The organism is Arboricoccus pini, from assembly GCF_900187945.1.
In the GTDB taxonomy this organism is placed as follows: domain Bacteria; phylum Pseudomonadota; class Alphaproteobacteria; order Geminicoccales; family Geminicoccaceae; genus Arboricoccus; species Arboricoccus pini.
Genome location: NZ_FYEH01000001.1, coordinates 225,628 through 451,730, shown reverse-complemented (window position 1 = coordinate 451,730; position 226,103 = coordinate 225,628). Strand labels below are relative to the sequence as shown.

Genomic DNA, 226,103 nt, shown 5'->3' with positions numbered 1-226,103 from the left:
GTCCCCTACCTTCCGAAAATAGGAAGGCCTTATCAATATGTTCGATTACACGGCAGTCCGCCGCCGCCTGTTGCTCAAGCGTAGCGCTTTAGGATCTGGGCAAAGCCGTCCTTGAGGTCGGACCGACCGAGCGCGATGCCGACGATCGCTTCAAGATAGCCCAGTTTGTCGCCGCAATCATAGCGGTGCCCCTCGAAGGCCAGCCCATGGAAGGGCCGCACGCCAATCAGCTTGGCCATTGCGTCAGTCAACTGGATCTCGCCGCCGGCACCCACCTCATGCGCCGAGAGATGGGCGAACACGTCGGCTGTCAGGACATAACGCCCGATCACGGCCAGCCTCGACGGCGCAACCTCTGGCTTCGGCTTTTCGACCAGCCCCTTGACCTCGGTCAGCCGTCCCGTTGTCGCGCCCGGTGTGATGACCCCATAGCGCTCGGTATGCTCACTCGCCACCTCCATGACGGCGATAACGTTGCCGCCGGTCTCAGCATGCGCTTCCGCCATCTGGGCAAGGCAAGCCTTTTCGCCCGTGATAAGGTCATCGGGAAGCATAACCGCAAAGGCCTCTTCCTCGATCAGATGCCTGGCGCACCAGACCGCATGCCCAAGGCCGCGGGGCTCCTGCTGCCGTACCGAAACGATCTCGCCCGGCGTGTAGAGTTCGCGCTGCAGTCGCTCCAACTCCGCTTTCTTGCCCCGCTTAGCCAACGTCTCGAAGAGTTCGACGGCGCGATCGAAATGATCTTCGATCATCACTTTGCCGCGTCCGGTGACAAAGACAAACTTCTCGATGCCGGCGGCCGCCGCTTCCTCGACCGCATATTGAATAATCGGCTTGTCGATGACTGGCAGCATTTCCTTTGCCAACACCTTGGTGGCTGGCAGCATACGGGTACCGAGGCCTGCCACTGGAAATACGGCAGTCTTAAGCTTCGCCATGAAACGGTCCTTTAGAAAAACAACGCGCACAATAAGGGCTGGGCTTCAATATGGTTGCCCAACCCGAGATCGTTTATCTATCAATTGGCCGACGATCAATCGCCACGCGAGATTACGAGCCTCAGGCAGCGGCCGCTTGACGCTCCCGACCGATCATTTCGAGATCATAGGGAGTAGTCTGATACATTTCGTTGACCCAGTTGCCAAAAAGCAAGTGGGCGTAAGCGCGCCAGCAGTTGCGCGGCGCCTTCTCATAGTCATCATCAGGGTAATAATTCGACGGAAGCGCCACATCGCCTAGACTTTTGAGCCGATCACGCTGAAATTCTTCATGCAGCGTGTAGGTATCGTACTCCAGATGATTGAACATATAGACTGTCCGGAATCGCGGTTCATGCAGCAGGCAAAGACCGGCAGCATTGGATTGCGCCAGAACCTCCAGCCCTGCGTCGGCCGGCAGATCCGCCTCGCGCACTTCAGTATGCCTGGATACCGGAATCTGGAAATAATCGTCCAGCCCCCGCATCAAATTCGGTCGCCGCGTATCCTGCCGCTCACGTACGACATGCGTGAACACGCCGAAGCGCTTGACTGGCAGCACATGCTTCGGAACGCCATGAAAATGATAGAGCGCAGCTTGCGCACCCCAACATATATGAAAAGAAGAATGTACATTGGTACGCGACCAGTCGAAGATCTGGCAGAGTTCGTTCCAGTACTTGACCTCCTCAAACGGCAGAAGCTCGACCGGCGCGCCCGTGACGATCAGGCCATCAAAACGGCGCTCCCGCACGTCCTGCCAAGTCTGATAGAACGACTGGAGATGCGAAAGCGGCACAGTGTTGGGCCGGTAGCTCGAAGTGGTAAGCAGCGTTAACTCGATCTGCAACGGCGTAGCACCGAGGAGACGTGCCAGCTGCATTTCCGTCTTGGGCTTGTCAGGCATCAGGTTGAGAAGCGCAACCTGCATTGGCCGAATGTCCTGGCGCAGCGCGTCATCGGCACCGATGAGGGGCACGCCCTCGACACGCAGCTTCTCAAAGGCTGGCAAGTCGTTCGGGATCTTGATCGGCACAACTGCTCTCCGTCCACGCGGCCGGCCTTCGCCTCGCCGAACCGCACGTCTAAAACCCGCTTGGCGGCGGGCCGACCGGCCAGATCAAGACGCAAGAGAAGTTGCTCTCAACCTTTTAGCTGCTTGTTTTAGGTGGCCGCAAGCCGGTCAGCCAAATCACCACCAGCGGATTGAGGTGGGCCTTGCTGACCGCCAAGTCAAGACAAGGCCGGCATGCGCTCGCGGCGTGCGACAGGTCCGGCCGCAGATGTGAAGAATCCTTGCGTGAGCAGGGCCATGAGGGCTATGCGCCTCGTTCACCTTGCGACCTCGCGTCTGGCAAGCTTGCCGCGGGGATCGAAAGGCGGCGGGACGAGCCCGCCCTCATTGCAACGATCGACGGTCCATGTCCTCATTTCCACAGCCGCGCCCCGGCATTCTCGAGATCACTCCTTATGTGGGTGGCAAAGGCGGTTCAGGCGATCGCGCCAACATCGCCAAGCTATCCGCGAATGAAAATCCGCTTGGGCCCAGTCCTCACGCGATCGAGGCCTATCAGGCCACGGCCGCCAGCCTTCACCGGTATCCGGAAGGCGGATCGGAAACCCTGACCCAGGCGATCGCTCGTCGATTCGACCTCGATCCGAGCCGGATCATCTGCGGTGCCGGCTCCGACGAACTCATCGCTGTCCTGATCCGTGCCTATGCCGGTCCTGGCGACGAGGTGCTGACCAGCAGGCATGGCTTCCTCATGTACAAGCTGGCGGCGTTGGCAGCCGGGGCGCACGTGATCGAGGCACCCGAGACGGAGTTGCGCAGCGACGTCGACGCGCTCCTGCAAAGAGTGACAAGCCGGACCCGCATTCTCTTCATCGCCAATCCCAACAATCCGACCGGCAGCTTCATCGACGGGGCCGAGTTGACAAGACTGCACGCCGCCTTGCCGCCGCACGTCATCCTCGCGGTCGATGCCGCCTACGCCGAATACGCCGAGGGAACGCCCGGTTACGATAGTGGGCTGAGCCTAGCCAACCAATATGAGAATGTCGTCAGCTTGCGGACGTTCAGCAAGCTGTTCGGCCTGGCGGCCCTGCGGCTCGGTTGGCTGTTTGGTCCGAAACGCATCGTCGATACCTTGCACCGCGTACGCGGCCCCTTCAATGTGAGCCTGCCGGCCCAGGCGGCGGGCATTGCGGCCTTGAGCGATCTCGCCCATCAAGCCGCAGCGCGAGCCCATAACGATCGTTGGCTGCCTTGGGTCAAGCAGGAACTCGAGGGCCTGGGCCTCAAGGTCTGGCCCAGCCTTGGCAATTTCCTCCTGATCGAATTTCCGCGCCGGCTGGGCCAGGATGCGGTGGCCGCCGAAGCCTTCCTCGAGGCGGCGGGCGTGATACCCCGTGGCATGGGCAGCTATGGGCTGGGTCATTGTCTGCGGATCAGCATCGGGACCGAGGCCGAAAACCGCAGGCTGGTTCAGGTACTGGGCGCGTTCCAGGCCAGACATACACTCCCAGGCGGGTCCGACCGATGACCAAATCCCTGGGCCTGATCGGCTGCGGTGCGTTCGGCACATTCATGCTCCGGCATCTGGCGCCTTTTTTCCGGGTGCGGGTCTTCGACCGGTTCCGCGACCTCGACGGTATCCGTCAGACCTATAATGTGGAGATCGCGGCCACGCTGGAGACTGCCTGCACAGCAGATATCGTCGTCCTGGCGGTGCCGGTGCAGCAATTAGATGAGCTTACGGTGGCAATCGCCCCGCATCTGCGGCCCGGCGCGATCATCCTCGATGTCGCTTCGGTCAAGCTTAAGCCCGCAGCCATCCTGGCGCGTAATCTGCCGGCCAATGTCGATATCGTCTGCACGCATCCACTCTTCGGACCGCAAAGCGGAAAGAACGGCATTGCGGGACTTAACATCGCTGTCTGCCCGCTGCGCGGCCAGAGCTACGCGTGCGTCGTTGCGTTCCTGCGCGAACGGCTGGGACTCAAGGTGATCGAGACCACTGCGGAACGCCATGATCGCGAACTGGCCTACGTGCAGGGGCTCACGCATCTGATCGCCAAAATTCTGGTGCAGATCGATGTGTCCGACATCAAGCAGACCACGCGCACCTGGGAGCTCCTCATGCAGAGCGTGGAGATCGTACGGTATGATTCCGAGGAGTTGTTCCAGGCGATCGAAAGCGAGAACCCCTATGTGGGCGAGGCCAAGACCCGCTTCTTCGATGCGGCAAGAGCTCTTGAAGCGCGGCTCTCCAACCACGCCGCCGACAACGGCGAGGCCGGATGACGACTGACGCCACAGACGGCTTCGCCTGGTTCTTTGGCTACGGCTCTTTGATGTGGAACCCTGGATTTCCCGCGGATGCCTTCGAGGTCGCCGAGTTGGTTGGTTGGCAGCGCCGGTTTTGCATCGCCTCCAGGCATTACCGGGGCACGCCTGAATTGCCCGGCCTTGTCCTTGGACTCGCTCCCGGAGGGCAATGCACCGGCCGGGCACTAGGCGTATCAGCGGAGCGCGAGGCCGAGGTGCTCGATTATCTAGATGCGCGCGAACAGGTGGGCGGCATCTACGTTTATGACCGCCTCAAGCTGCCGCTACGACTCCCCTCTACCGATCGGCATGTGGAGGCATGGTGTTATGTCAGCCGTCCCGATCATGAGGATTTTGCCGGCAACCTCGACCTTGGCACAATCGCGACGATCATAGAGGCTGCCAGCGGCGTTGCCGGTTCGAATGTCGAGTATATGGAGAACACTGTTCGGCATCTGCGCGAACTGGGCATCGTTGAGCCCGAACTTGAAACGCTCCTTAAGCTAGTCGAGCGCCGGTCCTCCGGGACGCGCTAGGCCGCCGTCCTGGAACCATTACCGACCTGAGACGTCTCCACCACAAGCAACGAAATCAATTTGCTGACGCGATAACGACTCGGGAGACCCAAACAATGGGCGGCAGCCGTATCCTCTACGTGATCGTGGCGATCATCATCGTCGTCGGTCTTGGCTGGTATTTTGGCCTGTTCGGCGGCCAGCAGATTGCGACTGCACCGGCGCCTCCATCTGTCACCACTGCCCCTCCGGCCACCTCGACACCGCCGGACGCAACATCCGCGCCATCGGCGACGACAACGCCGCCTGCCTCGGGAAGTTCCGGCAACTGAGGTTACCGAGCGACGCCCTAGCGCCTATATGAAGAATGCGTTCGTCGGCGACTAAGGCTCCTTGCCCAGAAACCGGGGCCGCGAAGAACGGGATGGCGAACGCGCCGTCCCGTTTCCTTATGAGCCACCAGCGCGGTCTCCAAGCAGAGGGTTTCAAGACATCATGGTCGAGATCAAGAAGGTTGCGGATGGCTTCTATGTGGCGCCGCAGCTTGCCGTCGAGGATTTCGCCGAGTTGAAGGCGGAAGGCATCAACACGATCATCAATAACCGGCCAGATGGCGAGGCACCGGATCAGCTATCCGACGCCGAGGCGCGCGAGGCTGCCGAGGCTGCCGGCCTCAACTACGTGCATGTACCGGTGGTCTCCGGCCAGATGACGCAAGGTGACATCGCCAGCTTTTGGGCCGCCGTCGACGATCACGAGGGTCCCTTCCTCGCCTACTGCCGGACAGGTACGCGCTCCTGCATCATGTGGGCCTTCAATGCGGTTCGGACCCAGCAGATTCCTGCCATTGTCGCCGCCGCCGCCGAGGCCGGTTACGATGCTCGCCCGGCCATCCGCGCGCTGGAGACCATAAAAGCCAGCCTCTAGGTCGGCCTGGACGGCTGGCGCCTCAGCCTAGACGCTTGGCTGACGTCAGCCTTGACCTTTCAAGGTCTTCGAGCACACCTGGGAGATAGCCTGGCCAATGGAGCCACGCCATAACGTGCAGGCGTTCCATGAGGTCCGCATCCTCAAGGAGCGCGCGCCGCTCCGTTTTATCGAGCGACATCGGGCCGACAAATATGGCTTTGCGCTCAAGGAGCCATCGATCCTGACCATTGCGGGCAGTATGACTCCCATAGGCCCGCTGCAACTGCACATGCAGGGCATTGGCAGCTGGCTCCAGGACGACACGCGTCATGCGCTCGATGGGTGAACCAGGGTCGGGATGCTCGCCCGATTCGGCCTCATCCAGGGCTCGCATGACGAGAGGTTCCTCGGTTTCCTCGCTTACCAGCAGGAGGCCACGCCGCCGCAGGGCTTGGCCGATGCCCTCGCTTGCTCCCATCAACGCCAGGGGAACCACCAGCACCATCCCGAGTGTGACCGGCAGCAGCCAGTAGAAGAGAATAGGCGTGGCGAACCAGACGCCGATCGCCGTCAGGATACCGACCGCCATGACCCAGAAGAAGGTGCGGATCGTCGCGCCCAACTGGCTCTGCCCGGCGGCCCGGCGTTGAGGTGTCCAATCGATCGCGGCTCCTGAGAGAATCGAGACGACGAAACGCGTGTGCAGCAGCATCATGACGGGCGCCAGCGCCGCTGAATAAAGCGTCTCGATCAATGAACTCGCGACGATCCGCAAACCACCTCCCAAAGCGCGCCGGCGCGGCGGATCGAGTAGCGCCAGCACGATCCCCATCACCTTGGGCAGGAAGAGCAGCCCCAGCGTTACCGTGATGAGCAGGCTGGCTTCTGCCTGCACGCTCACCGGCAAAAGCGGAAAGGGCCAGTCCTCGGCGAAATAGAGCGGCGTCGTATGGGTAATCTCCCAGGCCTGCATCGCCGAGAGAATGAGGAATATCAGCCAGAGCGGCGATGTCAGATATGACATTATGCCGATGGCAAAATGAAATCGGCTGACCCAGTGCAACCGGCGTGCGAAGAGAATCTGCACATGCTGCATGTTGCCCTGGCACCAACGGCGATCGCGAACGGCGAAGTCTTCAATCGTCGGCGGCGGCTCCTCGTAAGAACCAGGCAGGTCATCGGCGATCCAGACTTGCCAGCCGCCCCGCCGGATCAGCGCTGCCTCGACAAAATCGTGGCTGAGGATCTGTCCGCCAAACGGCGCCTTGCCCGGCAATTGGGGCAGGCCGCAGAGTTCGCTAAAGGGCCGCGTCCTGATGATCGCGTTGTGGCCCCAATAATTGCCCTCGCCCGCCGCCCAGTAGGCGGTCCCGCCAGCCGCGAGGGGGCCATAGAGTTCGCCCGCCGACTGCAGCACGCGGGCAAAGAGCGTCTTGCCGCGCACCAGCTTGGGCGGCGCCTGGATGAGTCCGACCGTGGGATTGTCATCCATGCGCTGCACGAGATCGAAGATGCTCTTGCCCGTCATGATGCTGTCGGCGTCGAGAACGACCATATATTCGTAGGTCCCGCCAAAGCGCGTGACGAAATCCTCGATATTGCCGGCTTTACGGCCGACATTGCGGTCGCGCCGCCGGTAGAAGATGCGGTCCATGTCGCCGACCTCGAGGCGCAGGCGACGCCAAGCCTCCACTTCGGCTAGCCAGACATCGGGATCGGTGGTGTCGGACAGGATAAAAAGGTCGAAGCGGCGATCGTCCGGCGCCTCGCGCCGCATGTCCGTCCACATCGCCTTCAGGCCATCGAATACCCGCTCCGTCCCCTCGTTATAAATAGGCATGACGAGTGCCGCACGCCCCCGGACGTCGGGCGATGGCACAAACGATCCGGGAGGTGCGACGCGCGGTGCGCGCAGCAAACGCCAGAGTCGTACGCCAAAGCCGGCTGAGAGCGTCCAGAAAGATTGCGAGAGCCAGAGAACGAGGATCGTGAAGATCACACTGTGGACGATGTCGAGAATCGTCAGCCCGTTGATCGCCAGGATCTGGACGAATAGCGAGACGCACCAAGCGGCCGTCAGCAGGCCCAGGATCGCGAAGATGGCACGCCGGCGCCGGGCCCGGGCCGGCAGCTTCGCACGAGGCTGGACCCTGGTCCGCTCCTGCTCAAGGCGCTCGCGCATCTCCGCCTTGAAGGCCACGGGCCTTGGGAGCCAACGTCCCTGGCGCCATTGCAATGCGGGCGAGAGGGACTGGCGGCGAACCGCGAGCGGCAAGGCATGTGGCAACAAAGAGCCCAGCGAGCAATCCGAGGAGACCGGCACCTCGGCAAGAACGCGACGGATCTCGGCCAATGCCAGCAGTATCGCCTCTTCCGCCGTCTCCGGCTTATGGCTAAGTGCTAGCCGCTCGATCACGGCACTCGCCGCATCGCCGGCCGTCGCCGCGTCCAGGCCGGCAGCCAGCAGATAGGCCATCACACGCTCCTCGGCCGCCATCCAGCGAAGGGCCTGGCGGTCGTCCAGGAGTACCTCCTCAGGTGCGCCCATGCTCAGCTCTTGTCCAGGCGATAGAGCCAGGTTTCCGAGAGCGCACGTTCATTCTCCTGCAGGGCGACACGCATTTCCACGGCGTCCGAGTTGCCCGGCCGGACTGCCATGATCAGCCGCCAACCGCCATTGATCGGATTGAGCTCAAGCTTCGTGGATTCGATCTCGCCATTGCCGATCCAGATATCGGGCTGAACCTTGTCAAGCGGTGGCATCTGGTCGGCGGCCGGCACGTCGTAGTCGATGACAATCGTCCGCACGCCATCACGCAGCGTTCCGTCCAGCCGACGCGCGTCACCGATCCGTGTCGTTGCTACTGTGGCCAGGCCGGGCGCGATCGCGGGTGGCAGCGACCAGACGAGCGCATAGGACATGCGCACCTCCTGGCCTGCCTTCACAGGATCGGCCGGCGTCCAGAAAGCCACGATATTCTGGTTGTTCTCATCCTGGGTGGGGATCTCGATCAGCCGGACCGAACCCTTGCCCCAGGTACCCCGCGGCTCGACCCAGACATCGGGCTTGAGATGAAAGCCACTTTCGACGTCCTCATAAGCCTTGGGATCGCGAGGTCGCTGGGCCATGCCGAAGCCACGCGGATTTTCATCCGCAAACACGCTCATCCGCAGGTCGCTGGGGTTGACGAAGGGACGCCAAAGCACCTCACCCGAGCCCGCCCAATGCAAAAGCCCACTCGCAGAATAGGCAGCCTCGCGATAATCGTCGACGCCGGCTCGATCGTTCGGACCGAAGAAAAACATACCCGTGAGCGGAGCCACACCGATCTGCTCGACATCGCCCCGGAAGAAAAGATTGGCGTCGACGGAGATCCGCGTATTTTCACGTACGACGATATCGAAGCGAAAGGCACCGGCCACGCTCTTGCTGTCCAAGAGGGCAAAGATCGTCAACGGATCGCTCGCCTGGCTGGGTTCCTGGAGCCAGAACTCGCGGAAAACCGGAAATTCCTCCGGCCGTCCCAAGCCTGTGTTCAAGGCCAAACCACGCGCGGAGGTGCCAAAATTCGTGCCCCGCCCCAGTGCCCGGAAATAGCTGAAGCCCAGAAAGGTAAGGAGCTCGCTGAAGGCGTCTGGCCGTTCGAAGGGATAGACTACCCTAAAGCCGGCAAAGCCAAGCTCCGGTGGCAGATCGACCGGGCTGTCGAGGCTGCTCAAGTCGAACATGACAGGGTCGAGCCGGATCGGCCGCGCCATGCCGTCACTGACAAGATTGATTCGCACCGCCGACTTGTAGGGGCCCCCAGGCATGAAGAGCCTGAGCCGGTAGGCCGGCGAATTAGCCCAGATTTCGGCCTCGGGCCTGAAGCGAAGCTTACTATAAGCCTCGTGGTCGAGGGCGGTCAGCGCAGCCGGCAGATCCGACGGCGCCACATAGTCGGCCTTGGCAAGGTCACGCGTCTGATCGATAAGGCGTTCGAACGAGAAGGGTTTCGGGGCGAACGGATCCGGGGATGCCTGTTCGTTGGCCGAGGGCGCCTGTTGGTCCTGCGCGCTCGCATCTCGGCCTCTCGCAACAAGCGGTACCCCACCCAGCAGGCCCAGTCCGGCGCGGGCCATCGCGCGGCGTGTCAGGCGGTTCTCCGGCATCGCGTTATTCAACTCCCGGTTCAATCTACATCCTTTCGGCATCGACGAACCGGACCATAATCATCCACGATCGAGCGGCAAGAGCCGTGCCCCACCCAAGTCGCTCTTCAGGCTCGGGCCGGGCCTTGCTACATTCGTCATTCGTCATTTGCCGCTTCAAGCCTGGAAAGCCCATGCCCGTCACGCTTGAGAACGCTGGAACCGTGCAGGGGTTGCAGGTGCAGCGTGCCCTTCTTACCAATGATCGCGGCCTTGAACTGGGCGTTCTGTCGTTTGGCGGCACACTGCAATATCTCAGCGTGCCGCAAGGCAGCGAGCGCGTGCAGTTGGCGCTGGGCTTCGATGCGCCATCGGACTACGCGATCAGAGAGGGCAGCCTCGGAGCGACGGTCGGTCGCTTCGCCAACCGTATCGCGCATGGACGCTGCCGCCTGGACGACCGGGAACTCGATCTGCCGCGCAACGAGGGAGGCCGGCACCATCTCCATGGCGGTGGCGTGTTGGGCTTCAGCCACAAGCATTGGACCATCGAGATCGACTCGGCGGCGAACGCGGCGCATCTCCGTCTGCTCTCGCCGGACGGCGACGCCGGCTATCCGGGCACCTGTCGGATCGGCTGCACCTACAGCCTGGACGATGCGGACGTGGTGCGAATCGACATCGAGGCGACGTGTGACGCGCCCACTCCCATCAACATCGCCAATCACGCCTATTGGAATCTGGCAGGGGAAGGTGCGATCAATCATCATGAACTGAAACTATGGTCCGATCGCTATGTCGAGGTGGACGCCGAGGGTATTCCCTCTGGACGCATTCTACCCGTGAGCGGCACGGCCTTCGACTTCCAGACCATTCGTCCACTCGACCATGCGGGGCCGCCCAATCTGGACCATTGCTTCGTCGTCAGCGGTGAAGGCCTTCGCCCCGTGGCGCTGCTGCGCGACCCGGCCAGCAAGCGGTCGCTCGAAGTGTGGGCTGATCAGCCCGGGGTTCAGGTCTATGCCGGATTGATGTTGGACGTTCCTGGACGCGGTGGCAGCCATTATGGCGCACGCAGCGGGTTTTGCCTTGAGACCGAACGCTTTCCCGATGCGCCCAACCATCCAGAGTTTCCAGACGCCATCCTTCGGCCAGGCGAAATTTATCGCCACCGCATGGAGTGGCGCTTTAGCTACAGTGGCTGAAATTCGTCGGGATGCCTTGCTCAGGCTGGCCAGCCATAGGCGACTTCCCGGAGCGTGGTGCCGCCGATCATGCACTGGGTTTCCCCGACCAGTTCGCCGCCCAGATGCTCGTAGAAGCCTCGCGCCGGATTGTCGGCCAGGACCGTGATCATCATGTCGGCATAGCCACGCCTCGCCAACTCGAAGTGCGTCGCGTCGAAAAGGGCACGGCCTATTCCCCGCCCCTGGACGCTACGGAGCAGATATAGAACGTAGAGTTCACCGCTGAAGATCTTGCTGGCCCGGCAGCGGCCACCGCTCGCAAGCCCCACGATCTGCCCTTGCCAGACGGCGATGAAGGCCCAGCCCCGAGCACCGAGCGAACGGCGCCATTGCCGTTCGTGCGCCGTCACCGACAGGCCATCCAGGAAGTTTTGCGGCATCAAACCATTATAGGTCTCGCGCCAGCTCTGCACCTGGACCTGTGCCAAGGCAGCGGCGTCGAGCGCCCGCGCTCGCCTAATCACTAGATCGCTCGTGGGTGCGGTAGCCCGCCACATCACCGATCCCCTCCTTGGCCATGCAAGTATCTCACTCCAACGGGGCCGCAGGGTCAACCTTGGGTGACATGTGCTTGCAGCGCTCGCTTCATGGAGGCACCATCATAAAATCGTCATGCTGCCGTCGAGAAGCGGCCGTTGAGAGTCCTTAAGCAGCGCTCGCGAGCGAGGACTTCTCGTCTAGCGGGGATAAAGAGGACCTCGATAAGCGGGATGATGACCGCGCCCTACCATGAGCGTCGACAGGAAGCGCCATGACGACTTCGACCACGAATCTCGAAGTGCGGCTGGCCGAGAGTGCGAGCGAACTCCGGCAGGCACAGGCTTTACGTTACCGGGTATTCTTCGAGGAGATGGGTGCGGTCGCTAATGCGACGACGGCAGCTCGCCGCCTGGACGTCGATCGATTCGACGAGTTGGCCGACCATCTGGTTGTCCTCGACCATTCGAGCGGCCGCTCAACCGTCATCGGCTGCTATCGCATGCTACGCCGGACCGTCGTCGGCGACGTCAACGAATTCTACAGCGCCGCGGAATATGACCTCTCGGTGCTGGCCTCGCGGCGCCGCGAGATCCTGGAACTCGGACGCTCATGCGTCGACGCGGCCTACAGGACCGGGACGGTCATGCAGCTTCTCTGGCGCGGCATCGCTGAATATCTTGAAACACACGAGATCGGCCTCATGATTGGCTGTGCCAGCCTGCCTGGGACCGACATTGCGCGAGTGGCCCCGCAAATCCGCTATCTACACGAGCATCATCTGGCGCCGCTGCCCCTTCGGCCGCACGCGCATAGTCAATGCCGCGTCGCCCATGAGCCCTTTGCCGCCGACAATTACCTGCCGGACAGGGCACAGCGCATGTTGCCGCCGCTCTTGCGGGGCTATCTGCGCGTCGGCGCCATGATCGGCGAAGGTGCTGTTCTTGATCAACAATTCAACACGATCGATGTCTGCGTGATTCTGCCTACCCAGCAGATCGACGAACGCTATCTTCGACATTATCAGCCGTCGCTGACAGCGACGGCTGCCGCCTGACCGCCATGCGCGAGAGCCTCCCCCGCGCAATAGGTCGGGCCATCGGCTTCGTCACGATCACTCTTGCGCTGCTGGCGATCTACAGCTTGGCCCGCCCCCTGGGACCGACCGCGCGCCGCAAGATCAGGCGGGGCTGGAGCGCCAGCACGCTTTGGATCCTGGGCATCAGGCTCCGGCGGTCGGGACGCCCATACACTGGGCTGCCAACCCTCTATGTCGCGAACCACCTCTCTTATATCGATATTCCATGCATCGCCACCTGTCTCGATGCGCCGTTTATCGCCAAGTCCGAGGTCGCGGGCTGGCCGCTATTTGGCATGCTCGCCAAGCTGACCGACACCCTCTTCGTCCGCCGGCACTGGCGCGAAGCACGCCGGCAGCGGGACCAGATCGCCGATAGGCTGGAGGCTGGCCACGATCTCGTCCTGTTCGGCGAGGGCACGAGCTCGGACGGATTGTCGGTCCTGCCCATCAAGACCTCGCTTCTGTCCGTAGCGGAGGTTGGCGTCGTCGGCCGAACGATCGCGATTCAGCCGATCACGCTCTGCTTTCGCCGTTTCAGGGATGGCCGGCCGATCGTCGGCCGAGACGCCGATTACTATGCCTGGTGGGGAGATGCGACTCTGGTCGCACATCTTTGGCGGCTACTGAAATTGCCCGGGATGGAGGCAGAGATCGTCTTCTCGCCGGCGACCCTCTCGGACATGCCGATCGCGCGCAAGCAATTGGGTCCGCATCTCCGGCAAACGATGCAGGCGATCATTGCCGGCAACGGTCTATCCCCACCCCCTACGCTGCCAGTGCGCGACAGCTTGCCCGACCAGGACAGGATCGATGGACACTGGCCGTCGCACGCATAAAAAAATAAGGAGGCTGCCCTTAAGGTAGCCTCCCTCTCAGATCGGACCTGCGTGTGTGGGCTTATGCCTCGTTGGCTGGGACTTATAGACGCAGGCCGCGGGTCCCGCAAGCAATTTTGAACTATTGTTCAGGTTTTACGCTCAGCGATCATCTGCTTGATGCTGCCGATCGCCTGGGCCGGATTTAGTCCCTTCGGGCAGGAATTCGTGCAGTTCATGATGGTATGGCAGCGATAGAGCTTGAATGGATCTTCGAGCTCATCCAGCCGGTCGCCAGTGGCCTCGTCGCGACTGTCAGCGATCCAGCGATAGGCCTGCAGCAGAGCAGCCGGTCCCAGATATTTGTCGCTGTTCCACCAGTAGGACGGACAACTCGTCGAGCAGCAGGCGCAAAGGATGCACTCATAAAGCCCATCCAGCTTCTGCCGGTCGTCAGGGCTCTGGCGGCGCTCCTTCTCCGGCGACGTCGTGTAGGTTTGCAGCCAGGGCTGGATCGATTCGTATTGCGCCCAGAACTGGGTGAAGTCGACAACCAGATCCTTGATTACCTGCATATGCGGCAGGGGATAGATCTTGAGCGGCCCCTTCACCTCCCCGATAGCCTTGGTGCAGGCCAGCGTGTTGTGGCCGTCGATGTTCATCGCGCAAGAGCCGCAGATCCCCTCGCGACATGATCGGCGGAAGGTCAAGGAGCTGTCGATCTCGGTCTTGATCTTGATCAGGGCATCCAGGACCATCGGTCCGCACTTGTCGAGATCGATCTCGAACGTGTCGACATGCGGATTCTTCCCGTCCTCGGGTTCGTAGCGATAGACCTGAACCTGCTTGAGGTTCGTCCCGCCATGGCCCGCCTTATGCTCCTTGCCGCGCTCGACTCGCGAGTTCTTGGGCAACGCGAACTCAACCATGATCTCTTGCTCCTGCCACGAAGGACGGCCCTTGAACGCGCATCGGCCTCAATAGACCCGCTTGGCCGGCGGGATCGGCTCGACCTCATTGGATAGCGTGTACATATGCACCGGCCGGTCGCTGATGCGGGTCTCGAAGGACGTGTCGACCCAGGCCAGCGTGTGCCGCATCCAGTCCTTGTCGTCACGGTCGGGATAATCCTCGCGCGCATGGGCGCCGCGGCTCTCGGTGCGATAAGCGGCGGAATTCATCGTGCCCACGGCCTGGATCATCAAATTCTGCAATTCCAACGATTCGACGAGATCGCTGTTCCAAATCCGGCTCTGATCGCTCGTCCGCAAATCAGCCAGGCTCTTGGCCACCTCGCCGATCGAGCTCACGCCCTCAGCAAGTTGCGGCCCGTCTCGAAATACGCTGGCATAACGCTGCATCGTACGCTGCATGCTCAAGCGAATCTCGCCGTTCGAAAGACTGCCTTTGTTGTGCAGCACGCGATCGACACGGGCGACCGAGGCTTCCCCCGCATCCTTGGGCAAAGGCTTGTGCGAGGCGCCGGGTGTCACCAGCTCCGCCGCCCGGTGGGCGGCGGCCCGCCCGAAGACGACGAGATCGATGAGGGAATTGCCGCCCAAGCGGTTAGCGCCATGTACGGAAGTACAGGCGGCCTCGCCCACGGCCATCAGGCCCGGCACCACCTTGTCCGGATTGTCGCCGTCGCGCGTGACCACCTCGGTCCGGTAGTTGGTTGGGATGCCACCCATGTTATAGTGGCAGGTCGGCACGATCGGGATCGGCTCCTTCGTGACGTCGACGCCAGCGAAGATCCGGGCCGTCTCCGAAATGCCCGGCAGCCGCTCGTGCAGGAGCTTGGGATCCAGATGCTCGAGGTGGAGATGGATGTGATCCTTCAAGGGGCCGACACCCCTGCCCTCGTTGATCTCGATGGTCTCGGCCCGACTGACGACGTCGCGCGAGGCCAAGTCCTTGGCGGAGGGGGCATAGCGCTCCATGAAGCGCTCGCCCTCGGAATTGGTGAGGTAGCCGCCTTCCCCACGGGCCCCCTCGGTGATCAGACAGCCCGCGCCATAGATGCCAGAGGGGTGGAACTGGACGAACTCCATGTCCTGCAGCGGCAGGCCGGCGCGAAGCACCATGGCGTTGCCGTCGCCCGTGCAGGTATGGGCACTGGTGCAGGAGAAATAGACGCGACCATAGCCGCCGGTCGCCAGCACCGTCTCGTGCGAGCGGAAGCGATGGATCGAGCCATCCTCGATGCACATGGCGATGACGCCAAGGCAGCTGCCGTCCTCGTCCATCAGGAGATCGAGCGCGAAATACTCGTTGAAGAACTGCACCTTGTGGTGAAGCGCCTGCTGGAAGAGCGTGTGCAGGATCACATGGCCGGTACGATCGGCGGCAGCGCAGGTGCGATAGGCCTGGCCCTTGCCGAAATTGACCGACTGACCGCCGAAGGCGCGCTGGTAGATCTTGCCTTCCTCGGTCCGGGAGAACGGCACGCCATAATGCTCGAGCTCGTAGACGGCGGCCGGGGCGGCCTTCGTCATGTACTCGATCGCATCCTGGTCGCCTAGCCAGTCCGACCCCTTAACGGTGTCGTACATGTGAAAGCGCCAGCTATCCTCGTTCATGTTGCCAAGCGCGGCATTGATGCCGCCCTGGGCCGCCACAGTATGCGAGCGGGTGGGATAGACCTTGCTGATGCAGGCGACGTTCAGACCCGCCTCCACCATGCCGACGGCGGCCCTGAGGCCGGATCCGCCGGCACCGACGACGATGCAGTCGAAGAAATGATCAGTGATCGGATAGGTGGCGCTAGTCACGGACGTTCAGCTCCCGAGCGAAACCTTGAGGATGGCAACCAGCGACGCCACGGCCAAACCGACGGCCAATAGCTTGATCGCGGCCAGGGCCGCCATCTTGGCCCCCTCGTGATGGACATAATCCTCGATGACGACCTGCAGCCCGAGGGGGGCATGGATATAGGTCGAAATAACCAGCAGGATCATAAGGATCGTGTTGGAAGGTGCGGCGAGCCAAGCCCGCGTCTCGGCATAATTGGCGTTCGAGAGGGCCAGCACCGAAATGACGAACCAGACGATGAGGATAAGGTTCGCAATCGAGGTCAGGCGTTGCAGCTTCCAGTGACCGACGCCTTCGCGCGAGGAACCACGCGCCATTTGCATGGCCAGCGGGTTGCGTCCTGTTGCCATGAGCCAGTTCCTTCAGGCGACGATGAACGAGATCAGCCACACGAGGATCGTGAGGCCCGTGGCGGCGGCAATGACGGCAATGCCGCTCTTGTGGGCCACAGTTTTGTCGAAGCCGTAGCCAACATCCCAAAAGAGATGACGCAGCCCATTCGCCGCATGGAAGAACAAGACAAAGGTCCAGAGGAAGAGGACGATCTGGCCCAGGATGCTGTGCATGACCGTTTGAACCAGATCGTAGCTGCCGGCACCACCGGCCAGGGCCAGGAGCCACCAGGCGATGATGACGAGACCGGCCGAGAGCGCCACGCCGGTCGCACGATGGGCGATCGAGAGCGCCATCGTCAGATACCACCGATAAACCGACAAATGCGGTGAGAGCGGGCGGCTCTTGGATATTGCCATCTGGTTCAGCTCCCGCGACTAATGGCCGCTCCTGCGTTGGCCTGCTGCACCGCGAGATAGAGCAATTCCAAAGCCGCGACCAGGGGTAGCACCCCCCTTGTGCGCAACGCAGTCCCCAACCTGACACATGCCGGGCAGGCTGGGTCAGGGGCGGCGCGCGATGATCGCCTCGAACGTATGGGCTCGCTCAAGGCACCCATCTTGGACAAAAGGGGCGACGGCCGCCCGGATGGCCGCCTCAAAAGCGGGCCGCCGCTCCGCCAGCCTGTCGGGTGAGGTCGAGGACATCGTCAGGGCCTGGCCGACAATGTCCTCGACATCCACCCGGTCCGCATCTTCGATTGCGAATTTCGCGATCACGCTGAATGGCGAGCGGGCCAGCACCGCCTCATGATCATGCTGCCCTCGCTTTCTTGGATGATCCGGATCATTGGCGAAGGCCTCGCGCACGGCTGCCACGGCCTCTGTCCAGTCGCCGCCACGGGCAGTGCTCTGGCAAAGGACAACGGCACCCGACGGCGCGACCATCGTTTCCAGCCGGGCCAGCGTCGCCTCGCGATCCATCCAGTGGAAGGAGCGTCCCATCAGGACGGCCGAGAGCAGCACCGGCCCGGGCTCGAGCGTGGCCGAACCGCCCTCGACCAATTCGAGGGTGACGCCGGCGGCTTCAGCCTCGGACCTCGCTGCCTCGATCATCATGGGCTCGGGGTCGACGGCGATGACATGCCCGACAAACGGCTTGATCGCCACAGCGAGAAAGCCCGGCCCACAGCCCAGATCCATGACCGTGTCAGCGGCGGAGAGTGCCAGTTCCTCGACGAGACCGCCGATAAAAGCCTGTGGATAGCGCGGGCGATACCGGCGATAGAGATCCACCGTCGAGGCGAAACGACGCTCTTTGGCATAGTCGATCATGGTGCCTGCCCTAATCCTTAAGCTTCAAGATTCATCCGCCGCAAGAAAAGGCCGCAGCAGAGCGGCCACCTCGGCTGGGAGCTCTTCGTGCAACCCCAGCCTCCCCGACCGCAGCCACCGCGTGGGGATGCCCGCCGCAGCCAGAGCCTCCATCTCGGCCTGCGAGCGCGGTGGACCATGCCCTCCGGCAATGGCAAGCAGCGGGATATTGACCGCCGCTGCCGCCCTCAGCCAGTCCCGCCGCGTGCGAAACGGATCGAGCGCGCCGGTAACGAAGGCCGCGGTCGCGAAGCGGGCGTTGCGGCGAACGATGACGGGACGACGGCCGGCCAGGTAAGCGGGTGTGACGGCCGCCGGATCGCCCATCACATGCGCCTGGAGCATACGCCGCACGATTGGAGGTGAAAGGTTGAGACGGTAGGCAAGTTGGCCCAGGACGGGCAGCTCGATCGCGCGCCGGATCCGCGACTGCAACGGATGCCGGCCGCCCATCATGGTGGGCAGTGGGCCGCGCCAAGTAGGGGCCAGCATCGCCAGCCGCCTCAGGCGTCCCTTCTGGGCGGCATGTAAGGCATAGCCTGAGCCATGCCCAGCGGCGATGACCAGCGGCGGCGCATCCAGGCTTTCCAGGAGCGCCGCCATGTAGCGATGGAGAAGATCGGGGCTGAGGGGCGCTGCCGGTGCGGGCGTGACGCCAAAGCCCGGCCAGTCGGCAAGGTGGAGCCGTCCCCGCCAGCCCAATCGTTCGGCCAGGCCCAGCATCTCATCGAGGGTCGAGATGCTGCTCAGCGCCGGCAGCAGCAGGCAGACAGGGCCGCTGCCACGGCTCAACTGACGGACGTCGTAGCGATGTTTCCCATGCGTGAACGTCAGGGCGCCGGCCGTAAACGTGCCGCGCGCCATGCGCCCGCTATCGGCCGAGGCCGAGCAGCGCCGCGAAGCCGTCCTCGGCGCCGATCGCCAGAACGCGGCCGTCATGCGACCAGCTAAGGCAGCTCACGGCGGCGCCACCCGGCTGGCGGACGGGCAGGAAATCGCCCTCGTCGATACGACCCAGGAGGACGGACCCGTCGCGATAACCCATCGCCAGCAGATTTTGGGTGGGATGGGCAGCTACGATCGAAACCAGGTCGTCGCCCATGCCAAGCGTCGTCGGCTCCTTGCCCATGGGGCCGTCTTCGGCCTTGAAGGGCCAAAGGACCGCCGTATCAGCGCCTGAGGTTGCGAGGAAGCGGCCCTTCAACGTCCACGACATCGAGCGGACCTTGGCGGGATAACCCCGCATGTTCATGTCCTTCTTGTCGGCCAGCCGCCAGCCATGCAGCGTGTTTTCCTGCATCGAGGTGACGATGAACTTGCCGGAGGGACTCCAGGTGACGCCGATATGGGAGCCCTTCCAGGCAAGGGGCGTCGGCTTCCAGCCATCCTTGTAGGAAATCCACAACGTGATGCCGCCATAATGAGAGACGGCAAGGCGCTGGCCTGAAGGATCGAAGGCCACGCCCGTCACCGTCGAGTTGTGCGGCAGGCTCTGCAGGAGCTGTCCGTCTTGATGGAGCAGTTCGACCGACTTGCCGACGGCCACGGCCAGCCGGCGGTTCTTCTCGCCGACCGCGACATGCTCGATCCACTTGCCAGACCAGGCGCCCAGTTCCTGCGCCCGCGGCGCGCCTCCCTCGTCAGGCAGGATGCGCAGGAGCCTGCCGTCGTCGCCGCTCGAGAGCAGTCCGGCTGGGACGAGATCGGGCGTCAGGGCAAGGCAGCTATCGCCAGCGTGCGCCTCGAACACCTGGAGTTGCTCGGGCCGCTCCGAATCGAACAGTCGCAAGGTCCCATCCGCCAAAGCAAATGCGCCCTTGCGGCCATCACGCGTGAATGCGCTGGCGACGACGAATTCGCCCAGCGCGAACCTTACCCCGCGATCGTCCAGAAGCGCGCGGCGTTCGCCAAGCTGGCGCATCGCTCAGCCTGCCACAGCGGCGTTGAAGCCGGCTGTCAACCGATCCTTGTCGAGATGACGGCCGATGAAGACAAGGCGCGACTGGCGGGTCTCGCCCTCCCGCCAAGGACCGATGAAGTCACCTTCCATCAGCATGTGTACGCCGTGGACGACATAGCGCCTGCTCTCGCCCTTGAAGTCCAAGATGCCCTTGGAGCGCAGGATCGCCGGCCCGTCGCTCGCCAACACCTCGCGAAACCAGGTCATGAACCGTTCGGGATCGAGCGGCGTGTCGGCCTTCAGCGAGAGGCTGTCCATTTCCTCGTCGTGATAATGGCGCAGCCCTTTGCTCGGCTCATCGTGGTGATGATGCTCGTGCTCGTGCTCGTGCTCGTGCTCGTGCTCGTGCTCGTGATGATGGTGGTCATGGTCATGATGGTCATGATCATGCTCGTCGTCTTCCAGGAAATGCGGCTCCTGCTCGAGGACGCGCTCAAGCGAGAAGGCATCCTTGCCCAAAATCTCGTCCAGAGGGACCTGGCACCGCTCGGTCGGAATGATCCTGGCATAAGGATTCATCGCCCGGATGCGCTTCTTGAGCTCCTCCAGCGACGGGCCATCGACGAGGTCGACCTTGTTGAGAAGCACGATGTCGGCAAGGGCAATCTGCTCCTTGGCCTCCGGGCTGTCCTGCAGGCGTTCGCCCAGGAACTTCGCGTCCGCCACGGTGACAATCGCATCGAGCTTCGATTTCTCGGCGATTTCCGCATCCATGAAGAAAGTTTGCGCCACCGGCGCCGGAGCAGCCAGGCCCGTGGTCTCGATCAAGATCGCATCGAACTTGCCGCGCTTGCGCATCAGGCCGGAGATGATGCGGATGAGATCGCCGCGCACGGTACAGCAGATGCAGCCATTGTTCATCTCGAAGACCTCTTCGTCGGCGTCCACGACGAGGTCGTTGTCGATACCCTCTTCTCCGAATTCGTTGACGATCACGGCATAACGCTTGCCATGCTCCTCGGTGAGGATACGGTTCAAGAGCGTCGTCTTGCCCGCGCCCAGATAGCCGGTAAGGACGGTGACAGGGATTTGCGCGATGGCATTGGGCTCGGTCGACATGGGTGCTCGAGGTCTCCGCAGGGGTCCGGTTGCTGACCGCCCGGAAAGTGTTACATTATAACGTGAATGTCGGTCTTACAGGTAAGATGCCGACAGCGTTGGCTCAAGAGATAGGTACCATGAACGACAGCCGCATCCCCATCTCGGTCATCACGGGTTTTTTGGGCGCGGGCAAGACGACGCTTCTCAACCATCTCCTGCACCATCCAGGCATGCAGCGCACCGCCGTGATCATCAACGAGTTCGGCGAGATCGGGCTCGATCATGAACTGGTCGAGAAATCGTCGGAGGACGTCGTTGAGATGCAGGGCGGCTGCCTCTGCTGCACGATCCGCGGCGATCTCTCGCGTGCGGTGCGAGCGCTCAATATCCGTCGCATCAAGGGCGAAGTGCCGGATTTCACCCGTCTTCTGATCGAGACGACGGGCTTGGCCGATCCCGCTCCCATCTTGCATACGCTGATGAACGACCCGGTGGTCGAGCATGACTTCCGCCTTGAAGGCGTGATCACCCTGGTCGATGGCGTGAATGGCATGTCGACCCTCGATGCGCAGATCGAAGCGGTCAAACAGGCCGCCGTGGCCGATCGCCTGCTCGTGACCAAGGCGGACTTGGCGGATGCCGCGACGATCGAGGCCCTGAAGGCTAGGCTCAAGGCCCTTAATCCGAACGCGCCCTTGTCCATGGTTGCCCAGGGCGTGGTCGAGCCCGACAACCTTTTTAATGTCGGTCCCTGGAATCCTCGGACCAAGAGCCCCGACGTTGAACGCTGGCTGGGCGAAGTCGCGCATGACGATGATGCGGCCGGACATGCGCACCACCCGCATCATCATGGCAATCATTTGCACCATCACCAAGATGACCATGAGGGCCATCACGGCCATCATGAAGAGATGCATCAGCATGCGCACGACCCTAACCGCCACGATGCCCGCATCCGCGCCTTCACCATCCGCCGGCAAAAGCCCCTTGCCGGCGGCGCAGTCAGCCTGTTCCTCGATCTCCTGACGGCGCAGCGCGGTCCGGACCTCCTTAGGATGAAGGGCATTTTGCACATCGCCGAAACGCCAGAACGGCCGCTCGTGGTGCACGCGGTCCAGCATGTCGTCCATTCGCCGATCGAACTGGATGCCTGGCCTTCCGACGATCACGACACGAGGCTCGTCTTCATTACGCGAGACATCGAGCCCGCCGTCATCGAGCAGCTGTTGGATGCCCTCTTGACCGTCGATGCCTCGGGCATGTTCGAGCCGGTCGCCTGAGGCGCGGCCCAGTCCGTGAAGAGCGCCAATTTGTTGCCGGAACAAGCTCTAGCCCCGAGCCGATAGGGCGCCAATTTTCGAGGCTCACGAGTTGCTGCAAGGAGGCCGGCGGCGCATGGACACGATGGATGGGCACCCGGGCATTGATTCGTCGACCGGACAGAGCATGGCACTGGGGCCAGTCGGCCTCGTTGTGGCAGATCTAGCGCGCGTGGCTGACTTCTACGAGACGCTCGGGCTCCGCCGGCTGCCAGACCAGGACGGATCGCGCGTCCTTGGCGCGGGCGGGCGACCACTCGTCGTACTGCGCGAGGTGAAGGGTGCGACCCGCGACCAGCGGGAGGCCGGCCTCTTCCACCTTGCGCTCCGCGTGCCGGATCGACGAACGCTGGCGGCCGTACTGCGGTACCTCATCGAGACAAAGATCGGCCTGGACGGCCTGAGCGATCATCATGTCAGCGAAGCGCTCTATCTCCAGGATCCGGAGGGCAACGGCATCGAGATCTATGCCGATCGCCCCCGTGCCGATTGGCATGACGAACAAGGGCGTTTCAGCATGACGACGAAGCGCCTCGATGTGGAGGGGCTGATGAGCGCCACCGGGCACCCGGGAGCGGCACCGCTGCCCGCCGGCACCGACATGGGTCATGTCCACCTGGAGAGCGTCGATCCGGAGACGATTCGCGACTTCTATGGTGATCGCCTGGGCATGAGCCTGATGGCGCGCTATCCGCATGCCGTCTTCCTGGCGCGCGATGGCTATCATCATCATCTGGCCGGCAATGCCTGGAACCGCCGCAGCCGACCGCGCGCTGTGGCGCCGATGACGCAAGGTTTGGATTTCGTCACGATCCGCCTGGCCCCGGGCCTGCTGGCGGCTAACGGCGCGGAGCTTTGCGATCCCTCGGGCGTCAGGGTCCGCCTCGAGGCGCTCTAGTCCGCGGCCCGGCCGCGGGTGGCGGCGATCGGCTGAGCGTATTGCGGCTCACTGTCCCAGGGGAAGAGGATCCAGGTATCCTGGCTCACCTCGGTCACGAAGGTGTCGACGACCGCCCGGCCGGAGGGCTTGGCATAGACTGTGGCGAAATGCGCCTGCGGCAGTTTCTCGCGGATGACACGACCGGTCTTGCCGGTATCGACCAGGTCGTCGATCACGAGCCAGCCGGCACCGTCGCCCTCCTTGTCCTTTAGGACAACCATTTCCCGCTGCTGGGTGTCGTCGTAGGAGCTGATGCCGATCGTGTCGATCAGCCGGATATCTAGCTCGCGGGCGATGATATGGGCAGGGACCAGCCCTCCTCGCGTCACGGCGACGATGCCCGTAAACGGCCCCTTTTCCGCCAGGCGCCAAGCCAGAGCCTTGGCGTCGCGGTGAAGCTGGTCCCAGGAGACCGGAAAATAGCGCAGCGGCCGATCGCTCATCATTACCTGCCAGATCGCACACCTAGCGGTTCAAGACAGGTGGGCGCAGGATATGTCAAGCTTGTCGCACCGCCTTCATGAAGCGTTCGTTAGCTTGACAGGGCAGCACCCCCTACATAGGTTTCGCGCGCTTTGACTTTGGGCTTCGTGGTGACGAGCATGAACACGGATGACCGAGGTCAGGGTGATGACGGGCAACGATAAACCGCCTTCGTTCGACGATTTTGATGCGCGGCTGGCCAAGATGAACAAAGGGCCAGACGCAAGAAAAGGCTCCGGCAGCGGGGCCAAGAACTCCGGATGGGGCCAAGGGCTCCAGGCGGGCATCGAAATCCTGACGGGCGTAGGCGTCGGCGCTCTCATCGGCTATGGCCTTGATTCATGGTTCGGCACGCGGCCTTGGCTGTCGATCGTGTTGTTCGTGCTGGGTGGTGCGGCTGGGCTGTTGAACGCCTATCGGCACCTGCAGCAGACGGCGAACACGAAGGACGAGCCCTGACCACGTAGATTGTAGAACGCATCGCAGGGCGCCTTGGGCGGCCCGGCCTGCACCGGGAGGGAAGCTTGGATCCGCTGCATCAGTTCAACATCGTCCCGTTGCTCGGGATTCAGATCGGCGGCCTGAACCTCTCGTTCACGAACTCTGCTTTCTGGATGCTGATCACGGTCCTTCTGGCCTACGGGCTGGTCATGGCGGGCAGCCGGCAGCGTGCCCTGGTGCCCGGCAGGCTGCAGTCGATCGTGGAGCTCGGCTACGAGTTCGTGGCTGGCATGGTCCGCGACAACGCTGGCAAGGAGGGGATGCGCTACTTCCCGGTCATCTTCTCCCTCTTCATGTTCGTCCTGATCGGCAATCTCGTGGGCATGCTGCCGATCCCCGGGCATTTCACCTTCACCAGTCACATCATCGTCACCTTTTTCATGGCCGTATGCGTGATCATCGGCGTGACGGTGGTAGGTTTTATGGTGCACGGCACGCATTTCCTGCACTTCTTCGTGCCGCCGGGCGCGCCCAAGCTCATGATACCGATCATGGTGCCGATCGAGATCCTTTCCTACCTGGTGCGGCCGATCAGCCTCTCCGTACGTCTCTTCGCCAATATGATGGCCGGCCACACCATGATGGCGGTGTTCGTCGGCTTCATCGGCCTCATGGGTATCTTCGGCATTGCTCCCTTGCTCATGGTCGCCGTCCTGACGGCCTTCGAGATCGGGATTGCGATCATCCAGGCCTACATCTTCACTGTCCTGACCTGCCTCTATCTGCACGACGCGTTACACATGCACTGAGGCCAGCTTGCGCCGCGAGGCGCTCCGGACGGCAGCCCTTTCACCCACCCCCTTCGACTTATTAATGCGAGGAGATACCTCATGGACGCTGAAGCAACCCGCCTGCTTGGTGCCGGCCTTTCGACCTTCGCCCTGTTCGGCGTCGGCCTCGGCATCGGCAACATCTTCTCAACGCTGATCTCGACCGTCGGCCGCAACCCCTCGGTCCAGCAGCGCGTCTTCCCCTATGCCATCATCGGCTTCGCCTTGGTGGAAGCGGTCGGCCTCTTCGCCCTCCTGATCGCCTTCCTGATCCTTTTCGCCTGATCTGGTTGGGTGACGTGTCCGGCGGCCCAGCCGCGGGCACGTCGATCCATCCTGCCAGCATCGAGGCTAAAGGCATGATCAATTTGGTACGCGGTCTAAGGACCAGCCGAATCTTCGCCACGTGCCTGGGCTCGGCGCTGAGTGCCGCCGCATTCGTGCCGGCGGCGCTGGCCGAGGACGTGGCCGAAGGGGAACACGCGAGCCGTGGCTTGCCGCAGCTCAATCCCGCGACGTTCGCCAGTCAGATCTTCTGGCTCATCGTGGCGTTCGTCCTTCTCTATTGGCTCTTGAGTCGCAAGGCACTCCCGCGCGTCGCCGAGACGCTGGAGACGCGCCACGCGCGCATCACGGCGGACCTCGACCGCGCCGGCCAACTTCGTGCGGAGGCGGCCCAGGCGCTGCAGAGCTACGAGGACCTTCTGGCCGACACGCGCAGCAAGGCCTCAGCAGAAATTGAGCGGACGCGGGAAGAGGTCCTGAGCGGGCTCGCCAAGCGCCAGGCGGAGCTTGATGCTGAGTTGGGCGCCCGCATCCGCTCGGCCGAGGAGCGCATCGAGGAGGCACGCTTGGCCGCGCTGCAGGAGATACGCAGCGTTGCGGCGGACGCGACGCGCGCGGCGGTCAAGCGCCTGGCCGGCATCGATGTCAGCGAGGCCGATGCACTGGCCACCGTCGACAGGTTGAGAGGAGCCTAGGCGCCATGGAATATTTGTGGCTCTTCATTGCCTTCGTCATCATGGTCGTCGTGCTTTGGCGGCCGGTAAAGAAGGGCGTTATCGGGGCGCTCGATGCCCGTGCCGAACGCATCCGACACGATCTCGATGAGGCGCAGCGTCTCCATGAGGAGGCCAAGGCTCTGCTCGCGCGCTATCAGCAGCAATTGAGCGATGGCGAGGGCTTGGCGCGTGAGATACGCGCCAACGCCGAGGCGGAACGCCAGCGTCTCGAAGTCAAGCTGCGGCTGGAATTCGAGGGGATGAGCGAAAGGCGCACGCAGCAGGCACTGGACAGGATCGCCCAGGAAGAAGCGAAGGCACTGGCAGACCTGCGGGGTCAGGCCGCCAATTTGGCGATCGTGGCGACCCGCGAGCTGATCGGCCAGAATCTGGACAAGGCCAAGGCGAACCGTTTGATGGCCGACGCCATCGCCGAGGTGCAGCGCAAGCTTGCTTGAGAGCGAAGTCCGCCCTCCAAAGCCCCGCCTCGCCAGAGCGAGACGGGGCTTTTTCTTTACCCGGGGCAGGCGCAAATTGTGCCGCATGCGCGATGAGGCAGGCCAATGACGAACCGCGGCGACCTTCTACCGCCAAGCACCGACGATCTAGCGGCAATGGCGACAGCGATCATCGATTCGTTCCCACCCTCCTTTCAAGCGCTGATCCGCACGATCCCCGTCCGCGTCCAGGAGTGGCCCGAGGAGGCGCAGCTGGCCGAGCTCGGCCTGGATGACCCGCTCGATCTCACCGGCCTTTATGCGGGCGTGCCACTTGGCCATGGCGACGGCTCGCGGCTGCCCCGTTCCGAGCCCGACATGATCTATCTCTTTCGCCAGCCGATTCTGTTCGAGTGGTGTCAGCGCGGCAGCGCGATTAGCGACGTCGTCTTCGATGTGCTGACGCATGAGATCGGTCATCACTTCGGCATGGACGAAGCGGCGGCGCGGCGCCTTGAGGAGGGCGATCCAGAAGGCTGAAGGTATATGGGAATATTTTCTTGTGAAACGTTGGCTCACGGTGTACCAGGTATTTACACCTAGACCACCGAGTGTCTTCCATGAGCCGCCTTCTGGGCTTTTTCGAATTCCTGGGTCTGCGCGGCTGGCTGTTCCTGCTTGTCGCCTGCTCGACGCTGCCGCTCACTGGAGCACTCCTCTGGTCGGCCGTGGAAACCAGGGATGTCATGACGAGGGATGCGGTTCAGGCCATGAACGAGCGACTCGTTCGCGCGAGCGCTCTCTTCGAGAGCGAGGTGTCCAAGCTCCTGGGCCTACTGGACGCGGTTTCGCGTGACCGGCAATTGCTGTCGGTCTCACCGGAAGATTGCGATGCGCGGATAGCGCGGATAGCGCGGATACGCGGCGATTTTACCCCCCTTTCGGGTCTGTTCATATTCGATGTCGACGGCACCATGCTCTGCGGCTACCCACCGCTGTCCGAGGCGGTCAATGTCGGTGATAGGGATTATTTTCTAACCGCGCGAGAGAGCCAGGGCCCTGTGCTGGGCAAGCCAACGTTAGGTCGCGTCACAGGCCGACCGATTCTGCCTTTTGCCACCTGGCTGCCCGCCGACGAGCATGACCGCAATCCGCGCTATGGTATCGCTGGGAGGGTAGATCTCGATGAACTGCTCGACCGGCTGAGTCTTGGCCTGGGCCTGCCGTTATTGCAACTGACCCTTTGGAACGCGAATGGTATCCTGGTCGGCAATGCTTCGACACCCGGTCTGGACGACGACCGACGCCGCCCGCCCCCCGACCTCGTCATGAGCCTCATGGCCGATCCGCGCCGCCAGGGCGTAATCTCGACACGACATGCCGACAGGTCGCACCTCGCCTACGCATTCATCAAGATCGAGCTCGCGTCAGGGCCCTTATGGCTCGTGGCGGACGCGCCGATCGGCGAGATCTTCAATGCGGTGCACCTGATATTCTACCGGACGCTCATCGCATCGACGCTTATTACCGTCATCGCCATGACCCTGGGTCTTGTCATGGCCCAGCTTGCGCTACGCGCGCCTATCTTACGCATCGCGGCGACGACGCATGCCCTGGAGCGCCGTTATCTCGCTTCGCGCGTGGGACGGATCCACGGCGTGCGGGAGCTCGTCGACCTGGCCCGGCATGTCGATCATCTGGCCGAAGCCATCGAGCGCCAGCAGCGCTCCCGGCTTGGCCCGAACGACCTGAGCTGACACGCATCTGCGGAGGCTGCGCGCCTACCGTCCGTAAGGCGCAATCTTGCGACGATCGCTCCCCAACTCGCATCACCCGGGCTCTGCCGGGGCCATCGCCAAGCCTGACATGCTCGTCCCCGCCATGCCGGCCGCTCTCGACGACTTGCCCTCCTCTTTGGCAAATAGCCGTATCCCGTATGGAGAGGCCAATGACCATCGCCGTACTCTGCGCCATCCCACACGAACTCGAGCACCTGGCTAGCCGATTGGACCAGATCAGCAGGCTTGAGATCGGCACGCTGCACTTTTTAACCGGACGCCTCGATGCCACGCCTGTCGTGCTCGTGGGTGCAGGGATCGGCAAGGTCAACACGGCCATGGCGACGACACTGCTGGTCGACCGATTTCAGGCCAAGCTCGTCATCTTCAGCGGCGTCGCCGGCGGGCTCGATCCTGCCCTCGCGATCGGCGACATCGTCATTGCCGATCGCACCATCCAGCATGACGCCGGCTGGATCGAGAATGACCGACTACGTACCTATCAGGCAGGCCACGTCCCGTTCTTCAATCCGACCGAGCGATTGGGCTATCCAGCCGATCCGCACCTCCTGGAGCTGGTCCGCCGGGAACTTAAGGGCTTCACGCTGCCGGCCCTGCCGCCGGCGGCAGGGGGGCTGGGCCGGCCGGCGCGGATCGTAACGGCGCCCATTCTTTCAGGCGACCAATATATCCATTGCGAGACGACGCGGCGCCGACTCCATGTCGAATTGAGCGGAGCAGCGGTGGAGATGGAGGGCGGTGCGCTGGCCCAAGTCTGCGAGGCGATGGGCGTCGATTGGCTGGACATCCGTGCATTGTCCGATCTTGCCGGGACCTCGTCGCGCCATGATTTCAACGCGTTTGTCGACGCTGTGGCCGCAAGTTCCGCCCTTATTCTTAGGCGGCTGCTGCCGGCACTCGAGCGTCTCCTGAACTGAGCACCACAGCTCAGGGCCAGGCACTGACTGAAGATTCGATCGTCGGCCGCTCCTGCGCCGGCGGACGCTTGTCGGCGCTGCCAATATAGAGAAACCCGACGATATGGTCGCCGTCGCCGACGCCGAGCCGCTCGCGGATCAAAGGATCCTCGGCGTTGCGGCCGGTTGACCATTTGCCGGCAAATCCCAGGGCATGGGCGGCAACAAGCATGTTCTGTGCTGCAGCCGCCGCCGCGGCGAACTGCTCGATCGCCGGAATCTTGGTGTTTTCCCGCCGAATATCGGTGAGGACGATGATGATGAGGGGTGCTCTACTGGGTGCCTGACGTTGCTTCTCGATATCGGCCGCAGCCACGTTCGGCATGCGGGCAGCGGCCTCTGCCAGCAGATCGCCCAGCGCCGCTCGACCTTCCCCGCTTACGGTAAGGAAGCGCCAGGGCCTTAGCCGGCCGTGATCGGGCGCAGCCAGGCCGGCCTCCAAGATCTGGCGGAGCTGGTCCGCGGACGGGCCGGGTGCGTGCATCATGGCCTGCGGTACCGTCATGCGGGTCGTCAGGGCGAGGATGGCATCCATCATGGTCTCCTGGTCGATGCAAAAGCAGCAATCTTGCCGCTCTCTTTAAGTGGCGGCTTGGCAGATCGGGGGTGTACCCGGCAAGAGGGCGGCTTGCCGGCGAGCGCGCCATGGGCTCGGATCCAGGGACAGGCCCCACCCGGCCGAGGGGCTGCGCGTTCGAGAGCTTTACAAGCGGGCAGGCGCCATGAAAGAAGGGCGCCCATGCAGATCCACAGGCGTTTTGCAGCATTGCCCGGAAATGCCCGTGGCGCCAGTCTGGCCCTCGGCAATTTCGACGGCGTCCATATCGGTCACCGCGCGGTCATCGCCGCGGCCGGTGAAGCCGCGCGCCGGCTGGGCGTCCCCTTGGGCGTCTTGACCTTCGAGCCACATCCTCGCGAGGTGCTGGCGCCTGAGCGAGCGCCGGCCAGGCTCACGACCTTTGCCCGCAAGGTAAGACTGATGGAGGAACTGGGCGTCGAGCAGCTGATCGCCCTGCCCTTCGACCACCGGCTGATGAGCCAGGCGCCCGAGGCGTTTGCCAAGGAGATCCTGGTCGACCTCCTGAGCATCAGGGCCGCGGCTGCTGGCCACGATTTCTGTTTCGGCCATCGCCGCTCGGGCGACATGGCGCAGCTCAGCACGCTTGGCCGCCAGATGGGCTTTGCCGTCCAGAGCGTGCATGGGGTGGAGCTGGACGGCCAGCTGGCGTCCTCGACCCTGATCCGCAAGCTTCTACTCGCCGGGAACCTTGCCGACGCCAACGCGCTCCTGGGAGCCAATTTCTGCACGGGCGGCATCGTCGTGCACGGCGATGCCAGGGGCCGCGAGCTGGGTTATCCGACAGCCAACATTCAGGCGGTCGGACGCAAGACCCTGCTGCCCGCCAACGGCATCTATGCCGTACGAGCGGGCGTGCAGTGGCCAGACGGGCTTCTCTGGTATGATGGCGTCTGCAGCCTGGGCACACGCCCCACCTTCGATGGCAATGACCGTCGACTTGAGGTAAATATCCTGGATGGTCGCTACGACCTTTACGGGCTGAGGATGAAAGTGGAATTCGTCGCGCGGCTGAGGGGCGAGGAATATTTTGCCGACATCGACGCCTTGATCCAACAAATGGCACGCGATTGTGCGAACGCGCGAGCGGCACTTTGTGCGGCCCCTCCTTCGCTCGGCACCGGGAAGGGGCGAATTATCGCCGGCTGAACGAGCCGTCCCGTCTTACGCCCCCCCATCCCTTCCTCGCTATAGATCTTTCCCCATGAGCACTGATTTCCGCACCACCGTCTTCCTGCCGCAGACCGACTTTCCGATGCGCGCCGACCTGCCTAACCGCGAGCCCAGACTGCAGGCTCGCTGGCAGGAGATCGGCCTTTACGAGCGCCTGCGCGAGACGGCCAAAGGGCGGGAGAAATTCGTCCTGCATGACGGGCCGCCTTATGCTAACGGCCATATCCATATGGGCACCGCGCTCAACAAGATCTTGAAGGACGTGGTGGTCAAGAACCAGCAGATGCTGGGCAAGGATGCACCCTACGTGCCGGGATGGGATTGCCATGGCCTGCCGATCGAATGGCAGATCGAGCAGGAATACCGCAAGAAGGGCATGGACAAGGACGCCGTGTCGATCGCGGATTTCCGCCGCGAATGCCGCGAGCACGCGCTACGCTTCATCGACATTCAAAGGGGCGAGTTCATCCGCTTGGGCGTGAGCGGCGACTGGGCCAATCCCTATACGACCATGGCGTTCGATGCCGAGGCCGGTATTTTTCGCGAACTTTCGAAGTTCCTTCTCTCCGGCAGCCTCTATCGCGGCAAGAAATCGGTCATGTGGTCGGTCGTCGAGAAGACCGCGCTGGCCGAGGCCGAGGTAGAGTATCACGACCACACCTCGGTCACGATCTGGGTGAAATTCGACATCGTCCGGCCCTCGCATGCCGAACTTGAAGGGGCCAAGGCGGTCATCTGGACGACGACGCCCTGGACCATGCCGGCCAATCGCGCCATCGCCTACGGCCCGCTCATGGACTATGCCGTGATCACCGTTCAGGCCGTCGGCGCCGACTCGCTGGCCAAGCCCGGGGAACGGCTTCTTTTGGGCCTGGATCTCATCGAGGAGGTCGCCAAGGCGGCCGGGATCACCGAATGGTCGACAGGGCCCGTCCTTAAGGGAACGGCCCTTGAAGGGACGATCGCGCGCCACCCGTTCGCCGGGCTCGAGGGCGGCTATGGCTTCGAGGTCCCCCTCCTCTCGGCCGACTATGTGACGACCGACCAAGGGACCGGCCTCGTCCATACCGCGCCGACCCATGGCGAAGACGATTTCAACACCGGCCTGAAATACGGGCTCGAGATCCCCGACACCGTCGCTGGCGACGGGACCTATACCGAGGAAGCACCGGGCTTTGTCGGCCTGCACGTGTTCAAGGCGGCCGAGCCCGTGATCGAGGCGCTGGTGGCCCGCGAAGCGCTCTTGGCGCGCGGCACGCTCGTCCATTCCTATCCCCATAGCTGGCGCTCCAAGGCACCGTTGATCTTTCGCGCCACAGCCCAGTGGTTCATCCCCATGGATGGCGAGGACCACCTGCGGCAGAAGGCATTGGCGGCGATCGACACGACGCGCTTCGTGCCGGCGCGCGGCAAGAACCGCATTCGCTCGATGGTGGAAAGCCGTCCCGACTGGAACATCTCGCGCCAGCGAAGCTGGGGTGTGCCGATCGCCGTCTTCGTTGAAAAGGCGTCGGGTGCCGTGCTGCGCGATCCCGAGGTCGTCGAGCGCATTGCGCAGGCCTTCGAGACGGAGGGCGCAGATGCTTGGTGGACGCGCGACCCGCAATTCTTCCTGGGCGATCGCTATCGACTGGAAGATTTCGAGAAGATCGACGACATCCTGGACGTCTGGTTCGATTCGGGCTCGACGCACGCGACGGTCTTGGAGCAGCGGCCGGAGTTGAAATGGCCGGCCGACCTTTATCTCGAGGGCTCGGATCAGCATCGCGGCTGGTTTCATTCGAGCCTGCTCGAGAGTTGCGGCACGCGCGGGCGCGCACCCTATGACGCCGTTTTGACCCATGGCTTCGTCGTCGACGCCGAGGGCCGGAAAATGTCGAAATCCCTGGGCAACACGCTTTCGCCCATGGATCTGATGAAGACGCATGGCGCCGACATCCTGCGGCTCTGGACCGTGAGCTCGGACTATGCCGAGGATATCCGGATCGGAAAGCAGGTGCTGGACGGCACGGCCGACGCCTATCGCCGGCTTCGTAATACGCTGCGCTACATCCTGGGCAATCTTGCAGGCTTCAACGAGACGGAACGTCTCGAGGTCGAGAAGATGCCCGAACTGGAGCGTTGGGTGCTGCACCGGCTGACCGATCTCGACCGGGCGGTGCGCGAGCTTAACGCAAGCTTCGACTTCGCCGCGCTTTACAAGGCGATTCATGATTTTTGCGCCGTCGACCTCTCGGCTTTCTATTTCGACGTCCGCAAGGATGCGTTCTATTGCGACAGCAAGGATAGCCTGCGTCGGCGGGCCGCACGGACGGTCCTCGACTACCTCTTTGACTGCCTGACGGCCTGGCTGGCGCCGGTCCTTGTCCACACGGCCGAGGAAGCCTGGCTGAGCCGTCATCCCGATGCAGACAGCGTGCATCTCAGGCGCTATCCCGAATTGCCGGCGGCCTGGCGGGACGAAGCGCTGGCCCTGAAGTGGCAGCGGGTGCGCGAGATCCGCCGCGTCATCACCGGCGCTCTTGAGCTAGAACGCAAGGAAAAGCGCATCGGTGCCAGCCTGCAGGCGGCCCCGGTCGTCCATGTGCTGGCGAAGGATGAGAGCCTCCTTAAGGGCATCGACATGGCGGAACTGGCAATCACGAGCGGTCTCGAGCTCTCGACCGCGCCCGCGCCGGCCAATGCGTTCAAGGCGGAGGACGTGGATGGCGTCGCGGTCGAGCCGCGCCTTGCGGCGGGCCTGAAATGCGCCCGCTGCTGGCAGGTGCTGGTCGAGGTCGAGCAATCGTCGAACGGCATCTGCCAGCGCTGTGAGGCGGCCGTCGCCAAGGTGGCCGCCTGATGCGTCGCTTCAGCCCCGGGCTCTTTCTCCTTCTCGTGATCCTGGTCGCCGACCAAGTGAGCAAATGGCTGATCCTCAACCGACTTGCGGCCACGCCCGTGATCGAGCTGACCAGCTTTTTCAACCTCGTCCTGGTTGGCAATCGGGGTATCAGCTTTGGTCTTTTCAACAGCGATGCCGCCCATAATCCCTGGATCCTCAGTCTCCTGGCCCTTGTGATCGGGGTCGGCCTCGTCATCTGGCTGGCGAGGGAGCCACGAAGCCTGCCGAGGTTGGCCATCTTCGCCGTCCTGGGCGGTGCGATCGGCAATGTCATCGATCGGCTTCGCTTCGGATTCGTGGTCGACTTCCTTGATTTTCACCTCAAAGACTATCACTGGCCTGCGTTCAACGTAGCAGACAGCGCCATCGTCATTGGCGCGATCGTCTTGCTGCTCGATGGCCTGCTTCGACAAAATCCGGCAAGATCGGTCTCGCTGGGCCATAAAGCTAAGGAAAAAGGTTGATGCGTTTGCCCGTTCTGGCGCGTCTTGGCGCTTTCTCGCTGCTGACGATCGGCCTCGCAGGCTGCAGTTCGACGGTGCAAGATGCGTTTGGCCTCTCCAAGCGCTCGCCCGACGAGTTTCAGGTCGTGCGCCGCGCGCCGTTGGTCGTACCGCCTGATTATCGTCTGCGTCCTCCGGGTGCCGGGACAGGCACGACGGCGCCCGCTGCCAACTCCACCTCGCAGGACGCCTACACCGCGCTGACCGGCCAGCCGGCCCAGCCCGACACGGCGATGAGCCCGGCCGAACAGACGCTGGTCAGCCAGATGCCGCAGCGCTCCATCCCCGACATCCGCCAGACCGTCAACAACGAAGGCGATCAGGTGGCAACGCTGGACAGGGGCTCCTATCTCTTCCTTTTTACTTGGCAGCGCGCGGACGATCAGGCGCAGGGAACGGTGTTGGATCCGCTGGCCGAAAGCCAGCGGCTGCGCCAGAACGGCATCGTCACGACGCGACGCCTTCAGAGCACACCGCTGCAGCCCTGATCGACGGGGCGCCGACGGCTTGAACTTCGGTCCTCCTGCTGACATCTGTCGAACTGGTCAGGCGTTCGTCGCCACTTTGTCAGGGAGCCGTCTTTCATGACCTTAGCGCTCAACGAGACCGGCACCGACAAGAGTGCCGTGCATCTGTTCGAGCCGGAAAGTTGCACGCTTGCCAATGGCATGGAGGTGGTCGTCATCACGAACCGGCGGGCCCCCGTGGTCAGCCATTGGTGCTGGTACAAGGTGGGCACGGCCGACAGCCCGGCAGGCAAATCGGGCCTGCCGCATTTCGTCGAGCATCTGATGTTCAAGGGGACCAGGAAGGTTCCCCCGGGTGAATTCTCGAAAATCGTCGCCCGTCATGGCGGCGAGGACAATGCCTTCACCTCCCTGGATTTCACCGCGTATTTCCAGACCATCGCGCGCGATCGCTTGCCGATGGTGATGGAGATGGAGGCGGACCGGATGGTCAATCTCGCCCTCCTGGACGAGCACGTCTATCCGGAGCGTGACGTGATCGTCGAGGAGCGCCGCTCGCGCGTCGACAATGATCCAGGCTCGCTCTTGAGCGAGCATCTCTCGGCTGCCCAGTTCCTGCACCATCCCTACCGGCTGCCTGTGATCGGCTGGATGCACGAAATCCAAAGCTATACCCGTGCGGACGTCGAGGATTTCTATGCGCATTGGTATGCGCCCAACAATGCCATCCTGATCGTCTCAGGCGACATCGACATGGCCGAGCTTCTGCCCCTGGCGGAGGCCACGTACGGTAAGCTCTCGCCGCGCGACGTGCCGGCGCGCAAGCGTCTCGTCGAGCCGCCACAACTGGCGGCAAGGCGGCTGGAACTGAAGGATTCCCGCGTGCGCCAGCCGAGCCTGATCCGCTCCTATCTGGCCCCTTCCCTGAATACGCCCGATCCCGTGACTGGCATCGGCGGCGGCGCCAGCAAGGCGCGCAGCTATGCCTTGGAAATCCTGGCTGAGGCCTTGGGCGGCGGTGCCACCAGCCGGCTCTACCAGTCCCTCGTGGTCGAGCGCGGCCTGGCCACGGGAGCCGGGACCTATTACCGCGGGACGGCGCTCGACGAGACCACTTTTAGGGTCGTCGCGGCGCCACGCCCCGAGATCCCGATCGACACGCTTGAGGATGCGCTCGACGAGGTGCTGGCCCAGACGCTTGAGATGGGTGTGACGGCAGGCGAGGTCGCCCGCATTCAAAAGCGCCTGGTGGCCGAGGCGACATTCGCGCGCGACTCGCTGGGCACGGCGGCCCGGGTCTTCGGCGTGGCGCTTACGACCGGCGGCTGCATTGAAGATGTTGAGACGTGGCCCGATGAGATCGCCAAGGTAACGCCCGAAGAGGTGAACCTGATGGCAAGGGAAATGCTGCGGATCGAGCGCTCGGTCACCGGTCGCCTCCTTCCCGATGTCGCCATCAGCGAAAGGGCGGCGGCATGACGACGATGATCAGCGAGCGGACCGCCAACAAGGTTCAGGAGATTCGAACGCGTTCGGGCATTCGCGCCTATCTCATCAACGAGCCCACCCTTCCCTTCATCTCGATGTCGTTCCGCACACCAGCCGGCGCCGCCTTCGATCCGGTCGGCGCCGAGGGCCTGAGCTATATGGCAACCGCCCTCCTCGACGAGGGCGCTGGCAGCTATGATAGTCAGGCATTTCAGGCCGAACTTGAGGACAATGCCATTCGCCTCAGCTTCGATGCCGATCGCGACGCGATCTCGGGCTCGCTGTTGACGCTGAACGCGACACGCGAGCACGCTTTCGAGCTTTTGCGCCTCGCCTTGCACGAGCCGCGCTTCGATAGCGAACCCGTAGCCCGCGTGCGGAGCCAGATCCTGGCCGAGTTGGATCGGCTGGAGACCAGCCCTAATTTCCAGGCCTCACGCGTCTGGTTCGAACAGGCTTTCGCCAGCCATTCCTATGGTCGGCCGACGCGAGGCACGATCGCCAGCATCAAGGGCATGAGCAAGGATAGCTTGAACGGCTTTGTGCGCTCGCGCCTGGCGCGACGTGATCTGGCGATCGGCGTCTCCGGCGACATCACGGCCGCGGAACTGTCAACGCTGCTCGATCGTACGTTCGGTGACCTGCCGGAAACGGTCGCGCTGCCCGCCGTCGGGCCGGCAACGCCGATACTGGGCCAGACCTACATCCTTCCTTTGCCGCTGCCGCAAAGCGTGGTCACGTTCGGCACGACGGGGATCGAGCGGCACGATCCCGACTACTACGCCGCCTATATGCTGAACTACATCCTGGGCGGCGGCGGGTTCAGCTCGCGGCTGATGGAGGAGGTGCGCGAGAAACGCGGGCTTGCCTACTCGGTCTATTCCCAGCTCTACGATACGCGTTTTGCTCCGCTCTGGCTGGGCAGCGTCGCCACCAGCAATGCCCAGGTGGCCCAATCGATTGCTCTCGTCCGCCAGGAAATCGAGAAGCTTGCGGCTGGCGAGATCAGCGAGATCGACCGTGCCAATGCCTGCACCTATCTGACCGGCTCCTTTCCCTTGCGGCTGACGAGCAACGACCAGGTGGCGCGTATGCTTGTCGGCATGATGGCGCACGATCTGGGCGCGGACTATCTGGCGACACGCAACGGCTTCATCGAGGCGGTCACGCTGGAGGATCTGAAAAGGGTGGCGGCGCGCTGCCTCACGCAGCCTCTTTCCGTCTCGATCGTCGGCGCGCCCGAAGGAATCGAGGCCGCGGTCACGCTGCGACGCAAGGACGGGATTAGGCAGGCGGACGAGCCGGTGCTCGCCGATTGAGGCCATCGGGAGCCCTGGGCGCATGAGCCGTATCCGTCGGCTGGATGAGGGAACCATCAACCGGATCGCGGCCGGTGAGGTGATTGAGCGGCCGGCCTCGGTCGTCAAGGAACTCGTGGAAAACGCGATCGACGCCGGGGCCGGTCGCATCGACGTCTTTATCGACGATGCCGGCCGGCGGCTGATCGCCGTAGAGGATGACGGGATCGGCATGTCACCCGAGGAGTTGCCGATAGCCGTGCTGCGGCATGCGACCTCGAAGCTGGTCGACGACGATCTGGTAAGGATCACGACGCTGGGCTTTCGTGGCGAGGCGCTGCCCTCGATCGGATCGATCGCCAGGCTCAGCCTGCGCAGCCGGCCGCAGGGTGCCGCCGAAGGCTTTGAATTGCTCGTCGACGGCGACGAGGTCGGTGCCCTTCGGCCCACGGCCATGCGCCCAGGCAGCCGGGTGGAGGTCCGTGATCTTTTCTACCGCACGCCCGCCCGGCTGAAATTCCTCCGCTCCGACCGGGCGGAGACCCAGGCGATCGTCGAGGTGCTCAAGCGTCTTGCGCTTGCCCATCCAGACATCGCCTTTCGCCTCGTCGCCGATGACCGCCAGCTGCTCGATTACGAGGCAAGGCTGGCGGTGGATGGAGGAGCCCAGGAAGACCGCGTGCGCGCCATCCTGGGCCAGGCGGCTTTCACGAATATGCTCCGGGTGGAAGCCGCGCGCGCGGAGGTTCGCCTCCTAGCCTTCGCTGGCCTGCCTACAGCGGCAAGGGGGGACGGCCGGGCACAGTTTTTCATGGTCAATCGCCGCCCAGTGCAGGATCGGCTGCTGAAGTCGACGCTGCGGGCCGCTTATAGCGACTTGCTCTTCCATGATCGCCAGCCCGTGGCCGCCCTTTTCCTCGACGTCGAGGCCAGTGCTCTCGATGTCAATGTTCACCCAACCAAGGCGGAAATCCGTTTTCGCGCCCCGGACGACGTGCGCGGTCTGATCATTGGCAGCCTGAAGCGGGCCTTGGCCGAGCACGGGCATCGCGCCGATACCGCGCTCGGGCAGGACGCGGCACGGCTGTTTCGCCCAGGGGGTCTGGGACGAGGCTGGCGCGGGCCGGGGCCGGCCGGCCCTGGTCTGATGGAGGCGGCCCTGGCCTACCAGGCCCCTTTGCCGGGCACGGCCGACAGCCACGTCAATGGCGACCTCGCCGAGGCCGGGTTCGCCCCGGGCAGCGCGCCCCGACAGGAGACAAACCCTGAGGGTGAAGACGGCGCGCGCCCGGGGACGGCATCGTCGGCCGATCCCTGGCCGCTCGGCGCCGCGCGTGCCCAACTGCACGAAAATTTCATCGTCGCGCAAACGCGGGAGGGGCTGATCATTGTCGATCAGCATGCGGCGCATGAACGGATCGTCTATGAGCGGCTAAAGGCTGGGCTGCATGCGGGCGGTGTTGCTCGCCAGGCTCTGCTTCTGCCGGAAATCGTCGAGCTTGAGGGGGGCGAGCAGTCGGTGCTGATCGGTCGGGCCGACGAACTCGCGGAATTGGGTCTGGTGCTGGAGGGCTTTGGCGAGGGTGCCGTGATCGTGCGCGAAGTGCCGGCCATTTTGGGCCAGAGCAGCGTCGCCGCGCTCGTCCGCGACCTCGCCCACGACCTCGAGGAGATGGGCCAAGCGGTGCGCCTCAAGGAAGCGATCGACAAGGTGGCCGGCACGATGGCTTGCCATGGCAGCGTGCGGGCAGGACGGCGGCTGACGATCGAGGAGATGAATGCGCTCCTTCGCCGCATGGAGACTACCCCCTTCACTGGCCAATGCATTCATGGGAGGCCAACCTACATATCCCTGGGGTTGGCCGAGATCGAGCGACTGTTCGGCCGCCGCGCCTGAGCGGCCATCCCCCGGCGATACTGCCTTGCGGTGGGCTTGCCTGCCGGACTAGAGAACCGTTCGCTATGGCGGGTCGACGCGCGCGACCCTTCTTGGAGATAGACGATGCCCTATGTGGTGACCGAGGCCTGCATTCGGTGCAAATACATGGATTGCGTCGAGGTATGCCCGGTCGATTGCTTCTATGAGGGCGAGAACATGCTCGTCATCAATCCAGATGAATGCATCGATTGCGGCGTCTGCGAGCCCGAATGTCCGGCCGAGGCCATCCTGCCCGACACCGAAGAGACCGCCGAGAAATGGCTGGAGCTCAATCGTACCTACGCAGAAAACTGGCCGAATATCACGCGCAAGAAGGATCCCCCGCCTGACGCCGACGCGTTCAAGGGCGTCCCAGGCAAATTCGAAGCCTATTTCAAGCCCGATCCCGGCGAGGGCAATTGAGGCTTCCGCCAGTCGTTCATGGCTTTCGATATGACGCCCGCGGCAAGGCGGGCGTCGCGCCAATGCCACGTCCCTTGCTTTGGTGTGGCAAATAACGCTCACTTATGCTAAGGTCCAGCTCGCAATAAGCGTTCCGACCATCGGGCATGTGCCGGCTGAACGTCGCTAGACGTTTCGCTGGATCTTTTGGCGCGCGGATCCAAGATCCGGGCGTTCGTGGTCGTGTCGTTTCTCTGGTACGTCGTGGAAGCCGCTCCCGCCAAGGGCGGCATTTCGTTTGGGAGCAGGTGCCTTATGGCCGTCAAAAAGCAGCTTGCCTTTGCAGAAGGTGACTACATTGTCTATCCCTCGCATGGCGTAGGCCGCATTACCGAGATCGAGAGCCAGTCGATCGCCGGGATCGACCTCGAAATGTACGTGGTTTCCTTCGAGAACGAGCGTCTCATCCTCAGGGTGCCTGTCGATAAAGCGCCTAAATCGGGGATGCGCAAGCTTTCTTCGCGGGAAAAGATTCAGTCCGCGCTCGATGCCCTGAAGATAAAGACGCGGCCACGGCGCAACGTCATGTGGAGCCGGCGCGCTCAGGAATACGAGGCCAAGATCAATTCGGGTGACCCCGTTGCTATCGCTGAGGTCGTGCGCGAGCTGCATCGCGCCGAAGACGCGGAGCAATCCTACAGCGAGCGGCAGATGTATCGTGCCGCCCTCGAGCGGTTGGCACGCGAGGTCGCCGCCATCGATCACATCGACGAGACGGAAGCCAGCCGTCGCCTTGAAAAAGTGCTCTTGCAGGCCGCCTAGCTGCCGCCAGACGACCACGGAGGGGCGCTCAGGCGCCCCGTCTGGCCTCGATCGCATCCCACATCTGCGCCGAGAGATTAACTCCGTCAAAGCGGTCGATTTCCTGGATGCCTGTGGGCGAGGTCACGTTGATCTCGGTCAGGTATGAGCCGATTACGTCGATGCCGACGAAGATCAGGCCGCGCTCCTTCAAATGCGGGCCGATGCGGGCGCAGATCTCGCGATCGCGCTCCGTCAGGACCGCCTTCTCAGCCCGACCGCCCACATGCATGTTGGCGCGCGTCTCGCCGCTGGCCGGCACGCGGTTGACGGCACCCACGGGCTCGCCCTCGATCAGGATGATGCGCTTATCGCCCTGGCGGATCTCGGGGATGTAGCGCTGAACCATCAAGGGCTCCTTGAGAAAGCCCGCAAAGAGCTCAAGGAGACTGCCGAGATTGGTGTCCTCGGGCTTGATATGGAAGACCCCGGCACCGCCATTGCCATAAAGCGGCTTGACGATGATCGAGGGATGCTCGCGGCGAAAGGCGCGAACCTCCTCGGGATCGTAGGTGATCAGCGTCGGCGGCATCAGGTCGTCGAAGAGCGTAACGAAGATCTTCTCGGGCGCGTCGCGCACCGACGCCGGATCATTCACCACCAGCGTCTTGGGATGAATGCGCTCAAGCAGGTGGGTGGCCGATATATAGGCTAGGTTAAAGGGCGGATCCTGGCGCATCAGGACGACGTCGATCTGCTCGAGGTCGATGGTCTCGACGCCGCCGACGGTAAAGTGATTGCCCGTCTCGCGCCGGAAAGTGACCGGGCGCGCCTTGGCCAGGATGCGACCCGAGCGATAGGTGAGGTCCGTCGCCAGATAATGGTAGAGACGATGGCCGCGCGCCTGCGCCTCGAGCGCCATGGCAAACGTGCTGTCACCGGCGATGTTAACCGATTCCAGCGGATCCATCTGGATCGCGACGTCAAGCGGCATGGGCGTCTCCGAAGCTTAGGTCGAGAGGGTGTTTGCCATTGGCCGCCTTCGGCTGGCAAGAGAGGCCGGTATCAGCCAGCTTGAGGAAATCATGATGGGCCAAGCCTACGATCCCAGCAATGTCTTCGCCCGCATCCTTCGGGGCGAGATCCCCGCCCAAAAGGTCTATGAGAGCGCCTACGCCCTAGCCTTTCACGACATCACGCCAGCCGCCGCCACGCACGTGCTCGTGATTCCCAAAGAGGCCCATGTCTCCCTCGTCGACTTCGTCGCCAATGCCAGCCCGGCGACGATCCAGGGCTTCTTCCAGGCGGTCACCGAGACTGCCCGCCTCATGGGCGTGGAAGAGAGCGGCTATCGCATCCTGGCCAATCATGGCCCCAATTCCGGCCAGGAAGTGCCGCATTTCCACGTCCACATCGTGGGCGGCCAACCCCTTGGCCCACTGCTGGCACCTGCCTCGGCCTAGCTTCGCGCCGGTGCTGGGCGGCGGTCGGCCTGATGACAGAGCCAGAGCCAGAACAGACCGCAGCCGGCACCGAAGAGCACGCCCAGGCTGTTGGCCAGCAAATCGCGCGGGTCGGCCGTGCGCCCCGGCACCCAGTTCTGCGTGACCTCGAAGGCCGCCGACACCCCCCAGGTCAGGAACACCACGGCCAGGAAGCGACCTAGGCGATCGGCCATCGTCGCCCCCATGGCCGTGATGGTCGTATAAAGCAGCGCGTGCGCGACCTTGTCGTTCATGTGCCCAGGCGGCGTCAGGCCCGGATCCAGCATCAAGAAGGCCGTCATCCCCCAGCCCGCCAGCCAGAGCAGGGTCAAGACTAGGCGATAGACCTGGCGTTGCTGCCGCAGCATTGCCAGCGCATCGAGAAGCCACGTCATCCCCGTCAACTCCCGCACAACGCCGATCCTGCCACAGCCCACTCCCTGCGATCCCGGCCGGCCCATGTAACCCAAGGTGCGTCTTAGGGCTTTCCAGCTGCGCGAGGCGCACTATCATGACACAGGCCGCCAGCGGGAGGAGCCCTTGCTGCGATATCTCTTTTATCGGCTCCTTTGGATGGTGCCGACCCTGATCATCATCAGCATCGTCACCTTCATCATCATCCAGCTTCCGCCAGGCGACTTCCTGACGACGATGATGAACGAGATGCGGAGCCAGGGCGAAGGGATGCAAGGGCAGCATCTCGACTATCTCCGCCAGCTCTACGGGCTCGACCAGCCTGTCTATATCCAATATTTCCATTGGGCCTGGGGCCTGCTTCAAGGCGATCTCGGCTGGTCCTTCGACTATGACCGCCCGGTCACCCAGGTCATCGGCGATCGATTCCTGATGACCGGCATCCTGGCCTTCGCCACCGTCATCGTCACCTGGGTGATCGCCTTCCCGATCGGCATCTACAGCGCCACCCACCAATATAGCTGGACCGATCACTCCCTCACCCTCCTGGGCTTTCTCGGCCTGGCAACCCCCAATTTCCTCCTTGCCCTCGTCCTCCAATATTATGCCAATCTCTGGTTCGGCTCCTCGGTCGGCGGCCTCGTCGATCCAAGCCTCGTCGATGCGCCCATGAGCTGGGCCAAGTTCGTCTCGGTCCTGGAGCATCTCTGGATCCCCGTCCTCATCATCGGCACCTCGGGCACGGCTGCCATGATACGCCGCCTGCGCGCCAACCTCCTGGACGAACTCCGCAAGCCCTATGTCGTCACCGCCCGCGCCAAAGGCCTCTCCAACTGGACGGTGTTGGTCCGCTATCCCTTGCGCATGTCGCTCAACCCCTTCATCGCCGATATCGGCAATCTGCTGCCGGAGATCATCAGCGGCGGCGCGCTCGTGGCTGTCGTCCTCAGCCTGCCAACCAACGGCCCCATCCTGGTCCGCGCCCTGCAGGCCCAGGACATGTACCTGGCCGGCTCCATGCTCATGCTGGAAGCCATCCTCGTCGTCATCGGCGTCCTGGTCTCGGACATCCTCCTTGCCATCCTGGATCCGCGTATCCGCTTTGGAGGCAACAGCCGTTGAGCTCCGATCAGCCCAGCGCCGATACCGGCCATGACGGCACCCACTGGGTCGACCGCGAGCCTTTCGATACGGATGCTCGCGAGGTCAAGCTCACACCCAAGCAGGAGCGCTTCTACACGGCCTCGCAATGGCAGCTCATCTGGTGGCGCTTTCGCCGCCACAAGATCGCCGTCGTCTCCTTGTGGTTTCTCGGTCTGTTCTATGCCTCGCTTCTCTGCGTCGAGTTCCTGGCCCCCTATTACAAGGACAGCCGCGACCCGACGCACATCTACGCCCCTCCGCAGATGGTCCATCTTTTCCACGAGGGCCGCTTCATCGGCCCCTTCGTCTATGGCATCAGCTACAAGCTGGACATGGACAAACTACAGCGCGTCTATGAGGCCGATCTCGACCGCGTCGAGCCTTTGCGTTTCTTTTGCCGGGGCGACGGCTATCGCTTCTGGAACCGGTTGCCGCTCGATATCCATCTCGTCTGCCCGGCCTCCGGCGGCACGTTCTATTTTCTCGGCACCGACCGCCTCGGCCGCGATCTCCTCTCCCGCATCCTCTATGGCGCGCGCATCTCGCTCACCGTGGGCCTGGTCGGGGTCGCCATAAGCTTCGTGCTCGGCATCACGCTGGGTGGCATCTCCGGCTATTATGGCGGCTGGACCGACAACATCATCCAGCGCACCATCGAGATCATCCGCAGCTTTCCCACCATCCCGCTCTGGCTCTCCCTCTCGGCCGCCCTGCCGATCACCTGGGATCCCATCTGGGTCTATTTCGGCATCACGCTCATCCTGGGCCTCATCGACTGGACCGGACTCGCCCGCGCCGTCCGTTCGAAGACATTGGCGCTACGCGAGGAGGATTTCGCCCAGGCGGCCTATCTCCTCGGCGCCACGCCCGCCCGCATCATCGGCCGCCACCTCGTCCCCTCCTTCATGAGCCACCTCATTGCCTCGGCGACCCTCTCGGTGCCCAGCATGATCCTGGGCGAGACGGCTCTCTCCTTTCTGGGGCTGGGCGTTCGCGCGCCGATGGTCAGCTGGGGCGTGCTGCTGAACGATGCCCAGAACGTCAATGTCGTGGCCCTCTATCCCTGGCTCATGCTCCCCGTCGTCCCGGTCATCCTCGTTGTGCTGGCCTTCAATTTCCTGGGCGACGGCCTGCGCGACGCCGCCGATCCCTATCGCTAGCAGGGATCGCGACGAGTCCTCCCCTGCTGTTCCCGCGAACGAGGTTCAGTCGCGACAAGCCAGATCGGCCGGCATCCGCCGTGCCTGCGGCAAATGCCCGTCACCCACAGCGGTCCGCCTCCGTCCGGGCGCTCAAGGCGGCGGCCGAGCGGACCTGGCAATGGAAGGGGCCGCGGCCGATTGTGCCAGCCGACGGTCACGATCCAGACGGATGGCCGATTGCATCGATTGTGTCGGCCTGTCGTGATAGTGGCGGGCAACGCCGCGCGACAGCTGCTCCAATTCCATCGCCGCTGCCTGTTCACCGCTCGTCGCCCAGCGCTCGGCCTCGGCTGTCAGCCGGCCAGAAAGTGCCTTCAGGGTTCGACGATGAGCCGCGCGCAGACCGCGCAGCCGCGCCAGGGCCAGCGCCTCGGCATCGTCCGCCGTCTCCTTCGTCGCCGCGCAGTGGCTCCATTCGTCGGCCGGGCGGTTAGCGGGTGGTGGCGGTGACTTATGTCGCAAGGGCGAGGGCGGCGAGGGTTCGCTGGCGGCCATCGCCACGACATGTGCCGCAAGGCTCCGCGCCGCATTGCGGCCGCGACCCTGCTCATACAGGACGAACATGGCGACCCGCATGTCGCCGCAATCGATGGCCCGCTCCAGGAGCTCCAGCGCCAAGCCCGCCAGCCTGTCGAGCCTCACCTCCTCGGGTAGGGCCGCCAACTCGCGATAATGCGCGACCAGGACCTGAAACTCCCTGTCGCGCAACAGCTGCTCGATCTCGCGCAGCGACACGCGCTGTGCGGCAGCCACCGCCGCCGGCGCGCGACCGGCACCCAGCGCTTGGGCCGCGTGCCGTCTGTCTCGGCGCGCCCAGAAGGGGTAACGTCGGCGCCGAGCCCTCGGTGTGAGTTCGTCCATCCAGTTCATTCAATGGTGATATTAGGAATTTGATCCTATATCAAGTCCAAAGATGCGCTCTGGGCGCAGGAACACGCCGATCACACCCGACGCGGGTTTCTCATCACCGTGGTGGCCGCAGCGTCCGTGACCGCAGAGGCACCACCGCTGGAAGCCCAAAGTCTCTGGCCACCCGAATTGCCACAGGCCTAGAGGCCACCGACGGCCGGGGACCAGCTGCGCCTCCGCCAACCCGCCACCGGCACGATGCCGGGTAACATTCTGGTCGTCCGCAGAACGGCTGGTCCGTCGACCAGCTCGTTGCCCCGACCACGCCGACCGGCTTCCTCGCCCAGGCGGCGGACAATCCCCTGCTCGCGATCGAGCATTGCCGCCTGAGGGCGGCGGCGAAGGAGCAGGCCACGGCTTTGGCATCGACCATGGGGAACGCGGATCGCCCCCCTTGCCAAGGCCACTGCGGCGCTGGCTGACCGTTCAGCTACCCTCCCTCAGCCCAGCCGACGCTTTTGCTCCATGAGTTTGAGGATCATGGGCGTGAGTATCAGTTGCATCGCAAGATCGAGCTTGCCGCCGGGTATGACGATGGAATTGGCGCGCGACATGAAGCTGTCGTGCAGCATGGCCAGGAGATAGCTGAAATCGATGCCGTGCGGATCGCGGAAGCGGATGACGACCATTGATTCGTCGGCTGAGGGAATCCAGCGGGCGATGAATGGGTTGGATGTATCCACCATCGGCACGCGCTGGAAATTGATGTCCGTCTCTGTGAATTGCGGGCAGATATAATTGATATAGTCGGGCATGCGCCTGAGGATCGCGTCCTGCACCGCCTCGGTCGAATGGCCCCGCGTCGAGCGGTCGCGATGCATTTTCTGCGTCCACTCGAGATTGATGACTGGCACGACGCCGATCTTGAGGTCGGCGTGGCGGGCGACATCGGCGGTGGGCGTGACCACCGCGCCATGCAACCCCTCATAGAAAAGGAGATCGGTCGGCGCTGGCAGCGCTTCCCAGTCGGTGAAAGTGCCGGGCGGCGAGCCGTAGAGCTCGGCTTCCTTGGCATCATGGATGTAATGCCGGGTGCGTCCAGTGCCGGTCGCGCCATACTCCGCAAAGATGGCGGCCAGTTCTTCAAGGAGGTTGGCCTCGGGGCCGAAATGGCTGAAATGGTTGTTGCCGATCTCCGCCGCCTTGGCCATCGCCGTTTTCATGGACTGGCGATCATAGCGATGAAAGGCATCTCCCTCGATCGAGGCGGCGGTCACGCCCTCGCGACGGAAGATCTGATCGAAGGTATGCTTGACGGTCGTGGTACCCGCTCCGGAGGAACCGGTGACGGAAATGATCGGATGGCGTGCGCTCATCGCTCGTCGATCCTCTGTGATGTTGCTTTGTCGTCGAGGGGCTGGCGGACACGGGCCCGCTTCGCCGGAAGGCAGCGCTAACGGTGGTACAGACCGCGCTGGGCGAAGAGCGGCGAAGGGCGGCCGTGATTGGCGGCCCGGCGATAGTCGCCTAGCCTGTCCACATGGTCGCGTGACCCGATGATCAGGGGCGTCCGCTGATGCGGACTGTCGGGTTCTTTCTCAAGAATGCGACGATCGCCGTCCGTGGCGGCGCCGCCGGCTTCCTCGAAGATCAGGGCCAGGGGTGCTGCTTCGTAGAGCAGGCGCAGGCGGCCCTGGGCATAGCCCTGCCGGGCGTCGCCCGGATAGAGAAAGATGCCGCCTCTTGCCAGAATGCGGAAGGCTTCGGCGACGAGCGAGGCGATCCAGCGCGTGTTGTAGTCGGTCTGAAGCGCGCCTTCGATGCCCGCCTGACAATCGTCGACATAGCGTTGCAGCCAGCGGTCCCAATGGCGATAATTGGAGGCGTTGATGGCGTATTCTGCCCGCTCCGGGCGGACGGCGACCTTCTCGCGGATACGCACGAAATGGCGGGCGTCTGGGTCGAGCACATAGATCTCGACACCGTCCCTTAGCGTCAGCACGAGCATAGTCTGCGGCCCGTAGACGACAAAGCCCGACGCCAGCTGGGCATCGCCCGGCTGCAGGCGACCCGCCTTTGGCCAGATGCCGAAGATCGTACCGATCGCGACATTGGTCTCGATGTTGGACGAGCCATCCAGGGGATCGATGGCGACCGAAAGCGGCGCGCTGGCATTGAGGTGGACGATGTCGTCCGCTTCCTCGGAGACCAGTTCCGCGACCGGCGCGTCGCGCAAGGCCGCCCTGAAGAGCGCGTCGGCGCGGACGTCCAGCTCCTTTTGCGCGTCCCCGCCGGCATTGCCGCCGACGATCACCGCAAGGTCGCCCAAGAGGGGGGCCTTGGCGATGAGGCCGGCCAAGTCCGAGGAGGCCCTGGCCAGGGACGAGATGGTCGCTGCCACAGCCCGGCGCAGGTCGTTCGCACCTGCCCATTCCTTGAGACGATCGTCGAGAAGCAGCGTCATTTTCTTGGCCTCCCATAAGGTCGAGCCGCCGATAGCGATCGCCCTTGTGTTCGCAGCTTGTTTCCTGCGTCATCGTTGGGGGTACAGGCCAGCCCTTCCGCCGCCAATGGCGCGGATCGCCTCACTACACGAACGGGTAGTGTGGGCGGGCGTCGACCAGCGGATCGGGTGTTGGCGAGCTAGTCCGGCCGGCCGGCATCTGGCGCCGGCCAGCCGGCTCCATTAGATGTTGCACGCATGAGTGAACCTGCCGCCAAGCCCCGCCTCGTCCTCATCGACGGGTCCGGCTATATATTCCGTGCCTTCTTCGCCCTGCCGCCGATGACACGGCCCGACGGGACGCCGGTCAACGCCGTCTTCGGCTTTGCCAACATGCTCTTCCGCTTCCTCCTGGACAGGCCGGACGACGATATCATCGTCGTCTTCGATGCCAGCCGGAAAAGCTTCAGGAGCGATCTCTACGAGGCCTACAAGGCGAACCGGGCGGAACCGCCGCCGGAGCTGGTGCCGCAATTCGCTCTGGTACGCGAAGCGGCCCGCGCCTTCGACCTGCCGGCCGTCGAGGTCGAGGGTTTCGAGGCGGACGATCTCATCGCCAGCTACAGCAAGGCCGGCCGTGCCGCCGGGCACGATGTCCTGGTCGTCTCATCCGACAAGGATCTGATGCAGCTTGTCGGCGACGGCATCGCGATGTGGGATCCGATGAAGTCCAAGGAGATCGGGCGCGAGGAGGTGATCGAGAAATTCGGCGTCGGCCCCGAACTCGTCCGCGACGTCCTGGCCCTGGCCGGCGATACATCCGACAATGTCCCAGGCGTGCCGGGGATCGGTGTCAAGACCGCAGCCCAACTCGTGCTCGAGTACGGCTCGCTCGAGGGTCTCCTTGCCAATCTCGACAAGATCAAGCAGCCCAAGCGCCGCCAGACCCTTCAAGACAATGTCGAGAAGGCCCGCCTGTCTTACGAGCTGGTGGGTCTAGCCTTTGAAGCACCTTTGCCAATCTCCTTCGAGGAGACCGGCCGCAAGGAGCTGGATGGGGCAAAGCTGCGCGCCTTTTGCGAGGCGAACGGCCTACGCTCTCTCCAGGCCCGCATCGAGCAGGTAGTGGCGCCGGTGCCGGCCAATCCCGGTATCGAGACGGACCCTGCCGCCTTGGAGCGGCCGACCTTCGAGACCGTCCGCGAGATGGCGGTCCTGGAGGCCATCGTAGCCAAAGCCTATGAGGTGGGCTATCTGGCGATCGATACCGAGACCAACTCCTTGAATGTCGGCCGCGCCGACCTGGTCGGCGTCTGCCTGGCCGTCGAGGCCGGCCACGGCTATTACGTGCCCCTGGCCCATGTCGACGATTTCGGCCAGCCGGTGCAGGGCCAGCTGCCGCTGGAGGCGGTGATCGCCGCCCTCAAGCCCGTCCTTGAGGACGCCTCGGTCCAAAAAATCGGCCACAACGTCAAGTACGAGCTGGGCATCCTCAGCCGCTACGGCATCATGATGGGCCCGACCGACTGCACGATGCTGCTCTCCTATGTCCTGGACGGTGCCAGCCACGGCCACGGCATGGACGAGTTGGCGGCCCTCCATCTCGGCTACCAGACGATCCCCTTCTCGGCCGTCTGTGGCAAGGGCGTGGCCCAGATCACCTTCGACCGCGCTCCGATCGAGAAGGCCAGCGACTATGCGGCCGAGGATGCGGAGGTGACGCTCAGGCTCTGGCAGGCGCTCAAGCCGCGCCTCATCGAGCAGCGCATGACGACCGTCTACGAGACGCTGGAGCGCCCCTTGGCGGCCCTTCTGGCCCGCCTCGAGGTGACCGGCATCAAGGTCGACAAAGCCCGCCTGCACGCGCTCTCGAGCGATTTCACCGCGCGCATGGCCGAGCTCGAGATCAAGGCGCACAAGCTGGCCGGCCGCGTCTTCTCGCTGGGCTCGCCCAAGCAACTGGGCGAGGTCCTCTTCGACGAGATGGGCCTCCAGAGCGCGGCCGGCGGCGCCAACCGCAAGACCAAGACCGGCGCCTACGCGACGGGGGCCGACATCCTGGAAGAGCTGGCGGCCTCGGGCCACGAATTGCCGCAAGTGCTACTCGACTGGCGCCAGCTGCAAAAGCTGACCCGCACCTACACGGACGCCCTGATCGAGGAGGTGGGCCCCAAGACCGGCCGTGTGCATACCTCGTTCTCGATGGCAGCAACGGCCACGGGCCGCCTCTCCTCGAACGATCCCAACCTGCAAAACATCCCCGTGCGCACCGAGGAAGGGCGCAAGATCCGGGGCGCCTTCATCGCTGAGGCCGGCTTTGAGCTCCTCTCCGCCGACTATTCGCAGATCGAATTGCGCGTCCTTGCCCACATGGCCGACATCCAGGCCCTCAAGGAGGCGTTCAGCCAGGACATCGACATCCACGCGGTCACGGCCGCACAAATGTTCAAGCGCGAGGTCCAGGACGTCGGCGCCGACCTCAGACGCAGTGCGAAGATGATCAATTACGGCATCATCTACGGCATCGGCGCCTTTGGCCTGGCCCAGCGCCTGGGAATCGCGCAGGCCGAGGCGCGCGCCTATATCGAGGCCTATTTCGCGCAATATCCAGGCATCCGCGACTATATGGAACGGGCCAAGGCGGAGGCCCGCGAGCAGGGCTATGTGGCGACACTCTATGGACGACGCTGCTACACGCCCGACATTTTGAGCAAGCTGCCGGCAAGGCGCTCCTATGCCGAGCGCGCCGCCATCAACGCCCCGATCCAGGGCACGGCCGCCGACATCATGAAGCGGGCGATGCTCAAGGTGGCCCGCGCGCTCGAGACCGAGGGCTCAAAGACACGCATGCTCCTCCAGGTTCACGACGAACTCGTTTTCGAGGTGCCGACAGACGAACTCCATGCCGCCTCCGCCCTCATCCGCCGCGAGATGGAAAGCGCGGCCGATCTCTCCGTCCGGCTCACCGTCGATATCGGCCACGGCCTCACCTGGAACGACGCGCACTAGGCTCCGCACTCAACCCAGGCGATCAAATTACATCAATTCCCTCGCCTCATCCGATCGGCTGATGTCGGCATCGGCAAGATCGTCTTTGCTCCGCTCGAACGGCAAATGCTGGTGCGATCGAGCAGATGATACCGACCACGATCCTGGCCTCCCTGGCCATGCCCTACGCGCTTGTCCTGATCACGCCCGGCCCCAACCTCATGGTGGTGCTGCGCATCGCGATGCGCCCTTCCTGGCATCGCTCAGCCAGCATCGCCTCCGGTGTCGCCACGGGCGCTGCCCTGGTGAACCTCTTTGCCGCCATGAGTGCTACCGTCCTTCACTCGATGCAGCAGCTCCAGCTTTGGGGCAGCACCATCCTGGCCCTCGTCTTGCTCCGTTCTGCCATCCAGCTCGTCCGCAGCGCCAGACGTCAGCGAGCGGACATTCCGGCCGAGCCATCCCAGCACCACGTCCAGGTCTTTGCCCTGGGCCTGGCGACCGCACTGGCCAACCCCTTCTCCTTTACCTTCTTCGTCAGCACCTATGTCGCTACGCCCGGCCTGACGACCGTGCAGAGTGTCCTGCTCGCATCCAGCCTCATATTCCTCATGGCGCTTTGCTGGTTCTTCGCCGTCAGCCGGCTCTTCTCGGTATCCGTGGCACGCTGCACGACCTGGCTCTGGCGTGCCGGCCTCTGCTATGCCCTAGCCGCCCTCATGGCCGCCTACGCCCTCTGGCTGGTCCTGGCCCATACTACTTAAAGGCCGCCGCTAGCGGCGAGCGATCAGCACGACCCCCGCCAGAAGCAGGAGGGCGCCCACGACCCGCGTCAGGCTGATCTCCCGCATGGGCACGCCCAGAAGGCCGAACCGGTCGATCAGGAGAGCCGTGACGAGTTGCCCCGTCACGGCGGTGCCGATCACCGCCGCCGTGCCGATGCGCGGGATCAGGAAGATGCTGACGATCATATAGGCGATGCCCATGAGGCCGCCGGTGAACCAGAGATAGACCGGGACGCTGCGCAGTCCGCCATCAGTCTGCGGCCTGAGGCCGAATAGAAGAATGATCGCATAGAGCATGATCATCCCAGCGGTGAAGGACACCGCCGCTGCCAGGACCGGATGACCGAGGCGCCCTCCCAGATTGGCGTTGACCGGCGCCTGCACCGAGAGAAAGACGCCGCCTAGAATGCCGAGGAAGGGAAGAAGGAGGCTTTGCATGGAATCGGCCATAGCCGCGCCAAGCCAGGAGGTCCAGCTTTTAGGAGGCAGACCGCAACTTCGAGGGCTCCCGTCTCGGCCGCTCCAGCCTTCTCTATCAGCAACCAGGCCCCGATTTGCCGCGTCCTGATAGCGGCACGCAAGCTCGAGCCGGGCCTGGGCCTTACCGCGCGGAACCGTGCGATCAGATCGGCCCCGCACACGAAAGTTTGCCTATCCACCCCTCGGCGCCGGCTCAGGCGTCCGGATCGGCGCCCGGCCCCAGCTGAGCGACGCGGTCATCGCCCTGTTCAGTCTCGTTGGCGGCTCCCACATCGACATCCACAGGAACATACACGTTCTTCCGGTCGGGGTCGTGACAATTTACCCCAACCGCACATCCCTGTTCCGGCCGCTTTCACGCCGAACCGGCTTAGACGCGCCAAGGCCCCGCCTCTAGAATGCCCGTCGGTCGGCTGAAGGAGAAAACGCGTGATCGTCCGGCGACGGCACCACTGGCTGCGCATGCTCTTCGTCTGGAACGGCTCGGTCCTACGGCAGATCCTGCCGCGGCTCGTCGTCGTCATCCTGATCTCGTTCCTGGCGGTAGCCGGCCATTTATGGCTGCATTCCCAGAGGTTCACCCTTAACCCAACCCCGTTCAGCCTCCTTGGCATCACGCTGGCCATCTTCCTGGGCTTTCGCAACAGCACCAGCTACGAGCGCTACGCAGAGGGCCGACAGCTCTGGGGCCAGCTCATCATCGCCGCACGCTCGCTGCTTCGGCAGGCCGCCACGCTGACGATCCCCCCCTTGACTTCGACAGAGCAGGCCCGGCTGGCGACGCGCTTGGTCGAGCTTGCGACCGAACTGAAGGATCAGTTGCGTCGCAGTGACCGGGCACGGGACGCGACCCTGCCGAAGGTCGCCCCAAGCGCACGACCGTCGAGCTCGCGCCATGTCCTGGCCGTCGCGGAGGACCTGGCAGCTCTTCGCCGAGAAGGTCGCCTGGAGCCGCTTCTCGTACCGGCCATGGAGGCCAATCTCGATCGGATAGCCGCGGTGATCGGCGGCTGCGAGCGCATCGCCGGCACGCCCATTCCCTATACCTACAGCGTCATGCTGCATCGGACGGTCTACATCTACTGCATGCTGCTGCCCTTCGGCCTGGTTGGCGGCCTGGAGCTGCTCACTCCCCTCATAACCGCCTTCATCGCCTATACGTTCATGGCCCTGGAGGCGACCGCCAGCGAGCTTGAGGACCCATTCGGCCTTGACGCTAACGACCTGCCACTGGATGCGCTGACCCGCACCCTGGAACGCTCGCTCCTCGACATGGCGGGCGTGGAAGAGTTACCGCCCGAGCTGGAACCGGATGCGAACTACATTCTAACCTAGTCGCATGATCATTGACTTGCCGCCCGGTTGTCATGCGTGACGCCTTTCGGCGCCGCCTCGGCCGCCGGCAGGCCCCCCCGATCCTTGACCATGAGATCGTCGGCGCGAAAGGCGTCGCTGCCATCCATCGTCGCCCAACCGACCGGCCGGCCGGTCGGCGGCAAAGGCTGGACGGTCCGCCCGCGCGTACGAAAGACATGTGCCTTGGCGATCATGTAGGCCGAGATCGGCGTCGTCATGAAGATGAAGACGATGATCAACAGCTCGTGCAAGGAGGCCCCCTCCTGGAAGAAGAGGGCATCGAGAATGGCCGCCACCACGAAGCCCCCCACCCCTAGGGTCGATGTCTTAGCGGGTCCATGCAGCCGCATCATGAGATCGGGCAGCTTCACGAGCGCGATCGAGCCAATCAGGGTGAAGGAGGCGCCGACCAGCATCGCCAGGGAGACCAGGACCTCGCCGACCGTCAAGAGCCAGGCCGGATCGCTCATTCGATGAGGTCTCCACGCATGAGGTATTTGCAGAACGCCACCGTCGAGATGAAGCCCACAAGCGCGATCAAAAGGGCGATCTCGAAATTGAGCGCCGTGTTAAACAAGACCCCGCCGATGAGGACGATCCCCACGACGTTCGTCGTCATCGTGTCCAGCGCCAGGATGCGGTCGATGGGATCCGGGCCGCGCAGGAGTCGGTAGAGATTGAGGAGGAGTGCCAGGCCCACCATGGTCATGGCGATCAGGCTTGCATAGACGATCAAGAACCCTGCCTCCCGTTCACTCGAAGATCTCGATCAGCCGGCGCTCGTAGCGCTCCTTGAACAATCTGACCATGGCGGCTCCGTCCGGCACATCCAGTCCGTGGACGAGAATCGCCCGACCGTCGGCCGAGACATCGGCGCCGATCGTCCCGGGCGTCAGCGAGATGGTGGCGACCAGGATAAGGATGGCCTCGGGTGTGTGGATGTCCAAGGGCAGCGTGACAAAGCCAGGCCTGAGCCGGCGCGCCGAGCGGAACAGGACGAGGCGGGCAACATCGATATTCGCCGCCACGATGTCGCGCAGGACGATTCCCACATAGCCCAGCAGCTTCAAGGGTTTCCTGATCTGGAGCCGTTCCGGCCAGAAACGCTGCGTGTACCAGGGCAACAACAGGCCGAGTGCTGCGCCCAGGATGATTTCGATCGGCGTGATCGTATTGACCAGGAGGAGCCACACAAAGGGGATCAGGAACGAGAGATAGGGATGCGGGAAGAGACGCCGCCACATGGCTCAGGGCTCCTCGGCCGGCGGGGCTTGGACATGCTGGCCCAGAACCGCGCTCACATAGGCCTCGGGCGCCAGAAGCAGGTTGGCCGTGCGCTCGAAGAAGGCCAGCGAGGGGCCGGCTGCCACCGTGAGCGCCAGAAGGGCCGCCATGAGGCCGCCGATCGCCCAGACACCGCCCACCGACTGGCGCGGCGGCGGCTCGTCTGTCGCTGGTGCCGGCTGCCAGAAGAGTAGGACACCGGCGCGGGTGAAGCCCGCCATAGCGAAGAAGCTGCCCAGGAGGACGACCGCAAGGACAAGCCCCTGCAGGGCTGGCGCCAACGCGGCGCCCAGGACCGCCTGAAGGATGAAGATCTTGCCGAGAAAGCCCGAGAAGGGCGGCAAGCCGGCAATCATGACCGCCAGGAGCATGAAAGCGGCCGCCGTCGCCCGCCCCTGGCCCTCCGCGAGGCGGGGCAGGATACGATCGCCTTGAGGCCCAAAGCGGCCGCCGGAGCGGTCCACGAGCCGATCGGCCAAGAGATAGAATGCTGCCCCGGCCAACGTGCTGTGCACGAGGTAATAAAGGCTGGCGGCGAGCCCGGCCGACTCGTCGGTGGCGAGCCCGACGAACAACGTGCCGCTGGAGCCCAGCATGGCGAAGGCGGCAAGCGTGCCGAGGCTGCGTGCGCCGGGGAGAGCAAGGAGGCCCAGCCCGCTCGTCAGGAGGGCGGCCGGCAACAGATAGGGGGTAAAGAGATGAGCGGCCGCCCCTCCGCCAAAGCCGAAGACCAGCGTCGAGGCGCGAATGATGGCATAGGCGCCAACCTTGGTCAGGATGGCGAACATCGCAGCTGAAGTGAAGGAGGTGCTGCGATAGGTTCCAGGCAGCCAGAAATGAAAGGGGACCAGAGCCGCCTTCAGGCCGAAGACGATGAGCAGGCAGATCCCGCCCAGACGGAAGAGGGCCGCATCGCCGCTCTCGACCAAAGGCGCCTTCAAGGCGAGGTCCGCCAGGTTCAAGGTGCCCGTGACGCCGTAGATAAGGCCGGCGCCGATCAGGAAGACGAGTGCGCCCACCAAGTTGATCACGACATAATGGAAGCCGTTGCGAAAGCGCGCCTCGCCACCTCCATGCAGCATCAGCCCATAAGAGGCTATGAGCAGGATCTCAAAGAAGACGAAGAGGTTGAAAAGATCGCCGGTCAGGAAGGCACCGTTCAGGCCCATCAGCTGGAACTGCAGCAGGGCGTGGAAATGAGGCCCATTCTCGTCCTCACGCCCGGCCGCATAGCCGGCAACGGCCAGACCCAGGATCGCCGAGAGCAGCAGCATCATGGCGGCCAGCGGGTCGAGGACCAGAACGATGCCGAAGGGTGCTGGCCAATCGCCCAGCCGGTAGGCCAGGGCGGGCTGCCGGAGTACGGTCATGAAGAGGCAGAGCGCCAAGAGCAGGCCGAGGCTGCATCCCAGGACCGAGAGGCGACGCTGCAACACGGGATCGAAGCGGGCGATCAAGACGATGAGGGCACCCAGGACCGCCGGCAGGAGGACGGGCGCAACGATCCAGTGGTTCAAGGGCCCTCTCCCTTGCCGTCGGACCCGAGGCGGCCGGCGGCGACCTGATCATCCCCACTCTCGAGAAAGCCCCGAAGGGCCAGGACGACCAGGATTGCCGTCATGGCAAACGAGATGACGATGGCGGTCAGGACTAAAGCCTGCGGCAACGGGTCGGCATAAACTGCGGCCCCCGCATCGATGACGGGCGGCGCACCGTTCACCAGCCTGCCCGTGGCGAAAAGGAAGAGATTGACGGCATAGGAGAGAAAGGAGATGCCGACGACGACGGGAAATGTCCGCGCCTGCAGGAGCAGATAGACGCCTGCCGCCGTCATAGCGCCGACGGCACTCGCAAAGAGGGCTTCCATCAGTCCGGCTCCTTAGCCGTGGGATCGGCCGCGTCCCTGGCAAAGCTGCTCCCGAAGATGGGCGCATGCCCGACATCCTCCGTCCGCCGGTGCGGCTGATTCTCTCCTCGGTCCAGGGCGATCGTCAAAGGCCCAGTCTCGCCCGAAGGCTCGGCCAGGCGGGCCATGCGCGAAAGCCCGGCCAGGACGAGAAGGACGACGCCGACGACGGTCAGGAAGACGCCGAGGTCGAACGCCGTGGCGCTGGCAAGCTCGATCGACCCCAGATAGGGCAGGTGGAGATGCATGAAACCGCCGGTCAGGAAGGGTCTGCCCACCAGCATGGCGACACTCCCGGTGAGCAGGGCCACCAGGACACCGACAGCCACCAGTCCATGATAGTCGGTCGGCAGGCGACGCGAGGCCCAGGCATAGCCGCTTGCCATATATTGCAGGATGAGGGCGATGCCGACGATGAGCCCGGCAATGAAGCCGCCGCCCGGTGCCTGATGCCCGCGCAGGAAGATATAGAGGCCGACCAGCAGCGCCATGGGCAAGAGAAGCCGAGTGAGGACGACCAGGAGGAGCGGATGCGAATCGCCGGCCTGGGCCGAAGACGGCCATTCGGTCAGCCGCCTGGCGGCAGCGCCGCGAAGCGCGCTCTGCAGCAGGCTGTAGATGACGAGGGCTGCGATCGCCAGCACGGTGATCTCGCCCAGCGTGTCATAGCCACGAAAATCGACAAGGATGACGTTGACCACGTTAGCCCCCCCGCCAGCGGGTAGGGCCATGGCCGTGTAGAAAGCCGAGATCGAATTCACATCACGGCGCAGCAGGGCATAGAGCGCCGCGCCCACCCCGGCCCCCGCTAGGAGCGCGATCGGCGCGTTGACGCCGAACCGCCGGAGAGGCCGAAGGCGCGGCGTCGTTTTGGGCAGATAGTTCAAGGCAAGAAGAAGAAGGACGACCGTCACCACCTCGACGGAGAGTTGCGTCAGAGCCAGATCCGGCGCCGAGAAAGCGACGAAGGCCAGAGCCACCATCAAGCCGGCCAGCCCGGCGGCGATCAGGGCCAAAAGCCGATTTTGATGAGCGACAACGGCGAAACCCGACGCGGCCAGAACAACGAGCCAGCCAATGATACCAAGCGGTGAAAGCGGCATGAGCGGACGTGTGCCGGCCGACAGATCACCGCCCCAGAAAGCCGTGATGCCCAAGGCAAGGCCCGTCAGGCAAAAGACGGCCAGGTAGAATTGCAGGCTGCCATTTTGAAGACGGCCCGTCAGCCAGGCGACCACGCACGAGCCAGCGTCAAGGAGCTTTCCGAAGATCTGCTCGCCGGACGGATGCCAGAGCCCGGCATGGAGCCGCTCCAGCCAGCGCAGCACCCAAAGTCCCAGCAGACCTGCCACCATGGCCACCAGGGTCAACTGGAAGGCCTGCGTCCAGCCATGCCAGATCGCGAGCTCGAAGACCGGCGGATCCTCACCGATGATCGCACTGCCCGCCTGGGCAACCAGATCCTGCGCCACGAGGCCTGGCATGACGCCGATCGCCACGACCGGAATGATCAGGCAGGCGACCGGCAGCCAGAGGCCCGGCCCCGGATCATGGGCCAGCTCGCCCGGGGGCCGCCCTGACCCCATGAAGAAGACGCGGCCGACGAACCGGAAGGCATAGAGGACGGAGAAGGCCGAACCGACGGTCGCCAGCAGCGGAACGAGCCAGGCCACGCCCAGATAGTCGGCATGGACGGCTGCTTCCAGCATCATCTCCTTGGAGAGAAACCCGTTCAGGAGCGGCACGCCGGCCATCGCCAGAGCGGCCAGGGTTGAAAGCGTCGCCGTGATCGGCATGGCGCGCCAGAGGCCACCCAGCCGGTTGATGTCACGCGTCCCCGTCTCGTGCTCCACGATCCCGGCTGAGAGAAAGAGGGCGGCCTTGAAAAGCGCATGGTTCAAGAGGTGGAAGATCGCGGCAACGGCTGCCAGCTTCGTGCCCAGGCCCAGGAGCATGGCGATCATGCCCAGATGGCTGACCGTCGAGTAGGCGAGGATCGCCTTAAGATCGGTCTTGAAGATGGCGATCCAGGCTCCGACGACCATGGTGAGAAGCCCCACCGTCGTGACGATCAAGAACCACGCCTCGGAGCCGGCCAGGATGGGCCAGAGACGGGCCATCAGGAAAAGGCCGGCTTTCACCATGGTCGCCGAATGAAGATAGGCGGAAACGGGCGTGGGTGCCGCCATGGCGCCCGGCAGCCAGAACTGGAAGGGCAACTGCGCCGACTTCGTGAAGCAGCCGAACAACACCAGGATGAGAATGGGCAGATAGAGAGCACTCTGCGCGACGACGTCCGGCTGGCCCAGAATCGTCGTGAGCTGGAATGTACCGGCTACGTGGCCGATGAGCAGAGCACTCGCCAGAAGGGCCAGACCGCCAGCGCTGGTGATCACCAGGGCGTTGCGCGCACCCCGCCGGCTATCGGCCCGATGGCTCCAATAACCGATCAGGAGAAAGGAGGAGAGGCTTGTCATCTCCCAGAAAATGACGAGGAGGAGAAGGTTGTCGGCGATGACGATACCCAGCATCGACCCCTGGAAGAGCGCGAGCCTCGCCATGAAACGGCCAAAGGCTTCCTTGGGGCCGAAATAGAAGCGGGCATAGATCATGACGAGCAGCCCGATCACGAGGATCAGGCCGGCCATCAGGAGCCCGAGGGGATCGACGAAAAAGGCGAGATCGAGACCGGCCTTGGGGACCCAGGCGTGGCGCTCCACCACCAGCCCGTCCTGAAACACGAGAGGTGCCTGAGCCAGGAGCGCCACGAGCGCCATCACCGTCGACAAGCCGCCAAGGCAGAGGCTGGCGCCAGCGCCGGCCCGCGCGATGACGGGAATAAGAAGGGCGGCCGCGAACGGCAGGATCACGATCGCGCTCAGGAGCATCGAAGATTCTTGCCTTGCGTTATGCCGGCCGAAGCAGGCAATCCGGGCTCAGAGCCTGCCTCGAAGCTGAATATCGAGAGTGCGGATCGCCCTCCCCCGGTCAGTATCCGAGCGCAAAGCCATCCTTGCGCGAATCGGATGCCCCCATGAGGACACCGCGACGCCGGTCGATGATAATGGCCTGGCCGCCGCCCAGGGGTGACGATGCTTCCGCCAGCCGGTGGCCACGCAGTTGCAAGCCGTTACGGGTGGCCGGTGGCACGCCACGCTCGATCTCGAGATCACCCGGATAAGACATGAACCTTGGCGCATCAATCGCCAGCTGCAGGTTCAAGCCATGGTCGACGACGTTGCTCAGGACGTTCGCATGACCGACCGGCTGGTAATTGCCGCCCATGACGCCATAGCTCATCCAAGCCTCGCCGCCCTTGAAGGCCATGGCCGGGATGATCGTATGCATCGGCCTCTTGCCGCCCTCGATACGGTTCGGATGGTCTTCCTCAAGGCGGAAGGACATGCCACGGTTGTGGAAGAGAACGCCCGTCTTGGCGCACATGATACCCGAGCCGAAGGCGCTATAGACCGAGTTGATGAAGGAGACGGCATTCAGATCCTTGTCGACCACGGTCAGATAGACCGTGTCGGGATGAGGATCGAGCAAAGGCGGGGGTGCTGGCCTCGCCAGATCGGGATCGATCAGGTCGCGCAGCTTGCTCGCATATTGCTTGCTCAGCAGCGATTCGACCGGAACCTTGGCAAATGCCGGATCGGCCAGGAAACGGTCCCGGTCGCGGAAGGCGAGCTTGGTCGCCTCGGCCACGATATGCAGCCGTTCCGGCGACATGGGCGCCAGCGCGCTGAGATCGTAGCCCTCGAGGATGTTCATCAGGAGGAGAGCCACCACGCCCTGGCCATTGGGCGGGCATTCATAGACCTGGACGTCGCGATAGCTGCTCTTGATCGGATCGACGAACTCCGGCTCGAAGCCGCCGAAATCCTCCAGGGAATGCAGGCCGCCCGCCTCGCTCAGCGTTGCCACCATGGCAGCCGCGATCTCGCCTTCATAGAAGGCCTTGGCACCGCCCGCGGCGATGGCGCGGAGCGTATTGCCCAGGGTCGGGAAGGTCATGACGCGACCGACGGAAGGGGCCTTGCCGCCCGGCAGGTAGGCAGCCTCGGCCGCCGGCACGTGCCTGAGGACATCAGCGCTCGCAGACCAGTCGAAAGCCACGCGAGGGGTCACGACGAAGCCCTGCTCGGCACAGGCGATGGCGGGTTGGAGCACTTCCCCCAGGCTCTTCGTGCCATGCGCCAGGATGAGCTTCTCCCAGGCCGCGACCGCGCCCGGCACGGTGACGGCATGCGGGCTGTAGGGACCGATCCTCGTGGCACCGGGGGCTGTTACCAAATGCGAGGGGCTGCGTCCCTTGTCGGCTTCGCCGGCGGCGAGCAGCCGATCCACCGAGGCCGCGGCCGGTGCGCGGCCCGAGCCATTCAAGGCGATCACGCCGCCGCTGGCGGGCGCCAGGAGCGCGAAGCAGTCGCCGCCTATTCCTGTCATCGCCGGCTCGACCACGCATTGTACGGCGACGGCCGCAATCGCCGCATCCACGGCATTGCCACCCGCACGAAGCATGTCGACAGCGGCAAGCGTTGCTGCCGGATGCGACGTGGCGGCCATGCCGCCAACGCCGAAGGCCACCGAGCGGCCCGGCATCTGGAAGTCGCGCAGCTTATAGCGATCGATCACCCTAATACTCCTGCCGTTGCCCAATCGGTGGCGACGATCGCGCCATGACTGGCGCGTTGCCTGATCGGGTACCGCGCTTTGTCCAGCAGTTCGGCCCTCAAGATCAATCTCGTCGTCATCGAAAGCGTTCCAGGCCGCGCTCGCGACCCGGCTAGAAGGGCTTTGCCTGCCTCGGGGCTGGCAATCAAGCCCATGCACGCAACGACTGGGTGCTAGGCGCGATGATAGGGGTGACCCGAGAGGATCGCGCTGGCGCGATAAAGCTGCTCGGCCAGGAGAACGCGGACGAGTTCGTGCGGCCAGGTGAGCGTGCCCAGGGCCAAGAGCAGATCAGCCCGCTCGCGGACACGCGGCGCCAGACCGTCAGCACCGCCGATGAGACAGGCGACGTCGGCCATCCCCTGATCGCGCCACCCGCCAAGCAATTCGGCGAAGGCCTCGCTCGAAAGGCTGCGGCCACGCTCGTCCAGAACGATCACCCGCTCGTCGCGCTCAATGGCGGCCAGGAGAAGATCGCCCTCGCCGTCGATGCGCCTGGCCCGGTCGACCTGCTTCTTAAGATCGAGCTCGACAAACTCGATCGTCCAGGGGCAGCGCGCACGATAGCGTTCGACCAATTCCGCGATCAGCCGATCACGCGACCGGCCTATCGTCAGGCAACGTATGCGCAACCAGCCTCAACCCTGCTCGTCGATCCGGCGCGGCAGCCGTGCCGGGGGTGCCATCGCCCAGAGCTTCTCGATATCGTAGAAGGAGCGTGTCTCTGCTCGGAAGAGATGGACGATGATGTCCCCGGCATCGATCAGCACCCAGCCGGTATCGCCTTCGCCCTCGGAGACGACGTCGTTGTACCCAGCTGCCTTCAGCCGCGCGATCAGCTTGTCCGCCATGGAGGCCAGATGGCGCTGCGACGTGCCCGTGGCGACCACCATGGCATCGGCCATCGTCGACTTGCCCTCCAGGTCGACGATCACGGCGTCGATCGCCTTGTCATCGTCGAGGGAGGCGGTCACGATCGCCTGCATGCTGGCCGGCTCGGCCTTGCCCAGGCCTAAGCTTCCCTCTAGGGGAGCGATGGACCGCTTCCTTGGCTTTCGGCGCGGCGCCGAATCGCCGTGCTCGAAGCCGGGTGTGGTCTCATCCGCAGGAACGTCCATCGGGGCGGGGTCTCCGCAAAAAGTTCATGTGACTGGTGCTCCGCCACACGACGGCTCTGATAGCCGACGGCGACTGGTCCCGCCAGTGATCCATAAGAGTAAGGATGACGCTCGAGGATCGCAACGGAAGAGAGTGCCATCACTTGTCGCCAGTGTCGCCAGCGCGGCAATTGCACCAGATTATCGGCCCCCATCATCCAGACAAAGCGGTGTCCGGGCCAAGTCGCGAGGCGCTGCAGCAATTCCACCGTGAATCGCGTGCCAAGGCTGCTCTCGAGCGCCATGACCTTGAGCCTCGGGTGTCGCGCGATGGCGGCGGCACTCGCCAGCCGCTCCTTCAGGCTCGCCATGCCATCGCGGCTCTTCAGAGGGTTTTGCGGGCTCACCAGCCACCAGACCTGGTCCAGTCCCAGACGCTTCAAGGCCTCGATGCTGATATGGCGGTGGCCCTCATGGGCAGGATTGAACGAGCCGCCCAGCAGCCCGACGCGCAGGACCGATGCCGTTCGCGCCGGCGGCGGGTCGAGCGGGACAAGGAGCGGCAAAGGCCGCCCCCTGACCCTCTGGTCCACTGGCCCGCTCAGACCGGTCGCACCTGGCCATCGCCGCGTACGACATATTTGAATGTCGTCAACTGCTCGACGCCGACCGGCCCTCGGGCGTGCAGGCGGCCCGTGGCGATACCGATCTCAGCTCCCATGCCGAACTCGCCGCCATCGGCGAACTGAGTCGAGGCGTTATGGAGGACGATGGCGCTGTCGACCTCGGCAAGGAAGCGGCGCGCCGCCGCCTGATCCTGGGTCACGATGCAATCCGTGTGATGCGAGCCGTAGTGCTCGATATGGACGATCGCCTCGTCCAGGTCGGCCACAACCTTCACGGCCAGGATCCGATCCAGGAACTCGGTGGCCCAGTCGACCTCGGTCGCGACCAGAGCGCGCGGCTCCAACTCACGCACCGCCTCGTCGCCGCGGATCTCGCAGCCCGCCTCGATCAGAGCGCCCAGGATCGGCGGCAGCAGGATCGGCGCCGCGCTCCGATCGCAAAGGAGGGTCTCGGTAGCGCCGCAGACGCCCGTGCGGCGGAGCTTGGCGTTGAGCACGAGCGCCTTCGCCATCGAGGGGTCGGCCGACTTGTGGAGATAGGTGTGCACATTGCCGTCCAGGTGCGCCAGCACGGGAATGCGGCTCTCGGCATAGACGCGCTCAATCAGCGAGCGGCCGCCGCGCGGGACGATGACATCGATGACGTCGTTCATCTTGAGCATCAGCCCTACGGCCGCCCGATCGGTGGTCGGCAGGCCCTGCACGATAGCGGCCGGCAGGCCCGCCCCTTCAAGGCCCGCATGTACCGAGGCGAGGATCGCGGCATTGCTCGCAAAGCACTCCGAACCGCCCCGCAGGATGACCGCGTTGCCGGCCTTCAGGCAGAGCCCGGCCGCGTCCGCCGTGACGTTGGGCCTGCTCTCATAGATGATGCCGACAACGCCCAGCGGCACGCGCACCCGTTCGATCGCCAGACCGTTCGGGCGCTGCCAGCCGGCGATGACGCCGCCCACCGGATCGTCCAGCGCGGCGATCGTCTCCAAGGCTGACGCCATCGTCTCCAGCCGCTTGGCATCGAGGCGAAGCCGATCGATCATGGCAGCGGACAGGCCGCGCGAGGTCGCCGCCGCCACGTCCTCGTCATTGGCGGCCAAGATGTCGGCCTCGCGCGCGCGCAGCGATGCCGCGGCGCCGCGAAGCGCCTGGTCCTTCACCTCACGTGGCGCCGCCGCGATAGCCCGTGCCCCTTCCTTGGCCTGGCGGCCGAGCGCTGCCAGACGGTGCTCAAGGTCGAATTCGATCACGGAAGCCATGCTGCAAAGGTCCGTTCTATGGCCCAGGGCTGTTCAGTTAGGTCCGAAAGGGGCGGGTGGGAAGACCCGGACGCGGCAAACGGGCCGGCCGCATCAAGCTGGCCATCAAGAAGCGGCGCAGTGGCGGCAGGCCGCCGACGAGCCGCAGGCCCTGGGAACGCAATTCTTGGAGCGGGCCGAAACGGGCATTGACCAGCCGCGTCAGGCCATCGATGGCGGTAAAGCGCAGGAGCACATCCTCAGCCCGCATCGCCTCGTAGGCGGCCAGCATGTCGGGGCCGCCGAGCCCGCTCGGCCACTCTGCCGCCAGCCGGCCCAGCACATCGACATCGCGAAGCGAGAGGTTGAAGCCCTGAGCGCCGACCGGACTGAGGGCATGGGCCGCTTCGCCGAGGAGAAGGAAATGCGGTGCCGTGAAACGAGTGGCCCGCAGGCTCGCGACATCGAAGCGATAAGGCGCCGCCACCTCGCGCACATGGCCGAGCCAGGGCTGGACGCGCGCCTCCAGCTCGGCCGCGAAGGCCTCGGACGGCAGCGCCATCAGCCGGTCGGCATCGTCGCGACGCTCGCCCCAGACAAGACTGGAGCGGCGGCCGCGCATGGGCACCAGGGTGAAGGGACCGCCCGGCCGATGCAACTCGGTCGAGGTATCGTAATGCGGGCGGCCATGCGCGAAGTTCGTGACGATCGCCGCCTGATCATAGCTGTGCTGGATGACCTCGATGCCGGCCAGGGCGCGCAGGCGCGAATTCTGGCCGTCGGCCGCGACGACCAGCCCGGCCTTAAGCCGCCGCCCGTCGGCAAGCACGAGCGTTGCCTCATCCAGCGCTAGGTCGAGCCCGGTAACCTCGGCCGCGGCCTCGATCTCGACACCCAGGCGACGGGCGGACGTCTCCAGCACCTGACGCAGCAAGCCGTTCGGCACGTTCCAGCCAAAGGCCTCAAGCCCGAGCTCGGCCGCCTCGAAGGTCACGCTGGTCTGGCCGCGCCTTGCCTGGCTCACCAGCCGCAGCCGTGCCAACGGTGCTGAATCCGGCACAAGCCTCGCCCAGAGACCAAACGCGCGCAGCATGCCGATGCCGGGATCGAGGATGGCCGTGGTGCGACGGTCGTTCGGCGACGGCAGGCCGGCTGGCCGCGCATCCAGAAGGGTTACGCGCGCCCCTGCCCTGGCCAACGCGATTGCCGCCGCGAGGCCGGCGATGCCGGCTCCGACAATCAGGGCGGCGGGCGCGGCGGTGTTTGAGGATGCACTCTCCATGCGGCCTAGAGAAGCACGAGATCGTCTCGATGCACCAGTACGTCGCGACCGCGCCAGCCGAGGATCGACTCGATCTCCTGCGTTCGCTTCCCGGCCAGGAGGCGCGCTTCGTGCGCGTCATAGGCAGAGAGGCCCTTGGCCAGCACTATGCCGGCGGCGGTACGGATTAAGACGGCGTCGCCGCGCTCGAACGCCCCCTCGACCAGACGCACGCCCGCCGGCAGGAGGCTGGAGCCGCGCTTGAGGGCCGAGGCGGCACCATCATCGACGACAAGCGTGCCCATGACGCCGAGGCTGCCGGCGATCCAGTCCTTGCGCGCGCGCCGGGGGCTGGTGGTGACGGGCGCGAAGACGGTGCAGCGCGCGCCGTCCTGCAAGGCCTTAAGCGGCCGTTCCCTGGCACCCTGGGTCAGGATCACCGCACAGCCGGCCCCCGTGGCGATGGTGGCAGCCGCGATCTTGGTTACCATGCCACCCGTTCCCGCATGGCTGACAGCCCCGCCCGCCATGCCGATGATCTCGGGCGTGATGGCCCGGACTTCAGGCACGTGCCTGGCATCCGGATGGCTGCGGGGATCGGCCGTGTAGAGGCCGTCAATATCGGAGAGGAGGATGAGCGTCTCGGCACTGGCCATCACCGCCACGCGGGCGGACAGCCTGTCATTGTCGCCAAAGCGGATCTCGCTCGTGGCCACCGTATCGTTCTCGTTGACGATCGGCACGGCCTGATGCTCGAGCAGCTTGGCCAGCGTCGCCCGGGCATTCAGATAGCGACGCCTGGCCTCCGTGTCGGCCAGCGTGACCAGGACCTGGGCCGTCTTCAACCCTACCGCCGCCAGGCTGTCCTCCCAGGCGCGGGCCAGCATGATCTGCCCGGCTGCGGCGGCCGCCTGCTTGTCGTCTAGCTTGACCGGCCGCTTCTTCATGCCGAGCCGCCGCCAGCCAAGAGCGATCGCTCCCGACGTGACGACGATCAACTCGCGGCCCTCGCCGTGCAGGACCGCGAGATCGGCCGCCAAGCCATCCAGCCAGTCCCGGCGCAAACTGCCGTCCGGCCGGACGAGGAGGGCTGAGCCGATCTTAACCGTTAGCCGATGGGCAGAGAGCGCAAGGCGCGCGTCCATGTCAGGCCTTAAGGTCGATGGCCGGCTCCGCGGCGCGATCACGGGCGACGCGGCGCACTCTCCCCACTTCCGCCATGACGGCGCGAAGCACGGGCTCCAGACCCTGGCGCGCCACGCCGGAGATCAGGTGGACCGGCTGGCCCGACGCTTTCTCAAGCGCGCGCCGCTTGCGCCCGAGGCTGGCCTTGTCCAGGGCGTCGATCTTGCTGAGGCAGAGGATCTCGGGCTTCGAGTCCAGCGCGTGACCATAGGCCTCGAGCTCGCGCCGGACTGTGCTCCAGGCATCGACGATCCGAGATTGCGTGGCGTCGACCAGATGGACGAGCACGGCACAGCGCTCGACATGGCCAAGGAAGCGATCGCCCAGCCCCTTGCCCTCCGAGGCCCCCTCGATCAGGCCCGGAATGTCGGCCAGCACGAAGCCTTCGTCGCCCAGGAGAACGCTGCCGAGCTTGGGCTCCAGGGTCGTGAACGGATAGTCGCCGATCTTGGGCTTGGCGGCGCTGACCACCGAGAGGAAGGTCGACTTGCCGGCATTGGGCTGGCCCACCAGCCCGGCATCGGCCAGAAGCTTGAGCTTCAGCCAGATCCAGCGCTCCTCGCCGGGCCAGCCGGGATCGGCCCGACGCGGCGCGCGATTGGTCGAGGTCTTGAAATGAATGTTGCCGCGCCCGCCATCGCCACCTCGCGCCAGGACGATGCGTTGGCCGATCTCGGTCAGATCCGCCAACAGCGTCTCGCCATCCTCGGCGAAGACCTGCGTGCCGAGCGGCAGGTCGAGCTTGATCGTGGCGCCATCCGCGCCGGTTCGCTGCTTGCCCATGCCGTTCTGCCCACGACCAGCGCGGAAATGCTGCTGGTAGCGAAAGTCGATCAGCGTGTTCAGGCTTTCAGCGCAATGCAGGATGATGTCGCCGCCTCGGCCGCCATCGCCCCCATCCGGCCCGCCGTCGGGGATGAATTTCTCCCGCCGGAAGCTGATGCTGCCGGCACCACCATCACCGCTCTTGATGTAGATCTTGGCCGAATCGAGGAAGCGCATGACGAAAAAAGGGAAAGGCTTTTAACCTTTCCCTCCTTCTGAGCTGTCAGGCGAAAGGTCGCGGCCTTATTCGGCGGCGATGGCTTCCGGCTGAACGGAGATATAGGAGTGGCCGTCGCGGCCGGCCTTGAAGGAGACCTTGCCCTCGATCAGGGCGTAGATCGTGAAGTCGCGGCCCATGCCAACATTGTCGCCCGGGCGCCACTTGGTGCCCCGCTGCCGGGCGATGATGTTGCCTGGGATCACGACTTCGCCGCCGAACTTCTTGATACCAAGGCGCTTGCCTTCGGTATCGCGACCGTTGCGCGAACTACCACCAGCCTTTTTATGAGCCATTGCTCGACCCCTTGCCTACCGGCACAACCCCTTCAGAGGCCACGTGCCACTTGTTTCGTTGGAGCTCCATAAGCGAAGGCGCCCCTCACTGCTCCCGGCTGCAAACCGGGCCCGAGCCAAGGCTCAGACGGCGATGTCCGTGATGCGGACGACCGTCGTGTACTGGCGATGGCCGGTACGACGACGGAAATTCTTCCGGCGCCGCTTCTTGAAGATGATGACCTTCGGCCCGCGAGCCTGCTCAAGCACGGTGCCGGTGACCTTGGCCCCAGCGACGAGCGGCGAGCCCAGCTGCGGCGTGTCACCACCGACCATCAGAACATCGCCGAACTCGACGGTGCTGCCGGCCTCGGCCTCCAGTTTCTCGATCTCGAGAACCTGGTTCGGAACCACACGGTATTGCTTACCGCCGGTTTTGATGACTGCGTACATCGCGGTCTCTGGACCATCTAAACGGATCTGAATAGGACGAAGAAACACGTCGCCTGACGTGCAGCTTCAGGCGTGGAGGGGCTTTATAAACGAGCCTGCGGCGCTGTCAACGAAGCTGCGTCCTTGGCCGGCGCCCCGCTCAGTACCGGCTCGAGCCAGACGGCGGTATCGTGAATGGCAGCGCCGCCATTGGGCGGGGCCGGATCCGAGCCGATCAAAAGATTGATGCCGACCCCCTCCGCGAAGGCACCGTTGGGCCACACGCTCTCGACGACGATGACATTGTCCTGCTGGCCCTCGCGCGCCGAAGCCACCAACGTTAAGGATCCACGCTGGTTGCCGATGCGCACCCGCTCCCCGTCCGCTAGTCCCAGTTGCCGCATGGTCAAGGGAGCAAGGAGGGCCCGGGGTTGGCCCTCCTTGGCCCGTGATGAGACGGTTTCGCTGAAGCTTGAGTTCAAGAACTGGCGGGCAGGTGCCGCCACGAGACGGAAAGGCCGCTCGGGTGTCGGCAGGTCAATATTGGCCAGATGGTCCGGCCAGATCGGCATGACCGCATGCTCGGGACCCTGGCTTTTCCAGTCCGCCTTGAAGCGGAAACGCCCTTCGGGAGTAGGAAATCCGTCCAGATGATGGGCCTTGCGAAAATCGATCGGCGCCTCCAGGCCGCCCTCGACATCCACGGCCGCCATGTCGGGCCAGTTCGATCGCGCCAGGAGATCCTCGACCAGCTCCGCCTCGCTCATCAAAAAGCCCGGATGCGTCACGCCCAGACGTGTCGCCAGCGCCTTGATCACCGTGTGGTTGCTACGGCACTGGCCGAGCGGCTCCAGGAGTCGCCGCCCCACCTGCAGGCGGGCATGCGCCGAGGCGGTATAGATGTCGTCATGCTCGAGGAACATCGTGGCCGGCAACAGAATGTCAGCCATCCGCGCAGTGTCGGTCATGAACTGCTCGTGCACGGCGATGAAGAGGTCCGGCCGGGCAAATCCTTGATGCACCTTGCCAAGATCGGGGGCGACCGCCATCGGATTGGTGTTCTGGATCAGGAGCGCATCGACGGGCGGCCCCTCCCGCAGCGCCTCCTTGTCGCCCATAAGGATGTCGCCGATCCGAGACTGGTCGAGCTGACGCACCTTGTCGTCGACCAGGTCCAGCCCCTCGATCATGGTCTTGTCCAGGCCGTAGAGGTCGCCTTGGCCATAGAGGGCGCCCCCGCCCTCATGTTGCCAGGCGCCGGTAACGGCGGGCAGGCACGAGGCGGCATGCATGGCGGCCGCTCCATTTCGCGAGCGGGTAAAGCCGAAACCCAGTCGAAGATAGCTGCGCTTGGTCGAACCATAGAGGCGGGCAAAGGCCTCGATCCGATCCGCCGCAATACCGGTGATGGCAGCAGCCCATGCCGGGCTGCGCGAGCGCAGATGCGCCTCCAGGCCGGCTGGATCGTCGGTATAGGCGGCCATGTAGTCACGGTCGGCCAGGCCGTCGCGGAACAGCACGTGCATGACCGCGCAGGCGAGGGCGCCGTCCGTGCCGGGCATCGGTGCCAGATGCAGATCCGCCTGCTCGGCCGTCGGCGAGCGATAAGGGTCGATGACGACGAGAGGCGCCTTGCGCTCCTTTCGTGCGCGCGCGACGTGGCTCATCAGGTTGACGTGGGTAGCAACCGGGTTGCCGCCCCAGATGACAACGAGCTCGCTGTGGCTGGCGATCTCCGTTGCCGGGACACCCCATCGGCGGCCCGCGCCCGCACGCCAGCCGGCATCAGATAGCGAAACGCAGATCGTGCCCTTAAAGCGCGACCAGCCGCGCGCATGCGTCAGGCGATTAATGCCGTCGCGGTTCACGAGGCCCATCGTCCCCGCATACCAATATGGCCAGACGGCTTCACGACCATGGCGCTGCTCCGCCTTGAGCAGACCCTCGGCCACCTCGTCCAGGGCCTCCTCCCAGCCAATCGGCGCGAACACGCCCTGGCCGCGCGGGCCGGAGCGTCGCATCGGCGTCAAAAGGCGATCCGGGTGATAGAGCCGCTCGGCGTAGCGGGCGACCTTCGCGCAGACGACCCCGGCCGTATAGGGATTGGCACGCTGACCACGCACACGCCCAAGCCGCCCATCCGCTCCGATCTCGACATCGAGCGAGCAGACGCTCGGGCAATCGTGCGGACAGACCGATCTCGCCATAAGCGCCTCTTCCCAAGCCTGAACAGCGTCGAGCCCAGCAAATATGTCACGTTCGCCGAGTCAGCGAAACATCAGGAGTTTCGCCATCATAGGTTGGACAATAAAGCGACCAGACGCGGCCCTGGCGGTCAGATTACTAATAGCACCCTGGTTGATCGGTGCGTCATATACCTCCTGGATGAGCTCGATATGTCGGCAGCCCCGACCGGACACGCTCGCATTAGACCGGCCAGGTATTTCCGTGGCGGTCACATCCTAGGATTTTCAGATGGAAATGGATATTTTTGAATATATGGCCTGTAATATGTCAGTGAATTAACTGATATCATGGATATAAATACGCCTGTACACATGATTATGACCGGTATATTTACTTAATATTATTCTTATAACGAGCGAAAATAACCATTCGTGCAGAAATTGTGACATAGTTATTTAGGTATATTTACGTAAACGCCATTTTCCACTTCCATATAGCAGATTGAATCGTCTTATGTTCTGTCGATGAGCTATGATCAGGGAACGTGAACCGAGCACAATGCCAGGCAGCGCAACATCGCAACACGGTGGAAGCCAAGATCGATCTAAGCGGGATCTTCGACACCGTCTCGATATCAACCGGCGGGAGAGCTTCTTGGAGTACTCTGCCGGAACGCTGGTCGACGGGGCATTCCTCATGCGGCAGTATGTCGATGTCGATGCGAAGAGCGTGGCTGCCTTATCCGACTATGTCTGTGTCTGGCTTGAGGGCGGCGATGGTCGTGACGGTGGTGACCAGAGCGATCTTATCGGAATTTTCCGCATTGCGGGCTACATCGGCAACCCGCTTCACCGGCAATCTTGATGCTGAGTACCGGGCTTGCGGCGATCTGCGGCCCAGAGCGCGCGCCGCCCGCAGGTAGCGGCTTAAGCCCGGCGCTGATGGTTGCCGGCAAGCAAAAGGCCCATGGCACGACTGGCGCCGGCGGCAAAGCGATGGGCTACCTTTACTGGCCGCATTGATCGAACCGAGGACAGGGCTTACCTCTGCTCCACCACCTGAGCCGGTGGTTTCTTTTCAGCCTGTCCGCGAGCAAGTCGTTGTCCGTTCCGCAAATTTTCGATCGTCGCCGCGCAAGAATGCGCCGCTCCCGGCTTGAGGCGCCTGCGGCTACGGATTTCCTGCGGCCAGAGCTTGCTGCCCGCCTAGCGGAACGATTTGCCGATATTGCGCGTCCGACGGAGCGCGTGCTCGAGCTCGGCAGCACGCATGGCATCCTGCGCCATGCGCTGGCCGCAATCGGGCGCCTGCCGCCTGTTCTCATCGAGAGCGATCTGACCTCGGCAACACTGGAAAAGCAAGGCTGCTGCCTTGTCCTCGACGAGGAGCGGCTGCCGTTCAAGCCAGCCAGCTTCGATGCCGTCCTCAGCGTCATGGCGTTGCACAAGCTCAACGACCTGCCGGGCGCGCTCAGCCAGATCCGACTTTGCCTGCGACCTGGGGGTTTCTTCCTAGCGGCCCTGCCCGGCGGCGACACGTTACACGAGCTCCGTTTTGCGCTGGCTCAGGCAGAACTCGCCAGCAGCGGAGGCGCTGCCGCCCGGGTCCATCCGTCAATCGACGTGCGTGACATGGGAGCCCTCATGCAGCGCGCCGGCTTTGCGCTGCCGATGGCGGACCTGGATCGCATCGACGTCACCTATCCAGACGTCCTGGCGCTCATTCGCGATCTGCGGGCGATGGCCGAAACCAGTCTCCTGGTTCAGGCGAAGGATCAGCCACCTCTGAACCGCGCCCTTCTACAGGCGACCCAGTCGGCCTATGTGGCAAATTTCGGGCTGGCGACGGGCCGTCTGCCGGCGAGCTTCGACATTCTTTTCGTCATCGGCTGGCAGCCAGACTGAATCAGGCGCCCGGAGCCGTCGGCGGTCCCAGCCGAGCGCGCCATGTAGCGCATCGATCCGTGCCGGCGACCAGTGAACGCGCGTCGTAATAGGTGACGTGTTCTTCGCTAGCGCCCTGCTCCTTGAACAGGAACAGGCCGAGCGCGCATCCATCGAGACTGTAGCGCCAGTAATCGCCGGGCGGTTCCGGACGCCGGAGCGCGGGCTCGCCCAGAAGCTTGCGCACGGCTGCAGGCGTCATGCCCAATACGGGCCGCGCACCATAAGCCCCAGGCGCTCCCCCGCCGGTCGAATCGCTCATATCGGCACAGGCACCGAGCAACGTTGCCATACCGAGAAAAAGCATGGGGCCGAGAAATCTCGACCCCGCGCACCAACCATCTAACGCCATGTTCGAAGCCGAATGGAGCCTGGCTCAAGAAGCCTTGTCGGTCAGCATCGATACGGAGCCCGAGAGCTTACCCCCCGTCTCGATCTCGATCTCGCCGTAGCGAACCGTACCCTTGACCTGGCCGGACGAGCGGATGATCAGACGCTTTCTGACGGTCAATTCGCCCTCATAGAGGCCGCTAATGTCCGCCTCCTCGACCTCGGCCTTGCCGTTGGTGAAACGGCCCTCTTCCGAGATCTCGATCGCCTTGGTCTGGTTCAACGTGACCTGGACACTGCCCTGCACGATCAGGCGATCGCAGGCGGTGATCTCGCCCGCAAGGCTGATACCCGGCCCGACGATCAGCTTCTTGGTCTCGGCTGGATCGCTCTTGGGCTCGGCTTTCTCAGCGAACGCGCTGGGCGCAGTCGGCAGATCGACCTGGCGACGCGGCAGTTCTGGCTGCGACTTCACGTCCAAAGCTGGCCGCCCGATCGTGCTATCCACCTTGGTCTCGCTGCCAGCCGGACGGGCGGGCTCGTTCTCCTTCCTACGGAACATTCAACAGCCCTCTGGTTCTGGTCGTCTTGAACGGCCGGAGTGACCGCTCGGCAAGCGACGTGAGGCAAGTGTTATGCGCAAGCACGACGGCAAGTCAAACCGTAGCGCAAAGACAAATCCGAGGCCATACCGTACAAATCGATTTCGCGGACGCTATAAGGCCGGCACGACATTGCGATTTGCCCTTTGGAGACGAAGCCCTCGATGACGATTTCAAGCGCGCGCCAATCTTTTGATGTCGTCGGGATCGGCAATGCGATCATCGACATTCTTGCCGCCGCGAGCGATCAACAGATAGCCGAGCTCGGCCTCGCCAAGGGGACGATGACGCTGGTCGATCGCGAGCGCAGCGATTTTCTCTATGCCAAGATGGGCGCGGCGCGCGAGGTCTCGGGCGGCTCCGCCGCGAATACGGTTGCCGCCATTGCCTCGCTGGGCGGTAAGGCTGCCTTTATCGGCCGGGTCCATGACGACGCCTTCGGCAAGATCTTCGCGCATGATCTCAGGGCCTCGGGCGTCACCTTCGAGAACGCGCCCGCCACGAGCGGGCCGCCCACCGCGCGCTGCCTCGTTTTCGTGCCGGAGGATGCGCAGCGCACGATGCAGACCTATCTGGGTGCCTGTGTCGAGCTTTGCCCGGACGACGTCGACGAGGCTCTCGTCGCTAGTGGCCACGTCGTCTATCTTGAGGGCTATCTCTGGGACAAGCCCGCCGCCAAGGCTGCCTGCATCAAGGCCGCCGACATCGCGCACAAAGTCGGCAACAAAGTGGCCCTCACTTTGTCCGACCCCTTCTGCGTCGGTCGCTGGAGGAGCGAGTTCCTCGATCTCATCCATGGCCGCGTCGATATCCTCTTTGCCAACGAGGCGGAGATCACCGCGCTCTTCGAGACAGATGATTTCGATGCAGCCGTTCAGGCGATCGCGCCCCATGTGGAGATCGCTGCCCTGACCCGAGGCGCCCTGGGCTCGGTCATCGTCAAGGGCGAGCGACGCATCGACATCGCGGCCTCACCCTGCCCGACAGTACTGGATACGACAGGCGCTGGCGACCTCTTCGCCGCCGGCTTCCTGCGCGGCCTGACGGCCGGGCTCGACCTCGAGGCCTCCGGCCGTCTGGCATCGGCGTCCGCTGCCAGCATTCTTGGCATCTTTGGTCCCAGGGCCAGCGAGCCGCTCCTTCCCCTCTTCGAGGAGGCCGCGCGCGGCCATTGAGCGCCGTTCTCAACCGAGAGCGCAAAGCGCCTGATCGAGGTCGGCGATGATATCCTCCGCACGCTCGATGCCGATCGAGAGGCGGACAACGTCCGGCCCGGCGCCAGCCGCCCGGCGTTCCGCATCGCTTAGTTGGCGATGCGTCGTCGAGGCTGGATGGATGATCAACGAGCGCGTATCGCCGATATTGGCCACATGCGAGAGCAGCTTGCAGGCGTTAACGATCCGGACCCCGGCCTCGTAGCCCCCCTCGAGACCGAAAGTGAAGACCGAGCCCAGACCGCGCGGGCAATATTTCTCGGCCACTTTCGTCCGGTTCGCTGGCAGACGCCCATAGGAGACCCAGGCGACCCCGGGTCGCGTCTCCAGCCAGGCGGCGACCTTGTCGGCGTTGGCGATGTGCCGATCCATGCGCAGCGCGAGCGTCTCGGTGCCCTGCAAGAGGAGAAACGCATTGAAGGGCGAGAGTGCCGGGCCAATGTCGCGCAGGCCTATCGCCTTGTTGCGCACGGTAAGGGCCAGGCCTTTGAAGGTCTCGTAGAATCGCAACCCGTGATAGGCTTCGCTAGGCTCCGTCATGAGCGGAAACTTGCCGTTGTCCCAATCGAAGGTACCACCCTCGACGATGACACCGCCAATCGAGTTGCCGTGACCGCCCACATACTTGGTGAGCGAGTGGACGACGATATCGGCTCCCCAGCGCAGCGGCTGGCAGAGATAGGGCGTGGGCAGCGTGTTATCGACGATCAGCGGCACGCCCGCCGCGTGCGCGATCCTGGCAATCGCCTCGATGTCGGCCACGATCCCATCGGGATTGGAGACGCTCTCGACGAAGAGTGCTCGCGTGCTGGGGCGAATCGCCATCTCCAGTGCTGCGAGGTCGCGCTGGTCGACGAAGCTCACCTCCCAGCCAAATTGCGGGAAGGTCTGGCGCATCTGCGAGATCGAGCCGCCATATAGCTTGGAACCAGCCACGACATGATTGCCCGGCTGCAACAGGTTCAAGAAGGTAAGGAACTGCGCTGCATGGCCCGAGGCCGTAGCGCAGGCCCCAGAGCCGCCCTCGAGCGCGGCCATCCGCGCCTCCAGCGCCGACACCGTAGGATTGGTCAAACGGCTATAGATATTGCCGAACTGCCGCAGATCGAAGAGCGCAGCGGCGTGCTCCGCATCCTCGAAGACGTAGGAAGTCGTCTGATAGATCGGCACCGCCCTGGCACCGGTTGCAGGGTCCGGACCGCCCCCGACATGCACGGCCCGCGTTTCGAAACCCCATTCATCTGACATTTGTGCCCTCCCCTTTTCAGCATGCTCTCAAGCATGGCGCATGGGTGCAAGCGGGATCAGGCATTTAAGCGCTATGGCCCATCAGCCGGGCGTGTTCGACTTTCAGACAGCGGTCCTGGACCACGATCGTTCCCGCGCTGCGAGCGCGCGACGATGCCGCGTCGGCATGCACGCCAAGCTGCAGCCACACGCACCGCACGCCCATCGCCACCGCCGCATCGATCAGGGCTCCGGCCTCCTCGCTGCGGCGAAAGATATCGACCAGATCCGGCACGAAGCCCAGGCCCGCGAGGTCAGGGAGGACCAATCGATCGAAGAGGTGCTGACCGGCACAAGCCGGGTTGACGGGATAGACCGCAAAGCCGGCGCTCACGAGATAGCCGGTCACGCTGTGGGATGGACGGGCCGGATTGGTGCTGGCACCAAGAACGGCGATGCTGCGGGTCTCGCGCAGGATGGCCGATAGATCGACATCCTCCATGAATTCAGGCGTGGCCGGCCACGGAGGAGAAAAGCCCGGGATCGATGCCCAGTCGCCCCATGGCCCTCGACCATTTCTGCTCGTGCTCACCGCCATAGACCAATTCGACATCCGCCGGGGCTACCAGCCAGCCATTATCGCGGATCTCGGCATCGAGCTGGCCCGGCGCCCAGCCCGTGTAACCAAGCGCGAAGACGCAGCGCCTTGGCCCCTCATTCAGGGCAATCGCCTTGAGGATGTCGACCGTCGCCGTCAGCGCATAATGATCGTCGATGATCAACGTCGATTCGCGCACGAAATCAGGTGTGTGGAGGACGAAGCCACGCGATCCCTCGACGGGGCCGCCCACATGCACCGGAACCTCTCGCTCCGGCTCCCGGTTTGCCGGCAGGTCGAACTGCTCCATGATCGACTTGAAGCGCACACCCTCGCTCAACTGGTTCACGACCAGCCCCATCGCACCCTGATCAGAATGCGCGCAGAGAAAAATCACGCTGTGACTAAAGCGCGGATCGCCTATCGCCGGCGTCGCGAGAAGCAGCCGGCCGGCGAGTTCGTCAGGGTTCAAGCTCGAGGAGTCCATGGATCTCCGAGATAGAGTGTCATGCGGCCAGCCACAAGGTGACGCGTCGCCCAGCTTGCCACTTCTCTTGCCACGTCGGCGCTAGCGCACCGCAATCGGAAGAGCAGCCCGGCCCAAGAGCCTGCCGACACCGATACCGCCAGCGCCATTGAGCCGCCTTGTCTCGGCTACGGCCACCGGCTCGACGGATCGACTCTCGGCGGCATTCGCCTGCGCGACCAGGGAACTGCGCTGTCCCTCGCGCAGCCAGTGCCAGATCCTCATGACCTTTTGCGCCGCAGCCGTGTCGTCATGGCTCAACGGTTCAAACGGTGCCTCGGGCAGCCGTGCTGCCGCCAGCGCCGGGTCGGAGGGGCTCAGCTTTTCGAGCTTGGCGTAGACACGGTCGCGATAGGCCGAGCCCCGCTCCGGGGTCCTCGAATGGTAATAGGCCACGGCCTTTGACCAATCGCCCGTCTCCTGGAACAGGGCATGTAGAAAATGCGCGGCGTATTGTGCGTTGCTGACAGGATCGAAGGCAGTGATGAGATCGGGAAAGGCGCGTGGATGGGCGCGCAGATTGACCTGCATGCACCCCACATCAATATTCGACTGACCTGCGGCCTGCAGGTTGCTCACCTGCTGCAGCGCTTCCTCGCGGCTCTTGAAAAAACTGCCTGCCCCGCCATTCGTCACGGTCCAGGGCCAAGCATAGCTCTGCTTGGCGGCCTTATCCCAGCGCCCCGATTCCGCCATGGCCACGGCCAGCAGCAGGCGCTCAGGAATGTTCTCCAACTTCTCGGCTTGAAGGATCGCCGCCGTACAGACGTCCTTGATGTCGAGCGGAGCCTCGTCTGCCCTAGCGCGTGTCCATGGGACCGCGACGATCAGGACGATAGCCAGCACCACGAGCATCGCACCGGTCAGACGCGAAAAAAACCGCCCATCATCCATCCGCGACGACACCCACCAGCAAGGCTTGCAAAAAGGGCCCAGGCGATGCGGACATCGTCCCGGTGCCACCCTGCCGCAGAGTAAGGAAAAGAGATTAACAGAGCCTTGCCAGCACCGCCCGATTGCGCCCCTGCTTCCACTTCGCCATGGTAGGTCGCGCTGGCATCAGCCTCGGGGCGGCCAGCGCGACCTTCAACCAGGATGCTCACCATGACGATTGCCAGTGGCCACAAACTCCCAGACGCAACCTTCAAGACGCGGACCGAAGACGGGGTCACGGAGATCACCACCGAGGCTCTCACGGCCGGTAAGAAAGTCGTAATCTTCGCCGTTCCTGGCGCCTTCACTCCCACCTGCCATGCCCGCCACCTGCCGAGCTATCTGGACAAGGCCGACCAGCTTAAGGCCAAGGGCATCGACACGATCGCCTGCGTCGCCGTCAACGATGTCTTCGTACTCGATGCCTGGTCAAAACAGCAGAATGCGGCTGGCAAGGTGCTGATGCTCTCCGACGGCAACGCCACGTTCACCAAGGCGATCGGCCTCGACTTCGATGGCTCGGGCTTTGGCCTCGGCACGCGCAGCAAACGTTATTCGATGCTGGTCGAAGATGGCATCGTTAAGGAACTCAACATCGAAGATGCGCCGGGTGTCATGGAAGTCAGCGACGCCCAGACCATCTTGGACAAGCTCTAGCCCGCGCCCCCCAACCCTCGACGACGCTCGGGCCGCCGAGTTCAGGATGCTGCGGCTGACTTGCCACGTATCTCGGCAATCGCCTGACGCGCCAGGACATCGGCCCGCTCGTTCTCGACATGGCCCGCATGGCCCTTCACCCAGTGCCAGACGATCTCGTGGCGGCCGGCCGCGAGATCGAGGCGCTCCCACAGATCCTTGTTCTTGACCGGCTTTTTATCGGCCGTCAGCCAGCCACGCGCCTTCCAGCCGCGCAGCCAGGTCATGATCCCCTGACGCAAATACTGACTGTCGGTGTGAAGGGCCACCGTCATCGGCCGGGAAAGAGTCTCCAGCGCAGAGATCGCCGCCAGCAACTCCATGCGGTTGTTGGTGGTCAGCAGCTCCCCGCCCGAGAGTTCGCGCTCATGGCCGCGCCAGCGCAGGATGGCGCCCCAACCACCCGGCCCCGGATTGCCGCTGCAGGCGCCATCGGTAAAGATCTCGACCGCCTCGTCCGTTGGCGCCTCAGACTTAGAGGCCATAGGCTGTCACTCCCTGGACGCCTCGATGGAAGCGCAGCTTTTTCAAATATTCCAACGGGTCCTTGGGTTTCACGAGCGCGCCTTCGACTTGATTGAGCCAGTCATAAAGGCGCGTGAGCATGAAGCGGAGGGCCGAGCCGCGCGCCAGGATCGGCAGGGCGCCGAGCTCCGCATCGTTCAAGGGTCGGTTGGCGCGATAACCCTCGACCAGCGCCCTGGCCTTGGTGATGTTGAAAGCACCATCAAGCTCGAAGCACCAAGCATTCAAGCAAATTGCCAAATCATAGGCCAGCAGATCGTCACAGGCGAAATAGAAGTCGATCAGGCCCGAGACACGCCCACCGGCGAAAAAGACGTTGTCAGGAAAGAGATCGGCATGGATGACGCCGGCTGGCAGATCGTGCGGCCAGGACTCGGCCATGATCGAGATCTCGCTCTCGATCTCCGCCGCCAGCCCCGGTGCCACCTCGTCGGCACGCGCGGCACAGCGCGTGGCGAGTTCGCGCCAGCCCGGCAGTGCCAGGGCATTGGCGCGCCTGATCGAAAAGCCCTGGCCGGCAAGGTGCATCGAGGCCAAGGCGGCACCCACCATCCGACAATGCTGCGATGTGAGACGTCGGGCCGAGCGTCCGTCCAGGAACGTGACGATGGCGGCCGGCTTGCCGCCAAGCTCGCGCAGCATCGTTCCGTCGGCACCGCGTACTGGCAGCGGGCAAGGCAGACCATGCTCCGCCAGATGCAGCATCAAGCCCAGGAAAAAAGGCAGGTCGCTAGGATCGACGCGCTTCTCATAGATCGTCAAGATGAACCGGCCGAATGTCGTGACGAGCTGGTAGTTGGAGTTCTCCACGCCTTCCTGGATGGGCACGAGATCGATCGCGGTGCCAACATCGTAGGCGGCAAGGAAAGCGTCGAGCGCCGACCGCTCGACTGGAGTGTAGACCGCCATGAAAATATCCGACCGCTGACTTTGCCTAGACCAGAGCGGGCCGCCTGGGCGTCGGCGGCGCGCGGAAGAAGACATTCTCGTCCGAGATCCGTCGCTCGACGATCTCGACAGCAAAGCGATCGCGAATCGCGGCGATCACCTCATCGACGAGCCTTTCCGGAGCAGAGGCGCCAGCCGACAGGCCGACAGTGCGCACATCCTTAAACCAGGCCCAGTCGATCTCGCCCTCGTTCTGGATCAACTCCGAGCGGGAGCTACCAGCCTTGAGAGCCACCTCGACCAGCCGTTTGGAGTTCGACGAATTGGGCGCGCCCACGATCAAAACGAGATCGGCCTCGGGCGCGATTGCTGCCACCGCCTGTTGCCGATTGGTGGTCGCATAGCAGATATCCTCGTTGCGGGGTCCCTCAAGGCGCGGAAAGCGCGCCTTCAAGGCCGAGACGATATCGGCAGTATCGGCGACCGAGAGAGTCGTCTGTGTCGAATAAGCGATCCGCCCGGCATCGGGCACGACTACCGTCTTTGCATCCTCCACGGTCTCAATGAGCAGGACGGAGCCTTCGGGCACCTGACCCATCGTGCCGATGACCTCGGGATGCCCGGCATGGCCGATCAAAAGGACGGTGCAGCCGGTCTTGTGGTGACGCTCGACCTCGCGATGCACCTTGGAGACCAGAGGACAGGTCGCATCGGCATAGAGGAGCCGGCGGCGCTTGGCCTCGTGAGGAACTTCTTTGGGCACACCATGAGCCGAGAAGACCACGAGGCCACCATCGGGCACTTCGTCAAGCTCCTCGACGAAAATGGCCCCTAGATCCTTCAGTTCGTCGACGACGTGCCGGTTATGCACGATCTCGTGGCGCACATAGACAGGCGCGCCATTGTCCCTGATCGCTTGCCTAACGATGGCGATCGCTCTATCGACTCCGGCGCAAAAGCCGCGCGGGGCCGCGAGCAGGACAGTCAAAGGCGGGCGTGCGATCTCGGCCGAAGGCAAGTCTTCTCTGCCGCTCATTGATGGGAACAAGGGGTGCCTGATGGAAACCAGCAGCACGAAGTTCACTTAACACGGGCTTGGTTAGATGGCGAGCACCGGGCGCCGGCATCTTCTCGGCCCACGGCGCATCGCTCGCCCGCTCGATGCGACGGTCGGGTACGAAAGAGCATCTGTCCGCCACTCACTCATTTTTGACCGGTGCCATAATACTATGTTCTTCTCCTTGAGGCGGCGTGATTTCGTGAAAGGGGCGCTTGGCGCCGGCGTGCTGGGTGCAAGTTCTACAATGAAGGCCCCCCCGGCGACAGCGGCAACGACCTTGCTCAAATTCGGCGACCCCACTCCCTTCAGCTATGATCAGCTGATCGCAAAGGCCCGCGATCTCTCTCGCGCGCCCTATCAGGCGCCACCAACGCCCGATCCGGCAATCGTCCAGCAGAACGACGTGCTGCCCTATGGACGCATCACCTACAAGCCGGAGGCCGCCCTCTTCGCCGACGGGCCGGGGCTCTATCCGATCACCTTCAAGCTGGTCGGGCGCTACTTCCCCAAAAGTGTGCGGATGAATGTCGTAGCTGAGGGCCAGGCACGCGAGATCCTCTACACGCCGGATTATTTCAATATTCCCGACGACCATCCGATGAAGGCACTGCCCAGCCAGCCCGGCGCCTTTGCCGGCTTCTGGGTGCAGGATTCGCGCGAGTCAGGTGACTGGACGAAGACGGAGCCCTGGGCGACCTGGCTTGGCGCCTCTTACTGGCGGGCTCGCGGCGACCTTGGTCAGGTCGGGCTCTCGGCACGAGGCATCGCCGTCAATACCGGCGACAAGGACGAGGAGTTTCCCGACTTCACCCAGCACTGGTTCGAGACGCCGAAATCAGGCGACCAGCAATTGACGATCTATTCCCTCCTGGACGGGCCGAGCATCACGGGTGCCTATCGCTTCACGCTCAGCCAGAAGGACGGCGATATCGTCGAGGTCGAAAAGCACCTCTTCCTGCGCCAGGACGTTCGCCGCCTCGGTCTTTCACCCATGACCTCCATGTTCTGGATGGGCGAGAACTATAAGCGCTTCCAGGAAGACTGGCGGCCGGAAGTCCACGATTCCGACGGACTCGAAATTTGGACGTCGGACAATCAGCGACTCTGGCGGCCCCTCGCTACGCCGCGCCGCATCGTCGTATCGTCCTTCGCCGATACGGGCCCCAAGGGCTTCGGGCTCATGCAGCGAGATCGCAATCTCGAACACTATCTCGACTACGCGGCCTATGAGCGCCGGCCCTCGTTGTGGATCGAGCCGGTCGGCAACTGGGGTCAGGGCACGATACAATTAGTCGAGATCCCGACGGACGACGAGATCTACGACAATATCGCCTGTTTCTGGAACGGGCCGGCAGAACCGAAAGCCGGGGCGGAAATCACGGCGCATTACCGCCAACATTGGCGAGCGAGCAGCCCGGTCGCCGACGCCTCGCTGGCGCATGTCCGGGCGACCAGGATCGGCCGCGGTGGCGAGCCGGGCTTTCCCCATCCGGCCGGGACAAAGAAGTTCTTTGTCGAATTCGAGGGCACGCCGCTCGCGACCTTCAGCCAGGACAAGCGGCCAGTCCCAGACATCAGCGCCTCGGCCGGCAAAATCGACCATGCCTATACCTATCAGATCCCGACGACCCAGCGCTGGGCAGCGATCTTCGACCTCGACATGCGGGGGGTGAACGAGGCGGTGGAGCTGCGCCTGCAGCTCAAGGACGCCGGCGGCAAGGCCCTGTCCGAGACATGGCTCTATCAGGTGCGGCCTGAAGATCTGGCCGGCCAAGGCGGCTGGCTCTGAATCCAGCCGGCTTAAGGACTTCGATCTGGCCGGATCCCCGAGCGAGCGTCAGCTTGCCACGATCTGGGTGCCGCCGCCGCCCTCGGTGAAGAGCTCGAGAAGGATCGAATGGGGCACGCGGCCGTCCAGGATGACCGCTGCCTCGACGCCGGCCTCGACCGCGGCCAGACAGGTCTCGATCTTGGGGATCATGCCGCCCGAAATCGTGCCATCCGCGATCAGCCGGCGCGCCTCCGTGGCGGTGAGGCTCGCGAGGAAGTTCTTGCCGGCATCCAGGACACCGCGCACATCCGTCAGCATGAGGAGCTTTTTGGCCGAAAGGGCGCCAGCGATGGCTCCGGCTGCGGTATCGGCGTTGATATTGTAGGTCTGGCCATCCACGCCGACGCCAATCGGCGCAATCACCGGGATGATGTCGGTGCCGACGAACACATCCAGTATGGAGCGGTCGATATGCGAAGGCTCCCCCACGAACCCAAGATCGACGACGCGCTCGATGTTGGAATCGGGGTCGCGTTGGGTCCTCGAGACCTTCCGGGCCTCGATCAGCATGCCATCCTTGCCGGAAAGACCCACAGCCTTGCCGCCGGCCGACTGGATAGCGCTGACGATCTCCTTGTTGATCTTGCCGGCCAGGACCATCTCGACAACCTCGACGGTGGCCGCATCCGTCACTCGCAGGCCGTCGATGAAGGCGGACTGGATCTTGAGCCGGTCGAGCATCGCCTTGATCTGCGGGCCACCACCATGGACGACCACGGGATTGATGCCGATCTGCTTCAAGAGAACGACGTCACGCGCGAAATCCCGCGCCGCGTTCTCATCCCCCATCGCATGGCCGCCATATTTGACCACCATCACCGTTCCGCGATAGCGGCGCATATAGGGAAGCGCCTCGATCAGGACCTCGGCTATGGCCGGAGTCTCGGTGGCGGTCTTGGTCACGGGCTTACTCCTCGCTCAGCCGCTGCGGCGTAGGTGGCGAGGATCGCGCGCAGCTCCGCGATGCCCTGTCCCTTGCGTGAACTGGTGAGCACGGGCTCGGCCAGGGCGCCGATCCGGTTGCGCAGCCCGCCTCGCACAGCCCCGACGATCCGCTCCAGTTCCAAAGGCCGGACGAGATCGGCCTTGGTAAGCACGACCATGAAGGGCACTGCCGCCCGGCCAAGCTGCTCCATGGCCCCGTCGTCGACCGTCTTCAAGCCGTGCCGGGCATCGATCAGGAGGCAGGCGAGACGCAGGCTGGCGCGACCGCGCAGATACGCGAAAACCAGATCCGTCCAGGCCTCGACCTTCGCCTTAGGCGCCTGGGCAAAGCCATAGCCGGGCACATCTACAAGCCTCAGCCGCCCTGCGAGATCGAAGAAATTGATCTCCTGCGTACGGCCGGGCGTATTCGAGGTACGGGCCAACGTATTGCGGCCCGTGAGCGCGTTGACGAGACTGGACTTGCCGACGTTGGAACGCCCGGCAAAGACGATCTCGGGCTGGTCCATCGGCGGCAGGCCGCGCAGGTTCACGACGCCCAGCATGAAGGTGCAGGCCTGCGCGAATAGCAGGCGGCCCTCCTCGAGGGCCTCGGGCGTCGGCTGATTCAGGTCCTGCATGCGTGCCTTCCCTTCGGCATCGGTCAGCCGGCCGGAACACCCATCCGCTTCATGATCACCCATTGCTGGGTGATCGAGAGGATGTTGTTCCAGGTCCAGTAGATGACGAGGCCGGCCGGGAACGTCGCGAACAGGAAGGTGAAGATCACCGGCAGGAAGAGCATGACCTTGGCCTGCACCGGGTCGGCGGGCTGCGGGTTCAGCTTCGTCTGCAGGAACATCGTGATGCCCATCAAGAGCGGCAGGGCGCCGATCATTAGGGCATGCGGCGGCGTGAACGGCAGGAGACCGAACAGATTGAAGATCGTGGTCGGGTCCGGCGCCGAAAGATCGTGGATCCAGCCGAAGAAGGGCGCATGCCGCATCTCCGTATTCACGAACAGCACCTTATAGAGGCAGAAGAAGACAGGAATCTGCACGACGATCGGCAAGCAGCCGGCCATCGGATTGACCTTCTCCCGCTTGTAGAGCGCCATCAGCTCCTGATTCATCTTCATCTTGTCGTCGCCGTATTTCTCCCGCAGCTCCGTCATCTTGGGCTGGAGCCGCTTCATCGCGCTCATCGAGCGATAGGATTTGTTGGCGAGCGGGAAGAAGAGCAGCTTGACGCAAAGGGTCAAGAGCAGGATCGCGATGCCGTAATTACCGGTGAACTTGTAGAAGAAATCAAGGACGTAGAAGATTGGCTTGGTCAGAAAATAGAACCAGCCGAAATCGACTGCCCGATCGAAGAGCGGGATGCCATATTGGTCGCGATAGGCATCCAGCTTGTCGACTTCCTTGGCACCGGCGAACATCCGGCTGGTTTCCTCGGCACTGGCGCCGGGGGGGACCTTCAGCGCGCCGCCAAGAAAATCCGACTGATAGCGATCCTCGGTGCCGACCAAGTTATGCCGGAAGCTGCCGTTCACCTTTCCGGACTGGTCGGGGATGACGGCCGCCAACCAATATTTGTCGGTGAACCCGAGCCAGCCACCGGTGCCGGCGAAGTCCAGCTTGCCGTCGCTCACGAGGTCCTTATAGGCAGGCTCCCTCAGGCTGCCATCGAGAACGCCCACAGGGCCTTCGTGCAGAATATAGTAGCCGAGCAAATGCGGCGTGCCCCATCGGCTGACCAGACCGTAGGGATAAAGCTCGACAGCCATCGAACCGTTATTCGTCACCTTCTGGGTGACGGTGAACATGTAGTTGCCGTCCAGTTCCAAGCGGCGCTCGAAGACAAGACCCGCACCATTGTCCCAGCGCAACGTGATCGGCGTCGATGGCGTCAGCTTCTCACCGCCTTCGACCTGCCATTGCGTCGACGCGTCAGGCAGCTTCACGCCTTCGGGTCCGACCCAGCCGAACTCGCCAAAATAGGCATCCGGCGCGCCGGCCGGACTGAGGAGAACGATCTCCGGTGACTTGGGATCGACCGTCTCCCGGTAGTCGACCAGGCTAAGATCGTCGATCCGATTGCCGATGGTGGAAATGGTGCCGTTGACCCGGCCGTTGCTGAAGGGGATGCGTGACTCGCGCGCCAGCACAGCCGCCCTGTCCGCCGCGGGGCCACTTGGCTGTGCCGAGGGTGCGCTGCCTTGCGGCATGCCAGCCTCACCGGGCTCTCCAGGCGATTTCGCCACATCGCCCTGGCTGGTCTGCTGCCCCGTCTTGACGGCGTCCGGCCGCTTGGGCGAGGCAAAAAAATACTGGAAGCCAAGGATGATGCCGACCGAAAGCACGATCGCCACGATAAGATTGCGTTGTTCGCTCATCGAGCGGTCGGCTCCTTCAAGGTCGGCGATGTGCCATCGCCAGCAGGCAAAGTCGGCGATGTGCCATCGCCGCACGACAAATTCGCCGCCTGGGTCCTCTCAGCCGGCCAAGCCGCACGCGATCCCGCCACTGGCGGAACTGGATCGTAGCCGTAGCCGCCCCAGGGATGGCAGCGCAGTATCCGCTTTAGCGTAAGGATGCCACCCCGCCCGGCTCCATGCAGCCCTATAGCCTCGGCGGCGTAGGCCGAGCAGCTTGGCACGAAGCGACATCTGGCCGGAAGAAAAGGTGAAATCGCCAAGCGATAAAAAACCACCGAGCCCAGGACTAGCCGATCCATCAGCCCGGAACGTCGCGTCGCAGACGGCGTGTCAACCCCGCGAAGGCCCGCTCCATGTCCGCCTTGAGATCCGCAAACGCACATATCAGCGCCGGCGGCCGGGCGACGAAGACATAGTCATAACCAGCCAATGCGACGCCTTCGGCAACTTCCGCGGAGGCCGCCTTGAGGCGACGTCGAATACGGTTGCGACAGACTGCATTGCCCAATCGTTTCGTTGTGGTGAAACCGATTCGCGCCGCGTTCGCATCCGCAATGGCACTTGCACGCCTGACAGCCTGAAGCTGGAAGGCTTGAGCGTTCCAGCGCTGGCCCCGCGCCGCCGATAAAAAGTCCGGACGACGCTTGAGACGCAGGACCGTGGTCCGTACCGGCCCATGCGTCAGCGTGGACGGAACGTCCACGTCACCGTGACGATCAGGCGCTAAGACGGCTACGGCCGCGTGCACGGCGCGTGGCGACGACCTTCCGGCCACCGACGGTTGCCATGCGCGACCGGAAGCCGTGACGACGCTTCCGCACGAGCCGGCTCGGCTGGTAGGTACGCTTCACTGGAATTCACCCTTAACAAAGAAGACGAATTTGACCGCGAGCGCTATAGTGGCAGTGCTCGGTCATGTCAATTAGCGGCCGTCGACCCTCGAGGCTCGAACGGTCCAAGGCACGTCACCTACCACAACCGAGCGGCCCGGGCCATCTCCCATCGTGGGGTCTGGGAGGAGACGGCATCGGAGGTCAACAGCTCTGGACGAGGCAGGGCTGGGCAGCCTTATCGCGAGCCCGTAAGGACTGAAAGTCATTCAAGATACGTCGAGGAGTTTGAACGCACGCGCATGAGCGATGCAACGAAGCAGCTGCCGGAATGCGGGCTGTCCGCAAAGATCATGGTGATCGCCATCATCCTGATATTTTTGGGCGAGTTGCTCATCTTCATTCCCGCCCTCGATAGTTACCGGTCGAGCTATCTGGACCAGCGCGTCGTCGCCGCCCAGCTAGCCGTCGCAGCCGTCAATGGCGGTGCCACCAATGTCTCGCCCGAAACGATCAAGCACATGCTGGACCAGGTGGGCGTCGTCAGCGTGAGCGTCAGCGGCCCGACGATGCGGGCGCAATTCGGACCACACCTTAGCCCGACGCGCGTTTTCGATCTGCGTGAGACTAGCCTCTTGCGCCAATTCAGTGATACCGCCGCGACAATCCTCTTCGGCCACGACCGCATGGTGGGCATCACCTCGACCTCACCGCTCGACGATGACGTCATTGTCGACATCGTGATCAACGAGAATCCGATGCGGCAATCGCTGCTTACCTATGCGGGACGGACCTTTCTGGTCTCGCTTCTCATATCATCCATCCTTGGGATCGTGCTCTTCTTGACGCTCAGGCGCATGTTCGTGCTGCCGATGACAGCCCTGGCGCTGGCCATGACGCGCTTTCGCAGGCGACCCGACGATACGAGCCGCGATCCCCCGCCCCCGGCCGAAAGGCGAGACGCGATCGGCATCGTCGAGCGGGAGTTCAACATGATGCGCGACGATGTCCGCCAGGCGCTTGTGCAACGCCACCGCCTTGCGGCCCTGGGGGCAGCCGTCACCCAGATTACCCACGATCTGCGCAACATTCTCTCTGCGGCGGTTCTCCTCTCGGATCGACTGGAAGCCAGCCAGGATCCCATAGCCCGCGAGGTCGGCCCACGCCTGGTCGGTGCGCTCGACCGCGCGGTTCGACTCTGCGCCGACGCCACGACCTTCGCCCGCGGCCGGCGGAGCGCGCCGGAATGGCAGCCCTTCGCGCTCCTGCCGATGGTAAATGAGGTGCGCGAGACGCTGGCAGCCTCGGGTCTACCCCGGGAAGCATGGACCATCAAAATCGCGCCCGATCTTGAGGCATTTGGCGATCGCAACGATCTCTTTCGCGTACTTTTGGCCCTGACGCGCAACGCCCGCGACGCCTCGACCGAACAGACGGGATCGATCGAAGTGTCCGCCCACCCGGGTGATCGAGCAACCTTGATCTATGTAAGCGACAATGGCCGCGGCATACCCGAGGCCCAGCGGGCAAGCCTTTTCGATGTCTTCGTTCCGCATGACCGCCCAGACGGTCGCGGCTTGGGGCTCGTCGTCTGTCGCGAGATCATGCGAGCGCATGGCGGCGAGATCGAACTTGTCAGCAGCAAACCCGGATGCACAACGTTCCGCCTCATCCTGCCGACACGCGAGGCGGTGTTTGACGACCAGGGGAAAGGCTCGGATGAGCGCGTCTTGAACCGGTCCCGGGCGGACTAGCGACTTTAGCCTTCGCGGAAGGCGGTGTCGCGCATATGCCAGAGCCGGTCCGTCAGGTAGGTAAAGACCGTTCGCATACCAGTATTGACCTCGACGTCGACGGTCATGCCGGGGCTGATCAGGCGTTGCTCCTTGCCCACACCCAAGCTGTCGCGATCGATGGCAATGCTGACGACATAGCTGAAATTCCCCGTTTCAGGCTCGCGCGTCGCATCCGCTGCAATTCGCTCCACCTTGCCCTGTAGAGCGCCGTAGCGGAGATAATCGAAGGTGCGGACCTTGACCGTGACGGGCAGGTCCGGACGAACCTGACCTATATCCTCGTTGTGGATGCGCGCCTCGACCTCCAGGGGTTCGCCACGAGGCACGATCTTCATGATCGGCTGATTTGGCGCGATCGACTGGCCGACCGCCGTGGCCGAGAGGTCGAGCACGGTCCCTGCCACCGGTGCCTTGATGGTAACGTCGTTGATTTGCAAGCGCTTGGCGTTCACCTGCTCGCGCAGCCGATCGCGCTCGCTGCGGCTCGATTCGAGTTGAGTTAGCACATCTTGGCGCCACTGCTTGTCGAGCGAGGACAGCCTCGCCTGTTCCGCCCCAAGAGTAGCCCTTGCCACGTCCAGAGCAGCCTCGGCCTTCTGCGCGCTACCCTGAGCTTCGGCCATTTCCTTCTCGGCCGCGATTAACCTTAGCCGAGGATAGAGGCCGCGCTCGGAAAGGGCGCGCACGGCGGTTAACTCATCCGTCAGGTGAACGAGGCTGCCTTTCGCGCGGACGCGCTCGGCTTCGGCACTGGCAAGATCGCCCCGGCGCGACTCGATCGATCTCGTGAGCGTGAGGCGCTGGGACTGCAGAGCATCCGTGCGTGCGCGCAGGAGGCTTGCCTGTGCCGCGACGAGGTCGGGCCGGGCCGCGGCAAGATCGGCCTCGACATGCAGCGACGTACCAGCCGCCTCGCTCTCGAGCCTAGCCGTTTCAAGCGACGCCACCTGCAGACGGCCGAGCAGTTCGGCATATTCGCTAGCGACCTGGTCACCGTCCAGCCGGATCAGCACCTGATCCGCCGCTACATTGTCACCTTCCTTGACGTCCAGTGTGATAATCCGACCGCCGTTCGGATGGTTGATGACCTTGACCTGGCCCGTCGGTGTCACGCGGCCCGTTCCCCGTACCGTTTCTTCCACCCTGGCCATCGCCGACCAGCCGCCGATCGCGGCCAGGAGCAGCGTGACGGTCGCGATGAGAACGACGGAGGATCGCGAGGCGCGGGCACCCAGGAACTCCTCGGCGGTCGCGAACGGCGCACGATCGACGGCGGGCAATATCATCTCAGCCGGCCCGCGCCGCACGTGCGCCCACGTCGGCGCGAACGACCGCCGCCACCTCGGCAGGCGATCCTTTGAACGACAACCGTCCACGTTCCACGACGATGGCCTCGTCGCAGGCCAGGAGGACGGCCGGGCGGTGCGTTACCATCAAGATCGTCCGGCCCCGCCCCGCCCGCCTCAGGTTGTCGAGCAGATGGCGCTCGGAGTGCTCGTCCAGAGCGCTTGAGGCCTCATCGAGGATGAGGATGCGCGGGTTGCGCACGAGAGCTCGCGCGATCGCTATGAGTTGGCGTTGTCCTTGAGAGAGGCCGCTGCCGCGCTCTCCAAGCTTGGTCTCGTAGCCCTGCGGCAAGCGCTCGACGATCTCTTGCAGCCCTACGAACTTGGCGGCGGCGATGATGCGCTCCAACGTGCAGGCTTGGCTACCAGCCGAGATGTTCTCGGCGATGCTGCCGGAGAAGAGGTGGATCTCCTGCGGCACGATACCGATCTGCTGGCGAACCTGAGCCATGGGTGCGTGGGCCAGATCGCGATCATCGATGGTGATCTTACCGGTCTCGGGCACGGCCAGACCCAGCAAAAGGCGCAGGATCGTGCTCTTTCCCGAGCCGGGCGGCCCGACAATGGCCAACATGGTGCCGGGCCGGACCTCGAGAGAAAAGGCATCGAGGACGCGGCCGCGCCCGCCTTCGTAGCTGAAACTGACCTTTTCAAAGCCAATCTTGCCTTCGATCCGGCCGGCCCACGCCAGGCTCTGCCTCGGCGCCTCGGCGGCCGGCAAGTCGTTGAGCCGAACCCAAGCATCGCGCGCATCGCGGAGTTGCTCGAAAGCACCCACTGCCTGGCGCATCGGCGCCAGCGCGCGGCCCGAGAGGATCGTGGCGGCGACGAGTCCACCTATGGTGAGCGAGCCCGCGATGATCTCCCGGGCCCCCAGATAGACGATGCCGACCGCGGCTGCCGCCTGGAGCATCTGGGCAATGCCAGCGGTCAGGCTGCCGAGCGAACCCACGTTCCAGGCGGTCCAGGCGGTCGCCACGAGACCTCGCTCGAACCGCAACCGCACCATCTCCTCGAGCCCGAGCGAACGAACACTCGAGAATTGCGACATGGATTCGTCGACCCAGGCAGCCTTGGCGCCGGCCTCGCGCGCGAGCGTTTGTTGCAGGCGCGCCTGGCGTCCGTGTGCGAGCGTCGTAAGCACGACGAACCCTGTCATGCAGATGGCGGTCACCAGCGCCAGGGCCGGCGAGACGACAAGGAGTGCCAGGAGGAAGACCAAGGTGAAGGCCAGATCGACGAAGAGTATCGGCAACTGATTCGCAACGAAGCTGCGCAGCCGATCGAGGCTGCGAAACCGGTCGGCCAGACCACTAGCACTCAGCTGCTCGACGGCACCGGCTGGCAGATGCAGGACTCGGCGAAAGAGCGCCTCGCCAATCGCGACGTCGAGGCGGGCGCCCATGCGGGCCGCCACCTGGCCACGGACGACGCGCAGGATCATCTCGAATAGGATGAGCACCCCCATGCCGACCGCCAGGGCATCGAGGGTCGAGAGGGCGCTGTGCGCGATGACCTTGTTATAGACGGTCATCATGAAAAGCGGTGTGGCCAGCGCCAGGAGGTTGATGACGGCGGAGGCCAGGACGAGTTCGCCAAAGGCACGCCGCGATCGCCCGAGCGCCAAGGCGAAGCTGTCGTCGACGCTCCTGGCCAGAGGCGGGGTCGCTTGAAGGCTGTGCTCGGACATGCACGGCTCACAGCTCACATGCCACAACGCCTTGGCACCATGCCCTGACGCGGAAATTCTACTTTTAGGAGAAATTTACTCCCTCAACAACAATCATTACGCACGATCAACAATACCTCAATCCAGACGATAGGCGAGGAACTTCAGATAAGCACTCTCCGGCAATGCCGGATGGATAGGGTGATCAGCGGCGGCGCCAGCGCTCCGGATCAAGGTCCCGGAGCGCCCGGCGGAGCGGATGCCGGCATAGCATTCACGGGCGAAATCCTCTTCGGGCACATTGTGCGAGCAGCAGGAAAGGCAGAGAAAGGCGCCAGGTGCCACCAGCAAGGCGCTGCCGCGGGCCACCTTGCGATAGGCTTTGAGCGCCTGGGGCAAATCCTTGCGGCTGCGCGCGAAGGGCGGTGGATCGGCCAGGACCAGACCGAATCGGCGCTTCTCGGCCGCGAGTTCGTCCAATGCGGCAAACGCATCGCTGACGCGCACCTGCATCTTCGCCTCGACACCCTGCAGCGCAGCACTGGCCGTGGCCAGTGCCAACGCCGCCTCGGACCGGTCGACACAAACGAGTTCGCGAGCACCGCTTGCCAGCGCGGTCAACCCAAAGCCGCCCGCATAGCTGTAGAGATCGAGGACGCTCGCATCCTTGGCGAGACTGGCGGCAAAGGCACGGTTCTCGCGCTGGTCGAAATACCAACCCGTCTTCTGGCCGCCGGCCGTGTCGATGGCGAAGGAGAGCCCATTTTCGATCGTCGAGAGCGCCGCCGACATTTCGGCGACGGGCTCTTCCTCCTGCGTCAACCCCTCGAGGAGCCGGACCGGGGCATCCTTGCGAAGATGGATGTCGACGCTGCCCAGGAGTTCGGAAAGTGCACCGATGATCTCGGCTGCCAAGCCATCCATGCCGGCACTGTTGAGCTGGACGACCAGCGTGTCGCCGAAGCGGTCGATGACGAGGCCCGGCAGACCGTCGGCTTCGCCATGCACGAGGCGATAATGCGGGGTCGCATAAAGCAACTCACGAAGCTCGAGCGCGCGCCGGCAGCGTCGCAGGAGGAAATCCTGATCGATCAGCCCGTCGGTGTTACGGGTCAAAATACGGGCGGCGATCAGGGAATGGGGATTGAAATGCGCCAGAGCCAATGCCCGCCCGTCATGCGAGGCGAGGCGGACGACGCTGCCAGGCGGCAGCGCCTTGGCCGCCTTATCGATCTGCAGTTCGTTTGAATAGAGCCAAGGGCTGCCATTGCGCAGGCGCCGGTCATGCCCCTCGTTGATACGGATGACGGGATAGGACATGGGGGCGAAGCTCCTGGCAAGAACGAACCTTCCGGCCGCACACAGCGCGGCCAGCTTGGCGCGCCGCTTTAGCACATGCGCAAGCCCGCGCAACGACGAGCATGGACGCCGTGCGGGCCCCAGTCGGCATTAAGCCTTCGTTAAGTATGAAGTGGTAAGCCGTGAGACCAAGAGCGCCGCATCTCCCAAGGCGGCTACCAGGAGCGTTTCGCATCCATGAATTCGGCCTTATCGCTGCAGAGCCTGGGCAACGGTGCCAGAAAGCTGGTCCGCGAGACGGACGTCCTTCTGGCTATCGGCATCATCTCCATCATCCTGATGCTGGTGGTGCCACTGCCGCCGCTTTTGCTCGATGCGATGCTGGCCTTGTCGATCACGCTGGCGATCTTGATCCTCCTGACTTCGCTCCTGATCGAGCGGCCCTTGGATTTCAGCGCCTTTCCCACCGTGCTCCTGATCGCGACAATGCTGCGCCTGGCGCTCAATATCGGCTCCACGCGCCTGATTCTGGGTAACGGACACGAGGGACCGTCGGCTGCCGGCCACGTCATCCAGGCCTTTGGCGGCTTCATGATGCAAGGCAACGCCGTGATCGGCGTCATCGTGTTTGCGATCCTGGTAATCGTTAATTTTGTCGTCATCACCAAGGGCTCGGGCCGCATCGCCGAAGTGGCGGCACGCTTCTCTCTCGATGCCATGCCCGGCAAGCAGATGGCGATCGACGCGGATCTAGGCGCCGGCCTGATCGATGAAAAAGTGGCTCGCCGTCGCCGGACCGAGCTCGAGGGCGAGAGCGCCTTCTTCGGCGCCATGGATGGTGCTGCCAAGTTCGTGCGCGGCGATGCCGTGGCAGGCCTGATCATCACCGCCATCAATCTCGTGGCAGGCATCGTCATCGGCGTCGGCCAAATGGGCATTTCCGTCGCTCAGGCCGTCCATACCTACACGCTTCTGACAATCGGCGACGGCCTCGTCTCGCAGATCCCGGCTCTGGTCATCTCGACGGCGGCCGGCCTTCTCGTCTCGAAGGCCGGCGTCAACGGCCGCGCCGACCGGGCGCTCTTTGGCCAGCTCGGCCACTATTACAAGGCACTCGGCATGACCAGCGCCGCCTCCTGCCTCCTGGCTGTCTTTCCCGGCCTGCCGACCATCCCCTTCCTGGCGATCGGCGTCGGTGCGGGCTACCTGGCCTACAGGGGCTATGAGGCCGAGAAGGTGACGCCAGCCGAGGAGGCCACGCTCGAGCAGGCCGTGCCGCCGAGCGAGCAGCCGATCGCCGAGATCCTTGAGATCGACCCCTTGCGTCTGGAACTAGGCTACGGCCTGCTCGGGCTGCTAGGCGACGGCAAGGGCCCTCGCCTTCCCGATCAGATCAAGTCGCTGCGCCGCCAGCTCGCCGCCGACCTGGGCTTCGTCCTGCCTTCGGTGCGCATCCAGGACAATATCCACCTGCCACCCGACGTCTATGTCCTCAAGCTCAAGGAACTGGATGTCGGCCGGGGCGAGGTGCGCCCGACCCAACTCATGGTGATGAGCCCACGCGGCGAACCCGTCGAGTTGCCGGGCGAGGAAGGGCGCGAACCCACCTTCGGTCTGCCAGCCAACTGGGTATCGCCATCCTTGCGGGACGAGGCGGTGTTTCGGGGCTACACGGTGGTCGATCCGGCCACGGTCGTCACCACGCATCTCACCGAGATCATCAAGGACAATCTCGCCGAACTCCTCTCGCTGGCCGAGACGCAAAAGCTTCTCAAGGGGCTGGACGAGCCCTATCAGAAATTGCTGCAGGAAATCTCTCCGGCGCGGATCAGCACGGCCGGCATCCAGCGGATCTTACAAAAGCTGCTGGCGGAACGGATCTCGATCCGTGATCTGCAGGCGATCGTCGAGGCTATCAGCGAGGCGCTGGCGCGGACGCAGAGCAGCGTCTTCATCACCGAGCACGTCCGCACCCGTCTCAGCCGCCAGCTTTGCAGCGCTGCCGCCGGGACGGACGGCTTCATCGCCGTCCTGACCTTGTCGGCGACCTGGGAGCAGGCCTTCGATAATGCGCTCGGTCCAGGCGGCGAGGATCGGCAACTCGCCATGCTGCCCTCGGAGGTCCAAAATTTCATCCAGTTGCTGAATGCCCGCTTCGAGGAGCTGGCGATGCGCGGCGAATTACCAGTTGTACTGACGTCGCCCGGCATTCGCCCTTACGTTCGCGCCATCGTCGAGCGCTATCGCCCCGCCACGACCGTCTTGTCGCAAAACGAGATTCATCTTCGCGCGCGCATCAAGTTCCTGGGTCAGATCTGAGGGAGGCATCACCCTTGAGCTCCTCCATAGGCCCGATCCATGAGGTCCAGCCCGTCACGGCGGCCAAATCCATCGGTCTCGTCTCTTCTCAGGCCGGCCCGACCGGTCATGGCTGGCCGGCTCACCCGATTGCCCAAGCGCCCGAAACGCCCTACGCGTTAGCCGCAGCTTTGCCAGAGCGTGATCTGCTGATGCCAACGACATCGCTTACCACCTTGTTGATCGAGTCCGGGCGGACGATGCCGGAGACGGCCGGACAGGTGGCCTCGCCACCCGTCGGCGATCTGGCTACCCAAGAAACGATACAGGCCGCCGCCCGCCTGGCAGCGGGACTGACAGCCGGTCTCGGCGAAAGCCTGGCCGACTCGCCCAAGTCGACACAGGACAATGATGCGGCCTTGCGAATTCTTGTCGTCGCCACCGGCGGGAGCATAGGGACGGAAAATCCCTCACCAGCTGAATCGTCCTTTCCTGCCGCGATGCCTACGTCCTCGCAGATCGCAACCCTCCTCCAGGCGCATCATCCACAAGGCCTCGGATTTGTGGCGGCGGCGCGGGAGATGGACAAACGGCGGAACGCCAGAGGCCGGATGCGGGCTTGGCTTTCCGATGCCATGCAGGCAAAGACAGAGGAAGCTGGAGGCGGGCGTCCGCGGGTCGGCCGCCGCGATGCCGGAGGGGCCTCGACTTTGCAAGAGGACGTGCATCGCCTGGGAGTTACGGCGAGGCCGGCCATCAATATCGTCGCGCCCGCCATCCCCCAACTGATTCTGGCCGGCGAAGACGAGGAACTCGTCCCTAGCGATGAGGTAGAGAGTAGGAGCCATCCCGATCCCACATGGACGGTTGTCGTCGAGTTCGCCATGTTGGGCCGCGTCGTCATCGAGATTGTCTGCCGGGGGTCATGCGCCGACATGCTGCTTTTGACCGACTACCGTCTGGAGCCTGAAACGGTCGCCTTCGTCCACGAGATGCTGGAAACAGCCTCGATACTGGGGGCGCTAACGACGAGCCTTCGAACGGTCAGCATGCCAGGCAGCGCGGCATGACTGAGCGGCCTTGCATTCGTTTGCGGTGGGATTGCGGGCGAAGAAACAGCTGCCCTGCCGGGCCCTACGACCTCGGCTCACCGCGAACCGGCCTGCCTGGTCGATGAGCCGACTTGAGAGCTTCATCCGTCGCCTGCAGGCCCAGCGCGCCTGTCTCGACCTCGTGATGCCCGACCTCGTGCCGGGCCTGGTCATCGAGCTCGGTCTTGGCAACGGGCGGACCTACGATCATCTGCTCGAGCATCTTCCCGGACGGCGCATCATCGTCTTTGAGCGGCAACCAAATCCACAAGCCATGCCGATGCCGGCTGACGCCGATCTCATCCGCGGGCAATTGGCCGAGACCTTGCCCATTGCCGCCGAGCAATGGGCGAATAGCGTAGCGCTCATTCATAGCGACATTGGCTGCGGCGACGCAGCGATCGACGCATCGACAGCGGCACTGGTCGGCCGCCACGCCACTCGCCTGCTAGCGCCCGGTGGTTGCCTCGTCTCCGACCAGTCGGTCTCCGTCCAGGGTTTATCGCCCCAGGCGCTGCCCGCAGAAATCCAACCCGGCCGATACTATATTTATCGAAAGGCCCTTGCCACATGATGGATGGACCCTTGGCGACGGCCGGCTTTGTTGCTTGTTGGGAAGGGGTGGCCTCGACGAATGACGTAGCGGGATGAACGACGAATTCTCCGTGACCTTCTGGGGCGTACGCGGGACACTCGCCTGTCCGGGGCCGGAAACCGTGCGCTACGGCGGCAACACGCCTTGCGTCGAGGTCCGCTGCGGTGCACGGCGGCTCATACTGGACGCCGGAACAGGCTTGCGCGCCCTGGGCAAATCCCTCGTGCAATCCGGAGAACGTGTCGATGCGCACATTTTCCTGACCCATACGCATCTCGATCACATCGCGGGGCTGCCATTCTTCAAGCCTGCCTACAACGCCGGCAATCGGCTGCGCCTCTGGAGCGGCCATCTAAAGCGCCACGGCACGACGCTTTCGACCGTGCTCAACAAGATCATGGAGCGACCCTTCTTTCCCGTACCGCTCAATATTCTCCATGCCTGCATCGCCTTCAACGATTTCGACGCCGGTCAGGACATCGATCTCGGGGACGAGCGGCTTCGCCTGCATACATTACCGCTCAACCACCCAGGGGGTGCTACCGCCTACCGGATCGAGTTCGACGGCCGGTCCCTATGCTATGTTACCGACACCGAGCATCGGGTGGGGCGCCTCGACGAATCGATCGCGGGCTTCATCGCCGAGAGCGACCTCGTCATTTATGATTGCACCTATACCGACGAAGAATTCGTCATGTTCAAGGGATGGGGACATTCGACCTGGCAGGAGGGCGTGCGCCTCTGCAAGGCCTCGGGGGCTCGGCGTCTCGTAACCTTCCATCACGATCCGGAGCGGGATGACGAGGCCCTGGCCGCTATCGACCGACAATTGCAGGAGACGATGCCTGGGTCCTTCGCCGCGCGCGAAGGCATGACGCTGAAGCTCTAAGGATCAGGGGGTATGGGCTGGCAATTGGATCGTCCGGTCAGGCGTCGACTGGGTGCACTCCTGTCCCTGGTCGGCAACCGCAGGCCTCAAGGCTTCCTCGTTCCTTATCGACACGCCGATCGCGCACGCCCTGGGCGCAGCTTGGCCATCGAGCGGCTGTTGAGGCAGCATGAAACTGCCGCCTTCGCCTGGTTGACACGCGCCGCTGCCGAACTGGAGATACTGGAACCTCTTCTCGGTCAGCCACCGGCGCCGCGTTTCAAACAGGATTGGTTTCCCCGCCTGGATGGGCTGCTCGCGTTCACCATGGTGGCGGCCTGTCGCCCCAGGCGCATCGTCGAGATCGGCTCCGGCCACTCGACCCGCTTCATGGCGGCCGCCATCGCGCGTCACGGCCTGAGCTGCGAACTGACCGCGATCGACCCCACTCCTCGCGCCGACATCAAGCGCCTGCCGATCCGCCACGAAGCCCGCCTGTTCGACACGAAGTGCCTGCCACTGACAGCCGGCCTTGAGGCCGATGACATTCTCTTTATCGATTCCAGCCACGTCGCCATGCCGGGCACCGATGTCGACCTTCTCCTGGGCGAGGTCGTGCCGACACTGGCGGCGGGCGTGGTTGTCCACATTCACGACATCTTCCTGCCCGAACCCTACCCCGCATCCTGGAAATGGCGCGGCTACAACGAGCAATCCTTGGTCAGCGCCCTGTTACTGGGCGGCGTCATCGAGCCGTTGATTGCCAATCACTGGATGGTAGCGCAGCATGAGGCCATGTTGCGCCAGCTTCGACTAGACCGGATAGAGCTGCCAGCCGGTGCGTTCGAATCCAGCCTCTGGGGCCGTCGTACCGGCTCAAACCCGTCACCTGGCAGCCTATCCTCCGGATGACAGCGATGCGGCCTGCGTCGATAGATGTCCGGTGTACGGCCACAAGACGGCCTGCGCACCAATTGCCCGCCGGCTAAACGCATATCTCTAAAGGCAGTGGCCTCCGGCAATTGACTTCAGCGGCTTATGGATTGTCGAGCCAGAAGGTTTCTGGGTTGTAGAGGCCGAACTGGGCCTGTGGCTCCCAGTTCCAGACTGCTTTGGCTGGGACGTTCCGCAGCGTCTTACGCACGGCGATCGGTTGCTGAACGCTCGCTACGGTACCGATCGTGAAGCATTGGTTCGCATAAAGCGGCAAAATCTCCTTCCAGATCGCCGCACGCTGCTTCTGCGTGTCGCTGCCCACCCATTTGGCATAGAGCTCCATCAATTCCTTCGCGGCCGGAAGGTCGGGCTTCTCGCCAGCCTGGCCGCTGGTCTCGTAATATTGGCCCCATTTGGGCCACTGGAGCTGATCGAACTGGCTCGTTGGTGCATAGGCGTCGGGCGACATCTCCGCCGTGGGGAGGCCATTGTCGATGCCTGAGGTGATGGTCATGACCGCGTCGCCAGCGAAAACGCGGTCACGGAGGACCTCGCGATCGGCGGGCTTGACGTGGATCGCGATGCCTATTTCGCGCCACATGTCCCGCACGAGTTCACCAAGGTCGGCTTGCTCGGTATCGCCACCCTCCGTTTCGAGCACGATGTCCAAGGGACGGCCATCCGGCATCAGGCGGACGCCGCTGCTGTTGCGTCGCGCCAGACCGATCTCGTCGAGGAGCTGGTTGGCCTTGTCGAGGTCGTGGCCCAGACAGGCTCTGCCCACCTCATCCGAGTAGAGCGGACTAGCATCAAGGACGGTATTATTAGCTGGCGTCGCCAACCCGAAATAAAGGTATTCGCTGATGGCCTTGCGATCCAGGGAAAGCGAAAGGGCCAGGCGGAAGCGGCGGTCGCGAATGAGGTCGCGCAGATCCGGATCAGTCGCGTTCAGATTGGGATAGATCGCCAGATGCGAGCTCTTGCCTTCCGGCCAAAGCAAGGTGGCGAGCCCGTTGCGCGTCTCGCTATCCCGCAGGAATGTATAGTCCTTGAAGGACAGACCGCGTGCCTGCAGGTCTGTCTCGCCCGCACCCGTCTTGACCGGCACGAGCTTGGTATCGACCAGATCAAAGATCAACTTGTCGATGTAGGGGAGTTGCTGCCCCTTGGAATCGACCTTGTAGTAGTAGGGGTTGCGTACCGCCACATAGCGGTCGGCCGGCGGCCCATTGGCCAGCATCCATGGCTGCAGGGTCGGCATGTCCGGGCTGTCGAACTTGGTGGCCCGGTCGCGCCGGCCGAAGAGTGATCCCCAGTCGCGTGACTTGGATGACGCCACCAACTGGGCGAGCGTGGCGGGATCGGCGTATCTTTCGTGAAACTGCTTGAGGTAATGCGCCGGGGCGTAGATCACCTCCGCCGATGCCGAGGCGATCTCGGACAGGAAGAAGGGATTGGGCTTGTCCCAGCTATAGCGGATAGTCTGTGCATCCAGGATGTCGACCCGGGGCGGCTTGCCGTCGACGAGCATCCATATCGGCGGGCCACTCGGCCGGAGCCGCTTGTTATTGGCGATGTCCTCCCACCAGAAGCGGAAATCCTCGGTCGTGAACGGCTGGCCGTCCGACCAGCGATGCCCCTTGCGAAGATGCATGGTGAAGACCCGATCATCCTCGATATCGTAGCTCTCGAGGATATCGGGATGGAGATTGAGCTTTCGATCGTAGCCGACCAGCCGCGCATGGCCGTAGATATAAAGCAACCGTGTGTCCGCCTCGCGCGAGATCAGCATGTGGAGCTCGCCGCCAGGGCGACCGATCGTCGCCATGTCGTTCACGACCAAAGGCGTGGCGGGCGGCTCTGCCTTGACCGTCTCGGCCACCAGCAAGATCGAGAGGCTGACAACCACACGGTTGATCCAGGGACTCATTCGGACATCCTGACGAAATGGTCGTGATCTACCAGCTGCATGCGGCCGGGCCGGTCGTCGAGGGTGAAGGGTGCGGGCCAGTCAGCCGGCGATGATGCGCGGCCGCTCATGAGAGCCGCCAGATCGAGCGGATGGTCGAGATCTGGTTCCGGCACCGCCGCCAGCAGGGCCTGCGTATAGGGGTGGCGGGGATTATCGAAGAGGGCCGACGTCGTGCCCCATTCGACCATACGTCCAGCACACATCACGCCCACATGCTGTGCCAGATAGCGAACGACCGCCAGATTGTGCGAGATGAATAGATAGGTAAGGCCGAGCTCGCGCTGCATGTCCTTGAGGAGATTCAAGATCTGTGCCTGGACCGAGACGTCGAGGGCCGAGACCGGCTCGTCGCAGATCAACAGACGCGGGCGAAGCGCCAAGGCGCGCGCAATGCCGATCCGCTGGCGCTGACCGCCGGAAAAACTGTGCGGGAAGCGCCGCTGCCAGCGAGGATCGAGGCCCACGGCCTCCATCAGCGCGCCGACGCGGCGGCGCTGCGTCGCAGCATCGCCGATGCCATGCACAATAAGGGGCTCGGCGATGATGTCGCCGACCGTCATGCGGGGATTGAGTGAACTGAACGGATCTTGAAAAATATACTGGATCTTGCGTCTGAGCGCCGTCAGGCCGCTGCCGATCGTCAGGATGTCGAGCCTGCCATCCTCGTCCTGATAGAAGGCCTCCCCGGCGTCCGCTTCGATCGCCCGCATAAGCATCCTGGCGACGGTCGTCTTGCCCGAGCCGCTCTCGCCGACAATGGCGAAGCACTCGCCCCGCTGGACCTTGAAGGACACATCGTCCACGGCAACGATCTGCCGCTCCTGGCCGCCGAAGAGGCCCGCGGGCTTGATGAGATAGGTCTTGCGCAGCGACCGCACGTCCAGGACAGGCGGCTCCTTTGAGCCGCAGGCGGGAAGCGGCGGACGATCCTCGACTCCGCCCAAGGCATCAAGGTGGACCGGCACCGGCCGCAGGCTGGTCAAGCGCTGGTCGCTGGGCGTGGAGAGTCGTGGCACCGCACCCAAGAGAGCCTTGAGATAGCCATGCTGGGGTGTCTCGAGCAGGCTGCGTACAGGCCCTTTCTCGACGATGCGACCGCGATACATGACGACGACGTCGTCAGCCACGTTGGCGACGACCCCCAGGTCGTGTGTGATGAACAATGTCGCCATGCCGAACTCGGCCTGCAGATCCCGCATCAGCTTCAAGATCTGCGCCTGGATCGTTACATCGAGCGCAGTGGTGGGCTCGTCGGCGATCAGGAGCAAAGGCTCGCAGACCAGAGCCATAGCGATCATCGCCCGTTGCCGCAGGCCGCCCGAAAGCTCGAAGGTGAAACGGCCAAAGGCGCGCTCCGGCTCGCTGAACCCGACAAGGCCCAGCATCTCCATCGTCCTGGCCTTGGCCGCTCCTCGACTTGCACCTCGATGCGTCGTCAGCACCTCGGCGATTTGATCGCCGATGCGATGGAGCGGCGAGAGCGAGCTCATCGGCTCCTGGAAGATGATCGAGACGCGAGCGCCACGGATGGCGCGTCGGCGTGGATCGTTCTGGCCCATGCCCACGAGGTCGATCGGACCTCCCTTGGCACGCGGATCGTCAAAGATGACCGAACCGCTTTCGATCACCGCATTCTCAGGCAGGATGCCCAAGATCGCCTGGGAGACCACCGTCTTGCCGGAACCGCTCTCGCCGACAATGGCTGTCGTTCGATGGGCCTCCACGTCGAACGACACGCCCCGCACGGCTTCGATCCGGCCTTCCTCGGCGCGAAAGGCGATCTTCAGATCGCGAACGGACAGGACCGGCATTAGTCAATGACCCAGCAGGGAGCGAGGATCGAGAAAACAGGCCCTGGGATGGGCCCGCAACATCCCGAGAAGCTCGCGCAAAATCGCCATTCCCGGTGGCCCGGTCACCTGGTGGTGGGTCATCAAGCCGATCGGCTCTTCCGCATGCCTCTCATCGGTGCGTGCCGCGATCTGCCGGGCCAGCGCTGTCGCCAGCGCCTCGAGCGGTCGCATGGTGGGGGATGGCTTCCAGCTCATGACGTCGAGGTGAATGTCGCGATGAAACCTTGCGTCCCGCGAAGGGTCCCGGCCGAGCTCCGCCGTGGCTGAGATCGCAAGATAACCCGATGCCGGCAGCTGCCGTTCGATGCAAGGGTCGATGCGATTCCAAGGCGGCACCATCACCGGCAAAAAACGAGGACCGAAGGCTTCGCTCAGCGTCGCGCGCCCGCGGTCGAGCTGGGCGCAAAGCCGCTCCCAGGCGATCGTGCCGCCGAGCTCGATTTTCCGCTCGCCGTCGCGCGCGTGATCGACGTGGGCCCAGCCATGTTGCAGGACCCAGACATCGTCCACTCGCGATATGCGCTCTACTGTTGCCGCCGCCAACCAAGCGGGCACCACGGCTAGCGCCAGCGGCAGCTCAAGCTCGCTGGCCAGCCCCAAAAGACCATCGAGGGCCGGATCATCAGCGCCGGTATCGTCGTCCCGCCACCAGAACGAAACCGGCGTCGGCGCGGCATCGAGCGCGGCCCGCAATGCTGCCAGCCCCGCGTTCATGACCTTAACGCCTGTTCGAGCAGGCGTACGGTATTGGCGGCGCCGTCAAGATCGATGGAAACGGACGGACGCTGGCGGGTCAGCATGGAGCGGACCGCTTGAACCAATGCTTCCGGCGTCAACTCCTGTTCTTGAACCACGTTCGCCAAGCCCAGTCCTTCCAGCCGCGCGGCACGCCGGCTCTGCTCGTCCTCACCCTCGCTGCCGAACGGCACGAGCACCATGGGAGCACCCGTGGCCAGGCACTCGACCACCGTGTTGTAGCCTGCCTGCGAGACAGACACGGCAGCACGCATTAAATGCGGCACCAGCGATTCGTGGTGACGGTCGATGATGGTTTCCCCCGGCGCCTGTCGTTGCAGGTCCAACGCTTCACGCTCCGCAAGGTTCGTGCCGAGGACGAGACGCCATCGCCTGCCATCGTCGGTCGTCAGGCGACTTGCGGCCAGCGAGGCACGGAGCAGGTTGCCGCCCACGGCCCCGCCGCCGACGGTGACCAGGATCTCGTCGCGCTCTGTCGACGGTGGCAGGGCAAAGGGTTCGACAACATAGCCAGTGTAGGCCAGGCGGGCGCGAAGTTCGCCAGCCCGATGAAAGCTTTCCTCGAAGCGGACCAGATTGGGATCTGCATGGACGAGAACGAGGTCGAAGAAGGCGTTGCAGAAATCCAGCATCCGCTCCTGCTTTCTGGCGTCATTCTTGCCGACCAGAATATCGCGCACGGATGAGGCAATTACGGGGCGGGGTCGGCGCGCCTTGGCCGCTTCGAGCAAGGCCACCAGCTCGTTGCGCAAGCTGCCACGGCCGAAGGGGAACATCTCGACCAGCACGATGTCCGGGGCGCAGGCATCAAAGGTCGCGAGGAGCTTCGCTTGCCGCCTCGCCATGAGGGCAGCGCTGACCGGCTGTCCGCTATGGTCCAGGAGGGAACGGAAACGGGCATCGGCGGCCCGAAGCGGCGGCAACTGCACGATATCGATCGCCGCGTCGGATTTCCAGGCAATCGGCATGCCGCCCGTGACCAGGGTCACGCCATGTCCCTGGCCGGCCAGTGCGCCCGCCAGGGTGAGAGCCCGGCGCAGATGCCCGGAGCCCAGCAGATGTTGCACCCAGATCAGAACGCGCATGATCGATCCGCCCGCCGAAGGCCGACGAGGCGAAGTCTTTCCGGCCGGCCCGTCTCGTCGAGTTCAAGCTCGAGCGCCTCGTCACGCGTCGGAGCGAGCGGCGGCTTGCCAAGCATGGGCCAGCCCGTCGCCAGAACGACCAGTGCACGCAAAATACCCTTATGCGCAACGACCACCTGCGAGATATCGCGGGCGGCCAGTTCCTGTAATACCGCCTGCAGCCGGACGGTGACCTCACGCGGGCTCTCGCCGCCAGGAGGACGAAAGTCGAGCCCGCGGGCCTCCAACGCCTGGAAACGCCGTCCCATGGAAGCGCGCAGCTCGTCGAGCGTGAATCCTTCGAAGGAGCCCCAGCACATCTCGCGAAGGCGCGGGTCCGTGGCAGGCGTCGGAAAACCGATCAGCCGCGCCGTCTCCATCGCGCGGTTCAGCGGACTGCACAGGCAGGCTGCCCCGGCATAACGGGCCGGCAATCGCCAGGCCGCCGCCTGCTCGCGACCTGCCGGCGAAAGCGGCACGTCGCTTTGGCCCTGGATCCGGCCGGTCTCGTTCCAGAAGGTCGGCGCATGACGAATGAAGAGACAGGTGCTCATGGGCGACCGATCGTTGCTTCCCCCTTGGCGCGCACGGCGCGCGCGAGGACCAGCGCTAGCGTCGCCGACGCCTGCTCCGTACCATGCAGACTGGCGACACGTGCCTTCGCCGCCTCGCCCATGGCGCGACGCCGGCTCGGCGCATCGAGCATTTCCTTGATGCCGGCAGCAAATGCCTTTTGATCGCCGTCGACCAGAAGTCCCGTCTCGCCATCGGCGACGATATCCGCGACCCCGCCGTGTCGTCCGGCGACTACTGCAAGGCCGGCGGCGGCAGCCTCCAGCATCGCCATGCCGTACGCCTCGTTGAGGGCCGGCCAGACGAGTAGATCGCAGGCCGCCATGAGGGACGGCATTTCCCGACGCGGCAGGGTGCCCAGAAAGGTATGCCGGCCAGGTATGGCGGCAGCGAAAGCCGTTTCGAGCGCAGGTCGTGCTGGACCGTCGCCCGCAACGACCAGATGCCAGGCAGATCCCCGAAGATGTGCAAGCGCCGTCGCCAGGAATTCGAAGGAGCGGCGCTTCACATCATCCCGCATCATGGCAACGGCAAGCAGCCAGGGTCTGTCGACCGGCAAAGCCGCGCGCTCGGCCCAATGCGCGCGCAGGGCCTCGGGCTGCAGGTCCTGGAAAGCGCCGCGATCGAGAAAGGGACGCAGGAGAACGACGTCGGCACGCCGTCCGGACACGGCTGCCAACCCCTGCCGATCGATCTCGGTCATGGCAAGCAGCCCATCGGCTGATCTCAGAGCCGCCAAGGTCGTGGCGTGCCCTCTGGCCCAGGGGCCATCCGCCTGCTTGGCGGCTATTGAAGCTTCCGCCATCACGTAAGGAATGCGCAAGGCCGCCGTCACGACCGGACCCAGCAAATCGGGGGCTTTGTGGTAACCATGATAGGTAAACCAGAGGTCGGGCTGGAGGCGTCGGCCCGACTTGATCCCGGCAAGGTAGCGGCGGCACTCCCGGTCGGCCAGACGCTCCAGGCGGCGTTGGCGAACCTCGTCGCCCTCTTTGTCGAACAGGCGGAGTCGCGAGGCCAGCGACACCTCGTGATCCAGTCCGACAAGAAGTGCCATCAACGCCCGCGCCATCGCCCGGTCGCCCGAGACGACCGGATGGTCGGGCGCCTTCAATGGGGCGTAGAAGGCGATACGCATCAAGCCGCCAGCGATGCCATGGTCCATCCCGCCGACGCAAAGCGCGCTGCCAGCCGGTCATAACCGGCCTCGTCACTAAAGAGTCGCTGCATGGTTGCCCGCCCCTCGGCGCCGAGACGACGGCGCAGCGGTGCGTCGCGCGCCAGCCGCTCGATCGCCAAGGCCAGAGCCACCGGGTCTTCCGGCGGCACGAGCAGGCCATTTCGACCCTCGGCGATAGCCTCGGGAATGGCCGAGATGCGCGAGCCGACAACGGGCAGGCCCATGCTCATCGCCTCGAGCAGCACGTTGGGCAGGCCATCCTGGTCTCCGTCATCGGCGACGCGCGAGGGCATGATGAACAGATCAGCCTGGCCCAGGGAGGCTGCGACCTCGAGCTGGGTGACGGTACCACGCCAGACGCATCGCTGCTCGATCCCAAGGCCGATGGCCTGCGCCTCCAGGGCCTGGCGCAAAGGACCACCACCCAGATGCACGTAGTGCCAGTCGAGATCCTTTGGCAGAAGCGCCAAGGCACGGATCAAGACATCCAGCCCCTTTTTGGGCACGCAGCGCGCCACGGTCATGATCACGAGGCCTTCTCCCGACCGAGGCTCGCCCGGTGCGAAGCGGCTGGTATCCACACCATGATAGAGCAATTCAACGTCCGCCTCGGGAACGAGGCCATGGAGATGCTCGACATTGCCCCTCGTGCAGGTCACCGTCCAGCGGGCTGCCCTGAGCTTTTCTTCCTTCTCCCAGGCGGGACTGGTCCAGATGTCTCGGGCGTGGGCCGAAATGGAAAAGGGCAGGCCCCGCAGTTCAGCCGCGTAACGGGCGACCGAGGCCGGCGTGTGCATGAAATGGGCATAGAGCCAGATGGCATCTGCCGGCATCTCGCGCACCGCGACAAGAGCCTGGCCAAAGCGCCTGACACGATTTCGACTGGGATCGCGACTGAGATCGCGCAGCCAAAGGCGTGTGGCACGCCACCAGGATGGAATGCGCATGGCATGGCCAAGCGCGCGCATAACGCGCATCGGCTCTTGATGCAGATACTCCGGGAGATAAAGCACAGGCGCGCGAATGCGATCGTTGATATCCTGCCTGATGGCGTCTGTCGGGTGGCGGAGCGAGACGAGGAAAAGCTCAAAGCCTCGCTCCTCCAGCGCCAGGAGCTCGCGGGCGATGAAGGTCTCCGAGATGCGCGGATATCCTTTGAGGAAGACGACGATACGTTCCTTGGCCCGGGTCACCCGTTGGCGGCCTCGGGCAGGGACGCATCCAGCCATGGTGCTGCGAGCGTGGCGATGCGCTCCAGCCCCTCCAGCATGCGTGCCACCAACACCGGGTCCGGCGGAGCGGCACCGATGATCATCTGCAGCATCGAGGCCATGCGCCCTGGATCGCGGTCATCCTCGTAGGGCAGCATGTGGACCAGGCCCAGTTGCTGGGCACGCTCCGCGCGCAGATATTGCTCGAGACGAGGCACCGTTCGCGGCACGATGATGGCCGGCTTGCCGAAGGAAAGGATTTCGCAAAACGTGTTGTAACCACCCATGCCGACAATGGCACTGGCCCGGTCGAAGAGCAGCTCCATGTTTGATTCGAAGACGATGGCGCGAAGGGATGGGATCTTCTCAATGCGCGCCTGGAAGGTGGCACGGAGATCGGGCGGCATGAAGGGACCGAGGACGATCACGGCATTAATGGCGAGATCAGAAACCTGCTCATAGGCGTTAACAATCCAATCGACCAGGTCCTCACCATCCCCGCCGCCGCCGGTCGTGACCAGGATGAACGGCCCCTCGGGCAGGTCGTTCGTGCTGGTCGGCACCACGCTGGCCGGCACCTCGCGCCGCAGATATCCCGTGTAGTGGACCTTGGCGGCGACCTCCGCGAAGCCTGGCACCTCGGCCACCGGATCAAAGATCTCCGGCAGGCCATAGACCCATATATCGTGATAAAGGTCGCGAAGCGCTGGAAAGACGCCCTTGCGCTCCCATTCCTCGAGCAGGACCTGGGGCTCGTCCATGACGTCGCGCAGACCAAGGACACAGCGTGTGCCCTTGGCACGCAGCAGTTCAAGCGTCTGCTTCACCTCGCCTCTCAAGCCTAACGGCTCCTTGTCGACGATGAACAGGTCAGGTTCGAAGACGTCGGCCGTGTGCTGGATGATCGAGCTGCGGATCGCCACCGTCCGATCGATGTCGATATGCAGGTTGAGCGCCGTGTATTCGCCGTTGCGCAGCTTGATGACACCCGGCACGCGCACGAAATCGACCCGGCTCTTGAAGTCGAAGCTGCCGATGATTGGCGAGCCTGAAAGGATCAGGACGGAAAGATTACCGAAACGACCGACCAGGTCGTGCGCGATCGTGCGGCACCGGCGCAGATGGCCCAGCCCAAAACTGTCGTGGCTATAGATCAGGAGGCGGCGTTCAGCGCGCATGTTGGTTCCAGCTTCCCAGGCCTTACGACTATGCCAGAACCGGAGGAACTGGCAACGCGAGCGCTGCTCGGTACTTGTATTTTAGGCATTATGTCCTATAATGATCGTCTGAACCCGTCCCTCAAGCAAGGCGGCCGACCATGAGCTTCGTTCTTCCGACCGACGACAACGGCAATCCCATCGCGGCTTTGGGTTTCGACTATCGGGGCACCCAGCAAATAGCGGTCGACACCGAGTCCAAGCGCAACGCCCAGCCCATCGCCAGCTACACGGCGCTCGTAACGATCATTGCTACGGGCCCTTGCTACTTCGAGATCGGCGATGCGTCGGTGACGGCCACGACGAACGGCAGTGCCTTTCTCTTCCCCGGCCAATATCTGGACATTCCGCTCCGCCAAGGCGAGCGCTACATCGCCTTCATCTCGACAGATGCCTGCACGGCCTATGTGATGAGCCGCATCTAGGAATGCTTCAAGCGGCTCGCTCGAGCATCCGCCGGCCCTTGAGGTCGTAGGCATCGGAGCTCGTGATCTCGACCTTGACCATGTCCCCTGGACGAACACCCGCTACACGGGTGAAGCGCACCTGCCCGTCGATCTCGGGCGCGTCCGCGAAGCTGCGGCCGATCGCTTGGCGGGGGCCGACCTCGTCAACGAGCACGTCCAGCGTGCGACCCTGGAAACGGGCCAACCGGCGCTGGCTGATCGCCTGCTGGGCGACCATGAAGCGGTGCCAGCGTTCCTCCTTGACCTCGTCCGGCACATGCCCCGGCAGGTCGTTGGCGGCGGCACCGGCGACGTTCTCGTAGCGAAAGCAGCCGACGCGATCGAGCTCGGCTTCATCGAGCCACTCGAGAAGCTGGTCGAAATCCGCTTCGGTCTCGCCAGGAAAGCCGACTATGAATGTCGAGCGCAGCACGAGCTCGGGGCAGGCCGCGCGCCAGGCGTGGATCTGGTCCAAGACCTTTTCCTTCGAGCCGGGACGCCGCATCGCGCGAAGAATGCGCGGGCTCGCATGCTGGAAGGGAATGTCCAGATAGGGAAGAAGCTTGCCTTCCGCCATGAGCGGAATGAGCTCGCTCACATGCGGGTAGGGATAGACGTAGTGCAGCCGGACCCAGACGCCGAACGCTGCCATCGCCTCACAAAGTTCCGTCAGCCGCGTCTTCACCGGCCGACCGCGAAAGCTCACCTCCTGGTATCGCAGATCGAGACCGTAGGCGCTCGTGTCCTGGGAGACGACGAGAAGTTCCTTGACACCTGCCTTCACCAGCCTCTCGGCCTCGTGCAGCACATGATGCGCCGGACGGCTTACGAGTTTGCCCCGCATCGAAGGAATGATGCAAAAGCTGCAGCTGTGATTGCAGCCCTCGGAGATCTTCAGATACGCGTAATGCTTGGGCGTCAGCTTGATGCCTTGCGGCGGGACCAGATCGACGAAAGGATCGTGCGTCTGAGGTGCGGCCGCGTGCACGGCCTCGACCACCGCCTCGTATTGCTGCGGCCCTGTGATAGCCAAGACGCCCGGAAACTGCGTCCTGATCGATTCCGCCTCGGCACCGAGACAGCCCGTGACAATGACCCGGCCGTTCTCCGCCATCGCCTCGCCGATCGCCGCCAAGGATTCCGCCTTGGCGCTATCGAGAAAGCCGCAGGTATTGACCAGGACGACATCGGCACCGTCATAGGACGGCGAGATCGCATAGCCGTCGGCGCGCAGCTTGGTGAGAATGCGCTCGCTGTCGACCAGGGCCTTGGGGCAACCCAGGCTGACGAGACCGACTTTCTGTGGTGCTGGGGAAGGGCGTGGCGGTGTCTGCATGGGCGCCCCTATAGACGGAGGACCGGGGCTTCGCCAGCTTAAAGCCACATCTTCGCTTCGTCCGCCATAGTGGAGCATCGCCGTGCGCCAGGAAATCATCGATCTCTATGACGAGTTCACCCATCGCGGCATGGATCGCCGCGTCTTCATGGAAAAGTTGACCGCGCTGACCGGAGGCGCCGCGGCCGCGATGACCACCCTCTCCGCCCTCGCCCCTAACAAGGCGGCGGCCGCCATCGTGCCACCCGGCGATTCGCGGGTGACCGCGCGTGAGACCAGCATGAGCTTTGCCGGCAAGTCGATGAAGCTTTATCGTGCCCGACCAGCCGGCGTGACGGCGCGCAAGCCTACGATCGTCGTGATCCATGAGAATCGCGGCCTTAATGCGCATATCGAGGACGTTACCCGCCGCTTCGCGACCGAGGGCTTTCTGGCCGTGGCCCCCGATCTCCTCTCGCCCATGGGCGGCACGCCCGCCGACGAGGACAAGGCGCGCACCATGATCGGCGACCTCCAGCCGGCCGAGGCCATGAGCCTGACCAGTGCTGTCGTCACCGGCATGACGATGGACAGCGACAGCAACGGCAAGGTTGGCATCGTTGGCTTTTGCTGGGGCGGCGGCGTGGTCGGCCGCGTTATCGAGAGCAATCCCGACATCAAAGCCGGTGTCGTCTATTATGGTCGCGTGCCGCCGCTCGAGGGTGTGAGCGGCATCCGCGCGCCCCTCCTTCTCCACTATGCGGGCCAGGATACCGCAACGAACGCCGAGGTACCGAGTTTCGAAGCGGCGCTCAAGCAGGCCCATGTCACCTACCATGCCTTTTTCTATGAAGGCGCGCAGCACGCCTTCAACAACGACACGTCGGCGGCGCGTTACGACAAGGCGGCAGCCGAGCTCGCATGGCAACGGACAATCGCTTTCTTCAAGCAGAACCTGACATAAGAGACGGCTGGGTGCATTTGGAGGTGCTAGCGACACTCGAGGCTAGCTGGCTCGGCAACCTGCCGCGCACGATCCCCTGGCTCGGACCATTGGCGAGCGTCCTTCATGTCGTGGCCCTGGTGGTGCTCCTGTCGGCGATCCTCGCCTTCGACATCACTGTACTTGGACTCGATCCCGGGATGCATCCAAGGCGGGCGGGACGGCTGCTCCTGCCGATAGCGCGAGGTGCGTTTGCCCTGCAGGCGGCGAGCGGCTTCGTGCTTTTTGCCGCCGCCGCCACGACGATCGGCGCCGAGCCCACCTTCAGACTGAAGCTCCTGCTGGTCGGGGTAGCGCTCGTCAACGTGGCCTTCTTCCATGTCAGGGCCGGTACTGCGCTTGACCGGCTACCGACCGGTCCCTCACCCAACTGGGCACGCCTTAGCGCTGGCCTGTCACTCCTGGTCTGGAGCGCGGTGACGATCGCCGGCTGCTTCCTGCACTATCCTTAGAATTCTGACGCTTTGATGCACCTGGCATCAGCGCTAGATGAAGGGCCAGAACCCGCGAAGAGACGGGTCATATAGGTTGGAGATCGATCCGCATGAAGCGCCTGTCCCGTCGTCGTCTGCTCGAATTCGCGGCCATTACCGCTGCGGCCCCCTTGGTTGTGCGGCCGACCACCCTTTGGGCCCAGTCGAACGAGGCGCAGATCTTGGTCGATCGCGCCCGGATCGTCGTCGAGCAGTTCCTGGCCACGCCCGCCAAGGACGACATGCATGTCTACGTGCAAAACGCCTATGGTGTCATGGTCCTGCCGGACGTCTTGAAAGGCGGCCTTCTGATCGGCGCCGAATACGGGACCGGCGTCATGCTCCTGCGTGACCTACGCACGGGCACGTTTGGCGAACCCGCTTTCTTCACGCTGGCCGGTGGCAGCTTCGGCCTGCAGATCGGCGGCAAGTCTTCCGACTTGTTACTCACGTTCATGAATGACGGCGCCATCACCAAGCTGCTGAGCTCCAATTTCAAGATCGGCACCGATGTCAGTGCCACGGCCGGCAAGCTGGGGGCAGGCATCGGCGCGGCGACGACGGTCCATTTCGGCGAGGACATCTACATCTTCTCGCGCGAGCAGGGCCTCTACGCCGGCGTCTCCTTGGATGGCTCGGCTCTCAAGCCCAAGGACGACTATGATAAAATCTATTACGGCCAGCCCGTGACAGCCACGCAGATCCTTCGCGATCGATCGGTGTCCAATGCGGGTTCGCAGCAATTGCGCGATGCGCTGGCACGCTTCTAGCGGTCATCAGGACCGGTGCCGGGTACCCGGTAGCGGCTCTTCCTCGTCACGCGCATAGAGAAGCAACATATCCCGGACGGCGGTGCTACCGCTGGTGTCGCCGCCCAGGACGCGATCATAGAGTTCCATGAACATCTCGATCGTCTCGGTCTCGGTCCAGCCAAAACCGGTTCGGCGCATGTGGTGGGTGATGATGGCGGCCACGAGATTGTCGATGAACTGCCGCCCCACCGACGGCGGCGCACCGGCACGGTCGAGCAGCTTGCCGATGGCCCGGAGCGAGCGCCCCGTGCGGAAGGCATCGCCGCTAGCGACCAGGCCCGGCAGGCGCTGCATCTCGGCCATCTGCCGCTCGTTGGGGCCAAAAGCATAAATCAGGTTGAAGTCACGTTCCGTGGCTGCCTTGACCCGCTCAAAGCGCCATCCAAGGACCCCGGCGCGAAAGGCCAGTTGCGGATCAATCGGTGCGTCCTTGACACGACCCCACATCATCGCCCTTCCCCCATTATGCCTTGGCACCCTTCTGGCCGGAACCGATCCGCGGTGAGGCGGACATGTCCAAAGGCCAGCGGGCACGGGTCAGAGAGTCTAGAGGGTCCCCGGCACCAAGCTCCAGTCGCTCGATGCCCGCCCAGGCCACCATCGCGCCATTGTCGCCACATAGGGTGATCGGCGGAGCGATGAAAGGCATGGCGTGCTCGGCTGCAAGCCCAGCCAGGGCCTGGCGCACCACGCCGTTGGCGGCAACGCCGCCGGCGACGACAAGGGGCAGGCCGCCACCGTAGCGAGCCTCCATCAGCGCGATGGCGCGACGGGTCCGGGCAGAAAGACTGTCGGCGACGGCGGTCTGAAAGCTTGCGGCCAGGTCCGCCCGTGTCGCCTCGTGCGCGCCCTCCTCGCCAAGTGAGAGGATCGTCGTGCGCACCGCCGTCTTCAAACCCGAAAAGGAAAGATCGCAGCCGGCATGTCGGCTGAGCGGGCGCGGCAGATCGAAGCGGGTCGGATCGCCGAAACGGGCCAGCGCCTCCAGTCGCGGACCGCCCGGATAACCTAGCCCCAGCATCTTGGCGACCTTGTCGAAAGCCTCGCCCGCCGCATCGTCGATGGTCGTTCCCAGCCTTTCAAAACGGTCGGCGCCATGGACGGCCAGCAGCTGCGAGTGCCCGCCCGAAACCAGGAGGAGCAGATAGGGAAAGGCAATCCCGTCCGTCAGCCGCGCGGTCAGCGCATGGGCGGCCAGATGGTTGACGACGAGGAGCGGCTTGCCCAGCACGGCTGCCAGCGCCTTGGCACTTGCGGTTCCAACAACGAGGCCGCCGATCAGGCCAGGACCGCCGGTGACAGCGATCGCCGCCATGTCGCCCAGGCGGAGGCCAGCCGTCCGCAGCGCCTTTTCCACCAGGATATCCAGCCGCTCGACATGGGCGCGGGCTGCAATCTCCGGTACGACCCCTTCATAGAGGGCATGTTCGTCGAGTTGCGAATAGACCTCGTGTGCCAGTATCGAACGCGCGTCGTCGACGACGCCAACGGCTGTCTCGTCACAGCTCGTCTCGATGCCGAGAACGACACGACCGATGATGGATGGTAGAGTCAAAGGATGGTGATCGACAATTGGTTGCGAAGGAAGCTTTTGCGCCCCCGACATACCGGCACGACCGGCTGATGACCAGAGCTATGCCATTTCGCCTGGGCACGCGCGGGTCGCCTCTGGCCCTGGTCCAGGCGGAGGCGGTTCGTGCCGCCCTCCTTGCGGCGCAGCCAGAGGCACAAGTCGAGATCACCATCATCCGCACGGAAGGCGACCGTGTCACCGACCGCGCCCTGGCCGAGATCGGCGGCAAGGGCCTCTTTACCGAGGCCATCGAGCAGGGCCTGCTGAATGGCTCGATCGATATTGCCGTTCATTCGATGAAGGATGTTCCGACCACCCTGCCCGGCGGATTGACGATCGGCGCCTATCTCGAGCGGGAGGACCCACGCGACGTTTTGATCGGTGCTACCTGCATCGAGGCCCTGCCGGCAGGCGCTGGCGTGGGCACGGCCTCAATGCGACGGCGCGCGCAACTCCTGGCAAAGCGACCCGACCTGCGAGTCGAACTCCTGCGTGGCAATGTCCAGACCAGGTTACGCAAGCTCGAGGAGGGCTTGGTTGATGCCACGCTGCTGGCGTTTGCGGGTCTGAGGCGCCTGGGCCTGGGGCATGTGGGAACGCCTCTCTCAATCGAGGCGATGCTGCCGGCCGTATCGCAAGGTGCGATCGGTGTGGAATGCCGTGCCGATGATTCGATCATTCACAAGCTGCTTACCCATGTCGACCATGCGCCCACACGTCTTTGTGTCGAGGTCGAGCGCGCCATGCTGCTGGCCCTGGACGGCTCCTGCCGCACACCCATCGCCGGCCTTGCCGAACTCCACGGCGACGAAGTCCGGCTAGCCGGGCTCGTCGCCTCGCCCGATGGCAGCCACCTCGTCACGGAACGAGCGACGGCTAGGATCGCCGATGCGAGGCGGATGGGCTTCGAATTGGGCACCACATTGCGTCTGCAGGCCGATCCCTCCTGGTTCGAGCCTTGAGCGCCCGGCAACTTGTCCTGCTGACGCGGCCGCGTCGACAATCGCTCGCGACAGCCAGGGCGCTCAAGCGCAAGGGATATCGCTCACTCATTTATCCGCTTTTGTCGATCGAACGGCTGGACCATGCTGAGCCGGACCTGCGGGATATCGCCGGCATCGTTCTCACGAGCGCCAATGCCGCGACCGCCCTCGACGATCGGATGCGGCAGATGCCTCTTTTCGCCGTGGGCGAGGCTACAGCCGCCGCCGCCCGGTCCCTGGGGGCGCGCCACGTCACTGTCGGGCAGAAGGACGGCCGCGCGCTGGCCGGACGGATCACTTCCTACTTCAATGGTCGGCCAGGCGCCTTGTTGCACCTAGCCGGCGAGCAGGTGCGTGACGGCCTTGAGGAGGCGCTGGTGGCGGCTGGGCTTGGGTATCGCCGCTTGACTGTCTACCGCGCCCAGGAGGCGCGGACCCTGAGTCAACGTGTCCTAGACGCGCTGCGACGCGACGAATTCGTCGCCGTCATGCTATTCTCCCCACGCGCAGCCACGATCTTTCGGAACCTCCTGGCCGCCGCAGATTTACTCGACCGGGCAGAGTGCGTCACCGCCGTTTGTATGAGCGAGGCTGTGGCCGCTTGCGTCTGCGATCTGGCATGGCAAGCCGTTCGCGTTGCCGACCTGCCCAGCCAGGATGCCATGTTGAAGTGTTTGCGCTAGACCAGAACGCGCCTTGAGGGCCGGGGGAGGACATGGTAGCCGACCTCGACCCCTTTGCCGGGTTCAACGCGCGCAACCACCCCTGCCCTCCGCGGATCGGGGCGGCCGGCATAGGGACAGGGCTCGTCTAAAATCTGCGAGGAGGATCGGCATGGCCCGAGCCGGGGCTAGAAAAGGACAGACGAACCCGACCAGGGTCGCGTCTGCCGGAACGTCCGCCAAGACAGAGGCCGACGCCAACGCTCGCGAGCAGGAGCCCTTCGAGACGGGCATTACCGAAGGGCCGCAGCTGCCTTCCTCTGGTAGCGACTCGTATCAAGGCGACGATAAAACTCCCCCCTCGTCTCTCCAACTGCCCGATCCGAGCGGGTCGCCTGAGCGTCCAGCCGATGCTTCGCTCGAGCCTGACTTGCCACGGCCGCCGCTCAAAGAGCGGCCTGCTGCGATGCTGAACGAGACTACGGCAATCGCACCAAAGCCGGACACAAACCCGCCTCCCCCTTATGAATCCTCTGCACTTGGTCCCGACGAGCCCTCCGGCAGCACATCGGAACCGGAGGCAGGCCCGACGTCTCCGAATAAAGGTGGCAATGAACCGCCTTGGCATATCCGCCGTGACGCCATTCTCCTTGGCCTGGTGGCGGGCCTCATCGGCGGCGGCCTCTTCTTCGCGATTGCCCATTTCGCCCTGGAGCGGAATGATCCCCGCTTGGCGCAGTTGCAGATGCGCGTGCAGGGGATGGAGGAGACTCTGGCGTCCTTGGATACGCGTTTGCGCAACTTGCCCCCGGACCTGAGCGGCAATGTCGCAACCCTCGACAACAGACTGGACGGGCTTGATGCCCAAGTGGCAAAGCTGCCGACCAGTCAGCCGGATGTAGGGCCGCTGCGCAAGGATGTGAGTGCGCTCGAAGAGAACATGACAGCGCTCCAGCAAAGCGTGCAGGGGATGAGCGGTCAGCTCAGCAGCTTCGATGAACGGCTGACGGCGGTCCAGAACGTCGTGCAGCGCGGAAGTGCTCTACAGCTTGCTGTTGAGGATGCTGCGAGGGCCCTGCGGGAGGGCGGCTCGGTGGCCGATCCGGCGGCGCGATTGAAGGCGCTGGCGAACGACGATGCCGGATTGGCCCAGGCTGCCGACGCGTTGAACTCTGCAGATGGCAAGGGCATTGTCTCGATTGCCTCGCTGCGCCAGCAACTTGATGCCATCGAGCCACCGACGGTGGGCGAGGCACCCGCCGCCGCCACGGGCTGGCTTGGTGGCATCACCGCCAATGTCAGCAAGCTCGTTGACGTCAGGGGCATCGATACGCGGCGTGATGCTATTCGTCAGGCGCTCGATCAGGCACGCATCCGCCTTGCCGACGGCGATCTCGCCGCGGCGCGTGATGCCGTGGCGCCACTGGCCCGTGATCAATTAGCTGGCGCGGCCGCCTGGGTCGCGGCGGCGGATAATCGCCTCCAGGCGGAACAAGCAATCGCCAGCGCGCGCCAGCGCGTCGATGCGATCATCGGCTCGATGCGATGAGCCAGACCACGCTGTTTAGGAATTAGGCATGATCCGGCTCGTCGTCTTTCTGATCATCGCGATCCTGGCTGCCCTGGTCGCCGTCTGGTTCGCCAACAACCCCGGTCATGTCCTGCTGCAATGGCAGGGCATGCAGGTCGAGACCTCGGTCGGGGTGGCGCTCATCGGTATCCTGGCCACGGCCGCTCTCATTACGCTCCTGGTCGAAATCCTCTGGGGTATCGTGCGCTTGCCCGCGCGGCTGGCAAAGTCGCGCCGGCGCGCGCGCACGATCGAGGGCTATCAGACCCTGTCGCAAGGCCTGATCGCTGCAGCGGCCGGCGATCGCAACGTCGCGCGAGCGCATGTCAAGAAAGCGGAGCAGTTGATCGGTGCAGAGCCCGCCGTTCTCCTCCTTGGCGCCCAATCAGCCCAGTTGGACGGTGACGAGGAGCGTGCCCGACTGCAGTTCCGCCGCATGTTGGACGTGCCGGAAGCCAGTATCCTTGGCCTGCGCGGACTATTGGCGCAGGCCGTCAAATCGTCCGATCCGGAGGCTCTCGAGCTGGCGCGGCGCGCCTATCGCAAAAACCCCGATGCCCAGTGGACGGTGAGCACCCTCTTCGACCTTCTCATCCGCCAGCGACTTTGGGGCGAAGCTACGAACCTCGTGGGACCGCTGGAGCGGCTGGGTGCCGTCGATTCAGCATTGGCGAGACGTCACAGAGCGGCCCTCTCGACCCTAATCGCCCAGGACACACTCGCCGCCGGCAATGCGCGCCAAGCTCTGGCTGAAGGCCGCAAAGGGTTCAAGACGCTGCCGAATTTTGCCCCTCCGTCGGTGATAGCGGCCCGCGCGGCGATCGCGCTCGACCGAATTCCCGAGGCAAGGCGGCAGATCGAGCGAGCCTGGCAGATCAGGCCGCATCCCGAGTTGGCCGAGGTCTATACCGCACTGGCGCCGAGCGAGACGGCCACTGAGCGATTGAAGCGTTTCGACCGGCTGCGTCGGCGCCATCCGTCCCATCTCGAAACCCATCTAATCATAGGCGAACTGGCGCTCGCGGCTAAGGACCTGGAAAGGGCACGTAGCCATCTCGAGCAGGCCGTCGAGCAGGGCCCAACACAGAAGACCTGCCGCCTGATGGCGGATCTTGAGCGCATGGCCGGGCACCCGGAGGAAGGACAGCGCTGGGAGCACAGAGTCGCGGACGCGGTGCCCGATCTCGCCTGGGTCAGCGAGGCCTCGGGCGAGTCGTTCGATACGTGGCGGCCCTTTGACGGTAACAATGCCTTTGATCGGCTCGTTTGGAGCACGCCCCCAAGGCTCTCGACCCTCTTGGGCCCGGACCAGCCGCACCGACTGATAGAAGCGAGCCGGACAACGACCGAAAGCGAGGCTGGAGCGCGTCCCGCCGCCTGATTTTTGCCCCGCCACATCCTTGCGCAGCGGCGTCAGCCCGCTATAAGAGCCCGCGTCGCCGTAGTAGCTCAGTCGGTAGAGCAGCTGATTCGTAATCAGCAGGTCCCCAGTTCGAGTCTGGGCTGCGGCACCAATCTTCCAAGTGACTCGCCGAACCCGTTTTAAACCCAGTGGTTTAAGATTAGCGGAGTTATAGAAGCCCCCCGTGGCCAGCAGATGGCTGCGAAGTTGGGTTGATAAAAAGTCGGCGGCGATTTGATGCGGAGCGGATGAATGATCATCACCCGTGTCTTTATGGTACCGTTTTAAAAAGAACCTTACGGCTATCGCTGGATTTGTTGCCTAACGACACGTTATCGATACGTCCTGAGCCCAACCAGGAGGTGAACGATGCGGCTATCGAGATTGCTGACCCTCGCCGGGATAGCGCTGATTTTGCCCTTGCAAGCGTTTGCCTTCGATTACGTTGATCACAATCTTCAAGCCGATCAGGCGCTGCCGGCCCTCTGCCTCACTTTCGACGCAGCGCTGACCCGCGGCAATGGCGATGCCTATCGGCCGTTCGTCACCGTCGATCCGAACCGCGATCATGGTCTCTCCGTGCGTGGCAAGGACATCTGCATAACCGGCCTCGAGCATGGCGCCAGCTACAAGATAGGCATCAAATCCGGCCTAACGGATGCTGACGGCGAGAAGCTGCAGCGCAACGTTGCCTTCGACGTCAAGCTGCCGGACCGAGCGCCGCTTGTGGCCTTCGGCACGAACCAAGACATCCTGCCTTACAGCAAAGGCGTGATCTTGCCGATGCGCAGCGTCAACGTTGGCCGCGCCGACATCGAGCTCTATCGCATTGGCGAGCGCGCGCTCGCCGACCAGATGAACCAATACTGGTTCGGCGAGGCCTTGTCCTCCGATGAGAAGGACATATTGGCAGATTCCCAAGGCGAGCGTCTCTTCTCCGGCCATGTCGATATCGCCAACAAGGTGAACGAAGACGTGGTCACGGGCCTGCCGATCGATCGGCTGGTGCCCAACCTGAAGCCCGGCCTCTATGTCATGACGGCACAACCGGCGGGCGCCTCGCCGGACGACTGGGACGAGTTGGCCACCCAATGGTTCAGCGTGTCCGACATCGGCCTCTTTACCGCCCAGAGCAGCGACGGCCTACTAGTGGCTGCCCGTTCGCTGCAATCGGCTGAGGCCATGGCCGATGTTCAATTGAACATCGTCGCGCAAAACAACGAGATCCTGGGGTCGTTTAAGACCGACGCTCACGGCTTGGCTTGGGTGCCAGTGGCGCTGCTGCGCGGCAAGGGCGGCAATGCGCCCAAGCTACTCAATGCGACGATGGCCCGAGGCGACTTCACCTATGTTTCGCTCGAAGGTCCCGCCATGGATCTGAGCGAGTTGGACATCGGGGGACGCACGGCTCCGGGGCCGCTCGATGCCTTCCTTTGGACCGATCGCGGTATCTATCGTCCGGGCGAACCCGTCCAGTTGCAGGCGTTACTGCGCACCGACAGGGCTATGCCCACGGATGGCCTGCCTCTCAAGCTGCGGCTCATCCGTCCGGATGGTGTCGAATCGCAGACGCTGACACTGGACCTCAAGTCTGCTGGCGGCGGTTCGTTGACCATTCCCGTTCCGGAAAACGCCTACACCGGCACCTGGCGGATCGAGGCGGATGCCGGCGGCGAGAAATCGGTCGGGACAGTCAGCTTCGTCGTCGAGGACTTCGTCCCACCCCGCATCGAGGTGAAGGCCGCTGGACCTGCGGCGAAGCCCGACCTTAGCGAGCCCGTCGAGGTGACCGTCGACGCCAATTATTTTTATGGGGCACCGGCAGCCAATCTCGGCGGTCAGGCGACGCTCACCGTCCAGGCTGCCGACCAACCATTCCCCAATCTTAAGGACTTCTCGTTCGGCTTGGCGCAGCAGCACTTCATGCCGCAAAAGGCGGAACCCGCCAGTTTCTCGACCGATGCCACAGGCAAGGCGTCGCTAGCCCTGACGATACCGACCCTGGCCGACTCGACGCAGCCTTTGGAGGCCAAGGCGGACGTCGACGTCTTTGACGTCGACGGTCGCGCGGCCCACGCCCAGGTTACCGTGCCTATGCATACTGCTGACCGGTTCATCGGGATCCGTAGTGGATTTGGAGCCGACCTGCCGGAGAATGCCGAGGCTGGCTTCGAGGTGGCGCTGGTCGATGCCGACGGTAAGCCAATCCCAGATTCGACGCTGCGCTACGATGTAGTACGCGAGAATTTTATCTATAATTGGTATCGAGAAAACGGTCACTGGCGTTACGAGACCAACGTTTATGAAGAGCGCGTCAATAATGGTGAAGTGGCTATCGACGCGCAGGGCCGAGGCAAGGTCAATCTTCATGTAACGACCGGTCGCTGGCGGCTAGACGTTTACGACGCCAGCGGCAAGACAGCGTCCAGCACCTATTTCTATTCGGGCTGGTGGTCGGATGCCTCGGCGAGCAATAAGCCCGAGACCATGCCAGTGGCACTCGATTCCAACGCACCAGCCGACACGCTCAGGCTTCACATCCAACCGAGCTTCGATGCGCACGTCCTGGTCCTGGTAGGCGACAGTGGTAAGGAAAACGCCGTCGAGTTCGACATCGGCAAGAACGGTCGAACCGTGGAACTGCCCAAGACGGATATTCCAGCGGCGGGTACGTATATTACCGCCATCGCCTTCGGCAAGACCGGCGCTGTTCTGCCTCGTCTACCCGTTCGTGCCCTGGGGACCGTCTGGGTGCCGGGCGCCGCTGCGGCGCGCAAGCTCGACGTGGCCGTCCAGGCACCGGAGAAGGTCCAGCCGAACCACACTCTCGAAGTCGACATGACCGTCAACGGCATCAAAGCCGGGGCCGAGGCTTACGCAACCGTGGCTGCTGTCGACGATGCCGTCCTCCAAATGACCGACTTCGCGACCCCTGATCCTGCTGCCTTCTATCTGGGCCGTCGGGCGCTGAACCTCACCCTTCGAGATGTCTACGGCCGACTGATCGACCCGGCCGGCCAGCCTGGCAACGTCGTCTCCGGCGGTGATGCGCGCGCGCTCAAGCAGATTGGTAGCCTCGATGTGAAGACCGTGAAGACGGTGGCCCTGTTCACCGGCCCAATCAAGGTCGACCAGTCGGGCCACGCCCATGTGAACCTTGACGTCCCTGATTTCAGCGGGCGGCTTCGCGTCATGGCGGTTGCCTGGACGGCCGATCAGTTTGGCAGCGGCGATGCGAAGACGGAAGTCCGGCCACCCGTGCTGGCTGAACTCTCGCTGCCCCGTTTCCTGGCGCCTGGCGACAAAGCTCGCCTGCGCGCGTCGATCACGGTGCTGGAAGCACCCGAGCAGGACTATACCGTCAAGCTCGAGACCGACGGCCCTGTCCATTTTGAGCGCAACGACGTTAATTTCAAAGACGTCAAGCGTGACCGGCGCCGCTTTGTCGACCGCATGCTGGTCGTCGATCAATCCACCGGCGTGGGGCATATCAAGCTCGTAGCGACCGGGGCCGATGGCAGCCGCTTCGAGCGGCAGTTCGCTATCGCGGTGCGCAGTCCCAATCCTTATGTGACAACCCGTCAGATCTGGAGCATCCAGCCCAAGCAGAGCTTTGAGGTCAATGCAGCGCTCTCGGCCAACATGCTGCCGGGAACGACCGAGGCACGCTTGAATGTGTCGTTGATGCCGGCCTTCGACGTGCAGGGCATGCTGGCCTCGCTCCGTCGCTATGCTTATGGCTGTGCCGAGCAAACGGTCAGCCGCGCATTCCCCGAACTCTATGCGGACGTACTGCAGATCGACGGAGTCCAGGCACAGGATATTGGCGGGGCGATCGTCCGACTGATGTCGCTCGAGAACGGTGGTGGCGGCTTTGGTTACTGGTCGGCCTACGAGGGTGCTAATGTCTGGCTCACGGCCTACGTGCTCGATTTCTTCGAGACCGCCATGGCCAAGGGCACGCCCGTGCCCCAGGGGCTGCTCGATCGGACGGTCAACTGGCTGAGCGGTCGTTTCGCCACGCTCGACACCACGCCCAGGGACCTATCGGCCGGTAGCTATGCGGCCTTTGTCCTGGCTCCCACGGGCAAGCTCGATCTGTCGCGCCTGCGCTACTTTGCCTTGAATGCCATCGACAAGATGCCGACCCGCTCGGCACAGATCCTGACAGCCGCTGCCTTGCGCCAACTTGGTGACAATCAGCTGGCCGAGCGCGTGCTGGCAGCGCCCACGATTCCCACGAATATCTATCTTGCCAACTATGGCAGCGAACTTCGCGACCGTGCCATGGAATTGGCCATTGGCACGCAGGCTGGCTTGCTCACGCCTAACCGCCTGGCCTCGCTGGCCGACGAGACGGCACGCGGTCTTGCCCGCCAGAACTGGCTCAGCACCCAAGAGGAGGGTTGGCTGCTGCGCGCGGCAGCCGTGATGCGCTCACCCGGTTCGCTCGATGTCACCCTTGACGGAACCGAGCACAAGGGCATCCAGTCGATCATGGTCGACAGGGACGCAGGGAGCAGCAAGGCCACCACCCTGCGCAATAATGGAGATAAGCCGATCTTCGCCACGCTCTCATTGACTGGAATCCCTGCGGGGCCGGGAACCGAAGAGAGCAACGGTTTCACGATCCAGCGCGACTATTATCTACCGAATGGCACGGCCGTGGATCCCTCAAAAGTCGTGCAAAACCAGCAACTCGTCGTCGTGATCACCGGCAGCCAGAGAGATAGTGATGTCGACCGCAAGGCGCTGGTCGTCGACATGTTGCCGGCTGGGTTCGAGCCGGAGACAACGAATCTCCCAACCAGCGACGACGGAAGCACAACGAACTGGATCCAGGATCTGACGACGCCCGACTTCACCGGTACCCGTGATGACCGCTACGTAGCGGCGGTCAGCCTGAACGACGGCAACAATCAGTTCAAACTGGCCTATCTCGTCCGTGTGGTGACGCCTGGCACGTTCACCCTCCCAGGCGTGCAGGTCGAGGACATGAACGCGCCTGAAATCCATGCCCGCAGTGCCGCCCGCAAGATCGAGGTGGCGCCGGCGCCCGTTCCTTGAGGCGGCGCCTTGCTCAGACCGGAGCGGGTCTCGGCCTGCTCCTCCTGAGTGTTGTTCTGCTCCTGGCCGTGCTTGATCGGGTCTACCCGCCCGATCTGCGTCGCCTCCAGGATGTGTCCACGATCGTCGTTGACCGGAATGGCCACCTATTGCGTCCGTTCCGGACCGACGACGGAGTGTGGCGCTTCACCACGCGAGTCGAGGACGTCTCGCCGCATTATATCGACCTTCTCCTGGCGATCGAGGATCGTCACTTCTACAGCCACCCTGGCGTCGACCCGCTGGCTCTTTTGCGCGCCTGCCTGCAGGTAGCCTGGCATCGTCACGTCGTCTCAGGCGGCTCGACGCTGACCATGCAGGTAGCGAGGCTTCTCGAGCCCCGGCCAAGGACCCTGACGGCCAAGCTGATCGAGATCGCCCGGGCCCTCCAACTCGAATGGCATTACGACAAGAACGCGATTCTTTCCTTCTATCTCACCCTGGCCCCAATGGGCGGCAATCTCGAAGGCGTTCGCGCGGGCGCCATGGCTTGGCTTGGCCATGAGCCAGCCAGCCTCTCGGCGGCCGAAGCCGCCCTTCTCGTGGCCCTGCCGCAAGCCCCGAGCAAGCTGCGACCTGATCGGGAGAATGCCCCTACGCAGGCGATCCGGGACCGCGTTCTGGCGCGTGCGGAGGAAGCCGGCGTCTTGAGTCCGGCTGATGCGAGTGCGGCTAGGGCCACGCCTATACCTGTGCGTCGACTGACGATGCCGATGCTGGCACCGCACCTGAGCGAGCGGCTTGCTGCCGCCAACCCTTCGGGCACCACTGTCCATACGACAATTGACGGCGCGCTCCAGACGGGGCTTGAGCGCATGCTGCGCCAGGGCCTTCACGACGTGCCCGCACCGGTCAACCTCGCCGCCATCATCGCCGACCATCGGAGCGGCACGATTCTGGCGCAAGCGGGCAGCGCCGCCTACATGGATCAGCGCCGCTCGGGCATGATCGATATGACGCGGGCGATCCGTTCGCCGGGCTCGACGCTCAAGCCCTTGATCTACGCGATGGCATTCGACGCCCGCCTCGCCCATCCGGCAACCATCGCGCGCGACGCAGCAACGCGCTATTTCGATTATGCGCCTCATAATTTCGACGGCAGTTTCAATGGCGACGTCACTCTGCGCGAAGCCTTGCAGTTCTCATTGAACCTACCGGCGGTTGCCTTGCTCGACAGGCTGGGGCCCGTGGCGTTCGCCACGCGGATGAAGGAAGTTGGGCTGCCGCTCACTTTTCAAAATCCGAACGTCACGCCCGCTCTACCGATCGCCCTGGGCGGCGTCGGCACGACGCTGACCGATTTGGTCACCGCCTATGCCGGCCTCGCCAATGGCGGCATCGTCCGACCGCTGGTGGAGACCGGAACGCCACCGCCGCAATCAGAAGAGACGCTGGTAAGCCCCGATGCGGCTGCTGCCGTGGCCGACATCCTGGCCGGGGTCGCGCCGCCCACAGGCCTAGCTCCTCGGCAGGCGAGGCTCGGCTTCAAGACCGGCACGTCCTATCGCTTCCGCGATGGGTGGGCGATCGGCTTCGATGGTCGCTATGTCGTGGGTGTCTGGATGGGCCGCGCTGACGGGGGATCATGCAATTGCGTGGGCATCAAAGCGGCCGCTATCATGCAGCATGTCTTTGGACTGCTGCCGCCCGTGGCACTGCCAGTCCTGCCGCAGAACTCCCCTTTCGCGGGCGATGCCCCGGCCACGCTGGTCCGACTCGACACACGGGGCCTGCGCATGCCGGGCACGAAACCACCCACGATCGCCTTTCCCATCGCGGGCAGTGCCCTCCTCTTGGATCTGAACGGCGGTGATCCGAAAATGGCCGGAGTGGCGTTGCGAGCCGAGGGTGGAACGCGACCCTATCGCTGGCTGGTGGACGGACGGTCACTCACCAGCGATACCTTCGCCACCCAGACATGGTGGGCTCCGCGCGAGCCGGGCTTCTCAACGATCACGGTCGTCGATGCGACGGGCGCGAGCGCCAGCGCCAATGTGCGCGTGCTGCCGCGCGAGCCTGGCGGCTAAGATCCGCAGGTCAACGAGGGATGCTCGAACAGAATTGCCCAGTTGGGCGAACGACGCCACGCGGTCAGGCTGAACGCCGCAGTCAGGCGGCACGGCCTCAGGCCAAGAGCATCTCGCGAGCGATGAGCGAAGCCGCGTTGTCGCTGTCGACCAGGGCCAGCACGAGAAGCGCGTGACCGCGCTGTGCCGCCAATGCCTCGAGGAGGTCGTCGTGGCTGAGTGCGCCGAGCCTTTCCTTGATCTGCGCCCGCTCCTCGTTCTCGACGGGCGACAGCGAAAGGATACCCGCAAGCGGCCCTTCGGCCTCGCTCTCCAGCCGAGCCAGCACGGAGCGAAGGATGGTCAGGCAGTCATCCACCCAGCGATCGATAATCGCCGCATGGGCGGCATCGCGCGGCCGGCGGTCCTTGATGAGGCGGATCGTCTCAAGATCGAGCCGCGCCTTGGCCTCACCCATGATAAAGCGGTCGATCGCCCTGGCACACTCGAGCCAGCTTTTGTATCTGAGGTCTCGTGTCAGGCGGGCGGCCGTCATCGCCTCGCGCGTCCAGCGCCTCGGGCGAGGAGTGCCGTCGCCGGCGGATCGGTCCAAGTTGCTCATGGATGGAAAGCTAGGGAGTGATGGACAAGGAGGCAACCGCGGAGAGCGCCGTCCGCATCGATGAGGCCTCCAGCCCGATGGTGGCACAGTTCCTGGAGCTCAAGGCAGCCCATCCGGGCACCCTCCTGTTCTTTCGCATGGGCGATTTCTACGAGCTTTTCTTCGAGGATGCGGTGGCGGCAGCCCCGGCTCTCGACATCGCGCTCACCAAGCGAGGTCGTCACCAGGGTGCCGAGATCCCGATGTGCGGCGTACCGGCCCACAACGCCGAACCCTATCTCCACAAGCTGATCAGGAAGGGGTTCAAGGTCGCCGTCTGCGAGCAGATGGAAGACCCGGCTCTGGCCCGGAGGCGCGGCGGCCGCTCGCTCGTTCGCCGCGAGGTGGTGCGAATCGTCACACCAGGCACGCTGACCGAAGACAATCTCCTGGAGGCACGCCGCCATAATTACCTGGCGGCATTGGCCCGTAGCGGTGGGCGTTGGGCGGTGGCCTGGATCGACATCTCGACCGGCGAATTCCTGACGGAGGCCGTCGACCTCCGCTCACTCCCAGCACTCCTTAGCCGCATAGCACCGGGGGAGATCGTCCTTGCCAGCCGGCATCTGCAAGAAGCCGACTTGATGGCGGCCCTTGCCGACCACGGCCATCTGCTGAGCCCGGCCCGGGATGGCGCCTTTGAGAGCGACGACGCGCTCCGCCGGCTGCAGCAATTCTTCGACATCGTTGCGCTCGAGGCTCTGGGTGACTTCACGCGCGCCGAGATCGCCGCGGCCGGCGCCCTTCTCGACTATGTCGAGATCACCCAGAAGGGCGCTTTGCCCCGCCTGGGCAGGCCGAGCCGCATCGATCCCGAGAAGGTCTTGAAGCTGGATCCGGCAACGAGGCGTAACCTGGAGCTCGACCGCTCGCTCTCCGGCGAGCGATCGGGCAGCCTTTTGACCTGCATCGACCGAACGATGACGAATGCGGGCGCGCGGCTCCTGGCCGAGCGGCTGGCGGCCCCCCTGGTCGACATCCCGGCCATCCGGGAGCGTCAGGACCAGATAGCCGCGCTGGTGGATGACAGCCACCGCAACGAAAGGCTGCGCGGCATCCTCAAGAGCTGCCCCGATCTACAGCGGGCACTCTCGCGCGTGAGCCTGAAGCGCGCCGGTCCGCGCGACCTTAAGGCCATCGCGGCCGGCCTTAAGGTCGCAGCCGAGCTGCAAGCCAGCGAGGCTGGAGAGGACGCGATCGCGGTGCTTCTGGCGGCCCTGCCCGACACGGGATCGCTGGCCGACCTGTTGAATCAAAGCCTGATCGACGAGCCCCCTTTCATCGCCCGGGACGGCGGTTTCGTCCGCGAGGGTGCGCTCCCCGAGCTCGACGAGACCCGGAGCCTTCGCGATCATTCGCGGCGCCTGGTCGCCGCGCTCGAGCAGCGTTATCGCGAATCGACCGGCATCGCGACCCTCAAGATCCGCCACAATTCGATGCTGGGTTATTTCATCGAGGTCGGCGCCAATCACCGCTCCCGTATTCCGCAAGATTTCGTCCAGCGCCAGGGCATGGCCAACGCCGTCCGCTTCAGCACGGCGGAGCTGAGCGAGCTCGAGCACAAGGTGGCCAAGGCTGGCGAGCGGGCGATCGAGCTTGAGCTTGCGCTCTTCGAGCGGCTCGCGGCCGCTGTCATGATGGCAGCCGAGGCGATCGCAGCCACGGCCAGGCTCCTAGCCGAGCTCGACGTCGCTTGTGCCCTGGCCGACGTGGCAAGAGCGCTGCGCTGGACCCGGCCGCACCTCGTGGAGGAGCCCGTCTTCAAGGTCGAAGGCGGCCGGCATCCCGTGGTCGAGTGGGCCCTGGCACGCGAGCGCGCCAGCTTCGTTGCCAATGATTGCTGCCTCGACGAGGAGAGCCGCCTTTGGCTGATGACCGGGCCCAACATGGCGGGCAAGAGCACATTCCTGCGCCAGAACGCGCTCATCGTCGTCCTGGCGCAGATGGGCTCGTTCGTTCCCGCCGAACGGGCCGTCATCGGCCTCGTCGATCGGCTCTTCTCCCGTGTCGGAGCCGCCGACGATCTGGCGCGTGGCCGCTCGACCTTCATGGTGGAGATGGTCGAGACGGCGACGATCCTGAACGCCGCCGGGCCGCGCAGCTTCGTCATCCTGGATGAGATCGGCCGCGGCACGGCCACCTATGACGGCCTGTCGCTCGCCTGGGCGGTGCTCGAGCATCTGCACGACGTCAATCGCTCGCGGGGCCTCTTCGCCACGCATTACCACGAATTGACGGCTCTCTCGGCCCGGCTGAAATCGCTGGCCGCCTGGACCATGCGGGTCAAGGAATGGAAGGGCGAGGTCGTCTTTCTGCACGAGGTTACTCGCGGCACCGCCGATCGCTCCTATGGCATCCATGTCGCCAAGCTAAGCGGACTGCCACCCCTCGTCGTCCGTCGGGCGGAGCAAGTGCTCAAACGACTGGAGGAAGGCGAGGCACGCGCCGGACCCGCCAGTCTTGTCGATGACCTACCACTCTTTGCCCTCGAAGCCGGGGAATCGTCACCCGCGACCCTGCCGGTTCAGGCAGGGCAATCGGTGATGACGGAGAGCCAACTGGTCGAGCCGCAGGCTGAGATCCTGGCGGCGCGGCTCTCTGCCGTCGAGCCGGACGACCTGACGCCGCGTCAGGCCCTGGATCTCGTCTTTGAGCTCAAGCGACTTCTGCAAGAGGCAAAATTGCCCGGAGCGGCCTGAGGGCCGAGGCGGCCGCGCGCACGGGCGCGAAGCTCTGGCGATGGTGCACGCAGGGCCCGAGGCTGCCCAGGCCCTCCAGATGCTCCCTGGTGCCGTAGCCAACATTGCGCTCGAAGCCGTAACCGACATAGCGGCCGGCCAGCCGAGCCATCAGACGGTCACGACAGACCTTGGCGACGATCGAGGCGGCACCGATCGACATCTCCAGCGCGTCCCCGCCGACGATGCAGCGGCTCTCGCAGGCGAAAGTCGGGCCGCGATTGCCGTCGATCAGCAGCAAGGTCGGGGCGACCGGCAGGCGGGCGACCGCCCGGCGCATCGCCAGATAGGTTGCCTGAAGGATGTTGATCCGGTCGATCTCGACGGCCGAGGCGGCGCCGATACCGACATAAGCACTCTCGAGAATCTGGCGGGCCAGTAGCTGCCGTCGCTGGGCCGGCAGCTTCTTGCTGTCGTCGATGCCCGGAATAGGCGTCCGCAGGATCACGGCTGCGGCAACGACGGGACCTGCCAGCGGCCCCCTGCCCACTTCGTCAATTCCAGCTATGAGTGAGCGGCCGTCTTGAACGGGCATCGTCCCCTGCCAAGGCTGCTTTCAGGGCGTCTTGTCGCCTTGAAGGCCAAAAGCCACAGAATGCCATATGGAGCAACCCGGGTTGGACCACCTCTCTCTTCAGGGCCGCCTTACGGCCGTACTGGCGGCATTGTTGGCGGCACTCTCGGTCGGTGGCGGCGCGTTTGCCGCTCATGCGATGAGCGGCGATGCCCGAGCCCAGCATCTTCTTGGCACAGGCGCAGCCTATGGGCTCTGGCACGCGCTGGCGGCTCTCTTCGCGCTCTCGCTGGGCGCGGAGACGATAGGACTGCTCTTTACCCTGGGCGTGCTGCTCTTCAGTCCCAGCCTGTTCGGCCTGGCCCTGGGCGCACCGCCGATTCTGGGGGTGATCACCCCCATCGGTGGTACAGCCTTCATCCTGGGTTGGCTGCTGCTGGCCTGGCGGCTATGGCGTCGGTGAGGCTACGATTGACGCCGCCGGTCCATCGAGGCCGCCAGCCCGGTGCAGGAAGGCGCGCAACGCCGGGGCGTCGACCGTCTGGCGCGTCTTGGCGTTGGTGACCATACCGGTCACGATGCCCTCGCCCGAAAGAAGCGGACGGCCATTCACCGCCTCCGCGCGCTGCAAATAGGCGGGTGCTCCCCGAGGGGTCTCGCTCAGGGCCAGCGGTCGTCCCGGCATTTGAACGTAGATCATGGCCAGCCCCGAGCTGTCGTCGCGACGGTCGACCACGCCATAGGTACTGGCTCCCCGTTGATCCGTCACCTTGACGAGCGACGTATCGCCGATGAGAGAGCTCGCCGTGACGATCTTGTCCTCGGTGACGTAGAAGCCCTGCCCCTCGCTCGCCATGCCGTCGACCGCGACGAGGCCCTGCGGCATGGTCGCGGGAGCGACGACGACGGTGCTGTCGGCCCGCTCCGGTGATGCGGTCCCCTCAAAGCGGGCAATCACGGCCGGGAGGCCACCTTGCAGGCGTGTTTCTTCCGCCAAAGCTGTGGCGAACGGGCGAAGAGCCGCATCGAGAGGCGGGAGGGGTGGCGCCTCCAGCCAGCGATCGATCTCGGCACGGTCAAGGAAGCCAGGCTCGCCATCGTGGCGTCCAAGATCGGTCGGCGCCAGGTTGTCGGCGATCTCGAAATGCCGCGTTTCGGTAAACGGCATGGCGCGCAGGATGGCTTGCCCCGTGCGTGTGTCGAGAAGGGCCAGATCGACCTTGGCCGACTTGCTGCCGTCCACACCCTCGAGCGAGAGCGTGTAGGGGACGGGCTCGCCCTCGTCCAGATAATGTGGGGTCGAGCGCAACTGCTGCCGCAGCTGCGAATCGCTTGGCCGGAAAAAATAGGCGGCACCATCCCAGATCGTGCCGACGGCTTGCGTCAACGCGTCCTCGCTGCCGGCTGCGTCGATATCGGCCTGACGCTCACGCTCCGCCAGCGCGTCCTGCACGGCCTGATAATCGGGATTGATCCGCCGGCCATCGGGGTCGACATAGCTCGATTCGATCGTCCGGTGACTGGCAACGACCACCTTTGTCGTCATGGCCGTCGCATCGGCGCCGATCGCAAGGACACAGGGTGCCTCGGCCTTGCGCTGCTGCGACGGCACGGTCACGACCTCAAGCAGCGGACGTCCATCAGGCCCGACGGGGATGGCTTTCGCCTTGGACGCCACCGCGGCAACGCGCCTGCAATCGCTGTCGGCCGCAAGCGTCGCCGGCTGCGGTCCCGTGGTCGAGGTGGCAGTGCATGCGGCGGCCAGAAGCGCGAGCCCGATCCCCGCTCCGGCGCATCTGCCAGTGACCATCCCGCCCCTCCGTAGCCGCGCTTATCGCGTCGATAGCAGGAGATATACGCCTATAAGTAGAAACCATCCAAAAGATAGTTAATCTTAAAGCTCAGTGAAGCGCGCCGCGAATTTCGTCGATCACGGCATCGAGCAAAGCCGGGTCATGCGCCTCCACCATGATGCGAAGCAGGGGCTCCGTGCCGGATTTGCGCACGACCACCCGGCCATTGTCGCCGAGGCGGCGGCGCTGCGCCTCGATCGCGCGGGCAATGGCGCCGCTCTCGAGATCGACAGGGTTGGTAAGCTTAACATTCACGAGGCGCTGCGGCACGGGCTCGAAGATCCGCGCAGCGGTGCTGAGCGGCCGATCCTCTGAGCGCAGCACAGCCAGGACCTGGAGGGCCGCCATGAGGCCGTCGCCGGTCGTGGCGAAATCACTGAGGATGATATGGCCGGATTGCTCGCCGCCGATATTATAGCCTTGCACCCGCATCGCCTCGACGACGTAGCGATCGCCGACCTTCGTACGATGAAAGTCGAGGCCGAGGCCACGCACGAAGGTCTCCAGGCCGAGATTGGACATGATCGTGGCAGCGATGCCGCCTCCTTGCACCGCTCCGGCCTTGAGCCAGCTTTGCGTGATCATCCCCAAAACCTGATCGCCGTCGACGAGTCGCCCCTGCTCATCGGCAAGGACGAGCCGGTCCGCGTCACCATCCAGGGCCACGCCGAGATCGGCATTATGCTCGACCACGGCCGCGCGCATGGCTTCGGGCGCCGTCGAGCCGCATGCCGCATTGATGTTGAAGCCGTTCGGCTGGTTACCGATGCGAACGACGTCGGCCCCTAGCTCCCAGAACAGATCGGCCGCCATGCTGTAGGCGGCACCATTGGCAGCATCGACGACGATCTTGAGCCCCTGAAGAGTAAGATGACGGGGAAAGCTGTTCTTCAGGCTCTCGACATAGCGCCCGCGCGCATCCTCGATGCGCTGCGCCCGGCCGAGATCGGCGGCACCGGCCAGGCCGATCCGGTCATCCGCTGCCATCAGCGCCTCGATCTCCAGTTCGATTTCGTCGGAGAGTTTGTAACCATCCGGGCCGAACAGCTTGATGCCGTTATCCTCGAAGGGATTGTGGGAGGCCGAAATGACGACGCCGAGATCGGCCCTGAGCGAACGGGTCAGGAAAGCGACGGCCGGTGTCGGGATCGGGCCAGTCAGGATTACGTTCATGCCAGCCGATGTGAAGCCCGCCGTCAGGGCCGGCTCGAGCATATAGCCGGAAAGCCGGGTATCCTTGCCGATCACGACCCGATGCGCGTGATCGCCGCGGCGAAAGAAACGGCCAGCTGCCTTGCCTAGGGCCAGCGCGGTCTCGGCCGTCATGGGCTCCGTGTTCGCTGTGCCCCGGATGCCATCGGTGCCGAATAATCGTCGTCCCATCAGGGCGTTCCTTGGCTCGCTTCGTTGTGGCGGAAACATCCTGATACGCTTTTGCCACGTTTAACCATGACCCGGAAGAAACCTTGGTTCATCTGAAAGGTGATGTTGTTGGAGATGGAAGAAGGCACCGGTGCCATGGGTGGCAAGAACAAGGACAGTGCGGGCGACGGTAACGGGCCGCTTATCGAGGGCAGCTATTTCGTCGCCGAGCAAGGCTACGCACCGGAAGACGCCAACGAACGGACCGAGGCTGTGCCTACCGGCACTCACCTCGCACCCCGCGAATTCCGACCCTACGCGCCCCCCGAGCCGGTAAGCCGCAATACGCGACATCACCGCCGTTCGGGTCGCATCCTCTCCAATGGCAAGCTCTTCGATATCGAGGCCTGACATCAGTTCGGACAGATCGGCGGCTCGTTGAGCCGAAGCGATTCGGCCGACCAGGCGCCCAGCCACACCTCGCCCCCCGCCTTGCGTGCTGCATGCAATGCCCGCAGGGGCACGCGTGCGATCAGACAGCGACCGGCCCCCTCCGTCCGATCGGCAGCGGGCTGCTCGGCCAGGATCCCGGTATGGCCGAAGGCCGCCTCGCAAGGCAGATAGATGGCAGCGCCGGAGACATTGCCACGTTCGCCCTGGACCGGAACCGGCCCGACACCGCCCACGGGCGCCACCGCGCAGAAGAGCTCTACGGCCCTGGCCTTGGCACAGCTGAAGACACGGGAATGACCCGACAACCGACCAGTATCGGAAGGGTTCAGAATGAGGTCGATGTCCAAGCCCTGCAGGCGGGCCCCGAGAGCAGGCTGCTCGATGTCGAGGCAGATGACCACGGCCAGTCGCCGACCGCGCCACGTGATGAGCGTCACCTCGTCGCCCGGCACCAGCGTCCAGGCTTCGGGATCGCGTTCGTCGGGCGTCAGGCTGAGCTTATCCTGAGCCAGGACTTGACCTTCGGGCGTGAAAATCCAGGCCCGGTTGCGATAGCCCTGGTCGACGGCAACCGGCACCGTGCCGGCCACGAGCAGCATGTCGAGCCGAGCGGCCTCGCGGGCGAGTTCCGGCAGGATCGCCTGCGCCACTTCGGCCATCCAGGCGATCTCGGCCGTCTCCGCCAGCCCGGCTGGCGCAAAGGTGAGCCAGGATTCGCAGACATATTCTGGCATGACCATGATGTCCGCCTGCCGCGCCCGAGCGGCCCGCATCTCGGTCTTGGCGGTCTCGATGAAGGCTTCGGCCGAGGCCGGCGCCAATCCCATGTTCATTGCCCAAAGGGCGACCGTCAGGTCGCCGGGCGTCCGCTGCTTGGTCGTACTCATTCGCTCCCGGCCGCCTTCTCGTCGATCTGCTGGCGCAATGCGCCCAGTTTTTCCTCGATCACGAAAGCCGGTACATAGCCTTGCGGCACCTCACCACCCCGCTCCCGGCTGAGCTTGTCGAACCTGCCCTGTGCGTCGCTCAGGCGCTCCCGCGCCTCGTCGAGCTTCGACTGCAACAACAGGCTGTCGACCGCATCCAACTCCTGCTGCAGGCTATCAATTTCCCGTCGCGCTTCAGGCGACGGTTCGGCGGGTCCCAATTGCGGTGCTGGCGGCGGCGGCTCGCTCGCCGTCTGCGCATGCCCGGCATTGATGGCCAGGAATGAGGTCAAGAAGGTCAACAGGAACAGAGGTCTCGTCGGACGGCGCAAACGGCGGACTCCGCGTAGGAACGGCAATGCAGCCATGACATACCGCACTGCCGAACCGACTGACAATCGCCGAGGAGCCATCGTGCGCCCTGCGCCCATCCCGAGCGGGCGCAGACACCCCCGAGCGCCATGGGAGGAAATCGATAAAACGATATGATGATTGCAATATCGTTTGCGATTCGCGCCTGCACCTAAAAGCGGCGGCCAATCGGTATTACGCCACCATGGATGGCACCCAAGACGCATTGGAGCAGATCGTCGACGACAATCGCGTCTTTTAGGTTCTCGAGCGATACATCAAAAAGATGCGCCAACTTCCGCATTGGAAGGCGAGCTCGTTGATTTACGCCGATACGCGGCCTCACTTGAGAATGTTATCTGACCACTTGCGGCTGATGTGCGGGTGTTCGAGCATTTCTTCAAAGCCTTCGACCAGACCGAGGACCCTGGATGCCACCAGAGGCAACTGCTGCACTTTTTTGCCGGTCGCGTTGGCAATCGCGCAGGCCATGGTGGCGCCGCCGTTCATGATGGCGACCTCGGCCACGCCCTTCGTGCCCAGAGGCCCACAGGACGGGGCTCCCTCAAAAAGATCGATATCCACCTTGACCGCATCCTGAGCGAGCGGAATGTGATAGGTTTCGAAGCCGGTCTGCTCGATGGCGCCGGACGGGCCGATGGTGATCTGTTCGTGCAGCCCGTAGCCGATACCCTGGATAACAGCCCCCTGGATCTGGCCTCGCACGGCACGCGGATTGATTGCGCGCCCGACGTCCTGCACGACCCGGTAGGCGAGTACCTCGACCTCCCCGGTCTCGGGGTCGACCGCGACCTCGCCCTCATGAACGACGAAAACCGGCAGATCCATCGCGTCGAAGAAATGCCCGGCGGCGCAGCCTGGCATAGCTTTCGCCGTTCCCGGCGCGGTAAAAGAACCGGAGCCTGATATCGGTCCCTGAGTCTGTTCGGCGCGCGCGATGACTGTTTCGATCGCCGTCCCCGAGCCGGGACGGCCCTCAATTTCGACTCGGCCATCTCGCAGGACGAGATTCTCTGGCTTCGTTTGGAGAAGTTCGGAAGCCGTCTCGAGAAGGCGCTTGCGCACAACGGCGCAAGCGGCGGTGGCTGCCGATCCCATTGAGACAACGGTCCGTCCGCCACCTGTCCCCATGTCGTAGCCTGCGGCGTCGGTATCGGCACCCTTGACGATCACTTTGGATGGATGAATGCCGAGATTCGCCGCAACGATCTGCGGCACCCCTTGCGTGATCGAGCCGGAGCCGATCTCAACGCTCGCGGTGATCAGGGTAGCCGATCCATCGGCGTTGAGGTTCACCGTCGCGGTCGAAGGACCCACGAAGATATTCCAGGTCCCCACGGTGGTTGCGCGGCCATAGAGACGACCGGCCGCTCGATGTTCCTGGGTCCCGGTGCTGGCCCGCAGGGCTTCCATCCGCTCCAACATCGGGCCGAGCACGTCGCCTTCAAAGACTTGACCCGTCGAGCCGAGATCCTGATCCCGCAAGACGTTCTTTTTCCGGAACGCCATCGGGTCCATACCGATCTTCTGGCAGATTTCGTCCGTATGCCGCTCCAGCGCGAACGCATTGTAGGCGCCATTGCAGGAACGGAAGGCGCCGTTCGGCGGCGTGTTGGTGTAGATGACGCGCGTGGAGAAACGCGCAGCGCCCAGCCTGTAGCTCGCGCCCAGCGTATGCGCCGTCATGGTGGACAGAAACACCTGTTCGCCGCCATAGGCGCCCGCGTCCATCAGCACCACGCCCTCGCGGCCGGCGATCGTGCCTTCGGGCGTGATGGCCGAGCGGATCCAGATATCGGCATTTTCGCGGCAAAGGCAGGTGGTCGTTTCCTCCTCGCGTGAATTGACGAGAGAGACGCTGCGGCCTGTCTTTCGCGAGAGGATCGCGGCCATTGGCTCGATCGAGCAATCGAATTTCAGTCCGAAGGCGCCGCCGACCGGCGGAACGGTGACGCGAACCAAAGAGGAATGCACGCCCAGGACTTTGGCGGTGACGGCACGGACGGTCCAGGGAACCTGCGTCGAGGTGATAATGTGATAGCGTCCGTCCTCATAAGAGGCCAGCGCGCCGCGCGGCTCAAAGGGCATGTGGCTCTGCCTGCCGACCCGAAAGCAGCTTTCGACGATGGTCACATCCGGGCGCGCGAAAGCGGCGTCCACATCGCCGCGCAGCACCTTTGCCTCCCAGGCAATATTGCCCGCCCGTGCCACGCCATCGACGATGCACTCGTAATTCTTCCAGTCCGGATGAAGGATGGGCGCGTCCGGGGCCAGGGCATCAGCCATTGAAAAGCAGGCTGGCAGGTCCTCCAGTTCGAGCAAGACGGCATCGGCTGCGGCGCGCGCCTGTTCCAACGTGTCCGCGGCGATGGCGCAGATGGGTTCCCCCGGATAGCGAATGCGATCGCGCGCGAACAGCGGCTGGTCTTGAATACCGATGCCATGCAGTTCCGGTGCGTCCGCAGCCGTGGCAATCGCGCGCACGCCACGCATCCGCGCGGCTGCGGAAACATCCAGCCTGACGATTTTCGCAGAGGCCACCTTGGCTCGCACGATGACCGCGCGCAGGGCATCGCTCCCGGCCATATCGACCATGTAGCGTGTGCGCCCCGTCAGCTTGTCGCGGGCATCGCGGCGCGGAAGATCCATCACCGCAGTTTCTGGATCAATTTTGACGCTCATCGCTCGCTGACCTCCGGCACGGGGGGCTGGTCTTCGGCTTGCTCCGTCGGACAGATCGAGAGCACCGCGTCGACGATACGCTCGTAACCGGTACAGCGACACATATTACCGGCAAGCGCCTCCTTAATCTCAGCACGTCCAGGCATGGGATTGCTCCCCAGGAAATGCGTCAGCGTAATCACCATGCCGGGAAAGCACATACCGCATTGCACGACGTCGTGATCGAGAAAAGCCTGCTGGACCAAGTTGAGTTCGCCGACCGGTGCCATGCCTTCGATCGTCGTGATCTCAGCGCCTTCAAGAAGGCCGACCGGTCGTTGACAGGAGGGCACAGGCTCACCGTCGATCAAAACCGTGCAGGCACCGCAAAAGCCGCCGCGACAGACGCTCTTGGTGCCTGTCAGACGAAAGTCGCCACGTAACACGTCCAACAAAGGCGTACGTTGGTCACCGCCGAATGTACGTTCCTCGCCGTTGACAAAAAACTGTACGTCCATGTGACTACCTCATCTCTGCACGAACTTGCGCGAAGGCCCGCCGAACCATGGCCGGGAGCACCTGCACCCGGTACCAGCCGGGCGCATCATGCGCCGAGCGGGGCGTCAACGTAGTCGAAAGCTTCCGGGCAAGCTCCCCCATGGCGACAGGATCCGGCTCGCTACCCCGGGCCTCGTCCTCGAATTCCTTCCAGCGCCGCCCATCCTCCTCCACCGCGCCGACAGCAAGTCTGAGATCGGCGATACGCCCCGATGCATCCATCCCGACTGAAAGACTGACGATGCAGACAGGATAGTCGCGCATGGGGACCCGGACATGCGCCGAAATCCGGGCGTTGCGTGCAAAGCGGACGCCGGTGGTCAGATACCGTCCGGGCTTACGTCGAAAGGCCATGAACTCCGACAAGTCGAGTTCCAGCCGCCGCCTGCCCGGCAGGGCGAGACAGACCGTCGCGTCGAGGACCATCAACGCCGGAACAAGATCGGCGGCCGCGAACCCGACGACGCAAAGATTACCACCGACGGTGGCCAGCCGCCGGATCCCCGGATTGGCGGATTGATGCGCCGCCAGCGCCAAGCAACGCAGATCGGCGCCGCTGGGAAGCGAACGCGCTATCAGGTCGTGGGTTGCCATGGCACCGAGGTGGATCGGGTCCGAATCGAAGTCGTACTCGCGAAGCTCGGCGATCCTGTTGAGCGCAACCAGCCTCGGCGGGATCGGCTCGTAACGGGTCGGGCCGCGCATGATCCAGGTCGCCCCAGCAATCGGCACCGTCTCGATGTCGGATGCCGCTAGGATGTCTAGCGCCTCATCCACGCTCTCCGGCAAGGCCATCGTATCGCGCGGGATGTTCCGGCTCATCGTAGGCATACGCCTTTCTTGCTGACTGTTGGTCAAACCCTAGACCACGATACGTGTCATGAGGTCGGCTGCCCGAAACGTGGCGCACGAGCAATCCAGTCCTCGAGCCATTGGGTCGATACCGCGCCGGAAATGACATCCGGATCTCGCACGAGCATGCGGTGAAGCGAAAGGGTGGTCGGCTTCGGCCCGACGAAGGTGGCATCAAGCGCCTGCTTCAGCCTTTCGATGGCGGCAGGCCGGTCCTGCCCCCAGGCCACGAGCTTGCCTAGAAGCGAATCGTAGAAGGCCGGGACCGTATAGCCTGCATAAATGCCGGTATCGAAGCGCAGCCCGCTGCCTTCCGGCACCACGATTTCCTCAATCCTGCCCGGCGAGGGAAAGAAAGAGCGGCTGGGATCTTCGGCGTTGATGCGGATTTCGATCGCATGCCCATTGATGCGGATGTCCTCCTGCCGCAGGCCGAGTTTTGCGCCGCCGGCGATCAGCAGCATCTCGCGGACGATATCGATGCCGGAGATCATTTCCGTCACCGGATGTTCGACCTGAATCCTGGTGTTCATCTCGATGAAATAAAAAGCGTTGCGGTGCGCATCGTAGAGATATTCGAGGGTTCCGGCGCCGCTGTAGCCGACCGAGGCGGCAAGCCGCACGGCAGACGCGCAAAGCTCCGCCCTCAGGTCGGCGGGCAGCATCGCCGCAGGGGCTTCTTCCCAGACCTTTTGGCGCCGCCTTTGGATCGAACATTCGCGCTCATGAAGGTGCACGAAGGTTTCGCCATCGCCGAGGATCTGCACCTCGATATGCCGCGCATTCTCGATATAGGCCTCGATATAGACTCCGCCGTCGCCAAAGCCTGCCAGCGCCTCGGCACGCGCGGCCTGCAAGGCCTGATCGAGTTCCTCCTGACTGCGCACGATCCGGATGCCGCGCCCACCTCCGCCGGCCGCGGCCTTGATCATCACCGGATAGCCGATCGTCGCCGCCACGTCGAAGGCCACCTCGATAGTCTCGATCCGGCCATCACTGCCCGGCACGACGGGCACCCCCGCCTTGATCGCGCTGAGACGCGCATTGGCCTTGTCGCCCATTTGCTCGATCGTCTCCGGCGACGGGCCGACGAAGACCGCCCCCGCCGCAGCAACGGCCCGGGCGAAAGCGGCATTTTCGGACAAAAACCCATAGCCGGGATGCACGGCATCGGCGCCGCTTTCGGCAAGCGCAGCAAGGACCCGTTCGACATTCAGATAGGACTTGGTAGCGGGCGCCGGACCGATCTCAATCACCTGGTCGGCCATTCTCGCCGCGAGCATGTCGTGATCCGCCGTGCTGACAACCTGCACGGTCGCAATTCCGAGTTCTCGCGCGGCGCGAATGATTCGAACGGCGATCTCGCCACGATTGGCAATCAGAAGCTTGCTGATTCCAGTGGACATGGTCAGCCCTCGATCTCGCAGACGGCCTGATCCGGTTCCACATTCGCCTCGTTGTCGACAAGATAGCGCACGAAGGTGCCCGCCGCTTCCGCCTCGACGGGGAGGAACGACTTCATCACTTCGACGAGCGCCACCGTTTCGCCCGCCGCTACGGCGTCACCTGGCTGTTTGAAGAGAGCCGCACCCGGGGTGGGACTCAGGTAGAGAATGCCTGGAACAGGCGGGACAATCTGTATGATGGCCATGGCGAGCACCTCGGTTCAGGAAAGTCGCGACAGCACGAGGCTGAGCTTGCTGATAAAGAAGTCGGCATTTTCGCGGGTGAAGATCAAAGGCGGGCGAATTTTGAGCACGTTCGCCGCCTTGGCGCATGCCGAGATCAGGACCTGTTCGTCGCGCATCTGATTGACGATGGCGGAGGTCAGCGCGGCGTCGGGCGTACGGGCGAGCGGATTGCCGACGATCTCCACCCCGATGAACAGGCCAGCACCGCGCACGTCGCCGATCAACGGATAGTCTGGCTGTAGAGCGCGGATTCCTTCGCGCAGATAGGCCCCGACGGCGCGCGCGTTTGCCATCAAGCCATCGTTCTCGATCACGTCCAGGACGGCATGTGCTGCGGCCATTGCCACGGCATTCCCGCCGAACGTATTGAAATAACGCCCGTTTCTTCCGAACTCTTCGAGAACAGCGTGGCGTGCCGCCACACCTGCGACAGGGTATCCGTTACCCATAGGCTTGCCCATGGTCACGATATCTGGGACCACGCCGTGGCGCTGGAAGCCCCACATCGCATCACCCGTCCGCCCGAATCCTGATTGGACTTCGTCGGCGACGTAGAGCCCTCCGGCCTCCCGAACAGCCTCGACCGCTCCCTTCAGGAAGCCTGTCGGCCCATCGAAGACTCCGTCGGAGGAAAAGATGCCGTCGCAGATAAACATTGCCGGCTTGATGCCATGGCGCTTGAGATCGGCGATCGCCGAACGGACATTTTTCTCAAATTCGGCCGCGACATCTTCCGAGCGATAGCTATCGGGAGCGGGAACCGTCCTCACATGGCAGCCCAGATCAACCTTCTCGCCGAGCGAAGGCGAGAATTCCGACACGGCAAGGGTAATGCCGTGATAGGCGGTCTCGGTGACGATGATGCCCGTGCCGCCGGTAAAGGTACGGGCGATGCGCAGTGCCAAATCGTTGGCCTCCGAGCCCGTGCAGGTAAACATCAAATGTTCGATCTCGGGTGGCATCGTGGCAAGCAGCCTAGCCGAGTAATCGAGAATAGATCCGTGCAGGTACCGCGTATTGGTGGCGAGGGTACCGGCCTGCCTGGCAATCGCTTCGACCACATGGGAATTGCAATGGCCGATCGAGGTGACGTTGTTGTAGGCGTCGAGATAGGCGGTGTCCTCGACATCATAGAGCCAGACGCCCTTACCGCGCACCAGATGTAGCGGCTTTTGGTAGAACAGCCGGTAGGCTGGGCCGAGCAAAGCCTTACGTCTTGCAATCATGGCCTCTGTTTCCGGGGACAATGGAGTCTCCCCTTCCACAAAGGCATTTACCATCGCCTCTTTAAGCATTTTCTATTCCAGTCCTGCCGAGATCAGGAAAGCTTCGGTAACGGTTTCTCGCGGAAGCAACGCGAAGCGCTCCATTCCACTTCGGGCCGCGCCGTTGTTGCGCAGGATGTAAGCGGCGTTTTGCGGATAGCGCGCCGCGCGCCAACCAGTGATCGCAATGGTCGTCATCAGCCGAGCGACGATCAGATCACGCAGTAATTCCACCTCCGCACGCTGAAGAGGCGTTTCCGCCGAATAGGCTGCCAGCATGGCGCCAAGATCGCCAAGCGGGTCGCCGTCCGCCGGCAGCAGATAGGAGGCCCCCACCGCCACATCGATTGCAAGATAGGTGTTCACCATGTCGCCAAAGTCCAACACGCCGGCAATCCGCGATGGATCCGTCGGGGACATTAGGATGTTGTGATGATTGAAATCGTTGTGGATGACCTGACGGCGCAGCCGTACGAGCTTGGGCTTTGTCACTGCCGTGAAGCGATAATGCTCTTCCTCGAGCTGGTCGCGCAGCGCATCGGCGGGCAGTGAACGGATCAAGGGCTTCAGCCGGTCGGCATTTTGGATATCCCAAAGGATCGCGTGGGTCGCGCCCGGGTGGTCATAGCTTCGCAGCGCTCGGCCGAGACGCGCCAACATGCGGCCGATCTGAGCCGGGATGCCTTTCGACATGCCAACACGGTAGAGTTGCTTGCCTTCGATCCAGGTCAACAGCCGAACGATGCTCCGCCGACCGTCGGACAGCGGAACATCCAGCTCGAAGCGGCCCTCCCGCGATGGAACAAGTCTCGGAACCGACAGGTCCGGATCGACACGCTCCAGCCAGCGCAAGGCCTCGGTCTGGAAATTCGTGAACTCGGGTTTCTCCGCCGGATTCGAAATCTTCAGCGTGTAGCCCTTGCCCTTATCGGAAGTGATGTGAAAATTCGCATCGCGCTCGCAGGCCAGGTTTTCGACCTGGCCCTCGATACCCCAGAACCGCCGGACGAGGTCCACAGCCTCCCGGTCGGTGACCGGTGGCGGAACACTTTCCAGCAGACCGGCGAAAAGCGGGTCATCAAACGAACCGCTGGCGACCTCGGTCGTCATATCAGACACGATCAAGTACCTCGGGACTGGACATAGCATTGAACTCGGCACGCAGCCGCGCAGCCTGATCCCGGTCGATCCTGCAAAAGCGGAGCGTCTCGCCCGGCCTTGCCTGGCCGAGCTTCCAAAGCGCGGCGCTCGCAACGGTGAAAGGGTTGATGAAACCGCCGGTCGAGGGCGAATCGAAAACAAGGATGATCGGCGTCTGGCCGGCGAGGTTAACCGCACCCAGCGGGTAGCCATGGTCGATAATATTTGACGGATGCGACCCGTGGGCGTCGTCTTTATCCAACGCGCGCGCCGAGAACGCGAACTCGGGACCGGTCAGCCTTATGCCTGTGCGGTTGCTCTTGGCCTGGACTTTCCATTCGGCCGCGAAGAACGTGTCGACCGAGGCTGGATCCAGCCAGTCATCATTGGGGCCGGCCAAGGCCTCGATCTGCCAGATACCATTCGCAGCCATCATCGGGCGGCGCTCTTGCGCCACATGCAGGATCGTACCGCCAGCGTCGCTTTCGCCAAGCTGCAGGACGTCGTCACGCTTGAGGGCGCTGCCGCCGACGCCGGCCATGTGAAAGACAGCGCGTGATCCCAAAACGGGCGGCGTGGCGATCCCGCCAGAGACCGCGATGTAACTCCGCGCTCCGGTCAAGGCGGCCGAAAGCTCAAGCGTCTGACCGGCGGCGATGGCGATCGTCGTCCACATCGGGATCGGCGTGTCATCGAGCTTGGGGCGCATATCGGCGCCGGTTATCGCAATCAGTCCGGCCGACTCAAAACGGAGTTTCGGCCCGAGAAACTGACATTCAAGTGCCGCTGTGTCGCGCCTGTTGCCGACAAGAAGATTGGCCAGCCGGAACGAGCGCGCGTCGAAGGGGCCGGAAATCGGGAATCCCTGCCCCAGATAGCCGATGCGGCCCGGAAGCTCCTGAACGGTGGTCTCGAGCCCCGGCTTGAGAACGGTAATCTGAGCCGTTGTCATTTGGCTTTCCCTGAACGGGCAGCGGACCATTCGAGATAACGGTCCACGGCGAAGACCTGATAATCGACGATGTCGTGGCGAAAAGTTCCCTCGGCCACGTTCGCCTCGACATGCGCGTATTCCTCGAGCGTCACCGGAACGAAGCGGACGCGATCGCCGGCCTTAAAGAGAGCGGGGCTGTCGCGGAAATCGAACAATCTCTGCGTGCCGTCGTAGATCGGGGCGGGCGTATGGCCGATGAGTTGATAGCCCCCGGGCGTACGATCTGGATAGATGCAGGTAAGTGCACCGCCGATGGCGACTGCGCCTTTCGGCGTCCAGGTCCGTGGCGGATTGTATTTCGGCGCAACGATGCGTGCCTGCGGATCAAGCGGCAAAAGCGAGCACAGGCCAGGCCAGAAGCCGAGCGCCGCCACCCAGTATTCCGTCTGGGAATGGCGGCGCATCAGACTGGCCCTGTCCGGCAGGTCATTTGCCGCGCAGACGAGTTCGGGGTCCGGTTGCTTCTCCGGATAGGTCCCGCAGTAATCGTCTATGCATTTAGTCGTCTGCGGATCGAAATAGGCGACGGGGATCGATATCAGCCGGCTGGGCAGCGAGCCCTGGACGCCCGATCCGACGGCCGCATGGATGCGCCCGATCTCGGCTGTGAGATCCTCATACGTCATCCGGTCGGGATCGTAGTTCACCTGGAAAGATGCGAGTTCGGGAATGATGTCCTCGATTGCGGCGATCCCGGCCTCTCTCACCGCTGCGACCAGGCGATGCACGATGAAATTCACCGTGAAGTCCATCCCGTCCCCGATTTCCACCTCGATTGCCCGATCGCCGCCCGGATAGAATTTTGGGGAATCATGCAGCATCCGATCGCTCTCCATCTTGCCCTGGCACCTGCGAGAAAGTGCCGGCAACGCGTCCATCGCCCGTATATGATATATAATACCTCGTCAATGCGGTTTCCTTTGACGAACGGAGTGAGAGCATCAGTTGACACGGACCGGCCTCTTCCATGGAAGGGAGTATATGATATACGCTCTCGCACTCCGGTTGGGTTTTGCCTTGGAAGCAAGGCGCGGGGACAACGATAGAAAGACCTGTTTTTCATGGCGAAAATCGAGCATCAGCCGCTGAACGACCGTGCCTATCAGGAGATCCGCAAAGGTCTTACCACCGGCTTGTTCGCACCCATGCAACCCTTGGTCATCCGTACCCTGGCCACCAGTTACGGCATCTCGGCCACGCCGATTCGCGAGGCGCTGCAGCGGCTGGTGGCGGAGCGTCTTCTGGTCGTTCTGCCCAACCGTTCGATCGTGGTGCCACGCATGACGAAGGCACATTTTCTCGAACTGCTGCAGATTCGCGTGGCGGTCGAGGGCCTGGCAGCGGAACTGGCGACGCCTAAGCTGACGGCCAAGGATTTCGTCAAGTTTGACAAGTTTCTCCAGCGCATCGCGACAACGATCGAGACCTCCGACGCGAAGGCCTATCTGTCGCTGAACAGAGACTTTCATTTTGCCATTTACGAAAAGTCGGAAAATCAGGAACTGCTCCACATGGTCCAACACCTGTGGCTTAAAGCGGGACCCGTTTTTACCCGGCTATTCGACGACGATGACTATCGCCATCAGGCCAATAACGAGCACGCGAATATCATCGAAGCCCTCAGCAGGGGCGACGCCAAAGCGGCACGGGCCTCCGTGGAGATGGATCTGACGGCAGCGGCAAATGTGCTGGTGAAGTTCCTACCGGACGACGAGAGCGAGGATTGAGCGCCTCATTTGCCGTCGTCCCTCTCAAACCTTGTTGAGTCTTGAGAACAAAAGCCAGAACACGCCACACAGCAGCGGCAGCGAGATCAACAGCACGATCGAGGCGAGAGCGAATATGACCGGAACCTGGCTTTGCTGGGCGGCCGCCTGAATCCAGCTCCAGACAGGCATGGTCTCGGATGTTCCGCGCAGAAAGATCGAACGCATGATTTCATTGAATGACATCAGGAACCCGAAAAGGCCGGCGCTGACGATCCCCGGCATCAGGAGGGGGAACTCGATATCGCAGAACACGCGCCAGTTGCTGGCGCCCAGATCCTTGCCGGCCTCGATCAGGCTGCGGTCGAACCTCAGTGTCACCACCAGCATGATCAGCAAGGAAAATGGGAAGGCCCAGATGTAATGGCCAAGCGCGATGCTCCAGAAGCCGAGCGGCAGGCCAAGCACCGCGCCGATGAAGATGAAGAGTGCCGCTCCCATGGACATGCCGGGCACGAAAAGCGGCAGGACGAACAGGACGAGTACCCATCCCGATTTGGATATCCTCGCCACCGCGCGTCCGACCACCGTCGCCGTAACGGCGCAGATAAGTCCGATTATCGCCGCGATGAGAAGGCTGGCCGCCATCGGACCGTGCCATTGCGGATTGCCCAGCAACGAACCGTAGTGACGCAGGGAGAACGGGCCGGGAATGCCTGAGAGCGGATCGTTCGACGCTGACAGCAGCACCAACCAAAGGAGCGGGAAATAGATCAGGGCCAGCATGGCGATACCGCACCATTTGCCCAGTTGCGGCCAGAAAGCCGAATAGCTGGCCTCGAGTTTGATCGTCCGTGTCGCAGGAATGGATTGCATCTGGGCCACTTCCAGCAGATCAGGATTTGAGAGTGAGGCTGCTAAAGCCCAACATGCGCATCAGCGGATACATCAGAGCGAGAAGGACCAGAAGCAGAAGGATGACGAACGCGGAAAGGGCCGCGACGACCGGATAGCGCAGTGCGGTGTAGGCGCTCTCGATTGAATTGGAGAGCAGGTTGACGAACCCGCCGCCCAGCATGCCGGGCTCAACCCAAGCCGCAAGTGCGGATCCCATGGTGAAGACGATACCCGCGAGAACCCCCGGCAGTGACAACGGGAGAACTACACGTGTCAGCGTTTGTCGGGGCGTGGCGCCAAGATCCTTGCTCGCTTCCAGGAGCGTGTCGTCGATCAGGCTGATTGCAAGGTAGGCTGGGAGCACCATGGTTGGATAGAGGGCGACGATCAGGCCGAAATGAACCGAAAATTCTGAGTAGAGCAGCCATTCGACCGGGTGTGCCACCAGTCCGGTATGCATGAGGATCGTGTTGATGAGCCCCGCTTGGCCGAGGATGGCGCGCCAGATGATCGTTCTGGAAGAGGTGTCCAGAAAGAAAGGGATGGTGAGCATGGCAAGATAGATGGCCCTCGTCGCACTTCGCATGCGCGCCTTCGCCAACCAGAGCGCGAAAGGATAGCCAAGCGCAAATTCAATCAACGTGACAGTAAGCGCCAGGCGCAGGGTGCGAAAAGCAACCTCGAAACGTCCGGAGGAAAACAGGCCGATCCACGTATCAAGCGTCGGCTTGTAGACGGTCTCGTAATATTCCGTGGTGAAGAAGCTGAAGGCAAACAGGATCACCAGCGGCAGCACCACGATAAAAATCCAAGCGACGAGAATAACCACAAAGGCAATGTCTGTGCGCGACAGGGTTCGACTGATCCCTTTGAGGAAGGAATCCCCCGCTCCCGCCTCCGCAAGGTTAGTTTGCGTGGTCATGATATTCTCGTCTCGCTTTTAATATCGTGCGGTACACGGTCGTAGCCCGTGTACCGCCGTCGCTACGATCAGGCGTTGAGGAAACGCTGCCATTCCTCTTCCATCGCCGACGCGTTCTTCGGCGTGGTGAACGACACATACGGCTTCGTGAACTTCTTGCGGACCTTCTCCTCGGTCGCCTTCAATGCCGCAACCTCGTCGGCGGACCAGCCGGACTTTTCGGCATATTCGACAGCGAGGTCCAGGTTCGGCCCGCCGTAACCCCGGTCACGGGCTTGAAGTGCGTGGTATTCACCGCCAAGGAAATAGTTCAAAACCTTGTAGATGTTGTCGCCGTTGCCACGGGCGATTGCCTGGGCCGAGATATAGGCGGCAATACCCCACTTGTTGTAGCCTTCTTTGGTATATGCGTAGAAGACGGTATTCGGCCCAAGAGTATTGTTAGCTTCGCGAACAGCCGGTTCCCAGCAGTTGATGACGTCGACCTCTTTATTGGTCAGCAACTGGATCTGCTCTTCGAACGCATCGTAGAGAGTGCGGAACTGACCAGCCTTCTTACGCTCGATAAGAAAATCGGCGACCGTCTTGGCTTCGGCGGGCGTCAGATCGGCAAGATTGCCGAAGGTTGCACCCTTCGATTGCAGGTAGAGTGCCGCAGTCCCCATGGAATAGGCATAGACCTTGCCATAGGCGACACGTCCGTGTGTCTTCTCATCGTCGAAGACCAGCGACCAGGACAGTTCCTCGGTGCTGCCGGCCGGAACGCCCACCGCTGCGGGGAAGTAACCGAAACTGTCGGCGTTGCCGATCATCGGCACGCCCCACTGGTTGCCGTCGGGATCGACAGCCAGCGGCGAGCGCTTCCAGTCGTCCGAGGTGCGCTGCCAAAGGGTCAGTTCCGGGTGCTTTTCATCGAGGCGCGCATAGAAACCCTTCGGCCCGAGGATGTTCTGCGTCCCCGATTCGAAGGTGAAGATGTCCATCTCCTTGCCGATATCGGAGGCCATGATATCGCGCATGAAGACGCCGACGTCATTGTTGGCACCGCTAAGTTCGCAGGTGATGCCGATGGACTTCTCCATCGGCGTCCAATCCTTCAGCGCCGAGGTCGGAACGCCGTAGGCCTTGACCGCCGGGGTAGCTGCAGATGCCGCCTTGGGCATGACGCCAGCCAGCGCCGCAGCACCCGCCGCCGCTCCCACGTACCCCAGCAGCGATCGACGCGTCAGCTCGATCTGCGATGTCGTTGAAAATTTATCGTCCATTCCAAGTTTGCCTTTCTAAATATTTCGTATTCATTCACTGATGCGGCTGAAAATCACCGCATCTGCCGGCTTCCAGCCCACACGCGCGATGTCCTCGGCCTCGGCGTGGGACCCGTGCCAGCTTCGCAGCCTGAGCGCCCCGGCCGCGGTATCGACGACGACGTCGGTATATTTTCCGCGATAGATGCGGGAACGGACGGTTGCCGGCACCGAGTTCGGATAGTCGGCGTCCGCCGGCCCGATCCGTTCAGCGCGGATCGCGAGGCCGATGCCATCGCCGGGCGCAAAGGCGCCTTCGGCCAGCATCCCTCGCACCTGAACGCCGCCTGGAAGCTCGATCAGGCCGCTCTCTTGGTCGCGCGCGATCAGCCTGCCCTCAAGGATGTTCTCATACCCCATGAAGTCGGCAGCAAACCGGCTCACCGGTCGATCAAAGAGCGTGAGCGGTCGGCCGCTCTGCACGATGCTCCCATGCCGCATGAGGATCACCCGGTCGCTCATCGTGAGCGCCTCTTCCTGGGAATGGGTGATGTAGACGAAGGTCATGCCGAGCGAACGTTGCAGATCCTTGAGCTCGACCTGCATGTCCTGACGCAGACGTTCGTCCAGGGCGCCGAGCGGCTCGTCCAGCAGGAGCACAGCGGGCTTCGTCACCACAGCGCGCGCCAGCGCCACTCGCTGGCGTTCTCCGCCGGAGAGCTGGCGGATGCCGCGTTCGGCCTTGGCCTCAAGTTGAACCATGGCAAGTGCCCGGCGGGCCTCCCGCAAAGCGTCACTCGGGTTCATGTGCCGGATGCGCAATCCGTAGGCGACGTTCTCGATCACCGACATGTGTGGGAACAGCGCATAATTCTGGAAGACTGTCGTGCAGTTGCGCTTGGCGGCGGGAAGGCCCGCCACATCCTGGCCGTCGATCCGAAGCTTACCGACAGAGGTCGGCGTCTCTAGACCCGAAATCACGCGCAGCATTGTGGTCTTGCCGGAACCGGAAGAGCCAAGAATAGTCAGGAACTCACCACGCTCGGCCGAGATCGAGACATGCGACAACGCCGTCACATTGCCATAACGGTGAACGACGTCCTGGACTTCCAGCATCGCCTCTTGGATCTGCCTGTTCATTTCAACATCTTTTCGCATTCTTGCATCTCAACCACGCAGGATGGCGCCTTCCAGGCTGATCAAGCAGCCGGCAAGCGAGAGCGCCATCTGCAGAATGCCGCGCGAGAGCATGGCGGGATCGGCCATGCCGTCTGCGCTGGACGGCCTCCACGACGCGTGACGCGCACTAGACGCATTGCGTCGCAAATGGCCGAGTGGAGCGCGCAGGCAGGCTGCAATCACGGCACGCGCCGCGAACTGAGAGCTTGCAGGATTGCCTTCAAGCCGGGCTGCGATACGGTCGAGGGCCATGCCACCACCTTCGATCACACCGCCGGCGCGTGCCGAGGCGAGCGTTGCGATGAGACGGCGAACTCTGGGGGCGCTATCTTCACCCTGCGATAGGCGATCCGGATCGAGAACGAGCCGCGTCCAGCGCTGCCGCAACCGCGCTAACCGGCGGGCAGCATGCTCGCGATCGAACGCGAGATAACGATGGCGCCGGACCTCTGTTTCCAGGTAGCGCACGCGGTCGTCGATCGCCTGCGAATGGCCGGCCGGGGTAAGGAAAGCGGCACGGGTACGGTTGCGCCGGTAACCCGCAGCATGCCCGAGCATGTCCGGGCGCAGCGAATCAAGGGATGTGCCGACATGCTCGGATACAAGCACCGCACCCGTCGCTATCGCCAAATCCTCCAGCAGCTCTGCGGCGCGTGGCCCCTGGTCTTGCGGCCGGAGCGCGGCGATCCGCAGGACCTTGGCCTGGCGATTGCGTTCCAGAAGAGCACGCGCCTGCCCCTCTAATCCGCGTGCGGCGATGATCAACGCCTTGTTGCTGGTCGCAAATCCTTCGATGACCGGCACGAGCGCGCGAAAATCGGAAATGACATCATTGGCGACCACAAGAAACACGTCATCCATGGCGATCAGTTCGCCATCGAGAAGCGACTCCATCTCGATCACGAAACCTTCACCCGCTTCGATGCGATTTCCCGACCCGCTTTCCTCTTCGACCTCGACCAGTCCTTCAGACCCCGAGCACTCGAGCGCCTCGACCAACAGGGCATCAAGTCCAGCAGGAAGCGCGGTCGCCCGCAAAAGCGGCTTATAGTCTTCAAAAGGGCGGGTCTCGGCGACAAAGGCGTCGTCGACCTCGGCGCCGAGCGCCTCCAAGCCGGCCAGGATCGACTGAGGTGAGTACCCGGACTCCACGCATTTGAATCCCGCCGAGAAAGCCGCATAGGCCATGACTCCCAGCCTCGACGTTCCATCGCCAAAGGCGGTTTCAGCTTCCGTCAGCGTTTCTCGAAACAGGCGGCCCACGCTTCCGTCGCCGCAAATTCGGCGCGCGATTTCGGCGCCGGACGTCGCTCGGCGGACCGAGTTGCCTACGGCATAGAGGGCCGCCCGACCCTCGGTTCCCATTGCCCGGCCGATTGCATTTGCGGCCGGCGCCAATTCCTTGAGCAGGGATTGGCGCAAGGCGGGACCAGAAATCGTCCTAACCGCGCCCATCAGGCTGCCAACGCCCCCTCGGCACGAAGCGTCTCGAAGACCGCACGGGCAACCTCGACTGCGCCGGGCGTATCGGAGTGAACACAGATTGAGTCGGCAACCACGCGGACGTCGCGCCCCGAGACGGAGCGCGTCATGCCCTCGCGAAGAGCACGCCGCACTTTCTCAGCGACGGCAGCGGCGGAAATCGCCGGATGATCGCGCGAAATGATCTGACGGCCGTCGTCACCATAGTCGATATCGACGTAGAATTCGCAGACGAACGGGATGCCTCGGCGCGTGAACACCTCCGACATACAACAGTCGGAATAGGCGATCACCGGCAGGCCGAAGACTTCCGCCGCATCGGCGATCCCCTCGGCCACGCCGTAGTCATTCTGCGCCATGCCAAACAGCGCGCCGTGAGGCTTGATGTGTGAAAGGCTCGCACCTTCGGCCATGGCGAACGCCTGCAGCGCTCCCGTCTGGTAGACCACCAGCGCCGAAACCTCCTCGCGCGTCATACGCATCGCGCGCCGCCCGAAACCTTCGCGATCTGGAAGCCCTGGATGCGAGCCAATATTAACGCCGGCGTTCTTCGCGGCGCGCACCGTCGCACGCATGACGACCGGGTCAGAAGCATGAAAGCCGCAGGCGATATTGGCATGGGTAACAAACGGGAGACAGGCGGCGTCATCGCCAAAGCGGTAGATGCCGAACGACTCGCCCATATCGCAGTTGATAGAAGCCAAGGCGTCGCCCCTTGTCATATGATAGATGATATATCTTTACTCTGCCGGAATTTTTGTCAAGCCGGTCGCGCGCGCTTTCGCATTAATTTCAGAAGCCGGGACTTGCTGATTATTTCATCAACTTGCCGTACATTTTACCAACTTGTGCCCATTGCGGAAACACTGCTTGGGTCAGTTGCTTGTGAAGCGCGTCCGCGAATCCAATGCGACGCTTCTGACACCTGTCGAGCGCCTCGTCAGGCTGGCGCCGAACTTGCGCATCTGCGCGGCAGCGCTCCGTTCGTTGGATTAGCTCCCGCACACACTAATGTACGCTATATCCCTGCGAAATCCGCCTATGTTTGGCTGGATGTGTTTCAGAGAGCGTGTCTTTCCCGTCTGGGTAACGCCGACAAAGATCTGGGTGGCAGGATCGACTTTAGCCGTACTCAGGCCACGGATCGGTGGTACAGCGCCGGCGCATCCTTGTATCCCGCATGCGTCAATTCTGCGGGTTGATCGATGCAAGTTTGGCCCAGGCTTAACCCCTTGAATAACACCATATTGATTGGGTCTATATTGTCATCATGGCGATTTTGGACGGATCGATGAAGTATTCTCCAAATATCGTCGGCCGCTGACCGCAACCGCGTCACACGCGTTTTCGTGACCTATCCTAGCTCGCGTGGAAAAATCCGCCCCATAGGCGGAGGCAGCCATGGCAGCGCGGCCGAGAAAGCTGCGGCCGTTTGGTCGTATCGCGTGGTGACCGAACGGCCGTTCTTCGAAAGGTTGATGAAGCGCATGATGCCCAATGCGAAACACTAAAAGCGGCAAACTGACGCTATGCTCGTCGTGGCCGTGCTGCCTGCCGCCATGTTCCCGAGTTGCATCGCCGGACAGTCTTGACCGGCTTCACAGATCTCAATGCCCCGAACGGCTGATGGAAATCCATCGTCGGCCGCCACTTCCTGCCTCAATTTGCCTTTGAAATGAAGCAGCTGAACGAGAACCAGTCCACCGCAAAGCGCGTGCTGCCAATGCCATTCGACCATGACATCGCCATATGCGACGAGCGACGCATCGCTAATTGGCTCATGTAGAGACGGCCTCTTCACCGCCCGGCGGCATGCTGGAGGAACGCAAGGCACTCGGATCGGACAAAAATTCCGTGGGAGGTCCAGGTGGCGTCCCCAAAGGCAGGATCGCGGATAGGGACGCCAAACTTCGGAAACTTCGCGCCAATGCGGAGGCCGGGCTCTCGCCATCTTGAAGGAAGCCTCCATGATGCGGCCATCTCAGGACCATAGCAGCAGGCCACCGGACCGAACGTTCGGCGGCCTCGATCAATGAGCGAGCCGCCGATGTACATCAAGAGACGATCCCTACTGGCGGGCTTGGGCGGCGCAGCCCTGGCCACCGGCAGTGTTAGGCTCACGCCCGCCCTGGCTGATACGGAAGCATTGAAAATCGGCGTCATCAACCCGCAGATCAAGGATTGCGCCGTTGTGGGCCTGCCCGTGACCCGGGGCGTCCAGATGTGGGCCGAGGAATTGAATGCTGCCGGTGGTGTCAACATCGGCGGCCAGCGGGTCAAGCTCGATGTCCGAGGTTACGACAATGCCTGCTACACGGCCGGCGAGGAGCTCAAGGCAGCTCGGCGCGCCATTCTCGAAGACGGCTGCAAATACGTCCTCCAGACCTATACGCCCGCTTGTCGGCGTGCCATCGCGACTTTGACGAACGAGCAAAAGGTACTGTCGATCGCCTATGGCGCCGGCTACGTCAGCAAGGAGTTTCCCTTCCTCATGGGCGGCGTTAGCGGTTCGCCGCTGGCCAACATGGTCATCATGAGCCACATGCTGGCGCAGCATCCGGAAGTTAAGAGGGTCGCTATTTTGACGAACGATACCTCGTTCGGAAAGGCCGGAAAGACCTACATGGAGGCCGGTGTGGCGCCTTACGCCGACCGTGTGCAGATCGTCTACAACGAAAGCTACAATCCGTCGGCTTCCAGCGACATGCTGGGACTTTTGACGCCTGTCATCGCGCAAAATCCGGACTTGATCTTCGAGCTCGGCTTCGAGGGGCCCACCAAGGCCCTGATGGTCTCGACGGCAACGCAGCTCGGCTTCACCGGTATCTTTGGCAGCGAGTTATGGGACATGCCGCTGTTCATCGAACAAGGCCTAGCCGCGGAGACCGCAGGCAGGCTCTACAGCAGCCCTGTCATCGACGGCTCGGAGCCGACAATCAGCCCCCGAGTCAACACCTTCTACAAAAACTACATCGAGCGCTTCGGCATCGGCCAATGGAGCCCTTGGGCGTCGATCGCCTATGCGACGGCGGCGACGCTTGAGGCAGGATGGGCGGCCGCCAAGAGCGCCGACCCCTCTATTGTCAAAGACACGCTTTATGGCTTGGAAACCGTAGCACACCCGATCTTCGGCGATTCGAAGTGGAGCGGCGAGGAGATCTTCGGCGTCAACCATCACCTCCTGACTCCGATGATCATGTACAAAACCGATCAGGCAGGCAACGTGGTCGCCGACAAGACGATCGACACGAGTGCCTGGTGGGCAATGAACAAGGATAAAGCTCTCCCGACGCTAAAAGCGGGCGGCCAGATTTTTGCGCAGAATTAAGCGCTTCTGAATTCGGCAGGTCGCCCCGTCCGGAGATCTCGGTGCAAATCGTTGCAAACATCTTTTTCCTCAGCGCGTTCTACCTTTCCTTTTCAATCGGACTCGCGCTGATCTTCGGCACCATGCGTGTGATCAACTACACGCATGGTGAAATGTATATGTTGGGCGCCTATACGATCTGGGCGATCAACTCACTTCTCCGCGGCACGATCCCATCGGTCCTCATCTTCATCATCGCGCTCGTTGTGGCCATGACCGTGATCGGGCTCCTCGGCGTGATCCTGCAAAAGACCGTGATCAGCCGCCTGCAAGGCAACACCTTCTCGATCTTCATGGCGACACTCGGCCTTTCCTATGTCCTGCAGGTCGTGATGATCGAGGTCGCGGGGCCGATCGGCAAGACCATCATCCCGCTGTTCCCGGGCATCGTGCGAATCGGCACTGTTATCCTGCCCATTCAGCGTCTCGTGATTTGCGGCGTGACGCTCGCTGTGGTGACGCTGCTTGGCTGGTTCCTGTTGCGGACGAATCTGGGGCGGGCGATCCGTGCTACCGCACAGAACCGATCCGGCGCGCTCCTCCAAGGCGTTGATATCCCACGCATCGAATCGATCACTATGTTCCTGGGCTGCGCTCTTGCCGCCACCTCCGGCGTCCTGATGGCCGGAACATTAAACATCAACCCGTTCATGGGCGGTGACGCCATCTGGCGCTCATTCATCATCATCATCGTCGGCGGGATTGGCAGCCTGCCGGGCGCGGCTTTGGCCTCCGTCGTCTTCGGCGCGCTGGACACGGTGCTCACCGTCACCAATCATGGCCAGTTCTCCGCCATGATCGACGCGCTGATCATGATCTTGATCCTGGCCTTCCGCCCGAACGGGCTGCTTGGAGTAAGGGAATGAGGAAGGAAGCAGGGCTTGGCGCGACCGCTTCCGAGGGATCTTCCATGCATGAGGGTAGCGTTCTGATGCGCTCTCTCATCGGCGTGGTCGTCACGATCCTGGGTCTGATGGCCTTGTGCGTCGCGCCAAGCTTCTTGAACGACTACGGCCGGAGCGTGCTCGTCATCTTCATGATCAACGCCATCCTGGTCATGAGCTATCGGCTGATCACGACGACGGGTGGCTGGTCGTTCGCCCATGTGGCCTTCATGGGCCTGAGCGCCTACACGATGGCGCTCATGACAACGGCGACGCCGCCCTGGTCGTTCTGGCTGGCCCTGCTGGCCGGCCCCTGCGTCGCTGGCGCCGTAGCCCTCGCCCTGGCCTTTCCGGTCCTGCGGACGCGCCAGCATTACTTCTTCCTGATCACCTTCGCGGCCAGCGAGGCGATCAACCAGTGCTTCGTGCAGTTCGACACGATCACCGGTGGCCCGAACGGTATCGCCTTCATTCCTCGACCAGGCTCACTTCTCGGACTGAACCTGTCCGAGCCGGCGCGTTATTACGAACTGGTTCTTTGCCTCGCGGTTGTCCTGGGCCTCATTCTCTACCTCATCGATCGCTCAAAGATCGGCGCCATCATGCGCGCTGTCGCCGGAAATGAGGACCTCTCGGAATCAATCGGAATCAACACGCAGGGCTTCAGGATTCTGGCCTTCGTCGTCGGTGCCGGGATCGCAGGCGTGGCCGGCGTCCTGTTCGCTGCCTATAACGGAATCATCAATCCGCCTGATTTCGGCCCCGGCGTGATGTTCAAGATCGTGGCGGCAGCTATTGTCGGCGGCACGAGCACCTTCTATGGCCCGTTGCTTGGCCTCCTATGCCTGACCGTCCTGGAAGAAGCGTCCCGCAATCAGGCGGAACTGATCCCACTTCTTTGGGGCGTAACGGTAGTAGCTGTCCTGTTGCTATCACCCGGCGGCCTCGAGACCCTCATCGATCGACGGCTTCGCGTCCAAAGATCGCTCCTGACACGTCGCCGGCCTGGACGCGGGGTCTGACATGCTCTTGCAGATCGACGCACTTCAAAAAAGCTTCGGCAAGCTCGCGGCCATCAAGTCTGTAAGCTTCGACGTGGCCGCCGGGCAGGTCCACGGCCTGATTGGCCCGAATGGTTCCGGCAAGACCACCTTGTTCAACCTCGTCAGCGGGTTCCTGTCGCCGACGGCGGGCCAAGTGCGATTTCGCGAGCGCGTCATCACGGGCCTCAAGGCGCATGCAATTGCCCGTCTGGGCTTAGTGCGGACCTTCCAACTGACCAGCGTCTATCCGGAAATGAGTGTAGCCGAGAACGTGCGCATGGGCCTGCATCGTCGCCCCGCCGGCTCTTCGGTCTCATCCTCCGCCCGCGTCCAGGAGCTTTTGGACATGATGGACCTGACCAGTTACCACGACACCAAAGCCGCCCTTTTACCTGCAGGATCGCAGCGCCTGCTCTCGATCGCCACCGCTCTTGCGACGAGCCCGCACATGCTGTTGCTCGACGAGCCACTGGCTGGCCTCAATCCGACCGAAAAAGCCGAGACCGTCAAGAAGATCCGTAGCGTCAGGGACGGAGGAACGACGATCCTGCTTGTCGAGCATGATATCAAGTCCGTCCTTAGCATCTGCGATCGGATCACCGCGATCAATTTCGGCGAAAAGATCGCGGAGGGAACGCCCGACGACATCGTCAAGGATGAAAGGTTGATCGAGGCTTATCTCGGCAACTGGGGCAAGGCTGATGCTTGAGCTCGACGAGGTGACAATCTCCTACGGCCCGAAGACGGCCGTGCGGCAGCTTTCCATCACGGCTGGCCAAAAGCAGATCACGACGATCATCGGCAGCAATGGTGCTGGCAAGACGACGACCTTGAAGGCGATATCCGGCCTCCTGCCGACGTCAGGTGGCAAGATCCGCTTCATGGGCGAGGTCATCAGTGGTCGAACGTGTGCCGAGGTCTTCCGATACGGGCTCGCTCACGTGCCCGAGGGGCGCGAATTGTTTCCCCGTATGACCGTCTATGACAATCTGATGATGGGCGCTTATACGCGTCGCGATCGAGGCCGTGTCACGGCCGACCTGGATAAGACGTTTCACTACTTTCCCGTACTCAAGGACAAGATGAAGTTGCTGGCCCGCAATCTCAGCGGCGGCGAGCAGCAGATGCTGGCCTTTGGGCGTGCCTTGATGTCGAATCCGAAAATGTTGCTCCTGGACGAGCCCTCGATCGGCCTTGCCCCGCTCATCGAGCAGCATTTGATCGCAACCGTGGCAAAGCTTGTCGAGGAAGAGGGGCTGGGCGTGCTTCTCGTCGAGCAGAACGCCGCCCTGGCGCTCAGTGTTTCCAATATCGGCTATGTCCTCGATCTCGGCAGCCTCGTCCTCGCGGGGAAGGCATCGGAACTCATGCGCAATGAAGACATCCGGCGTGTCTATCTCGGGCACTGAGCCGATATCGAACGTGGCCCCACGAAGGCATTTACAGGAAGTGAACATGGCCGCGACTTACGACTATATCGTTGTCGGCAGCGGGTCGGCTGGCACGGTGGTGGCAACGCGACTCGTGGAAGCCGGCCATAGCGTCCTGGTCCTTGAGGCCGGGAAGCACGACCGCTCGATCATGGTTCAGGCGCCTGCCGGCCTGTTCAAGCTGATCTCGACCGATCGCGCGCTGGTGCACGAGACCTCCAGCCAGGCCGCGGCGGGCGGACGAACGATGTTCATTCCGACAGGCCATACGCTCGGCGGTGGAAGTTCCATTAATGGAATGGTCTATATTCGCGGCCAACCGGAAGATTACGATACATGGGAAAGCCTAGGGAATAAGGGCTGGGCTTGGAAAGACGTGTTGCCTTACTTCGTCAATACGGAGAACAATACCCGGCTGGCTGGTGCGCATCATGGCACCAAGGGGCCCCTTCCGGTCACCGACATGCCCTTCAAGCACCCGTTGGCCCAGGCCTTCGTGCGGGCCGCGCAGCAGGCCGGATTCGAATATAATCACGATTTCAACCAGCCGATGCCGCGCGGCAATGTGCATGGCCAAAGTGGCGTCGGCTACTACCAGACGACGACACGTGGCGGAAAGCGCGCCAGTACGGTCGTGTCCCATCTCTCGCGTGTACGTGGTAGCAAGAAGCTGACGCTCAAGCTGCGCAGTCCCGTGGCCCGCCTCATTGTCGAGAACGAACGCGCTGTCGGTGCGGTCTGTCGTTTGCCGGATGGCACCGAGCGGGAGTATCGCGCCAATGCTGGCGTGGTGCTCTCGGCAGGCGCGCTCGTCTCCCCCAAGATCCTGATGTTGTCCGGCATCGGGCCCGCCGATCACCTTCGGCAACACGGCATTCCGGTGCGCATCGACCTTCCCGGCGTCGGCAAGAATATGCAAGATCACATCGAGGTGCACGTGACCGGCCGGCTGAGAGATCCGATCAGCATGGTGGGGCATGACAAAGGCCTCAAGAAGATCCGGCATGGACTAGAGTGGCTGCTGACCAAACAAGGCCTCCTCACCTCCAATATCTGCGAGTCCGGTGGCTTCTTCGATACCGACGGCGATGGCCGGCCGGACATGCAGATTCATGTCATAGCCGGTATCAATGGCGACTTCGACCGCGCGCCGCTGCCAGGCCACGGGATCTCACTCGATCCCGGCTTGTTGCGTCCACGATCCCGAGGCGAGGTTTGGCTCCGGAGCGCCAATCCGGACGATCGCCCGATCGTCGACCCTCATTTTCTCGAGGATCCGGAGGATGTTCAAGGTCTGATCCGGGGCGTGAGGGTGACGCGCGAGATCATGGCGTCTCCGGCTCTGGCCGACCTCATCACGGAGGAGCTTCTACCTGGATCGAACGTCCGGACGGATCAGGAGTTGGAGGCGTTCATTCGCAAATACGCCAAGACCGTCTATCACCCTGCTGGCACATGCCGCATGGGTCGAGATCCGCTTGGTGTGGTGGATGAACGCCTCAAGCTGCATGGCTTGGACAATCTCTGGGTCGCGGACACCTCAATCATGCCCAACCTGATCAGCGGCAACACCAACGCGCCCGCGATCATGATAGGCGAGCGGGCTGCCGATTTCATCCTCAACTAAGGGCCCGGCCGCGGGCCCATCAAAGCGGGGGGTACGGTCCCGATCCGACGAGATCCGAACGGGAAAAAGCAGGTTCCTCGTTGGCGCGAGGATGGGATCGGCGCACGAGACCAGGCGAAAGCCCGTAGGCCTGCCGGAAGACTCGCGACAAATGCGAGCTGTCGGCAAAGCCGCACTCGAACGCCACCTGGGTGATTGAGCGAGTTGTCTGGCTGATCAACCACGCTGCCCGTTTCAATCTGAGCGTCCTGTGATAGGCCCCGGGACTCATGCCAAGGACACTGCGGAAGCGACGATCGAGTTGCCGCACGCTGATATTCGCCTTGCGGGCAAGATCCGTCATGCAGATCGTCGCACCTAGGTTCTCGTTCATGAACTGGACCGCCTTACGCAAGCGGGCGTCGTTCAGATCGAAGCGCTCTTCCTCGAACGGCATCTGGCTGTGGCGGGGTTCACGTGGCCAGTCGATGACCAATTGCCGGCTGCCTTTGATTGCCCGGCCGCTGTCCCAATGTTGCTGAATGAAATAGGCGGCGAGATCGATGACCGCCGTCCCGCCCGCGCAGGTTACGCGGTCCTCTTCGACGATGAACAGTTCGTCGGCGACCGGCTGCACATCGGGGAACGCCTCGGCGAATTCCTTGAGATGATACCAATGCACACAGCACCGGCGCTGGTTCATCAGCCCGGCACGGGCAAGCACGAATGTTCCGGTACAAACGCCGACGAGCGTCACGCCTAGTTGATCGGCGCGACGAAGATACTCGACGATCGAGGGATCGACACAATCGTGGCCACGCACGAGCCCTCCGACGACGACGATATAGTCAAATCGGGCCGGATCCCCGAGTTCCGCCAAGGGCGTGATCTTGACACCGCAACTCGCGTCGACCGGCGCAAGCGTGGGACCGATTACGCTCCATCGGCAATGAACCTGCCGACTATTGTCGCCCTGGTCACCAGACAGACGAAGCATGTCGACGAACCCGCTAAAGGCCGTGAGGGTGAAATGCGGCAGGAGAAGGAAGCCGAAGGACAAGGTTGCCGTGCCGCCTGGGCGCTGCCTGGATGAGGGCCCAGCGGATGCCGCCTGACGTGGGTTGAACTTCGATTCGATCGCCTGGAGCGCCTTACTGCCTCGTTCCGAAGTCGCCACCATCGTATTTCCTCACCATCCTGGAGTAAGGCCAGAATAGCAGGATTCGTGCCCAATGCCGGCGCGGATCCAATGAGCATGCCCTTGGTTTCGTCGCGCCCGAGGGCCGCGCCTCGGCGTGGCGCGCATGTTCTCATTCACGCCCTTCGCCTTCTATCTCACCGAGAGATGTCCTCCTAACGTCCGCCCAGCCAAAGACCAGCACTATCGTGACAAGGACGGAGATCGGCTCGATGCGGTGGACAAAGCGGATCTCGATTGTCGACGTCCATGCGGCCGGCGAAGTCGGACGCGTCATAACGGGCGGCGTGCTGGACATTCCGGGCCGGACCATCGCGGAGAAAAAACGGCATCTTGAGACAGAAGCCGACGATCTGCGCCGATTTTGCCTGTTCGAGCCCCGCGGCAGTGCCGCCATGTCGGTCAATCTGCTTTTGCCACCGACGTCGGCAGCAGCCGATCTTGGCATGATCATCATGGAATCGACCGATTATCCGGCCATGTCCGGCTCGAACCTGATGTGCGTCTGCACAGCAGCACTCGAGCTTGGCATCGTGCCGATGACCGAGCCCGTAACCAAGCTCGTCGTCGAGACCCCAGCTGGACTATTGCCGGTCACGGCACATTGCCTGGACGGGAAGTGCCAATCCGTGACGCTCGACAACGTGCCCTGCTTCGTCGAGGAACTCGACGCGAACATCGAGGTCGAAGGCGTCGGCACGGTTCAGGCCGACATCACTTTCGGGGGCGCCTTCTTCGCCATCGTGGACGCTGCGCGCCTGGGTTTCGCGATGGTTCCCGATGAGGCGCGCGAGCTCGTGGACCTCGGGGAACGGATCAAGTCGGCGGCGAGCGAGCAATTTACGATTGTGCACCCGGAAATGCCCGACATCAATAGCGTGACATTTACGCTTTTCGGCGGGCCGCCGAGAGGAGCGGAGAATGTCCGCAAGAGCGCGGTCGTCATCTCGCCTGGCCGGCTCGACAGGAGCCCTTGCGGGACGGGTACCTGCGCCAGGCTGGCGACGCTTCATCACCGGGGATTAATCGCAAGCGGAACGCCCATGATTCACGAATCGCTGATCGGGACGCGCTTCATAGCCGAGGTCGTGGCGGAGACCGAGGTCGCCGGCCGTGCGGCTGTCGTGCCGCGCTTGACGGGGCAGGCCTGGATTTTCGGCACGCAGGAGTTGGCGCTCGATCCGAGCGACCCCTTCCCCGCCGGATTTACGCTGACCGACACATGGGGGAACGGTGTACGCGGCCTGAATTCGGCTCCATGACATTCATGGCCAGACTTCGACCATCAAGGCTCGATCGCGACGACGTTCAAGGAAAGGCCCGGTCGTGTCGACTGCCGATGTGATCGTGATCGGGCTGGGTGCCATGGGCAGCGCCGCTGCCTTTCAGCTCGCCAAGAGCGGACAGCGCGTGATCGGCATCGATCGTCACGCCCCGCCGCACGATCAAGGCTCGAGCCATGGCGAGACGCGTATCTCGCGTCAGGCCATTGGCGAGGGAGCGGCTTATGTCCCGCTGGTCCTTCGTTCGCACGAGATCTGGCGCGAGATCGAGGAGGAGACGCGCCAGAGCCTGCTTTTGACGTGCGGCGCTCTCGTGCTCAGTCCCCGGCAGGGAGCCGCGGCTCATCATGGAAAATCCGACTTCCTCCTCCAGACCGCCGCCTCGGCTGAGGCGTTCGGCATCCAGCATGAATTATTGGATGCCGCAGAAGTCGGGGCCCGATACCCGCAGCTCCGGCTGCGGGGTGACGAGATCGGCTATTTCGAGCCCGGAGGCGGACTGGTCTTCCCGGAAAGGTGCATTGAGGCACAGATCGCTCTGGCCAAGCGCCATGGGGCACAGATCAGAACCGGCGAGCGGGTCCTCGAATGGACGTCGACAGCGCATGGCGTGCGTGTCAGGACCGACCTCGATGTCTACGAGGCCGACCAGCTCGTCCTGGCTGCGGGTGCCTGGATGCCTGGGATCGCCGGGCCGGCGCTTACCTGCCTTGCCTTGCAACGCCAGACTCTCCATTGGTTCGAGGCGGAAGAGCCCGAACAATATCAGGCCGACCGCTTCCCCGTCTTCATCTGGATTCATGGGTCCGGCCCCGAAGACCTCTTTTACGGGTTTCCGATTGTCCCGGGCAGTCAAGGCGTGAAGGTCGCCAGGGAGACCACGCGTTTCATGTCCGCAACCGCCGATGGCCTCGACCGGGTCGTAGCGGAAAGTGAGTCGCAGGCGATGTTCGACGGCCACGTGGCAGGTCGGCTAAAAAGGGTTCGTTCGACCTGCCTGCGGGCGGCCGCCTGCATTTATACCGTGACACCCGACAATGACTTCGTGATCGATCGTCATCCAGAGCAGCCACGCGTGCTGTTGGTATCGGCCTGCTCGGGTCATGGCTTCAAGCATTCGGCGGCCATCGGCGAGGCTATCGCCCAGATCGCCCGTGGCGGCCAGACCAGCGGCCTGGCTTCCTTCGGCCTCGGCCGCCTCCTCGGGGCTGGCGGACAGTCGCAAGTCCCTCAACAGGATCGAATCCAATGACGAAGCTGATCGAGTATGACGAAGCCTCCGACGAGGTGAAGGCGATCTATGAAGAGATCATGGCCATGCGCGGTTTTCGCATGGTGCCAGCCTTCTATCGTGCCTTGGCGATCGATCCCATCTCGCTGCGCTCATTCTGGAATCGATACCGCGAGGTGCTCTCGAGGCCGAAGCTAACCAACCTGCAAAAGGAACTGGTCGGCATCGCTGTCTCGGTCTGCCTGTCGTCCAATTATTCGACCGAAGCGCATGTCGATATCGCACGGAAGCTGGGCATGGACGACGAAGCGCTGGGCGAGCTGATCGCCACGATCGGAATTTTTTCCGAAGTGGCGACCATCTGCAAGACCCTGTCGCTGAACTACGACGGCGACCCGCAATAAGCACACGGCTCCAGATCTCGACCATCACCCCGAAACTCTCAAAGGACACGTTCGATGACCTCCAATTCAGCGGCTCTGCACAGAGACGCGGTCGTCTTTGACGGCCTGATCGTCTCCAACTGGAGCCGTGAGGTGTTCGAGGACATGCTCAAGGGCGGAATAACCGCCGCCAATTGCACCTGCAGCCTTTGGGAAGACTTCAAGGGCACGATGGCAAACATCGTCAAATGGAACGGCTGGTTTCGCGAGTTCAGCGATCTGATTTTGCAGGTCCGCTCGGTTGACGATATTGCGCGGGCAAAGGCCGAGAACAAGATCGGCATCGTTCTGGGCTGGCAGAACACCTCCGCCATCGAGGACCAGCTGGGCTATCTCGAGATCTTCCGGGACCTGGGAGTGAAGGTGATGCAGATCACCTACAATACCCAGAACCTGAGCGGCTCGGGCTGCCGCGAGACCCGCGACGGTGGTCTTTCGGACTATGGTCGCGACGTGCTCTGGGAAATGAACCGGCTCGGCATCTTGTGCGACCTCTCGCATGTCGGCCCGAAGACCGGCGAAGATGTCATCCGCGCCTCCAAGCGTCCCGTCGCCTACACCCACGTGTGCCCCGCGGCGCTGAAGGCCAATCCGCGCAACAAGACGGACGAGCAACTCCGCCTGATCGCCGAGCACGGCGGCTTTGTCGGTGTCACCCTCTACCCCTGGTTCCTGAAACGCGGCAACGATTCGACGCTCGAGGATTTCGTCGAGGCGGTCGAATACGTGTTGGCGCTACTTGGCGAGGATCGGGTCGGCTACGGCACCGATTTCACGCAGGGCTACGGCAACGAGTTCCTGGACTATATCGGCAGCGACAAGGGCTATGGCCGACGCGTCGTCCCGGTCGCCGATGCGATTTTCCCGGCCGACATGCGCACGCTCGGCCAGACGCCCAACATGACCGAGGCGATGCTCAAGCGCGGCTGGTCGGAGAAGCGGATCCGGAGCGTGATGGGCGAGAACTGGGTCAGATTCCTGAAAGAATCCTGGGAAACCGGTGTCTGATCGGCGGCATTGGCTATGGCGATTGCCGGCGAGTTCCGGTTGATCGGCTTTCCGGCCTGACGCACCACCTGCCTTCGCAGGTTGCGCACGGACTTGAACGACAGCCGAGGCCAATCTGCAATTCGACTTTTAACATCCGAGAGACCCCGATGGGAAACATGGCCCCTTTTGATAGGCAAGCCTATCTAGACGATGCCGCCAAGGCCTTCCTGGCCCACCGACCGAAAATGCTCATCGGCGGCGATCTCGTCGACTCCGCATCGGGCAAGACGTTCGCGACTTATGATCCGGCTACCGGCCTACCGATCGTGGAGGTGCCAGAGGCGGACACAGCAGATGTCGATCTGGCCGTCCGCGCGGCGAACAAGGCTTTCCTTGGCGCCTGGGGCCGCACCAAGCCGTCGGAGCGGACCCGGCTGATCTGGCGATTGGCCGAGCTGCTCGAGCAGAACGCTGAAGAATTCGCGCAACTGGAATCGCTGGATACTGGAAAGCCCATCACGTTTGCCAGAGCCGCCGACATTCCCATAACGATCGAGGCGCTACGCTACACTGCTGGCTGGGCCACCAAGATTGCCGGCCAGGCGACGCCCGTCTCCCTGCCGGGCGAGCATTTGAGCTACACCTTGCGCGAACCGGTGGGAGTCGTAGCCGCGATCGTTCCCTGGAACTTTCCCTTGACTGCCGCGATGTGGAAGCTGGCCCCGGCTCTGGCGGCCGGCTGCACGATCGTTCTGAAGGCCGCCGAACAGACACCCTTGACCGCACTACGCTTTGCCGAGCTCGTCCTCGAGTGTGGGCTTCCCGCCGGCACGGTCAATATTCTGACGGGCTTTGGAGAAACCGCGGGGGCGGCCATGGCCGCCCACCCGGGTGTCGACAAGATTTCGTTCACCGGCTCGACGGAGGTGGGGCGTCTTATTCTCAAGGCCGCGGCGGGAAACCTCAAGAAGGTCACGCTCGAACTTGGCGGGAAGTCCCCCGTCATCCTGTTTCCCGACGCCGATCTGTCACGCGCCTCGAAAGGCATCGCATCGGCCATCTTCGGCAACCAGGGTCAGGTATGCTCCGCTGGGTCCATGCTCTATGCACACAGGAGCGTGCTCGATAAGGTTCTCGAAGGTGTCACCGCCATCGCTGAGAATCTCAAGGTCGGTTACGGCCTGGATCCGGCAACCGAACTCGGCCCCTTGATCTCGAAAGAGCAATTCACCCGTGTCATGGGATTCATCGAAGCCGGCCGCAAGGAAGGCGGGAACGTCGTTACCGGCGGTTCGGCGGCCGATACTGGCTATTTCGTCCAGCCTACGATCCTCGCCGACACGAACCCGGCCATGACAGTGGTCCGCGAAGAGATATTCGGGCCGGTCCTCTGCGTGCAGAGTTTCGACGATGAGGATCTGGACGCGATTGCGGCCCGCGCGAACGCCACGGTCTACGGCCTGGCTGCCAGCGTGTGGACCCGCGATGTCAGCGTCGCGCACAAGATGGCCGCGCGCATTCGTGCCGGCACCGTCTGGATCAACACGCATGGCCCGACCGACAACGCCGTCCCGTTCGGAGGCTACAAACACTCCGGCTGGGGGCGCGAACTCGGCGCCGACGCCATAAATTCATACACCGAAATAAAGTCGGTCATCGCTGCTCTCTGAGCAAACTGACCAGCGACAAGAGAACCCGCCTGGGAGCCGGACAGGCCGGACGAGCGGCGGTTCTGCCTGAAGGCCGCATGATGGCCGCGACTTCAGCGGCCATGGCGAAATGACCGCGACGGAGCGGATCGCTCACTTCCAGGACATAAGGCAACGGGCGTTGAGGTCATCGAGGATGATCGATTGGCAGATCGAGGCGCTGCGGCAGGATGCTCGCGGTCGGTTCACGGAAGTCAAGGGAGGCGAATGACGCTCTGCTTTTACCAGTTTAGCTGACCTAGTTTTTTTGCGCTGTCACTCATTGATGAGAGACTTTCGCAATGGTGTTGCCGGGAGCTTTTCCTAGGCGTCTAAAAGATTTTGCCGATGCGCCCCGATGCCTTTCCGTCCCAATGGGCTTGCCAGAAAGGCCGCACACACTTATCTACCCGGATAAGGACTGGGCTTTCTCGGTCGACCAACGGGCTCCGGATCACTCCGGGGCCCGTTTGTTATGGAAACGTCTTACACTCCCCGAGCTTCTGACTAACAATTTCATAGGCACGGTTCGGCTGGCTCGGCCGCAGGTAATGAGCCCCAATGGGCCGGGCGACAAGATCAGTAAGCTGAAGTCCGGTTGAATTCGCCGCCTTCTGGATGAAGAGCGGTTTGAACGTCACCGACTTAAAATTCATCTTCTTGTATCCCCAGTCGTTCTGATTGTCGGTTATCCGCCGAAACTCCTGTTCGAGTTCGTTGTCTTCAGCCTTCCCCCGGCTTTCAAAGATTATGTGGACAGTCCTGTCGCGCTGTTCGTCGTGGCGCAGCGTCGAGAGAACCCGCTCCATGCAAAAGAGAACGCCAGATGATAGGGGCTCCAAGGGTTAGCGTACTTTTGTTTAAGTGCGGCCTTGTGGATCACTGATGCAAAAACCCGCATCGGCGACGTCGCTACGAAATCGTTGATTTTCGTAAAGAAGTCTTCCCTAGCTTCTTTGCTTTCTCGCATGAAGCTAAAGGGCGCAATTTGCTTTCGTATCTCGCGCTCATGAAAGACCACGTCATCGTGCCCAAAAAACTCGAACTTGAGGCGCTGCATCGCGGGCACGATATGCTCGATGTAATCGGATTTTTTCACTGGGCAGAATGCCAACACGAAGATAGGAAACTCGGGATCGAGCTTATCTAGGTTCGTATCTCCGCTCTCGTCGGCATATACTATATAGTCGGAATACAATCCTGCCTCCGCCGAAAGCCAGTTTGGTTTTAGGAGAGACCTAATTCGTCCGCGTCTTCTTTGTCGATGTAGATTCGCCGCAGCTCAGCATTCGTATCGGAGAACCTCGCTTATCGAAGGCAAGATTGAGCCTGCAGATAGGCGGGCGATCGCGTAACAAGGCCCCGCATCTCAAGATGGAAGATTGGGCCTACGGCATGGGGCGGCCCTGGCGCGGGCATTCGCCTATTGTCTCTTACGGGCCTAGGCCACGATCGCGTCGAATCGGTGCCAACTCACGGGAAAGATTGCGGCCCTTCCGATTGATAGCGTCCAGTGCGGACTGCATCCCCAGCGAAATTCGCCGATCTCGGAATTCCGCTAAGTGGTTGGTGGAGCCGATCGGGATCGAACCGATGACCCCCTGCTTGCAAAGCAGGTGCTCTCCCAGCTGAGCTACGGCCCCACGCTTCGCGCGAGCTTATGCCGTCAAAGTGACGGTACGGCAAGGGTGGCGGCTCAAGATTCCGCGAAGAGTGCCTTCACCATGGCGTCAATGGCGCGCCGGCGGTGGCTGATCTTGTGCTTGTCCGCTGCCGACATCTGGCCGAACGTCTGCGTATGACCGAGCGGGATGAAGATCGGATCGTAGCCGAAGCCGCCCTCGCCGCGCGGCGCCTCGACGATCCTGCCGTCGACCACGCCGGGAAAGGTCAAGGTCCTGCCGTCCGGCCAGGCCAGCGCCAGAACGGCAATGAAAGCCGCTTCCTTCGGCGCGGCGGCGAACGAACCGTAGCGGCCCTCGAGCTCCCGGAACACACGCGCAATCGCCATATTGAAATCGCCGCCGGGCCCGGCCCAGCGAGCCGAATAGATGCCAGGAGCACCATCGAGGCCGGCCACGGCAAGGCCGCTATCGTCGGCAAGGGCCGGCAGCCCGGTCGCGACCATCGCCGCCTCTGCCTTCAATATGGCGTTAGCCTCGAACGTACTGCCGGTCTCTTCAGGCTCCGCCAAGCCGAGATCGGCGGCACTCCTGATCGTCACCCCGCGCGGCTGGAACATCGCCTCGAACTCGCGAACCTTGCCCTTGTTGTGGGTGGCGAGCACGAGTTCCCCGCCCTCAAAGGCGCTGTCCATGGTCAAAATCCCTCGATCGCCGCGGCCTGCGCCCGCACCAGTTCGGCGATGCCCAAAGACGCCAGTCGGGTCAGCGCCTCGACTTCAGCCGCGGTCACCGGCACGTCCTCGGCGGTGATCTGCGTCTCGACGATACCGCCCGAGCTCGACATGACGAAATTCGCATCCGCCCCGGCCCGACTGTCCTCGGCATAGTCGAGATCAAGGACGGCCTGGCCGTCAAAGAGGCCGCAAGAGACGGCAGCCACCTGCTCGCGCAGTGGCAGGCTCGGCAGTTCGCCCTTGGCCACCAGGGTCTGCAGGGCCTGATGGAGGGCAATGTAGCCCCCTGTGATGGAGGCCGTCCGCGTACCGCCATCGGCCTGCAGTACGTCACAATCGACGATGACCTGTCGCTCGCCCAGCAGCTCCAGATCGGTCACCGCCCTGAGGCTGCGGCCTATCAGCCGCTGGATCTCGAGCGTCCGGCCAGACTGCTTGCCGCGCGCGGCCTCGCGGGCCGTGCGGGTGTGGGTGGAGCGCGGCAGCATGCCGTACTCGGCCGTCACCCAGCCCTTGCCGCTATTGCGCAGGAAGGAGGGCACCTTTTCCTCGATCGTGGCGATGCAGAGCACGTGGGTGTTGCCGAACTTGACGAGGCAGGACCCCTCGGCATGAGCACTGAAGCCCGGCTCCAGCGATACCTTGCGAAGTTCGTCGGGCTGGCGGCCTGAAGGACGCATCGTCGTCTCCACCAAAAGCGGCTCTGCCGCGCATGTCGTGCCAAAGGAAATTGGACGCGCGGCGAAGAGCTGCCTTTGCCGGGCCGCCGCCCGATGGGGTGCTACAGGCAGTCGATCGTTCGAAGCAAGGCTGGAGAGCCGCGTTACAGCCCTGGCGCCCGCGAAAACCGGCGCCGGTGGCGTCAGCTCGACGTTTTCAGCCCCAGGCGCCTCGGTGGCATGCGCCCAGGGCCTTTCCCCCGAGCCCTCTTGGGCCCATCGTTCAGCTATTGACCTTGTCGCGCAAGGTCTTGCCAGGTTTGAACTTCACCGTAGTGCTGGCGGCGATCTTGATTTCCTTGCCCGTCTGCGGATTGCGACCGAGTCGCTCGGGACGGAACGACGTTTCGAAGACACCGAAACCCGCGATAGAGACTTTCTCCTTCTTGACCACGGCATCGGTGATCGCCTGCAGAACCGCCTGCACCGACCGCGCGGCCTCCGCCTTGGACTTCTCGGTCGTCGTCGCCACCACCGTGTTCAACTCGTCAAGCGTCATGCACCGCTTCCTCTTTTGCAATCTCAAGTAAAGCTGCGCATAACATGATCAGACGCCAATGCAAACTGCAACGCCATGGGCCTTCCTTGCCTATCACAAGGAACGACGCGCCTATTTCTCGAAACGAATGTCGACCCAACGGCTGTCGAAATGTGATACCTGCACGATAACGAAAACGTAATATTGCGACGCAGCATCGCAGCATTACGGAGCGGCCATTCTTCCTTAGACTTGAACCGCCATGGACTTTCGTGATACATTAAATCCTTGGCGCTGTAGCCACAGCAGGATCAGCAGGCCGGGAATGGCGGAAAGTGCCGAGGTTATAAAGAAAAGATTCCAGCCGACGGCGGTCGCAAAGAATCCGGACGCGGGCACGATCAAATATTTGCCGAGCATCTGCATGAAAGATGTCAGAAGAGCATACTGCACGGCAGTGTAATGGATGGCGCAAAGGGAGGAAAGATAGGCGATGAAGGCAGAATTGCCCATGCCGCCTGAAAGATTCTCGACGCCGATCGTCAAGTAGAAGAACCCTTTACTGGGTCCGATACTGGCCAGCGCGGCGAACATCAGGTTCGAGGCGGCCTGCAGGATGCCGGCTACAAGGAGCGCGCGCATAAGTCCCATGCGGTGGACCATAAGGCCGCCCAGAAGGCCGCCGATGATCGTGGCAGCGATGCCGAACGTGCCGGATACCTCAGCGATGTCGAGCTTGCTGAAACCCACGTCATGGTAGAACGGATTGGCCATCAACGTCAGCAGCACGTCGCAGGCCTTGTAGAGCGATATGAAGGCCAGGATGGCTAGGGCGACGCTCTGGCCATGGCGGTGGAAGAAATCGGCAAAGGGCTCGATGACGGCGGAGCTCATCCACGCATTGAAGCCGTGCCGTCCCCCCGGAATTGCCGTCGTCGAGCCCTCCGGCTCGGGCGTCACGAGCACCACGGCAATGCCGATCAGGATAAGGAAGGCAATGGCCGCATAGGCGATATGCCAGCCGAACCGATAGGCAAGGAAGAGCATGCCGGCCGTGGCACACCACATCGCCAGGCGGTAGCCCAGCGTGAAGACGCCAGCCCCTGCGCCGAGCTTGGAGGGCGGCAGGATCTCGACGCGATAGGCGTCAATGACGATGTCCTGGCTGGCGCCGAGGAAGGCCACGATGAAGGCGGCCATCGCTACTTTGTGCAGATTGGCGGCCGGGTCCATGCTGCCCAGATGCCAGATGGCGCCAATCAGCCCCAGCTGCGTCAGGAGCATCCACGAGCGCCGCCGGCCGAGAAGGCCGGTCAGGATCGGCAGGGGCAGCCGGTCCATGATCGGCGCCCAGGCGAACTTGAAGGTGTAGGGCACGAAGACATAGCCAAAGAGGCCGATCATGGCCGTGCTGGTTCCGGCCTCGCGCAGCCAGAAGCTGAGCGTGCTGCCGATCAGCATCAAGGGCAAGCCGCTGGAAAAGCCCAGCGCCATGACCGCCAGAACGCGCGGATCGCGATAGACGACGAGGCTGGCGAACCAGCTCTGCAGGGAGTCCTGGAAGCGCAAGGACCTTCTGGCCTTTCGTTCTTCGATGGGCAAGCAACGGTCGATTGCATCCATCCTAGTGCGTTTTGGCGGTGACTGGAAACCACTCAGGCGAACAGCCGGGCTGTGCTTTGTGCTGGCGTCCTCGCCAGACGGGGCCCTGGCGGCTAAAGTTCGGCGTCGATACCTAGGGAGACCCGATCATGGCCAAATTGAGCTCAACCGCGCGTGGCGTCTATATCATCGCCGCCACGCCCTTCGATGATGCGGGGCGTCTCGACCTCGAGAGCACGTCGCGGCTTTGCGACTGGTATCTCGAACATGGCGTCGACGGCATGACGATTCTTGGCCAGATGGGCGAGGCTCCCAAGCTCCTTCCAGAGGAATCGGCACGCTTCGTCCGTCACGTCCTGGACCATCTAAAGGGCCGCATTCCGGTCATCGTCGGCGTGACCGCCCCAGGGCTCGGCGCCATGAAGCATCTGGCGGACATCGCCATGGAGGCTGGTGCCGCCGGCGTCATGGTGGCAGCGCCCGGCACACTGCGCACCGACGAGTCGATTGAGGGCTATTTCGGCCAGGTCGCCAAGCTGCTGGGGCCCGATACGCCATGGGTGCTGCAGGATTTCCCGCTCTCCGGCACCGCGCAGATCACGGCCAAGCTTATCCGGCGCGTGGCCGACGCGGCCGAGAATTGCGTCATGCTCAAGCACGAGGACTGGCCGGGACTGGACAAGATCACCGCGCTTCGGCGCATGGAAGCCGAAGGTGCAAGGCGCCTTAGCATTCTGACGGGCAATGGCGGGCTATTCCTGCCGCTCGAACTGGGCCGGGGCGCCGATGGGGCGATGACGGGCTTCGCCTTCCCGGAAATGCTGGTCGGTGTCTGCCGCCTGATGGCGGCCGGCGAGGCGGATGCGGCCATGGATCTTTTTGACACCTATCTGCCACTGGTGCGCTACGAACAGCAGCCGGGCATCGGTCTACCGGCGCGCAAATACATCCTGGCCAAGCGCGGCGCCATCGCCTCGCCGGCACTGCGCGCCCCGGCCCCGCCGCTTAGCGCCGAGACCAAGGCCGATCTCGACTGGCTGATCGAGCGCCTGGATCGCCGCCTGGCTAAGGCCAGAGGCTGATCCTCAAGGGGCCGGAAAGATCGGATCGCGGACGCGGTCGCCGACCGCAATTCCCTGACGGTCGCTCTGGCCGCCGCCGATCTCGAGCACCGCGCGGACTGGAAAGCCCGAAGGGATGGGGGTTTCCGATTCGGGTACGGCCTGCTTGTGGATGCGCAAGATGAGGCCGCGCTTATCGATAAAGAGCATGTCGAGTGGAATGAGCGTGTCCTTCATCCAAAAGGCCACCGGCTGGGGCTCGATAAAATCGAAGAGCATGCCTCGATCGGCCGGGAGCTCCGTGCGCTGCATGAGGCCGTAGGCGCGGGTGGCGTCCGTATCCGCAATCTCAACCGTGAAATGCCGCGGGCCGGTCTTGGTTTCGATCTCGAGCTGCCGAACCGCTAGGGCCCTGGCTTCCAGAGGAAGCATCAAGGCGATCAGGAGTGCCATAGGCGCCCACCATCGATATCGCGTCACGTTCACTGCTACCCCCTCGCTCCAGCACCAAAGAATGGGGCGGCAACGGCGCGGAAGACAAGCACCCCCTCGCTCACGTTGAATGACGATTTTTCCACAAGTTGGTGGACCATCCTGTGCAACCAGCTGTGGACGATTACAGAACGGTAGTGGAATGCACCTGCTTTACCATAGTCTTAGCGACAACCCGGATGCCGGCGCTCCCACATCTCGCGTAATGCGTTAAGAGTTTGTTCAGGTTTTCCAGGGAATATGGAATTATCCCCGGCATTCCATACGCAGAAAAGAAACTTTAGGTTGATTGCATCGATGGTGATCTAATCCCGGCGGCCCCCACCCACGGCCTGACAAGGAGATGAAATGTTCCGGCACGCAAGCCGGCGCCTAGCGTCGCATGATCTGAGAAGCGGACTTCGAAACCCGCTGCGGTTTCGTCGTTCATTCCCAACAGCCCTCACGACGATTTTCGTCTTGATCCTTACAGCGATCGGCCCCGCTCGCGCTGCAGATGATCAAGGGCAGGATCGAACCGTCGATCTTCTGGCACGAACGATCTTTCACGAGGCCAGCGGAGAGGGCCGACTCGGCATGATTGCGGTCGGCTGGGTCGTTCTCAACCGAACGCGCGATCCTTCCTTTCCCCGCTCGGTTGCCGACGTGGTCCAGGAACGCCACGGCAGGGCCTGTCAGTGGAGCTGGGCCTGCGCCACACAGCGTGAACCCCATGGCACGAGTTGGCAGCGCGCCCAGACCATTGCGGCCATGATGCTGAAAGATCCACCGCCAGACCCAACCAATGGCGCGGTCTGGCTGCAACATGCTCAGGCTAGCGAGCCGCGCTGGGGCTTCACGGTCTACAAGACCGCCCGCATCGGCAACCACGCGTTCTATGGCCGCAATCCGGTCGGCGACCTGGATGTTGCGACGCGCTGAGGCCGCCCACCCCCGCGATTGAGGCAGGCTGCCGGCCGAGGTCAGCGAGGTCAAGCGTCGGTGGAGGGCGCCTCCCCGTCCAGCTTGAGCGTGGTACGAGGCGCTCCGCCCTCGATGCCAAAGACCTGCATATAGAAGCTGTATTCCTCGCTGACGGCCGTCTCGATCGTGGCCGCCCGCCTGAAGCCGTGGCCCTCCCCGGGGAAAATATGGCAGGTGGTGGGGATCGACTTCGCCCTTAAGGCCGCGACCATGGCCTCCGCTTGGTTGCGCGGCACGACCTTGTCGTCAGCGCCCTGGAAGAAGATCGTCGGCGCGCGCAGGTCGTTCACGTGGTGAATGGGCGAGCGGGCGACATAGAGATCCTGGCGTGCCGGATAGGGACCAACCAGCTGATCCAGGTAGCGGCTCTCGAATTTGTGGGTGTCGCGCGCCAGGGCCTCGAGATCGGCGACTCCGTAATAGCTGGCGCCCGCCTTGAAGACCTCCGCCTTTTGCCCGAGCTGGCGCTGAAAGGTCAGTGCCGCCAGCGTCGTGAAGCCGCCGGCACTCCCGCCGGCGATGGCGAGGCGCTCGGGGTCGGCAAGGCCCATGGCTGCGACTGCGGCCGCCGCCGAGAGGCAATCCTCGACGTCAGCGATGCCCCACTGGCCGCGCAGCGCATTACGGAACGACCGGCCAAACCCGCTGCTGCCACGATAATTGACATCCAGGATGGCAAAGCCGCGCGTCGTCCAGAACTGGTAGGTCGAGGTCAGGACGGCACGGGTCTGGCTGGTCGGACCGCCATGGATGCGCACGATCATGGGCGGCAGTTCGCCTGTCGGCGCACGGGCGTGAAGGTTTTGGGGGCCGTAATAGAAAGCGTGGCCCTGCATGCCGGTCTCAGTCGCAAAGAGAATGGGGCGGGGCCGCGAGATCCAGTCGGCCGAGACAGGTGGCTGGCCGGCACTCTTGATCGTCTCGAGCCTGCCATCGGCGTGACGGCGAACGATCTCGGCCGGGCGATCGTCAAAGGCCGCGCGAAAGAGGATCGCCTGCCCCTCGCTGCTGACATCGCTGATATCGGTTGCCGCCGTTTCGATGCGCTCGAAGGTGCTGCTCTCAGGATCGAGGATCGCCAGGCGCCAATAGCCGTCCTCGGCAAAGCTCATGGCCAACCGCCCGTCGTCGAGCTCGCTCCACCATCGGCTGCCCAGTTGCCAGAGCGGTCCGGCGAAGTCGCGCTCGGGTGCGACGATGGCGGTCGTCTGGCTGCCGTCCCAGCGGCGCGGCAGCCAGAAGCCCGACTCATCGGCGATGAATAGAAGCTTGCCCCGCCGGTCCCAGCCGGGCTGGACGATGGCGGTCTCCTCGCCGCCCGCGATGACGACGGGTGAGGCAGCTGCCCCGGCTCCGTCCAGCTCGGCCACGAGCAGCCGGGTCGAGTCCCAGGGCATGGAGGGATGGTCCCAGGCCAACCAGGCGAGCGACCGACCATCCGGCGACAGAGTGGGTGCCGCCACGAAATCGCTGTCGGCGAAAAGTACCCGGCGGTCCTCCGGATCGTCCAGGGACAAGCTGACCAGCCGATTGGCAGGCTGGTCGCTCGCCTGTCCATGGTCCTCCTCAACGGCGATCAGGCGCCGACGCGGCGCGTCGAGCAGGAAGTCGGCATAGCGACGCTCTTTGTTGGCCGTGAGGACGCGAGGCGGCTGGCCCGGGGCCACCTGCCAGAGAAGCTGTGTCGCGAATTCGACGACGATGACGAGATCGCCCGCCGCCAGATAGGGTTTGCCGCCATATTCGTGCACGCGCGTGCGCATGTTGAACCCGCCCGGCGTCAGTTCGGTCTCGGTGCCGTCAGGCTCCCGACACATCAGCGTCGTGCGGCCATTTTCGAGCGGTCGCTGCTCGCACCAATAGACCCTGCCGCTATCAATGGATGGGAACGACAAGCCCACCTGCGATTGGGTAAGCATCGCGGGCGTGATGGGCGACGGCCAGGCGCCGAAGGGACATTCTTCTTGCATGCGGTCAGGGGCTCCTGGGCTTGACGAGCCTGCCTGATGCCCTGTCGAGGACAGTTGCACGCTCATCGATGTTCTCGTATTGTTCCCGTATGACGCATCGCTCCAACCAGCGCCTGGCATCACTCAGCGGCCGTGGTGCGACCATCAATCCGGACGGACGCTTCGAGGCCGGGCAGCGCCAAGCGGAGGATGATGGCTGGGGCCCTCCGGACGACGACGCGCCCGCCTTGAAGACCGAGACGTTCGCCGACACGAGCCGGACCATCATCGCCCGCAACACATCACCCGACATCGGCTTCGATCGTTCGATCAATCCCTATCGAGGCTGCGAGCATGGCTGCATCTACTGCTATGCGCGACCTAGCCACAATTATCTGGGTCTCTCCTCGGGACAGGATTTCGAGAGCAAGATCTTCGTCAAGCACGATGCCGCCAACCTCTTGCGCCAGGAACTGGCCCGCCCGGGCTACCGGCCAGCGGTACTGGCGCTGGGCGCCAACACCGATCCCTACCAGCCGATCGAGCGTCGGCTGCGGATCACGCGCGGCATCCTGGAAGTACTTCTGGAGACCCGCCATCCGGTGACAATCGTCACCAAATCCGCGGCCATCGTCCGCGACATCGACCTCCTGGAGCGTCTGGCCGGGATGGGCCTCGTCCATGTCGACATTTCGATCACCAGCCTCGATGCCGGGCTGGCCAGGCGGATGGAGCCCCGCGCGCCGACGCCGGAGCGCCGCTTTGATGCCATCCGCCTGCTGCGCCGTGCCGGTGTCGAGGTGGGCGTCAACATGGCGCCCGTCATCCCGGGCCTGAACGATCATGAGATCGAGGCCATGGTGGCGCGGGCGGTGGCGGCGGGTGCTGGCCATGTCAATCACATCCTCGTCCGCCTGCCGCACGACGTCAAAGAGCTGTTCGAAGCCTGGCTGGAGACGCATTTCCCGGATCGTGCCGCCCGGGTGCTCTCGCTCATCCGCCAGTGCCGGGATGGACGGCTGAACGATCCGGACTTCAAGAGCCGCATGCGCGGCAGCGGGCCCTTCGCCGAGCTCATCCACAGGCGCTTTGCGGTGGCCATCGCCAAGGCCGGCCTGACACGTCGCCGCTATCCCGATCGCGTTGATCTCTTTCGTCCTCCCAGGCTCGACGGTCAGATGTCCCTCCTCTAGCCCGGATCGGGAAAAAGGGCGTCGATCCGCGCGAGCACGCGCTCCACATCGCGGTCACCCTCGGAAAGGGCGCGTGGCGGCAGGAAGGGGCCGCCCAGGCGGCAGGCCGTGCCTCGGCGCAGCAGCATGGCGTGGAAGGCCTCAAAGTCACGGGTCTGCGTCGCAAGACCGCTGCCATAGACGAAATCGCCCACATGTCGCCAGACCGGCCGGCTGGCCCGGTCGAACACGCCACGCGCCGCCGCCCGGCGCCAGAGATCGAGACGGCCGGCCTTGCCGTAGCTGAGCGGCAGGATTTGCAGGGGTTTGCCTAGCCTCGCCACCTCGACGATCATCGAGATGCTATCGCCGGTGACGATGAGGCCGTCCGCGAGCCCGAGCAAAGCGCGATAGGGATTGTCCTTCGCGTCCGGGCGCCAGCCGAAAAACACACATCCCTCCGGCAGCTCGGCCTCGATCCGCCTTGCCACCTCGGGTGCCGTGCGACGGCTGGTGGTGACGTAGGGCGTGCCGCCCTCCGCCCGGATGCGCCTTGCCTGCTCGAGCAGGCGATCCACCGTGCGCGCATCGAAACGATAGGGTCCCGTGGCACCCCCGACGAGAAAGCCGATCAAGGGGCGGCTTAAGGGGGCCAGCCGGGTGCGCCAGGCTTCCGCTTCCCGCGCCACGGCATCGGCATCCACCTGCATCAAAGGCAGCCCGATCTTGAGGACGTGCGGCAATGGCGGCACCTGCACCTCCGAGCTCGCGACGACGAGATCGAAGCGCTCGGCCCGGCCCGTAGGCTTGCCAACGCGCACGATGCGGGTTCGGCCACCCGATTGCTGCTTGATCCAAAGGGCCACCATCGAGGGGCGTCGGCCGATCGTCACGACGAGATCGGGCCATGGCGGCTCAAGGGGATCGGAACGCGCCAGGTCCAGATGATGCAGCGAGGCCTCGACCTTGGGCTTGCCCTTGACCCATTGCGGCAGCATCTCGACCCGGCGCTCCTCGACGACCCAGTCCGAGCGCTGGCGCAGCGCCTGGCCGATGGTGCGCACCTGACCATTGTCACCCGCCTTGTCTCCCAGGACCAGCCAGGCCCTCAAGGCGAGGGTACCGTGGCGCCATCGGGGTGCAGGACGCCCTCGACGCTAGGCTTGGGCCAAACGAGCTTCATGCAGAACCAGTTTTCCGGCTGGGCCCGTATATAGGTCTCGTAGCGGGCATAGAGCTGCCGCATCATGGAGAGCGCCTGCTCGTCCAGCGGTGCCGCCTGGTCCTCGGGCAGAATCGGCGCATCCAGGACGATGCGATAGCGTGCCGCCCCCTCGCGAAGCACGGTCGCCGAGGCAAATTGAGCGCCGGCTCTCAGCGCCAGCTTGGCTGGGGCCAGCGAGATCGGCCGGTCGACGCCAAAGAAGATGATACGCGCCTCGCCCTTCTGGCGCCGGTCGGCGACCAGTCCTACAGCCTCGCCGCGCTTGAGCGCCCGCATCAGGCCGAGCCCACTGCCGTCCCTCGGCATAAGCCGGACGCCCAGACCCTCCTGGCGCCTGGCCAGAAGCAGGCGGTCGACAATGGGATTGGGCATGGGCGTGTAGACGACTGTCATCGGCCAGCCCATGCGCACGGGTCCGATGGCTGAGACTTCCCAGCTCGAGAGATGCGCGGCGCAAAAAAGAATCGGCCGCGTCCTGTCGCATGCGGGGTCGATCGTCACCTTAACCCGCTCGCGGATCGTTCCGAGATGTGGGAATTCTGCCATCACCGTGCCGGCATTGCGCCAGACGGCGCGCGCCAGACGCTCGATCTCCTCGCGCGTACGGTCCGGAAACGCCACCATCAGGTTATGCCGAACGGTGGTGCCGCGGTCGGATCGCGGGCCAAGGCGTTCCAGGAGCCATGCGCCTACGGCCCCGGCCCGCTCGACCGAGATCAGGCTCATCAGCCACCAGAAGATTCGGACCGCACCGGCATCGAACCTATCATGCAGTCTCTGCCAGAGACGAGACGCGTCATCGTCGCCGCGATTGTCATCAACCATCGTCGCCATGGCGCGTCGTCAGTCGCTCTTGCTCAAAGGGTCAGGCGGCGGCCTTAACCGGCGAAAGCCGGTCCATCACCTCGAAAGCGTCGTGGCGCACATGGTTCTTAGCCATCTCATCGCGAATGAGCTGCTCGGAGATGACCCCCTTCTCCACGCATTCCTTGAGAAGCGTGAAGAAAAAGCGCTCCTGGTTCGGATCGGGGTGCTTCTTATAGGTGCCGAGCGCGCCATAGCGACCGAACATTGCCTCGCGGGCGCGGCGATACCAGCTCACGACCTTGAAGATCGAATGGTTCTTGGTGGACGGCGTGAAGTCGATCGGCAGGCCGCTCTTCCAGGGCTGGGTCCAGCGACTGGTATTGTGGATCATCTTGGTCTGCGGCGTCAGCTTGTCGAAATCATTCCACTCGGGCTCGAACAGGCCCACATTCTCCTCGGGCTCGTTCTCGAGATTGATCCAGTCCATGTAGTCGAGCTCGAAGCGGAACATCGCCTCGAACTGCTCCTGGCACTTCCAATGGGTGAGCTTGGAGCATTCGAGCAGCATGACCGAGGTTGCGTATTTCTTGCCCGACACGCCGCGCGGCCTGCACATGATGGCCTTGCCTTGCATGTCGCGGGTCAAAAGCTCGTTGACGTCGCCGACCGCGAAGACGTCAGGGTCGACGACCACAGCCCGGCCCTCATAGCCCATGAGTTCGGGCGGGGTGAAGCGGATCGGCGTGAAGGACTGGAGATCCTCCATCAGCCATTCCCGCTTCAGCCCGTCGCGAAGATAGAGCTGACCCTCTTTCGCCTGCGCCCAAGGGAAATCGCGCACGTCGACAATCTTGACGTCGAAGCGATCGGGATGGCGACTATTGCGCCGCATCGAATACTCGGACACCAGGGCGCCCACCATCTGGCGGTGGTTGGTGTGGATGAATACCGTGTCGGTCAAGGTCGGATCCATTCTAATTCAGAGCTGGCAATAGCTGCTCGTTCAGCCTGATATTGGCTGGGGCCGTCGATCATCAATAAGGCCTAAGACATCATGCAAGCAAGAACGCGCACTTGTCCTCAGGCCGGCACGACCTCGCCCGAGCGCCAAGCCGGCTTGCCATCCTCGGCACTCGTATAACCAAAGCCGGGCAACATGGTCTGGTCGACGATGGCGTCGATCTTGGCCGCTTCTTCCTCGGTGAAGTAGTCGCGCCAACCACCGACCTTGCCGCGACGAACCTTGAACGAGGCAGGATTCGTCTTGTCCTTGGCCTGCATCCGGCCACCGGCCAGCCAGAAATGCCGCTTCTCCTCGAGCTTCTTCATGTTGTCGAAGGAGGCATAGCGGACTGCTTCCTGGATTTCCGCCTCGGTCCCGGGCGTGCCCATGAAGCGCGTGATCCGCTCGACCTCCTGCGCCGGATTGGCGCGCATGTCCTCATAGCGCACGATGAGGATCTGCCTGAGCTTATCCATCTCCCGCGCCCAGTCGTTCATGAAGCCCACGACCTTGGGCAGGCCGGCCTCGTGCTCGGCGACGAAGGAGAAAATCGAGACGTCCTTGCCGTGCTCTGGATAGTCGTTGATCGTCTTTTTGTGCGGCCGCATGCGATAGCGCCACTGGTGATATTGCGAGACCGCGACGTCAGCTGGATGCCGAACGAGAAGAACGACGCGACGATCGTAATAATCGCGCTTGTCGCTGTGATTGCCCGTGAAGTCCTTCAGGTAATTGTCGTGCGTGAAGAAGATCTTGGGGATCGCACGGTTCTTGAGATGCAGGTTGTCGAAACCGATCAGCCAGCGCTCCGAGAGCGCGTGCTTCACCTGGAAGAAGCGCGAGAGCATGACGCGCAGCCATGTGCGACCGCTCTTGCCGAAGGAGACGATCACGACGTCGGCGCGGCCAAGCTTGGCTGCCTGCTCGCGGCCACGCAAGCGGCGCTCGATCGCGATCTTGCGATCGTCGCTGACGAAGAACAGCGGCGTTAGCACCACCGTGCGCATGACGCGCTTGCCCACGCTATCCAGGGCGGGCTTTAGGAGAGCGAACATGCCCAGCTCATTCCAATGACGAACTCGATAAAGGGGATCTCAATAGAGCGATGCGAGGAGGACGACAAGGCAGCCCGGGTTCAGCCGGGGTAAGGCGTCACGCGCCGCAAGGTCAGATTGAGCCGGCCGCCGCCCGGTATAAGGGTCGAACTCGCGGGAATGATCCGGTCGATGCCGTGGAACATCAGCCGCGCCCCGCCGCCCATCCGGACGACATCGCCGCTTGAGAGCGTGAAGGAGCGCGTGGGGTCGCGACGCTCCAGCCCGCCGACGCGAAAGAGCGCCCGATCGCCCAGGGACAGGGACAAGACGGGGGCCCGCATTTCCCTCTCGTCCCGATCCTGGTGCAGCCCCATGCGGGCATTGCCACGATACAGATTGACGAGGCAGCATTCAGGCGGTGCCGCACAATTGGCCAGATCCCGCCAGATCTCGAGCAAGGCTGGCGGCATGGCCGGCCAGGGCTGGCCAGTGGCGGGATGAACGGGTGCGTAGCGATAGCCCGCCCTGTCGCTGATCCAACCGAGTTCGCCGAGATTACCCATCATGACCGAATAGGGCTGGCCGGTACGCGGCATCACCGGCCGCAGCCAGCCCGCCTCCTCCACGAGAGCCAGCACCTCCTTGACGAGCTTTGCCTGAAGGTCGGGCGACAGATAGGCGGGGCGGTAGAGAAATCCTTGCGGCAGAACCGGAGATCGCGGCTGGGCGGAACCCCCGGGGCCGGGGCCGTTTGATTCGGGACCATGGCATGCCAGGTGAGGAACGATCATGGGCTATCTCCTGCTTATCGTCGGAGCCGCCTTCATTCTCTACGCGGGCTACCGGGTCGCAGCGCATCGGCGGCACGTCGTGCCAGTCGGCAGCGATACAACGAGCGACCGGCCGGACACATTGCTCAAGGATCTGCTCTTTGCGATCTTTGGCGCCGTCGTGATCGCGCTGGGCGCTACCTTCTTCGGCAATTTCGGCTAGCCGCGGTCGAGGGACGCGTCGCGACGGTGCGTCGACACATCAGCGTCGACGCGACGGCCTGATCAGGCGGCTGCCAGTTCCTCGATCTGTGCCTCCAGTTCGAGCCAGCGCGCCTCGGCTGCATCGACGGCCTTGCCGATGGCGTTGATCTCCCGCTGGAGACCCGCCATGTCGATCCCCGCCGCGTAGCTGCCGGGATCGGCAAGTTTGGCCTGCAGCTTGGCTCGCTCGCCGTCGAGCCGCCCGATCTCGCGTTCAAGTTCCTTGGCCTCCTTGCGCAACGGTGCCAGCTTCGAACGCTTGGCGGCCCCGCTGATGCGGTCTGCCCGCGCTGCGGGCTGGCCGTCATGCTGGCCGCGCTCGGTGCGCATCAGCATGTCGCGATAGTCGGCCACATCGCCTTCATAAGTCTCGACACGGCCATTGCCGACCAGGAGCAGCCGGTCGGCCGTCATCTCGACCAAATGGCGATCATGGCTGATGACGATGACCGCCCCCGGAAACTCGTTGATCGCCTCCGCCAGCGCATCGCAGCTGTCGATGTCCAGATGATTGGTGGGCTCGTCGAGGATCAGCATATGCGGCTCGTCGAGGCACATGAGCGCCATCGCCAGACGCGTCTTCTCACCGCCGGAAAGATGCTTGGCCTTCGTCTCGGCCTTAGCGGCACCGAGACCGAAGCGGGCCAGCAGGCCACGGACCTCCTGCTCTCGGCGCTGCGGCTGGCGGCTCAGCACATGGCGGATGGAACTCTCTTCCGGCTCCAGTTCCTCCGTCTGGTGCTGGGCGAAGAAGCCGATCCGCAGCCCCCTGGCGCGGACGATCTCGCCCGCCAAAGGCTGCAGGCGGCCGGCCACCAGTTTGGCGAACGTGCTCTTGCCATTGCCGTTGGCGCCCAGGAGGGCGATGCGATCGTCCGGGTCGATGCGCATGTCGAGACCTGTGAGGACGATCTTCTCGCCATAGCCGGTGGCCGCGCGGTCCATGGTGATCATGGGCGGCGGGGGAACGTCCTTGGCCGGGAAAGCAAAGCGCACCTCAGGTTCGCGGGCGGCCGCTTCCATGAGTGGCATCTTTTCCAGCATCTTAAGCCGGCTTTGCGCCTGGCGCGCCTTGCTGGCCTTGTAGCGGAAGCGGTCGACGAAGGCCTGCATGTGCGCGCGGGCCGCCTCCTGCCGCTCGCGGGTCTTCTCCTGCACCATCATCTTCTCGGCCCGGGTGCGGGCGAAGATGTCGTAATTGCCGCTATAGGTCGTGAGCTTCTGCTGATCGAGATGAATGATCCGCTCGGGCACGGCGTTCAAGAGATCGCGATCGTGGCTGACGACCAGCAGGGTTCGCGGATAGCGCCTGAGATGGTCCTCCAGCCACATCGTGGCTTCGAGGTCCAGATGATTGGTGGGCTCGTCCAGGATCAGGAAATCGGGCTCGACGAAAAGGACACCTGCCAGGGCCACGCGCATCCGCCAGCCACCCGAGAAGGAGGAAAGCGGGCGCTCCTGCGCCTCCTTGTCGAAGCCGAGACCGAGGAGAATGCGCGCTGCCCTGGCGGGCGCGGCGTCGGCGCGGATGTCGACAAGCCGGGCCTGGACTTCGGCGATCCGCAAAGGATCGGTCGCGGTGCGCGCCTCCTCCAGGAGCGAAGCACGCTCGGTGTCCGCCGCCAGCACCACCTCGAGCGGCGTGCGCGTGCCGGCCGGTGCCTCCTGAGCCACATAGCCGATCCGGGCACGGCTTTGGAGGCGCACATCGCCCTGGTCGGGCTGGAGTTCGCCCGCGATGAGCCGCAGCAAGGTTGATTTGCCCGTGCCGTTGCGGCCGACGAGCGCGGCGCGCTGGCCCGCGGGCAGATGGAGCGTGGCGCCTTCGAGCAGGGGCCGACCGGCGACGCGGAGCGTGATATCGTTTAGATGAAGCATGGCGGGAGGCTTCATATCATGGCCGCCATGAATGGGCAGCCGTGATCGCATCAGCAGGACCGCAAGGCACGTGTCCTAAAATCGGGGGAGCACTGGATGACACCGGTCGATCCAGCAATCTGCGACCGAATGAAGGTCGTTCTCGGCGACATCACCACCCTTGGCGTCGACGCCATCGTCAACGCCGCCAATGAGACCCTCCTTGGCGGTGGCGGTGTGGATGGCGCCATTCACCGTGCCGCCGGCCCGGACCTGCTCAAGGAGTGTCGCGGCCTGGGCGGCTGTCCGACGGGCGAGGCCAGGATCACCGCGGGCTATCGGCTGAAGGCCCCCTGGATCATCCACACTGTAGGTCCCGTCTGGCATGGCGGCCAGCAACAAGAGGACGATCTCCTGGCCGCCTGCTACCGAGAGGCACTTGGGCTGGCCGGGCAAAAAAGCCTGACCAGCATCGCCTTTCCTGCCATCTCGACAGGTGTCTATGGCTTCCCGATGGAACGGGCGGCACGGATCGCCGTGGGCTCGGTGGCCAAAGCACTGCCGCTTCTGCCTTTCGTCCGGTCCGTCATTTTCTGCTGCTTTGGCGAGCGCCAGCGTCGACTGCACGAAGCAGCGCTTGCGGCCCTTGGCTGCGAGCCCCTGGACACCCGACGTTAACCTAGCATTTAGACATGCTCGCTAGAATCGGCTCGGCACCCAGAGCAACGGTGACGCCGGACCAGCGAGACGAGCGCCTGTCTTGATCAGATTTCATAGCACCGGGTTCCAAGGCAGGCTGAAAGCGGTCTTCGAGGATGTCCGCTCGCTTATGGTCGATGCTGTCGTCATCGGCAGGCACGAGGATTTCGGCAGCGGCAACCGTGCCTACGAGGCCGTGCATGGCATGGCCGGCGACCGGCTAAGGGCGGCCTGCCGGCGGTTTGGCCGAATGCCGCGTGGCCAAGCCCGTATGACCCCTGCCTTCGGCCTGACCAGCAGGTTCGTCCTCCACACCGCCTGTCCCGTCTGGCGTGGCGGCGGGCGCGGCGAGAAGGATCTGTTGGCTGGTTGCTATGCCAGCTCCATCGAAGTGGCCGGGAAGGCGAAACTTCGCTCGCTCGGCATTCCCGAAATCGCCACAGGCATCTATTCATTTCCGCCGGAGCAGACAGCACGGATCGCGGTGCGCGCCGTGGCAAGCGCTATCGCCACAGCGCCCTCCCTGAAAGAAGTGCTGTTTTGCTGCTATAGCATCACGGCACTGCGGTTTTACGAGGCGGAAATTCTTGAGCTTGAACGCGAATGGGGCAGGTCCGGACAGCGTTGAGGCCGACCTCGATCTGGTGGCCATCGGCGAACCCATGGTCGAGTTCAATCAACGGGATCCGGCCTCGCCGAGCTTCCTGATGGGACATGGCGGCGACACATCGAACTGCGCCATAGCCGCCGCCAGGGCCGGCGCGCGCGTGGGTTATCTGACCCGCCTGGGCTGGGACATGTTCGGCGACCAGTTCGTGGAACTCTGGCGCCGGGAGGGCGTAGATTGCAGTGCTGTCGGGCGCGACGAGAAGGCGCCGACCGGCATCTATTTCGTCACCCACGGGCCCGATGGCCACGCCTTCACCTATTATCGGCGCCATTCGGCCGCCAGCCTGATGTCGCCCGAATGGCTCCCCATGGGGTACATCCATCGCGCGCGACTGCTCTATGTCTCCGGCATCAGCTTTGCCATCAGCGAGTCCGCCTGCGACACGATGCTGGCCGCAATCGACACCGCCCGCCTGGCCGGCCGGGAAATCGCTCTCGACACCAATCTTCGTCTCGGCCTCTGGTCGCTGCCGCGGGCCAGGGCCATCCTGGCCGAGGCCGCCCGCATGGCGAACATCCTCAGGCCCAGCATCGACGATGCGAGGCTTTTGACCGGTCTCGAGAACCCGGACGCGATTGCCGATCATTATCTGCGCCTCGGTGCGCGGATCGTGGCCTTGACTTTAGGGAGTGCCGGCGCGCTGATCGCCACCGGCCAGCATCGCGTGCGCCTGGAGCCGCATGCCGTGGCCTGCGTCGATGCCACGGGGGCTGGCGATACGTTTGGCGGCGCCTTCCTTGCCGCCCATCTGCGCGGTGCCGATCCGTTTACGGCCGGGCGCTTTGCCAATGCCGCGGCGGCACTAGCAACCAGGGATTTCGGCGCGGTGGCACCAATGCCGCGACGCCGCGAGATCGAAGCCTATCTGGATGGCCAGCCATGACCGGACCCGCCTTGATCGCACTCGACTGGGGAACGACGAGCCTTCGCGCTTATCTTCTTGCCGATGACGGCCGGATACTGGACCGCCGCCAGGCAAAAGCCGGCATCCTGCAGATCGAGGGCGGCCGCTTCCATGCGACGCTCGAGACCCTGATCGCCGCATGGCAGACGGCCCATGGCAGATTGCCACTGATTACCTCGGGCATGATCGGCAGCCGGCAGGGCTGGGTCGAGGCTCCCTATCTGGCCTGCCCCGCCAGTCTGGACGGGCTGGCGGCCCGGCTGGTCGTGGTTCCCTTGGGCGATGGCGGCAGGCTGCACGTCGTCCCGGGGCTTGCCGTGGAAGGCGATCTGCCGGACGTGATGCGCGGCGAGGAGACCGAACTCGTGGGCCTGGGGGCCATGCAGGATGGCGGCCTCTACGTGCTGCCTGGCACGCACAGCAAATGGGTCCTGGCGCAGGGCGGCAGGATCGAGGGCTTCAAGACCTATATGACGGGCGAGATCTTCGCCGTGCTCAAGGACCATTCGATCCTGGGCCGGCTGATGAGCGAGGGACCGGCCGACGAAGCGGCCTTTCTCAAGGGCGTCGATGTCGGGCTTGAGGCGGATGATAGGCTGGGCGGCCTTCTCCACGCGGTGTTCTCGGCCCGCACCCTGCCCCTCATGGACCGCCTGCCCGCAACCAGCGTGGCACCCTATCTCTCGGGTATCCTGATCGGTGCCGAGATCCAGGCCGGACGGAGCGCCCATGGCGATCGCACGGCGACGCTTGTGGGCGGCGGCCCGCTGGTCGATCTATATGCCCTGGCCATGCAGCGCGCCGGGCTGGCGTTCACCTCGACGCCGGCCGATGCCGCGGCAAGGGGCCTCTTTATCATTGCCGGTGCGGCCGGCCTCATGGGACGCTGAACCGATGGACCTTTCAAGCTTCCTCTCTCCCCTGCCCCTCGTGGCGATCCTGCGCGGCGTCCGCCCTGACGAGGTGGAGGCAATCGGCGACGCGCTGGTGGAGAACGGCTTTCGCATCCTCGAAGTGCCGCTGAACTCGCCCGAGCCGCTCTTGAGCATCGAGCGCTTGGCAAGGCGGCTCGGGTCCGAGGTCCTGGTCGGGGCCGGAACGGTGCTCTCGCCCCGGGCCGTCATCGAGGTCGAGGCGGCGGGCGGCCGGGTCATCGTGATGCCGCATGCCGATCTCGAGGTGATCAGGGCCGCCAAGGCCAGGGATCTTCTGGCCCTCCCGGGCATCGCCACGCCGACCGAGGCGTTCGCCGCCCTGGATGCCGGGGCCGATGCGCTGAAGCTCTTCCCGGCCGAACTGGTCCAGCCGCCAGTGTTGAAGGCGATGCGCGCCGTGCTGCCAGGCACCGCCAGGCTCTTCCCCGTGGGCGGCATCACCGTCGAGGCCATGGCGCCCTTCAAGGCGGCCGGCGCCAGCGGCTTCGGCCTGGGCTCGGCCCTCTATAAGCCCGGCCTGGATGCCAAGGCGGTCGCCAGCCGGGCCCGGGACTTCAAGGCCGGCTGGGAAGCCCTGGTCGGCTAGACGTCGTTAATTGGCGCCGCTTTTGCCACCGGCATTGCCGCTTGTCCCGGCTGCCGGAGGGGCGCCCGTCGGCGCGCTGACGTCGGCAAAGAGACGAAAGAGAGTCTCCTGGTCGGGGAGGCCCGACTTCTTGATCCCGGCCTTGGCCTGAAAGCTCTCGAAGGCGGTCTTGGTCTTGGGGCCGAAGCTGCCGTCGGACGTGCCTGTGAGCATGCCTTCCTTGATCAAGGCATCCTGCGCCTGCTTTAGGACCTCGGGAAAGACGCGCACGGTCTGATCGCCGCTCTTGGCCTCGATCGGCTGACTGAGGTTCGAGAGCCGCGTCGGCATGAAGGAGGCCATCAGCTTTTGCGCCACGGTCGCCAGCGGCTCTTCCGCATGCGTGTCGCAATAGCCGGCGATAATGCTCAAAAGAACACCCTCGCGCTGCCACGGCGCCACGTCATAGACGTCGTTGTTGAAGGTGTTGAAGGCTGTGATGTAGCCGTTCAGCCAGCTGGCGATCGGCAGGACCTTCTCCTCGCCCTGCTTGGCAGCCGCGCTGAAATCCTTGCAGCGATCAAGCCCGAATCCCTTGGGCAGATAGCGCCCTTGCGAATCCGCCGCCATGGCTGAGGTCGCGACGCCGCCCAGCGCTATCGCCAGGGCCAGAGAGGTCAGGGTCTTGCGCAATTGGAACATCGATCGCATTGCATCCACATATGTCAGAGCGCCGCAACGTAGTCGAAAGCCGGCCGCCGCGGCAATGGCGGGCGGCCGCAAGAGCGGCCTGTCGGTCGAAGAGTTTTTCATGCGCCCCGCCCACGACAAGGGGCGGGCCCGCCATTTGGGGACGAGACTTGCAAGAACCGATCGATCTCTTCAGCGACACCCGCACCAAGCCCACCAAGGCGATGCGCGAGGTGATGGCGACGGCCTTGGTCGGTGACGAGCAGGTCTTCGAAGATCCCTCCGTCAACGAGCTCTGCGCCCGAACAGCCGACCTCCTGGGCAAGGAACGGGCCATGTTCCTGCCGTCCGGCACGATGTGCAATCAGATCGCCATCGCCGTCCGCTGCCGGCTGGGCGAGGCCGTCTATCTCGACTGTACCGCCCATCCCCTCACAGCCGAGGCCGGCGGTCCCGCTGCCCTGGCCGGCGTCATCCTGGCGGCACTGCCCGGCGAACGCGGTGTCTTCACCGGTCCGCAGCTCGAGGCGGCCTTGGCCGGCCCCAACCGCAACAAGCCTCGCGCGCGCCTGGTCTCGGTCGAGCAGACGAGCAATTTCGGCGGCGGCCGCGTCTGGCGCCTGGATGAGTTGGATGCCGTCTGCAGCGTTGCGGCCAAGGCCGGCGTGGGGACCCACATGGATGGTGCTCGCCTGATGAACGCCGTCGTCGCCTCGGGCGTTCCGGCCGGCCGGCAGGTCAGGGATTTCGACACGTGCTGGCTCGATTTCAGCAAGGGGCTGGGCGCGCCGGTCGGGGCTGTCCTCGCGGGCTCGGCGGATTTCATCGAGGAAGCCTGGCGCTTCAAGCAGATGCTGGGCGGCGCCATGCGCCAGGCCGGCATCCTGGCCGCCGCCTGCACCTATGCGCTCGATCATCATGTGGAGCGCCTGGCCGAGGATCACGAGAACGCGAGGCGCCTGGCGGACGGACTGGCAACGATCAAGGGCATCACGCTCGATCCGGCGACCATCGAGACCAACCTCGTCTTCTTCGAGATCGAGGGCGATGCCCAAAGCTTCGTTAAGGCCCTGGCGAAGGAAGGCATCCGCATGGGGGCCATGGGGGCCCGCATCGTGCGCGCCGTCACCCATCTGGACATCGACAAAGCCGGGATCGACAGGGCGATAGCCGCGGCCGCGCGCGTACTCGCATGAGTTGATTGGCGATGCCGGCACCAGGCTTGCAGGATGCCCGGCAAGGCCGGTCGACCACACCGCCTCTCGCCGGGAGCGCCATGCTCGGCTAGAAGGCCGCCTAAGAGCCAAAAGAAAGCTCGGGCTTTACTGGTAGAAGAATGGACATCGTACGGGGGATGCCCGACAGGCGGGCATCGACCGGTGCTTGGCGCGCCGAGTTCGGCGCCATGCTGGCACTGGCATGGCCGCTGGCGCTGACACAGTTCGGCCAGCTTTTGATCCACAGCACGGAAGTGCTGCTACTTGGGCGTCTCTCACCCGAGAAGCTGGCCAGCGCCACGCTTGCCTGGAGCCTGTTCCAGCCGGCCTTCATGGTGGCGATCGGGGTCGTTCAGGCGACGGCCCCCCTGATCGCCCAGGCGCGCGGTGCCCGTGACCTGCGCCGGGTCCGCCGGGCGGTACGGCAGGGACTTTGGGTCTCGATCAGCCTGTTCTTGCCGCTGGCGCTTCTTCTCTGGCATGCCCGGCCGCTCTATGTGGCCCTGGGCCAGGATTCGGCACTCCTGGACGACACGATGACCTATCTGCGTGTCGTCCTCTGGAGCCTGCCTTTCGGCGCCGGCTTCATCGTGCTGCGCTGCTTCGTCTCGGCCTTTGGCCGAACGCGCGCCATTCTCGTCATCACGGGCCTGGCGGTACTCTTCAATCTGGCACTCAGCTACGCCCTGATCTTTGGCCACTTCGGACTGCCGCGCCTCGAGGTGCTGGGTGCCGGACTGGGGGCCCTTGCCAGTTGGGCGCTCATGTTCCTGGCCCTCCTCGCCTATTGCCTCCGCCACCGTGTCTTTCGCCGATTTACCCTGCTCGGGCGCTTCTGGATCCCGGACTGGCAGAGCTTTTTCGAGATCTGGCGCCTGGGCCTGCCCATCGGCGGTGCCCTTCTGATGGAGACCAGCATCTTTGCCGCCTCCACTTTGATGATGGGACAATTGGGAGCGGTCGACCTCGCGGCGCATCAGGTAACGCTGCAGATCGCCGCCACGTCCTTCATGGTACCGCTGGGGATCGGCATCGCCGCCACCATCAGGATCGGCATCGCCGTCGGCCGGCGCGACGCCGATGGCGTAAGGCTGGCCGGCTGGAGCGCCGTCCTGATGGGCTTTCTCTTCATGGCCGCCATGGCCCTCCTGTTCTGGCTCAAGGGCGAGTTGCTGGTCGGTATTTTCTTCGATCCCGACACACCGGAAGCGAGACCGTCCCTGGCCCTGGCCCTGGCCTTTCTTCACATCGCCGCCTGGTTTCAGCTTTTCGACGCGCTGCAGACGATCGGCATCGCCGCTCTTCGTGGCCTGCGCGACACAACGATCCCCATGTGGCTGGCAGGGCTTGGCTATTGGGGGGTCGGCCTGCCCGCCACCTTGATCCTCGGATTTCAGACGCCGCTGGCTGGTCGCGGGATCTGGATCGGCCTCGCCATGGCGCTAGGCGCCGTTGCCATCGCCATGACGTTGCGCTTCCATTTCCTGACGCGCGGCCTCAGGCTGCAGGCGAGACTGGATCGCCTGCCGGGAATGGCCGGCGCAACGAGGCCGTTATGAGATCGTTCGTTGGTCGCTGTCTGCTCCTCCTCCTTGTGGCCTGGCCGGGCATGGCGCTGGCCCGGGACGGACTTTTGCCGTTCTTCGACACAAATGATGCCGGGGCGAGCGACCCCTCGCCACCACCGCCGCAGCTGACCCCCTTCGATCGCGCGGTTCTCGAGGTCTGCGGCAACTGGGGCAGCACCCCTACCGCCAGCCGATTTCGCGCCATGCTGGACGAGCCGGCACTGGCCGCCGGCGTCGCCGCCATGGCGACGCTGGCCATGCCGCGCGCCGATCTCGACCACTTCAAGGACCGGCTGACCCGGGCCTGGTTCGCTGCCGGCGGCTTCGAGCACGTCTTTTGTGGCCAGCCCGGACGCCGCACCGTCGGCGGCCTGCATTTCGCGCCGCGCTATCTCGAATTGCAGGAAGAAGGACTGGCGGGACGCCTGCCGCCCGCCGCCTGCAACCGTACGGAGATCGTGCCGCCAATCTATACGATCGGCATGGTCTATGCCCTGCCCGGCTCGCCCGGCCGGTTCCGCGCTTGTCCCAAGGGCTACGCGCTGGGCGTCGACGCGGCAACTCTGCTGGCCTCGGGTCTGAAAGCGCTCCTCGCCGAGGGACGAGACGGCATGTGCCTGGCCCCCCTTCGGACCGACGACGGCACAGCGCTGCAGGCGGTCTTCGTGGCAAGAAGGGGTGCTATTCGCACCTTCTACCCGGATGCCACTCCGCATTGCTCGAGCGGCAGCCAGAACGGCACCTGCCGCTGCGGCGGCTAGGCAGCGGCAACGGGCCGGGCCGGGCCGGGCCGACCGGCGTCCACCGCCCGACCGCGACGTCAGCCCTGGTGCTGCTGCAACGATCCCGCCGTCTGGCTCTGGCTCTTGTCCGCCGCATGGTCCTCCGCCTCGGGCTGCGGCAAGGCCTCGTAACCGAAGAAGGCGCGACCCAGAATACCGCTGAGATCGTTCAGGCTTCGTTGCAGCCAGTCATTGAAGCGGTGGATGCCGCCGCCGCGCAGGATGGCCAGGACATTGTCGACGTTGAGATCGTCGCGGATGCCATCCAACTGCTCCAAGGCAGCACCTACCCGGCGCAGCTGGTACTGGCGGCGCAGGCGGCCCAATTGGACTTCGACGATCTGCAGCTCGCAGGCTACCGAGCGGGGGAAGCAGGGGTCGCTCAAGAGGAAGAGGGCCACGTGCTCGGGATCCATGCCGCGCGGGTGGCGGCGGCGAAAGGCCTGGTAGCCCGAGGCCGAACGGAGCAGCGAGGTCCAGTGGCTGGCCTCGACCGGCGAGACGGTCTCGCTGGGGTCGCGCTCTTCAAAGCTCAGATAGCGAGAATCCAAAAGCCGCGTCGTCTGGTCGGCGCACTCGATGGCGGCGCCGATCTGGTAGAAGCACCAGGCCTCGTCCCGATAAAAGGTACCGAGCGTGATACCCGCATGCGTATCGCAGCCTTCCTTGATCATCGAGCAGACGCGATTGAGGCGCTCCTCGGTGATGTCGACCTGCCTGAGCGCGCGAGCGCGGTTATAAAAGACGTTCAGCTGGACCCACATCTCCGTGGAGATCAAGGGCCGCAGCGTGCGGGCATTCTCTCGGGCGAAGAAGATGTCCGAGACGATCGAGGTCGGGTTCTCGCGATCGAGGATGTAGAAATTGAGCACGCTCGGCGCATCGGCGACCTCGTAGCGCTCGAAGAAGCGGGCCTCGTCGGCGTTCAGGCGGAGGACCGCCGCCCAGTCATGGCCGCCCTTGATGTCGCGGGCGAAGGTTTCCTGCACGTCCAAGATACGCGCCAGATTTTCCGCCCGCTCGATATAGCGGGCCAGCCAGAATATGCACTCGGCATAGCGGGAAAGGAGGAGGCTCATGATCAGGCTCCTTGCGCCGGCAGGTCCGGGGCGCCGACGATCTGGTCGCCGCCGGCGGCCAGGATCTCCTCGCCCGTCCGGCCCGCTTGCGGGGTGGGCTGGCTATCATCTTCAGCCAGCACCCAGGTGTCCTTCGAGCCGCCGCCTTGCGAGGAATTGACGACCAGAGAACCCCGGCGCAAGGCGACACGGGTAAGGCCGCCCGGCAGAACCCATGTCGATTTGCCGGTGATGGCAAAGGGCCGGAGATCGACATGGCGGGGCTCGACGACGCCCTCCACCAAGGTTGGCGAGACCGAAAGATTGATGACCGGCTGGCTGATATAGTTGGCCGGATCCTCAGTGATACGGGCCCGTGCCTCGGCAAGCTCGGCCTGGGTGGCGCGAGGGCCGATCGTGATTCCATAGCCGCCGGATTCGCCGACCGGCTTGGTGACGAGCTCGGCTAGATGATCGAGCGTGAAGGCCAGCGCCTCGCGCTCGCGGCAGATATGTGTCTCGACATTATTCAGGATCGGCTCCTCGCCCAGATAATATTTCACGAGGCGGGGCATGTAGGCATAGACCGCCTTGTCGTCGGCCACACCGGTGCCGACCGCGTTTGCCAGTGTCACCGTGCCCTTGCGATAGGCCCGCATCAGCCCGGGCACGCCCAGGAGGCTCGAGGGCTCGAAGACCTCGGGGTCGAGGAAATCATCGTTCAATCGTCGATAGATGACATCGACGCGCCTGGGCCCGCCCACCGTCGACATGAACACGCGGTCCTTGTCGTCGACAAAGAGGTCCCTGCCCTCGACGAGCGGAATGCCCATCTCGCGGGCAAGGAAGACATGCTCGAAATAGGCCGAGTTAAAGATGCCGGGCGAGAGGAGGACCACCTGCGGATCCAGGACCTCCGCAGGCGCCACCTCGCAGAGCGCCTCCAGCAGGTGGCGGCCATAGTCCGAGACAGGGCGAATGGGCAGGCCGCGCATCAAGTCGGAGAAGGAGCGCATCATGAGATGCCGATTCTCGACGACGTAAGAGACGCCCGAAGGGGTACGCGCATTGTCCTCGAGGACATAGAACCGGCCATCGACGTCGCGGACGAGGTCGGTGCCGTTGATGTGCACATAGGTGCCAAGGGCCGGGCGGACTTCCGCCATTTCCGGCCGGAAATTGGCGTTGCCGAAGACGAGCTCTCCCGGGATGATGCCGTCGCGTATGGCGTGCTGCGGGCCATAGCAATCGCTAAGGAAGGCGTTGATCGTCGCCACGCGCTGGATGACGCCGGCCTCGATGACGCGCCAGTTTGTGGCTGAAATGACGCGCGGCACGACGTCAAAAGGCAGGATGCGGTCGATGGCCTTGCCGTCGGTATAGACCGTGAAGGTGATGCCCTGGTTGAACAGCTCGATCTCGGCCTCGGCCGCCCGCTGGCGCAGATTATCGAGGCCGGCCCGGTCGAAGCGGGCAAAGATCGCCGCGGCATGCGGGGCGCCTATCTCTGCCGAGCCGCACATTTCGCAGAAAAAGGAACCGGGATCATATCCCTTGAACGCGCCTGTCGCCGCGTGCGGCATCCGATCCTCCTATGTCGTCTCTTGGCCGCGAGGGGGCGGTCTTCTCATTCTCCAGGCAAGGACGGTGCCAAGCCAAAGCGCTAAGGGCAAGCGCCTAGCCTCGGCATAAGCCTGAGGCCAGCGGCTTTTCGCCGGGGCCGCCATTCCCTAGACTGGTCGAAGAAGTACCGGCGGTCTCGCTTGTGCCGCCGGTCCGAACGTGGGGTGGAGTTAAGGACCATGCATCTCGTGCAGGCCAATGGTGCCCGGATACCGGCCCTGGGCTTCGGCACCTGGGAGCTGAAGGGTGCGGATGCGGAGCGCATGGTGAGTGCGGCTCTCGACATCGGCTATCGCCATATCGATACTGCCCAATACTATGGCAACGAGGTCGAGGTGGGCCGCGCGGTGCGCAATTCCGGCCTGCCGCGCGCCGAGGTGTTCGTCACGACCAAGATCTGGCCGGACCGATTCCGCGAGGGCGATTTCGAGGTGGCGGTCGAGGAGAGCCTGGACCGGCTGCGCCTTGGCTATATCGACCTCCTCCTTTTGCACTGGCCGAGCCAGACCGTGCCGCTCGACGAGACGATGGCGGCCCTGGACGACGTCAAGGAGCGCGGCCTCGCCCGCCATGTGGGGGTGTCCAACTTCACCACCCGGCTGATCGAGGAAAGCCTGGATTCGCTCAAGGCACCGCTTGTCACCAATCAGGTCGAATATCATCCCTTCCTCAGTCAGCGAAAGCTCCTGACCTATCAGCGCCAGGAAGACATCGCGCTTACCGCCTATTGCCCGCTGGCGCAGGGCAAGGTCTTCGGCCACCCGGTGATCGCCGACATCGCCCAGCGCTACGGCAAGAACGAGGGTCAGATCGCCCTTCGCTGGCTCGTGCAGCAGGAGGGGGTCATCGCCATCCCGCGCTCCGCCAAGGAAGCGAATGCGCGGCGCAATTTCGAGATCTTCGATTTCAGCCTCGAGGAAGAGGAGATGCAGCGCCTCTTCGCCCTGCAGAACCCGCGCGGCCGGCTGGTCGAGAGCGAGCTGTCGCCGGAGTGGGACAGCGCGTGAAGTCAGCGCCGGACGATCCTGCCAGAGGCAGCGTCCGAGGGACGACAAGGGCGACAGACAAGACCGGCGCGCCGCTGGCGCTGCACGATCGGCCGCCGTCCTTGCCTGTCTATCTCTTTGGGCACCTTCGCCGGCGCCTGCAGGATGTGCTGCAGGCGGAAGACCCTGGCGGCGAGCGCATGACGCTGGGACTGCGGGTGCTGACGGCCTTCGTCCTGGCGGGTCTGGGCGGCAGCTTCGTCGCCGCGCGAACGGGCCAGGGCAATGCCATGGTCATACCGCCCGTGGCCGCCCTCTTTGCAGCCTTCGCCTGCATGCTGGAAGCCGGCCAGTCGCGCTTTGGCGCCTGCCGCGACATTCTCATCATGATCCTGGCAGGCACGGGCTCGGCCATCGTCGCAGCACTCATGCGTCCGCTCCTGCAGCCGATCGGTGCTCAGGGCCTGCTTCTCGTCGTCGCCGCCTTCATGGGCCTTTGGATAAGGCGCTTCGGGCCAACGGGTCACGGGGCCGGCGTCCTTCTTTTTCTGGGTGCTGTCTACGGGCTCCCGTTTGCCTTCGGCCCGGACCATGCGCGCTGGCTGCTCCTGGCCGGCATCATCGCCATGGCGGCCGCCATGACGCTAAGGCTGCAGGCTGGAACCTCGCAGGCGGATCTTCTCGTTTTGGCCAGAGCCAGCGTATTTCGACGTGTCGCCGTCAGATTGATGCGCGATTGCCGGGCCGCGCTGCACGACGTCAACGGCGATGCGCTGGCCAGAGCCGCCCGTCGGCGGGACGCGCTCCGAACGGCCTGGTCGGACCTGCGTGAGCTGGTCGAGAACGGCATAGCCCCCGATCATCCGAACCGGCCTCGTCTGCAGACGACGATCTATCGCCTCTATGTCCTGAACCAGGCGACGACGACGGCGGCCGAGGCCCTGAGCGGCCTTGCCGCCGACCTTGGTCACCTGGACACGCCGGCGCGCGCCAATGTCAGCCGCATGCTGCTCCGCCTCCAGCGCCTGGCCTCGGAGGCCGATCCGCCGCCGGCCTCAATCGAGGCTACCGAGGAGAGCATCACCAGCCTGCGGGCATTGGCGATCAAGACGCCTCACCTGCCGGCCACGCTCAGGCTCGATCTCCTGCGGCTGGTCTTCGCGGCGACCCGCATGGTGCGCGGCATAAGATCGCCCTTGGATCTGGGCGGGGCGACGATGAGCAAGCCGCAGGGTGGGCAGGCCAGCAGGCTGCTGCCCACGACCCGGGTTGCCATCCAGGGGTCGGCCGCTGCCCTTCTCATCGTCCTGGTCGACAGCATCCTGCACCAGTCCCACTCTTACTGGGCGATCGTGACGGCCGCCCTCGTCATGACGACGACGCTGGGCGACACTTGGCGGCGCGCCGTCCAGCGCGGCGTCGGCACGGCGATCGGCGTCATGATCGGCCTGGCTCTGGGTCCGCTTACAGACTACGCCCAGATCGTTATGCTGCCTGTCTTGATGATCGCCGTCGGCGTCTTCGCCATGAACGTCAAGAGCCGCTACGACGTTGCCTGCGGCGCCGTCGGACTGGCTGTCGTCCTGGGCCTGGAGGTCTTCCAGCAGGCCCCCCTGGCCGTCCTCTTCTCGCGCATCTGGGAGACGGGCTTTGGCAGCCTCGTCGGCATCCTGGTGGCCGCCACCGTCCTGCCGGTACGGCTGGCCGATCAGGTCCGCAGCCTGGCTACCGACGTCATCGGCCATGCGGCGGAGACAACGCGACGCGCCTTCCAGCGGCTGGAGATCGCCGAGACGGCGAGCGACCGATATGAGCGCACCGGGCCGGCCCTCCTGGCCCTTTGGGGCGCGGAGCGACTGCGTTTTCGCAACCTTGCCGACGAGTTCCGCATGCGACGGCGCGAGACGAAAGGCGGCCCGCTCCTGCTGGCAGCACTCGATTCGCTGGTCGAGCAGGTGGTGCTCCTGGACGACAATGCCACCATGCTGGACGCGGCCTTGCCGGAGAGCCTGGTTGGCATCGTGCGCACCTTGGACGAGCGCACCGAGCGGGCTTTCGCGGCCTTGGCGGCGCGGCTTGCGGGTGGCCCAGGCCCGGCCGTGCCGGCGATCGACGATCTGCTGCCCATGCTGGCCGAGGCGCTGCCCTTCGCCGAGGCCTCGACGCCCCAGGCCCAGGGCAATCTCGTGATCCAGGCGCAGATCCTCTACCACGCGCGCAAGATCCTCCAGTTGATCGGCGAGATCGTCCACGACATTGATCACGGCGCGCTGACGCCCGCCTAGGGGATCACGGCGCGCTGACGCCCGCCTAGGGGATCACGGCGCGCTGACGCCCGCCTAGGGGATCACGGCGCGCTGACGCCCGCCTAGGGGATCACGGCGCCTCAGTCGGGGCGACCGCTGCCAGGCGGATCGAGGAAAAGCTGCATGCAGGCGAGATCCAGCCAGCGTCCGAACTTGCGGCCGACCTCGGGAAAGGTCGCCACGCGCTCGAAGCCGAAACGCTCGTGGAAACGGATCGAGCCCTCGTTGGCCGCATCGATACCGGCGATCATGGCGTGCATGCCCATGGCCCGTGCCAGGGGGATCAGCGCCTCCATCAGGCGTCTGCCCAGGCCTTGCGCCCTGGCGTCGGCGCGGATGTGGATCGAATGCTCGACCGTGTAGCGATAGCCGGGAAAGCTGCGAAAGGAGCCGAAGCTCGCATAGCCGGCAATGCCGTGGCCGTCGCGAGCAACGAGGACGGGAAAGCCGTGGCGACGGCGTGCTTCGAACCATTCGATGCGGTTAGCGAGATCGACCGGCACCTCGGCATAGATCGCCGTCGAGCTCAAAAGCACCTCGTTATAGATCGCAAGAATACCCGGAACGTCGTCGAGCGACGCCTCGTCGATAATCATCGTCATCCCGATCCTTGCGGCGAAGTCCCTTGGCCTCGCGGCGGCCGATGTCGCAAGGCCGCCCGAGGGATTCAAGCATGGCCAACGACGTTGCTACCGGCAAGGCAGCGCTGCATCATCAAGACATCCACTTCCTCGAGGCCACCTTCCGGGCGAGGCCGCACGCCCAGGCCCGGGAAAAAGCCCACGGTCTCGAACCCGGCGTCACGGTGCAAAGCGATCGAGGCGGCGTTGCGGGCATCGCCGATGACGGCCACCATGCGCCGGCAACCAAGCGCCCGGCAGGCCTGGATCAGCTTCTCGAGCAGCAGGCTGCCGACACCCTGGCGCCTGGCATTGGCCGCCACGTAGATCGAGTTCTCGACGCTCAGGCGATAGCCCGCGCGCTCGCGAAAGGGGCGAGCCCAGGCAAAGCCCAAAACGCGGCCCTCCTCGCCCAGGGCGACGAAGGCCGGCAGGCCGGCCGTGCGCACGGCCTCCAGCCTCTGCGCCATCTCCCCCTCGTCGGGCAGGGGATCCTCGTAGGTGGAGGTCCCCGTGCTCACGCCGTGGCGATAGATCGCGGTGATCTCGGCTAGATGTTCGTCCCTGGCCTCGGCGAGGCGGACACGGACGACGGCAGCCGGGATGACATCCCCGGCCATGAAGGGCTGGAACATGGCATGAGGCACCAAAGGCGAAGGGCAGGAAGCTCGCCGGCTTCGGGCCGGCGAGCTCTTCTATTTTTGCGCGATGTCGGCCCCGGAAGGGTCAGACGAAATAGGCGCGCAGCGGCTCGAAACCATTGAAGTTCACGGCCGAGTAGCTGGTCGTGTAGGCGCCCGTGCTCTTGATGCGCACGCGATCGCCGATCGCCAGCGAGTCGGGCATCAGATAGGCGTTCTTCTCGTAGAGCACGTCGGCGCTGTCGCAGGTCGGGCCGGCCAGGATGACCGGCGAGGCGGTCCCGTCGCGGTCGGTCTCGATGGGATAGCGGATCGCCTCGTCCATGGTCTCGGCGAGGCCGCCGAACTTGCCGACGTCCAGATAGATCCATCGTCGACCGGCCGCGTCCCCCTTCTCGGCGATCAGGACGACTTCGGCCTCGATGACGCCGGCGTCGCCAACGAGACCGCGACCGGGCTCGGCGATGACGGCCGGAATACGGTTGCCGAAATGCCGCCTGAGCGAATCCCAGATGGCGGCACCGTAGGCGGCTGCGGCCGGGACGGCCTCGCGATAAAGGGCTGGAAAGCCGCCGCCCAGGTTGACCATCTTGAGCTCGATGCCGGCCTTCTCCTCAAGGCGCCGAAACAAAAGGGCGGCGCTGGCGACGGCCGCATCCCACTGTCCAGGATCGCGCTGCTGCGAGCCCACGTGGAAGGAGATCCCGTGCGGGACCACCGGCAGGGTTGCGGCCATCTTCATGAGCTCGAACGCCATATCGGGCGTGCAGCCGAACTTCTTGGAGAGCGGCCATTCGGCCCCCTCGCCTGAGGTGAGGATGCGGCAAAAGACCTTGGCGCCGGGCGCGGCACGAGCGATCTTCAAGAGCTCCGCCTCGCTGTCGAAGGCAAAGAGCCGGACGCCGAGCTCGAAGGCGCGCGCTATGTCGCGCTCCTTCTTGATCGTGTTGCCGAATGACAACGACGACGGATTGACACCGGTGGCAAGCGCCAGCTCGACCTCCGGCACGCTCGCGACGTCGAAGGACGAGCCCAGGGCGGCCAGGCGGTGAAGCACCTCCGGCGCGGGATTGGCCTTGACCGCATAATAGATGCGGGCATCCGGCAGGGCCTCGGCCAGGGCCCGGTAGTTCGCCTCGACGATGTCGAGGTCGACCACGAGATAGGGTGTGGCGGGACGAACGTCCTGCATGAAACGATCGAGCTTCGTAGTCGTGGTCATGGACAACCTCCGAAAGGGTAGGCGTTTCAGGCCATCCCCAACAGGGTGACAAAATTCAGGGGCGGGATTTCGGACCGAGTGCCGGTACCAGGGAAGGAGTTCTTAGGGAGAAGGTCTAAAGAACCCGTATATTCTTGAACTGCCAGGGATCGTCCTGGTCGATGTCCTCGCTGAAGAGGACGCCGCGTCGGTCAAGCGGCGTCCAGTCGCTATAGGCCCCCGTGACGGGCCCTAGATAGTTCCGCATCACCTCGAGAACACGGACATGGTCGAGCTCATCCGCTTCGACAATGCCTTCGGCCGGATTTTCGATCGCCCAGACCATGCCGCCCAGCACCCCGGCCGCGACCTGGAGCGAGGTGGCGCTGTTATGCGGTGCGAGTTCGCGGGCTTCCTCGATGGAAAGCTGCGAGCCATACCAAAAAGCGCCCTTGGCGTGGCCCATCAAAAGCACGCCCAGCTCGTCGATGCCGGAGACGATCTCTTCCATCATCAGGCGCTGTTCGGGCTGCTGCTGCCAGCCATTGCCCTGTAGTTCGTGCACCGAGAGCACGGCCGCGTCGCAAGGGTGGTAGGCATAATGCGAGGTCGGCCGGTAGACCACCTTCTCCCCTTCGCGCACCGTGTAGTAATCAGCGATCGAGATCGCCTCGTTATGCGTGATGAGGAAGCCGATAATGGGACCGGCCTTGGGCGTCCAGGTGCGCACCCGCGTGCTGGCCCCCGGGCGATTTAAATAGATGGCCGCGTCGCAGCCCATCGGGTGGCGGGCACCGTCGTGCGGCAGACCCTTCTCGTGCGTGCCCCAGCCCATCTCGGCCGGCTGGCAGCCCTCCGAGACGAAGCCGTCGATCGACCAGGTGTTGACGAACTCGCCCACGCGCTTGGGCGTGTTGCTGACCTGGGTGTCGCGCTCGGCGATGTGGACCGCCTTGAGCCCGAGCGCGCGCGCGAGGTCCGCCCAGCCCTCGCGGGTGGTGGGCTGCGTGTGCGAGGTGCCGGTATCGCGGGCGACGATGAGAAGGGCCTCTTTGAGAAGCTGGCTCACCATGCCGGGATTGGCACCCTGTGCACTGACCGCCGTCGGGCCTTTGCCGAGCTCGCGGCGCAGCGCCAGCATGCTCTCACGAAGTGCGTAATTGGAACGCTCGGACGGCGTGAGGCTGGGGTCGAAATAGGCCCCGCCCCAAGGCTCGACCACCGTGTCCAGGTAGAGGGCACCCTTCTCGCGGGCGAGCAGCATCATGTCGACCGACGAGACGTCGACCGAAAGATTGAGGAAGAAGTCGCCGGCCGAAAGATGGGAACCTAGGAGGTCGCGATAATTCTCGCGCGTGACCGCCTGCTCGATGAAGGTGATGCCAAGCTCGGCTGCGACATCGCGGCCACGGCTGTCGGCGGTGACGATGGTGATCCGATCGGGCGAGACGTCCAGATGACGAAGGATCAGCGGGAGGACCGCCTGGCCGATACTGCCACAGCCGACCAGCAGCAACTTGCCCTTCAACTGGGCGAATGTCTCGTGCCGGGTCGTCGCTTGGCTCATCAATCAGTCCTCGTGCGGCCGCTGCGGCCTCTGGCGTTCGCTTCAAGATGTCCCGCCTACCGGCGGGCACGTCATCAGGTCGATCCGTACCTGGAAAATATCATCGTTTCATGGCGAGCCCGGAGCCGCGCGTGCCTTTCGAGCACGGAGCCGCCCCGACACGCCGTCGGGCTATGTCGGACTCGAGGGATGCGGGCAGACGCGGATGCCCTGGTCCATCCTCAGTTCGCCACCGCGGCCGTCGACTCTGCGGCGGCGCGCTGTGCATCGATGCCGACCACGCCCTCCAGCCGCTCGAGCCTGGCCTCAATCGCCTCTCGCCATCCGGCGGCGGTGGCAGCCGGCAGCCGCGACGGCGCATCGGCAAGGGCGGCCTCAACCACCTCGCTCAACCATTGGCCAAGCGTCTTGCCTTCCGCGCGCGCGGTCTCGCTGGCGGCCCGCTGCAACGGTACCGCGACGCCACGGACGGTCCAGCGCGACGCGCTCTCCATCCCCGGCTTCAGCGTCCGTTTCGCCTTCTTCGCCATCAAGCTCTCTTCCTTTACCTCCCCGCATCACCAGCGCCGCCGGCTGCCGCTTGGCAGCCACGGCAGACGCGTGCCGTTGGGGATGGCTCATATAGAGGCGGCAGACATGGCAGACAAGAGCTTTATGGGAAAAATCAATCACGAGCCGCCAAGCGAATGCAAGATAAGCATTTCAGCTTGTATTCATGGCCCGTTCGCCCGGTCCGGCGCCGATCACGATGCCGCGCCTCAGGAACCGGCCGACCCGTCTTCTCGTTGGTCGATTGTGCGAGTGGACGAGAGGTTGAACGATGAATGCGGAATCGGGCGACACGGTGGCGCGGGGCCAGGCCTGGGAAAAGCTCTGGGCGTTGGTCAAGGATATCCGCACCGGCATGATGACCACGGTGGATGGCCAGAGCCTGCGATCCAGGCCGATGACCGGGCATGCCGCCCCCAAGGAGGGGGAGATCTGGTTCTTTACCCGATCAAGTTCGCACAAAGCTGGCGAGATCGAAGCCTCCCGCGAGGTCAACGTCGCCTATGCCGACCCTAAGTTGCAATCCTTCGTCTCGGTCAGCGGGCGGGCACGGCTGGTCTATGACCGGGTCAAGGTCGACGAGCTCTGGAATCCCTTCGTCAGCGCCTGGTTTCCGGAAGGCAAGGATGATCCCGACCTGGCTCTGCTTTGCATCGATGTCGAGCAGGCCGAATATTGGGACGGTCCGGCCAGCAAGATGATACAGCTCTGGCGTCTTGTCGAAGCCAAGGCCGGCCATCACGAGCCCGATATGGGCGAGAACCAAAAGCTCTGATGCGGACAGCGGGGGGCTGGGCGATCGGTCCGCTCGTGCAGCAGCTCCCTAGCCGCGACGACGCGTCAGTCGGCGGGCATTCTGGCGAGTCGCCTGGTGATAGGGGGCAAGGAGGGCCGAGGCCGCAGCCAACCCCGGTTCCGCCAGCAGGACACCGCTCGATGCCTCGAAGGCCGCCTTCTGCTTTTCCAGGACCATGCGCGACATCTCTGCCAAGGGCAGGCCCCGGCCGCCGAGGATGGCCGCGTTCACGAGCACGACGCGACTGGTGATGGTGATGGCCGTGTTGGCGCATGTCTCGACCCAGTCCGACCAAAGACGCAAACCGTCGGTCGTCCACGTCATCGCTTTCGACACGTCGTTCTCCTCGTTCGCGTCATTCATTCGACCCAGCCCATACCGGCATCCTCGCACAGATTGGCCGGCGGCGCACTTGGGAGCCGACCATGTTCGAACGCCGACTGCCCGCGACGTCATTTCACGCGGCCCTGGTAACCGGGGCCACGAGCGGCATCGGCCAGGCCTTCGCCATGGCGCTGCCGCCCACGACCGACCTTCTTCTCACCGGCAGGGAATGCCGCCGTCCTGGCGGCACTCGAAAGTTCCCTGTCGGCGCCGCCGCGAAGCGTGCGCACGATCGTGGCCGATCTCGCCACCGCCGAGGGCCGGGAGAAGGTGGCGGCCATCGCCGATGGCCATGGAGGTCGATCTGCTGATCAACAATGCGGGGCTGGGCCATGTGGGGCCGTTTCTTGCCACCCCGCCCCTGGCGAGCGAGGCCGTGATCGAGGTCAACGTCATGGCCTGTGTCGGCCTGGCTCGTGCCCTCCTGCCGGCAATGCTGGCAAGGGCCGCCCTGACCGGGCGCCGGGCGGGGCTCATCAACGTCGCCAGCACGATTGCCTTCGTGCCGGTGCCGCAGATGGCGGTCTACGCCGCGAGCAAAGCCTTCCTCCTCTCCTTCGGCGAAAGTCTGAAGGCCGAGCTGGCCGAGCAGCTAATCGATATCGCCACGCTTTGCCCGGGACCGGTGCGCACCGCGTTTGCCGAGCGGGCCGGCTATGCCGGGCGGTCCCTGCCAGGCACGATCGAGCCGCAGACGGTAGCAAGGCTGGCGCTCGAGCGGATCGGCGGTCATGGCATCATCTTCACTGATCCCCTGAGCGAAGCGGCCCTCAAGCCAGTGACCCTGGCCCGTGCGGCGGTGGCCAGGACCCTGCGCCTGGGATTTGACCTCAGCGAGCGCTGGTGGCAGCGGGGCTCCAGAGATCGACCGCATAACGAGGTACCGGTGCCGCCTGTTTGATCAGACCCACCGCCTTCAGATAGTCGGCAAAGCGCGCGTAGCGGCCCCAGTCGAGAGCGGCCGGGCTGGGCGCGAAGCGCGGCCAGGTCAAAGGCCAGGCGGCGCGATTCAAGGCGTCGTCGAGTTCGGGTGCGTAGCCCTTGAAGACGTCGAAAGCCTCTTCTGGATGATTGTCGATCCACATGGTGGCGGCCTCGACGGCCTGCATGAAGCGCTTGAGCTCAGGCCGTCCCACATTGTCGGGATTGGTGACGTAGATCAGCTCGTCATAGGCGGGAATGCCCTCCTCCTCGACGGGAAAGCAGCGGCCCTTGGCGCCCTCGATCTGCATCTGGGTCAACTCGAAATTGCGATAGGCGCCGATCACGGCGTCCACCTGCCCGCTGATGAGAGCCGGCGAGAGCGAGAAATTGACATTGACGAGCGTCACGTCGCCAGGCGCCAGGCCATTCTTCTTAAGGATCGTCGCGATCAGTCCGTCCTCGAGACCGGCCACCGAATAACCGATCTTCTTACCCTTGAGATCGGCGATCTGGCGAATGCCGGAATCCTCCCGCACCAACAGGCAGTTCAAGGGCGTGGCGATCAGCGTGCCGATCCGCATTAGCGGCAGCCCGCCATCCACCTGCAGCTGCAGCTGCGGCTGGTAGGAGAGGCCGATATCTGCCTGCTTGGCGGCGGTGAGCTTCGAGGCGTCGTTGGGATCGGAGGGAGCGATGAGTTCGACATCGAGGCCCTCGGCCTTGAAGAAGCCCTTCTGCTTGGCGACGATGAGCGGCCCGTGATCAGGATTGACGAACCAGTCGAGGACGACGCGGAGCTTGTCGTCGGCCAGGGCCGGGCTGGCCAGAAGACAGAGCAGAAGGGCTAGGGCCAGGCGTCGCATGGGTTTGTCCATCTTGAGGGGGCCGATCCGGACCGCGCAGGCTTGCCCGGTCCCAGGAAGGAAATATTGCCGGCAGCCGAGCGCGCATGCCTCAGGCCGCATGGAGCGTGTCGGGCTGCCAGAAGATCAGACGGCGCAGCAGGCGGTCGACGATGAGCCAGAGTGCCATCGCCATCAGGCAGAGGACGAGAAGGGCCGCGAAGAGCAGATCGGTCTGCATGCGGGCATTGGCGTGCAGCATGAGATAGCCAAGGCCGCCCGCCGAGCCGACCCACTCGCCGATGACGGCGCCGATCGGCGCCACGACGGCGGCGATACGGGCACCGGCACCGAAGGCCGGCAGGGCCGCCGGCAGTCGGATATGCCAGAGGATGCTGGCGGCACCCGCATCCATGACCCTGGCCTGTTCGATCCAGCCCCGCTCGACCCGCCGCAATCCCTCATGGAAGCTGACGGTGACGGGAAAGAAGATGACGAGGACGGCCATCGCCACCTTGGAGGCCATGCCGTAGCCCAGCCAGAGGACGAGCAAGGGGGCAAGGGCGAAGACCGGCACGGCCTGGCTGGCGATCACGAGGGGCAGGAGCCAGCGGCTGAGCAGGGACGAGCTCGCCAGAACCAGGGCCATGAGGCCGCCCAGAAGCAGGCCCAGGACGAGGCCCAGGACGATCTCGGCCAGCGTCAAGAGGGCGTGGTGGAGGATGAGCGGCCCTTGCAGCCAGAGGGCTTCAAAGACGGCCAGCGGCTCGGGCAGCAGATAACGCGGCACGCCCGTACCCCAGACCAGGAGCTGCCAGAGAAGGAGAAGGCCCAGCATCACGGCCAGGCCACGGACGAGGCTGGCCATCATGCGGCGGCCCTCCGTTCGGGCGCCGGGCTGCCGGCGAGCGCTGCCAGCAGCTTTGCATGCAGGCCGGTCAGTTCCGGCGCGTCCGCGGGCCTTGGCGGCGGGCTTGAAAGGTGGATGCGCTCGGCAAGTCTGGCCGGACGGCCCTTGAGGACCAGGATTTCCTGGCCCAGGCGCAGTGCTTCCAGCGGATCGTGCGTCACCTGCAGCACAGTCCGGCCGGCCAGCAGCCCGGCCGCCAGATCCTGCAGGCGGTAGCGGGTGATGGCATCGAGTGCACTGAAGGGCTCGTCCATCAGGACGACCGGGCGGTCTTCCATAAGCGTACGCGCCAGCGCCACGCGCTGCCGCATGCCGCCCGAGAGCGCTTGCGGCAGGAGGCCTGCCTGATCGCCCAGCCCCACCTCCGCCAGGAGAGCCCGAGCCCGCGCGCGCGCCGCCGCCCCGACCCTGCCATGGCCACGCAGCCGCCAGCCCAAAAGGACATTGGCCTCGGCCGAGAGCCAGGGCAGGAGCAAGTCGGTCTGGGCCATGTAGGCGACGCGGCCCGCGAGCGGCATTCCGTCATCGGCGATCGCCCGGCCGCCTTGCTGCAGGTCGGCGGCGAGGCGAAGAAGCGTCGTCTTGCCGGAGCCCGAGGGGCCAAGGAGACAGGTCCAGCCGCCGCCTGTGAAGCTGGCGTCGAAATTCTGCAGCAGCACGTCGTTGCCGAAGGCCAGTTCGGGCACTTCGATGCGGAATCCGGGGGGCCGCGCGCTCAAGTTTTGGGCCACCAGGCATGGAAATGATGGACGGGCCCCCGGCCGTGGCCGATGCCGAGTTCCATCCCGGCCTCGATCGCCGCCAGCAGCCAGGCCTTGGCCTCGGCCACGGCTGCCTCCAGCGGGCGGCCGCGCGCCAGGAGGGCCGCGATGGCGGCCGCATAGGAGCAGCCCGTGCCGTGCGTGTGCGCCGTGGCCAGCCTTTGCCCCTCGAACCACTGGTGAGTGCCGCCCATCAGCAGAAGGTCCGGCGCGTCCGGCGCCTCCAGATGGCCGCCTTTGACAAGAACGTTGGCGGCTCCGGCTTCCTGGAGGCGCCGCCCCAGGACGATCATGCCGTCGCGATCGCCGGGCGGGACCAGGCCCGTCAGGACGGCGGCCTCGGGCAGGTTCGGGGTCAGGAGCGTCGCGCGCGGCAGGAGAAGCTCGCGCATGGCGCCGATCGCCGCCTCGTCGAGCAGCCTGGCCCCGCCTTTGGCGACCATGACGGGATCGACGACGACGTAGCGAGGCTGCCAGGCATCGAGCCCGGCTGCCACCGCCTCGATGACCTCGCGCGTGCCGAGCATGCCGATCTTGACGGCATCGACGCGAAGATCGGCGAATACGCTGTCCATCTGCTGGCGCACGAAGCCGGGCTCGATGCCAAGGACGGCTTGAACGCCCAGGGTGTTCTGTGCCGTCAGGGCGGCGATTGCCGTGGCACCGTAGACGCCGAGGGCGGAAAAGGTCTTGAGGTCCGCCTGGATGCCGGCGCCGCCGCTGCTGTCTGAGCCGGCGATCGAAAGGGCGATTGGCGTCGTCATGCAGGCGCCTGCCCGGCCGCCCTTGCCGTCAGCGCGGTGTCGACGGCAAGGCGCAGTCGCATGGCGGCCTGCTCGGGGTCGTCTGCCATAAAGAGATCGGAGATGACGGCCACGCCATCGGCGCCGGCGGCGATGACCGGGCCGGCATTCTCCGCCGTGATCCCGGCAATGCCGCAAATGGGAAAGCCCGGCAGACGACCGCGGAGATGCGCCATCAGCCTGCCGAGCCCGGCGGGGCCGGTTGGCGGGTCCTTGGGGTTCTTGCTGGCGGTCTGGTAGACGGGCCCCATGCCGGCATAATCGATAAGGGTCGGGTCGAGCAGGTCGGCCTCATGCGGGTGATGCACGGAAAGACCGATCAGGGCATCCTTGCCCAACAGACGGCGGGCGTCGGCGGGAGACATGTCGAACTGCCCGACATGGACGCCCGGAATGCCGGCCGCCAGCGCCACGTCGACACGATCATTGACGACGCAGGGAATGCCGTGCGGCTCAAGGATCGCGCGGGCACCCTTGGCAAGGCTGACGAACGCGCCGGTATCCAGATGCTTGCAGCGCAGCTGGACGAAGGTGATGCCGCCCTTCGCGGCGGCGGCCAGGAGGGGGAGCGGATCGCGCGCCCGGCAGCGCTCGGGGTCGAGAATGGCATAGCAGCGAAGATCGAGCGTCGGTTTCATAAGAGCTTCCCGCGGGCATCCAGGGTGGCGGCATCCATGGCGAAGATGGCATCGATCAGATGCGGCTCGAACGTGCCGGGGCCAGCCGCCCGCTCGGCCGCAACCTCGCCGGCGACGCCGAAGAGGAAGAGCGCCTGGGCGGCGGCCAGGAGGGGGTCGGGCTCGACGGCGAGGAAGCAGGCGAGAAGCGCGGAGCTGGCGCATCCCATGGCGGTGACGCGGTCCATGAGCAGGCTGCCATTGGCCAGCCGGATCGTCCGCTTACCATCCGTGATAATGTCGACGGCACCGGTGGCGGCAACCACGATGTTGCTCGACTGGGCCAGGAGCCGGGCCGTGTCGGTCGCCCCCTCGAGGTCCGGCTCGGCCGAACCGGTCGTGCCGAGAAGAGCCAGGACCTCGTCGCGATTGGCGCGCAGCACGGCCGGGTGCAACCGCAGGAGGCCGGCTGCCAGATCCTGGCGCATGCCGCTTCGCTCGACCTTGACCGGATCCAGGACCCAGGGTCGATTAAGTTCGAGCGCCAGCGGCACGGCCCGCTTGATGGCGGCCTCGCGCTCCGGCTCGAGCTGCCCCAGATTGACGAGGAGCGAGGCCGTGCTCGCGACGAAATCTGGCATTGATTCGGCGCGAAACGTCATGCTGGGCACTGCACCCGAGGCCAGCATGACGTTGGCCGAGACGTTCATGGCGACGAAATTGGTGAGCGCATGGACGCGGGGCCGGGCATCCCTCAATTTGTCGAGGGACTTGGCCGTGGCCGCTACAAGGGAGGTGCGGCTGACATTCGAGGGCAGCGAAACGGGCGAGAAGTCTGACAAAGCGTCATTCCACACATAGTCGGCCGCCGGATCGGGACATGACATGCGTGGGAGCCTCGGGGCGTGCCCGGGCTGGCGCATCTCAAATCCCTTCGCCGGTATGAGCCGGATCAGGTTCGACGGGTCGTGCCAAGCCGCACCTCTCAGCTCCTTAAAAACCCGGCCGCCTGCGCGGTCGATTATGTTTAAGGAACACCCCGTTGAGATCCAGGTAAGGTTAGGTCCTTGCCCGCCGGCAAACAAGAGGGCGCCCTCACGACGGCATTAGCGCTTGGCAACGAGTAAGGCGTTGATCGACGATGCGATGGATCTGGCTCGGCGCTGGATGGGCGGCGGTAACCTTGGCAATCCTTGGTATCTTCCTGCCGCTTTTGCCGACGACCCCTTTCCTCCTTCTAGCGGCTGCCCTGTTCGCGCGCGGCTCCCCGCGCCTGCATGTCTGGCTCCTGGCCCATCCGCGCCTGGGACCGCCCATCTTGGACTGGCAAATGCATGGCAGCATCTCGACCAGGGCCAAGAGCCTGACCTTGGTCGCGATGGGAGTGGCCTTTCTCATCACCCTGCTCTTACGGCTGCCCGGCTGGATCCTCCTCGTCCAGTTGGCGGTACTCCTGGCGGTGGCTGGCTTCATCCTCTCGCGGCCCGGGCCGCCGCCAGGCGCGGCATAGGATCGTTAGGGGCATGAGGCCTTAGGGTGCTACAAGCTCCCACATGGACAGGAGCAGCGCTTTGGCGCATCCCTTCCGCCACCCGCTCCTCCAATGATGATCGATCACCAGCCGCCATGTCGTTTTCACCCGCCAACGAGGCGCTAAGCGCTGCCGCCGGGCAACCGGGCCTGGACGCTGATCTGGGCGCGGTGCTCGAGGGTTACGCCGCCGAGCGTGGCGGCTATGACGAGATGGTGGATGCGCGTGGACAAATCCGCCCGCACTGGCGCGCCTTCCTGGACGGCTTCGCCACGCTCGGGGCCGACGGGCGACAGGCGGCGCTGGATTCCACCAGCAGGCATGTGCGCGAGAGCGGCATCGCCTTCAACGTCTACGCCGATCCGGACGACCGGCGTCACACGTGGCGACTCGATCTGGCTCCCTTGCTGCTGACGGATGGCGAATGGGCGCGGATCTCGGCCGGGCTGCGGCAGCGCGCCCGGCTGATGGAAGCGGCACTCGGCGATCTCTACGGGCCGAAGCGGCTCTTGACCGAGGGGATCCTGCCGGCCCGGCCCTTCCTTGGCGCTGCCGAATTCGTCCACGCGGAAGCCGGTCTGGCCAATCATCGCTTCCTTCATACCTATGCCTGCGACATCGCCCGGACGCGCGCCGGCAACTGGGTCGTCCTGGGCGACCAGACGGATACCGATATCGGCGCTGGCTATGTCATCGCCAGCCGGGTGGCGCTTAGCCACGGCATGCCCGGCCTCTTTCGCGCCACGCATGCACGCCGCCTCGCCGGCTTTTATCGGGCCATGCAGGAGGCGCTGCAGGCGCAGCTCAGGAAGGATGACGGGCGCATCGCCGTGCTCAGCCCCGGGCCCGAGGATCCCTGCTATTTCAGCCACGCCTATCTGGCCCGCTATCTCGGTTACACGCTGACGGAGGCGGCCGACCTCACTGTCCGCGACGGTCACCTCTATCTCAAGACCCTGGACGGGTTGCAAAGGATCGACCTTCTGCTTCGTCGGGTCGGGGGCGCCGGCATCGATCCCTTGTTCACGACGGGCAGGAGCGGCGTAGCCGGGCTCATGCAGGCCATCCGCTCGGAAGGCGTGATCGTCGCCAATGGGCCTGGTGCCGCCCTTATGCAGAATCGGGCACTTGCTCCCTGGAGCGAGGCGGCGGCACGCCTGCTTTTGGACGAGGATCTTCTCCTCGGGGACGCGCCCTGCCACTGGCTCGGGACCGAGGAGGCGCTGGAGCAGGCAATGGCAGAATGGCCCGATCTGCGCCTGATGCCGCTGCGTGGCCGGAACGATCCGGGCGCGCCGGTCGGCACGATCGATCCGCGCTCGCTCTCACGCCAGGAGCATCAGAGCCTGGTGCGCAGCCTGGCCATGGATGGCTGGAGCAATGTCGCGGTCCCGCCGGTCGACTTGGCGACAGCACCCAGCTTCGAGAACGGCCGTTTGCAGCCCCGCCCCTTTGCCATTCGCTGCTACCTCACCCGGATCGGCGACGACTGGAACGTGCTGCCGGGCGGACTCGTGCGGATGGCCGGCGCCCCGGCCGCGCCGGCCTTGCCGAACGGCTTTGGCAGCAAGGATCTCTGGATCACCGGCTCGGTGCCGGAGATGCACCAATTGTCGCTCCTGCGGGCCTCCATCGGTGCTGTCCATCTGCGCCGCACCGGCGCCGACCTGCTGAGCCGCACGGCCGATAATCTCTTCTGGCTGGGGCGCTATGCCGAGCGGGCAGAGGGAAGGATGCGCGTCTTGCGCAGCCTCCTCTCGCGCGTCCTCGAGGATCGCCATGACGAGGCCGAGCCCGCTTTGGCCGAGCGGTTATTGGCCCCGCCGGATGTCGATGGCGAAGCCCCCCCGGTCGTCGATCCCACGGCCGATATTGCGAGCCAGGCCGGCAAGGCGCTCCTCGTCGGGCCCTATGCGCTAAAGGCCAGCCTCGACCATCTGCACCGCACGGCGACCCTGGTCCGTGACCAGATCAGCCATGACGCCTGGCGGATATTGAGCGGGCTTTGGCTCGAGCGCGGCTGGCGTGACGAGAAGCGGCCCGTGCTCAGCCGGGCAACGCTGGAACTCCTGGATGGCGGCATCCGTTCGCTCAATGCCTTTGCCGGCACCGAGGCCGAGAACATGACCCGCAACTTCGCCTGGCGCTTCCTGGAGCTCGGGCGGCGGATCGAGCGCGCGGCCGAGATGGCGCTGTTGATCAAGCGGCTGACGCGCCACGGCCAGCCGGCCCTGGAAGAAGGCGATCATGCGCTAAGATTGCTCCTTGAGCTGGGCGACAGCTTCATGACCTATCGGTCGCGCTATCTGATGACGCCGCTTTTGATCCCCGTCCTCGACCTCCTGGTCCTGGACGAAACCAATCCGCGCAGCATCGCCTACCAGCTAGTGCAGATCGAGGCGCATCTGGCGGCCCTGCCGAGCGAGGGGCCGCATCGGACGGCTGAGCACCGCATGATCCTCAAGATCTTGACGGGACTTCGCCTGGTCGAGGTGGGCGAACTAGCCCGTCAGGGCGCGGACCGGCGGCGGCCGGTGCTGGACGGACTGGTGGACGGGCTCCTGGTCGACCTCCCGGCCCTCTCCGATCTCGTCATGCACAGCCATTTCGCCCACGCCGAGATGCCGGTATCGATCCTGGCCATGAGCATGCAGGGCCGAAGCCTGCCGGCTGCCGGCGCATGATCTTCGACGTCCGCCACAAGACCAGCTACAGCTATGGCAGCCCCGTCTCGGTGGCCTACCATCTGCTGCGCGTCGAGCCGCGCGACATGCCGGGACAGCAGCGGCTGAAGGGCGAGGTCGTAATCACGCCGCAGCCGCAGCGACGCCTGCCGGATCAGGATTATTTCGGCAATCACACCCTATTTTTGACCATCGAACGCCAGCACGGCGAGTTCGTGGTCGAAGCCTCGAGCCGGGTCGAGGTGAACAGGCGCCCGCCGCCCGCGGCGGCCGCCACACCCTCATGGGAAACAGTGCTGGATTCGCTCGAACAGCCGGACCGGCCGGCGCTTCTTGCCGCCGTCGAGCAATCCTATCCGACGCCAAGAACCCCCATACTGCCCGAGTGCCTGGCCTATGCAAGGGAGAGCTTCACGCCCGGGCGGCCGATCCTGGACGCGGCGCTGGAGCTCAATCACCGCATCTTCGAGGATTTCCGCTACGACCCGGGTGCCACGCACACGCATACGCCAACCGCCCAGGCCTTCGCGATGCGCCGCGGCGTCTGCCAGGATTTCACCCACGTGGCCCTGGCCTGCTTCCACTCCCTGGGATTACCCGCCCGCTACGTGAGCGGCTATCTGATGACCCGCCCGCCGCCGGGCAAGGAGCGACTCGTCGGCGCCGATGCCAGCCATGCCTGGGTCTCGGTCTGGGTCGGTCCCGAGGGCTGGGTCGACCTCGATCCTACCAACGACGTCGTCGTCGGCGACCATCACGTAACCTTGGCCTATGGGCGCGACTATAGCGATGTCGCGCCGGTCTCGGGCATCATCTACGGTGGCGGCCGCCACAAGATCGCCGTCGCCGTCGACGTCATCCCCCTGAATGGCCCATGACCCCGCTCAAAAAGCGCCATGCGCGGTAGCGGCTATCGCAGGTAGCTGCCGCCATTCACGTCCAGGGTGGCGCCGTTCAGGCTGCGCTGGCCCGGCTGCAGGACGAAGGCCACCAACTGGCCGATTTCGGCCGGCTCCACCATGGCGCCGATCGGAATGTCGCCCACCGCCGCCTCGCCATGCAGCCGCACATACTCATCCGCCATCGCCGTGCGCACGAAGCCCGGCGCGATCGTCACGGCCTCGATGCCCTGGCCGCCAAATTCACGCGCGATCGACTTGGTGAGATTGATCAGGCCGGCCTTGGCTGCCCCGTAGGGCATGAAGTCGGCGGCATAGCCGCGCTGCGCTGCCCGGCTGGCGATGTTGACGATCCGGCCGCCTCCGGCCGTCTGGAAATGCAGGATCGCCGCACGACAGAGATCGGCCGGCGCCAGGAGATTGAGGCGCAGATCCGCATCCCACGCCGACTGCCAGGCCTCGAGCGATCCCCCAAGCGCCGCGGTCTTGCGACTCCCGGCATTATTGACCAGGCCATGAATGCGCCCGGCCCGGGCAAGAGCCTGCGCGAACAGCGCCGAGGCGCCTGCAGGATCGCTTAGATCGGCCTGGATCGTCCAGCCCATGCCGCCGATCTCGGCCAGCAACAGCTCGGCTCCGGCAGCATCCCGCCCATAATGGACAATCGGGCGCGCGCCCGCCTCAGCAAGACTGAGCACGATGCAGCGGCCGATCCCGCCCGAACCACCGGTCACCAGGACGGTCAGGCCGCTCAGCGGCCCCCTTTGCGCCCACGCGTTCATCGCTCCCCCGCTTCGACGCTTATTGTCAAAACGCTAGCGCTGCCCGGCTGTCGACGAAAGACAAGATCATGACAAAAGCTACCCCGATCCAGGCTTTGTTCAATCGTAGTCAACCCGTCGGGGCGAAGGTTTTCAACCTATAAGTAATAAGTTGTCACCTTGACTGATCCTCTCGGTTGCGACCAATAAAGTTTCAATAAGACGATGTTGGAGGAGTTGGTGATGGCTTGGCGCAAGCTGGCCTTACTCATTTTGCTGCCGCAGGCACTCTTGCTCAGCGCCTGCGGATCCGTTTTGACCGAAACGACAGCCGACGTCGCCGGCGTCGGCGGCGCCGCCGCCGCGACGGCCTTGACCGACAATGCCATGCTGGCGACCGGCATCGGCCTGGGCGTTCGCTCGATCGCCAATGCGGGCCTGCAATATGGCGAGCGTAGCCTACACGCGAACGAACAGGCAGCCATCGCCAAGGCGGGCGGGCCCTTGGCAGCCGGCCAAGTTGCCCCCTGGTCGATCAGCCATAGCGTGCCGATCGAGGAAGACAAGGAAGGACGCGTCGCCGTCAGCCGAGTCATCCAGGGACCGGGCCTGAACTGCAAGGAACTCGTCTTCTCCGTCGACAAAATGGACAAGAAACCAAGCAACGGCGTCTATACAACGACGATCTGCCAGGAAGCCGATGGCTGGCAATGGGCAGCAGCCGAGCCCTCGACCGCCCGTTGGGGCTCCCTGCAATGAGGGCCCTGGCCGTCCTTCGCACCAGATGGCAGACCGCAGCCCTCCTCCTCCTCGCCACGATCGTCTCAGGCTGCGCTGCCGCCCCCGACCTGGTCGGCCTAGCCGCCGGCGGCACCGCAGGCGCCCTCACGGCCAACCCCTATGTAGGCTACGGCGTCGCCGTCGGTACCCGAGCTGCCACCGACGCCTCACTCAACTACATCATGCGAACCCGCCAGGGCACGGAACAGGAAGCCATCATCCATGAAGTCGGCCTCATGCAGGTCGGCGAAACCCGCGCATGGAAAGTCGAGCACTCAATTCCTATCGGCAACGCCGAAGGCCGCATGCAGGTTACCCGACTCATCAACAACCCCATCGCACCCTGCAAGGAAGTCGCCTTCACCGTCGTTGATAAAAAAACCAAATCCTTCTTCCTCACCACAGCCTGCCAGGCCAACGGCCAATGGCACTGGGCCCAAGCCGAACCTGCCGTGCCGAGATGGGGATTCTTGCAGTAGGAAGCAGCCTCCCGCTGCCCTCGGCGATCTGATGATCGCCGTCTCGCTGCGAGAAAGTAGGGATGCCTCCGGCGGCCAGGGGGCACCGCCCCCTGGACCCGGGTTGGGGTGGGGTTGTCGGTCGCGGGTGAGGATCGAGTCTCAGCCGGCCAGGATCACGAGGGCGGGCCGGTCCCGTAGCGGCCGATCTTCCTCGCACCCTGCAAGCGTATCGCCGCCTGCATGCTCTCGGCCGGCCGCTCGTGCCAGTACCGCGCCACACCACGCGCCACCGCCTCAAGGCGAAGCGAGGGCAAGGCGTTCGGACCAAGGCCCGTACCCATCCGCTCCGCTTCCGACGCCAGCTTGTCCGCCAGCCGGTTCAGCTCAGCCCGGTTGTCCCGCGCCACCCGGCGCAGATCGGCCAGGGCCAGCGCTTCCGCCTCCTCCTGGTGCTCGGGTATCGCCGCGCAATGGCTCCAGTCGCCCGGCGGCTGGCGCGGTTCGGCCGGCGGTACGGGTGGGCGACGCTCGGGCCTGGGGTGCACCTCCCGTGCGGCGGCCTCGGCCCGGGCGACGAAGCGCTGGGCCATGCTCCGGGCCGGATCGCGGCCCCGGTTCTGCTCATGGAGGACGAACATGGCGACCCGCATGTCGCCCGTCTCCAGACCCATCTCCAGGATGGAGAGCGCCAGGGGTGCCAGCCGGGCGATGCGCTCCTCATAAGGGAGCGATGCCACCGCGCTGTAATGCCGAAGCAGTTCCTGGAACTCCTCGTCCCGGAGCAGCTTCTCGACTTCCATGACGGGAACGCGATTGACGAGCGCCATCTCCTGGGCGGTACGTCCGGCCGCCATGGCCTGGGCCGTGCGCCTGCGGTCGCGCCTGGCCCAGAAGGGGTAGCGGCGCCGTGGCGGCTTGGGGGCGAGACGATCGGTCCAGTCCATGGGGCCCACTGTACAAGGAATATAGTCCTTATATAACAGATCTCATGCGCCGCCCGCTGTCCGACCCACCCCATCGCCCCAGGTCCAGGAGGCGGTGCCTCCTGGTCGCCGAAGGCTTCCTCCTCACGTCCGCATAATGAGACGGCGATCATCGGATCGCTGTCCGGAGGCGGAGGTTTATTCTTCTCCCCTTCTTTCATGGACACTCATTAACTGCGGGACTACTGCTCGTGGTGACGGCTCCGGCCAAGGGGCTGCATCGACCTGCGAATTCGAACGCTTCACGTACGAGACGCGCGTCAGGGAAGGCTAAAGGACGAGATGAGGATCACCGCTCGCGCGCAAGAATAACGAACTCATAATCATTGAGGTGCCCATGACGGGACTCGAGTGGTTCTACTTTGTCCTCGTGCTCGCTTGTGGCGGCGCAGGGCTGGCCTATGGCTATCTTACTCGGGCGCAGATCCTGGCGATGCCGGCGGGCAATGCGACGATGCAGGAGATCGCGGCCGCCATTCAGGAAGGGGCCAGCGCCTATCTCAACCGGCAATATCGGACGATCGCGATCGTCGGCGTGATCGTCTTTGTCATCCTGACCTTGTTTCTGGGTTTCGCCGTCGGCATCGGCTATCTTCTGGGTGCCGTCCTTTCAGCCTGTGCTGGTTTCATCGGCATGAACGTGTCGGTGCGGGCGAATGTCAGGACGGCGCAGGCTGCGGCGACGTCGGGGCTGGCCGGCGGCCTGGACGTGGCGTTCAGGTCTGGTGCGGTCACCGGCATGCTGGTGGTGGCATTGGGTCTCCTTGGTGTGGCCATCTATTATGGCCTGCTGTTGATCTTCGGGGCCTCGACGCGCACGATCCTGGAAGCACTCCTGGGCCTTTCATTCGGCGCCTCGCTGATTTCGATCTTCGCCCGTCTGGGTGGCGGCATCTTCACCAAGGGTGCGGATGTGGGCGCCGACCTGGTGGGCAAAGTCGAGGCGGGCATTCCCGAGGACGATCCGCGCAACCCGGCGGTGATCGCCGACAATGTGGGCGACAATGTCGGCGACTGCGCCGGCATGGCGGCCGATCTTTTCGAGACCTATGTGGTCACCGTCTCGGCGACGATGCTCCTGGGTGCCATCTTCTTCGAATATTCGCCCTTTACCTCGGCCTTGATGCTCTATCCGCTGGTGGTGGGCGGCATCTGCCTCCTGGCCTCCATCGCCGGCACCTATCTCGTGAAGCTGGGAGCCAGCAACAACATCATGGGCGCGCTCTATAAGGGATTTTGGGGGGCGGCCGGGATTTCCGCGATTGCCCTCCTGCCCGTCACCTGGATCGTGCTCGGTTTCGGCACGACCTACGATGCGCGCTCGGGCGGCTACACGACGGTGTTGTTCGGCGGCTTCAACGTCTGGCTCTGCGCGCTGACGGGCATTGCAGTGACGGGGCTCTTGATCCTGGTGACCGAATACTACACGGGCACGAGCCACCGGCCGGTCAAGAGCATAGCCCGGAGCTCGACCACGGGTCATGGGACGAATGTCATCCAGGGCCTGGCGATCTCGATGGAGGCCACGGCCCTGCCGGTGATCGTGATCTGTGCCGGCATCCTGGTCGCCCACCACAATGCCGGGCTCTATGGCATCGGCGTCGCCGCGACGACGATGCTGGCACTGACGGGGCTGGTCGTCTCCCTCGATGCCTACGGGCCGGTGACCGACAATGCCGGCGGCATCGCCGAGATGGCGGGACTGCCGCCGGAGGTACGGTTACATACCGACGCGCTGGATGCCGTCGGCAACACGACAAAGGCGGTAACGAAGGGCTATGCCATCGGCTCGGCGGCCCTGGCGGCCCTGGTCCTCTTCGCGGCCTTCGTCGAGGACATTCACTATTATTTCCCCGACCTCAAGGTCAGCTTCGATCTGGCCAACCCCTTTACCGTGGTCGGCCTCTTCCTGGGCGGCATGCTGCCTTATCTCTTCGGTGCCCTGGGCATGCAGGCCGTCGGGCGCGCGGCCAGTGCCATCGTCGAGGAGGTGCGGCGGCAATTTCGCGAGGATCCGGGCATCATGGCCGGCACGTCGAAGCCGGATTATGGCCGGGCGGTCGACATGCTGACGCGGGCTGGCATCCGCGAGATGATCATCCCCTCGATGCTGCCGGTGCTGGCACCGATCATCGTCTATCTGCTGATTGCGGCGATAGCCGGGCGGGCGGCGGCGCTGGAGACCCTTGGCGCCCTGCTTCTCGGCACGATCGTCACGGGCATCTTCGTTGCGTTGTCGATGACCTCGGGCGGCGGCGCCTGGGACAATGCCAAGAAATATATCGAGGAGGGGAATTTCGGCGGCAAAGGCTCCGAGGCTCACAAGGCCGCGATCACCGGCGACACGGTGGGCGATCCCTATAAGGATACGGCGGGGCCTGCGATCAATCCGATGATCAAGATCACCAATATCGTGGCACTCTTGATCCTGGCATCGATCGCCGCCTTGCAGTGAGACGAGTCCGCAGCCGGCGAAGCGCCGTGGCCCTAGGCCGGCTGAAGACGATGCTGTGTCCGAAGGCCGGACCGATCAGCCGCCGCCGTAGGTACCGCCTGGCCGCTGGCCGGGCGTGGCGCCGCCGCCTGTCGGGTTGAAGCGGCCGATATTGCTGATGAACTGAGCAACGGCACTCATTTCGGCACCGCCCGTAGGCGTGGTCTGGGCCATCGGCTTGACGGCGGTGGCGTTGTCGAGGCCGGATTTGTTCACCGAGGAGACGATGCCATTGTCGTTGAAGACGACGTCGACTACGTCCTGCTTCACGAGATTGTCTTGAAAGAAGCTTCGCCGTTCGTAACGCTGGCTGATATAATACCAATTGCTGTCATTGAAGGTGGCCGTGGTCGACGGCGTGCCCAGGATGCGGGCCACCTCCTCGCGGCTGGTGACGCCGGGCGTGATCTGGTCGATCCGGCCCTGGTCGAACTGGTAGCCGCGGCTGTCGATGGTGGGCGAGCAGGCGGCGAGCAGGGCGATGGCCGCGAGGCTGCTCGCCAGGGACAAGGGCTTGAAACACAGGGCCTTGCCGGACGGGCGCGAAAGGGTCACTTGCTGGGCACCATGGCTATATGTCACCTCGAGGGACGAACGGTCCGAGTTCCGGTACCACGAATGGACGCGCGGCGACAGGTGGACGAGGTCAGGCAAAGAAACAGAGTTGGGCGGCTGGTCAGCTGGGTTGGTCGCCGCTCGGGGTTGAGCCCGCGCCAGCGCGAGCTGGAGACGCGGGCGTGGGCGCTCTATGGGGCGGTTGTCGCTCGCGCACGGCGGCCCTATCTCTTTGCCGGGTTAGGCGTGCCGGACACGACCGAGGGGCGCTGGGAGATGATCCAGCTCCACGCGGGTCTTTTGGCATTGCGCCTGGACGAGGCAGGGCCGGCCGGCAAGGAACTGGCGCAGGTTCTGTTCGACTGCATGATGAAGGATATGGACCGGTCGTTGCGCGAGCTGGCGATCGGCGACCTCTCGATTGGCAAATATGTGAAGCGCATGGCGCAGAGCTTCTATTTCCGCTTGCAGCACCTGGATCGGGCGCTGGCGACGGGCGATGTCCGCCCCATGATCGAGATCTTGGGCAAGAACGTCTATGGGGATCCGGCGGCGGCAAAGGCGCCGGCTCTCTGGGATGCCGTCCTGGACGAGGCACGCTTGCTGCGCGCCGCTCCCGGCGACGAGCTGCTGGCCGGTCGTCTAGACGGAATGGAGAGGGTCTCGTGAGCGACCCGTCGGTATTACCTGTCCCCGAAATGTCGCGGCCGGTATCGATCCACCGCTTGCCCGAGGACGGGCTCAATCTCGAGATCGAGGCGGATAAGGCCGAATGCGACGCGCTGGCCAGCAGGCTGGACCTAGTCGCGCTGCGGTCGTTGAAGGCGACCCTCCGGGTGGCGCGGCATGGCAGCGCCGAGGTCTTCGCCGTCGATGGCGAATTGGAGGCGCGGGTGATCCAGACCTGCGTCGTCTCGCTCGAGCCCTTCGAGAGCGTGACGTGGCTGCCCTTTCAGCGCTTGTTCACGACGGGCGAGGTGCCCGACGAGACCGAGATCACGATCGATCCGGACCTTTTGGACCTTGAGCCACTCGAGGGCGATAAGCTGGACGTGGGCGAGATCGTCGTCGAGGAGCTGGCGGTCAATCTGGACCCCTATCCGCATGCGCCTGGCTTCGAGCCCGGCCAGGACGTCGTGAGCGAGCCGCCGCGAGATGGGCCGTTCGCCGTCCTCAGCGCCCTCAAGGGCCAGAAGGAAGATGGCCGATGAGGCTCGTGCTGCGCGATCCTTTTCGCTATGAGGGCGGCGGAAACCATCGGAGGATCTTAGGTCTTCCCGGTGACGGCAAGGACATGGATCGGATGACGCCGCCTATCGCGGCAGGTAGGGATCAACCATCGTGACATTGACGATCGCCCTCGATGGCATGGGCGGGGACAAGGCTCCCGAGATCGTCGTCGATGGGGCCGCCAGGGCTCTGGAGCAGTTGCCCGAGCTGCATTTCCTGCTTTTCGGCGACGAGGCGAAGCTGGCGCCGCTCGTGGCGGCCAGGCCGGCGCTGGCCGCCGCCCTGACGATCCGCCACACGGATGCCTTCATCGCCGGCGATGCCAAGCCCTCGGTCGCCGTCCGCCAGGGGCGCACGTCCAGCATGCGGCTGGCGATCAACGCGGTGAAGGAGAAGGAGGCCTCGGCCGCCGTCTCGGCGGGCAACACAGGCGCCCTCATGGGCATGGGCAAGCTCGTGCTGCGCACACTGCCCGGCATCGACCGACCGGCGATCTGCGGCATCCTGCCCTCGCGGCGACGGCCCATCGTCCTTTTGGACCTCGGGGCGAATATCGACTGCGACGCGACGCATCTCGTTCAGTTCGCGGTGATGGGCACGGTGTTCGCCCAGGCGATCTTGAAGATCGAGCGGCCGCGCGTGGGGCTCGTCAATGTCGGCGTGGAGGAACTCAAGGGCGACGATATCGTGCGCAACACGGCGGCCATTCTCCGGCAGCTGCCGCCGCCGATCGACTTTCAGGGCTTCGTCGAGGGCACCGACATCTTCAAGGGCGATGTGGATGTGATCGTGACGGACGGGTTCACCGGCAACGTCGCCCTCAAGGTTGCCGAGGGGACCGCCAAGATGCTCATGGACGAGCTCAAGGGCGCCTTTTCTTCCAGCATGCGCGGCAAGCTCGGCTATCTGGTATCGCGACCGGCTTTGGGCCAGCTGCGCGAGCGCTTCGATCCGCGCGTCCATAACGGTGCCATGTTCCTGGGTCTGGGCGGCGTCGTCGTGAAAAGTCATGGCGGCACGGACGGGTTTGGTTTCGGCCAGGCGGTGCTGGTGGCGGCCGAGCTCGTGCGTAATGGCACGAACGAGCATATCATCCAGGCGATGAGCCAGTTGGGCGCCATGCTCGAGCCCGCTTCGGAGGTCGCCGCCTCTTGAGGGCGGGCACGCACCTGCCGTCATGGATTTTTCCAGCACGAGATTAGAGCGCAGATGATTCGATCGACGATCCGCGGTATCGGGGCCTACCTGCCAGCCAAGGTCATGCGCAACGACGAGTTGCCTGCTGCGCTAGGGACGTCCGATGACTGGATCCAGAGCCGGACGGGCATCCGCCAGCGCCATCTGGCAGCCGAGGGCGAGCTGACCTCGGACCTGGCAGTGGCCGCCGCCAGGCAGGCCATCCTCAGGGCCGACATCGATCCGCGCTCGATCGACACCGTCATCGTCGCCACCTCGACGCCGGACAATACCTTTCCCGCCACCGCGACGGCGGTGCAGCGCAAGCTCGAGCTGCAGCCCGGCATCGCCTTCGACGTGCAGGCCGTCTGCGCCGGATTCCCCTATGCGCTGGCGACGGCGGACGGCTTCCTGCGCACGGGTCTCTCGCGCCGCGCCCTCGTGATCGGTGCCGAGACCTTCTCGCGGATCCTGGACTGGAACGACCGCGGCACCTGCGTTCTCTTCGGTGACGGTGCCGGCGCCATGGTGCTCGAGGCACAGGAGCAGAAGGGCGATACCAGCGATCGCGGCCTTCTAGGGATCACGCTCGGCGCGGATGGCCGCAATTACGACGATCTTTTCGTCGATGGCGGCCCCTCGCGGGGCGGCGGACGCGTGGGCGTGCTCAAGATGAATGGCCGCGAAGTCTTCCGCTTCGCCGTGGTCAAGCTGGCCGAGGCCGCCGAGCAGGCCGCCGCCCTGGCCGGCATCCCGCTTGCCGACATCGACTGGATGGTGCCGCACCAGGCGAATGCCCGCATCATTGATGGGGTCGGCAAGAAGCTCGGTTTCCCCGCCGAGCGCGTCGTCCTGACGGTGGGCGACCATGCCAATACCTCGGCCGCCTCGATTCCTCTGGCGATCAATGCCATCTTCGAGGATGGCCGGTTGCAGCGGGGCCACACCCTGGTCGCGAACGCACTGGGCGGCGGCTTCAGTTGGGGTGCTGTGTGCCTGCGCTGGTGATCGCCAAGGCGACGAACCAGTTCAGGAAGCCTTTCTGCTTGTTGACGGAAACTCTTCTAGCAGCTTAATTTTTTCGTCATCCAGCTGTCGGAAGGGAGAATTTGTGGCGGGACTTACCGTCACGCGGGCACACCTCGCGGAAGCCGTCTACCAGGAAGTAGGCCTCTCGCGTACCGAATCCGCGCAACTCGTCGATTTCATCCTTGAAGAGATGGCGAACTCGCTGCTCGGTGACGGGATGGTCAAGATATCCTCATTCGGCACATTCATGGTGCGCGAGAAGGGTGAACGCGTGGGACGCAATCCGAAGACGGGCGAAGAGGTGCCGATCCTGCCGCGCCGCGTCCTCGTCTTTCGTGCCTCGCAGATGTTGAAGGATCGCATCAACGGCGAGGCCTCGCCGCCATGACTTCCATGGCACCTGCGATGGCGTCCGGCGCGGCCAGATGAGCGTGAGCGTGGCGTTGCCCGGCGGCGATGCAGGAGGAGAGAGCAACGGCCTGCCGTCGCCGGACGAGGAAGGCGCCGGCGGCCGCGTCCAGGGCCGAACCGCCAAGTCGCTAAGCGCCTTCCGCACGATTAGCGAGGTCGCCGACGATCTGGACGTGGCCCAGCACGTCCTGCGCTTCTGGGAAAGCAAGTTCCCTCAAGTCCGGCCTTTAAAACGCGGCGGCGGCCGGCGCTATTACCGGCCCGAGGACGTGGACACGCTGCGCCGCATCCGAGTCCTCCTCTATGACGAGGGCTATACGATCAAGGGGGCGCAACGGCTGCTGCGCACACGCCGCACGACAGCGGTCGAGCCGCCGGCCGGGCGACGCACCACCCCGCAACCGGCCCCCCACTCCCCGCCTGGCGTGTCGGAGCCGGCACCACCGCTGACGGCCACGGCACCCGCCCCCGAACTCATTGCGGCTCCGCAGCCTGCGCCACTGGTCACACCGCCGGCGGAGACGGTCTCGACGCCGGTCCTGAACGAACGGCGACGGCTCGCCCGCCAGTTGCGGGCCGAACTCGGCGAGTTGCATGCGCTGCTGCGCGCCGCCCTGGATGGATGATCCTTGGCCCTGTTGCGTCCGCCGCTTCCAGCGGCTATAGCGACGCCACTCTTGCAAGTCGGAGCGTAGCGCAGCCTGGTAGCGCATCAGTCTGGGGGACTGGGGGTCCCGGGTTCAAATCCCGGCGCTCCGACCATATTCCGCCTCATCGTCCCGAGGACAAAGCGCGCGCAAGGCGCGGTCCTCGACACGGCACCGCCAAGCAAGCAGCATCAGATTGAGAGCGCCGAAGATCAAGGCGAGGCGCAGGCTGCCAAAGCTCAGCGGCAGAAGCGGCAGCTCCAGGGCGACGATCAAGTAGTTGGGATGGCGTAGCCACCGATAAGGCCCCTGCCGCACCAGCCTTTGACCGGGCAGAACGATGATGCGCGTCGTCCATCGGCCGCCCAGCGAGGCCACGACCCAGACGCGTAGAGGCTGCAGCAGCAAATAGACGAGGAAGAAACGCCAATCGATCGGCGCCGACCAGGGGATAAAGGCCAGCATCGCCAGCAGCCAGCCACCATGCAGGATGACGAAGAGCGGATAATGCCCGGCCCCGACCTCCACGCCCCCGCTTGCCATGAGGCGCGCCGTGTTGCGCCTGGCGAGGACCAGCTCGAGGAGCCGCTGCAGCGCCACGAGCGCCAGGATCACCGGGACCGTCATCACCCCCTGCCGATCATGAGGAACCCCGCCGTGAAACCTGGACCCATCGCCATCATCA

Annotated in this window: 221 protein-coding genes, 3 tRNA genes and 2 riboswitches (1 of these 226 running past the window's edge); of the genes, 99 read left to right on the top strand and 125 right to left on the bottom strand. The window is 64.0% G+C overall.

The features are described 5' to 3' along the window. Positions 1–74: 74 nt before the first annotated feature. Positions 75–941, bottom strand: a complete 867-nt coding sequence (gene galU / locus CFB17_RS02165; RefSeq protein WP_088559733.1) for a UTP--glucose-1-phosphate uridylyltransferase GalU — start codon at positions 939–941, stop codon at positions 75–77. Between the two features lie 121 nt (positions 942–1,062). Further along, positions 1,063–2,016 carry a homoserine O-succinyltransferase gene (locus CFB17_RS02160; RefSeq protein WP_088559732.1) on the bottom strand — a complete coding sequence of 318 codons (954 nt, stop codon included), beginning with the start codon at positions 2,014–2,016 and terminating at the stop codon, positions 1,063–1,065. Positions 2,017–2,111: 95 nt separating this feature from the next. Continuing rightward, a riboswitch (SAM riboswitch) is annotated at positions 2,112–2,189 on the bottom strand. Positions 2,190–2,401: 212 nt separating this feature from the next. Here CFB17_RS02160 and hisC point away from each other — a divergent pair. The 5 genes from hisC to CFB17_RS02135 all read left to right on the top strand — a co-directional run bounded on the left by hisC (position 2,402) and on the right by CFB17_RS02135 (position 5,753). After that, a complete protein-coding gene (gene hisC, locus CFB17_RS02155) occupies positions 2,402–3,526 on the top strand; it encodes a histidinol-phosphate transaminase (RefSeq protein ID WP_088559731.1) in 1,125 nt (374 codons plus the stop codon). Then, positions 3,523–4,287, top strand: a complete 765-nt coding sequence (locus CFB17_RS02150) for a prephenate dehydrogenase (protein WP_088559730.1) — start codon at positions 3,523–3,525, stop codon at positions 4,285–4,287. The genes hisC and CFB17_RS02150 overlap by 4 nt, the downstream gene beginning before the upstream one ends. Beyond that, the gene (locus CFB17_RS02145; protein WP_088559729.1) at positions 4,284–4,847 is read left to right on the top strand and encodes a gamma-glutamylcyclotransferase; all 564 of its coding nucleotides are present in this window, start codon (positions 4,284–4,286) and stop codon (positions 4,845–4,847) included. The genes CFB17_RS02150 and CFB17_RS02145 overlap by 4 nt, the downstream gene beginning before the upstream one ends. A gap of 95 nt (positions 4,848–4,942) precedes the next feature. Continuing rightward, entirely contained in the window at positions 4,943–5,158 is a 216-nt protein-coding gene (locus CFB17_RS02140) for a hypothetical protein (RefSeq protein WP_088559728.1), read from the top strand. Between the two features lie 163 nt (positions 5,159–5,321). Beyond that, positions 5,322–5,753, top strand: coding sequence for a TIGR01244 family sulfur transferase (locus tag CFB17_RS02135; protein WP_088559727.1), 432 nt, complete (start codon positions 5,322–5,324; stop codon positions 5,751–5,753). 22 nt (positions 5,754–5,775) lie between these two features. Here the strand turns inward: CFB17_RS02135 and mdoH are convergent, their stop codons facing one another. Together mdoH and CFB17_RS02125 are read right to left on the bottom strand one after the other, a co-directional pair. Continuing rightward, entirely contained in the window at positions 5,776–8,283 is a 2,508-nt protein-coding gene (gene mdoH, locus CFB17_RS02130) for a glucans biosynthesis glucosyltransferase MdoH (protein ID WP_088559726.1), read from the bottom strand. A 2-nt stretch (positions 8,284–8,285) separates the two neighbouring features. Then, positions 8,286–9,911 (bottom strand): glucan biosynthesis protein, encoded by a 1,626-nt coding sequence (locus CFB17_RS02125; protein ID WP_165769375.1) that lies wholly within the window; start codon positions 9,909–9,911, stop codon positions 8,286–8,288. A 149-nt stretch (positions 9,912–10,060) separates the two neighbouring features. On the opposite strand from CFB17_RS02125, the gene CFB17_RS02120 reads away from it, so the two are divergent. After that, positions 10,061–11,071: an aldose epimerase family protein gene (locus CFB17_RS02120; protein ID WP_165769374.1), complete on the top strand. Its 1,011-nt coding sequence runs from the start codon at positions 10,061–10,063 to the stop codon at positions 11,069–11,071. 20 nt (positions 11,072–11,091) lie between these two features. Here the strand turns inward: CFB17_RS02120 and CFB17_RS02115 are convergent, their stop codons facing one another. Beyond that, positions 11,092–11,610 (bottom strand): GNAT family N-acetyltransferase, encoded by a 519-nt coding sequence (locus CFB17_RS02115; RefSeq protein ID WP_088559724.1) that lies wholly within the window; start codon positions 11,608–11,610, stop codon positions 11,092–11,094. Between the two features lie 254 nt (positions 11,611–11,864). Between CFB17_RS02115 and CFB17_RS02110 the strand changes: the two genes are divergently transcribed. Further along, positions 11,865–12,647 carry a GNAT family N-acetyltransferase gene (locus tag CFB17_RS02110; protein WP_088559723.1) on the top strand — a complete coding sequence of 261 codons (783 nt, stop codon included), beginning with the start codon at positions 11,865–11,867 and terminating at the stop codon, positions 12,645–12,647. Between the two features lie 5 nt (positions 12,648–12,652). Next, entirely contained in the window at positions 12,653–13,507 is an 855-nt protein-coding gene (locus CFB17_RS02105; protein WP_088559722.1) for a lysophospholipid acyltransferase family protein, read from the top strand. Positions 13,508–13,635: 128 nt separating this feature from the next. Here the strand turns inward: CFB17_RS02105 and CFB17_RS02100 are convergent, their stop codons facing one another. The 8 genes from CFB17_RS02100 to CFB17_RS02065 form a co-directional block, all read right to left on the bottom strand. Then, a complete protein-coding gene (locus tag CFB17_RS02100; RefSeq protein WP_088559721.1) occupies positions 13,636–14,415 on the bottom strand; it encodes a succinate dehydrogenase iron-sulfur subunit in 780 nt (259 codons plus the stop codon). A gap of 48 nt (positions 14,416–14,463) precedes the next feature. Continuing rightward, positions 14,464–16,257: a succinate dehydrogenase flavoprotein subunit gene (gene sdhA, locus CFB17_RS02095; RefSeq protein WP_088559720.1), complete on the bottom strand. Its 1,794-nt coding sequence runs from the start codon at positions 16,255–16,257 to the stop codon at positions 14,464–14,466. Positions 16,258–16,263: 6 nt separating this feature from the next. Continuing rightward, complete coding sequence (gene sdhD, locus CFB17_RS02090) at positions 16,264–16,647, bottom strand: succinate dehydrogenase, hydrophobic membrane anchor protein (protein WP_243389670.1); 384 nt, start codon at positions 16,645–16,647, stop codon at positions 16,264–16,266. A gap of 12 nt (positions 16,648–16,659) precedes the next feature. Further along, complete coding sequence (sdhC, locus tag CFB17_RS02085) at positions 16,660–17,049, bottom strand: succinate dehydrogenase, cytochrome b556 subunit (RefSeq protein ID WP_088559719.1); 390 nt, start codon at positions 17,047–17,049, stop codon at positions 16,660–16,662. 144 nt (positions 17,050–17,193) lie between these two features. Then, complete coding sequence (locus CFB17_RS02080; RefSeq protein ID WP_088559718.1) at positions 17,194–17,964, bottom strand: class I SAM-dependent methyltransferase; 771 nt, start codon at positions 17,962–17,964, stop codon at positions 17,194–17,196. A gap of 24 nt (positions 17,965–17,988) precedes the next feature. Next, entirely contained in the window at positions 17,989–18,867 is an 879-nt protein-coding gene (locus tag CFB17_RS02075; protein ID WP_165769373.1) for an alpha/beta fold hydrolase, read from the bottom strand. A gap of 7 nt (positions 18,868–18,874) precedes the next feature. Further along, positions 18,875–19,924, bottom strand: coding sequence for a WD40 repeat domain-containing protein (locus CFB17_RS02070; protein WP_088559716.1), 1,050 nt, complete (start codon positions 19,922–19,924; stop codon positions 18,875–18,877). 3 nt (positions 19,925–19,927) lie between these two features. Beyond that, entirely contained in the window at positions 19,928–21,022 is a 1,095-nt protein-coding gene (locus tag CFB17_RS02065; RefSeq protein ID WP_088559715.1) for a CobW family GTP-binding protein, read from the bottom strand. Between the two features lie 119 nt (positions 21,023–21,141). Here CFB17_RS02065 and CFB17_RS02060 point away from each other — a divergent pair, with 119 nt between their 5' ends. Then, positions 21,142–22,284, top strand: a complete 1,143-nt coding sequence (locus CFB17_RS02060) for a CobW family GTP-binding protein (RefSeq protein WP_088559714.1) — start codon at positions 21,142–21,144, stop codon at positions 22,282–22,284. Positions 22,285–22,399: 115 nt separating this feature from the next. Next, entirely contained in the window at positions 22,400–23,221 is an 822-nt protein-coding gene (locus tag CFB17_RS02055; RefSeq protein ID WP_088559713.1) for a VOC family protein, read from the top strand. Here CFB17_RS02055 and gpt read toward each other — a convergent pair. Beyond that, entirely contained in the window at positions 23,218–23,706 is a 489-nt protein-coding gene (gene gpt / locus CFB17_RS02050; RefSeq protein WP_088559878.1) for a xanthine phosphoribosyltransferase, read from the bottom strand. The two genes, CFB17_RS02055 and gpt, sit on opposite strands and share 4 nt — an antisense overlap. Positions 23,707–23,875: 169 nt before the next feature. On the opposite strand from gpt, the gene CFB17_RS02045 reads away from it, so the two are divergent. The 8 genes from CFB17_RS02045 to CFB17_RS02010 all read left to right on the top strand — a co-directional run bounded on the left by CFB17_RS02045 (position 23,876) and on the right by CFB17_RS02010 (position 29,171). Further along, complete coding sequence (locus CFB17_RS02045) at positions 23,876–24,205, top strand: AtpZ/AtpI family protein (protein ID WP_243389669.1); 330 nt, start codon at positions 23,876–23,878, stop codon at positions 24,203–24,205. A gap of 65 nt (positions 24,206–24,270) precedes the next feature. After that, entirely contained in the window at positions 24,271–24,996 is a 726-nt protein-coding gene (locus CFB17_RS02040; RefSeq protein WP_088559712.1) for a F0F1 ATP synthase subunit A, read from the top strand. 81 nt (positions 24,997–25,077) lie between these two features. Next, a complete protein-coding gene (locus tag CFB17_RS02035) occupies positions 25,078–25,302 on the top strand; it encodes an ATP synthase subunit C family protein (protein WP_088559711.1) in 225 nt (74 codons plus the stop codon). A gap of 74 nt (positions 25,303–25,376) precedes the next feature. Continuing rightward, on the top strand, positions 25,377–25,997 hold the full coding sequence (locus CFB17_RS02030; protein WP_088559876.1) for a F0F1 ATP synthase subunit B family protein: 621 nt from the start codon (positions 25,377–25,379) through the stop codon (positions 25,995–25,997). A 5-nt stretch (positions 25,998–26,002) separates the two neighbouring features. Then, positions 26,003–26,476 (top strand): F0F1 ATP synthase subunit B family protein, encoded by a 474-nt coding sequence (locus CFB17_RS02025; RefSeq protein WP_088559710.1) that lies wholly within the window; start codon positions 26,003–26,005, stop codon positions 26,474–26,476. Between the two features lie 105 nt (positions 26,477–26,581). Further along, positions 26,582–26,995 carry a metallopeptidase family protein gene (locus CFB17_RS02020; protein WP_088559709.1) on the top strand — a complete coding sequence of 138 codons (414 nt, stop codon included), beginning with the start codon at positions 26,582–26,584 and terminating at the stop codon, positions 26,993–26,995. Between the two features lie 80 nt (positions 26,996–27,075). After that, complete coding sequence (locus CFB17_RS02015; RefSeq protein WP_088559708.1) at positions 27,076–28,212, top strand: PDC sensor domain-containing protein; 1,137 nt, start codon at positions 27,076–27,078, stop codon at positions 28,210–28,212. 191 nt (positions 28,213–28,403) lie between these two features. Further along, on the top strand, positions 28,404–29,171 hold the full coding sequence (locus CFB17_RS02010; RefSeq protein WP_088559707.1) for a 5'-methylthioadenosine/adenosylhomocysteine nucleosidase: 768 nt from the start codon (positions 28,404–28,406) through the stop codon (positions 29,169–29,171). Between the two features lie 10 nt (positions 29,172–29,181). Here CFB17_RS02010 and CFB17_RS02005 read toward each other — a convergent pair whose 3' ends face one another. Then, positions 29,182–29,745 carry a nitroreductase family protein gene (locus CFB17_RS02005; RefSeq protein ID WP_165769372.1) on the bottom strand — a complete coding sequence of 188 codons (564 nt, stop codon included), beginning with the start codon at positions 29,743–29,745 and terminating at the stop codon, positions 29,182–29,184. Between the two features lie 204 nt (positions 29,746–29,949). On the opposite strand from CFB17_RS02005, the gene CFB17_RS02000 reads away from it, so the two are divergent. The 9 genes from CFB17_RS02000 (at position 29,950) to CFB17_RS01960 (ending at position 40,742) form a co-directional block, all read left to right on the top strand. Next, the gene (locus tag CFB17_RS02000; RefSeq protein WP_088559705.1) at positions 29,950–30,936 is read left to right on the top strand and encodes a bifunctional riboflavin kinase/FAD synthetase; all 987 of its coding nucleotides are present in this window, start codon (positions 29,950–29,952) and stop codon (positions 30,934–30,936) included. Positions 30,937–30,991: 55 nt separating this feature from the next. Beyond that, the gene (gene ileS / locus CFB17_RS01995; RefSeq protein WP_088559704.1) at positions 30,992–33,802 is read left to right on the top strand and encodes an isoleucine--tRNA ligase; all 2,811 of its coding nucleotides are present in this window, start codon (positions 30,992–30,994) and stop codon (positions 33,800–33,802) included. Next, a complete protein-coding gene (lspA, locus tag CFB17_RS01990) occupies positions 33,802–34,308 on the top strand; it encodes a signal peptidase II (RefSeq protein WP_088559703.1) in 507 nt (168 codons plus the stop codon). Before ileS ends, lspA begins: the two co-directional genes overlap by 1 nt. Continuing rightward, positions 34,308–34,835 carry a DUF3035 domain-containing protein gene (locus tag CFB17_RS01985; RefSeq protein WP_088559702.1) on the top strand — a complete coding sequence of 176 codons (528 nt, stop codon included), beginning with the start codon at positions 34,308–34,310 and terminating at the stop codon, positions 34,833–34,835. Before lspA ends, CFB17_RS01985 begins: the two co-directional genes overlap by 1 nt. Positions 34,836–34,931: 96 nt before the next feature. Further along, on the top strand, positions 34,932–36,293 hold the full coding sequence (locus CFB17_RS01980; RefSeq protein WP_088559701.1) for a M16 family metallopeptidase: 1,362 nt from the start codon (positions 34,932–34,934) through the stop codon (positions 36,291–36,293). Then, the gene (locus tag CFB17_RS01975; protein ID WP_088559700.1) at positions 36,290–37,621 is read left to right on the top strand and encodes a M16 family metallopeptidase; all 1,332 of its coding nucleotides are present in this window, start codon (positions 36,290–36,292) and stop codon (positions 37,619–37,621) included. Before CFB17_RS01980 ends, CFB17_RS01975 begins: the two co-directional genes overlap by 4 nt. 22 nt (positions 37,622–37,643) lie before the next feature. Beyond that, entirely contained in the window at positions 37,644–39,497 is a 1,854-nt protein-coding gene (gene mutL / locus CFB17_RS01970) for a DNA mismatch repair endonuclease MutL (protein WP_088559699.1), read from the top strand. 105 nt (positions 39,498–39,602) lie between these two features. Then, positions 39,603–39,941 (top strand): ferredoxin FdxA, encoded by a 339-nt coding sequence (gene fdxA, locus CFB17_RS01965; RefSeq protein WP_088559698.1) that lies wholly within the window; start codon positions 39,603–39,605, stop codon positions 39,939–39,941. 294 nt (positions 39,942–40,235) lie between these two features. After that, positions 40,236–40,742: a CarD family transcriptional regulator gene (locus CFB17_RS01960; protein WP_088559875.1), complete on the top strand. Its 507-nt coding sequence runs from the start codon at positions 40,236–40,238 to the stop codon at positions 40,740–40,742. A gap of 28 nt (positions 40,743–40,770) precedes the next feature. Here the strand turns inward: CFB17_RS01960 and gshB are convergent, their stop codons facing one another. Continuing rightward, complete coding sequence (gene gshB, locus CFB17_RS01955) at positions 40,771–41,715, bottom strand: glutathione synthase (protein ID WP_088559697.1); 945 nt, start codon at positions 41,713–41,715, stop codon at positions 40,771–40,773. Positions 41,716–41,809: 94 nt separating this feature from the next. Between gshB and CFB17_RS01950 the strand changes: the two genes are divergently transcribed. After that, positions 41,810–42,184, top strand: coding sequence for an HIT domain-containing protein (locus CFB17_RS01950; RefSeq protein WP_243389668.1), 375 nt, complete (start codon positions 41,810–41,812; stop codon positions 42,182–42,184). Here the strand turns inward: CFB17_RS01950 and CFB17_RS01945 are convergent. Next, positions 42,181–42,600 (bottom strand): VanZ family protein, encoded by a 420-nt coding sequence (locus tag CFB17_RS01945; protein ID WP_165769371.1) that lies wholly within the window; start codon positions 42,598–42,600, stop codon positions 42,181–42,183. The genes CFB17_RS01950 and CFB17_RS01945 overlap by 4 nt on opposite strands. Before the next feature lie 145 nt (positions 42,601–42,745). Here CFB17_RS01945 and CFB17_RS01940 point away from each other — a divergent pair, with 145 nt between their 5' ends. Further along, positions 42,746–43,741, top strand: coding sequence for an ABC transporter permease (locus tag CFB17_RS01940; protein ID WP_088559873.1), 996 nt, complete (start codon positions 42,746–42,748; stop codon positions 43,739–43,741). Next, on the top strand, positions 43,738–44,922 hold the full coding sequence (locus CFB17_RS01935) for an ABC transporter permease (protein WP_088559695.1): 1,185 nt from the start codon (positions 43,738–43,740) through the stop codon (positions 44,920–44,922). The genes CFB17_RS01940 and CFB17_RS01935 overlap by 4 nt, the downstream gene beginning before the upstream one ends. Positions 44,923–45,054: 132 nt before the next feature. On the opposite strand, the gene CFB17_RS01930 is transcribed toward CFB17_RS01935, so the two are convergent. The 3 genes from CFB17_RS01930 to CFB17_RS01915 form a co-directional block, all read right to left on the bottom strand. Beyond that, positions 45,055–45,825, bottom strand: coding sequence for a hypothetical protein (locus CFB17_RS01930; RefSeq protein WP_133063815.1), 771 nt, complete (start codon positions 45,823–45,825; stop codon positions 45,055–45,057). A 488-nt stretch (positions 45,826–46,313) separates the two neighbouring features. Further along, entirely contained in the window at positions 46,314–47,189 is an 876-nt protein-coding gene (locus CFB17_RS01920; protein ID WP_088559692.1) for a phosphoribulokinase, read from the bottom strand. Positions 47,190–47,266: 77 nt separating this feature from the next. Next, positions 47,267–48,277: a class 1 fructose-bisphosphatase gene (locus CFB17_RS01915; protein WP_088559691.1), complete on the bottom strand. Its 1,011-nt coding sequence runs from the start codon at positions 48,275–48,277 to the stop codon at positions 47,267–47,269. A gap of 237 nt (positions 48,278–48,514) precedes the next feature. On the opposite strand from CFB17_RS01915, the gene polA reads away from it, so the two are divergent. Together polA and CFB17_RS01905 are read left to right on the top strand one after the other, a co-directional pair. Continuing rightward, entirely contained in the window at positions 48,515–51,265 is a 2,751-nt protein-coding gene (polA, locus tag CFB17_RS01910) for a DNA polymerase I (protein WP_088559690.1), read from the top strand. Between the two features lie 125 nt (positions 51,266–51,390). Beyond that, positions 51,391–52,008 carry a LysE family translocator gene (locus tag CFB17_RS01905; RefSeq protein ID WP_088559689.1) on the top strand — a complete coding sequence of 206 codons (618 nt, stop codon included), beginning with the start codon at positions 51,391–51,393 and terminating at the stop codon, positions 52,006–52,008. A gap of 9 nt (positions 52,009–52,017) precedes the next feature. Here the strand turns inward: CFB17_RS01905 and CFB17_RS01900 are convergent, their stop codons facing one another. Next, positions 52,018–52,479, bottom strand: coding sequence for a DMT family transporter (locus CFB17_RS01900; RefSeq protein ID WP_207761889.1), 462 nt, complete (start codon positions 52,477–52,479; stop codon positions 52,018–52,020). Positions 52,480–52,938: 459 nt separating this feature from the next. Here CFB17_RS01900 and CFB17_RS01895 point away from each other — a divergent pair, with 459 nt between their 5' ends. Beyond that, a complete protein-coding gene (locus CFB17_RS01895) occupies positions 52,939–53,844 on the top strand; it encodes a bestrophin family protein (protein WP_088559688.1) in 906 nt (301 codons plus the stop codon). Between the two features lie 8 nt (positions 53,845–53,852). On the opposite strand, the gene CFB17_RS01890 is transcribed toward CFB17_RS01895, so the two are convergent. From CFB17_RS01890 to CFB17_RS01810, 17 genes are all read right to left on the bottom strand, one after another. Continuing rightward, positions 53,853–54,335 carry a Na+/H+ antiporter subunit G gene (locus CFB17_RS01890; protein WP_088559687.1) on the bottom strand — a complete coding sequence of 161 codons (483 nt, stop codon included), beginning with the start codon at positions 54,333–54,335 and terminating at the stop codon, positions 53,853–53,855. Beyond that, positions 54,332–54,601 (bottom strand): K+/H+ antiporter subunit F, encoded by a 270-nt coding sequence (locus CFB17_RS01885; RefSeq protein ID WP_088559686.1) that lies wholly within the window; start codon positions 54,599–54,601, stop codon positions 54,332–54,334. The genes CFB17_RS01890 and CFB17_RS01885 overlap by 4 nt, the downstream gene beginning before the upstream one ends. A 16-nt stretch (positions 54,602–54,617) precedes the next feature. Continuing rightward, the gene (locus CFB17_RS01880) at positions 54,618–55,109 is read right to left on the bottom strand and encodes a Na+/H+ antiporter subunit E (RefSeq protein WP_088559685.1); all 492 of its coding nucleotides are present in this window, start codon (positions 55,107–55,109) and stop codon (positions 54,618–54,620) included. A 3-nt stretch (positions 55,110–55,112) separates the two neighbouring features. Beyond that, positions 55,113–56,666: a monovalent cation/H+ antiporter subunit D gene (locus tag CFB17_RS01875; RefSeq protein ID WP_088559684.1), complete on the bottom strand. Its 1,554-nt coding sequence runs from the start codon at positions 56,664–56,666 to the stop codon at positions 55,113–55,115. After that, a complete protein-coding gene (locus tag CFB17_RS01870) occupies positions 56,663–57,016 on the bottom strand; it encodes a Na+/H+ antiporter subunit C (RefSeq protein WP_088559683.1) in 354 nt (117 codons plus the stop codon). The genes CFB17_RS01875 and CFB17_RS01870 overlap by 4 nt, the downstream gene beginning before the upstream one ends. Next, positions 57,016–59,943, bottom strand: coding sequence for a monovalent cation/H+ antiporter subunit A (locus CFB17_RS01865; RefSeq protein WP_088559682.1), 2,928 nt, complete (start codon positions 59,941–59,943; stop codon positions 57,016–57,018). Before CFB17_RS01865 ends, CFB17_RS01870 begins: the two co-directional genes overlap by 1 nt. 100 nt (positions 59,944–60,043) lie before the next feature. Further along, positions 60,044–61,675 (bottom strand): gamma-glutamyltransferase, encoded by a 1,632-nt coding sequence (gene ggt, locus CFB17_RS01860; protein ID WP_207761908.1) that lies wholly within the window; start codon positions 61,673–61,675, stop codon positions 60,044–60,046. 230 nt (positions 61,676–61,905) lie between these two features. Further along, positions 61,906–62,364, bottom strand: coding sequence for a 23S rRNA (pseudouridine(1915)-N(3))-methyltransferase RlmH (locus tag CFB17_RS01855; RefSeq protein ID WP_088559681.1), 459 nt, complete (start codon positions 62,362–62,364; stop codon positions 61,906–61,908). Between the two features lie 6 nt (positions 62,365–62,370). Beyond that, the gene (rsfS, locus tag CFB17_RS01850) at positions 62,371–62,718 is read right to left on the bottom strand and encodes a ribosome silencing factor (protein WP_207761888.1); all 348 of its coding nucleotides are present in this window, start codon (positions 62,716–62,718) and stop codon (positions 62,371–62,373) included. Positions 62,719–62,756: 38 nt separating this feature from the next. Continuing rightward, positions 62,757–63,395, bottom strand: a complete 639-nt coding sequence (locus CFB17_RS01845; RefSeq protein WP_088559870.1) for a nicotinate-nucleotide adenylyltransferase — start codon at positions 63,393–63,395, stop codon at positions 62,757–62,759. A gap of 35 nt (positions 63,396–63,430) precedes the next feature. Then, positions 63,431–64,708 (bottom strand): glutamate-5-semialdehyde dehydrogenase, encoded by a 1,278-nt coding sequence (locus CFB17_RS01840; RefSeq protein WP_088559679.1) that lies wholly within the window; start codon positions 64,706–64,708, stop codon positions 63,431–63,433. A gap of 37 nt (positions 64,709–64,745) precedes the next feature. Continuing rightward, positions 64,746–65,969 (bottom strand): FAD-dependent oxidoreductase, encoded by a 1,224-nt coding sequence (locus tag CFB17_RS01835; RefSeq protein ID WP_088559678.1) that lies wholly within the window; start codon positions 65,967–65,969, stop codon positions 64,746–64,748. A 5-nt stretch (positions 65,970–65,974) separates the two neighbouring features. Then, complete coding sequence (proB, locus tag CFB17_RS01830; protein ID WP_088559677.1) at positions 65,975–67,093, bottom strand: glutamate 5-kinase; 1,119 nt, start codon at positions 67,091–67,093, stop codon at positions 65,975–65,977. Between the two features lies 1 nt (position 67,094). After that, positions 67,095–68,135: a GTPase ObgE gene (obgE, locus tag CFB17_RS01825; protein WP_088559676.1), complete on the bottom strand. Its 1,041-nt coding sequence runs from the start codon at positions 68,133–68,135 to the stop codon at positions 67,095–67,097. A 66-nt stretch (positions 68,136–68,201) separates the two neighbouring features. Then, a complete protein-coding gene (rpmA, locus tag CFB17_RS01820) occupies positions 68,202–68,471 on the bottom strand; it encodes a 50S ribosomal protein L27 (RefSeq protein WP_088559675.1) in 270 nt (89 codons plus the stop codon). 123 nt (positions 68,472–68,594) lie between these two features. Beyond that, positions 68,595–68,903: a 50S ribosomal protein L21 gene (gene rplU, locus CFB17_RS01815; RefSeq protein ID WP_088559674.1), complete on the bottom strand. Its 309-nt coding sequence runs from the start codon at positions 68,901–68,903 to the stop codon at positions 68,595–68,597. Between the two features lie 83 nt (positions 68,904–68,986). Beyond that, complete coding sequence (locus CFB17_RS01810) at positions 68,987–71,089, bottom strand: molybdopterin-dependent oxidoreductase (RefSeq protein WP_088559673.1); 2,103 nt, start codon at positions 71,087–71,089, stop codon at positions 68,987–68,989. Positions 71,090–71,723: 634 nt separating this feature from the next. Between CFB17_RS01810 and CFB17_RS18955 the strand changes: the two genes are divergently transcribed. Next, the gene (locus CFB17_RS18955) at positions 71,724–71,933 is read left to right on the top strand and encodes a hypothetical protein (RefSeq protein WP_133063814.1); all 210 of its coding nucleotides are present in this window, start codon (positions 71,724–71,726) and stop codon (positions 71,931–71,933) included. Between the two features lie 275 nt (positions 71,934–72,208). Continuing rightward, the gene (locus tag CFB17_RS01805) at positions 72,209–72,973 is read left to right on the top strand and encodes a methyltransferase domain-containing protein (RefSeq protein ID WP_088559672.1); all 765 of its coding nucleotides are present in this window, start codon (positions 72,209–72,211) and stop codon (positions 72,971–72,973) included. A 1-nt stretch (position 72,974) separates the two neighbouring features. Here CFB17_RS01805 and CFB17_RS01800 read toward each other — a convergent pair whose 3' ends face one another. Both CFB17_RS01800 and CFB17_RS01795 read right to left on the bottom strand, forming a co-directional pair. Next, entirely contained in the window at positions 72,975–73,319 is a 345-nt protein-coding gene (locus CFB17_RS01800; protein WP_088559671.1) for a hypothetical protein, read from the bottom strand. A gap of 69 nt (positions 73,320–73,388) precedes the next feature. After that, positions 73,389–73,904 carry a bactofilin family protein gene (locus CFB17_RS01795; protein WP_088559670.1) on the bottom strand — a complete coding sequence of 172 codons (516 nt, stop codon included), beginning with the start codon at positions 73,902–73,904 and terminating at the stop codon, positions 73,389–73,391. A 204-nt stretch (positions 73,905–74,108) separates the two neighbouring features. Between CFB17_RS01795 and CFB17_RS01790 the strand changes: the two genes are divergently transcribed. Next, on the top strand, positions 74,109–75,119 hold the full coding sequence (locus CFB17_RS01790) for an adenosine kinase (protein ID WP_088559669.1): 1,011 nt from the start codon (positions 74,109–74,111) through the stop codon (positions 75,117–75,119). A 9-nt stretch (positions 75,120–75,128) separates the two neighbouring features. Here CFB17_RS01790 and CFB17_RS01785 read toward each other — a convergent pair whose 3' ends face one another. The 4 genes from CFB17_RS01785 to CFB17_RS01770 all read right to left on the bottom strand — a co-directional run bounded on the left by CFB17_RS01785 (position 75,129) and on the right by CFB17_RS01770 (position 78,403). Then, complete coding sequence (locus CFB17_RS01785) at positions 75,129–76,406, bottom strand: O-acetylhomoserine aminocarboxypropyltransferase/cysteine synthase family protein (protein WP_088559668.1); 1,278 nt, start codon at positions 76,404–76,406, stop codon at positions 75,129–75,131. Between the two features lie 64 nt (positions 76,407–76,470). Beyond that, a complete protein-coding gene (locus CFB17_RS01780; protein WP_088559667.1) occupies positions 76,471–76,887 on the bottom strand; it encodes a CoA-binding protein in 417 nt (138 codons plus the stop codon). A 4-nt stretch (positions 76,888–76,891) separates the two neighbouring features. After that, entirely contained in the window at positions 76,892–77,470 is a 579-nt protein-coding gene (locus CFB17_RS01775) for a YqgE/AlgH family protein (RefSeq protein ID WP_088559666.1), read from the bottom strand. 81 nt (positions 77,471–77,551) lie between these two features. Beyond that, positions 77,552–78,403 (bottom strand): lytic transglycosylase domain-containing protein, encoded by an 852-nt coding sequence (locus CFB17_RS01770; protein WP_088559665.1) that lies wholly within the window; start codon positions 78,401–78,403, stop codon positions 77,552–77,554. 210 nt (positions 78,404–78,613) lie between these two features. On the opposite strand from CFB17_RS01770, the gene CFB17_RS01765 reads away from it, so the two are divergent. After that, positions 78,614–79,099, top strand: coding sequence for a peroxiredoxin (locus CFB17_RS01765; protein WP_088559869.1), 486 nt, complete (start codon positions 78,614–78,616; stop codon positions 79,097–79,099). Positions 79,100–79,140: 41 nt separating this feature from the next. Here the strand turns inward: CFB17_RS01765 and rnhA are convergent, their stop codons facing one another. The 3 genes from rnhA to ispH are packed head-to-tail and all read right to left on the bottom strand — an operon-like array spanning position 79,141 to position 81,587. Then, positions 79,141–79,623 carry a ribonuclease HI gene (gene rnhA, locus CFB17_RS01760; protein ID WP_088559664.1) on the bottom strand — a complete coding sequence of 161 codons (483 nt, stop codon included), beginning with the start codon at positions 79,621–79,623 and terminating at the stop codon, positions 79,141–79,143. Continuing rightward, on the bottom strand, positions 79,613–80,572 hold the full coding sequence (locus tag CFB17_RS01755; RefSeq protein ID WP_088559663.1) for a homoserine kinase: 960 nt from the start codon (positions 80,570–80,572) through the stop codon (positions 79,613–79,615). Before CFB17_RS01755 ends, rnhA begins: the two co-directional genes overlap by 11 nt. A 25-nt stretch (positions 80,573–80,597) precedes the next feature. Then, positions 80,598–81,587, bottom strand: a complete 990-nt coding sequence (ispH, locus tag CFB17_RS01750) for a 4-hydroxy-3-methylbut-2-enyl diphosphate reductase (protein ID WP_207761887.1) — start codon at positions 81,585–81,587, stop codon at positions 80,598–80,600. A 268-nt stretch (positions 81,588–81,855) separates the two neighbouring features. On the opposite strand from ispH, the gene CFB17_RS01745 reads away from it, so the two are divergent. Then, positions 81,856–83,400 carry a glucan biosynthesis protein gene (locus CFB17_RS01745; RefSeq protein WP_243389666.1) on the top strand — a complete coding sequence of 515 codons (1,545 nt, stop codon included), beginning with the start codon at positions 81,856–81,858 and terminating at the stop codon, positions 83,398–83,400. A 48-nt stretch (positions 83,401–83,448) separates the two neighbouring features. On the opposite strand, the gene argB is transcribed toward CFB17_RS01745, so the two are convergent. Genes argB through rpmH form a run of 6 tightly spaced genes read right to left on the bottom strand, consistent with a single transcriptional unit; the run spans position 83,449 to position 87,654 of the window. Beyond that, a complete protein-coding gene (gene argB / locus CFB17_RS01740; RefSeq protein WP_243389665.1) occupies positions 83,449–84,345 on the bottom strand; it encodes an acetylglutamate kinase in 897 nt (298 codons plus the stop codon). Then, the gene (gene yihA, locus CFB17_RS01735) at positions 84,342–85,007 is read right to left on the bottom strand and encodes a ribosome biogenesis GTP-binding protein YihA/YsxC (protein ID WP_088559867.1); all 666 of its coding nucleotides are present in this window, start codon (positions 85,005–85,007) and stop codon (positions 84,342–84,344) included. The genes argB and yihA overlap by 4 nt, the downstream gene beginning before the upstream one ends. 23 nt (positions 85,008–85,030) lie before the next feature. Next, positions 85,031–86,761 carry a membrane protein insertase YidC gene (yidC, locus tag CFB17_RS01730; RefSeq protein WP_088559660.1) on the bottom strand — a complete coding sequence of 577 codons (1,731 nt, stop codon included), beginning with the start codon at positions 86,759–86,761 and terminating at the stop codon, positions 85,031–85,033. Then, positions 86,758–87,102: a membrane protein insertion efficiency factor YidD gene (gene yidD, locus CFB17_RS01725; protein WP_088559659.1), complete on the bottom strand. Its 345-nt coding sequence runs from the start codon at positions 87,100–87,102 to the stop codon at positions 86,758–86,760. Before yidD ends, yidC begins: the two co-directional genes overlap by 4 nt. Continuing rightward, positions 87,102–87,506, bottom strand: coding sequence for a ribonuclease P protein component (gene rnpA / locus CFB17_RS01720; RefSeq protein ID WP_165769369.1), 405 nt, complete (start codon positions 87,504–87,506; stop codon positions 87,102–87,104). The genes yidD and rnpA overlap by 1 nt, the downstream gene beginning before the upstream one ends. A gap of 13 nt (positions 87,507–87,519) precedes the next feature. After that, on the bottom strand, positions 87,520–87,654 hold the full coding sequence (gene rpmH / locus CFB17_RS01715; RefSeq protein WP_088559866.1) for a 50S ribosomal protein L34: 135 nt from the start codon (positions 87,652–87,654) through the stop codon (positions 87,520–87,522). A gap of 281 nt (positions 87,655–87,935) precedes the next feature. Here rpmH and CFB17_RS01710 point away from each other — a divergent pair, with 281 nt between their 5' ends. Then, positions 87,936–89,387: a sensor histidine kinase gene (locus tag CFB17_RS01710; protein ID WP_088559657.1), complete on the top strand. Its 1,452-nt coding sequence runs from the start codon at positions 87,936–87,938 to the stop codon at positions 89,385–89,387. A 5-nt stretch (positions 89,388–89,392) separates the two neighbouring features. Here CFB17_RS01710 and CFB17_RS01705 read toward each other — a convergent pair whose 3' ends face one another. From CFB17_RS01705 to CFB17_RS01695, 3 genes are all read right to left on the bottom strand, one after another. Further along, complete coding sequence (locus tag CFB17_RS01705) at positions 89,393–90,715, bottom strand: HlyD family type I secretion periplasmic adaptor subunit (protein ID WP_133063813.1); 1,323 nt, start codon at positions 90,713–90,715, stop codon at positions 89,393–89,395. Between the two features lies 1 nt (position 90,716). Further along, entirely contained in the window at positions 90,717–92,465 is a 1,749-nt protein-coding gene (locus tag CFB17_RS01700; RefSeq protein WP_088559655.1) for a peptidase domain-containing ABC transporter, read from the bottom strand. Positions 92,466–92,582: 117 nt separating this feature from the next. Beyond that, positions 92,583–93,764 (bottom strand): class I SAM-dependent rRNA methyltransferase, encoded by a 1,182-nt coding sequence (locus CFB17_RS01695; protein ID WP_088559654.1) that lies wholly within the window; start codon positions 93,762–93,764, stop codon positions 92,583–92,585. A gap of 216 nt (positions 93,765–93,980) precedes the next feature. On the opposite strand from CFB17_RS01695, the gene flhA reads away from it, so the two are divergent. From flhA to CFB17_RS01670, 5 genes are all read left to right on the top strand, one after another. Beyond that, positions 93,981–96,062: a flagellar biosynthesis protein FlhA gene (flhA, locus tag CFB17_RS01690; protein WP_088559653.1), complete on the top strand. Its 2,082-nt coding sequence runs from the start codon at positions 93,981–93,983 to the stop codon at positions 96,060–96,062. A gap of 14 nt (positions 96,063–96,076) precedes the next feature. Continuing rightward, positions 96,077–97,111, top strand: a complete 1,035-nt coding sequence (locus CFB17_RS01685) for a hypothetical protein (protein WP_088559652.1) — start codon at positions 96,077–96,079, stop codon at positions 97,109–97,111. 103 nt (positions 97,112–97,214) lie between these two features. Continuing rightward, on the top strand, positions 97,215–97,706 hold the full coding sequence (locus tag CFB17_RS01680; protein WP_088559651.1) for a class I SAM-dependent methyltransferase: 492 nt from the start codon (positions 97,215–97,217) through the stop codon (positions 97,704–97,706). A 73-nt stretch (positions 97,707–97,779) separates the two neighbouring features. Beyond that, positions 97,780–98,616: an MBL fold metallo-hydrolase gene (locus CFB17_RS01675; protein ID WP_088559650.1), complete on the top strand. Its 837-nt coding sequence runs from the start codon at positions 97,780–97,782 to the stop codon at positions 98,614–98,616. A gap of 12 nt (positions 98,617–98,628) precedes the next feature. Continuing rightward, entirely contained in the window at positions 98,629–99,507 is an 879-nt protein-coding gene (locus tag CFB17_RS01670; RefSeq protein ID WP_088559649.1) for a class I SAM-dependent methyltransferase, read from the top strand. 124 nt (positions 99,508–99,631) lie between these two features. On the opposite strand, the gene CFB17_RS01665 is transcribed toward CFB17_RS01670, so the two are convergent. Genes CFB17_RS01665 through CFB17_RS01630 form a run of 8 tightly spaced genes read right to left on the bottom strand, consistent with a single transcriptional unit; the run spans position 99,632 to position 109,378 of the window. After that, complete coding sequence (locus CFB17_RS01665; RefSeq protein WP_088559648.1) at positions 99,632–101,461, bottom strand: ABC transporter substrate-binding protein; 1,830 nt, start codon at positions 101,459–101,461, stop codon at positions 99,632–99,634. Continuing rightward, complete coding sequence (locus tag CFB17_RS01660) at positions 101,458–103,314, bottom strand: ABC transporter ATP-binding protein (protein ID WP_088559647.1); 1,857 nt, start codon at positions 103,312–103,314, stop codon at positions 101,458–101,460. Before CFB17_RS01660 ends, CFB17_RS01665 begins: the two co-directional genes overlap by 4 nt. Positions 103,315–103,317: 3 nt before the next feature. Continuing rightward, entirely contained in the window at positions 103,318–104,070 is a 753-nt protein-coding gene (locus CFB17_RS01655) for a polysaccharide deacetylase family protein (RefSeq protein ID WP_088559646.1), read from the bottom strand. Next, positions 104,067–105,197, bottom strand: a complete 1,131-nt coding sequence (locus tag CFB17_RS01650) for a glycosyltransferase family protein (protein WP_088559645.1) — start codon at positions 105,195–105,197, stop codon at positions 104,067–104,069. The genes CFB17_RS01655 and CFB17_RS01650 overlap by 4 nt, the downstream gene beginning before the upstream one ends. Further along, the gene (locus CFB17_RS01645) at positions 105,185–105,790 is read right to left on the bottom strand and encodes a histidine phosphatase family protein (RefSeq protein ID WP_088559644.1); all 606 of its coding nucleotides are present in this window, start codon (positions 105,788–105,790) and stop codon (positions 105,185–105,187) included. Before CFB17_RS01645 ends, CFB17_RS01650 begins: the two co-directional genes overlap by 13 nt. Next, complete coding sequence (locus CFB17_RS01640; protein ID WP_165769368.1) at positions 105,787–106,947, bottom strand: glycosyltransferase family 4 protein; 1,161 nt, start codon at positions 106,945–106,947, stop codon at positions 105,787–105,789. The genes CFB17_RS01645 and CFB17_RS01640 overlap by 4 nt, the downstream gene beginning before the upstream one ends. Next, positions 106,947–108,182, bottom strand: a complete 1,236-nt coding sequence (locus CFB17_RS01635; RefSeq protein WP_243389664.1) for a glycosyltransferase — start codon at positions 108,180–108,182, stop codon at positions 106,947–106,949. Before CFB17_RS01635 ends, CFB17_RS01640 begins: the two co-directional genes overlap by 1 nt. Continuing rightward, positions 108,179–109,378, bottom strand: coding sequence for a glycosyltransferase family protein (locus CFB17_RS01630; protein WP_088559641.1), 1,200 nt, complete (start codon positions 109,376–109,378; stop codon positions 108,179–108,181). Before CFB17_RS01630 ends, CFB17_RS01635 begins: the two co-directional genes overlap by 4 nt. A gap of 140 nt (positions 109,379–109,518) precedes the next feature. Here CFB17_RS01630 and CFB17_RS01625 point away from each other — a divergent pair, with 140 nt between their 5' ends. Further along, positions 109,519–109,842 carry a hypothetical protein gene (locus tag CFB17_RS01625; protein WP_088559640.1) on the top strand — a complete coding sequence of 108 codons (324 nt, stop codon included), beginning with the start codon at positions 109,519–109,521 and terminating at the stop codon, positions 109,840–109,842. Between the two features lie 7 nt (positions 109,843–109,849). On the opposite strand, the gene rimO is transcribed toward CFB17_RS01625, so the two are convergent. Beyond that, entirely contained in the window at positions 109,850–111,199 is a 1,350-nt protein-coding gene (gene rimO, locus CFB17_RS01620; RefSeq protein ID WP_088559639.1) for a 30S ribosomal protein S12 methylthiotransferase RimO, read from the bottom strand. 82 nt (positions 111,200–111,281) lie between these two features. On the opposite strand from rimO, the gene CFB17_RS01615 reads away from it, so the two are divergent. The 3 genes from CFB17_RS01615 (at position 111,282) to CFB17_RS01605 (ending at position 113,424) form a co-directional block, all read left to right on the top strand. Next, positions 111,282–112,142 (top strand): dienelactone hydrolase family protein, encoded by an 861-nt coding sequence (locus CFB17_RS01615; protein WP_207761886.1) that lies wholly within the window; start codon positions 111,282–111,284, stop codon positions 112,140–112,142. Positions 112,143–112,153: 11 nt separating this feature from the next. Then, complete coding sequence (locus CFB17_RS01610) at positions 112,154–112,633, top strand: hypothetical protein (RefSeq protein ID WP_133063812.1); 480 nt, start codon at positions 112,154–112,156, stop codon at positions 112,631–112,633. A gap of 92 nt (positions 112,634–112,725) precedes the next feature. Then, complete coding sequence (locus tag CFB17_RS01605) at positions 112,726–113,424, top strand: lipid-binding SYLF domain-containing protein (RefSeq protein WP_088559637.1); 699 nt, start codon at positions 112,726–112,728, stop codon at positions 113,422–113,424. 6 nt (positions 113,425–113,430) lie between these two features. On the opposite strand, the gene CFB17_RS01600 is transcribed toward CFB17_RS01605, so the two are convergent. Together CFB17_RS01600 and tsaD are read right to left on the bottom strand one after the other, a co-directional pair. Further along, positions 113,431–113,916 carry a hypothetical protein gene (locus CFB17_RS01600; protein ID WP_133063811.1) on the bottom strand — a complete coding sequence of 162 codons (486 nt, stop codon included), beginning with the start codon at positions 113,914–113,916 and terminating at the stop codon, positions 113,431–113,433. A gap of 13 nt (positions 113,917–113,929) precedes the next feature. Beyond that, positions 113,930–115,021, bottom strand: coding sequence for a tRNA (adenosine(37)-N6)-threonylcarbamoyltransferase complex transferase subunit TsaD (gene tsaD, locus CFB17_RS01595; RefSeq protein ID WP_243389663.1), 1,092 nt, complete (start codon positions 115,019–115,021; stop codon positions 113,930–113,932). Between the two features lie 68 nt (positions 115,022–115,089). Between tsaD and hemC the strand changes: the two genes are divergently transcribed. From hemC to pbpC, 7 genes are all read left to right on the top strand, one after another. Further along, positions 115,090–116,001 (top strand): hydroxymethylbilane synthase, encoded by a 912-nt coding sequence (gene hemC, locus CFB17_RS01590; protein ID WP_088559634.1) that lies wholly within the window; start codon positions 115,090–115,092, stop codon positions 115,999–116,001. After that, positions 115,998–116,705, top strand: coding sequence for a uroporphyrinogen-III synthase (locus tag CFB17_RS01585; RefSeq protein WP_165769367.1), 708 nt, complete (start codon positions 115,998–116,000; stop codon positions 116,703–116,705). Before hemC ends, CFB17_RS01585 begins: the two co-directional genes overlap by 4 nt. A 445-nt stretch (positions 116,706–117,150) precedes the next feature. Further along, positions 117,151–118,233 carry a hypothetical protein gene (locus CFB17_RS01580; RefSeq protein WP_088559632.1) on the top strand — a complete coding sequence of 361 codons (1,083 nt, stop codon included), beginning with the start codon at positions 117,151–117,153 and terminating at the stop codon, positions 118,231–118,233. 28 nt (positions 118,234–118,261) lie between these two features. Then, positions 118,262–119,635 carry a heme biosynthesis protein HemY gene (locus CFB17_RS01575; protein WP_088559631.1) on the top strand — a complete coding sequence of 458 codons (1,374 nt, stop codon included), beginning with the start codon at positions 118,262–118,264 and terminating at the stop codon, positions 119,633–119,635. A gap of 57 nt (positions 119,636–119,692) precedes the next feature. After that, positions 119,693–119,768 (top strand) — tRNA-Thr (locus CFB17_RS01570). Between the two features lie 257 nt (positions 119,769–120,025). After that, positions 120,026–124,723 carry an alpha-2-macroglobulin family protein gene (locus CFB17_RS01565; RefSeq protein ID WP_088559630.1) on the top strand — a complete coding sequence of 1,566 codons (4,698 nt, stop codon included), beginning with the start codon at positions 120,026–120,028 and terminating at the stop codon, positions 124,721–124,723. Continuing rightward, the gene (gene pbpC, locus CFB17_RS01560; RefSeq protein WP_088559629.1) at positions 124,720–126,789 is read left to right on the top strand and encodes a penicillin-binding protein 1C; all 2,070 of its coding nucleotides are present in this window, start codon (positions 124,720–124,722) and stop codon (positions 126,787–126,789) included. Before CFB17_RS01565 ends, pbpC begins: the two co-directional genes overlap by 4 nt. A 97-nt stretch (positions 126,790–126,886) precedes the next feature. Here pbpC and CFB17_RS01555 read toward each other — a convergent pair whose 3' ends face one another. Continuing rightward, positions 126,887–127,390: a hypothetical protein gene (locus CFB17_RS01555; RefSeq protein WP_088559628.1), complete on the bottom strand. Its 504-nt coding sequence runs from the start codon at positions 127,388–127,390 to the stop codon at positions 126,887–126,889. 20 nt (positions 127,391–127,410) lie between these two features. Here CFB17_RS01555 and mutS point away from each other — a divergent pair, with 20 nt between their 5' ends. Then, the gene (gene mutS, locus CFB17_RS01550; RefSeq protein WP_243389662.1) at positions 127,411–130,128 is read left to right on the top strand and encodes a DNA mismatch repair protein MutS; all 2,718 of its coding nucleotides are present in this window, start codon (positions 127,411–127,413) and stop codon (positions 130,126–130,128) included. On the opposite strand, the gene CFB17_RS01545 is transcribed toward mutS, so the two are convergent. Further along, entirely contained in the window at positions 130,085–130,702 is a 618-nt protein-coding gene (locus CFB17_RS01545; protein ID WP_088559627.1) for a ribonuclease HII, read from the bottom strand. The genes mutS and CFB17_RS01545 overlap by 44 nt on opposite strands. Positions 130,703–130,784: 82 nt before the next feature. On the opposite strand from CFB17_RS01545, the gene CFB17_RS01540 reads away from it, so the two are divergent. Beyond that, entirely contained in the window at positions 130,785–131,144 is a 360-nt protein-coding gene (locus tag CFB17_RS01540; protein WP_243389661.1) for a DUF423 domain-containing protein, read from the top strand. Here the strand turns inward: CFB17_RS01540 and CFB17_RS01535 are convergent. Continuing rightward, the gene (locus tag CFB17_RS01535; RefSeq protein ID WP_088559625.1) at positions 131,130–132,491 is read right to left on the bottom strand and encodes a hypothetical protein; all 1,362 of its coding nucleotides are present in this window, start codon (positions 132,489–132,491) and stop codon (positions 131,130–131,132) included. The two genes, CFB17_RS01540 and CFB17_RS01535, sit on opposite strands and share 15 nt — an antisense overlap. Positions 132,492–132,582: 91 nt before the next feature. Beyond that, a complete protein-coding gene (gene glmM / locus CFB17_RS01530; protein ID WP_088559624.1) occupies positions 132,583–133,917 on the bottom strand; it encodes a phosphoglucosamine mutase in 1,335 nt (444 codons plus the stop codon). Between the two features lie 108 nt (positions 133,918–134,025). On the opposite strand from glmM, the gene CFB17_RS01525 reads away from it, so the two are divergent. Continuing rightward, positions 134,026–134,307 carry a hypothetical protein gene (locus CFB17_RS01525; RefSeq protein ID WP_165769366.1) on the top strand — a complete coding sequence of 94 codons (282 nt, stop codon included), beginning with the start codon at positions 134,026–134,028 and terminating at the stop codon, positions 134,305–134,307. A 2-nt stretch (positions 134,308–134,309) separates the two neighbouring features. Here the strand turns inward: CFB17_RS01525 and CFB17_RS01520 are convergent, their stop codons facing one another. The 11 genes from CFB17_RS01520 to CFB17_RS01470 all read right to left on the bottom strand — a co-directional run bounded on the left by CFB17_RS01520 (position 134,310) and on the right by CFB17_RS01470 (position 145,629). Further along, the gene (locus CFB17_RS01520) at positions 134,310–135,236 is read right to left on the bottom strand and encodes a nitrilase-related carbon-nitrogen hydrolase (RefSeq protein ID WP_088559622.1); all 927 of its coding nucleotides are present in this window, start codon (positions 135,234–135,236) and stop codon (positions 134,310–134,312) included. After that, a complete protein-coding gene (locus CFB17_RS01515; protein WP_088559621.1) occupies positions 135,233–135,577 on the bottom strand; it encodes a hypothetical protein in 345 nt (114 codons plus the stop codon). The genes CFB17_RS01520 and CFB17_RS01515 overlap by 4 nt, the downstream gene beginning before the upstream one ends. A gap of 391 nt (positions 135,578–135,968) precedes the next feature. After that, positions 135,969–138,329 (bottom strand): xanthine dehydrogenase family protein molybdopterin-binding subunit, encoded by a 2,361-nt coding sequence (locus CFB17_RS01510; RefSeq protein WP_088559620.1) that lies wholly within the window; start codon positions 138,327–138,329, stop codon positions 135,969–135,971. Next, positions 138,326–138,826 (bottom strand): (2Fe-2S)-binding protein, encoded by a 501-nt coding sequence (locus CFB17_RS01505; RefSeq protein WP_088559619.1) that lies wholly within the window; start codon positions 138,824–138,826, stop codon positions 138,326–138,328. Before CFB17_RS01505 ends, CFB17_RS01510 begins: the two co-directional genes overlap by 4 nt. A gap of 4 nt (positions 138,827–138,830) precedes the next feature. Next, positions 138,831–139,688 (bottom strand): FAD binding domain-containing protein, encoded by an 858-nt coding sequence (locus tag CFB17_RS01500; RefSeq protein WP_165769365.1) that lies wholly within the window; start codon positions 139,686–139,688, stop codon positions 138,831–138,833. Positions 139,689–139,744: 56 nt separating this feature from the next. After that, positions 139,745–141,124, bottom strand: coding sequence for an acetyl-CoA carboxylase biotin carboxylase subunit (locus CFB17_RS01495; protein WP_088559617.1), 1,380 nt, complete (start codon positions 141,122–141,124; stop codon positions 139,745–139,747). 2 nt (positions 141,125–141,126) lie between these two features. Then, on the bottom strand, positions 141,127–141,369 hold the full coding sequence (locus CFB17_RS01490) for a biotin/lipoyl-containing protein (protein WP_088559616.1): 243 nt from the start codon (positions 141,367–141,369) through the stop codon (positions 141,127–141,129). 15 nt (positions 141,370–141,384) lie between these two features. Further along, the gene (locus CFB17_RS01485) at positions 141,385–142,704 is read right to left on the bottom strand and encodes an aspartate aminotransferase family protein (protein WP_088559615.1); all 1,320 of its coding nucleotides are present in this window, start codon (positions 142,702–142,704) and stop codon (positions 141,385–141,387) included. 3 nt (positions 142,705–142,707) lie between these two features. Further along, positions 142,708–143,784 carry a phosphotransferase gene (locus CFB17_RS01480; protein WP_243389689.1) on the bottom strand — a complete coding sequence of 359 codons (1,077 nt, stop codon included), beginning with the start codon at positions 143,782–143,784 and terminating at the stop codon, positions 142,708–142,710. Position 143,785: 1 nt separating this feature from the next. Further along, positions 143,786–144,766, bottom strand: a complete 981-nt coding sequence (locus CFB17_RS01475) for a 5-oxoprolinase subunit C family protein (protein WP_088559613.1) — start codon at positions 144,764–144,766, stop codon at positions 143,786–143,788. Beyond that, a complete protein-coding gene (locus CFB17_RS01470) occupies positions 144,763–145,629 on the bottom strand; it encodes a 5-oxoprolinase subunit B family protein (protein ID WP_165769363.1) in 867 nt (288 codons plus the stop codon). The genes CFB17_RS01475 and CFB17_RS01470 overlap by 4 nt, the downstream gene beginning before the upstream one ends. A gap of 240 nt (positions 145,630–145,869) precedes the next feature. On the opposite strand from CFB17_RS01470, the gene CFB17_RS01465 reads away from it, so the two are divergent. After that, positions 145,870–146,535 carry a GntR family transcriptional regulator gene (locus tag CFB17_RS01465; RefSeq protein ID WP_088559611.1) on the top strand — a complete coding sequence of 222 codons (666 nt, stop codon included), beginning with the start codon at positions 145,870–145,872 and terminating at the stop codon, positions 146,533–146,535. Between the two features lie 24 nt (positions 146,536–146,559). Here CFB17_RS01465 and CFB17_RS01460 read toward each other — a convergent pair whose 3' ends face one another. From CFB17_RS01460 to pxpA, 6 genes are all read right to left on the bottom strand, one after another. Beyond that, complete coding sequence (locus CFB17_RS01460; protein WP_165769362.1) at positions 146,560–147,300, bottom strand: ABC transporter permease; 741 nt, start codon at positions 147,298–147,300, stop codon at positions 146,560–146,562. A gap of 109 nt (positions 147,301–147,409) precedes the next feature. Continuing rightward, positions 147,410–148,333: an ABC transporter permease gene (locus tag CFB17_RS01455; RefSeq protein ID WP_088559609.1), complete on the bottom strand. Its 924-nt coding sequence runs from the start codon at positions 148,331–148,333 to the stop codon at positions 147,410–147,412. A 68-nt stretch (positions 148,334–148,401) separates the two neighbouring features. Next, on the bottom strand, positions 148,402–149,598 hold the full coding sequence (locus CFB17_RS01450; RefSeq protein ID WP_088559608.1) for an ABC transporter substrate-binding protein: 1,197 nt from the start codon (positions 149,596–149,598) through the stop codon (positions 148,402–148,404). Between the two features lie 30 nt (positions 149,599–149,628). After that, positions 149,629–150,717 carry an ABC transporter ATP-binding protein gene (locus CFB17_RS01445; RefSeq protein WP_165769361.1) on the bottom strand — a complete coding sequence of 363 codons (1,089 nt, stop codon included), beginning with the start codon at positions 150,715–150,717 and terminating at the stop codon, positions 149,629–149,631. A 27-nt stretch (positions 150,718–150,744) separates the two neighbouring features. Then, positions 150,745–151,755 (bottom strand): hypothetical protein, encoded by a 1,011-nt coding sequence (locus CFB17_RS01440; protein WP_133063809.1) that lies wholly within the window; start codon positions 151,753–151,755, stop codon positions 150,745–150,747. 455 nt (positions 151,756–152,210) lie between these two features. Beyond that, the gene (pxpA, locus tag CFB17_RS01435) at positions 152,211–152,942 is read right to left on the bottom strand and encodes a 5-oxoprolinase subunit PxpA (protein ID WP_207761885.1); all 732 of its coding nucleotides are present in this window, start codon (positions 152,940–152,942) and stop codon (positions 152,211–152,213) included. Between the two features lie 1,328 nt (positions 152,943–154,270). Between pxpA and CFB17_RS01425 the strand changes: the two genes are divergently transcribed. From CFB17_RS01425 to CFB17_RS01400, 6 genes are read left to right on the top strand one after another with little or no spacing between them, the layout of a single operon-like run. Next, positions 154,271–155,566, top strand: a complete 1,296-nt coding sequence (locus CFB17_RS01425; protein ID WP_088559603.1) for an ABC transporter substrate-binding protein — start codon at positions 154,271–154,273, stop codon at positions 155,564–155,566. Positions 155,567–155,607: 41 nt separating this feature from the next. Further along, complete coding sequence (locus tag CFB17_RS01420; RefSeq protein WP_165769360.1) at positions 155,608–156,471, top strand: branched-chain amino acid ABC transporter permease; 864 nt, start codon at positions 155,608–155,610, stop codon at positions 156,469–156,471. A 44-nt stretch (positions 156,472–156,515) separates the two neighbouring features. Then, positions 156,516–157,511 (top strand): branched-chain amino acid ABC transporter permease, encoded by a 996-nt coding sequence (locus CFB17_RS01415; protein WP_165769359.1) that lies wholly within the window; start codon positions 156,516–156,518, stop codon positions 157,509–157,511. 1 nt (position 157,512) lies between these two features. Further along, positions 157,513–158,241 carry an ABC transporter ATP-binding protein gene (locus tag CFB17_RS01410; RefSeq protein WP_088559600.1) on the top strand — a complete coding sequence of 243 codons (729 nt, stop codon included), beginning with the start codon at positions 157,513–157,515 and terminating at the stop codon, positions 158,239–158,241. Continuing rightward, positions 158,234–158,941: an ABC transporter ATP-binding protein gene (locus CFB17_RS01405; protein ID WP_088559599.1), complete on the top strand. Its 708-nt coding sequence runs from the start codon at positions 158,234–158,236 to the stop codon at positions 158,939–158,941. The genes CFB17_RS01410 and CFB17_RS01405 overlap by 8 nt, the downstream gene beginning before the upstream one ends. Before the next feature lie 46 nt (positions 158,942–158,987). Then, the gene (locus tag CFB17_RS01400) at positions 158,988–160,589 is read left to right on the top strand and encodes a GMC family oxidoreductase (protein ID WP_088559598.1); all 1,602 of its coding nucleotides are present in this window, start codon (positions 158,988–158,990) and stop codon (positions 160,587–160,589) included. A gap of 19 nt (positions 160,590–160,608) precedes the next feature. Here CFB17_RS01400 and CFB17_RS01395 read toward each other — a convergent pair whose 3' ends face one another. After that, on the bottom strand, positions 160,609–161,748 hold the full coding sequence (locus CFB17_RS01395; RefSeq protein ID WP_088559597.1) for a GlxA family transcriptional regulator: 1,140 nt from the start codon (positions 161,746–161,748) through the stop codon (positions 160,609–160,611). 230 nt (positions 161,749–161,978) lie between these two features. On the opposite strand from CFB17_RS01395, the gene CFB17_RS01390 reads away from it, so the two are divergent. The 5 genes from CFB17_RS01390 to CFB17_RS01370 all read left to right on the top strand — a co-directional run bounded on the left by CFB17_RS01390 (position 161,979) and on the right by CFB17_RS01370 (position 167,383). After that, complete coding sequence (locus CFB17_RS01390; RefSeq protein WP_088559596.1) at positions 161,979–163,028, top strand: proline racemase family protein; 1,050 nt, start codon at positions 161,979–161,981, stop codon at positions 163,026–163,028. Positions 163,029–163,092: 64 nt separating this feature from the next. Further along, the gene (gene solA, locus CFB17_RS01385) at positions 163,093–164,301 is read left to right on the top strand and encodes an N-methyl-L-tryptophan oxidase (protein ID WP_088559595.1); all 1,209 of its coding nucleotides are present in this window, start codon (positions 163,093–163,095) and stop codon (positions 164,299–164,301) included. Further along, complete coding sequence (locus CFB17_RS01380; RefSeq protein WP_088559594.1) at positions 164,298–164,684, top strand: carboxymuconolactone decarboxylase family protein; 387 nt, start codon at positions 164,298–164,300, stop codon at positions 164,682–164,684. The genes solA and CFB17_RS01380 overlap by 4 nt, the downstream gene beginning before the upstream one ends. Positions 164,685–164,738: 54 nt before the next feature. After that, positions 164,739–165,731 carry a dipeptidase gene (locus tag CFB17_RS01375; protein WP_088559593.1) on the top strand — a complete coding sequence of 331 codons (993 nt, stop codon included), beginning with the start codon at positions 164,739–164,741 and terminating at the stop codon, positions 165,729–165,731. 158 nt (positions 165,732–165,889) lie between these two features. After that, complete coding sequence (locus tag CFB17_RS01370) at positions 165,890–167,383, top strand: aldehyde dehydrogenase family protein (protein ID WP_088559592.1); 1,494 nt, start codon at positions 165,890–165,892, stop codon at positions 167,381–167,383. Between the two features lie 491 nt (positions 167,384–167,874). Here the strand turns inward: CFB17_RS01370 and CFB17_RS19895 are convergent, their stop codons facing one another. The 7 genes from CFB17_RS19895 to CFB17_RS01340 all read right to left on the bottom strand — a co-directional run bounded on the left by CFB17_RS19895 (position 167,875) and on the right by CFB17_RS01340 (position 172,559). Beyond that, positions 167,875–168,210 (bottom strand): DUF3800 domain-containing protein, encoded by a 336-nt coding sequence (locus tag CFB17_RS19895; RefSeq protein WP_207761884.1) that lies wholly within the window; start codon positions 168,208–168,210, stop codon positions 167,875–167,877. Further along, the gene (locus CFB17_RS19420) at positions 168,150–168,599 is read right to left on the bottom strand and encodes a DUF3800 domain-containing protein (protein WP_207761883.1); all 450 of its coding nucleotides are present in this window, start codon (positions 168,597–168,599) and stop codon (positions 168,150–168,152) included. Before CFB17_RS19420 ends, CFB17_RS19895 begins: the two co-directional genes overlap by 61 nt. Before the next feature lie 369 nt (positions 168,600–168,968). Next, positions 168,969–169,044 (bottom strand) — tRNA-Ala (locus CFB17_RS01360). 53 nt (positions 169,045–169,097) lie between these two features. Further along, positions 169,098–169,718, bottom strand: coding sequence for an RdgB/HAM1 family non-canonical purine NTP pyrophosphatase (gene rdgB / locus CFB17_RS01355; protein ID WP_088559591.1), 621 nt, complete (start codon positions 169,716–169,718; stop codon positions 169,098–169,100). 2 nt (positions 169,719–169,720) lie between these two features. Then, on the bottom strand, positions 169,721–170,440 hold the full coding sequence (gene rph, locus CFB17_RS01350) for a ribonuclease PH (RefSeq protein WP_088559863.1): 720 nt from the start codon (positions 170,438–170,440) through the stop codon (positions 169,721–169,723). Between the two features lie 262 nt (positions 170,441–170,702). Further along, entirely contained in the window at positions 170,703–170,978 is a 276-nt protein-coding gene (locus CFB17_RS01345) for an HU family DNA-binding protein (RefSeq protein WP_088559590.1), read from the bottom strand. Positions 170,979–171,203: 225 nt separating this feature from the next. After that, entirely contained in the window at positions 171,204–172,559 is a 1,356-nt protein-coding gene (locus tag CFB17_RS01340) for an AmpG family muropeptide MFS transporter (protein WP_243389660.1), read from the bottom strand. Positions 172,560–172,708: 149 nt separating this feature from the next. Between CFB17_RS01340 and CFB17_RS01335 the strand changes: the two genes are divergently transcribed. After that, positions 172,709–173,641: a dihydrodipicolinate synthase family protein gene (locus CFB17_RS01335; RefSeq protein ID WP_088559588.1), complete on the top strand. Its 933-nt coding sequence runs from the start codon at positions 172,709–172,711 to the stop codon at positions 173,639–173,641. Between the two features lie 3 nt (positions 173,642–173,644). Here the strand turns inward: CFB17_RS01335 and CFB17_RS01330 are convergent, their stop codons facing one another. After that, complete coding sequence (locus tag CFB17_RS01330) at positions 173,645–174,073, bottom strand: DUF192 domain-containing protein (RefSeq protein WP_088559587.1); 429 nt, start codon at positions 174,071–174,073, stop codon at positions 173,645–173,647. Between the two features lie 498 nt (positions 174,074–174,571). Here CFB17_RS01330 and CFB17_RS01325 point away from each other — a divergent pair, with 498 nt between their 5' ends. Continuing rightward, entirely contained in the window at positions 174,572–175,033 is a 462-nt protein-coding gene (locus tag CFB17_RS01325) for a cell wall hydrolase (protein ID WP_165769358.1), read from the top strand. A gap of 50 nt (positions 175,034–175,083) precedes the next feature. On the opposite strand, the gene CFB17_RS01320 is transcribed toward CFB17_RS01325, so the two are convergent. Further along, positions 175,084–177,045, bottom strand: a complete 1,962-nt coding sequence (locus CFB17_RS01320; RefSeq protein ID WP_165769357.1) for an alpha/beta hydrolase family protein — start codon at positions 177,043–177,045, stop codon at positions 175,084–175,086. Between the two features lie 68 nt (positions 177,046–177,113). On the opposite strand from CFB17_RS01320, the gene CFB17_RS01315 reads away from it, so the two are divergent. Beyond that, the gene (locus tag CFB17_RS01315; protein WP_122984967.1) at positions 177,114–178,217 is read left to right on the top strand and encodes a PA0069 family radical SAM protein; all 1,104 of its coding nucleotides are present in this window, start codon (positions 177,114–177,116) and stop codon (positions 178,215–178,217) included. On the opposite strand, the gene CFB17_RS01310 is transcribed toward CFB17_RS01315, so the two are convergent. From CFB17_RS01310 to CFB17_RS01290, 5 genes are all read right to left on the bottom strand, one after another. After that, a complete protein-coding gene (locus CFB17_RS01310) occupies positions 178,214–179,308 on the bottom strand; it encodes a mitochondrial fission ELM1 family protein (protein WP_088559583.1) in 1,095 nt (364 codons plus the stop codon). The two genes, CFB17_RS01315 and CFB17_RS01310, sit on opposite strands and share 4 nt — an antisense overlap. Then, positions 179,305–180,255: a lysophospholipid acyltransferase family protein gene (locus tag CFB17_RS01305; RefSeq protein ID WP_088559582.1), complete on the bottom strand. Its 951-nt coding sequence runs from the start codon at positions 180,253–180,255 to the stop codon at positions 179,305–179,307. The genes CFB17_RS01310 and CFB17_RS01305 overlap by 4 nt, the downstream gene beginning before the upstream one ends. A gap of 31 nt (positions 180,256–180,286) precedes the next feature. After that, on the bottom strand, positions 180,287–181,189 hold the full coding sequence (locus CFB17_RS01300) for a hypothetical protein (RefSeq protein WP_088559862.1): 903 nt from the start codon (positions 181,187–181,189) through the stop codon (positions 180,287–180,289). Positions 181,190–181,308: 119 nt separating this feature from the next. Beyond that, entirely contained in the window at positions 181,309–182,286 is a 978-nt protein-coding gene (locus CFB17_RS01295; protein WP_088559581.1) for a sulfotransferase domain-containing protein, read from the bottom strand. Between the two features lie 80 nt (positions 182,287–182,366). Beyond that, the gene (locus CFB17_RS01290) at positions 182,367–183,059 is read right to left on the bottom strand and encodes an alpha-ketoglutarate-dependent dioxygenase AlkB (RefSeq protein WP_088559580.1); all 693 of its coding nucleotides are present in this window, start codon (positions 183,057–183,059) and stop codon (positions 182,367–182,369) included. Here CFB17_RS01290 and CFB17_RS01285 point away from each other — a divergent pair. After that, entirely contained in the window at positions 183,058–183,261 is a 204-nt protein-coding gene (locus CFB17_RS01285) for a hypothetical protein (protein ID WP_088559579.1), read from the top strand. The genes CFB17_RS01290 and CFB17_RS01285 overlap by 2 nt on opposite strands. A gap of 62 nt (positions 183,262–183,323) precedes the next feature. Here CFB17_RS01285 and CFB17_RS01280 read toward each other — a convergent pair whose 3' ends face one another. Continuing rightward, positions 183,324–185,195, bottom strand: a complete 1,872-nt coding sequence (locus CFB17_RS01280) for an ABC-F family ATP-binding cassette domain-containing protein (RefSeq protein WP_243389659.1) — start codon at positions 185,193–185,195, stop codon at positions 183,324–183,326. An 81-nt stretch (positions 185,196–185,276) separates the two neighbouring features. Between CFB17_RS01280 and CFB17_RS01275 the strand changes: the two genes are divergently transcribed. From CFB17_RS01275 to CFB17_RS01255, 5 genes are all read left to right on the top strand, one after another. Next, complete coding sequence (locus tag CFB17_RS01275; RefSeq protein ID WP_088559578.1) at positions 185,277–185,837, top strand: O-acetyl-ADP-ribose deacetylase; 561 nt, start codon at positions 185,277–185,279, stop codon at positions 185,835–185,837. Between the two features lie 82 nt (positions 185,838–185,919). Further along, the gene (locus CFB17_RS01270; protein WP_088559577.1) at positions 185,920–186,486 is read left to right on the top strand and encodes a macro domain-containing protein; all 567 of its coding nucleotides are present in this window, start codon (positions 185,920–185,922) and stop codon (positions 186,484–186,486) included. Then, positions 186,446–187,411: a sugar kinase gene (locus CFB17_RS01265; RefSeq protein WP_243389658.1), complete on the top strand. Its 966-nt coding sequence runs from the start codon at positions 186,446–186,448 to the stop codon at positions 187,409–187,411. The genes CFB17_RS01270 and CFB17_RS01265 overlap by 41 nt, the downstream gene beginning before the upstream one ends. Next, positions 187,408–188,322, top strand: a complete 915-nt coding sequence (locus tag CFB17_RS01260) for a 2-dehydro-3-deoxygalactonokinase (protein ID WP_088559576.1) — start codon at positions 187,408–187,410, stop codon at positions 188,320–188,322. Before CFB17_RS01265 ends, CFB17_RS01260 begins: the two co-directional genes overlap by 4 nt. 4 nt (positions 188,323–188,326) lie before the next feature. Further along, complete coding sequence (locus CFB17_RS01255; RefSeq protein ID WP_088559575.1) at positions 188,327–188,953, top strand: 2-dehydro-3-deoxy-6-phosphogalactonate aldolase; 627 nt, start codon at positions 188,327–188,329, stop codon at positions 188,951–188,953. Between the two features lie 6 nt (positions 188,954–188,959). On the opposite strand, the gene CFB17_RS01250 is transcribed toward CFB17_RS01255, so the two are convergent. After that, the gene (locus tag CFB17_RS01250) at positions 188,960–189,745 is read right to left on the bottom strand and encodes a peptidoglycan-binding domain-containing protein (protein WP_088559574.1); all 786 of its coding nucleotides are present in this window, start codon (positions 189,743–189,745) and stop codon (positions 188,960–188,962) included. A gap of 47 nt (positions 189,746–189,792) precedes the next feature. On the opposite strand from CFB17_RS01250, the gene CFB17_RS01245 reads away from it, so the two are divergent. The 3 genes from CFB17_RS01245 (at position 189,793) to CFB17_RS01235 (ending at position 193,168) form a co-directional block, all read left to right on the top strand. Continuing rightward, on the top strand, positions 189,793–190,818 hold the full coding sequence (locus CFB17_RS01245) for a threonine aldolase family protein (protein ID WP_243389657.1): 1,026 nt from the start codon (positions 189,793–189,795) through the stop codon (positions 190,816–190,818). Between the two features lie 140 nt (positions 190,819–190,958). Next, positions 190,959–192,398: an MATE family efflux transporter gene (locus tag CFB17_RS01240; RefSeq protein ID WP_088559573.1), complete on the top strand. Its 1,440-nt coding sequence runs from the start codon at positions 190,959–190,961 to the stop codon at positions 192,396–192,398. Continuing rightward, positions 192,395–193,168, top strand: a complete 774-nt coding sequence (locus CFB17_RS01235; protein WP_088559572.1) for an EndoU domain-containing protein — start codon at positions 192,395–192,397, stop codon at positions 193,166–193,168. The genes CFB17_RS01240 and CFB17_RS01235 overlap by 4 nt, the downstream gene beginning before the upstream one ends. 59 nt (positions 193,169–193,227) lie before the next feature. Here the strand turns inward: CFB17_RS01235 and CFB17_RS01230 are convergent, their stop codons facing one another. Together CFB17_RS01230 and CFB17_RS01225 are read right to left on the bottom strand one after the other, a co-directional pair. Then, positions 193,228–194,268, bottom strand: coding sequence for an alpha-E domain-containing protein (locus tag CFB17_RS01230; RefSeq protein WP_088559571.1), 1,041 nt, complete (start codon positions 194,266–194,268; stop codon positions 193,228–193,230). Positions 194,269–194,270: 2 nt separating this feature from the next. Continuing rightward, positions 194,271–195,830 (bottom strand): circularly permuted type 2 ATP-grasp protein, encoded by a 1,560-nt coding sequence (locus CFB17_RS01225; protein ID WP_088559570.1) that lies wholly within the window; start codon positions 195,828–195,830, stop codon positions 194,271–194,273. Between the two features lie 219 nt (positions 195,831–196,049). Between CFB17_RS01225 and CFB17_RS01220 the strand changes: the two genes are divergently transcribed. Both CFB17_RS01220 and CFB17_RS01215 read left to right on the top strand, forming a co-directional pair. After that, a complete protein-coding gene (locus tag CFB17_RS01220) occupies positions 196,050–196,877 on the top strand; it encodes an aldo/keto reductase (protein WP_088559569.1) in 828 nt (275 codons plus the stop codon). Then, entirely contained in the window at positions 196,874–199,141 is a 2,268-nt protein-coding gene (locus CFB17_RS01215) for an FUSC family protein (protein WP_133063808.1), read from the top strand. Before CFB17_RS01220 ends, CFB17_RS01215 begins: the two co-directional genes overlap by 4 nt. A 101-nt stretch (positions 199,142–199,242) precedes the next feature. Here the strand turns inward: CFB17_RS01215 and CFB17_RS01210 are convergent, their stop codons facing one another. From CFB17_RS01210 to CFB17_RS01190, 5 genes are all read right to left on the bottom strand, one after another. Beyond that, on the bottom strand, positions 199,243–199,764 hold the full coding sequence (locus CFB17_RS01210; RefSeq protein WP_207761882.1) for a GNAT family N-acetyltransferase: 522 nt from the start codon (positions 199,762–199,764) through the stop codon (positions 199,243–199,245). 65 nt (positions 199,765–199,829) lie between these two features. Further along, complete coding sequence (locus CFB17_RS01205; RefSeq protein WP_088559567.1) at positions 199,830–200,417, bottom strand: GNAT family N-acetyltransferase; 588 nt, start codon at positions 200,415–200,417, stop codon at positions 199,830–199,832. Positions 200,418–200,508: 91 nt separating this feature from the next. Continuing rightward, positions 200,509–201,645, bottom strand: coding sequence for a type III PLP-dependent enzyme (locus CFB17_RS01200; protein WP_088559566.1), 1,137 nt, complete (start codon positions 201,643–201,645; stop codon positions 200,509–200,511). Positions 201,646–201,760: 115 nt separating this feature from the next. Then, the gene (locus CFB17_RS01195) at positions 201,761–203,191 is read right to left on the bottom strand and encodes a homospermidine synthase (protein ID WP_088559565.1); all 1,431 of its coding nucleotides are present in this window, start codon (positions 203,189–203,191) and stop codon (positions 201,761–201,763) included. Positions 203,192–203,412: 221 nt separating this feature from the next. Further along, positions 203,413–203,721 carry a hypothetical protein gene (locus CFB17_RS01190; RefSeq protein WP_088559564.1) on the bottom strand — a complete coding sequence of 103 codons (309 nt, stop codon included), beginning with the start codon at positions 203,719–203,721 and terminating at the stop codon, positions 203,413–203,415. Positions 203,722–204,011: 290 nt separating this feature from the next. On the opposite strand from CFB17_RS01190, the gene CFB17_RS01185 reads away from it, so the two are divergent. After that, positions 204,012–204,515: a pyridoxamine 5'-phosphate oxidase family protein gene (locus tag CFB17_RS01185; RefSeq protein WP_088559563.1), complete on the top strand. Its 504-nt coding sequence runs from the start codon at positions 204,012–204,014 to the stop codon at positions 204,513–204,515. A gap of 48 nt (positions 204,516–204,563) precedes the next feature. On the opposite strand, the gene CFB17_RS18765 is transcribed toward CFB17_RS01185, so the two are convergent. Further along, positions 204,564–204,872 (bottom strand): hypothetical protein, encoded by a 309-nt coding sequence (locus CFB17_RS18765; RefSeq protein ID WP_133063807.1) that lies wholly within the window; start codon positions 204,870–204,872, stop codon positions 204,564–204,566. 116 nt (positions 204,873–204,988) lie between these two features. After that, complete coding sequence (locus CFB17_RS19070) at positions 204,989–205,201, bottom strand: hypothetical protein (RefSeq protein WP_165769355.1); 213 nt, start codon at positions 205,199–205,201, stop codon at positions 204,989–204,991. A 5-nt stretch (positions 205,202–205,206) separates the two neighbouring features. Here CFB17_RS19070 and CFB17_RS01180 point away from each other — a divergent pair, with 5 nt between their 5' ends. Beyond that, entirely contained in the window at positions 205,207–205,821 is a 615-nt protein-coding gene (locus CFB17_RS01180; protein ID WP_165769354.1) for an SDR family NAD(P)-dependent oxidoreductase, read from the top strand. Here the strand turns inward: CFB17_RS01180 and CFB17_RS01175 are convergent. The 6 genes from CFB17_RS01175 to thiM all read right to left on the bottom strand — a co-directional run bounded on the left by CFB17_RS01175 (position 205,751) and on the right by thiM (position 210,664). Beyond that, positions 205,751–206,707: an ABC transporter substrate-binding protein gene (locus tag CFB17_RS01175; RefSeq protein WP_088559561.1), complete on the bottom strand. Its 957-nt coding sequence runs from the start codon at positions 206,705–206,707 to the stop codon at positions 205,751–205,753. The two genes, CFB17_RS01180 and CFB17_RS01175, sit on opposite strands and share 71 nt — an antisense overlap. 91 nt (positions 206,708–206,798) lie before the next feature. Then, complete coding sequence (locus CFB17_RS01170) at positions 206,799–207,554, bottom strand: ABC transporter permease (RefSeq protein WP_088559857.1); 756 nt, start codon at positions 207,552–207,554, stop codon at positions 206,799–206,801. Further along, positions 207,554–208,315, bottom strand: coding sequence for an ABC transporter ATP-binding protein (locus CFB17_RS01165; protein WP_207761881.1), 762 nt, complete (start codon positions 208,313–208,315; stop codon positions 207,554–207,556). The genes CFB17_RS01170 and CFB17_RS01165 overlap by 1 nt, the downstream gene beginning before the upstream one ends. Next, positions 208,312–209,121, bottom strand: a complete 810-nt coding sequence (gene thiD, locus CFB17_RS01160) for a bifunctional hydroxymethylpyrimidine kinase/phosphomethylpyrimidine kinase (RefSeq protein WP_088559560.1) — start codon at positions 209,119–209,121, stop codon at positions 208,312–208,314. The genes CFB17_RS01165 and thiD overlap by 4 nt, the downstream gene beginning before the upstream one ends. Beyond that, entirely contained in the window at positions 209,118–209,798 is a 681-nt protein-coding gene (gene thiE / locus CFB17_RS01155) for a thiamine phosphate synthase (RefSeq protein ID WP_088559559.1), read from the bottom strand. Before thiE ends, thiD begins: the two co-directional genes overlap by 4 nt. Beyond that, positions 209,795–210,664: a hydroxyethylthiazole kinase gene (gene thiM / locus CFB17_RS01150; RefSeq protein ID WP_088559855.1), complete on the bottom strand. Its 870-nt coding sequence runs from the start codon at positions 210,662–210,664 to the stop codon at positions 209,795–209,797. Before thiM ends, thiE begins: the two co-directional genes overlap by 4 nt. 24 nt (positions 210,665–210,688) lie before the next feature. Continuing rightward, positions 210,689–210,829, bottom strand: a riboswitch (TPP riboswitch). A gap of 89 nt (positions 210,830–210,918) precedes the next feature. Here thiM and CFB17_RS01145 point away from each other — a divergent pair. The 3 genes from CFB17_RS01145 to CFB17_RS01135 all read left to right on the top strand — a co-directional run bounded on the left by CFB17_RS01145 (position 210,919) and on the right by CFB17_RS01135 (position 214,870). Continuing rightward, entirely contained in the window at positions 210,919–211,287 is a 369-nt protein-coding gene (locus CFB17_RS01145) for a YbaN family protein (RefSeq protein WP_088559558.1), read from the top strand. A 116-nt stretch (positions 211,288–211,403) separates the two neighbouring features. Next, on the top strand, positions 211,404–213,992 hold the full coding sequence (locus CFB17_RS01140; RefSeq protein ID WP_088559557.1) for a circularly permuted type 2 ATP-grasp protein: 2,589 nt from the start codon (positions 211,404–211,406) through the stop codon (positions 213,990–213,992). Next, positions 213,989–214,870: a transglutaminase family protein gene (locus CFB17_RS01135; RefSeq protein ID WP_088559556.1), complete on the top strand. Its 882-nt coding sequence runs from the start codon at positions 213,989–213,991 to the stop codon at positions 214,868–214,870. The genes CFB17_RS01140 and CFB17_RS01135 overlap by 4 nt, the downstream gene beginning before the upstream one ends. A gap of 32 nt (positions 214,871–214,902) precedes the next feature. Here the strand turns inward: CFB17_RS01135 and CFB17_RS01130 are convergent, their stop codons facing one another. Next, positions 214,903–215,673, bottom strand: a complete 771-nt coding sequence (locus CFB17_RS01130) for an SDR family NAD(P)-dependent oxidoreductase (protein ID WP_088559555.1) — start codon at positions 215,671–215,673, stop codon at positions 214,903–214,905. Positions 215,674–215,895: 222 nt separating this feature from the next. Here CFB17_RS01130 and CFB17_RS01125 point away from each other — a divergent pair, with 222 nt between their 5' ends. Next, complete coding sequence (locus CFB17_RS01125; RefSeq protein ID WP_207761880.1) at positions 215,896–216,411, top strand: hypothetical protein; 516 nt, start codon at positions 215,896–215,898, stop codon at positions 216,409–216,411. Beyond that, positions 216,408–216,911 carry a hypothetical protein gene (locus CFB17_RS01120; RefSeq protein ID WP_088559553.1) on the top strand — a complete coding sequence of 168 codons (504 nt, stop codon included), beginning with the start codon at positions 216,408–216,410 and terminating at the stop codon, positions 216,909–216,911. Before CFB17_RS01125 ends, CFB17_RS01120 begins: the two co-directional genes overlap by 4 nt. 155 nt (positions 216,912–217,066) lie before the next feature. Here the strand turns inward: CFB17_RS01120 and CFB17_RS01115 are convergent, their stop codons facing one another. Further along, entirely contained in the window at positions 217,067–217,837 is a 771-nt protein-coding gene (locus CFB17_RS01115) for a hypothetical protein (protein ID WP_088559552.1), read from the bottom strand. 376 nt (positions 217,838–218,213) lie between these two features. On the opposite strand from CFB17_RS01115, the gene CFB17_RS01110 reads away from it, so the two are divergent. After that, positions 218,214–220,331, top strand: coding sequence for a sodium-translocating pyrophosphatase (locus CFB17_RS01110; RefSeq protein ID WP_088559551.1), 2,118 nt, complete (start codon positions 218,214–218,216; stop codon positions 220,329–220,331). 75 nt (positions 220,332–220,406) lie between these two features. Here the strand turns inward: CFB17_RS01110 and CFB17_RS01105 are convergent, their stop codons facing one another. After that, entirely contained in the window at positions 220,407–220,925 is a 519-nt protein-coding gene (locus tag CFB17_RS01105; RefSeq protein WP_165769353.1) for an outer membrane protein assembly factor BamE, read from the bottom strand. A 63-nt stretch (positions 220,926–220,988) separates the two neighbouring features. Here CFB17_RS01105 and CFB17_RS01100 point away from each other — a divergent pair, with 63 nt between their 5' ends. The 7 genes from CFB17_RS01100 (at position 220,989) to CFB17_RS01070 (ending at position 225,533) form a co-directional block, all read left to right on the top strand. Beyond that, complete coding sequence (locus tag CFB17_RS01100) at positions 220,989–221,594, top strand: ubiquinol-cytochrome C chaperone family protein (protein WP_165769352.1); 606 nt, start codon at positions 220,989–220,991, stop codon at positions 221,592–221,594. Continuing rightward, positions 221,591–222,136 (top strand): YceD family protein, encoded by a 546-nt coding sequence (locus tag CFB17_RS01095; protein WP_133063805.1) that lies wholly within the window; start codon positions 221,591–221,593, stop codon positions 222,134–222,136. Before CFB17_RS01100 ends, CFB17_RS01095 begins: the two co-directional genes overlap by 4 nt. A gap of 130 nt (positions 222,137–222,266) precedes the next feature. Further along, complete coding sequence (plsX, locus tag CFB17_RS01090) at positions 222,267–223,310, top strand: phosphate acyltransferase PlsX (RefSeq protein ID WP_279311691.1); 1,044 nt, start codon at positions 222,267–222,269, stop codon at positions 223,308–223,310. A 54-nt stretch (positions 223,311–223,364) separates the two neighbouring features. Then, the gene (locus CFB17_RS01085; protein WP_088559548.1) at positions 223,365–224,339 is read left to right on the top strand and encodes a beta-ketoacyl-ACP synthase III; all 975 of its coding nucleotides are present in this window, start codon (positions 223,365–223,367) and stop codon (positions 224,337–224,339) included. Positions 224,340–224,442: 103 nt separating this feature from the next. Continuing rightward, entirely contained in the window at positions 224,443–224,748 is a 306-nt protein-coding gene (locus tag CFB17_RS01080) for an integration host factor subunit alpha (protein WP_088559547.1), read from the top strand. A 37-nt stretch (positions 224,749–224,785) separates the two neighbouring features. Continuing rightward, the gene (locus CFB17_RS19545; RefSeq protein ID WP_243389655.1) at positions 224,786–225,397 is read left to right on the top strand and encodes a MerR family transcriptional regulator; all 612 of its coding nucleotides are present in this window, start codon (positions 224,786–224,788) and stop codon (positions 225,395–225,397) included. A gap of 59 nt (positions 225,398–225,456) precedes the next feature. Next, positions 225,457–225,533: transfer RNA gene (locus CFB17_RS01070), tRNA-Pro, on the top strand. Here CFB17_RS01070 and CFB17_RS01065 read toward each other — a convergent pair. Together CFB17_RS01065 and CFB17_RS19540 are read right to left on the bottom strand one after the other, a co-directional pair. Continuing rightward, positions 225,512–226,045 (bottom strand): isoprenylcysteine carboxyl methyltransferase family protein, encoded by a 534-nt coding sequence (locus CFB17_RS01065; protein ID WP_088559546.1) that lies wholly within the window; start codon positions 226,043–226,045, stop codon positions 225,512–225,514. The genes CFB17_RS01070 and CFB17_RS01065 overlap by 22 nt on opposite strands. Then, a protein-coding gene (locus tag CFB17_RS19540; protein WP_243389687.1) for a 3-oxoacyl-[acyl-carrier-protein] synthase III C-terminal domain-containing protein crosses the window boundary here: on the bottom strand, positions 226,045–226,103 show its end. 139 nt of this gene lie beyond the right edge of the window; only the last 59 of its 198 coding nucleotides appear in the window; its start codon lies beyond the right edge, outside the window; it ends in the stop codon at positions 226,045–226,047. The genes CFB17_RS01065 and CFB17_RS19540 overlap by 1 nt, the downstream gene beginning before the upstream one ends.

Excerpts from the sequence above, each read along its gene's own strand:
- CFB17_RS01770 (WP_088559665.1), bottom strand. The coding sequence starts at position 78,403 with ATGGATGATGGGCGGTTTTTTTCGCGTCTGACCGGTGCGATGCTCGTG.
- CFB17_RS01485 (WP_088559615.1), bottom strand. The coding sequence starts at position 142,704 with ATGCTTAAAGAGGCGATGGTAAATGCCTTTGTGGAAGGGGAGACTCCA.
- gshB (WP_088559697.1), bottom strand. The coding sequence starts at position 41,715 with ATGCCGCTTGACGTCGCGATCCAGATGGATCCGCTGGAATCGGTTAAC.
- proB (WP_088559677.1), bottom strand. The coding sequence starts at position 67,093 with ATGGACGCGCGCCTTGCGCTCTCTGCCCATCGGCTAACGGTTAAGATC.
- sdhC (WP_088559719.1), bottom strand. The coding sequence starts at position 17,049 with ATGGCAATATCCAAGAGCCGCCCGCTCTCACCGCATTTGTCGGTTTAT.
- CFB17_RS02010 (WP_088559707.1), top strand. The coding sequence starts at position 28,404 with ATGACCATCGCCGTACTCTGCGCCATCCCACACGAACTCGAGCACCTG.
- CFB17_RS01785 (WP_088559668.1), bottom strand. The coding sequence starts at position 76,406 with ATGTCAGATGAATGGGGTTTCGAAACGCGGGCCGTGCATGTCGGGGGC.
- CFB17_RS01790 (WP_088559669.1), top strand. The coding sequence starts at position 74,109 with ATGACGATTTCAAGCGCGCGCCAATCTTTTGATGTCGTCGGGATCGGC.
- CFB17_RS02065 (WP_088559715.1), bottom strand. The coding sequence starts at position 21,022 with ATGTCGACCGAGCCCAATGCCATCGCGCAAATCCCTGTCACCGTCCTT.
- rdgB (WP_088559591.1), bottom strand. The coding sequence starts at position 169,718 with ATGGACAGCGCCTTTGAGGGCGGGGAACTCGTGCTCGCCACCCACAAC.
- CFB17_RS01200 (WP_088559566.1), bottom strand. The coding sequence starts at position 201,645 with ATGACCACGACTACGAAGCTCGATCGTTTCATGCAGGACGTTCGTCCC.
- CFB17_RS01335 (WP_088559588.1), top strand. The coding sequence starts at position 172,709 with ATGGCCAAATTGAGCTCAACCGCGCGTGGCGTCTATATCATCGCCGCC.
- CFB17_RS01795 (WP_088559670.1), bottom strand. The coding sequence starts at position 73,904 with ATGTTCCGTAGGAAGGAGAACGAGCCCGCCCGTCCGGCTGGCAGCGAG.
- CFB17_RS01630 (WP_088559641.1), bottom strand. The coding sequence starts at position 109,378 with ATGCGCGCTGAACGCCGCCTCCTGATCTATAGCCACGACAGTTTTGGG.
- CFB17_RS01950 (WP_243389668.1), top strand. The coding sequence starts at position 41,810 with ATGGGCCAAGCCTACGATCCCAGCAATGTCTTCGCCCGCATCCTTCGG.
- CFB17_RS02135 (WP_088559727.1), top strand. The coding sequence starts at position 5,322 with ATGGTCGAGATCAAGAAGGTTGCGGATGGCTTCTATGTGGCGCCGCAG.
- CFB17_RS02110 (WP_088559723.1), top strand. The coding sequence starts at position 11,865 with ATGACGACTTCGACCACGAATCTCGAAGTGCGGCTGGCCGAGAGTGCG.
- CFB17_RS01235 (WP_088559572.1), top strand. The coding sequence starts at position 192,395 with ATGAGATCGTTCGTTGGTCGCTGTCTGCTCCTCCTCCTTGTGGCCTGG.
- CFB17_RS01180 (WP_165769354.1), top strand. The coding sequence starts at position 205,207 with ATGGCCATGGAGGTCGATCTGCTGATCAACAATGCGGGGCTGGGCCAT.
- CFB17_RS01465 (WP_088559611.1), top strand. The coding sequence starts at position 145,870 with ATGGCGAAAATCGAGCATCAGCCGCTGAACGACCGTGCCTATCAGGAG.
- CFB17_RS01225 (WP_088559570.1), bottom strand. The coding sequence starts at position 195,830 with ATGCCGCACGCGGCGACAGGCGCGTTCAAGGGATATGATCCCGGTTCC.
- CFB17_RS01315 (WP_122984967.1), top strand. The coding sequence starts at position 177,114 with ATGTTCTCGTATTGTTCCCGTATGACGCATCGCTCCAACCAGCGCCTG.
- CFB17_RS01980 (WP_088559701.1), top strand. The coding sequence starts at position 34,932 with ATGACCTTAGCGCTCAACGAGACCGGCACCGACAAGAGTGCCGTGCAT.
- CFB17_RS01260 (WP_088559576.1), top strand. The coding sequence starts at position 187,408 with ATGACCGGACCCGCCTTGATCGCACTCGACTGGGGAACGACGAGCCTT.
- CFB17_RS02150 (WP_088559730.1), top strand. The coding sequence starts at position 3,523 with ATGACCAAATCCCTGGGCCTGATCGGCTGCGGTGCGTTCGGCACATTC.
- CFB17_RS01960 (WP_088559875.1), top strand. The coding sequence starts at position 40,236 with ATGGCCGTCAAAAAGCAGCTTGCCTTTGCAGAAGGTGACTACATTGTC.
- thiD (WP_088559560.1), bottom strand. The coding sequence starts at position 209,121 with ATGACGACGCCAATCGCCCTTTCGATCGCCGGCTCAGACAGCAGCGGC.
- CFB17_RS01275 (WP_088559578.1), top strand. The coding sequence starts at position 185,277 with ATGACACCGGTCGATCCAGCAATCTGCGACCGAATGAAGGTCGTTCTC.
- CFB17_RS01305 (WP_088559582.1), bottom strand. The coding sequence starts at position 180,255 with ATGGCGACGATGGTTGATGACAATCGCGGCGACGATGACGCGTCTCGT.
- rpmA (WP_088559675.1), bottom strand. The coding sequence starts at position 68,471 with ATGGCTCATAAAAAGGCTGGTGGTAGTTCGCGCAACGGTCGCGATACC.
- CFB17_RS01220 (WP_088559569.1), top strand. The coding sequence starts at position 196,050 with ATGCATCTCGTGCAGGCCAATGGTGCCCGGATACCGGCCCTGGGCTTC.
- CFB17_RS01140 (WP_088559557.1), top strand. The coding sequence starts at position 211,404 with ATGTCGTTTTCACCCGCCAACGAGGCGCTAAGCGCTGCCGCCGGGCAA.
- CFB17_RS02100 (WP_088559721.1), bottom strand. The coding sequence starts at position 14,415 with ATGGTTGAGTTCGCGTTGCCCAAGAACTCGCGAGTCGAGCGCGGCAAG.
- CFB17_RS01555 (WP_088559628.1), bottom strand. The coding sequence starts at position 127,390 with ATGAGCAACTTGGACCGATCCGCCGGCGACGGCACTCCTCGCCCGAGG.
- CFB17_RS01125 (WP_207761880.1), top strand. The coding sequence starts at position 215,896 with ATGGCTTGGCGCAAGCTGGCCTTACTCATTTTGCTGCCGCAGGCACTC.
- CFB17_RS01190 (WP_088559564.1), bottom strand. The coding sequence starts at position 203,721 with ATGGCGAAGAAGGCGAAACGGACGCTGAAGCCGGGGATGGAGAGCGCG.
- lspA (WP_088559703.1), top strand. The coding sequence starts at position 33,802 with ATGCGTCGCTTCAGCCCCGGGCTCTTTCTCCTTCTCGTGATCCTGGTC.
- CFB17_RS01380 (WP_088559594.1), top strand. The coding sequence starts at position 164,298 with ATGACGAAGCTGATCGAGTATGACGAAGCCTCCGACGAGGTGAAGGCG.
- CFB17_RS02060 (WP_088559714.1), top strand. The coding sequence starts at position 21,142 with ATGAACGACAGCCGCATCCCCATCTCGGTCATCACGGGTTTTTTGGGC.
- CFB17_RS01505 (WP_088559619.1), bottom strand. The coding sequence starts at position 138,826 with ATGGACGTACAGTTTTTTGTCAACGGCGAGGAACGTACATTCGGCGGT.
- CFB17_RS01545 (WP_088559627.1), bottom strand. The coding sequence starts at position 130,702 with ATGCCCGTTCAAGACGGCCGCTCACTCATAGCTGGAATTGACGAAGTG.
- CFB17_RS01345 (WP_088559590.1), bottom strand. The coding sequence starts at position 170,978 with ATGACGCTTGACGAGTTGAACACGGTGGTGGCGACGACGACCGAGAAG.
- CFB17_RS01445 (WP_165769361.1), bottom strand. The coding sequence starts at position 150,717 with ATGAACAGGCAGATCCAAGAGGCGATGCTGGAAGTCCAGGACGTCGTT.
- CFB17_RS01915 (WP_088559691.1), bottom strand. The coding sequence starts at position 48,277 with ATGACGCTGCTTCTCGACGATCGTCTCAAGGAATGGGCAGGTGCGAAC.
- CFB17_RS01410 (WP_088559600.1), top strand. The coding sequence starts at position 157,513 with ATGCTCTTGCAGATCGACGCACTTCAAAAAAGCTTCGGCAAGCTCGCG.
- CFB17_RS01800 (WP_088559671.1), bottom strand. The coding sequence starts at position 73,319 with ATGCTTTTTCTCGGTATGGCAACGTTGCTCGGTGCCTGTGCCGATATG.
- mutL (WP_088559699.1), top strand. The coding sequence starts at position 37,644 with ATGAGCCGTATCCGTCGGCTGGATGAGGGAACCATCAACCGGATCGCG.
- CFB17_RS01700 (WP_088559655.1), bottom strand. The coding sequence starts at position 92,465 with ATGTCCGAGCACAGCCTTCAAGCGACCCCGCCTCTGGCCAGGAGCGTC.
- ileS (WP_088559704.1), top strand. The coding sequence starts at position 30,992 with ATGAGCACTGATTTCCGCACCACCGTCTTCCTGCCGCAGACCGACTTT.
- CFB17_RS01240 (WP_088559573.1), top strand. The coding sequence starts at position 190,959 with ATGGACATCGTACGGGGGATGCCCGACAGGCGGGCATCGACCGGTGCT.
- fdxA (WP_088559698.1), top strand. The coding sequence starts at position 39,603 with ATGCCCTATGTGGTGACCGAGGCCTGCATTCGGTGCAAATACATGGAT.
- CFB17_RS01495 (WP_088559617.1), bottom strand. The coding sequence starts at position 141,124 with ATGTCCACTGGAATCAGCAAGCTTCTGATTGCCAATCGTGGCGAGATC.
- CFB17_RS01710 (WP_088559657.1), top strand. The coding sequence starts at position 87,936 with ATGAGCGATGCAACGAAGCAGCTGCCGGAATGCGGGCTGTCCGCAAAG.
- CFB17_RS01295 (WP_088559581.1), bottom strand. The coding sequence starts at position 182,286 with ATGTTCGCTCTCCTAAAGCCCGCCCTGGATAGCGTGGGCAAGCGCGTC.
- CFB17_RS01370 (WP_088559592.1), top strand. The coding sequence starts at position 165,890 with ATGGCCCCTTTTGATAGGCAAGCCTATCTAGACGATGCCGCCAAGGCC.
- CFB17_RS01250 (WP_088559574.1), bottom strand. The coding sequence starts at position 189,745 with ATGAAAAACTCTTCGACCGACAGGCCGCTCTTGCGGCCGCCCGCCATT.
- CFB17_RS02140 (WP_088559728.1), top strand. The coding sequence starts at position 4,943 with ATGGGCGGCAGCCGTATCCTCTACGTGATCGTGGCGATCATCATCGTC.
- CFB17_RS01670 (WP_088559649.1), top strand. The coding sequence starts at position 98,629 with ATGGGCTGGCAATTGGATCGTCCGGTCAGGCGTCGACTGGGTGCACTC.
- CFB17_RS01195 (WP_088559565.1), bottom strand. The coding sequence starts at position 203,191 with ATGAGCCAAGCGACGACCCGGCACGAGACATTCGCCCAGTTGAAGGGC.
- CFB17_RS01455 (WP_088559609.1), bottom strand. The coding sequence starts at position 148,333 with ATGACCACGCAAACTAACCTTGCGGAGGCGGGAGCGGGGGATTCCTTC.
- CFB17_RS01665 (WP_088559648.1), bottom strand. The coding sequence starts at position 101,461 with ATGAGTCCCTGGATCAACCGTGTGGTTGTCAGCCTCTCGATCTTGCTG.
- CFB17_RS01065 (WP_088559546.1), bottom strand. The coding sequence starts at position 226,045 with ATGACGGTCCCGGTGATCCTGGCGCTCGTGGCGCTGCAGCGGCTCCTC.
- CFB17_RS01660 (WP_088559647.1), bottom strand. The coding sequence starts at position 103,314 with ATGCCGGTCCTGTCCGTTCGCGATCTGAAGATCGCCTTTCGCGCCGAG.
- CFB17_RS01135 (WP_088559556.1), top strand. The coding sequence starts at position 213,989 with ATGATCTTCGACGTCCGCCACAAGACCAGCTACAGCTATGGCAGCCCC.
- yidC (WP_088559660.1), bottom strand. The coding sequence starts at position 86,761 with ATGAGCGAACAACGCAATCTTATCGTGGCGATCGTGCTTTCGGTCGGC.
- CFB17_RS01415 (WP_165769359.1), top strand. The coding sequence starts at position 156,516 with ATGCATGAGGGTAGCGTTCTGATGCGCTCTCTCATCGGCGTGGTCGTC.
- mutS (WP_243389662.1), top strand. The coding sequence starts at position 127,411 with ATGGACAAGGAGGCAACCGCGGAGAGCGCCGTCCGCATCGATGAGGCC.
- CFB17_RS01775 (WP_088559666.1), bottom strand. The coding sequence starts at position 77,470 with ATGGACTCCTCGAGCTTGAACCCTGACGAACTCGCCGGCCGGCTGCTT.
- CFB17_RS01085 (WP_088559548.1), top strand. The coding sequence starts at position 223,365 with ATGATTCGATCGACGATCCGCGGTATCGGGGCCTACCTGCCAGCCAAG.
- CFB17_RS02075 (WP_165769373.1), bottom strand. The coding sequence starts at position 18,867 with ATGGCGCGCGGCACGTTTACGGCCGGCGCCCTGACGTTCACGCATGGG.
- yidD (WP_088559659.1), bottom strand. The coding sequence starts at position 87,102 with ATGGATCGGCTAGTCCTGGGCTCGGTGGTTTTTTATCGCTTGGCGATT.
- CFB17_RS02145 (WP_088559729.1), top strand. The coding sequence starts at position 4,284 with ATGACGACTGACGCCACAGACGGCTTCGCCTGGTTCTTTGGCTACGGC.
- CFB17_RS01840 (WP_088559679.1), bottom strand. The coding sequence starts at position 64,708 with ATGGCTTCCGTGATCGAATTCGACCTTGAGCACCGTCTGGCAGCGCTC.
- CFB17_RS01535 (WP_088559625.1), bottom strand. The coding sequence starts at position 132,491 with ATGGTCACTGGCAGATGCGCCGGAGCGGGGATCGGGCTCGCGCTTCTG.
- CFB17_RS01640 (WP_165769368.1), bottom strand. The coding sequence starts at position 106,947 with ATGCGTATCGCCTTCTACGCCCCATTGAAGGCGCCCGACCATCCGGTC.
- CFB17_RS01280 (WP_243389659.1), bottom strand. The coding sequence starts at position 185,195 with ATGAAGCCTCCCGCCATGCTTCATCTAAACGATATCACGCTCCGCGTC.
- CFB17_RS01490 (WP_088559616.1), bottom strand. The coding sequence starts at position 141,369 with ATGGCCATCATACAGATTGTCCCGCCTGTTCCAGGCATTCTCTACCTG.
- CFB17_RS01210 (WP_207761882.1), bottom strand. The coding sequence starts at position 199,764 with ATGACGATGATTATCGACGAGGCGTCGCTCGACGACGTTCCGGGTATT.
- CFB17_RS19895 (WP_207761884.1), bottom strand. The coding sequence starts at position 168,210 with ATGGAGCGGGTTCTCTCGACGCTGCGCCACGACGAACAGCGCGACAGG.
- CFB17_RS01170 (WP_088559857.1), bottom strand. The coding sequence starts at position 207,554 with ATGGCCAGCCTCGTCCGTGGCCTGGCCGTGATGCTGGGCCTTCTCCTT.
- CFB17_RS01185 (WP_088559563.1), top strand. The coding sequence starts at position 204,012 with ATGAATGCGGAATCGGGCGACACGGTGGCGCGGGGCCAGGCCTGGGAA.
- CFB17_RS01500 (WP_165769365.1), bottom strand. The coding sequence starts at position 139,688 with ATGAGCCGGAACATCCCGCGCGATACGATGGCCTTGCCGGAGAGCGTG.
- rnhA (WP_088559664.1), bottom strand. The coding sequence starts at position 79,623 with ATGGCCTCTAAGTCTGAGGCGCCAACGGACGAGGCGGTCGAGATCTTT.
- CFB17_RS01975 (WP_088559700.1), top strand. The coding sequence starts at position 36,290 with ATGACGACGATGATCAGCGAGCGGACCGCCAACAAGGTTCAGGAGATT.
- CFB17_RS01175 (WP_088559561.1), bottom strand. The coding sequence starts at position 206,707 with ATGCGACGCCTGGCCCTAGCCCTTCTGCTCTGTCTTCTGGCCAGCCCG.
- polA (WP_088559690.1), top strand. The coding sequence starts at position 48,515 with ATGAGTGAACCTGCCGCCAAGCCCCGCCTCGTCCTCATCGACGGGTCC.
- CFB17_RS01100 (WP_165769352.1), top strand. The coding sequence starts at position 220,989 with ATGGACGCGCGGCGACAGGTGGACGAGGTCAGGCAAAGAAACAGAGTT.
- CFB17_RS02000 (WP_088559705.1), top strand. The coding sequence starts at position 29,950 with ATGCAGATCCACAGGCGTTTTGCAGCATTGCCCGGAAATGCCCGTGGC.
- CFB17_RS01945 (WP_165769371.1), bottom strand. The coding sequence starts at position 42,600 with ATGACGTGGCTTCTCGATGCGCTGGCAATGCTGCGGCAGCAACGCCAG.
- CFB17_RS01675 (WP_088559650.1), top strand. The coding sequence starts at position 97,780 with ATGAACGACGAATTCTCCGTGACCTTCTGGGGCGTACGCGGGACACTC.
- CFB17_RS01145 (WP_088559558.1), top strand. The coding sequence starts at position 210,919 with ATGCGATGGATCTGGCTCGGCGCTGGATGGGCGGCGGTAACCTTGGCA.
- CFB17_RS02105 (WP_088559722.1), top strand. The coding sequence starts at position 12,653 with ATGCGCGAGAGCCTCCCCCGCGCAATAGGTCGGGCCATCGGCTTCGTC.
- CFB17_RS01110 (WP_088559551.1), top strand. The coding sequence starts at position 218,214 with ATGACGGGACTCGAGTGGTTCTACTTTGTCCTCGTGCTCGCTTGTGGC.
- CFB17_RS01645 (WP_088559644.1), bottom strand. The coding sequence starts at position 105,790 with ATGAGCACCTGTCTCTTCATTCGTCATGCGCCGACCTTCTGGAACGAG.
- CFB17_RS01480 (WP_243389689.1), bottom strand. The coding sequence starts at position 143,784 with ATGACGACCGAGGTCGCCAGCGGTTCGTTTGATGACCCGCTTTTCGCC.
- CFB17_RS01835 (WP_088559678.1), bottom strand. The coding sequence starts at position 65,969 with ATGGAGAGTGCATCCTCAAACACCGCCGCGCCCGCCGCCCTGATTGTC.
- CFB17_RS01450 (WP_088559608.1), bottom strand. The coding sequence starts at position 149,598 with ATGGACGATAAATTTTCAACGACATCGCAGATCGAGCTGACGCGTCGA.
- CFB17_RS01290 (WP_088559580.1), bottom strand. The coding sequence starts at position 183,059 with ATGATCGTTCCTCACCTGGCATGCCATGGTCCCGAATCAAACGGCCCC.
- CFB17_RS01865 (WP_088559682.1), bottom strand. The coding sequence starts at position 59,943 with ATGCTCCTGAGCGCGATCGTGATCCTGCCGTTCGCGGCCGCCCTTCTT.
- CFB17_RS02015 (WP_088559708.1), top strand. The coding sequence starts at position 27,076 with ATGAGCCGCCTTCTGGGCTTTTTCGAATTCCTGGGTCTGCGCGGCTGG.
- CFB17_RS01130 (WP_088559555.1), bottom strand. The coding sequence starts at position 215,673 with ATGAACGCGTGGGCGCAAAGGGGGCCGCTGAGCGGCCTGACCGTCCTG.
- CFB17_RS02025 (WP_088559710.1), top strand. The coding sequence starts at position 26,003 with ATGGAATATTTGTGGCTCTTCATTGCCTTCGTCATCATGGTCGTCGTG.
- CFB17_RS01580 (WP_088559632.1), top strand. The coding sequence starts at position 117,151 with ATGCTGAACGAGACTACGGCAATCGCACCAAAGCCGGACACAAACCCG.
- CFB17_RS01475 (WP_088559613.1), bottom strand. The coding sequence starts at position 144,766 with ATGACAACGGCTCAGATTACCGTTCTCAAGCCGGGGCTCGAGACCACC.
- CFB17_RS01880 (WP_088559685.1), bottom strand. The coding sequence starts at position 55,109 with ATGTGGCGGCGTCTCTTCCCGCATCCCTATCTCTCGTTCCTGATCCCC.
- mdoH (WP_088559726.1), bottom strand. The coding sequence starts at position 8,283 with ATGGGCGCACCTGAGGAGGTACTCCTGGACGACCGCCAGGCCCTTCGC.
- CFB17_RS01390 (WP_088559596.1), top strand. The coding sequence starts at position 161,979 with ATGCGGTGGACAAAGCGGATCTCGATTGTCGACGTCCATGCGGCCGGC.
- CFB17_RS01470 (WP_165769363.1), bottom strand. The coding sequence starts at position 145,629 with ATGCTGCATGATTCCCCAAAATTCTATCCGGGCGGCGATCGGGCAATC.
- CFB17_RS01255 (WP_088559575.1), top strand. The coding sequence starts at position 188,327 with ATGGACCTTTCAAGCTTCCTCTCTCCCCTGCCCCTCGTGGCGATCCTG.
- CFB17_RS01405 (WP_088559599.1), top strand. The coding sequence starts at position 158,234 with ATGCTTGAGCTCGACGAGGTGACAATCTCCTACGGCCCGAAGACGGCC.
- CFB17_RS02020 (WP_088559709.1), top strand. The coding sequence starts at position 26,582 with ATGACGAACCGCGGCGACCTTCTACCGCCAAGCACCGACGATCTAGCG.
- CFB17_RS01655 (WP_088559646.1), bottom strand. The coding sequence starts at position 104,070 with ATGAACGCGGGGCTGGCAGCATTGCGGGCCGCGCTCGATGCCGCGCCG.
- CFB17_RS19070 (WP_165769355.1), bottom strand. The coding sequence starts at position 205,201 with ATGGCCGCCACCTTCTCCCGGCCCTCGGCGGTGGCGAGATCGGCCACG.
- CFB17_RS02035 (WP_088559711.1), top strand. The coding sequence starts at position 25,078 with ATGGACGCTGAAGCAACCCGCCTGCTTGGTGCCGGCCTTTCGACCTTC.
- CFB17_RS01285 (WP_088559579.1), top strand. The coding sequence starts at position 183,058 with ATGGGCTATCTCCTGCTTATCGTCGGAGCCGCCTTCATTCTCTACGCG.
- hemC (WP_088559634.1), top strand. The coding sequence starts at position 115,090 with ATGACCAGAGCTATGCCATTTCGCCTGGGCACGCGCGGGTCGCCTCTG.
- galU (WP_088559733.1), bottom strand. The coding sequence starts at position 941 with ATGGCGAAGCTTAAGACTGCCGTATTTCCAGTGGCAGGCCTCGGTACC.
- CFB17_RS01520 (WP_088559622.1), bottom strand. The coding sequence starts at position 135,236 with ATGAGTACGACCAAGCAGCGGACGCCCGGCGACCTGACGGTCGCCCTT.
- CFB17_RS02030 (WP_088559876.1), top strand. The coding sequence starts at position 25,377 with ATGATCAATTTGGTACGCGGTCTAAGGACCAGCCGAATCTTCGCCACG.
- ispH (WP_207761887.1), bottom strand. The coding sequence starts at position 81,587 with ATGAGCGGCAGAGAAGACTTGCCTTCGGCCGAGATCGCACGCCCGCCT.
- CFB17_RS01330 (WP_088559587.1), bottom strand. The coding sequence starts at position 174,073 with ATGGCACTCCTGATCGCCTTGATGCTTCCTCTGGAAGCCAGGGCCCTA.
- CFB17_RS01890 (WP_088559687.1), bottom strand. The coding sequence starts at position 54,335 with ATGAGCGATCCGGCCTGGCTCTTGACGGTCGGCGAGGTCCTGGTCTCC.
- CFB17_RS01805 (WP_088559672.1), top strand. The coding sequence starts at position 72,209 with ATGCGCCGCTCCCGGCTTGAGGCGCCTGCGGCTACGGATTTCCTGCGG.
- CFB17_RS01625 (WP_088559640.1), top strand. The coding sequence starts at position 109,519 with ATGAGCTTCGTTCTTCCGACCGACGACAACGGCAATCCCATCGCGGCT.
- CFB17_RS01395 (WP_088559597.1), bottom strand. The coding sequence starts at position 161,748 with ATGGTGGCGACTTCGGAACGAGGCAGTAAGGCGCTCCAGGCGATCGAA.
- obgE (WP_088559676.1), bottom strand. The coding sequence starts at position 68,135 with ATGCGCTTCCTCGATTCGGCCAAGATCTACATCAAGAGCGGTGATGGT.
- rph (WP_088559863.1), bottom strand. The coding sequence starts at position 170,440 with ATGCGTCCTTCAGGCCGCCAGCCCGACGAACTTCGCAAGGTATCGCTG.
- CFB17_RS01680 (WP_088559651.1), top strand. The coding sequence starts at position 97,215 with ATGAGCCGACTTGAGAGCTTCATCCGTCGCCTGCAGGCCCAGCGCGCC.
- CFB17_RS01600 (WP_133063811.1), bottom strand. The coding sequence starts at position 113,916 with ATGATGTGGGGTCGTGTCAAGGACGCACCGATTGATCCGCAACTGGCC.
- CFB17_RS01755 (WP_088559663.1), bottom strand. The coding sequence starts at position 80,572 with ATGGCGGTCTACACTCCAGTCGAGCGGTCGGCGCTCGACGCTTTCCTT.
- CFB17_RS01810 (WP_088559673.1), bottom strand. The coding sequence starts at position 71,089 with ATGGCGAGATCGGTCTGTCCGCACGATTGCCCGAGCGTCTGCTCGCTC.
- CFB17_RS02120 (WP_165769374.1), top strand. The coding sequence starts at position 10,061 with ATGCCCGTCACGCTTGAGAACGCTGGAACCGTGCAGGGGTTGCAGGTG.
- CFB17_RS01605 (WP_088559637.1), top strand. The coding sequence starts at position 112,726 with ATGAAGCGCCTGTCCCGTCGTCGTCTGCTCGAATTCGCGGCCATTACC.
- thiM (WP_088559855.1), bottom strand. The coding sequence starts at position 210,664 with ATGTCATGTCCCGATCCGGCGGCCGACTATGTGTGGAATGACGCTTTG.
- flhA (WP_088559653.1), top strand. The coding sequence starts at position 93,981 with ATGAATTCGGCCTTATCGCTGCAGAGCCTGGGCAACGGTGCCAGAAAG.
- CFB17_RS01120 (WP_088559553.1), top strand. The coding sequence starts at position 216,408 with ATGAGGGCCCTGGCCGTCCTTCGCACCAGATGGCAGACCGCAGCCCTC.
- CFB17_RS01565 (WP_088559630.1), top strand. The coding sequence starts at position 120,026 with ATGCGGCTATCGAGATTGCTGACCCTCGCCGGGATAGCGCTGATTTTG.
- CFB17_RS19545 (WP_243389655.1), top strand. The coding sequence starts at position 224,786 with ATGAGCGTGAGCGTGGCGTTGCCCGGCGGCGATGCAGGAGGAGAGAGC.
- CFB17_RS01460 (WP_165769362.1), bottom strand. The coding sequence starts at position 147,300 with ATGCTGGCCCTGATCTATTTCCCGCTCCTTTGGTTGGTGCTGCTGTCA.
- glmM (WP_088559624.1), bottom strand. The coding sequence starts at position 133,917 with ATGGGACGACGATTATTCGGCACCGATGGCATCCGGGGCACAGCGAAC.
- CFB17_RS01115 (WP_088559552.1), bottom strand. The coding sequence starts at position 217,837 with ATGGACTGGACCGATCGTCTCGCCCCCAAGCCGCCACGGCGCCGCTAC.
- CFB17_RS01920 (WP_088559692.1), bottom strand. The coding sequence starts at position 47,189 with ATGAGCGCACGCCATCCGATCATTTCCGTCACCGGTTCCTCCGGAGCG.
- CFB17_RS01930 (WP_133063815.1), bottom strand. The coding sequence starts at position 45,825 with ATGGACGAACTCACACCGAGGGCTCGGCGCCGACGTTACCCCTTCTGG.
- CFB17_RS01425 (WP_088559603.1), top strand. The coding sequence starts at position 154,271 with ATGAGCGAGCCGCCGATGTACATCAAGAGACGATCCCTACTGGCGGGC.
- CFB17_RS02115 (WP_088559724.1), bottom strand. The coding sequence starts at position 11,610 with ATGTGGCGGGCTACCGCACCCACGAGCGATCTAGTGATTAGGCGAGCG.
- thiE (WP_088559559.1), bottom strand. The coding sequence starts at position 209,798 with ATGAAACCGACGCTCGATCTTCGCTGCTATGCCATTCTCGACCCCGAG.
- CFB17_RS01510 (WP_088559620.1), bottom strand. The coding sequence starts at position 138,329 with ATGAGCGTCAAAATTGATCCAGAAACTGCGGTGATGGATCTTCCGCGC.
- CFB17_RS01905 (WP_088559689.1), top strand. The coding sequence starts at position 51,391 with ATGATACCGACCACGATCCTGGCCTCCCTGGCCATGCCCTACGCGCTT.
- rsfS (WP_207761888.1), bottom strand. The coding sequence starts at position 62,718 with ATGCAGGCGATCGTGACCGCCTCCCTCGACGATGACAAGGCGATCGAC.
- CFB17_RS01870 (WP_088559683.1), bottom strand. The coding sequence starts at position 57,016 with ATGGAAGCCCTCTTTGCGAGTGCCGTCGGCGCTATGACGGCGGCAGGC.
- CFB17_RS01705 (WP_133063813.1), bottom strand. The coding sequence starts at position 90,715 with ATGATATTGCCCGCCGTCGATCGTGCGCCGTTCGCGACCGCCGAGGAG.
- CFB17_RS01320 (WP_165769357.1), bottom strand. The coding sequence starts at position 177,045 with ATGCAAGAAGAATGTCCCTTCGGCGCCTGGCCGTCGCCCATCACGCCC.
- CFB17_RS02045 (WP_243389669.1), top strand. The coding sequence starts at position 23,876 with ATGACCGAGGTCAGGGTGATGACGGGCAACGATAAACCGCCTTCGTTC.
- rplU (WP_088559674.1), bottom strand. The coding sequence starts at position 68,903 with ATGTACGCAGTCATCAAAACCGGCGGTAAGCAATACCGTGTGGTTCCG.
- sdhD (WP_243389670.1), bottom strand. The coding sequence starts at position 16,647 with ATGGCAACAGGACGCAACCCGCTGGCCATGCAAATGGCGCGTGGTTCC.
- CFB17_RS01745 (WP_243389666.1), top strand. The coding sequence starts at position 81,856 with ATGAAGGCCCCCCCGGCGACAGCGGCAACGACCTTGCTCAAATTCGGC.
- yihA (WP_088559867.1), bottom strand. The coding sequence starts at position 85,007 with ATGCAGGACCTGAATCAGCCGACGCCCGAGGCCCTCGAGGAGGGCCGC.
- CFB17_RS01985 (WP_088559702.1), top strand. The coding sequence starts at position 34,308 with ATGCGTTTGCCCGTTCTGGCGCGTCTTGGCGCTTTCTCGCTGCTGACG.
- CFB17_RS01230 (WP_088559571.1), bottom strand. The coding sequence starts at position 194,268 with ATGAGCCTCCTCCTTTCCCGCTATGCCGAGTGCATATTCTGGCTGGCC.
- CFB17_RS02080 (WP_088559718.1), bottom strand. The coding sequence starts at position 17,964 with ATGATCGACTATGCCAAAGAGCGTCGTTTCGCCTCGACGGTGGATCTC.
- CFB17_RS01575 (WP_088559631.1), top strand. The coding sequence starts at position 118,262 with ATGATCCGGCTCGTCGTCTTTCTGATCATCGCGATCCTGGCTGCCCTG.
- CFB17_RS01900 (WP_207761889.1), bottom strand. The coding sequence starts at position 52,479 with ATGGCCGATTCCATGCAAAGCCTCCTTCTTCCCTTCCTCGGCATTCTA.
- CFB17_RS01780 (WP_088559667.1), bottom strand. The coding sequence starts at position 76,887 with ATGGAGGATGTCGATCTATCGGCCATCCTGCGCGAGACCCGCAGCATC.
- CFB17_RS01400 (WP_088559598.1), top strand. The coding sequence starts at position 158,988 with ATGGCCGCGACTTACGACTATATCGTTGTCGGCAGCGGGTCGGCTGGC.
- CFB17_RS01205 (WP_088559567.1), bottom strand. The coding sequence starts at position 200,417 with ATGTTCCAGCCCTTCATGGCCGGGGATGTCATCCCGGCTGCCGTCGTC.
- gpt (WP_088559878.1), bottom strand. The coding sequence starts at position 23,706 with ATGAGCGATCGGCCGCTGCGCTATTTTCCGGTCTCCTGGGACCAGCTT.
- rimO (WP_088559639.1), bottom strand. The coding sequence starts at position 111,199 with ATGCAGACACCGCCACGCCCTTCCCCAGCACCACAGAAAGTCGGTCTC.
- CFB17_RS02070 (WP_088559716.1), bottom strand. The coding sequence starts at position 19,924 with ATGCGCCAGCTTGGCGAACGCCGCGCGCTTCTGGACGATCGCGGGGTA.
- CFB17_RS01765 (WP_088559869.1), top strand. The coding sequence starts at position 78,614 with ATGACGATTGCCAGTGGCCACAAACTCCCAGACGCAACCTTCAAGACG.
- CFB17_RS01375 (WP_088559593.1), top strand. The coding sequence starts at position 164,739 with ATGACCTCCAATTCAGCGGCTCTGCACAGAGACGCGGTCGTCTTTGAC.
- CFB17_RS02055 (WP_088559713.1), top strand. The coding sequence starts at position 22,400 with ATGGACACGATGGATGGGCACCCGGGCATTGATTCGTCGACCGGACAG.
- CFB17_RS01650 (WP_088559645.1), bottom strand. The coding sequence starts at position 105,197 with ATGCGCGTTCTGATCTGGGTGCAACATCTGCTGGGCTCCGGGCATCTG.
- CFB17_RS01695 (WP_088559654.1), bottom strand. The coding sequence starts at position 93,764 with ATGTCCTATCCCGTCATCCGTATCAACGAGGGGCATGACCGGCGCCTG.
- CFB17_RS02005 (WP_165769372.1), bottom strand. The coding sequence starts at position 29,745 with ATGGATGCCATCCTCGCCCTGACGACCCGCATGACGGTACCGCAGGCC.
- hisC (WP_088559731.1), top strand. The coding sequence starts at position 2,402 with ATGTCCTCATTTCCACAGCCGCGCCCCGGCATTCTCGAGATCACTCCT.